Genomic DNA, 230686 nt, shown 5'->3' with positions numbered 1-230686 from the left:
AGTCGTATCTAGCGCCATTGCCAACCGATGAAGGCAAGGCGACCGCCGCCGTTCCCGCCAACCAATATCACGGAGACAAGGCGACTTCGATCTGGCTGCCAAGCAAGCAAGTCGCCGCTGATTGGCTGCAGTACATGACCGACACCAAGGTAGCCGACAACACGCCGCCGCCGACGCCGACCAATGTGAAACTCAACGGCGACCGGCTAACCTGGGACGCAATGGCCGACCTGGAAAGCGGCGTCGCCTACTTTGTGATTGAGCGCGATGGCGAAGAAGTCGCTCAGGTCCCTGAGAAGCCGACCAACCGCTTTGGTCGCCCGCTTTACCAAGGCCTGCAATACAGCGACACGCCGCAGGTTCCGCTTGCCAAGATGCAAGCCACCGTCAAGCCGGTCGCCGGGGACGCCAACCCTTACCAAGTCCGCACGGTCAACACCGCCGGATTGAAATCGGAGTAGGGCGTCAATTTGAAGCTGGCTGCCTTCTACTTCGGTCGACTGAGCGCCGACATTGCCTCAATCGCGAAACTAGTTGCGACCAGCGGGTCGTCTTCTCGCATCCAGGGAAGTGGATTTCGCCAGCAGCCATCAACCTGTTGTGACCGCCGCAGCGAATGCCAAACGGTGAGACGCGCGTGCCCTGTCGTCGTCAATGAAGGCAACCGCGACAGGGCCGCGGCGGCGTAGAAAAACAAGCCTCCCTGGACGCGGTCGATCTGCCCCACATCGACCGGCGCTCGGGAAAGCCGCGGCAACGGCATTGCGGCTAACGCCGACGTCGCCAAGCGAAACGAGTTGTCTTGTCGGTGCGGGTCGCAGGCCGCCAGCGCGAGCAGCCCGTCGCAAGTCGCCGAATGATAAGGCAGCGCATGTCGTTTCCCATTCGTTGCGACATCGAAGCCTGCCTTGTTCAAGGGCGAGTCGAACGCCGCGGTATACGTAAATCCTCCCACCAGCTTCGACTGCGGATCGTTGTACTGCAGCCGCCGAAGATAAGTCTCGGCGGAGGTTCTCATTTCGGGCGTGATCGCATCGGCGGCGCGTAGCGCCTGCAAGACATGAGAAGTGATCGAAATATTTGCGGCCGCCGCGGATGGATCGGCCTTGACCTCCAAACCAGGCGCCCATCCGCCAAAATCGGCGTCGCCAGGCAGATAGCCATGACGACCAATTCGCTGTCGGTCGATTAGTTGCGTAACTAGACGTTCACGAAGTTCCCGCTCACTGGTAGATTCCAATTCGATCAGCACCATGATCAGCATCGCGGCGACGTACGTCGGATAGTCGGCTCCAACTCCCAACGAATCATCTCGCGAGAATTGGTCTTTGAGAAATTGCACTCCCTTGCCAAGTGCTGAGACCACTTTCGGCTCGGTCGCTTTCCATGATCGAACTAACGCAAGGGCGGCCAGAGCTGTCGTGCCGATACCTGATCGCAACTCCGAATAGGTGCGCGATCGCCAAGCGCCATCGGCCGACTGGTGTGCGATCAGCCAGTCGATCGCCTGGTCGACCGTCGCTTCTCCCATGCCTCGGGACTTTTCGCTTTCGACGGACCAAGCGACTGTTGGCAACGTGGCGCCGGCCGCCGCTATCGACAAGAATCGACGGCGGTTCATAAATCGCTGACCGAGAGATGGTAGTTGGTCGACAACAGGGTCATCAGCGCCGCCGCAGTGCAGAACGTCCGGTCCCTAATGCAATGATGTCCCGTCCAGCTTCCGTCGCCGTTTTGCAGTCGGATCAGCGCCTTCCGAACATGGGGATGCCACTGGGCCCACTCAGCGTTGTCGGGCTCCTTCAGCATGCACTGCGTCACCAGGTAATACGACAGGAACTCTTCGCCCCCAGCCAATTCAAACGTCGGCGAACGCTCCTTCGTCAGCGCCAGCAAGTCCTCGACGCTCTGCGCAAACAGCGGATCGTCCCGATAGTCCATCGAGTACAAGACGCGTAGCGACGAAGCGTTTTTGTAGAAGGTGTGCATCCAACCCCCTTTGTCTTTCGACTTGTCGCGGAGACGTTTGATCAGGGCCTCAGCGACCAAACGGGAGGACGCGTTGATTTTGAAACCGGCCGAATGGGCCGAGCGCAGACTTTCCCAACCGAGGACGGTTCCCAGGATCGGCGCCCAACTTTCGTCTCCCCACATGCCGTCGGCGCGTTGGCTTTGACAAATGTGCCGAATCAAACGGTTCAGCGCTTCTTCGATATCCTTTTCGTATCCCGGCGCCTCATAATAGACCTCGCTCAAATAGAGCGTCGCCAGAAACACATCGGCGTTCGCTCCGATCTTGTGCTGCACAAGCGTCTCGGCCTTCGACTCGCCCCCGTCCAACTTGCGACGTTCCACCAGATCAAGTACGCCACCCAAGACGCGGCGACTTTCTTTCGAATACCGTCCCCCGTAAGCCGTGCTTCCTTCGGTCATCAAGGCCAAACCAACCATCGCTGTACAAGCCAAGTTTGACTCGTGGTAAACGTCAGGCCCCACCGTTCCATCTTTGTGAATGGTCGATACCAGCCACGTCAGACCACGATCAATCGTCTTTTTCGTTTCGATATCGGTACGAGCCGGGTTCTCCGCCGGCGGTTGGTCCGCCCAAACTTCACTTTCAAGAGAGACCGCTGAGATTCCGGTCCCATAAAACAAACAAACGAACAAGACGACGTACGGCGAAGTTTTTCCAGTCATGCGATCTCCGGCCCATCCATGGCGCGTAGTTGTGAGGAACTCGCCTCCGCAGATTCGCGGCGTACAAGGCGAGTCTCTACCAACTTGCAAACGTCATACCATCGTTGATTCCCGGCAAGATCGGCCTAACAGTCCGTTGATTTTCTCGACGGACTGCGTGATCGCACGGATGCGATCCCAAAATAGCGACGTAAGTCGTTATTTTGCGAGCCGCGAAGAGCTACGCTCTGAGCCTGGCGAGGTTGGAAAATGCCACGATGGCATTTTTCAACAGGCAGCTAAGAAACGCGAATCGCGTGATAGCGTGTCGAGAAAGTCGCCACCCTAGGCGGCCATTTCGACATAACCGGCGCCCGTAAGACGAACGTCCACTGGGTGAAAATTCAGGAATTCCGCCACTCGAGCGGGTTTAAGCGGCGGAAACGTGATGCGCCCTTACGCCGATTCGCGCACAATCAACTACGGCTCCACCCGCACTTGGCGCTGCTCGGGCGAAAGCTCCGCGCCGCTGATCATCTGTTCGAGCAACGAAACCATCGCCTGCGCCGCTTTTTGGTGCGCCAGGTCGATGGCCGTCAGCGCCAGTCCTATCCGTTGGCGTCCGGACTCCAGCAAGTAATGAGTCGCTTGCCGGGCAGCGCTCACCCGATCGGTCGCTACAAACGCGGCGCCGTCGATCCCTGGATCTTCGTAGAAGATGGTGCAGGGGTGTTGCTTCAGCAGCGCCTCTCGATCGCCAGGCAACCACTTATGAACGGCGCACAGCACGCCGTCGACGCCGCTATTGGTAAACAGCTGGACCGTCTTCTCAAAGCGGTCAGGCGCCACAACCGTGTTGCCGATCAAGGTGCGATTGCCATGGGCGACCGCTTCTTCGTCCAGATGCTGAATCAAAAACGAGCGGAGCGGATCTCCCGCCGACGCGACCAGCAAACCGTATGTATGCGATCGCTTGCCGACCAATTGCCGCGCCGCCAGCTTGGGTTGATAACCCATCGCCTCGGCGACGCTGCGAATCTCGCTCGCCTTCTGATCGCCGACGCCGACCCGACCTCCGCCGGTACCCAGCAAGACGGCCGATACGGCGCGGCGCGAGACGCCGACTCGCTCGGCGATATCGCTTAAACGGACCCGCTTTGGACGACTAAAATCAACAGACATCTTTTCCTAACAGCAGCGTAGCGAAGGGGTAAACCAAGAAACGAGCGATGCGGCCGTTTCCCCTATTGAACCGGTCCGCCGATCAGGTTTCAACCAACGAACTTTCGGAAAGCTCCGTTTCCGACAAATCCTCTTGCGGCGGTTCCGGACTCGACTCGCCGGCTGATGGCAGCAGCTTGCTGAACCCAACGTAAAAAACGGCCCCCGCGAGTACCATCGTCACCACCGCAATCGTCGCTTCACTCCATCGCCCGAGATAGAGCAGCGATAGGGCCAGAATCCCCGCCGAGGCCATCACCGTACCAAACGGTGCAACGACAAAGCCAACGGCGATCCGTCCCTTGGGCGGTCGCGGCTCTCCCGCCGCCTCGGCGACCGGCCCCCAAAAGCCGTACGGGCGAGCGCGACGGTAGAAGTCGATCAGCTGCGGCATCGGCTCCGGCTTGGTCAACAGCGCAACCGTCACCCAGGCGATCAGCGTCATCCCCATCGAGACGAAAATCAACAGGTAGTCGTTGTGCGGGCCAAAGTCGAACAGGTACGGAAACGAAAACCAAGGGTTAGGGAACAGAAACAGCTTGTTGACCACAAAAATCAACGGGCCTCCCAGCGAAGCTGTCAGCCGCGCCCAACCGTTAAATCGCCACCACCACCATTGCGCCCAGTTGGCGGTCAACTCGGCGGAAGATAGACCCAGCATGAAGATCGAGTCTGAATCACATTGGTCGCCGCGACCGCGACCACCACACCCAAGATCAAAATCCCGGCCGAAAAGATCCGCCCCATCAGCAGGTAGTGTTTCGTCGACGCCTGTTTGACCAACGAGCGCTGATAAACGTCATTGACCAACACCTGGGCGCCAAAGTTCATGTTGGAGCTGACCGTACTCATAATCGACGCCAACACAGCGCTTAGCGCCAACCCCAACAAGCCTGGCGGCAAATACTTGGCCAACAGCATTCCGTAGGCTAGTTCCTTTTGCGCTTCGGTTCCCACCTCGGGCCAGTGAACCATCGCGGCCAAGCCGGGCAAGGTCAACGTCGCCAGCAGCAGAAACAGCACCACCATCGTCGAGACGTACATCTTGGCCGACTCTCGTTCGTTTTTATACGATAATATCCGCTGTCCTTCCATCGCCCCGGCCATCGGAGCCGCGTCGCCGCCATAGCCAATCGCGGTTCCCATCGTCCAGGCGGCGATCGCCACAAAGCCAAGCACCTCGTGCCCCATCGGCGGAAAGACGCTGGCCGCCTCGGGTCCGGCCGATTGCTCCAGCGCCGCAAACAACTGCGTCGGTCCGCCAAAATCGACCAACACGATGGCCATCAACAAGATCGAACTGCCGATGATGATCAACGTTTGAAAGAAGTCGGAGGCGACGACGCGGCTCCGATGGCGGCGGCTTAGTTCGCTCCCGCGGGCGTCGTCGCCGTGGCTGGCGTTGCTGCGGCCGCTTCTTTCGGAGCATTCTCAACCGGGCAACGAACTTTGATCGGCTGCTTCACCCCTTGCGCCGACTTGGCGAAGCTGAGCAGCCGCTCGCGAATCGACGGCGAAACCTGCTGACCGCTGGCGACCAGAACTTGCCCGGACGTCGTTTCGACCGCCTCTTCGAACACCATCGAATCGTTCAGGTCGATCAGCTTCACCAGGCGGGTGACGTAGCATGCGTCAACCGCTTTCATCAACAGCGGTAATAGCGACGTATCGTAAGCGCCGGCCCGCGCCGTAAGCTGCGAGATCGCATCAGGGGCGCCGATCCCTTGCGCGGTCAGCGCATCAAAGTCGGTCACCAACTTCAAGATCCGGGCGCCGGTCGGAATGTCATCGCCGACAGCGCCGCCGGACTTCGGCGCGTCCTTACCGTCATACCGCAATCGCTGAGCGCCGATGATCTCGGCAACTCCCTTTAGCCGCGGAATCTTGGCGATTAGCGTTTTGCCGACGCGCGGGTGATCTTCAATCGACGCGGTCTCTTCCGGCGTCAGTGAAGATCCGTTGTAGTAGCGCTGCAAAACCGCCTCCGGAATCGTCACAAAGCCGACTTGCGACAGCATCGCGGCGACGTCGATTTCCCATGCGTTTTGCAGCTTCAGTTGCCCGCAGATGCCGCTGACAGTCCGGCGGATGTGACTGGTGCGACCGAACGCGACCGGATTGACCATCGACAACACTTCGGTCAACAAGCTGACGCTGCCGGCCAACGTTTTCGTCAGCAACGCTTGTTCCGCTTTGATCAATTCGTAGTGCCGCAGGCCGACGTTGATCGCCGCGGCCAGCGCATCGGGCTGGCATGGCTTGTTCAGGAAGCGAAAGATCCGGCCTTGGTTAACCGCGGTCACCGCCGTTTCCTGGTCGGCGTTGCCGGTCAGCATGATTCGCGTGGTGTCGGGGTATTTGTCGGCGGCGTGCGTCAACACGGTCAAGCCGGAAACGTCCGGCATTTGCATGTCGGAAACGACCACCGCAAACGGACCTTCGGCGTCCAGAATCTCCAAGGCACGTTTGCCCCCTTCGGCAACTTCGACCTCAAAATTCTTCCGCAAATGGCGGCGGTAGCCGCTTAAAATATTCGGTTCGTCATCGACCAAGAGAATGCGATTCGTCATCTTTGCTTACCTCTCGTTACATCGCCTGCGTGGCGGCGTGCCAGTGAGCCATTTGCGTCAGAAACTGGGGATCGAGAATCGTTTCGGAGGCGTAAAACACCTGATCATCCAGTCTTCGCCAGCGATCCTCGGTGCGGGTCAACAGGTTGGCCGCCAGCACGGCGGTAATTGGCCGGAAGTCCTCCAAAATCCGCTCGGTCCGTCCCGGCGTGCGGTATAGGTAGACCGCTTCGCAAATCGGTCGCGGCGCGCCCCACAAGCTCAACAAGTAACTGCCAACTTCGGCGTGACTGGCGCCAAAGGTTTCCATTTCGGCCTGCCACAGCGTGATGCCCCGGTCTTTGGTCATCTGCACCGCGTGCCGATATTGGGCGGGCAGACAATGGGCCAGCATCAACTTGCCGATCAAGTGCAGCTTGCCGGCGAACCACGAATCGCACGCCACCTGGCGCGGTTGTCCTTCGATCTCGGCGATGTGCTTGGCGAATTCGGCGACCCGATTGGAGTGCTCGGTCACGCTCTGGACCGAAAAGCCGTCGATGTCGCCAAAGTCGCTCGCTTCGAAGATGCCGACGCTCAACACCAGTTCCCGCAGCAGTTCGACGCCCAGCAGCGACACGGCCTGCTCGGGCGAGGCGACCCGCTTCGGTTGTCCAAAAAAGGAAGAGCTAACCAACTGCAAAATCTTGGCGGTCATCCCAATGTCGGACGCGATGATCTCTCCCACCCGATCAATCGAGGGGGCTTCGTCGCGAAGTTCCTTCTCCAGCGCCGCCAGCGCACTCACCTGGCAGGGGGCGCGATCCAATTGCGAGATCAACTGCTTGATGGTCGAGTTGGGTAGACGTTCGCGCAAGTCGCACGACTGCGAAACGACGTCGGTGATCCGCTCGGCGTCGCAAGGTTTCGACAGGTAGACGTGGGTCGGACCGACCGCGCGATAAATCCGCTCCAGCTCGGACTGCCCCGATAGCACGATCCGCACGATCGCCGGCCAGCGCTGGCGAACGCGGCGCAGCAGTTCGGCGCCATCGATCGATGGCATCCGCATGTCGGTCACGACCACGTCAAACGTAAACTCCTCCAGCAGCTCGATCGCCTCTTGTCCACCCTGGGCGAACTGCATGTCCCATTCCTTGCGGAATCCATGCAGCATTCGTCGCAGCGCTGAAAGGACGTTGCCTTGGTCATCCACAAATAAGATCTTCGTCATGCGACTCTCCTTGCGCGTTGGAGAACGCTGCGACGTTCTGGGCGCTTTGCGAATTGAGGTGGGGGAAGGAAGGGAACCCGATATCGGGCGGGGCGTCGCGGCTGGCCGGCGTATCCGCAAGTTCCGCTTCGAGCGTCAGGATCTCGTCCAGCGAGCAGATAAACGCCTCGTAGACGTCGGGGTCAAAGTGCGTGCCGGCGCCCTGTTTCAAAATCTCCAGCGACTGCACGATGTCGTACGCCGGCTTGTAGGGGCGCGTGTTGCGCAGCGCGTCGAACACATCCGCGATCGCGGTGATGCGCGCCGACAGCGGGATCGCGGCGCCCGCCAATCCGCATGGATAGCCGCCGCCATCCCACCGTTCGTGATGGTAGTGCGCGATGTCGGCCGCCATCTCCAGCAGCGGATCATCGCGAAAGCCGATCAACTCGGACGTCGGATGGTACGAAAAACGGCGGGCGAACGTGAGGAACTTCGACGCGTCATTCAAGATCGCCACCCCAAGCTCGCAGTGGCGTTTCATCATCTCCCATTCCTCTTTGTTCAACTTGCCCGGCTTCAGCAAGATATAGTCGGGAACTCCAATCTTGCCGACGTCATGCAGCGGAGCGGCTAGAAACAGGTCGTCGACAAACTTTTGATCCAGTCCCATGGTCGCCGCGATCGTACGAGCGTAGGCGCCGACGCGGATCACGTGCCGGCCCATTTCCTCATCGCGCATTTCGGCCGCTTTGCCCAGCCGCCAAATGACGTCCAATCGCGACGCGGCCAGTTCGGCCGATTGGTCCAGCACCATTTGCTCCAGCTTTTGAATCCGCCGCGTGCTGAGCAGGTTCTCCCGTTTTTGCCGCAGCACATTGCGAATCCGGGCGCGGAGGTGATGAAAGTCGATCGGCTTGTTGATCAAGTCGGCCGCTTCTTGATCGAGCGCACGCTGCGTGAACTCGTTTTCCAGCGAACCGGTGACGAAAATCACCGCGACTTCCCGCGTCTGATCGCACTCTTTGATCCGGCCCAGCAGATCAAAGCCGGTCATCTGCGGCATGCAGACGTCGGACACGATCGCGTCAAACGGTTCGCGTTGAAGCGCGCTCCACGCCTCGACTGGACAGCTATAGTAGTGGGCGTCCCATTCATCTTCGTACCGGCGCAGCCAACGACGATAAGCGTTCAGGACGTTGACCTCATCATCGACGAATAAAATTCGATTCTTCATAGAGTCGCTCCACAGGGTTCGCTAACTGGCAAGCGGATAAAAAATGTGGTTCCTTCCCCCTCTTTCGATTTGAAGTCGAGCACGCCCCCATGCTTGTCGACGATGGCCGAATAGGTGATCGCCAGGCCTTGTCCGGTCCCTTTGCCGACCGGTTTGGTCGTAAAGAACGGATCAAAGATCTTAGCCCGACACGACTCCGGAATGCCGGCGCCGGTATCCTGCACGAAGATCTCCGCCCAACCGTCCAGCAGCCGCGTCCCCACGGTGATTGTCCCCTGCTGCTCGGCCGAGTCGCCGATCTTGTCGCCGATCGCATGCGTCGAGTTGACGATCAGGTTCAGCAGCGCTTGATTCAGTTCGCCGGGAAAACAGGAGACCTCCTGCAGGTTCTCGTCAAACTGGGTGACGATATCGGCGACGTACTTCCATTCATTCCGGGCGACGGCGATCGTCGTTTCGATGGCTTCTTGCAGGTTGACCATCGTCTTGGCGCCGCCGCCCGGATGCGAGAAGTCCTTCATCGCCCGGACAATCTTGCTGACTTGCTCCACCCCTTTTAAGGTTTGTTCGATCGCTTCCGGAATCTCGTCGCGAAGATAAGGGATGTCGGCGTTGTTCCAGGCTTGCTCGACGTTTTCCATCAGCGCTGGGGTCAAGCTGCCGCTGCGAGCCGCCTTCAGCAGTTCGTCGCATTGGGTGAGCGTATCGTTGAGGTCTTTGAACGCATCTTTCAAAAAGATGGTGTTGTCGCCGACGTATTGGGTCGGCGTGTTGATCTCGTGCGCGATGCCCGCCGCCAGTTGGCCGACCGACTCCAGGCGTTGCGCTTGGGCCAGCTCGGTTTGCAGCTTGATCATCCGGGCGCCAACCGCAATGCGGGCTAGCAGCTCCGCTTCTCGAAACGGTTTGCTCACGTAGTCGCTGGCGCCCGCTTCAAAAGCCCGCAGGATATCATCGGGATGATCTTTGGCGGTCAACAGGATCGCATAGACCCACTGCGACGCCCGGTTGTCGCGCAGCTGCTGACAGATTTCGAGCCCGCTGTAGCCCGGCATCATCCAATCGAGGATCGCTAACCGCGATTCGCCGTTGGAGATCGCCTCGAGGGCGTCCGAACCATTGTCGTACGCGATCACTTCATAGCCCGCTTTGTCCAGCGTTTCCTGAAGCATCGTGCGCACTAGCGTGCTGTCATCAGCGACGATTACCCGCATTAGTTAGTTCCGTTAGTGAAGAGAACAGGTAGAGTTAGGGAGACGCAACGTAAAGGATGCGCCAGCTCCTACTTTGGAGTCGCATTCGATCTCGCCTCGATGTTTGCCGACCACGATCGACCGGACGATCGCCAGGCCTTGCCCGGTCCCTTCGCCGATCTCCTTGGTCGTAAAAAACGGATCGAAGATCTTTTCCCGGATTTCTTCTGGGATCCCGACGCCGTCGTCGCAAATGTGAATCTCGACCCAATCGTTGGTGTATCGCGTGCGAATCGAAATCGTCCCTTTCCGATCATCTCGGGGGTCAGCCGCTTTGCGGATCGCATAGACGGCATTCATGATGATGTTGAGGAACGCTTGGTTCAGGTCGCACGGAAAACAGTTAACCAGCGGCAACGAATCGTCAAATTCAGTGATCACCTCGGCGACGTCGTCCCATTGATTGCGCGAGATCGTTAACGTACTCTGCAGCGCGTGGTTCAGATCGACGGCGGCCTGTTCTTCCAAGCCGGGATGCGAAAACTCTTTCATCGCCCGCACGATCTTGGCGACCGACTCGGCGCCTTCCAGCACCTGCTTGACCGCCAGGGGCGCCTCGGCGATGAAGAATTCCCAGTCCCCGTCAAGCGCCTCACGGCGAAATTGGTCCATCAATTCGGCCGTGGGCGGGTTGGCGGGCGTGGTCTCAGCCAGGGCCGCGACCTGCTCAAAAAAGTTGGTCAGTTCGACGATCGATCGATCCAGATACTGCGCGTTGTCGCACACGTATTGAATCGGCGTGTTGATTTCATGCGCGATGCCGGCCGCCAGTTCGCCGGCCGACTCCATTCGCTGCGCGTGAGTGATTTGCATCTCCAGCCGCTTCCGCTGGGTCAGGTCGCGGAACAGCCCGGTGTAAATCCGGCGTCCTCCCAGAGTCAATTCGCCAAACGTCGCTTCCACCGGCGTTTGAGTTCCATCTTTCCGCAGGGCGATCGTTTCGCGACTTTGGCCGACCAAGGCGAGAAACGAGCGACTCTCAGCCGCTTCCCCAAGCGGATCGCCGGCAAATTCCGGCAGCAACGCTCCGATCCGCGTGGGGCTGGCTGAGTTGACCGAAAACGAGAAGAGTTCTTGGGCAGCGAGATTCATCGTTTCGAGCACTCCGTTGCGATTCAGGGTGATGATCCCTTGCGCAACGCTATCGAGAATCGCCGTCGTCGCGACGTTCCGCTCTTCGAGCTGGAAAGCGAACGCTTCGGTCCTGGCCTGAGCAAGCCGAAGCTCTCGACTCGCTTTCTCGAACAGACGTTCCGCTTCCTGGCGCGCACGACGCTCACGCTCGGCTTGACGCTTTAGTGCGTCAAGGCTGGATGCGTGAGAATTGGGTCGCGGGTCGTTAGTCGAAAGCATACGGCGGGTTCGTGTTCTATCTCGAGTTCTTCTCGTTCCAGTTCGATCTGATCGCGGAATCGCTCTACGCTGGCGGTGAGCATTCCCTCCACCAGGTCGGCGCAGGCGAGCGAAGATCGATAGGCGAAGCTCCACTGCTGGGAAGCTTCATGACCCCATTCGAACTTCAGCACATCCGCATCCGGATAGAGCGTGCGGATCTCTACTCGAATCCGTTCGTCGACGTTCGACAGCACGTCAAACGCGGAATGATCGCTGCCGAAGTAGCGCGGAAAAAACTCAAAAGAACGAGCGAACAACCGCGCTCCCAAACAGTGCAGCAACTCAGACTCGGTCGTCTGCGTGGCGGAGCTAAGCTGAGCGACCAGTTGACGTAGTTCGTCGTGATCGTAGTCGCCGATCGACGTATAGGCGCCTCCGGTGGCAAGCTCGGATCGCAGAATGATCCGATCGACCATGGTCAGACCGTAGCGGTCTTCGACCCAATCCAGAAATTCGCAAAACACGATGCCGCGCACAGTTGCCCCTCAAACTCGATAAGCGTTTGTCGACAGGACTACAACCTCCAGCCGACGAAGAAAGGCGATCGAAAGGCCATTGTCGCGGCTCAAAGAGTCCGCACCTGACATTGGCCATCGATCGCTCTGAGGGAAGTATGCCCGATCAATGTTTTTCCGGCCTTTTTTTCTTGAGTTTCGCAGGGGCATCTGCGGAAAGCCGAGCGCCGGCAGCATTGTTTCGCAGCAAGGATAACGACTGTGACGGTTGCGCCGAGCATCTCCACGACTGGAGGAAGGTTCCACACTTCGAGATGGTTCGCTACGAAGATGCCGGCCGACATCCCAACTCTTTCAGAGCGGCGACGTATTCCGCGACGTCGGCGTATCGATCGGAATGGAGGATCGCCTGAGCGCCAATAAATGTCAGCGATCCCTCGATATCCGGCAACAGGGCCGAGACGTAGTTATCCTCGGGTTCCTCTTGGTAGTAGGCGGCCGGCAACGCATTCACAAAGTCGCGGGCGGTCGCGAAATCGAGTTGGTCAGCCAAGAATTCGCGGCTCAACCGATCGACCCACGACTCAAACCAGAAGAACTGGATGTCTGTATAAATCTGGCCGCTAGAGCAGATATACCGAATCGCGTCGACCAGATCATCGCCAATCCGCACCGCAACATCGCGATGACGTGGCAACAGATAAAGCCCATCCGGCAACTGAATCACTTCGTCGCCATCCAGCGAATCGGCGATGATGATGGCGTCCGCCTCAAAGCCTGGCTCGACCGCCGAGCCCACGCCACCCCAGAGGAAATACTCTTTCCAACGCCGCCGAAACTCCTCCAATTCTCCTTCGATTCGTTCTGGCGAATAGACTCGCATTGCAACGGAAAGCGTGCCAACCCCAAGTCGTTTCCAATACTGCCGAAGTTGCGGAAGATCGGCGTGAAACAACGACTCTACGCGTTCGATCACCTTTGGATTAGGGATGTCCAGTTTCTTGGTAATCGCAAAAATCTGATCGATCATCGTGTCTCTCTCACGATTCAGTCTATGTGGGAAGCGTAGATTTTAGAGCTTAGGCATCTCCCCCACACCGCTGGGAAAAGGTGATAAAAAAACGGTGTCAGGACTCTTTTTTCCTCCACCAGCACATGATACCCTGCTGTCATGGGTAGACCAAAGCGAGCCGACGAAGCGGGCGGCATTTATCATGCCTTGAATCGAGGCAACTCTCGGGCGGCGATCTTCGATAAGCCGGACGATTTCGACGCGTTCGAGCGCATTTTGGCCGAGGGGCTGTCGCGGTACCCGTGTCAAATTTTAGCCTACCAACTGATGCCCAACCATTGGCATTTGGTCGTCCGCCCCACGGCTGACGGCGGCATGAGCGATTTTCTGCGGTGGGTCACCCTGACGCACACGATGCGCCGACACGCGCACTGCCATACTTCCGGCAAAGGGCACATCTATCAAGGGCGGTTCAAGAGTTTTCCGGTGCAAGACGACGGGCACTTTCTGGTCGTATGTCGTTATGTCGAACGCAATGCCCGGCAGGCTGGCCTGGTAACTTTGGCCGAAGACTGGAAATGGGGATCGCTCGCCCGTTGGTTGGCCAAGCCGCGGCGAAAGCCCGATCTCCTGACGCCGTGGCCGATCGCCCGACCTGGTCATTGGAAAGACCGAGTCAATCAGGCGATGTCCAAGAAAGAAGTCGACGCCGTCCGCCACGCGATCCGCCGAGGCTCCCCCTTCGGCGATCCCGATTGGACCCAGTCCATTGCCCGCCGCCTGAACCTAGATTCCACCCTCCGCCCCCGCGGCAGGCCGAAGAAGGTAGCGCCTGGTTGACACAAAGAGTCCTGACACCTTTTCTGTTCCGGGGACACCTCCCATAGGCGGCTAAATGGCGATTTATAATGGATCAGCTGATAAAGACAAAAGAGAACTATAAGAATCGAAGCCCATTTTGGGCGGCAGAAGCGATCGTAGTCCTTGAGGAGATCGCTCCGTCGTTGGGGCTTTCGTGGGCGATCGCCTCTGTTGAGGCAATGCTTGAAGTTATTGAATCTAATCGAGACAAGTATTGTCGAGAGCTTATAGACGACCTGAAAAAGCCCACTGTAGATACGAAGGACACTCTCAATGCCAAGATTGAGCAGATTTGGCACCAGGGCGGCGACTTAGAGAAAGCAATCACACACATATTAGCAGCCAAATGGGAACAAAAAAATAGCGACGACGATCGTTTCTACCGACTAAACCTTGTAAGGGCAATGACACTACTTGGTGATGTTCCTGAATGCCGTGCGATATCCGCTGGACCAATATTTGAACTTTTTAAAGAGTATCGAGGAGAATATGGCGACGGGTGACACTGCTTGGTGTTCTCAATATTGGGTGGCACTGTCGTCTGCGACAGTGTCTGCTAAAGCAAGAGACAAGCCAGCGGTGTCGCCCCACGCCATGGCCACGGTCTCTCGCTTTCTGCCCCACTTCGTCATTCGCTCCTTCGACATTCGTCATTCCAACCACCCCCTCTTTTTGCTTGCCTAATTGCCTCGACTTTTGGTATAAATATGTCCAGGCATGCCGTCGGCTTACGGTACCGTCCGTCAAGTTGCGCACATTTGATTTTCAGCCTGGCTCTGGAAAATTGTTTTTGCCGCGCGCGGCAAAAACAATTTTTTAAACTTTGCCGTCTTCCCTCTTCTCCAGTTCGTGCAGGCGGTCCATGTCGAGGTAGCGCCTTGTGCCCCAGTGCGTGCCGGCGATGTGGCGTAGTGAAGAAAAGGTGTCAGGACTCTTTTTTCCTCCGCCAGCACATGATACCCTGCTGTCATGGGTAGACCAAAGCGAGCAGACGAAGCCGGCGGCATTTATCATGCCTTGAATCGAGGCAACTCTCGGGCGGCGATCTTCGATACGCCGGACGATTTCGAAGCGTTCCAGCGCATCTTGGCCGAGGGGCTGTCGCGGTACCCGTGTCGAATTTTACCCTACCAACTGATGCCCAACCATTGGCATTTGGTCGTCCGCCCCACGGCTGACGGCGGCATGAGCGACTTGCTGCGGTGGGTTACCCTGACGCACACGATGCGCCGACACGCGCACCGCCACACTTCCGGCAAAGGGCACATCTATCAAGGGCGGTTCAAGAGTTTTCCGGTGCAAGACGACGGGCACTTTCTGGTCGTATGTCGTTATGTCGAACGCAATGCCCGGCAGGCGGGCCTGGTGAACTCGGCCGAAGATTGGAAATGGGGATCGCTCGCCCGTTGGTTGGCCAAGCCGCGGCGAAAGCCCGATCTCCTGACGCCGTGGCCGATCGCCCGACCTGGTCATTGGAAAGACCGAGTCAATCAGGCGATGTCCAAGAAAGAAGTCGACGCCGTCCGCCACGCGATCCGCCGAGGCTCCCCCTTCGGCGATCCCGATTGGCCCCAGTCCATTGCCCGCCGCCTGAACCTAGAAACCACCCTCCGCCCCCGCGGCAGGCCGAAGAAGGTAGCGCCTGGTCGAAAAAAAGAGTCCTGACACCTTTTCTGCTCCAAAAGCGTTACAAGATGGCGGCGACGGCGTTCAATCTGGGCCGGATCTTGCGCAAGCTAATCGGCGCCGGCAAACCAAGGCACTGGGCGGAGCTGTGCGGCCTTGTTTTTCTTGCGTATTTTATCATGACGATTGCTAGAAAGGGGCGAATGGCGATCCAAGACTTTTTTGAAGCACGAAAAGAGAAAAATCCCAACCCGCCGATAGCCTTCGCCTGAACAGACTGGCGATGGGGTAATCTTGGAAAATCAACGGGCTGCTATGGAGCGCACGGCGATTGCGCCATGATGGGTAATCTGCGACAATCCGGCAAGTACTTCTTGGCGTTTTTGCGATGTCCGTTTCGCCGCCAGGCGTTCGCTTTGCAGGGAGGTCTTCCGCATGTCTTCTTCGGCCGCTTCGATTCAACAGCACTTTACCGACCTGACCGATCCGCGCACGCGGAAGGTGACTTATCCGCTGGTCAACATCGTCACGATGTCGCTCTGCGCCGTGCTCGGCGGGGCGGATGATTTTGTCGCCATCGCCGATTGGGCGGAGGATAAGAAGGAGTGGCTTTCGAGGTTTCTCGACATGAGCAGCGGCGTCCCTTCGCACGATCGATTCAACGCGATTCTCGGCGCGCTGAAGCCGGCCGAATTCGAGAAGTGTTTGCTGAGTTGGATCACGGCGCTGCAGGACATTACCGACGGACAAATCATCGCGATCGACGGCAAGACGTTGCGGCGCGGTTTCGACGCCGCCAGCAGCAAGGCGGCCATTCACATGGTCAGCGCCTGGGCGACCGCTAATCATGTGAGCCTCGGTCAGGTAGCGACCGACGCGAAGAGTAATGAGATCACGGCGATTCCGAAATTGCTCGAAATCATCGAGGTTTCCGGCTGCTTGGTGACAATCGACGCGATGGGTTGTCAGAAAGAGATCGCCGCCAAGATCGTCGACGCAGGCGGCGATTATTGCTTGGCGATCAAAGGAAATCAGCGATACCTGCACCAGGCGATTCGCGATCACTTCGTCGCCGCGATGGAAGTCGACTTCAAGAAGCTGAAAGTTCATCGTCACGAAACGCACGAGAAAGGGCATGGCCGCGAAGAGTCGCGTTACTATTATCTCTGCCCGATCGATGCGGAGGACTTTCCGTACGCCAGCAAGTGGAAGAAGTTGAAAGCGATCGGCATGACGATCAACATCGTGAAACAAAACGGGAAAGAGACGAGCGACGTGCGTTACTATATCGTCAGCAAATATCTCACGGGCAAACGCTTCGCCGAAGCGGTCCGCGGTCACTGGAGCATCGAGAATTCGCTCCACTGGCAACTCGACGTAACGTTCGGCGAGGACCAAAGCCGCATCCGAAACGGGCACGCCGATGTTAACTTCAGCCTGCTAAGAAGAACGAGCCTGAGCCTCTTGAAGAACAACAAAACGGCCAAGGTGGGCGTGAAGAACAAGCGGCTAAAAGCGGGGCGGAACGACGCCTATCTGCTGGAAGTGTTGCTGGGGACGTGATTTATGGTGCGATCGCCGTGGGCCTAACGCCTGAACAGGCCGTATTCGAGACCTTTACCGGCAAGATGGCGCATCGTAATGGCTTTGCCAGGGCTCTGGATATTAGTGTCGATCGACACGGCATCGTAACTGTTCTTTTTGGAGAATGACATTGAATCCGGTGAAAGCAAATGAATTGCTTAATTTTGGATTGAAATTGGGAGTACCCAAGGAATTAACGCTACAACTTCGTTTGGCATTCGAGGAGAACCGGTGCTTGGCGACGACCGTGAGGCAATTTCAGTTGGATGGAATGGATAATCACCATGCAAGAATCCTTCTGGTCGCTGCGTTTGATCTATCGATTGGTGATATTCAGATTTTGCACCTTTGGTGGGAAGGTTTTCTGATGGACGAAGATCTTGATCTTGATCTTCGGGAGAAAATTGCGAAGGCAAATAGCGCCACCTAGTTCTACAGCAGTGGTTTTTGCTGTTCGCGCACCGGGCGGAATTGCGTTAGGTTGGCGGAGCACATGGAATTGTTCGTAAGAACTGGCCGGTTCATGGTTTGGCAAGCGACGTCAGGAGGACGCTTCGATGACGATGGACAGGCTACGCGCCAAGGCGGCCGACAGATTGGACGAAACGCATCACCGTTTTGAGATTTGCTTCGGCCGTCCCGAAGTGCGGGCTCACTCGCTCGTTTATCTTCGCGGCTTGATGCTGGCCGACGTTAAGAAGAACGCCGAGGCGATCGCCTTGCGGTTTGCGGCGAAGAAAAGGTGTCAGGACTCTTTTTTCCTCCGCCAGCACATGATACCCTGCTGTCATGGGTAGGCCAAAGCGAGCAGACGAAGCCGGCGGCATTTATCATGCCTTGAATCGAGGCAACTCTCGGGCGGCGATCTTCGATAAGCCGGACGATTTCGACGCGTTCCAGCGCATCTTGGCCGAGGGGCTGTCGCGGTACCCGTGTCAAATTTTAGCCTACCAACTGATGCCCAACCATTGGCATTTGGTCGTCCGCCCCACGGCTGACGGCGGCATGAGCGACTTGCTGCGGTGGGTCACCCTGACGCACACGATGCGCCGACACGCGCACCGCCACACCTCCGGCGAAGGGCACATCTATCAAGGGCGGTTCAAGAGTTTTCCGGTGCAAGACGACGGGCACTTTCTGGTCGTATGTCGTTATGTCGAACGCAATGCCCGGCAGGCGGGCCTGGTGAACTCGGCCGAAGATTGGAAATGGGGATCGCTCGCCCGTTGGTTGGCCAAGCCGCGGCGAAAGCCCGATCTCCTGACGCCGTGGCCGATCGCCCGACCTGGTCGTTGGAAAGACCGAGTCAATCAGGCGATGTCCAAGAAAGAAGTCGACGCCGTCCGCCACGCGATCCGCCGAGGCTCCCCCTTCGGCGATCCCGATTGGCCCCAGTCCATTGCCCGCCGCCTGAACCTAGATTCCACCCTCCGCCCCCGCGGCAGGCCGAAGAAGGTAGCGCCTGGTTGACACAAAGAGTCCTGACACCTTTTCTCCCCCTGGAAGTGTTGCTGGGGACGTGATTTATGGTGCGATCGCCGTGCGACTGCCCCGCAACGCTATTGCAAGGCTAATCGTTGAAAATTCAACATCCCTACAAGAAGAATTATCGTCAAGTAAATCAACGCATCGGCAATCGCATACCGAATTCGAAATACGGATGCAAAGCAAGCTATGGAATAGGCGATTAGAATTGGCGGAAGCGACTCTGAAAAAACAATAGCCTGGGATGGGTGTGAGGTACATGGGGGAATAATCGACGCGACCGCGATCGCTGCAAATAGATAATGAACTCCGTTCCAGAATAAATGCCAGGCAATGACCCCCACGGAGTTCCAGAAATACCGTGAATCTTCAACTTCATGAGTTTCGATATCTGTTCCCATTTTTAGTTCCAACCTCCCTACTGAGAATTCAGTCAAACAGCCACCCCCAATCGCCGGGATGAACTGGCGTAATGGGATGAACTTCAATCGGGTGTGGCGATTGAGGCCGCCTTTTGGAGAAGAAAAGGTGTCAGGACTCTTTTTTCCTCCGCCAGCACATGATACCCTGCTGTCATGGGTAGGCCAAAGCGAGCAGACGAAGCCGGCGGCATCTATCATGCCTTGAATCGAGGCAACTCTCGGGCGGCGATCTTCGATACGCCGGACGATTTCGAAGCGTTTGAACGCATCTTGGCCGAGGGGCTGTCGCGGTACCCGTGTCAAATTTTAGCCTACCAACTGATGCCCAACCATTGGCATTTGGTCGTCCGCCCCACGGCTGACGGCGGCATGAGCGACTTGGCGCCGTGGGCGTCATGCAGTTTGCCGGCGGACGGGTGGCACTGCCCGACGTTCTTAATCTTGGGTGCCACTGTCGTCCGCGACAGTGTTCTTCATATTTCTCCAGAAACGTCACCTCAAGTTCGGCGTCTGCACACCTCCGCCATCAAGAAACTCGGCTGGCAATCGGCTTAGTGTCGGCAAGTGGGGCTCGATCTCTCCACGCAAATGGAACCGCACGCTGGACCACTTCCAATCGACCGCCCGGCGGCAAAGTCCTCGCCGGACCGGGTTCTCATGGATATAGTTGATCGCCGCCTCGACGGCTGCTCGCTCGTATAGATTCAGATCGTAGCCAGAGCCTTCCTGCCAGAAGCGGAAGCAATGAACGCCTGGCCGCGTTCGAACCGTCAGTTCGTCCAACAGTGGCGAGCGGGCCTCTACCAGCATCGCTTTGACGCCTGCCGACGTCGGTCGTTTGATTCGCTGTAGCAACCGACTGATATTTGTATCGTGATGGGTCGGCCAGACTAAGAGATGGACATGTTCTGGCATGAAGACCATGGCGACCAGTTGGCATCGTTCGGTTTGACAAGCCTTGCCGATCGAACGAGCAAATAGGTCTCGCCATGCGTCGTTGGTGAGCAGCGGCCGACGTCGATAGCAGCAGAATGTTAGTTCGTGGAAATGACCAGGCACATGAAAGTGCTTCACCCGTTTTCGATGTGGTGGTTCTCCATTCATGTTTGGCAAGCTATTGGATGCGTGTCTGGAAGTCAAAGAAGAATCTGCTTCGGGCTCTGTCGAAGAGATTGAACTCGATCGTGGTTCTTGGAAGAACACTGTCGCAGACGACAGTGGCACCCGAACTTCGGCGGTCACAAAAATGATTGACAAAGCGCACGGAAACATGGTCGATTTCGTGCTTGGAACGATTACCGGCGTTCCATGGAATGCGACCGAGGTCCGTCGCCGGCAGAAAAAATGGCGCGGTCGAGTCCACTTTCCGTTCGGGTGCGAATGAAACAGGGAGATTTGATGGGCGAAAAAAATCGGGCGCGGTCCAATCCGGTCGATTCCGATCGTAGCCCGAGTGCGCAAGGCCCCGGGAATGCGTCTGCCAATCACCAACGGCGCGAAGAAAAAAACGCAACGGTCCAGTCCGGCGTCAGCGAAGAACGTGATGTGATGAACCCAGGGCTGCGTCGCTTGGGGCGACTTCGCCCTGGGCTAGGTTGGCGGCGTCCCTCTGGGACTGATGAAAAAACGTTTTGGTCCAGTCCAGTCGTGGCATTGGTTGGTGGGGCGGCGCGAATGGTGAGGCATCTTGTCGCTTCGCGACCCGCCCGAGGCAGTGTCCCACAAGAAAAAGTGCGCGGCCGAGTCCAGTCGCATCGCCAAGGCCCCCAGCCCCCCCAAACTACCGTATGGCGAGAAAAAAAGGCGCGAGTCGAGTCCACTATCCCTGCGCGGAGCCAAAAAACGAAAACAGTCCGGTCCAGTCGCCCCCGATCGTAGCCCGAGTGCGCAAGGCCCCGGGAATGCGTCTGCCAATCACCAACGGTGCGAAGAAAAAAACGCAACGGTCCAGTCCGGCGTCAGCGAAGAACGTGATGTGATGAACCCAGGGCTGCGTCGCTTGGGGCGACTTTGCCCTGGGCTAGGTTGGCGGCGTCCCTCTGGGACTGATGAAAAAACGTTTTGGTCCAGTCCAGTCGTGGCGTTGGTTGGTGGGGCGGCGCGAATGGTGAGGCATCTTGTCGCTTCGCGACCCGCCCGAGGTTGGAAAAAAACGAAACGGGCGGTCCAGTTCCGTCTGAACTCTTCCTCTGTTCCGTGTTCATCCGTGATCCCATCCGCGGCTTCCGTGTTCTATTTCCCCCAACTTCCGGCTTTCCCAAATTCGCGCGTAACATCGGCCGCGGTTCCTCGCTGAGCCTAGTAACCAGGCACGATCGCCTGACGGACGCTTTTTAACTCTCGCGGAAATGGTGAAAACGATGCAAACGATGACGAAAACTTGGTTTACGGCCGCTGTGGCTCTGACTTGCCTGGCCAATGTGGCCGCCGTAAGCCGTGCTGACAGCTCGATTTACGAAAAAACTCTGAAGTCGACCGCCTGGGTGCTGGCCAAGACTGGCGGCGAAACCTCGAGCGGCACCGGCGTGTTGGTCGACGCCGAAAAGAAGCTGCTGGTGACCAACTTTCACGTCGTCGGCGATGCTCGGGCGGCGGTGGTCTTCTTCGCCGATCTGACCGACGGCAAGCCGAAAGTCGAACGCTCGCACTACCTTACGAACGTCAAAAAGCTTGGCATTCGCGGCCGGGTGATCGCGGTTGACCGAAAACGGGACCTGGCCCTGATCGAGCTCGATAAGATCCCGACCGGCGCGACGGCGATTGGGCTGTCAGCCGACGGCATCGGCCCAGGCGAAGACGTTCAGTCGATTGGCAACCCGGGTTCGACCGACGCCTTGTGGGTCTACACCTCGGGCACGGTTCGCTCGGTCTACCAAAAGCAGTTCCGCACCGGCGCCGGCGAACATGACTTCAAAGTGGTCGAAACCCAGTCGCCGATCAACTCGGGCGACAGCGGCGGTCCGGTCGTCAACAACGAAGGGGAATTGGTCGCGATTTCGCAGGCGATTGCCCCGAAAGCGCGGCTGGTGAGCTATAGCGTCGACGTCTCGGAAGTGAAGGATTTCCTGGGGGGTTCGTGGAAACTGGCGCCGATTCCGGCCGAAAAGCTGCTGGAAGAGGCCGAATTGACGTTTACCACGCATGAGAGCGGTCACTACGAAGTGAAGTTCGATGAAAAGGGTTACGGCGACACCTCGGTCTTTTTGACCAAGGAAACCGAGTACTACGAGCGGGCCGATATTCGCAAGGTTTGGTCGCTGGCCGCCAAGCTGGACAAGGCGCCGAGCGTCGAAACGACCATGAAGCTGCTGGCCCAGAACGGTCAGACCAAGATCGGCGCCTGGTCGATCGAACGGACCCCGAATGGCGAATACCTGGTGATTTACACGGTGAAAATCGACGCGACGGCTGCTCCGGACGCCGTGAAGAGCACGATGCAGTATGTCGCCAAGCTGACCAACGTCTCGAAAAAGGAGCTCCAGCCGCAGGAATCGGTGCAGAACGCCTCGCAGACGCTCGATTCGTGGCTCAACTAGCAGAACGCGGCGTCGCGACGTCCGCGCGACGAACCATTTCCGCGCAGCGGCTGCGTTTTCCTCGGAGGAAAACGTAGCCGCTTTTTCGGGTTCGAAGCCAGAATTTATCTGCCGTGTGCCACTGCTGGCTCGTCCAGCAGCGCTACCAACAATAGCCATAAGGCGTTGTACAGAAACAAGATACGATCGATCATCAGGGCATCGAAATCACTGCTGGGCAAGCCAGCGGTGGCACACAACGAGCTCTTCCAAGTTTTCTGAGATTGGTCTGTAACAAACGGGTCAGGTTCTCGCTCAGCCTAGGTAGAGAGGCAGTCAACGCTTCCCACCAACACAAAACACAACCTACCCTCACGGAGCTGAATCATGACCACGACCACCAAAAACATCCTGACCCTGATCGCTGTCGCCACCATCGTCGTCGCCTTCTCGACGCAAACCGAAGCCGGCGGCTGCCACAGCAAAGGGGGCGGATACGGCTTCAAGTCGAACTACACCCCGAGCCACTTCAACCACTATCAAAAGAAGAACTACTCGAGCTATCGTCAGCCGATCTACCACCACCAACCCCGCTTTGTGAGCACCCCGCCGAACCCGGCCCCGCAGCCGTTTCCGCAACAGCAACAACCGGCCCAGCAGCCGCAAGTTCAGCAGCAAGCTCCGGCCGCCCAGCCGCAGCAGCAGGCTCCCGTGAATGCCGAAACTTCGGCCCTGGAAGCCTTGGGCGGATTCGCTCCGCCGGCCGCCCAACCGGAAGCTTCTCAGCCGGTAGTGACCACGCCGGTCGCCACCAATGACCTGCCGGAACACGTCGGTCGCTGGTCGGCCAACCTGGCCAACGGCGCCAAGATTCAGCTCGACCTGAACGCCAACGGCAGCTTCAGCTGGTCGGCGATCAACAAGAGCGGTTCGACGAGCAGCTTCCAAGGGACTTACGAAATCAACAGCGGCTCGCTGACCCTGATCCGCTCGACCGACAACCAGAAGCTGGCCGGTTCGCTGCAAACCAGCGGCGCCAACGCCTTCAGCTTCCAACTGGCCGACAACAACGCCGCCAAACTGCAGTTCGTCCGAGCCTAATGCGAACGGAAGACTTCGCCACTCCCCAAACAGCAACGCACCTTGCCCACCGCGGCAAGGTGCGTTCGCTTGCGCGCTCTAGCCATGCTCGCCCCGCCAGGCGGTCGGCGTGGCGGCATGCTGTTTTTGAAACGCCGTCGAGAAGTGGGCGCTCGAAGCGAAGCCGCACTGCCGGGCGACCTCGGCGATCGACAGCGAAGACTCCAATAACAGCGTCTTGGCCCGCTCGAGCCGGACGCGGCGGATCTCTTCGGCGGGCGAACGGCCGAGTTGCTCGCGAAAGCGTTGTTCCAGCGAACGCCGCGAGACCGGGAACTCGCGAACCAATCGTTTCACCTGCAGGCCTTGATCGGCATGTTCGCGGATGTACCGCAAGATCGCCAGCAGTTCGGCGTCGGCGATCGCCAGCATGTCGGTCGAGTGGCGTTGGCGAACTTGAATGGGTGCGATCAACTTTGGCTTGGCGGGAATGGCGCCTCCATTGATCAGTTTCTTCAGCAGCTTCGCTCCTTCGGTACCAAGGGCATGGCATCCAAGTTGAATCGCCGACAGCCGCGGCCAGGCCAGGTTGCAAAGCAGGTCGTCATCGTCGCCGGCCAGGATCGCGACTTCGTCCGGCACGCGAATGCCGCCGAGATCGCAGATCTCGGCCAGTTGCCGCGCCGGGTAAGGATCGGCGGCGAAGACCCCCAGCGGCCTTGGCAACTTGCTCAGCCACTGCATCACATGCTGATGATCGACCGCCCAACCTTGGCGAACTTCCTTCGAATCGAAGATCGAACAGGCGTAGCCAGCCTCTTTCAACTGCCGTGCAAAGATCTCGAACCGCTGGTCGTTGTAGCGTCCCAGCGGCGGCGCATAACAGGCGAAGTGCTTCAGCCCCAGCTGGCGAAGATGCGCGATCGCCAGCTGAGCTCGCCGTTCGTCATCAGTCGCCACGCGGCCGCACCACGCTTCGCCTGGCAGCATCTGGGAGACGTCGACCGTCGGCAGCCCGAACCGCTTCAGGTGGGTCGCCAAGGCCCGGGTGCGCAGGTGGACGATCACGCCGTCGCCTTCCCACTTCCGCGGTAGCCGCAGCCGGTTTTGCGAATCGCGGGGAGCGATCAACAGTCGCCAATGCTCTTGCCGGGCAAATTGGCCGATCGCCTCGACGACGCTTCGGCCCCAACTGTCGTCCGTCTCGATCAAAACCGCCACGCGGCGATAGTTTTCCTGCACCACAACTCACCCTAACAAGCCAAGCGCCAACGGCCGATTCTGACGGCCTGCGCAATTTTGATATGTTTGTGCGCGACTGCGCATTTTAATTGGAAGCAGCTCGAGATACGATCATTTATCGACACTTCATCATCAACACCTTGGTCTTTGAGCGCTGGATATGAATACCGCCGCAATTACTGAAGCTGCCGGCGAATCGGCCGTGCACCGTCTGCAAGATCACCATCGGATCGTGCTGCTGACCGATGGCTTCTCGTCCCCCTTCCTGGCCAAGACCGCGATCAGCATGTTGCGTTACCGCACCAGCGATATCGCCGCGGTGCTGGAAACGAGCGCCACGACCAAAACCGCCCAAGAGACCTTCAAGACCGGCGGCGACGTGCCACTGGTCGCCGACCTGACGCAGGCGCCCGACGCAGACGCCGTCTACATCGGCATTGCTCCTCCAGGGGGAAATCTGCCGCCCAGCTGGCGGCCGATTTTGCTCGAAGCGATTCGCCGCAATCTGGACATCGTCTCGGGTCTGCACGACTTCTTGATCGACGATCCCGAGTTGGCTCAAGCGGCCGAAGAAAGCGGGTCTCGTTTAATCGACGTGCGCCGTAATCGCTATCGACAGATCTCTACCGGACAACCGTTCCGCCAAGGTTGCGTTCGCATTCATGCGGTCGGCCAAGACTGCAGCTTGGGGAAGATGGTCGCGTCGCTCGAAGTCGACGCTGGTCTGCGCAGCCGCGGACAGAACACCGCCTTCATCGCGACCGGGCAAACCGGCATCATGATCTCCGGCATCGGCGTGCCGATCGACTGCGTTGTCGCCGACTTTGTGAACGGCACGATCGAACGCTTCGTCCGTCAGCACGAAGAGAACGACTTCCTGCTGATCGAAGGGCAGGGGAGCATCTCGCATCCCGCTTACTCGGCGGTGACGGCTGGGTTGTTGCATGGCGCGGCGCCTGACGGGTTGATCTACTGCTACGAAGCGGGTCGCGAGCAGGTCAAAGGGCTGAACAACATCCCGCTTCGCCCGCATCAGGAACTGCTCAACGCTTACCAGGTGATGGCCAACCTGCGTCATCCGTGCAAGTTCATTGGCGTGGCGGTCAATACCCGCTCGCTGAGCGAAGAGGAAGCGATGGCCGAACTGGCCCGAGCTCGGGAAGAATTCCAACTGCCGGTCTGCGACGTCTATCGCACCGGCGCTGACGAACTGGTTGATGCGGCGATCCAGCTGCAAGAAGAGATGCTGGCCCAATGAAGATGACCCTTCACCGCTTGCAGTTGCCGCTGCAGCACGAATTCACGATTGCCCGCGGCTCGATTCGTTTCCAGAACAGCCTGGTAGTTGAGCTGGAAGATGACGGCATTTCCGGCTTCGGCGAGGTGACCGAGAACAGCTTCTACGGTCATACGATCGAGTCGATGACCGCGGCGCTGCTTGGCGCCGACGACTTGCTGGACGTGTATGCCGCCAACTCGCCGGAAGAGGCCTGGCCGCTCGCCAAGAGCCGCCTGCAAAACATGTTCGCGCTCAGCGCGATCGACATGGCCGCGCATGATTTGGCGGCCCGCAAAGCGAATCTGCCCCTATACAAGAATTGGGGGTTGGAGTGGAAGGACACTCCCGACTCCAGCTACACGATAGGCATCGACACGATCGAAACCATGGTCGCCAAGCTGAACGAACGCCCCGGCTGGAGCGTCTACAAGATCAAGCTGGGCGCCAAGGATGACATGGCGATCGTCCGCGCTCTGCGCGAGCAAACCAACGCGACTTTTCGCGTCGACGCCAACTGCGGCTGGAGCGTCAAGCAAACGATCGCCTACTCGCACGAACTGGCCGAGCTGGGGGTGGAGTTCATCGAACAGCCGCTCCCCAACGCCGCCTCGGCCGAAGATCGCCGCGACGTGTTCCAGCATTCGGCCCTGCCGCTGGTGGCCGACGAAAACTGCCAGGTCGAAGAAGACGTCGCCCAGTGCGAAGGCTTCTTCCATGGCGTCAACGTCAAGCTTTGCAAGTGCGGCGGCCTGACGCCGGGATTGCGAATGCTGCGATTGGCGCGGCGTTTGGAAATGCGCACGATGGTCGGCTGCATGATCGAAAGCTCGATCGGCATCAGCGCCGCGGCCCACCTGGCGCCGCTGTTGGACTACGCCGACCTGGATGGCGCCGTGCTGCTGAAAGAAGATCCGGCCGAAGGTGTCGTCGTCGACCAAGGCAAGATCACCCTGGCCGACGACTTCGGCGGTGGGGCGTCGCTCAAAGCGACCGCCACCCCGCCCTGACGCGGACAATCACTTGACGCCATGCTCAAGCAGCTTGGTGTCATGCTCTTATCGCGTCTTCGCCAGAAGAGCATGTCTTCAATGCGTTTTGCCAGGACAAAGACATGCTCTTCCGTCGCAGACGCCGTAAGGACTGACTTAAACCGCCAGCGCCTCGTCTTCTTCCTTCTTCGGCGGCCACAGCTCAAACAGTGCGCTCAAGAGGACCGGCACCAGGATCATCGTGAAGATGGTCGAGACGACCAGACCGCCGACCACCACGGCGCCGAGGCCGCGATACAGCTCGCTGCCGGAACCAGGCATCAGCACCAGCGGCAGCATGCCGCCGACCGAGGTGAGCGTGCTCATCAAGATCGGACGGACGCGGCTTTCGACGCTCTTCGAGATCGCTTCCCGCGGCGTGTAGTGCGACGTGTCTTCCCCTTCTTCCGAACGGCCTTTCAAGATGTTAATCGTCTGGTAAACGATCAGGATCGCGTTGTTCACCACGACGCCCGCCAAGATGACGAAGCCGAGGATCGTCAGCACGTCCATGTTCTGGATCGGCATGTAGCGATCCATCACGCTCCACTGGTGCACTAGCGCCAGGCCGGCAAAGCCGCCCAACAGCGCCAGCGGCACGCTGACCATGATCACGATCGGGTAGGCCCAACTTTGGAACAACACGCACATCAGCAGGTAGACGATCAACAGCGCCAGGAAGAGCGAGCTGCTGATCGTGCCCAGCAGCGTGCCGTCACCCATCAGGGCGGTCCGAATCTGCGCCAGCTGGCCGGCCGAGCCTGCCATGTTGACGGCGACGCTTTGCGGGATTGCGCCCGAATCGCGCATCTCGGCGACGGTGGCGTCGACTTGCTCGATCGCGTTTTGCAGCGGCACGCCGGTGGGCGGCGTGAACTGCAGCGTGACCGCCCGCTGACGGTCGGAGTGCTTGATCTGGTCCGCCGCTTCGACGCGCTCGACATGCGCCAAACTTTGCATGTCGACGACGCGTCCCTCCGGCGTGGCGATCGGCGAGTTGTGCATTGCGTAGATCGGATCGCCGAGCAGGGCGTCTTGCGTCACCACTTTGATGTCCTTCAATTCGCCTCCAACGTCAAACGCGCGGGGGATCATGATGCCGTCGCCATTGGCGGCGACCGCCAGGCCCAGATCGCTCTGTTCCATGCCGACATCCTGCAGGCGTTCGTTGTTCGGCGTCACCCGCAGCTCAGGCGTCGGCAGCGAAAAGTTGGCCGGTTCCGGCGTCACCGACATCGGCCCGTATTGCTGCGCCAAGGCGCCAAACAAGGCGCCGGCCGAAGCCGAAACCTTATCCAAGTCGTCGCCGACCAAGTCGATCTTGATCGCTGAACCAGTCGTACCACCCACGCGAAAGAGCGGCATTTGGAAGGCGAAGTTGATCACGTCAGGCGCGTTCGCTCCCGCGGCGGCCGCGTTCATCAACGGCAACGCGTCGACGACGCGTTTCTTATCTTGCGAGATGCCGGCCTGAAAGACGCGGCCATCCCACGCCACCAGGAAGTAATGATCCAGCGGCGGCGGAGTCACCGTTTCGTCCGAGCCGTAAACCGGATAAGGGACGCGGTTATCTTGGCCATCCCATTCGCCGCCGCGCGCGACCGCCTCGGCGCCAAACTTGTCGCCGGCCGCTTCCCAAGCGGGCTGAATCACTTCCTCCATTCGCTCGCCCAGCTCCGAAAGCTGATCGACGTTGTAACCGGGCGGAGGAATCAACAGGCCGAAGACAATGTTGCGATTCCCCAGCGGCAGATAGTCGAGCGGCGGAATCAACAGCCAGGTGCCGACCAGCGTCACCGACGCGAATACGCCAATCACCGCCAATCGCGAGAACCAGTTGCCCGTCAAACTGTAGACGATGCCGCCGACGATCGCCGGCAGGTTGGTCGCCGCCTGCAACATCGACTTCATGCGTCCGCCGGCCGCCTTCTTCGAGGTGTCGGAACGCTCCTGAATCGCCGGCTCGGCCGTCTCCTTCTTCGGTTTACTCTTTAGCCACTTACCAGCCGCCGCGGGAATGACCGTGATCGAGACGATATAGCTGACGCCGACCGCCGCCATAATCGCGACCGCAATATCGCGGAAGAGCTGCCCCGCTTGCTCTTGAATCAACAGGATCGGAAAGAAGACGACGATCGTCGTCAGCGTCGACGCCAACACGGCCAACGCCACTTCTTGCGTCCCTTCGATTGCCGCCTGACGCGGCGGTTTTCCCATTTCCAGGTGGCGGAAGATGTTTTCAATCACCACGATCGCGTTGTCGACCACCATGCCGACGGCGAACGCCATGCCGGCCAGCGAGATGATGTTCATCGTGCGGCCTAGCATCACCATTACCACGAACGCCACGACGGTCGAGATTGGAATCGCAATCGCGATCACGCCAATCGTCCGCAGCGAGCGTAGGAACAACAACAGCGTAAAGACCGCCAGCAAACCGCCGACCAGAACGTTGCTTTGCACCAGGTCGATCGCGTCAACCACGTAGGTCGACGCGTCGTAGGTCGGCACGAGTTCAAACGTACCGTTGACGCCAAGTTCTTTCGCTTCCTGCTCCAGCACCCCGCCGGGCGCATTCAGCCGCGCCACTTCGTCATTGATGGCGCCCATCGTTTCGAGCAGGTTGCCGCCGCTCTCGAGCATGAAGTTAAAGAACGGCATCCGCTGACCGCGGGCTCGCACCCACTCGGTCATCTCCTTATGCGTTTCGACCACTTCGGCGACGTCGCGCAGATAGATCGGGCCGCTCGCTTCGCGCCGCAGCACGAGGCTCTCGACCCAATCGGGATCGCGAAATCGCCCAACCATGCGAACGCGAATGTCGCTCTTTCCGTCGGGCAGTTTGCCGCCGGAGAAATTGCCGTTGTTCGACTGCAGGGCGTTTACCAGTTCGCTGTAGGTAATGCCGCGTTGGGCGAGGGCGGTCGGATTGACCCGCACCTGGACTTCCATCTCGCGAGCGCCGCGAATGCCGACTTGCGAGACCCCTTTGATCCGCTCGAACCGTGGACGGAGTCGACGTTCCATAAAGTCGTACAGCGTTGTGGCGTCGAAGTTGGGATCGGTCGACGCCAGCCCAATCCACGAAATGTAGTCAACCGACTCGGGGTCAAAATCTTCGATCTGCGGCTGATCGACGCCGACCGGATAGCCGGGCACTTCCGACAGCTTCTGATCGACTTCCGACATCGCTTCGTCGATGTTGGCGCCGGTCTGAAACTCCAAGCGAATCTGACCGCTGCCAGGCTGGCTGGTGCTGGTCATCGAAACGAGCCCCGCCAGATCGCCGAGCCGCTTTTCCTGCTCTTCGATGACGTCGCTTTCGATCTCCTGCGCCGAGGCGTTTTCCCAAAAGGTGCTGACCGAAATGACGACCGACTGGACTTCCGGCGTCATCTGAATCGGCACGCGGGAGAAAGCGATCATGCCTGCCATGACCGACAGGATGACGCCTACCGCCACGGTGATCGGCTGTTTCACCGACATCTGGATGAGGTTCATCAGGTTTCGCCTAAGAGAGTGTGATGGAAGTTGGGCGCGAAAGGGGCGTCGTTAGCGCGGACGACGCCCGGCGTTCATGTCGGCTTGCAGAGACGGCGGTTTGACTTCGGTCACCGCGATCGGCGTGTTGGGAAGCAAACGTTCGTTCCCTTCCACGATCACCTTGTCGCCGGGCGTCAGCCCAACCGCCGAGACGACGACCCAATCGCCCGTTTCAAACTTGACCTGGATCGGTTGACGGACGGCGGTGGTTCCTTGCTCTCCAGCGACCGCTTTACAAACGTAGACGGCGCCGCCAGCGCGAACGACCGCGTCCTTCGGAACCGTCAGGTCCTCTTGCGACGGACCAATCGGCAGCCAGGCGTCGACTGACATGCCGGGAGAAAGTTCTCCCTCTTCGTCATCGAGCATCACGACGAACTGAAACGTGCGCGTGCGGGGATGGACTTCGTTGACCCGCTTGGACGATTTGGCGACATAATGTTTGTCGCTGCCGACGATTTTTACCGCCGGCGTTTGGGCGTATTGGCTGAGGACGCCGGCGTAGCGTTCCGGTATCTCGAGCCAGGCCTCGATCTCGCCGGTCGAGACGAGCGTCACGAACGGTTCGCCCGCTTTGATCCATTCGCCTGGTTGAGCCAGACGATCAATCACCTGGGCGTCGTACGGAGCGCGAACGGTGGTGTCGTCGAGCCGAACCTGCATCAATTCGATCTGGCGTTCAATCTCAGAGATGCGGCGCTGATCGGTCGCCAGGCGCGCTTCGGCGACGGCGACTTCCGTTTCGTTGTGTTCATGTTGCTGCTGCGAGATCGCGTTGCGGCCGACCAGGCTGTGCGAACGCTCTAGGTCGAGTTTGGTTTGCCGCAGTTCCGCTTGTCGCTGCGAAACAAGCGCCTGGGCCGTTTGCAACATCGCCTGCAATTCGCCTTGCTGGGCTTCGAGCCGCCGCGAGTCGACCCGCGCGATGACGTCTCCATTTTTGACGGCGGCGCCTTCGCGAACCGTCACTTCCAGCACGCGGCCATCTTCTAGCGCCGCGACGCTACCCCGGGCGACCGCTCGCAAGCTGCCAGTAAAGCGATGATGGGGTTGTACTTGTCGCAGCTCGACCGAAACGGCGTGAACCGCCACCGGCGGCATTTGCGCCCAGGCCGAGTTGGCGAGCAGAATCGCCGCCAGGGCCAATAGGGGGAACGTGGATCGTTTCATACGGTTATCTCCAGAGAGTCCAGTAGACCAGTCGTCTCCGCTTCGATGCAGAGCGAGAGGCTTGGTATCAGGTTCGCTTGGCAATTAACAATTCGAACACAAAATGTAGGAATTCGTCAATCGGCTTCACGTCGTTGTTGACCTGGGCGCGGATCAAAACGCCCTCGAAAGCCGAAATCATGAAGTCGGACAGCTTCTCGGCGTCCTGGTTCGGATCGATTTCGCCCGCCTCTTGCCCTTCGCGGACGCACTGGGCAATGATCGACCGCCATTGATCCCAGCCGCAGCGGACCGCCGCTTGCATTGGTGGACTGAGGGCGCCAACTTCCAAGGCCAGTTTCGGAATCAAGCATTCGCGACGAAATCCGGCCGCTTTGAGATGTTCGCGGGCCCATTCAAAATAGGCGCGCAACCTCGCCACCGGCGTCATCGAACGATCAGACAACCGCTCGCGAAGCATCTGTACGGCGTTATCCGACGAGCATTCGACCACCGCGATCCCAAGCTCTTCTTTCGACTTAAAAAAGTGATAGAAGGAGCCCTTGGGCACGCCCGCCTCTTTCAGGATCTCATTCAGGCCGCAGCCGTTGTAGCTTTTGGCGACCATCGCCGCACTGGCGGCCTTGATGATTTTTTGTTTGGTTTCTGAAGACATAGGCGTCTCCCTTGGTCCCGGCATGATGGTGAGTGAATAGTAGACCAGTCGTCTCGGATGGACAATACGTAAAACCCGCAAGGTCCAGAGGCTGAAATCGAAGCGGGTCAGGCCGGGTACCACCGTTACCTGGGCGGGCAGTCGCCAGCAGCACCCGCCGAGGCACACCCCCACCTCGGGGCATAAAATGCTTGACAAAGCGCACGGAAAAAGGGTCGATTATGGAGTGATGACGATCCTCAGATGCCTCCGCGGAGAGTACCAGCCGGTCTTCCGCGCGAAAAAAAGAGAATCAGCGGTCCATTGGCGCGTGGCCCGTCGAATAGTCGGTAGGGTGCGTCTGGACGCACCACGAACCTGCCATGGCGGCGGTTTCGCGACCCGCGTGGCAACGCAAACTCTTGGCGTCATTGCGTTTCCACGCGATGCCAGCGCGTGACGTAGAGCAGGTTCTCGGTGCGTCCAGACGCACCCTACGGAGAAAAAAAATGCGCTGGTCCAGTCCACTATCTCGCATCGCGAAAAGACGAAACGGTCCGGTCCAGTCCGACACGAAAGTTGCCCAGACTGCCAGAAAGCGAGGAGAGCAAAAAAAACGCGCGCAGGCGGTCCAGTTTGTTCGCCGGTAGCCTTACTTCTTCGGCAGCGGCGATTTCAGGAACTCGAGCAGATTCGCCATGTCGGTGACGTTAATCTCCTTTTCCAGCCCCTCAGGCATCAGCGACTTTTCGCTGGTTTGGAAGAGATCGATTTCGCTGCGGGGCGTTTCCTGCAATTTACCGTCGGCCAGTTGCAGCACGATCGATTCGCCCGATTGGCTGGCCACGATGCCGATGTACGATTGGCCGCCGAGGGTCAGGATCTGACTGGCGGCGTATTTCGGTTCAACTTTGCCGCTGGGATTCAAAATGTCGTACAGGATCGCTTCCCGCGGGCGGTTGAGCGAATCGGCCAGGTCGGGACCGACGCTGCGGCCTGCCTCTTCGGTGGCGACGTGGCACTTGGCGCAGTTTTTCAGGAAGACCTCGCGGCCAGCCACGGCGCCGCCGATCGTGCGAGGCGCTTCTTCGTAGGCGGCCAGCACCGCGTCGCGATCGGTCGAGGCCGCTTTGCCAAAGACCTCGGCCGCGGCGGTGCGAATCGCCGGAATACGATGCTCGTGCAGGGCCCGCTGTTGATCGAGACTGACGGCTGACGCCAAGACTTCGCCTGACTTGATGGCGGCGAAGAGGCTGTCGACGCCAAGTTGGCTCTTCAGCAAGTGAGTTAGAACCGCTTGGTGCGACTGCGGCTCCATTTCGGGCCACGCGGTCAGCAGCACTTGGGCTCGCTTTTCATTGAGCCCGCCGCCAAGCGCATCGATCGCCGCTAATTGAACGGCAGGAGGTAACCGCGGATGAAGCAGATCAGCGAAGAAATCGTCACCCACCGACGAAAACCGGGCCAACAGCAAGATCGCCTCGCGCCGATCGGCCAGCGGCTGCGCTTCATTCAGGGCGACCTCTTCCAGCCGCTCGGTCAACGCTTCGGCGTTGGGCCTCGCCTGCTTCAGGAGCGCCTCGAACTTGGGATTGCTGTTGAAACCTTCCGCCAGACCAGCCAGCAAGATCAACTTCCGATGGGGCGCCGGGCTTTGCAGCGCCAATTGCACCAGGGCCGCCGTTTCGGCTTCATCTTTGCGAGCGCCGACCACCTTGGCCAGACGCCTGTTAATTGCGTCAGCCGCCGCCGTATCGGCGAGCTTCGCGAGGACCGCGCCGCTGCAGGTCTCCGTCGCCGTCATAATCGCATCCGCAAAGTTGACGTCATCACCATCGCTGGCGACCAGCTTGGCCAAGACGTCGACTCGCCGCGGATCGGCGGTCGTACCCATCGCCAGCGCCAGCCGATAACGGACAAACGGATCGCTGTCGTCAGCCAACGCCATGGTCGCGGTAAGCAATTCCGGCTTGTCGCTAAAGACTTGGCTCGCCAGTTCAATGGCTACGGCGCGAACATGCGGGTTCTTATCGCCCAGCGCCGCCGCGATCGTCCCCTCCTCCAATTGACCAATTCCGGCCAACGTCCAAATCGCATGCAACCGAGCCAACGGAGATTCGCTTTGCTCGAACAGCTTTTTGATCGCCGGAGCGGCCGAGGTCACTTGCCCTTCGACCAGCGTCTGCTGCGCCAGACGGCGTCGCCAACCGTTGAAGTCGGCCAGCATCGCGACCCACTGGTCGGTCGTGGTCGGCATTGTGTATTTGGGGAGCGGCGTGTTGTTATCGGCAGTGATTCGCCAGATGCGACCGCGATCTTCGCCGGCCCGCCAATCAAGCTGCGCGGCGATTTCGGGCGGCAGGAACTTCGGATGTTCGACCCACAAGCGATACATGTCCGCCAAGTAGAGGGCGCCGTCAGGACCGTTCGCCAGACTGGCCGGGCGGAACCAGGTATCGGTCGACGCCAGAAAATCGGCCTCTTCTCGGGCCCGCACCGAAGTGAGTCGGGCGCCATCGCGGGTGACGATTGCCCGGGTAACCAAGTGACCGATCGGCTCGCAGGTGAAGACGCTGTTCTCCATCGCTTTGCCGAGCGCTCCGCCGACATAGGCGGTCGTGCCGCAAGCCGACGTATGCGTACCCGCGTGCGAGAGCCAATTGCTTTTCATCGCGACCAGCGGATACACCTTCGAGGCGCCGCCGGAAGGGGCGACGTCGTACTGGGCGGTGTAGATCGGCGCGAAGCGATTGCGGCGCAGCTCCCCCATCGTCATTGGCGCGGCGAGAATCGGATTGCGGTTGGTGACGAACAGGCGATCGCCCCATTGGGTGATCGTGTTGCCGAACTGCCCAGTGCCGGCCGCTGGGCCGAACTCGCGGGTGATCGGATCGAACCAGAATTCGGTTCGCGGCATGTCAAACGGCTCGGCGTCGCTCTCTCCCTTGGTGATCTTGCCGACGCCGTAGTTCAGATAGATCTTGTTATCGAGTCCCCAGCGAGGATTGCCGACCTGCATCTGAGCATGCGCCGGCACGAAGCCGTCGAACACGACCTCGCGCGAGTCGGCGACGCCATCGTCATTGGCGTCTTTGAGCAGCAAGACTTGCGTTTGGGCGCAGGCCAACACGCCGCCGGCATACGGCATCAGGCTATGGCAAAAGGTAAGCTTGTCGGCGAAGACCGAACGTTTGTCGAATTGCCCGTCGCCATCGGTATCTTCCAACAACACAATCCGCGACAGCGGGTCATCGCTTTCGTTCGGCGGACCGATCGGGTAGTCGCTATATTCCGCGACGAACATTCGTCCGCGGGCGTCAAACGCGATGGCGACCGGATCCATCACCAGGGGTTCGGCGGCGACCAATTCGATCTTGTAGCCTGGCTCGATCTGCAGGCAAGCCAACTCTTCGGCAGGCGACTTGGGCGCCGGCGTCTTTTCGTCGACCCAATGGCGGCCTCCCTTGGTCTTGTCCTCTTCGCTCAGCTGCGGCGTCTGAGCGACGCTGCCGCCTTCGCCAGTTCCTTCGGCCGCAAGCGTTGCAACCTCGGCGTCGGTAAGGGCTCGATCGTAGACCGAGACTTCATCCAAACGGCCTTCCCAGTTCGATTGATTGTCGCTGCGGCCGCCGAAGAACGTGTGATCGAACGAGCCGACCGATTTGGCGTCGGCGGCCAGCTCCAAGGCGCCGTCGACATAGACTTTCGCCTGGTCGCCCGTTTTGACGAGCGTCACGTTGTGCCAGATCCAACGCTCCAGCGGCGTCTTGCCGAAGACCTGCGACTCGGGCTTGTCTCCCAGTTGCAACACGACGCGGCCGGCGTTGTCTCCCTTGCCTGCCAGCCCCAACTGGATCCCTTCCGGCGTGACGCTATCGACATAGTCGCGCGAGAACATCCAACCGGCGATGGGGCGAGCGTCGAGATCGAGCCCGTTCCAGCACCAAAGGCTGACGGTGTAGTCGCCTTTCAGTTCTGGAGTCCGCGTCACGATCCGCCCGCCGGCAAAGTGAGCGGCCCGATTGATCGTGTCGGCGGTCGAGAAGGCTGGGGCGTCGGCGCCGGCCAGATAGAAGACGACGCCATCTTCGTACGTCGCATCGCGATAGCTGGAGGAAGCGTCGGTGACCGTGGGGCCTTCCATTTCGTCCAGCCGATAGTAGCGAACCGGGTTCAGCTTGGCGATTGCGTCGGCCATCGCACAGGCAGGCGCGGTCGCTTCACGGCGCGGCTTGCCGGTCACTTTTTCGAGCAGATTCAAGTCGGCTGCGACGATCTTCGGCTCGGCCGTCACTTCCAGACCGGCCGAACGCGCGGCCCAGGTGTTGTAGCCACCCAGCACATGTTGCTCCGGCGGGGGAATATACCCGTCGCCGCCGTTGGCAAGTTCGATGACGAACGTTTTCTCGAGCGGACTGCGGGCTTTCAGCTTCAAGCCGGTCAGGGCATACGTTTCGTTGGGGGTCGTGGTGATGGCGATGTCGCCAATGCGAAGGGCCTGCAACACGATTTCAGTCGATTGCCGCTCGTGCAGAATCGGCTGTTCGCAGGCATAGACTTCGGCCGGGGTCTTCGGCAGCTTGCGGTCCCCCATCTCGGCGATGACGTTCTTCGCCCACGTGAGACGTTCGTTGGTCGGTACGCGATACTTCAGCTCCATCCGCATTTCGGCCATGTCGATTGTCGCGTCACTCTCGTATTGAATTGCGTCGAGCGCCTGCTCGGTACGGTCGACCATCCCTTCGACAAAGCCGTCATACGTTTGATTGGCGCCGGCGCGATAGTCGACCCGCCAGATGTCGCCGCTGCAGCCGTGGGACATGACCGCAACGAACGGCGGTTTGTCTTCGCTCTTCTGGTCGTACTTCGCCTCCAGAGCGCGGCAATAGTCGCCAAAATAGTCGGCCGCTCCACCGCCGCCAAAGTAATGCATCGAGAAATTCGCCAACATCGCGATCGGGCGTCCGTCGAGCGATTGGAACGAGATAAGGGCCAGCTCCGGATCTTCGGGCCCCGACTCGCCGGTGACGTTCTTGATGTTGTTTTTGGCGGCGTGCATTTGGGCCCGCATCGACTTGTTGCCAAACGGATCGGTCCCTATGTGATCTGGGCCGAAAATCCACCGCCGCAGCGCGGTGAACTCGTTGGCGTCAGCCGTGCCGTAGCCGACCTTCGCAGGCGCCAGGTTCTGCTGCGCGGCCAGCACCGCTTCGGCCAGTTTGATTCGCAGGTACGGGGTATAAGACTCATCGGCCGGAGTTCCCAGGGCGCCCATCGACGAGGGCGCGCTGTGCGTGTGCGTAGCCGACATCAGAATATGATCGGTCGGGATCTTGGTCTGCTCTGCGGCAAGCTGCTTGGCGCTGTCGATCAAGTCTTTCGGCAACATGCAGCTGTCGGTCACCACAATCGCGAGTTGCGACTTGCCGTCGCTGACCACGATTGCGCGGGCGAAGATGTTTTTCGGTTCGCCGGTGCGGCTGTAGAAGCTGCCGTTGATCAGCACCGGAAACTGCTGCGGCGTGACGTCGATCGCCGCGGCGCCGACTTGCAATTGGGCCAGCGCGGTGGATCCGCAGCAAAGAGAAACAGCGACGGTGATCGCCAACGTAAGACTACGAAGCGGCTGCATCAGGTCGTCTCCAGATGGATGTGCCTCAGGCGGGGGCGAGCGAGGCGTCGTTGTCAGGTGGGAAATGTCGCCGGAGAGATTTTATAAAGTCTCCGATTGGCTGCCATGATATCTCGTTGAATCGAAAATTGCCAATAGTTCTTTTGTCGGCTCCGTTTTTTCCTGAAATCGGTCGCGGACTACGCCAAAAAACTGGGGCGTTGCGCAAGACAGGCCGCCGCTGGATCCGCCCTAGCGACGAATTAATCGACCATCATGTCCGAAAACCGCGAGACGCCATTTCGCCCCCTCTCTATATTAAACGTATGGAACTAAACGCCGAAGCTTGTTACCGCGCTGTGCTGGCCCGCGACGAACGTCACGACGGCCGCTTCTTCACCTGTGTGAGGACGACGCAGATCTATTGTCGACCGGTTTGCCCAGCCGTGCCGCCAAAGCGGGAGAACTGTTGGTTCGCCAGTTTAGCGGCCGCAGCGCAAGAAGCGGGCTACCGTCCCTGTCTCCGCTGTCGACCGGAAAAGGCACCCCAGTTTTGGAACGAGGGCGCCACGCAGGTCGTCGCCCAAGGACTGCGGTGGATCGAGGAAGGGGCGCTCGACGTTGAAAACGTCGCCGCACTGGCCGAGCGACTCGGCATCGGTGAGCGTCAGCTGCGGCGCCTGTTTCAACAAGAGTTGGGCGCCTCGCCAATCGCCGTCGCCCAAACGCGGCGGGTCTTGCTCGCCCTCCAGTTGCTTCAGCAGACCAATCTGTCGATGATCGACGTCGCCCTGGCGGCCGGATTTCAAAGCTTACGCCGCTTCAACGAAGCGTTCCAGAAACTATACGATCGACCGCCGGCGAAATTGCGGCGCCAACATCGCCAGGCAGCGGGCCCCGGTTCGCAGCTGTCGTTGTCGCTTCCGTATCGCCCGCCCTACGACTGGCCAAGCATCCTGCGATTTCTGGAGCAACGCGCCATCACAGGCGTCGAGCAAGTCGAGGGCGCCAGCTACGCGCGCGCGATTGAGCTCGACGGGGCTGTCGGAACGCTCCACGTCGCCGACGCGCCGGATGAAGCGGCGCTACAGGTGACGATCCGCTTTCCCCAGCTGAAGAGTCTGCCGCAGATCATTGCCCGGATACGTCGCATGTTTGATCTGAACGCCGACATTGGCGCGATCGGCGGCGTGTTGTCGCAGGATCCGCGGCTTGCCCCGCTGATCGAGGCTCGTCCGGGCCTACGTATTCCCGGCGCGTGGGACGGCTTTGAGATTGCCGTGCGGGCGATCCTGGGTCAACAGATCACCGTCCAGGCCGCCCGCTCGCTGGCTAGTCGACTTGTCTCGAAACTGGGCGTGCCGCTGGAGGGGGAAGGTCCGGCCGGTCTGACGCATCGCTTTCCGCCGCCTGAACGTTTTGACCAACAAACGATCGAGTCGCTCGGAATGCCGCGGGCCAGAGCGGCCGCCATCGTTGATCTCGCCACGCGTTTGTCGGCCGAACCGCAGCTGTTAGAAACGATCGGGCAGCGAGCGAACGCAATCGAAGCATTGTGCGAGCTACGCGGCATCGGCCCCTGGACGGCCCACTATATCGCAATGCGGGTGCTGCGTGACAGCGACGCGTTTCTCGCCGCCGACGTCGGTTTGCAACGGGTGATGGCGGTCGACGGCGTTCGCCCTACCGCCAAACGACTGCTGGCATGGGCCGAGAACTGGCGACCGTGGCGAGCCTACGCCGTCATGCACCTGTGGACCAGCGAATCGTCATCTTTGGAATCGAGTCACCCACAGGAGGTCCCCAATGCAACTGCAACTTAGCCGACAAACGTCTCCTCTGGGTGAGATGTTCATCGTCACCGACGCCGACAGGACGCTGCGATCGCTCGACTTTCACGATTACGAGCCGCGCATGCGAAGACTCCTCTCACGGCATTACGGAACCTACGAGTTGACCGCGGGAGAAACGCCGCACCTGATTTCCGAGGCGCTGCACGCCTATTTTGCTGGCGATCTGTCGGCCGTCGAAAAGCTTCCAACGCGGACCGGCGGCACCGAGTTTCAACGCCTGATTTGGAAAGCGCTGCGCGGGATCGCTCCTGGCGAGACCTGCAGCTATGGCGAGCTGGCTCGGCGGATCGGCAAGCCCAGCGCTTCGCGGGCGGTCGGTTTGGCCAATGGCGCCAATCCGATTGCGATCGTCGTGCCATGCCACCGGGTCATCGGCTCGGGCGGATCCTTGACTGGCTACGGCGGCGGTCTCCCGCGCAAACGGTGGCTGCTAGACCATGAGAAGAGGCACGCCGCGACTTGTGCGGCGAAAATCAGGCCATCAGATAGCGGAGCGCCTCATCCGCCTGATTCCGCTTGCCTTCATCCTCAATCCAACGACGGAGCGTGCCATAGCCATACAACGTCTTCACGCGATGGGTCAGGCGGGCTTGATCACGTTTGAGCATCCCGTTCCAGTAGGCGGGCTGGCGTGGGTCTTCCGGCGACTTTTCCACGTTCCCCAGTTCGTCCGAAACGTCGGGCAGCGACCGCCACAATTCAACATGAAAGTGGTGCGCCGGCAAGGCGTTCTGGGCGAGTTGCCGATAGCCGAACCGATTGATTTCGGTGATCGCGGCCGCATGATTGACCAGATGCCAAAGCCCGCCGAAGCCCTGTTTGCGAACAGCGGCGGTCGCAATCAGCTCATCGATCGAGACGTTGACCATGTCTTGAATCGAGTTGTAAGGAGCGAACCTGGCGTCGTCGGTCAGTTTGACTTGATGCCCCAGCAGCCAACCTTTTTCCTTTCCATAGTAGCCGCGTCCCGGATGCGCCTTTTGAAAGCCGGCGGTCAGTTTCCGAATGCCGGCGATGGTTTGCGGCGTCGCAAAATCAGGATGATCCTGTAGCGCTCGCAACGCGAGCGCTGCGAAGATGATGTTGTGTCCCGACTGGCGAAGCTGGCCGACGTTTTCGGCCAACGCGTCAGCAATCGAATCAATACCGTCAGGCGTCGCCGCTTGTTGATCGAGCGGCTGAAACAGGTCCTCCGGCTTGATGCCGGCTTGCTCAACGTTCCACCAGATTCCCTCTTCGCCGGCGATGACCCGCTCCAGCTCTCCTTCGATTCCCTGGCAAACTTCCTCGGGCAATTCGGCGTGGTCTTCGCCATAGAAATAGCCGGCGACCACGGCAGCGCCCAAATGCCCCGCCATGGTTCCCGCTCTATGTGCCCGGGCTAGTGCGGTAATGCCGGTTTGCAGATAGCGAAATTCAATCATTGGAAGTCTCCCGTCACGCGCGGCGTACTACTACTATTTTTACCGCAGACAGGGCGAATTTAAACAGTCGATTGTGAGCGAAATTCTTTGGGCGTCATGCCGAGATGTTGACGAAAAACGCGACAGAGTTGCTGCGAGGTTTCAAAGCCAGTTTGCCGGGCGACATTGACGATTTTCTCGCTGGTTTGCTGGAGCATCTTTTGCGCACGCAACAGTCGAATGCGGCGCAGCTCCTCCATCGGAGCCCGCACAAAATGCTCACGAAACGCCTTCTCCAAGCCGCTCCGACTCATCGCGACTTCACGCACGACGTCGACCATGCTGATCGGCAGATGGGCGTTGGCCTGCATGTAGCGCAATGCGGCGGCGACTTGGGGGTGCGGAACCGCCATACTGTCGGTGCTATGCCGTTCGACGACGCGGGTCGGCGAAATGTAGATCGTTTCAGTCGGCGGCGCCTGGCCCTCGATCAAGCGGGCCAACAAGGCGGCGCCTTCGTAGCCGACCTGCTCCAGGTTGTTGTCGATACTCGAGAGCGGCGTTTGCAGACAGTCGCAGATCGTCTCGTTGTTGTCGACTCCGAGAATCGAGACTTCATCGGGGATCGACGCGCCGATCGCCATCGCCGCCTCGATCATCTCGATCGCTTCGACATCGCGGGCTACAAACACCGCGAGGGGACGGGGCAACTCGGCCAACCGCTTCGCGATCCATCGATGTCGCTCTTGTCGCGTATCGACGGCGTCTCCTTGTTCCTTTTGCCATGAGAGAATCTGGCAGCCGAGATCAAATTTCGCGAGCTCTGCGGCGAACGCGTCACCACGGCGCTGGCTAACCCCTAGTTCCCATCGATGAACGTACGCGAAATGTCGGAATCCGCGATCAAGAAAATGCTGAGCCGCCATCGCGCCGATCTTCGCATTATCCATCGTCACGCGGGGCAGACGTATGTCGGGGCGACTCTCGGCGAGATCGACCGTCGGCACCTCCAGCTCTTGCAACGACCGCCAAAGCTGCTGACGCGCCCCCAGCAGCGTGATGACGCCGTCTCCATCCCAATGACGCGGAACCGGATCATCGAAGTCGAAGGTCACATGCCACTGATGATCGCGCGCAAACCGCGCCACACCCCGGTGAATTTCGGAGTAGTACCAGCCAAGTGCGAGCAGCACGTGAGATCCGCTGCCGGGGAGGCGCTGTCGCTGAGTCGTGGTGTTCCTATTCATGAGCGCCTTGGCAAGATGGCAGGTGATATCAATTCCTCTATCTTAATCGATTAAGTAGTGAAATCGACAAAACTTTTCGGCAACATGCGCATGTTAAGCAATTCTTGCTACAGTATCATGAGAATGGCGATCTTCGTCGCTGATTTTTGATCGCCCCGCTTCTCAGCCAGCGCTCCCGCCATTTTGCCTTCCCCGTATCCCTTTCCGCTTCCGCACGAGGCCCCCCATGAAACGCTTATTCGTCGCCGCTTTGTTCGCCCTTTCGGCAATGGTCACAGTCGGCGTCGCCCAAGCTGGCGAGCTGCAGGAAACGGTTGTCTACCAATCGGGCCAAAATGGCTATGACACCTATCGCATTCCCTCCATCATCACGGCGCAGGACGGAACGCTGCTGGCGTTTAACGAAGCGCGGAAACACAGCATGCATGACACCGGCGACATCGACCTGGTGCTCCGCCGCTCGCACGACAATGGCGCTACCTGGAGCGATATCGAGGTTATCTGGGACGACAAAGAGAACGTCTGCGGCAATCCTTGCCCAGTGGTCGATCAATCGACCGGCAAGATCTGGCTGTTGTTGACCTGGAACTCCGGCAAGACGCCGGAAGGGAAAATTCAGGCCGGCTTTGGGAAAGACTCCCGTCGCGTCTTCGTCGCTTCGTCTGACGACCATGGTAAGACCTGGACTAAGCCGACCGAGATCACCACCGACGTCAAAGACAAAGAATGGACCTGGTACGCTACCGGCCCCGGCAGCGGCATCCAAATCGAACATGGCCCACACGCCGGCCGCCTGGTGATTCCGTGCGATCACAAATGGCTGACCGGCGGTAAGCTGAAATTCGGTTCGCACGTCATTATCTCCGACGATCATGGTCAAACGTGGAAATTGGGCGGATCCGCGCCCAACTACAAGGTCAACGAATGCGAAGTGGTCGAACTAACCGGCGGCAAGCTGCTGCTGAACATGCGAAATTACGATCGCAAGCAGACGGCCCGCCAGGTGTGCGTCAGTGAAGATGGCGGCCAGACTTGGACCGATCAGAAGTTTGACCCGGCGCTGATTGAACCGATTTGCCAGGCAAGCGTCCATCGCTATCGCTGGCCTGTCGGCGATCAGCCGGGCGTCGTCCTGTTCTCCAATCCGGCCAACCCCAAGGGACGATCGGCGATGACGGTCCGCGCCAGTTTTGACGACTGCAAAACTTGGCCAGTTGCCCGTCGCCTGTTTGACGGCAGCAGCGCCTACTCGTCGCTGACGGTTCTGCCCAACGGCGAAATTGGTTGCCTCTACGAGCGGAATGGTTACAAAGAAGTGGTCTTCGCGCGCTTCGATCTCGATTGGCTCACTGCACAAGCGGACGGTCCTAAGTAGCTCGCCGCCGCTTCCCTTCCTTTTGTCTCGAATATGAAACGGGGTTCGAGCACGTGATTCAACCGAACTACGGTCGATTAACTGGTCTCGTCGCGGCGACGTTTACTCCATTTCAGCACGATGGCGCCATCAATATCGCGCGCATCCCGCCGATGGTCGACTATCTGATCGAACAGCAGATTCGCGGGCTGTACGTCTTGGGGAGTACGGGAGAAGGCGTTTCGCTGACCACAGACCAGCGGAAGCAGGTCGCCGCAGCATTCGTCGCCGCCACGCAGGGACGAATCCCCGTGATCGTCCAAGTGGGCTGCGAGAGTTTGGCCGCCGCCGCCGATCTAGCGGCCCACGCCCAACAGATTGGCGCCGACGCGGTCTCGGCCGTCAGTCCCGTCTATTTCAAACCAGACACGGTCGAGTCGCTGGTCGACTCGATGGCGCAAATCGCCAGCGCCGCGCCGAACTTGCCGTTCTACTACTATCACATTCCTGGGGCGACCGGATTGGCACATTCGCCGCTCGCGTTTCTCGAAGCGGCCAAGCAACGAATCGCCACGCTCCGCGGCATCAAGTTCACCTCCCCGGCAGTGCAAGACTACCAGGCCTGCATCGAATCGGCGGGAGATGAGTACGAGGTGCTGTGGGGCCTGGATGAGATGCTACTCTCCGGCCTAACCGCCGGTGGAACCTCCGCGGTCGGCAGCACCTACAACTTTGCACCGGCCGTCTATCACCATTTGATGCAAGCCTTCGAGCAAGACCAGACGGACGAAGCCCGACTGTGGCAATCGCGCTCGCAGCAATTGGTGCGAGCGTTCGTGCCGTTTGGTCCGCGGGCCGCCCAAAAGGCGATCATGGCGATGATCGGGCAAGACTGTGGCCCAAGCCGGCTGCCGATTCGTTCGTTAATGCCGGAAGCCATTGAGCAGTTGCGTTCGCATCTCGAGGAAATCGGCTTCTTCCAATGGTCGCACCTGGCGCCCATTTCGACATCGTCATAGAGCAATCGACTTTAGTTGCCTGTTGAAAAATGCCATCGTGGCATTTTTCAACCTCGCCAGGCTCAGAGCATAGCTCTTCGCGGCTCGCAAAATAACGACTTACGTCGTTATTTTGGGATCGCATCCGTGCGATCCAGCAGCCCGTTGAGAAAATCAACGGCCTGTTAGACGAATAGCTCGGTCACCGCTTTTCCTTTGCCATCCTGCGTCACATAGAAGGGGCGTTCTTCGATCGTGAATCCGGTACGCGGGCTGATCCCCATCGCGGCCATGATCGTGGCGTGCATGTCCATTACGCTGACCGGATTCTTGGTCGCGATCAGCGGACGTTCATCCGCCGTTTCGCCATAGACGAAACCTTTCTTCACGCCCCCGCCGAACATCGCCACGCTGGTGCCGCCGGTGAAGTGGCGATGCAGCCCGTAGTGCTTCGATTCGGTTACTTTGTCGACCTTGAAGGTCGCCTGATCGTTGGCAATAGAACCCGGCTTTCCTTCGACGATCGCGTCGCGGCTGAATTCGGACGCGACGATCACCAGCGTGCGATCGAGCAATCCTCGCTCTTCCAGATCGAGCACCAATTGGGCGATTGGCCGATCGATCTCCGTATGCATGCGGGCAACGGTATCGTGACCATTGGCGTGGGTGTCCCAATGCAGAAACGGAACGTACTCCGTCGTTACTTCGACAAACCGGGCGCCCGCTTCAACCAAGCGCCGCGCCAGCAAACAGCCGCGGCCAAAGCGGCTGGTATCGTACTTGGCGTACGATTCTTTCGGTTCGAGCGACAAGTCAAACGCGCTGCGATCTTTCGAGCTAAGCAAGCGATAGGCGTTGTCGAGCGATCGCAACATCGACTCTTGTTGGTAGTCGCTCATGTAGTCGCGCTGCGGAGTTTGATCGACCAACTTGCGGAACAGCTTATTGCGATCAGCGAAACGATTGGCGTTCATCCCTTTGGGCGGACGAACCGCAGCGGCGGCTTCCTCGGGGAAGGGCAAGTTCATTGGACCGAACTCACTGCCGAAGAACCCGGCGGTCGTAAACGCCTTCAGCTCTTCCTTTTCTCCCACGCCTTCCAGCCGCTGACCGATGTTGACGAAGGGGGGCATCACCGGGTTATTCGGTCCCAACACTTTCGCCATCCAGGCGCCAATATGCGGACAGGCGACCGTTTGCGGCGGAACGTAACCGGTGTGCCAATGATATTGATGCCGCGAGTGCAAGATGCTGCCCAGGTCGGGCTGTACCGCCGAGCGGATCAGCGTTCCGCGGTCCATCACTTGGGCGATATTCTCAAGTCCGGCACAAATCTGCAGACCATCGACGCTGGTGTCGATCGCCGGGAATGTGCTGAGCATGCTGTCGACCGACATCCCCGTTTCGTACGGCGTATACCGTTTGGGGTCGAACGTCTCCGGCGCCGCCATGCCTCCGGCCAACCATAGCAAGATGCAGGCGTCCGCTTTCGCCGGCGGTTGCTCGACCGCATGCTCCTCCGACGCCGAAACCATCTGCGGTGCGCCCGTCATCCAGGCGGCGGCGCTAGCGGCCGCCAGCTTCTTCAAAAAGTCGCGGCGAATGGCCCGGCGATCCTGTCCCATCGTTTCGTCTCGTTTCTCAGCCATGGTTCTCGCTCGCCAGTTAACGAATGATCATAAATTCGGGAAGCATCAACACCGTCCAAAGCATGTCCTGTACGCTCTGCGGGTCAGGTTGCTCGCCGATCGCCTCGGCCAAAATCGTTTGCTCCTGCTGCGACGCGTGTCGAGACAGAAGCGACATGTAGACATGATCGACCAGCTCGGCCGAGTTCGCCCAGTCGCGTTTCAAGAGTTGCTGCGCTGCCTGCGCGAGCGCGTTGTCCAGCTCGGGCCCATTGGCCAGACTGATCGCCTCGAGCGTGGTCAGCTCGTTGGGCCGGGTCGAAACGACCTGATCGCGATTCGGTCTGCCAAGCGATCGCATCAGGAAGTCCCCCTTCACCAGCGCGGCCCGCACCATAGGGGTTTCGCCCGCGAGCGCCGCCATGGCGCCATTCTCAACGCCGCTCGTCCACGCGTCGAGCGCCGGCGCCACAACAACCGGCTGGGCCGCTTCGGCCCATTCGGCGAGCGGCTGCTTCTTGAGAACGTTCGACTTGGGCGCCGCGGTCCAAGTCCATGTCGCGTCCGAGGCGATTGTCGTCGATTTCTCACCGGGAAGATCGATCTTGGCCTGGAAGTAGAGTCCCGCCGGGTTGGGTCCGCTGCCGGCATTCTTGCCGATCACCACCAGCTCATTCGCCCCTTTTCTCAGATAGGGATTCAGCTCAACCGACTGCACCTCGGTCCAATCGCCGCTCGACGCCACTTCCTGGCGATTGATCCAGAGCTGGAACTCGTTATCGCAGGTGATCGCCGCGATCGCCGATGTTGGCTGGTCGTCAAGCTCGATCGTTTTGACCAAAGCGATGGTCTCGCCGGCTGGCGGCGACTTGCCGCCGGCGGCAGAACTGCTCCATATCCAGTTCGCAATCAGCTTCACTTCGGTCGCCTTGCCGGCGTCGCCCTTAACTCGATCCACCTTCGCGTCGGCGATGCGAGGCGCAGCGCCGGAAAGTCGCCAGACCGAGTCGACAAATTGCTCCGCCGTCAGCCGTTTGGCCTGCGGACCGCGATAGACGTATTCTCCATCGCTGGAGCCATCCGCCAGCACTTCGGTCTGCGATTGATACGCTCGGCTGGTGGCGATCAGACGCATCAGTTGCTTTAAGTCATAGCCTTCATCGGTCAGCGAAACCGCCAGCTGGTCGAGCAAGTCTTCGTTCCAAGGCCGCGACTGCATCGAGTCGAGCGGATGGACCACGCCGCGGCCCATCAGTCGTTGCCAGAGTCGATTGGCGATCGTGCGGGAGAATCGCCCATTTTCTGGCGCCGTCATCAGCGCCGCCAATTGCTTCAAGCGTTCGGGCTGAGCCGCTTCGGGATCAATGGTCCCCAGTTCGGGAAACAACCAGGCCGCTTTGGCGATCTCGCCAGTCGGCTTGTCGCAGCGGTGCAGTTCGATCGGTTTGTCGGCGTAGACGGCCGCCAACCCATACGCGTCGGCAAGCTTCCAGTTGTCGACAAAACTGTTGTGGCACGAGGCGCACTTCATGTTGATGCCCAACAGCGACTGCGAAACGTTTTGCGAAAACTGAATCGCGGTCGTTTGCCCGGCGCTAACTTCGCCCCGCCATTTGATGCCATCGATAAATCCGCGACTGGCCGACGTCGGCGGAGCGATCAGCTCGCGGGTCAGCTGATCGTACGGTTTGTTCTGCCGCAGGGCGTCGTACAACCAAGTGGTGATCTGCGAACGGCCGCCGGTGATAAAGCCGGTACCGTCGTAGTCATTCCGCAGCAGATCATTCCAAAAACTGAGCCAATGATCAGCGTAGTCGATGTCGCGAGCCAACAGCGCGTCGATCACGTCCTCTCGCTTTTGCGGCGAGTCGTCGGCCAGGAAGGCCTGCAGCTGGTCAACGGTCGGAGGCAAGCCGACCAGGTCGAGCGTGACGCGCCGCAGAAACTGCTCGTCTGTGATCGGGCCTGGACGGGCGATTTGCTGATCGGCGAGATAAGCGTCGATGATCCGATCGATCGGATTCTCACGACCGTCAACAACCGGAGGAAGTTCGGGACGACGCGGCAATAGCGGCGGCTCGTAGAACTTATCCCCAAAGGTAAACCCCGGTTCCCAAGGCATGTCCGACGTTACCCAGCGCTGGAGCAGGGCGACTTCGTCTGGGGAAAGACGCGGGCGATCCTTGGGCGGCATTTGCATGTCGGGATCGTCCGACTGGATCAGATCGAGGAAATAAGAGCCTTCGACATCGCCAGGGATCGCCATGGCGTTATCGAGAAACGCCTTGCGATCGTTGATCGAAAAACCTCCCTCGGCCTTGGCGCCAGAGTGGCACGCGGTGCAATGCTTGCGCAAAATCGGCACGATCTGATGAGCAAAATCGATCTTCGCCGCAGGTTCGGCAGCTTCGATACTCGCCTCGCTGATCGCCTGTGCGCCGCAGATGGAGAGCGCGCAACACAAGACCTTCAACGCCAAATTGAGATTCATGAGGTGGGCTTTTTCTAGGTGGGAACGGCATCCGTACGTTCAATCTAGCATAGCCACACATCGTGCACAAACGACAGTGAACTTCTTTGCGCCTATCGAGCCAGTTCGACCGTTTCAGCCACCTTGCTTGCAAAGGAGTTCAATGCGTCAGTCGATTCTTGTCGGGTAAATTGAAATTGGTCCTGTTTTAGCGACAAAATTATCTGCTCGGCGGTGGTCGTAACGCTGAAGGCGGCGGCCGTGCGGGGTCGAACCGGCGGCATGCCAATCAACGAATCGTACACCAGATTGCCCGCGACCAGACCGCCGTTGGCCACTGGTAGCTTGGTGGCGAATCGCCGCCATGAATTGCCCAAGTTGGTCAGCACCGCCGTCGCGAAACAGAAACGACCATTGACGATCCACGGATGAGCGCCGACCGCCTGGATACCGGCTAGCCCGCCAATGAAATACCGCGACAAGCGATCACCGCGAATGGCGTTCGTCTCCCAAGCCAGCGACTTCAGCAACTCGTCTGGTTTCTGACAGAAGTCGCCGCGCCGCGTCAAAAACGCGAAACCAATGTCGTTGGTCGTCGGCATCGCCTTGTCGCCGCGACCACGTAGGTTTTGCGGCATGAGTACCCGCAATTGACGACGTTTGATCGGAAATCCTTGCGTTTCGATCTGCTCATTGAGCGCTAAGAACAAGTCGCGCAGGAGCAAGTCGTTGAGCGTCACCTTCGTTTCGGTCGAAAATCGTCGTAGCGCCACGGTCGTTTCGTTGGAGAGCGCAACCGAAACCGGACCGCGTTGCTTGCGCTCGGCGCCTGGCTCCGCTAGCGGCAGACCGCTGGTGAGCGGCAACGGCCGATCGGCGAAGAAGCGAAACGCCGAAGCGATGCCGCTGCCGACGTCGCAAAGTCCCTTCCAGACGCTCGGATTCTCCAGCGCCGAGTTGCAGCGATCCAGCAGACGCTCGGGCTCCAACTTGCGCGGCGTCGCCGGCTTGGCTCCGGGAGTCGCGTTGTTGTACCCCGTCAAGAAGTCTTCAATGAAAGCAAAGCTTCCCACACCATCGGCACAGGCATGATGAAAGTGAAACATCACCGTCGATCGGTCACTGCCGCTACGGACAAAAACGCGCAGGCCGACATCTTTGGTCAGATCGATCACCTGATCGTAACCGTCGATGTACGGCTCGCCATATTCGCCCCAATCGACTTCGGGCCGACGATCGCACAGTTGCCAAACTAGGCCCCGCTTCTTGTCGTTCTCGATGACGCTGCGAAACATCGGCGCTCGCTCTAGCGCAAAGTTCAGCCCTTCCTCAAACGGGCCACGTTCTACCGTGCCTTGAAAGCGGGCCTCGGCGTCGCAAATCATCGGATACTGCGGACGCGTATCGGCGAACATGAACTTCTCTACCGGCGACAGCGGCAGAGGAAAGACCTTGCTTATCGCGGCGGCGTAGTCCGATTTGGGAACGTCTGCGACTTGCGACATCGGCGATCTCCCTACAGCAGGGCGGAAGGACTAAGGAAGTTGATCGCGAACGATCTTGCCGGCCGGCGAACGAGGCAACGCGTCGACCAGGGCGATCGCCTGCGGACGCTTGTAGTAGACCAGATGCTCTTCGCAGTAAGCCCGAATCGACAGTTCATCAACTCCGGGGTCGACGGCGATCGCCGCTTTGACGATCTCGGCCTGCGACGCCAGGCGACTTCCGTATACTTTTACCTCACGAACGCCCGGCATTGCGGCGATCGTTTCTTCAACCTCGCACGGCACGACCTTCAACCCCAGGACATTGATCATCTCGCCGGTTCGACCGCGCAGATGAATCACGCCGTCCGATGCGATTTTGCCCAGGTCGCCGGTTTCGAACCATCCGTCGGCATCCCACGGATGCAATATGGCGCCTTGGTCATCCAGGTAGCCGGCCATCATCGAGCTGTTTTGGATGTGGACTTTGCCGACGCCCGATTCCAGACCTTGCGCTTCGGCATCTGCCGGAGGTCGCACGCAGACCTTCACTCCGTTCATCGGCGGACCGACGCGGCCATCGACATCTTCGCCATCGGCGGTCGTGGCGACGGAAATGCCGCCAGTTTCGGTTGTGCCGTAGAGAGGACAAACGGTGACGCCCGTCTTCTTGCGGAACTGCACCGCCGAACGACGCGGCATCATCGAGCCCGCCGTCAATAGCCAACGGAGCCGACCAAAGTCGATCGCACCGCCAAACAGAAGCATGTCGATATGCGCCGGTACCATCGGCAAGACCGTCACCGGATAGTCGCGCAAGACTTCTCCCAACTTCTTGATGCTGAAGTTGGCGGTCGTCACGACGCTGGCGCCCGAGAGAAGCGGCGTCATCACCGTCAGGCCATAGCCGTAAGCGTGGCTCATCGGCGGAATGGCGAACAGACAGTCGTCTTCGCAAATCGCCATCGTCTCTGCGTAGTGCCGCGCTTCTTCCATCGCCGCAAAGCCAGGCCGTAGCGCGATCTTCGGCAAACCGGTCGAACCGGAAGTCGGATGAAGCGGCACGCCTTTCAGTTCGGGGCCGGGGACGACGCTTGGCTCGGGAAAGGCGCCCCACAGCAAATTCCAACCGGCGAGCGGCTCGAGCTGCGCCGCCGACTTCAAGACCGACGCGACTTGCGTATCGCCGCCAAAACCAACCAGCCATTTCACGCCAAACCGCTTTGAGTAGCGGGCCAGTTCGGCTGACGGCGTCATGACATGCACTAGCAGCGGCGAGGCTTCGCACGTGAGCAGCGCCGCCAGCACCGCCGGAAACAGCGGGCCATTTCCGATCGTTACCAAAACGCGATCGCCAGCAGCTAAGCCCTGCTGGCGAAACGTGCGCATGATCGCTTCTCGAGCGCGGGCGAACTCCTCCGCCGAAATGACGCGCCCCGCATCCAGGTCAACGATGCTGCCGCGATAGTTCTCGACAGCATCCAGGATGGGCGAGGCGCTCCAAATCGAATCGGAAATTACCGGACCAGACACTGGCGGGCTCCATCTTCCCATTTTTCCAGCACTTCGTCGATGTCGGCCGACGTGTGCGCGGTGGACAGGAACATCGGTTCAAATTCATTCGGATGAAAGTAAACGCCGGCACGCTGCATGTGGTGCTGGAACTGAATGTAACGCTCGAAGTCGCAGTGACGGCGAACGTCGCGATAGTTGTACAGCCCTTCGACCTCTTCCTTCGTAATCAGACCGGCCAGCAACGGGCCAAGGTGATTGACGTGGGCCGGAATGTTGAGCCGCGTGTAGATCTCTCTGATGCCGCCGGCCAATTGATCGGCAACGGCGTGCAGGTGAGCGTAGATGTTCTCTTTGTCGGCCAGGACCGTATCGAGAACCGCTTCCGCCGCCGACATCACGATCGCATTGCCCGAGAACACGCCGCCGTGGAACAGCGGGCCATCGGTGATGCAGCTCATGATTTCGGCCGAGGCGCCGAACGAACCAACCGGGTAACCGCCACCCATCGCCTTCGAGACGACCGAGATGTCGGGCGAGACCATGTAGTGCTCTTGGGCGCCGCCCGGCGAAACTCGCATACCGGTGATCACTTCGTCAAAAATCAACAAACCGCCGCGGTCATGGATCATCTCGCGAACCGACTGCAAGTAGCCTTCACGGGGCATGATCAAACCGGCGTTACCCGAGATCGGCTCCATGATGACCGCCGCGGCGTCGGCGCCATGCTCTCCCAAGCAACGTTCCAGGGCGTCGAGATCGTTCCACTGAACCGTGATCACGTCGTCCAGGGCGTCGGTCATGCCGCTGGTGCCCGGGATGGCCGGGCCGTACCCACATTCCGGCAGCATGTCGAGCGGAGCGTGGTACTTGGTGAAGACCGCTTCGCTCCAGCCGTGGTAGTGACCTTCAAACATGATCAGCTTGCGGCGACCGGTGTAGGTGCGAGCCAGGCGAATCGCCGAGGCGCACGCTTCGGTGCCCGAGTTGGCGAATCGGAGAAGTTCAATGCTGGGGAACAGCATCTTCAGCTTCTCGGCGACGCGAATCGTCACTTCGGTCGGAAAGCCAAGCTGGCTCCCTTGTTCCGAGATCTGACGATACACCGCTTCGATGACTTGCTTGGGACGATGGCCCAACAGCAGCGGCCCGTACGCCATGTTCAAGTCGATGTATTCGTTGCCGTCGACGTCCCAAAGGCGGCAGCCTTCGCCGCGGTCGGCGACCAGCGGAATGTGATACGGCAGAACCCGCATCGTGCTGCTATCGCCGCCGGCGATGCTTTTTCGGCCGCGTTCCAGCGTTTTCGCACTTATCGCCGCTCCGCTCGAATCCGTTTTGGAAATCATTCCCGTCATGGCGTTACCCCCGTTCATTGCTGTGTGTCTTTCAGTTGGCGCAGTTGTTAGTGGTGTCGGAGCAGGTCAAAGAGGCAAGATCGTGAAAACAACGAGCGAGCTGATCGGAACTTGCCGCATTTCCTGTCGTCACGAGACGACCTGACTGCAAAGCCGATTCCCAGGAGAGTTCTCCACGCGTCAGTCGCGTAAAAGTATCGCTGTTCAAATAGCAGGTCGGGCTGTCGCCGTCTTGCAGACCGGCCCCAACGCCAACCACGCGACCATGATCAACGATCATGTGCCACTGGCCGCCGCCGCTGCCGCAGATCTGCAGACTAACGTACCGTCGATCCGCGGAGTCGCCTTCTAGCCGCTTGGCGCTGTCGAGCCAAGGTTCCAAATCTTGGGCGACCGGATATTTAATTTTTGCCGAAGCCTCGCGGGGCCAGCCGAAGTTCTTCTCTAAGGCGAACGCGACCAGGCGATCCATCATCGCGTCGTCGACCGGAGGGCAGGGCAGGTAAGGAAGCGCCTGCTCGGTATGGGTCGAATCGAACGACGGGTCATCGCTCCAATACGACTGGTAGACCCACATCTGTTCGCGAAAATTCGCGGCGACGTCGTCGATCGAAATGTTCTTCGCCGCTTCGGACGCCTCTTTACCCGGCTTGGCCAAAGCCATCACCATCGAAGCGAGCGACCCCAGCATATCGGCCACCGTCGCCGGATTCGGGTTGGTAAAGTGGTAGGTTTGACCGTGCAATTCCGGTTTCCGAATGACTTCGGTCATTGCCGCCGAAACCCAATCGACCGGAACCAGGTTCTTCCGTTCCGAGCCATCCAGTTTAAGCGCGCCCAGCAGGTCGCACTGCACGAACAGGTCCCACGGCAGCGAGGTCACCAAGGCGTGAACCAGTCGCAGCGGCGTATAGAACCCGTGGTACGAGACGGTGAATCCGGTTTCGGCGTCGCCGACGATGATCGAAGGACGATGCATCGTGAGCACGTCGAGGAAATCAGCGGCGCGAACTTCTTTCTCGGCCGTCAACTTGCTCGATTCGTAGTCGTTGCTCGGCTCTTGACCGACGTCGACTTCTTCTTCACGAATCACATCGCGGCGACGGCCGCAGACGTAGGCGGTCGAAACGTGATGCAGTTGGCGAATCCCGGCATCGCGGCACAGTCCCAGGACGTTGCGCGTCCCCTGGATGTTGCTCCGCCACGGTTCGCCATCTTCTTCGTCGGCGTAAAAGGTAAGCGACGCCGCCGAGTGCACGACCGCTTCGCAGTTTTGCGCCACCCAGGCCTGATCAGCTTGCGACATGCCTAGGCCGGGTTTGGCAATGTCGCCTTCCAGGACGACGGGGCGGACGAGTGCGCGTCCCAGTTCCGTCTCCCAATAGGCCATGGCCGTTTCAATTCGCTGGGCGGCCGACTCAAAGCGCGAGCCGCGCACTACGACCGCCAGCGGAATATCCGCCAGGGTCAAATCGCGAATCAAATAGCGGCCGAGCAAGCCCGTGGCGCCAGTTAACAGGTGATACTTCATGTTAAGAAAACTAGCCCTAAGTCTCCAAGCAATCGACTAAACGTGAACCGCGGCGCCGCCATCGACGACCAGCGTTTCGCCTTGCACGAGATCCGACAGCGGCGAGGCCAAAAACAGGACCGCATCCGCGATGTCTTCGACCGACAGCATCCGATCGCCCATCATCGTCTTGTCTTTGCGATGATCGAACATCTCGCCGGCGCCCGGCAGTCGCTTGGTCGAGTCAGTTTCGACAAGGCCCGACTTGACGACGTTGACGTTAACGCCCTTGTCGCCGACTTCCAGCGTCAGGTGACGAGCCAGGCTTTCCAGGGCCGCCTTCGAGCTACCGATCAAACCATACCACGGCAAAGCCATGTCCGAGCCATGGCTGCTGATGCCGATCACCTTGGCGCGGCCTTGGCTCTTGACCAGCAGGGGCAAAGCAGCTTGCACCAGGTAGAGCAACGCCAACACGTTGGTGTGGTAGGTGTTTTCAAAGTGCTTTTCGTTAGCGGCCATCAACGGACGAAAGCCGCCGGTCGCCGCGTTGCTGACGATGATGTCAAGCTGCTGGATGTGTTCGCTGATATATTCCATCATCGATTCGACGTCGTCTTTTTGGCTGACGTCGGCTTTGACGACGAAGGAGCGGCGCCCCATCGCCCGAATCTCTTTGGCCGTTTCCATCGCGGCGGTGCGCGACGTGACGTAGTTCACGATCACGTCGGAGCCTGCTTCGGCCAGTCGCAATGCGCAAGCTCGCCCCATGCCGCGCGAACTTCCGGTAACCAAAGCGATACGTCCGGAGAGGTTAATCATGTTGCGTTTCCTGAAAATCGAATTGGAAGTACATCGCTTTCGTCGCAAAAGCCAGCCAATCCGCTCGCTTTCTCGACGTATTTCTGAAAATGGAAAATGCGTTCTTCACGCGTCGAGATCAATCCGCCCATCGGTTCATCAGGAGCGGCAATCCCTTTCTGAATCTGCACCAACACCCGGGCATCTTCCGAGCCGACCTTGGTCAAAAAGTCTCGCGCCCATTTGGTCACGAAAAACCGGTTCCATAACCGTCGCAGTTGCCCCTTCTGGCCGATATGGCACATCAGGCGAACCACCGACAATGATCGACCGGGCGAAACCGGGATTACGCACTCGACCCATCGATAGAGCGACAGTCGCGCCATCATCACGTTGGGGTAGTGCAGGATATGTTCGTACGATCCGTCCCGCGGACGGCCAACCGCGAGGTGACCAATCATGTCGAGCGTCGCCCGCACCGATCGTTCTTCACTGTAATCAACGAACATCGACGTCCAATGTTCTTGCATCGTGTGCTGGATATCTTTTTCATCCGGAAACTGGCCGAACGTCTGCGGATGCACCGTCGTGGTGTGGTAGCTCTCTAGCGCGTTCTCGACCAGGCACTTCCAGTTGGCGTCGATTGTGCGGGTCATGACGATCGCCGTATGCATCTCCGGCGTAAACCAACTCTCGTACATCTCGAACTTATCGCCCAGAAACTCTCGCAGGCTCGGGCCTTCGTCGGTCAGATTCAAAAAGACCAACTCCCCGCAGCGCTCCACGCGGAATTTTTTAAGGCCAAGCATCCCTTTTTGCAGGGGCTTGAATGTCTTCGCATCTGGAATCTTGCGGACATTGCCGGTTTCATCAAACTCCCAGCCGTGATACTGGCAGTGCAATCGCTCAGCGACCCCGCACCCCTTGCAGGTCAGCTTGGCGTAGCGGTGCGAACAGACGTTCAAAAAGCCGCAAACCTCATCTCCCTTCCGCCACAAGATGATTGGGCGATCGAAGATGTCCATCGTCAGGAACGAACCGTCTTTCGGCAGTTCGTGCATCAGGGCGACGGCATGCCACGCGGGCATCATGATGGTTTCCATCTCATTGTCGAAGATGGTTTGATCGAAATAGGCCTGCCGCGGCAGAACCTGCGGATGATGTTCCTTGCTCACAAACATGATGAAAGCTCCTGCTGGGGATAGGCGGGAGTGTCACCAGCGGCGGATTGCCAGACGGCGGTGGCGGCGCCTCGGTGCGAATGGCGCGCCCACACCGCGAGTGGAGCGAGCTGGCGGCCGAACAGCGTGCAGCGGACTTGATGGTCGCAATACGATTCGATTTCAACGCCACGGGGGTTCCAGGCCTGACCGCTTCCCTGCGACTTGAAAATCGCCTCTTTCAGTCCCCACAACAGCGACGCCGACTCGGGGCGTTCGGCAAGCCAGGCTTGTTCCCGCTCGGTAAACCAAGCGGCCGAGAACTGCCTATCTTGCGGAACGTCCCAAGCCAAATCGACGCCAATCGACGTCGCATCGGTCGTCATCCCGACCAGTACCGCGCCGCCGGCATGCGACAGCGAGATGCGGATCGAGGCCATTTGTCCATCCACCAAGACCTTTGGCGATTTGCCAAGGCCATCCGCCGAACGCGACAAGATCTCGACGCGTCTCAGCTGGCCAGCATCGCTCGAACGGGTGACCAATCGCTTGGCGATCCACCGACCGCTCAACCACTGGCGACGGCGGTCCGCATGCGTGAAGAAATCAAGTTCAGCGCGTTCCGCCTCGCTCAACCACGCGGCGGAATAGGAAATGGGGAGTTGGCCCGCATCGGCGACATAGCGCACCAGCCGCGCAAGGGCATTCATCATGCAACGCCTCCCCGGCCGAGAATGACCTTCTGATAGCCGTAGGCCTTCAGGATCACTTCGCCGTTTTCGCCCACCAACGTCAAGTCGTACAGCGCCGATTTCTCGGCGACTTCGCGACAAACGAAGTGAACGTAGCAGTTTTCTCCGTCGCTGGGCATCCGTCCCAACTCCAGACGTTCGATCTTCCGCGGCAGGGATACCGCGCCTTCGCTGTGCATGTACAACTGGCAACCGCAGGCGTACAACGCCGAATCGAGGATGCAGGAGGGGACCCGCCACCCTTCGACCCGTTCCGGCTTCGTCAAATCGGCCAGGGGCTCGGCAACAATGTGCCCCCACCCCCCATCGGCATCGCAGCTGAGCGCTTTGAGGCAACGGAACGGAGTACCGTGATAAATCGCCGCGTCTTCCGGATAGGTGACGGCGCTCCAATCGCTGGGGAACGCCGGCAGTTCGGCGGTTAGCGCCGCAGGCTCATCGGCCACTTCGATCTTCGCCTGCAGGTAGAGGCGATCTTTTTGAATCAAACCACCGCTGCGGTTACGGAAGTCGCAAGTCCAGCGGCATTCGGCCAACGTATCGCCAACCATTTTGGCTCGCGCCTGGGCGGTTGTGGCGTTGTCGGTGTGGAACGCCAATCCGTCCATCATGTCGACATCGCAGAAGGCGACCGTTTTTTTACCAGAGGCCAACTCGGCCGCTTCTCGCAGCGCTTCCAAGGTGACGACAACCGGCATCAGCGGTTTGCCTCGCAAGCGGTGGAGCGCCAGGAACGGGTCGTTGACTGGATCGAGCGGCACGTCGCCCACCAGCTCTCCCTCTTCGGTACGCGAAGCGGTAACCAGCGGAAACGAACCATCAACCGCTTCGCCGCTCCGCGGTTGGAACTCGCCGAGCGGGAACTGTTCGTTCGGGTAGAACATCGGATAGAAGTCGCCAAAGGTGTAAAGCGTTTCCGCTTTGTAGCCACCGCCGGCCAACTCTTCTTCCAACCGGCGAACGCCTTCTTCCGGCAGCATGTACTTCATCTTCATGACCGAACGCGGGCCCCACGCAAAACGCGAAAGGGTGGCGATGCCTGCGCCTTCCCACGACTCCCAGTGAATGCACAGCGTGGTGCAGTCGGGTCGAGCCGCGCGGAACCAGTCGAGCGCTTTCGACATCGAGTCGTTGCCGGCCGCGTAGTCGCTTAGCCCGTTACCGCCAAAGCGGCCGCTGATCGAACCAAAGCCAATGCAGTGGGTCAGCGGGTCGTGCTTGGTCAACGCGAACAGATGCATCAGGCCATCAAACTTGGCCCGAATCAGCTTTTCGACAAACGGACGACGCTTGTGATCGAAGCGCCCCGGTTCGATCAAGCCGGCGCCATGCATCAGCCCGGTGATCGGACCGTCGGTTTTGCGAATCTCTTGCAGCACGGCGTCGACCGCATCGCGGTCTGTGACGTCGCACTGGTGGTAGGTCGCCTGAACGCCGGCGTCGGCGAACTTCTGCAGGTTGCTGAAGATCTCGCAGTCTTTCAGGACGCGGTCCCAGGCCTGACCGGGCGAACCGCCGGCAGCGACCGCTTGGCGGGTGATCTGCGTCTTGTAGGTCTTCAGTTGGTCTTCGTCGAAGTTGCGCCATACGGCGTCAGCTAGCGGCGCCGGGCTCTTCCCGAGCAAATGTAGCTTCCAGCCATATTTCGCCGCTAGTTCGCGAGCCGCGATCGCGGTGATGCCGCGAGCGCCGCCGGTAACCGCCCAAACCCCGCCACGCGGAATGTTGGCGTCGGGTCCCATTTCCATCGTCGTGCCGATCGGGCGTACCACTCGACGCACGCCTTCGTTCCAGCTGACTTCGACTTCCGGCCCATCCCCGGCCAGCTCACGCATCATCGCGTCAAACAGTGCGGCCGGCGATTGCGATGCCGGAGTATCGATGACCTTGCAACGAGCTCCACGGGTTTCGAGCCGCGAGTCCTCGATGTGCAGCGACTTAACGAAGCCGGCGACGCCGCCTCCGTCTGGCATCTGCACAGTCGACTCAAAGCCGAAGTCGCCGCCAAGCGAAACCGCCGCGACCAAGTCGCCGGTACCCGCTTCTGGGAACTTCAGGTTTCGCTTGTACCAATTTTGCGCGATGAAGTAGGGGAAGATGATCCCTTCGTGACGACGACGATCGATTTCGGCCGCCGACAGCGGATCGCTACCAGCAGCGTCACGCCCCGTCATCAGGAAGAGTCGCTGCGCCGGCTTTTCGGGATGTAGCGAATCGAGCCAGGCCAACGTCTCGTCCAAATCGGCGCGAGCGCTAAAGCGATAAACTTCGACGCCGGCTTGGGTCAGCCGTTGTTCCAATTCAACCGCATCGGCGTTTTCGCCTAAGATCCAGGTCGGACCGGCAAAGGTCGGCGACGCCGGAGTTGCGGCGCCCAGCGGAGCGTCGATCAGTTTCAGTTCGCAACGTTCGGTACGGAGTTCAACCGAGGCGTCGGCCGGCGCGAGCGGTTCGCTCGAAGCGGTTTCCGCCGGCTTCTCGGGCGCGGCGGTCGGCGCTTCGGCGCGACTCTCGGCCAAAATGCCCAACCCGTCGGCGAAGCGTTGCCAGTGACGACGTTCGGTGATCAGGATCTCGTGACGCGGCACATCGGCTTCGATTTCGCGAATCAGATGGCCGATCCCTTCCGCCAACGGCATCAACTTCAGGGCGCTCTTGTCGTTGAGCACGCTCTTCGTTTCGGGGCGAGCGGCCATGCCGACTTCGTCCCAACCATGCCAATGGAAGCCGACGCTGCGAACCCACGGTCGTTGACGACGATAGGCGCCCATCAGCTTGCAGAGGAGATCGCTCGCCATGCAATAGTCGGCCTGGCCAAAACTGCCCAGACGACCGGCGATCGAACCGAAACCGATGAAGTGGCGAATCGGATCGCTTTGCGTGAGCGAAGCGAGATGCACAATACCGCCATCCTTGATGCCGAGCGTCGCCTGCACCACGTCGCGGCGTTTCTTTTCCATGCGGCACGACTTGTCGATACCGGCGCCATGCAGGATGCCGGAGATCGGACCATCGACGCGGCGAATTTCGTCCAGCACTTGGGCGACCGCGTCGCGGCTCGAAACGTCGCAAGCGTGATAGGTGGCCGAGACGCCGTTGTCGACGAACGCATGCAGCGACTTGTCGATCTCTAGACTCTTCTGAACGCGCTGCCAAGCCTGCGGAGCCTGTTGCCCCGCTTGGCGTGCCGCGATCATCGTGTCGGCCTTCAGCTTGTTGAGGCCCGCCTCGTCGAGCTCTCGCCAAGCGGGATCAATCGCCGGCAGTTCGCTGGAGCCAATCAGGTGCAGCTTCAAGCCATACCGTTTGCCAAGTTCCAAAGCACAGGCCGCCGTGATGCCGCGAGCGCCGCCGGTAACGACCCACACGCCTTGCGGCAGTTCCGCCGACGGGCAGTCTTCGCCCGGTCGATCCATCGCGAAAGGAACGCGACGCACGCCGCCGGAGTAGGAGACCTCGTAATCTTGGTTGCCCGAAGCCAGTTCGGTCATGATGTCGCTGGCGATTTGACGTGGGGCGTCTTGCAGGCAGGTATCGAACGCCTTGGCGCGGGGACCTTTTCCGCCCCGCATGACGGTGTATTCGATAAACACCGCCTTCATCAGACCAGTCAAGGCGCCACCTTCGACAGCCGTCGCGCCGCGACCAAAGCCGAAGTCGCCTCCCAGAGCGGTTACCGCCACGACGGTCGTTTTCTCCAGCCAGCCCGCCTTGTCGGCGATCGACAGCCATTTTTGGGCGACGAACAGGGGCGTTTCCATTGCAGTCGTCTGGACCGCTTCCCAGGTCGCCGGGGCGCCCAGTTGCAGATGCTTCCGCTCATCGCGAGCAGTCGTCATGAACAAGTGAGGCGCGGGGCCAGCCGCACAGATCGCTTCGACCTGCGCGACGGCGTTCTCTAGATCAGCGGCGTCGGCGATTTGATACGCCGTGACGCCTTGCTGTTGCAACTGTTCAATCAAAGCGGCGGCAGTCTCGCCGCTTCCGAGAACAATTGCCGCTCCTTCAAAGACCGGCTGATTGGGCGCGGTCGACGGAAGGGGCGATTCGCACATTTCCAGTTCAAAGCGAGCCGTCACGTTCGCCGGAGCGAGGGGAGTCGCTTCGCCGCAAGTCGGCGTCGCCGGCGACGAAACCTCGCTGCCGTCGAACAGACCGCCCAACGAGTAACTGTCGATGGCCCGCGAAAGGGGCGCGCTCTTCAGCGATAGCTGTCCGCCGCCAAAGTCGAACAGGAACGCCAACAAGTCTCCTTCAGCCGATAGCAGCAGGTTGGTCACGTCGCTGGCGGAAAACTCGCCTTGATCCGCGGACGCGCCACCGGCCAACGCCAGCTGACGATTGCCGCAGTGCACCGACGCTTGATCGCTAATGATTTGTCGGTCGTCGCCGCCAGCCTGAATGCTGGAGAGTCGACCGGTAGATAGTTCGCCCAAGACCACGCTGCCCTGTTCGCTGAGCGACAGATCGATCGCCGCTTCCAGGCTTGCGCTCTTTTGCACCACGGCTGCCGAAGCGTTTTCACCACCAAAGGTGACGCCGGCCGCATTGACGCCCCCCAAAATCAACGCCGTGCCGATCGGCGCCACAACGACGCACGAGAGGCCGGAAGTCGGCTTGCGGAGGAAAGCGGTTAGGCGAATCGTCTCCCGCATCGGATTGATCGCTGGCGAGTCAATCTGCGCGGCATGGACCAGCGAGCCGTTATTGGCGGCCGCTTGCTCCATCGCCGACAGCGTTTCGGCCACGGCGAAGTGATGGGCCAACACATTGCTCAGGGGAGCTTCAATCGCGTCGGCAATCCCCGCCAATTCGTCCCATTGATCGGGCGAAAGCGTTTGGAGCGCGTCGGTCGATTGGGCCGAGCCGGGAAGCTCGTCAATCGACTCGCCGACGTACTCCGCATAGGTGCGGAGTACGCGACGAATCTCGTCCCGATATTGGCTACCATGACGCCGCCCCATCTCGTACGGCGTACCGTCGAGCACGAGCGGCGCCGCGGCGCCAGAGTCCAAAGTCTTACCAGAGAGTTCCGCAGGAGCGCTAGTCGCAACGCTCACCGCGGCCGGCGCATCTTCTTTAGTTTCCAGAGCCGGCGCCGGAGCGGCCAGGGAAAAAGATGCTGGTTCCTCGGTGGTCGCCGAAGCGTTGCCCGAGAGGAAGTTCAAAACGTGACGCAGAGTCGGGAAGTCGTCCAACGACAGGTCGGTCGCCGACGTGCTGATCTCGAAGTACTCCTGCAGTTCGCCGAACAGCTGCGCCTTCTTGATGCTATCGATGCCCAAGTCAGCTTCCATGTCGGCGTCCAGATCGACCACTTCCGGCGGATAACCGGTTTGCTCGACCACGAAGTTGATCAGGAACTTTTCGAGTTCCTCGGTGCTGGCGCCGCCAGTCGCGGGCGCTTCTGTCACCGGAGCTGGCATCACCGGAGCTGGCGGAGTCACCGGAGCCGGAACAGCGGCGACCGGTTGGCTTTCGCTAGCCTGGCCATTGGCCGAGAGGAAGTTCAGGACGTGACGCAAGGTCGGGAAGTCGTCCAGCGACAGGTCGGTCGCCGACGTGCTGATCTCGAAGTACTCCTGCAGTTCGCCGAACAATTGCGCCTTCTTGATGCTGTCGATGCCCAAGTCGGCTTCCATGTCGGCGTCCAGATCGACCACTTCCGGCGGATAACCGGTTTGCTCAACCACGAAGTTGACCAGGAACTTCTCGAGTTCGGCCGTGCTGGCGCTACTGGAAGCGGCGGCGGCAGGCTGCGCGGGAGCAGCCGGTTGCGGCGCAGCGACCGGAGCCGGCGGAGCAACCGCGGCCGGCGCGGGAGCGACCGGAGCAGCAGCCGGCGTCGGTGCGGCGGCCGGAGCCGACGAGGCGCCTTGTCCGCTGGCGTTCAGGAAGTTCATGACGTGACGCAGGGTCGGGAAGTCGTCCAGCGACAAGTCGGTCGCCGACGTGCTGATCTCGAAGTACTCCTGCAGTTCGCCGAACAATTGCGCCTTCTTGATGCTATCGATGCCCAAGTCGGCTTCCATGTCGGCGTCCAGATCGACCACTTCCGGCGGATAGCCGGTCTGTTCGACCACGAAGTTGACCAGGAATTTCTCCAGGTCGACCCCGTCGCTTTTGTTGACCGCCGCCACAGGCGCAGGGGGAGCAGGTTGCGGCGCCGGCGCCACCGGAGGCGCGGGAGCAACCGCGGGCGCCGCCGCAAACGTCGGTCTCGGAACAGTTGGCGCTGCGACCGGGGCGGGCGCGGGAGACGCGGCGGCCGGCGGAGCCGGAGCCGGCGGCGCTGCTGCAGGCGCGGGAGCCTGGGCAGAACCTCGCATCTTCGCGCGTCGACGCTCGGTAGCGTCAAAGTGCGGAATATCGTCCATCAGGTTCTTCTCGTTGGTGCTAATCGGACTACGGGACGAAGCGACAGGCTGCGGCTTAGCGGGCGCGCGGTCGGTCGAAGAAGACATCGTACGGGAGACGGCGGCGATAGCGATAGCGGCCGGCTGCGGCACGCTTGCGACTTCGGCGCCAACTCCCAGGCATTCCAGCAACGCTTCGACGTTCAAGATCGGCTCAATACCGCCGCGCTTGGGGTTGTCGGAAGCGATCACTGTCGCATCGCCAGAGAGGATCCGGCGATTTAGCTTGGTAAGCGTTTGCTGCGGCCCGACCTCGACGAAAATCGTCGGCGTTTCGAGCGCAAGTTGTTCGATCAGCGGCGCGTATTTGACCGGCGTGGTCAGCTGCACTCCCAGATTGCGACGGATCCGCGCCGGATCGTCGATCAAGCTGTTGTCGACGGTACTGATGAACGGCGTTTGCGGCGCCTTCAGTTCGGCCGTTTCGAGCGCCTGCTGCAACATCCGGCTCGAACCAGCCATCAGCGGCGTGTGGAACGCCGCCGGAACCGCCAAGATGCGGGCCGGGTACGACTTGGCCGAGAGTTCCTTCGCCAGTTGCTCCAGCGCCGTCAACTTGGCGCCGATGACCGTTTGGTCGGGCGCGTTGTAGTTGGCCAGGTAGGCCTGAACGCCACTGGCGGTAATGATCGACTTGATTTCTTCCGGCGGGGCGGTGGTCGCCAACAGACCAGCGTTGTTCAGTGAGGTGGCGTTCACGCCATCGCAACGAGCGCGGGTCATGCGAATCACGGCGTCCAGATTCCAAACGCCGGCGGCATATAGCGCCGGGAACTCGCCATAGCTGTGACCAAGTACCACGTCCGGCTTCAGTCCGCGATCGCTAAGCGCCGCCAGGCAGATCAGATCGGCCAGCAACATGGCGATCTGCGTCTTCCAGACGTCGGCGCCCAGTTGCGTCGGCCTGTTCCAGGCCAGTTCGGCAAAGGTCGGATAGCCCAGGCGTCGCATCGCGGCGTCGGCGTCGGCCATCATCTTGGCGGCGGCCGACGACTGAGCGACCAGATCGCGCAACATTCCCTCGTATTGCGAACCTTGTCCAGGGAACAGGAACGCGATGCGCGGCTTGGTCGCGAGCGGTTCGCGGCAGAAGATCCCCTGTTGTTCCAAGACTTGACGCGACGCGGAATTGCCCAGCTGCGGCGACGCCATCGCCAGCTTTTTGGCCAGCGCTTCGGCGCTGTCAGCCACAATCGCCAGGCGAATTTTATCGGTCGGCGAAAACTTGATTGATTCCGCCGCTTGATACAGTTGGACCGGCTCGGCGGCGGCGACTTGCGTCTGCAGCTCCGCTAGCGAAGCGGCGCCAAAGCGAACGATCTTCGCGGCCGGAGTCGGTTTGGCGACGGCCGGCGCCTGCTTCTTCGGCTTCGGCGGAGCGGGAACGCCATCGTCCAGAATCAGGAAGAAGGCTTGTCCCTTCGACCAGTTGGCGACGCCACCCAGTCCGCGACCGGTCAACTTGACGTTCAGCGAGGCGGTTTGCACGCTCGACGACGAACCGTTGAACGCGGCGGTCGGTTGGTGCAGTTGTCGCGCGGCGGCGACTTCATGATTTTGGGCTTCGAGCGCCGCCTTCAGCACAGCGATCAACGAGCTGCCGCCTCCCATGCTGCCAAACTGCGCGGTGGCCGAGCTCAACTGGAGCGGCTCTTCCCGTTCTGGCGAGGCGTGTTCGTGCGCGAGGGTCGCTAGGGCCTGTGTGACGCTCGCATGGTTCTCATCCGTTTCGACGTCAACAAATTGAATTTCACTCGGTGCGATGCTGGCCATTTCGGCGGCACGCTGAACCGCCAATCGCATCGCTTCGGCTGGCGAATCATGCGTGGCGGCGCCTAGACCGCGAATCACAGCGCGAACGCGATCACCATCGCGGCGGGCATCGGCCAGACGCTTCAGCACGACCACCGCGGCGCCTTCGCTCGGCACGATGCCGTTATAGCCAGCGTCGAGGACGTTCTTCGGCGCCCCTTCGCGATGCAGGTGGCCTGACTCGGCCAGACCTTGATACATCGTCTGCCCCATCCGGCGTTGACCGGCGACGCAGATCATCATGTCGTTGTCGCCCGAGAGCAGCGAATCGATGCAGAGCGCGATACCCGACATGCCGGAGGTCGTCCCGCTGTCGATCGCGACGGCGCCGCCGTTCAGATCAAGCGTCTTGCTGATTCGCGAGGCGAGCGTGCTGCTGGTAAAGCTTCCGGTTTCGTCGACCAGGGCCGGCCATTTCTTCAGCAGCACGTCCGCGAAGTTCTTGTTGATCGCTTCGATCTTCTCGGCCGACAGACCTCGCTTGGTGAGCATCCCAGTCAGCTTGTGCTGCATTTCGGGGAGACGAAGGCCCATTTCCAACTGGTCGCCAAAGTCGCCGCCGAATTCGGTGCCGATCACAACGCCGCAAAGCTCACGTTCGATCGAGGTGCGATCGTAGCCGGCGTCGGCCAAAGCTTGTTCGCTGGCGTCGAGGAACATGAACTGCAGCGGATCGGCTTCATTGACCTGCTTGGGCGGCACCTTGTGCTTCCGCCAGTCATAGGCGTAGTCGTTGATGAAACCGCCCAGGACCTTGATGCCTTTGGCTTCCGCTTTCTGGCGGGCCAAACTCGACCAGCGTTCTTCCGACGGTTCGCCCTTCGGGTCGGTCCCTTTCTGCAGCACGTCCCAGAACTGATTGATTTCGCTGGCGCCAGGCGCGATGCAGCCCATGCCGATAATCGCTACGGCGCGATCGTCGGCCGATTCGGCCACCGGGCGCGGTCCGCCGGTGATCTGTTCGGCGGTTTGACCGACGTACTCGTCGATCACCACGTGCATGTTCAAGCCGCCGATGCCAAACGCATTGACCGCCGCGGTGCGCGGACCGCCATCGGTCTGGGCCGGCCAGGCCGCCGGTTGCATCGGCACGAAGAACGGAGACTCATCCCACGGCACCTTCGTATTCAACTGCTTAATGTTGATCGCCCGAGGGAACTGCTGATGCTGCATGCAGAGAATCGTCTTGATCATCCCCGCGATGCCGGCCGCTTCTAGCGCATGGCCGATGTTGGCCTTGGCGCTGGTGATCGGAATCTTCTTCCCAACGGGGAACTTCGGCTCTAAGACCTCGCGGAGCGTTTCCATTTCAGTCGCGTCGCCCAGTTGGGTCGCGGTCGCATGGCATTCAAGATATTGCAGTCGCGAGACGTCGACGCCGCTGCGATAGGCGCGGCGCATCGCCCGCATTTGTCCTTCTTTACGGGGCGCCCACAGGCTCTTCCCTTTGCCGTCGGTCGCTACCCCCATACCGCGGACGACCGCTTGAATGTTATCTCCATCGGCGATCGCGCGATCCAGCGTCTTCATCACCAGCGCGACGTAACCTTCCGACATGATCAGACCGTCCGCATTCGCATCGAACGGGCAGCTGTCATTCTTGGTCAAGGTTTGCGCGGCGGAGAACAGGACCAGTGAGTCCGACTTGCAGTCCGAAGCGCCGCCGACCACCACCATGTCGGCCCGACCACGCTGCAGCGCTCGGGCGCCCATCAACATCGCGTGTAGCGACGAAGCGCAAGCCGAGTTAAGCGCCAACCACGAGCCGGTCAGTCCGAACGCTCGTGCGACCGTTCCGGAAACCATGTTGCAATTGAGATTGCGGATGCTTTGGCCGCCGTCCGGTATCGACGCGGTCAACTCTTGCAGCAACTGCTGCTCGACTTCTTGCCGCTGCGCCGGGGGCAAGTCCTGGAACTCGGGCGTCGCTTCCAGCAGGGCGACCGCTTCGTCGAGATAGGCCTGAAACGTCAGTTCGCCTAGTCGCGAACTTCCCTGAGCGTGACCAATGAAGACCGAACAATTTCGATCCTTCAAGTTGAACGGATCGTAGCCCGCGTGACGAAACGCTTCGGCGGCGGTTTCGGTCATCAACAAGTGAGTGTTGTCGACCGAATCAATCAGGTCTTGCGGCAGGGGACAACGTTCACGATTGAACGTGCGATCAGCCAGCGTCGCCGCCTTGGTGGAGTACGTCTTGCCTCGAACGCCTTTTTCAGGATTGTAGTAGATCTCACGATTCAGGCGATCCGCGGGGACTTCGCCGACGGCGGACCGACCTTCCGAGATCAGTTGCCAATATTCATTCAAATTGGCGGCGCCAGGCAGACGGCACGCCATGCCGACAATCGCTACCGGGATATCGGTTCGATCAGTCGAAATCGTCATGTTTTCTAATCCTGATTCGTTCAATCGCCAGCCGCAGCTTCACATTGGGACCGCTGGCAGACTTTGGCAATTCACGTTGACTTGCGCACCCGTCGTGGTCGCGAAGTGTTGGGCGAATATCGAAGTTGAGAGTTCGATTGGGAGGGGGTTTGTGTAGTGGCTTTCCCAGGTGTTTACCGCAATGAACTACCCATGATTACACAAGATGGGGTAAATGCAACATTCTGATAGAATACGGCGGCCCATTTTTCGCTACCTATGGGCTATTCGACCGCATCCCCCCTGGGCAACACAGTCACTACAATCGCGAAGGGCAATCTGCACCACCTAATCGAACCCAAGGCGGTATTTTAAATCTCTCTCAGAAACGCTGCTTGAGCGGCGATCACTTCGCTAGCAATCGAGAGATTCTCAAAAACTTTCGAGATTCTACTGAAGTTCTACCGCCGCAAATTCGCGTCTGGGATGTCGCTCGATCCGACTGATCGGGTTGTAACAATCATGATTCCAGACAACCCAATATCCGCGGTCAGCCGCATGGCCAAACAGTTCCAACTTCACCCGCCGAGACTGGGGAAGGTCGAGATCATACGAAGTGCACCACATCCGGCGAATGTGCGCAACCGTCGGAGCAACATCCCCCAAAAAGACTAGCCCTTGTCCATTGGACGTAATCTCAACCGCCTGGTGACCGAGCGTATGTCCGCCGGTTAGAATCGTCCGCACTCCAGGGATGATCTCATGCGAGCCGTCGACTAGCATCAATCGGCCTTCGCTGGCCAAGGGCAAATAGTCGTCATCTTGGTAGCCGCCAGAGACCTCGAGCGCCCCCGACGTCGCATCGGTCCATTCCTGCCGCTGCACGTAATAGGTCGCCTTTGGGAAGGTCGACTTCATCTGACCATCGATCCGCGACGTCGCTCCCCCCGCGTGATCCCAGTGCAAATGGCTCAGAATGACGACGTCGACATCCTCCGGCGCAATTCCGAGCCGGGCCAGGTCGGTCAGCAGCGGCCATCCCGGTTCCAGGCTATACGATTTGCGGTCGAGCGGCGAAAGCTTGTCGCCATGCCCAGCGTCGATCAACACGGTATGCGTTTGATTTCGCGCCACGACGCAGTGCATCCCAAGCGGGACTCTGTTTTGCGGATCGGCAGGCGTCATCTTTTCCCAGATCGCTTTTGGCACGACGCCATACAAGATTCCGCCGTCATGCAGAAACCTGCCGCCAGAGACCAAATCAACTCGCCAATCGCCAATCTGCATGAGTAGGGGCCGCCAGTGGAGTGAAGGAAGTTCTTGATTACGATAGTTTTATCCTATTTGCCGCCCGGCCGATCTGTTACGCTCATTCGACAAATTGTGCATTACTCTCTCTGATTCGTCGCTGAAGACCAATTTCGCAAACAGACATGTCGTCCTCCTCTCCACGCGCCTGGCAAGATCGCTACGGCTGGCTGATCCTCGCTCTCTGTCTTCTGGCGACCCCCGTTTTGACTTACGGCGCCAAGGGAGCGTTCGACAGCATCAAGAATCGCGTCGAGGATTGGCTGCCCGAAACGTTTGAAGAGACCCAGCGGCTGAAGTGGTTCAACGAGCAGTTCGGTACCGACGAGCTGTTGATGATCAGTTGGGACGGCTGCACGCTGGATGATCCTCGGCTTGAACAGTACAAAGCGGAGCTGGCGAAACCGGGCTCAGCGGACGATGCCAAAGCGCCTTGGTTTGGCGACATCGTCACCGGCAAAGACGCGCTGCAGTCGCTGACCGCCGATCCACTCGAACTCGCAAGCGATGAAGCCTTGGCCCGCATGCAAGGCTGGTTGATCGGACCGGACAACTCGCAAACCTGCCTGGTGGCGATCGTGTCGAAAAAGGGAGAAGGGGATCGCGCTGGGGCGATTGACTACGCCTATCGCTGCGCCGATCAGGTCGAAGGCCTGGAGTCTGAGAACATGATCATCGCAGGACCGACCAGCGACGGAGTCGCCGTCGACGCCGCCAGTAAGGACTCGCTTGATCTGATCAATGCCGGCTCGTTTCTCGTCTGCATCGTAATCATGTACATCGGCTTTCGCAGCATGCGGGCGACGATGATCGTCTTCCTGATCGCGATCTTCTGCGAACAGCTCAGCATGTCGATCATGTACTTCAGCGGCCAGGCGATCGACTCGGTTTTGACGTTGGTTGCGAACCTGACGTACGTGCTCAGCATTTCGTCCGGCGTCCACCTGGTGAACTACTATCGCGAGTCGCTCGCTGATCGTTCGCCAAGAGAATCGGTCGCTTGGGCGCTGCGCGCGGCCCTGGTCCCTTGCTTGCTATCAGCCTGCACGACCTCGATCGGCATGCTGTCGTTGATGGTCAGTCAGATTCGGCCGGTCACCAACTTCGGGATGTACGCGGCGGCTTCGATCGCTGCGGGAGCGGTTGTGTTGTTACTGCTGGCCCCGGCGGCGCTTTACAAGTTTCCGGTCGATCCCAAGAGCTGGCGCGATCCGAACCATGGGCCACGCTGGCTGCATCTGTTTTGGGAAAGGTTATCGATCGGCGTCGATAAGGCTCGCTGGGCAATTTTTCTCGGCTCCTTGGTGATAATTGGGTTTTGCTTGATGGGCGTCGCTCGCATCGAAACTTCGGCGCAGATGCATGATCTCTTTTGGCCCGAAGCCCGGATCATCCGCGACTATGATTGGCTCGAAAACAAAGTCGGTCCGCTCGTGCCGGTCGAGGTCGTCCTGCGCATGCCGACCAAGATCGATGACGAAGAGAACGGGCTGAAGCTGGACGAAGAGTTCTACATTCTGGACAAGGCGCAAAAAGCGATCGCCGAGGTCGAGGGGATCGGCGCGTCAATGTCGGCCGCAACGTTCGCCCCCGAGTTTCCTGATCCAAAGCAACGCGGCTTTATTGCCGCCGCCCGCCGCGCTTCGTTCCGCAAAGTCCTGGAAGGGCGACTCGATGAATACGTTGAGATGCACTATCTGAGCATGGCGGAGCAGGGGGATCATCTGTGGCGAATCAGCGCTCGCGTCTCCGCGGCCGATCGCCTGGACTATGGCGACCTAATGGCTCGCGTGAAACAGAGCGTCGACGCGACCCTTGCCGAACATCCCGAAATCGAACCAATCTACTCCGGCTCGGTCCCGTTGGTCTTCAAGGCGCAGACCGAGATGCTCAATGACTTGATCAAGAGCTTCGGCCTGGCCTTCGTCATGATTGCCCTGATCATGATCATCCTGCTTCGCAACGTCCTGACTGGTTTTTTCAGCATGGCGCCGAACGTCTTGCCGACTCTGATCGCCTTCGGCACGATGGGTTGGCTGGGGCTATCGGTCGAGGTTGGATCGCTACTGACCGCCAGCGCCGCGCTCGGCATCGCCGTGGACGATTCGCTGCACTTTATCAGTTGGTTCAATCGCGGAATCGCCGCCGGGTCAACTCGCCGCGAAGCGACTCGCTTGGCCTACGAACATTGCGGCGCTGCGATGACGCAGACGTCGCTGATCTGCTCGTTCGGCCTGCTTGTCTTTGGCCTCAGTTCCTTCGCGCCGATCTCGCGATTCGCCTGGATGATGTTCTCGCTGCTACTGATCGCGCTGCTGTGCGACCTATTTGTGCTACCGGCGATCTTGCTCTGTTTTTCGCGAGAAAAGAAGACGAACGAAAACGCAGCGGGTGTAGCGCCGGCGTCTCCCTCCGAATCGTAAGCGCGGCAATTAGAGCGTTTTTCTGATAGCTGTAGCGTTTCTGGCGTTGGTGAGGCAAGCTGGTCAAGGCGACCGAAGCAGGCGAATCCTCAAGATTCGTCGATGCAGGTCAACGCCGACCAGCGCGGCCGCAACCAGCCAGAACGCTAACTGCCTGTTGAAAAATGCCCTCGTGGCATTTTTCAACCTCGCCAGGCTCAGAGCATAGCTCTTCGCGGCTCGCAAAATGACGACTTACGTCGTTATTTTGGGATCGCATCCGTGCGATCACGCAGTCCGTCGAGAAAATCAACGGACTGCTAAAGATTGAAGAAAACCGCTCTAGGTCGTCGCGTACAAATGGGGAAAGCTGCAATCCGAGGTTTGTTGAAGATAGCGAATCGATTGTCGCATCGCCCCGATCACGTCTCCGCGCAAGTGCGACGCCCAGCGCGGCCGCGACTCGCCACGCGACAGAGCATAGATCGCCAGCGCGTAACCATACGCATTCAGGCTGAGCGTTGATTCGCGACTCATGCGCCACCACGAAGCGTGTCCCGTTCGCTCGACTCCCTCTTTGAGAGACTCGTTCGCCGTAAAGATTCCCAGTCCCAAATAGACGGTCAACAATTCGGCGATCACGACGATGGTTCCTTGCTCCTCCCGCAGCTGAAAGTCGTCGGTCAGCACGACGAACGCGATCTCCATCGCCAGAGATGCGACCAGCAGCAAGGGATCGTCGAGGACCGACTTTTCGATCCAAACTTCAATTCGGCGATCGAGCGGACGGTTCTCGTCCAACGTCGCCTGCCAATTGTCCACCGAACGGATCGCGTCGTCCCTGCAGTAGAAATGAATGACCACGCGGTCAGGCTCCACTTCCATATATCGCGCAACGCGACACTTCAGGTCCTCCACCTCTGCGGTCGTCCTGTCGTAAGTTGCCGGAAAAAACTCTGTCGTCGGCAGAATTGTCGTGGTCGTTCGCAAGCGTTCGATTCCCTGAACGCCCGCCAGATAAGAAAACCCCTCTTCAATCGTCCGCCGCTGCTCTGGGGTGACAGGACAACTGACCGGAGCGAACAACCAACCGAACATACGCCAGCTTCCTGCTGAAAGCGAAATAAAAAGAGGGACGAAAGCGTCTCAAGCATATCGCCCCTCGGTCGGCTGTCAATATTTCCAGACGCAAAGAACCGCCGGCGGAAAGCGTTCTGTCTAGGGACGCTCTCCAGCGGCCAATTTCTCGTCGATCTTGGTCAGCACGTCCGGAAGGTCGGCCACGCTGCGGATGAAGAAGTGCGGCTTAACCTGCTGAAAGCGGCCTTCGATCGCCGTGCGACGCTCCTTCTTTTCGGCGTCCGAGAGCGATTCGTACTCTACCAGCGTCAGGCCCATTTCATTGCCGGAGTCGGTCACCGCCACGGTCCACGCCCCGGCGGCGTGACCGGCCGCGATGCCAACCGGCGTATCGTCCACTTTCGCCACGCACGCCATAGGATAGACATCGGTCCGCTGCGCGAGTTCAAAAATCATCCACGGGGCGGGGCGGCCTTCGCGAACCTCGTCCGAACAGATCGCGGCGTCGGGCGAATAGCCTTGCCGGGCAGCCGCCGGCGTGACGACGCTCATCAGTTCGCGGGTATAACCGGTCGTGCCGCCGATGGCGATCTCGCGGCGACGCAACGTCTCGACCAATTCGACGACGCCGGGAATCAGATCGCAGTGATCGGACAAGACCTCCTTTTGCAGCGGCAGGAACTCGCTGTATAGCGCATCGACGTCGGCGTCGGTTGGCACTTCCCCGAACCGATCGATCCAAGCCTGATTCACCTCTGGCATCGCGATCACCGCGGCGATGTGCGCCCGCTTCGCCAGGCCCATCGGCTCGCGGGCTTGCCGCGCCGTGATCTCCAATCCCTTCTGCTGAAACACGCGGCGAAATACGCTCGCCGGCGCACAGCAACCAAAGTCGATAACCGTACCGGCCCAATCGAAAACCACCGCTCGAATTCCTAGCTCGTTACCCGACACTGGCCATCTCTCCTAGCTTGGCGCCAAGCGTTTTGTCGCCCAGCAATCGATTGATCACTTCCTCGCCGACTCCCATCGACAACGTCATGCCCGCTCCGCCAACGCCGTTGACGATCGTCACGCCTGGCTGCGGCTGTTCCATAACAATCGGCTTTTTGTCGCTCTTCGCATAGTACCCATGCCACCGCTGCTGGATCGTCCAATCGGGCAGCCGGATGATCTTGTGCAGTTCGCGTAACATTAGCGATTCGACTTCGGCCAGATCAAATGGCTCAATCTCGTCGCCATAGTGATGCGAGTCTCCGAGCACGACTTCGCCTTCGTCCGTTTGCGAAGCCATCACATGAATGCCGTATTGGTCCAGTTCCGGCGTTTCTTTCGCGACCCGATCGCACAGGGCCGGCAAAGCTTCGCAACTACGGAACGCTTCGTAGTGCCGTAGCGTTAGGCCGCCCGCCAAATGGGGACCGATTTGAAACTTGGTTTGCTGGGCCGTTCGCAACATCTGCAACTTGCAGTTGTAGAGCCCCGCCTGTCGATGCGTTTGCGGAAAGAGATTGGCGAAGTCGGCGCCGCTGCAAACAATCGTGTGCTTGGCCCGCCAGCGACGACCGTCGGCCGCTTCCAACTGGCCATCGCCGACGCGAATTACGGTCGTCGAAAATTCGAACTTCACATCGAAACCGTCAATCAGAAAACTGGGGACCGCCGCGACGGCAACGCGTGGATTGACGCGCACTTCCGAACCGCTCCACAGTGCGCCAATCAAGCCATCGTCGTTGGCGGCTGGCGTTTTTTTATGGACCTGACCGGGCGAGATCAAGGCGGTTCCAAAGGCTTCTCCCTGCTTCGCTTGAAACTCCTCCAGCACGGCCCATTCGTCATCGCGAAACGCCAGGTGCAACGAGCCGCATTCATGGATCGGAATGCCGGCCTTCTGCGCCAGTTCGAGCCACAAGCCGCGACTTTGCATCGCGGTCGACCAGAGCCCCGCTTGCGTCTGACCAACCGGCCAAATCATTCCAAAATTACGGATTGACGCCCCGCTGCCAAACGAACGACGTTCGAGCACCAGCACCCTCAGTCCTCGCTCGGCTGCGCGCCAGGCATGCGCCAGCCCGAGGATGCCCGCCCCCACAATCGCCAAGTCGTATTGCTCGCCGCCTCCGTTCTGTCTTGAGAGTTCTGCGTTCACTGTCCTTCTTTCGATCGTTGGAAATGATTAAACGACTTGCGTCGCCTGCGCGTCGTCGACCGCCGACGTCTCGTCTGGCCCAGAGTCAACGACTGCGCTGCTCCCCGCGGAGGAGGGCAAGCGCAAAAAGAAATAGCCGCTGGTAACAAGCGAGACGACGCCAACCGCCGCCAACACCCAAGAAAAATTGACGAAGAAATCGATCTGCGTCGTCTTGGGCGCCAGCACGTCTTTGTAGAGCAGCACCAAGATCGAGCCGACGTAGCCGAACGAATCGGCGATGTAGATGCCGAAGACCGCGGTGCCGACCGATCGCGTGCAGGCCAGCAGACGCTCGAACAACACGGCGTTGTAAGGGACATAGGCCAGGTAACCTCCCAACCCAATCATGATCATCCAGCTGAGTCCATCCAGCTGACCGAACAGATACCCGACCGTCGTCAGTCCAACCACCAGGGCGCCGGCGATCATCGTCCCAAAAATCGCCCACAGGCTAGTCCGATGGTTCTTGATCAAGATCAACGCCGCCAATAACCCAGTCACAATGAACGCGGTCGGCGCTTCGACGGCCGTAAAGATCCCCGGGACCTCGCTATAGCCAAGTTCGTCTAACAGCTCTTTGCTGAAGTTGTCGCGAAAGTCGCGAAACGCGGCGAGCACCGCGTAGAAGACGAAGAGCGGGACCAGGCCGATCCAGAAGTTCCGCAAGAAGAGCGTCCGTTCATCACGCCGCATCGACTTCCGCTCGGTCCGTTGCTCGCGATCTCCCAAACTCGGTTCCGGCAGGCGTTCTAGCAGCCAGACCGCGAACAGGAACGGGATGAAGAACGAAGCTCCCGTGATGGCCGGCATCCAGAACGGATCGACGCCAACGCGGAGCCACGCTTTGCCAGCATCCTTGACAATGCCGGTGGAAATAATAAACGAGCAACAGAGCGCCGCCAATAAAAAGTCAGACGACTTGCGCCCTTCCAGATAGCGGACGACGAGCCCCCAGATCATTCCGAGGGGAAGGCCGTTGAAGAAAATCGCCGCCACCTTCCAGTCGCCCGGCACGGCCCCAAACGCCACCAGCGCCAACTCGGCCCAGAGGATCAACCCAACCAACCAAAAGGCCCGGCGCTCGCGCGTCACCTCCGAGCAAAACTTCACGCCGACAAACTTCGACAACGCGTAGCCCAATACCTGGCTGATCACCAGCGCCGACTTCAGCTTGAGTGCGCCCCCCAAAAAGAAGATGCCTTCGTAGTCGTTCGCCGTAAGAGGTTTGCGAAACGCGTACATGCAGAAATAGGCGGCAAACGCGATCGCGGCCGCCGCCAAACTGCCGCGCCAATGCAGGGCGCTCGAATTTTCGGCGGTATCGGTTGAATTCATAGCCGCTAACGACATCCCTCCAAACAGGCGGTTTCGATCTCCGCCAATCGCGACGGCATGCGGGCTGAGGTCGCATTTCCCTGCACGATCTTCCGCACCATCGTAGCGAACCACGCCGCCGAGCCCCATGACAATATGCGCATTTTCATTGACAATATGCACACAGCGTTTACGCTCTCGTAACAAGCGCGGCTCCACGTTGGAGATGGCGCTACCGATCCGATAGGGAAGCTACCGCGAAATCAGAGATGTCAGACTCATTGTTGGGCGTACCAGCCCGTCGCTCGATCGCTTTGTTGGTGCAAACGGCGACCTCTTGGAGTCGCGACGTGTTGCGGGGCGTCGCCGACTATGCGCGGCAGCAAGGCGGCTGGGACTGCTTTATCGAACCGCACGGCTTTTGGGACGAATTGCAGCTGCCGCCCAATTGGCGAGGGCATGGAGTGATCGGTCGGATTACTCATCCAGGCATGGTTCGCGCGCTCGCCCGACGCAGGCTTCCTTGCGTGAACGTCTCGTGGTCGCGACAACATTCGACTCGTTTCCCCAACGTCGTCTCCGACTGGCGGGCCTGCGGCCAGATGGCGGTCCGTCACTTCCTGGACCGTGGGTTTCGCACCATCGCCTATGTCGGCGCCGCTCCCCACATGGGTTACGGACCGCAACTCGAGGAAGCGATTCGGACGACGGCGAAGGAGGGGGGCGCGGAGATTTACAGCTTTCAGCACAGTCCCAAGCAATCGATGATCCGGGAACATGGCATCCGCGCCGATATCGTGGACCTACAACGATGGCTGCTGGAACTGCCGAAACCGGTCGGCGTCATTATTTGGAGCGCCATGATCGGGCGGAGCGTGATGACCATCTGCGCCAATGCGGCGATCGAAGTCCCCGACGATGTCGCCATCCTCTGCGTCGAGCATGACGATCTGATGTCCGCCCTGGCGCCGGTCGAGCTGTCGAGCCTTGACCAGGCCGGCCACACCGTCGGTTTCAAAGCGGCGGAACTGCTCGACCGTTTGATCCAAGGAGAACCGGCCCCAAAAAAGCCGATCGAAATTCCGCCACGCGGCGTCGTCGCGCGACGATCGTCCGATGCGACCGGCTTTGAAGACGAGGTCGTTACCGAGGCGATCCGCTATCTCCGCGATCACGCCAACCAGCCGATTCAGATCCACGATGTCGAAAAAACGCTTCAGGTTTCTCGTCGCGTGCTGGAGAATCGCTTTGAAAAATTCGTCGGGCGATCTCCCGCAGACGTACTTCGCCGCATCCGCGTCGAGCGCGCCGCCGTCCTCTTGCGCGACACGGAGTTGTCGATTCCCGATATCGCCCGGAATTGCGGCTTCAATCATCCCGAGTCGTTCATCCGCTGTTTCAAGCGGATGATGGGGGACGTGCCAAGTCATTATCGCCGCGTCAATCGCGCCGGCGGCGCAAGCGGCTAAGCTCTTACGAACCCTTCCTTGACCCAGAAGGTGCGCTCCGCCATCTGCTCGACCAAGTCGGGCGAATGACTAACGAGCAAGATCGGCATGGCGAACTGTTCGGCGACTCGCTTCACGTAGTCGGCAATCCGCTCTTGCAGCGCAGGCTCGACGGAGGTGAGCGGCTCATCCAACAGCAGCAGTTGCGGCGAACTAACGAGCGCCCGGGCGAGCGCCACGCGTTGCTTTTGACCGCCGCTGAGACTCTCCACGGATCGATTCAGCAGCTCGCCGATTTCGAGGGTCTCGATCGCTTTCGTCCTTTGCGCCGCATCGCCGCTGCGGCGGCGGAAACCATAGTCGAGGTTCTGCTGGACGTTGTAGTGCGGAAAGAGCCGCGGCTCTTGAAACATCACGCCAACCCGTCGCTCATGCGCCGGTACGAATTTTCGCTTGGCGGTTGCCGCCCACATCTGGTCGCCAAATTGAATGCCGCCGGTCCGCGGACGCAATAGCCCTGCGATCAGCATCAACACTGTCGTCTTGCCGCTTCCCGACGCGCCGCAGAGCGCCGTTACGTGCGCATCGGTTGCGAACTCGGCCTCCAGCGAGAAACCTGGCGGATAGCGAAAACTGCAACTTAGCGAGAGGGACATACGATGCTCAACGGGCGGCGGGCTCGACGCGGCGCTCCAGGTATTCGCTGACCAACAGCGCGGCGGCCGAAATCAATATCGAGGCGAGGATCAGCAGCGTGATCTGCCCCTCGCCACCCGGCGTTTCCAGTTCGCTGTAGATCATCAGCGGGATCGTTCGCGTTTCGCCGGCGATATTGCCCGCGATCATGATCGTCGCGCCGAATTCACCGAGCGCTCTGGCGAACGCCAACACAGCGCCAGCGATGACGCCGCGTCGCGCCAGCGGCAAGGTAACGCTAAAGAACAGGTCCCATGGTCCAGCGCCCAGCGTTCGCGCCGCATCTTCTAAACGTACGTCCACGCCGGCGATCGCGGAACGAATGGAACGGACCAGTAGCGGAAACGAAACGACGGCCGCCGCCAAAGCCGCTCCTTTCCAGTCGAACACCAATTGCACGCCGAACCAACGCTCGAGCCAACCGCCCAACGGGCCCTGCCGCCCAAAAGCGATCAACAGCAAATAGCCAGTCACCACCGGCGGCATTACTAACGGCAAGTTGACGCAGGTCTCCACCAACAGCTTGCCCGGAAATCGCTTTCGCGCCAGCAGCCAACCAGCCGCGATACCCAGCGGCAAACTGCAAAATACGGCGGCCAGCGCTACCTGCAGGCTGACGGCGATCGCGCTAAACTCAGCGGGCGTCATCAATCTCTCCGACTTGAGCTGTCAGCACAACGAAATGGTGACGCTGGAAGATTTCGCTTGCCGTCGGCGATTGCAGGAAGTCGAAGAACGCTTCGGCGCCCTCGTCAGCCCCTTTCAGCACCATCGCCGGATAGCGAATCGCATCGTAGCTTTCCGGATCGAGCTCCGCCAACGTAACGACTTGGTCCGTCGCCGCCGCGTCGGTCGCGTAGACGATCCCCGCGTCGACTTCTCCTCGCGCGACGTAGGCCAATGTCGTACGGACGTCATTGCCGCGGACGATGCGTCCCTCGAACTGATCGAGTAGGCCCGCGGTTCGCAGCGCCTGATCGGCGTAGATCCCGGCCGGCACGTTTTCGCCTGCCAGCGCGACGCGAGTCGCCTTGGTCGTTATCTCATCGGGACTGGCGATGCCTGCGTGATTTTCATGCGGGATAATCCAGACTAATCGATTGGAAAGAAGCGGAACCTGTTTTTCCACACGTCCTTGCTCGACTAACACGTCGGCCCACCTCTCGTTAGCCGAGAGATAGACGTCAGCCGGCGCTCCCGCCAAGATTTGTTGAGAGAGGGCGTTGGAGGGACCGACGCTAATCCGAGCGACGTTGCCTGACTGCCGCGACCAGGCATCGGCTACTTGTTCGATCGCGTCGGTCAAACTGGCGGCCGCCAAGACGGTGATCCTCCGCGGCTGACGGGCCGAGTCGATGACTGGCCCGCAACTGCAGAGCAAGCCCATAATCAGGCACGACGCGCCGCCCATCGCCCAACGACCGACTCCGCTCATAGGATAAACCGGCTCAGGTCTTCGTCCTGCGAAACCTTGGTCAACCGCTCACGAACGTAATCGGCGTCGATCGTCACCTTTTTCTCTTTGCGATCCGACGCGTCGAAGCTGAGTTCTTCAAGCAAACGTTCCATAATCGTATAGAGCCGGCGAGCGCCGATGTTTTGCGTCGTTTGATTGACGTGAAAGGCGAACGACGCCAATTCCTCGAGCGCGTCGTCGGTGAAGGTGATCTTCAGGCCTTCCGTTTCCAGCAGCGACTGGTACTGCATCGTCAGCGAGGCGTTCGGCTCGGTCAAAATTCGGACGAAGTCTTCCTTCGTCAAATCGTTCAGTTCGACGCGAATCGGAAACCGCCCTTGCAGTTCCGGCATTAATTCGCTCGGGCTGGTCTTATGAAATGCGCCGGCGGCGATAAACAGCACGTGATCGGTTGAGACGTAACCATGCTTGGTTTGTACCGTCGTCCCTTCGACAATCGGCAGCAAGTCGCGCTGCACGCCTTGCCGCGAAACATCGGCGCCTTTGCCGTCGGTGGCGATAATCTTGTCGATCTCGTCCAGGAAGATGATGCCCAGATTTTCGGCCAGTTCGATCGCCGCCTGACTGATCGCCTCTTTGTCGAGCAGGCTTTCGCTTTCCTGCTCCAGCAAAACCTTGCGGGCCTCGGTGATCGTCATCTCGCGACGGGTCGAATTCTTGGGCAGGATCTTTTCGAACATCCCCTGCAGGTCGACGTCCATTTGCTCGAGCCCCATCCCGCCGATCATCATCGGCCCCGACTTTTGCTCGATCGTCAACTCAACCTTCCGCTGCTCCAGTTCACCGCCACGCAGCATGCCGCGGAACCGTTCGCGCGTTCGCTCGTAGTGATCGGTCGCGTCTTCTTCTTCGCTCGCCATCTCGTACGAAACAGGGCGGGGGACCAGCAAATCGAGCAAGCGTTCTTCGACGCGAGCGGTTGCGTCCTTCTCGACGTTCTTGCGTTCTCGTTCACGAACCATCGCGATCGAGGTTTCGACTAGTTCGCGGACCATGCTCTCGACGTCGCGGCCGTAATAGCCGACTTCGGTGTACTTAGTCGCTTCCAGCTTCAAAAACGGCGCTCCGGTCAGCTTCGCCAGACGCCGGGCGATCTCGGTCTTGCCGACGCCGGTTGGTCCCATCATCAAGATGTTCTTGGGCGCGATCTCGTTCTGCAGTTCCTCTGGCAGTTGCTTGCGGCGCCAGCGATTGCGAACGGCTACGGCCACCGCCCGTTTCGCGTCGGCCTGACCGACGATGTTCTGATCAAGCGCCGCTACGATTTCGCGTGGGGTCATCTCTTTGGACGCGGTACTCACGATGGGCACTCCATGGTTTCGACGAGGATATTGTCGTTGGTGTAGATGTCGATTCCCGCGGCGATCTCCAGCGACGACTGGACAATTTCATCTGCCGAGAGTGAGCTGTGCCGCACCAAGGCCCGCGCCGCGGCGACCGCATAGTCGCCGCCAGAACCAATCCCCAGCACGCCATCGGTCGGCGCGATCACGTCGCCGGTCCCGCTGACCAACAAGGTATGTTCTTTGCTGATCACGGTCATCAACGCCTCGAGCCGTCGCATCGCCCGGTCGGTTCGCCATTCCTTGGCCAGTTCGGTCGCCGCCTTGGGGACGTTGTTGGGGTAATCTTTCAGCTTCCCTTCAAAACGTTCAAGCAGAGAAAACGCATCTGCGGTCGAGCCGGCGAATCCGCAGATTACCTTCCCGCCCAGCAGGGGACGAATCTTGTGCGCGTCGGATTTCATGACCGACGAATTCATGGTAACTTGACCATCGCCGCCGATCGCCACGCGGCCGTTGTGCCGCACGGTCAAGATCGTGGTAGAACGTATTTTCATCGCAAAGAATTCCTGGGTTTCGATCCGTTGCTATTGTGACGGATCAACCTTCGCGCGGCTAGGACCGCCCCTTTCTCTATGAACGCGTCGACCGACTCTTCCGGCTACTTCCGCAGCCCGCTGCTGATGTCGCAAAGCGACACCGCTCTACTGATGATTGATTTGCAGCAACGTCTGGTTCCGGTGATCGAAGATTCCGAAACAATCGTCGAGAACGTCGAACGACTTTTCCTGACGGCGCAGATGTTCGACATGCCGATTCTGGGAACCGAACAGTACCCGAAGGGACTTGGCCCCACGGTCGAGCCCCTCAAGTCGATGCTGCCGCCGCTGCCCGAGAAGCTAACCTTTAGCGCCTGCGGCGTCGAGGGATTGCTGAAGGAGTTGCCGAAGCGGGCCATCCATAAGCTTTTGCTGGTCGGCGTCGAGACGCACGTCTGCGTTCAGCAAACGGCGCTCGATCTGATTGCCGCCGGCTTTGACGTCTATATCGCCGTCGACGCCGTCGGGTCCCGATTTGCGCTGGAAAAAGAAGTCGCCCTACGGCGGATGGAAAATGCTGGCGCCGTGCTGACGACGACCGAAGCGGCGATGTTCGAATGGTGCCAGGCCGCCGGCGGAGAGCATTTCAAGGAATTGACCCGACTGGTGCGAAAGAAGCACGCGGATTAGCCGGCCGAATTTGCCGTTATTTACGCGGCCAATTTCTCAAACTGGGCCAGGATCTCGCGATCGTCCTCCCACATCTGCCGACAGCCGTCCGGCTGTTCCAGCCAAATGCTCTGCGATTCGTCGCGGCCAACGACCCGCCACGTCTCTCCCCCTCGATGGACCCGGATGATCTTGCCGGAGGCGTCCAAAATGGGAAGCGAGTTTCGGAGGCGAATCCGGTCGCCAGGCTCCAGCGGATGGCCATCCGACGTCAGCCCGGCTGATTGCACGATCAGCGTGTGGAGCGTCTCGTACTGCAACGCACATTGCCAAACCGCGCGGCGAACGGCCGGCGAGGTTAACGGCCGCAACCCTCGGGTTCGACCGTCAAAGAGGGCCCGATTCAATCCATCGCGAGCCGGAGTTCCCCGCGTTTCAAACCACCACTGAATCAGATTTCGCGAAGCGCACTCGGCGACATAGGCCTGAAGCGTTTTTAGCTGCGAATCGACCACCAGCGACCTTTCCGTAAGTCCAACGCACCCTTATCTCTTTTCTCTTACATCGGCCACTTGGAGAGCTTGGCTGAAAGATCCGAGATCGCAGCCGGATAGGCAAGCCAGGCAAAACAGGAAGACTTTACTAAAAATCCGACGTCGATTCGCGTCTGCGACTACTCCTTAGGCAGTCCGTTGATTTTCTCGACGGACTGCGTGATCGCACGGATGCGATCCCAAAATAGCGACGTAAGTCGTTAGTTTGCGAGCCGCGAAGAGCTACGCTCTGAGCCTGGCGAGGTTGGAAAATGCCACGATGGCATTTTTCAAAAGGCAGATAGAGGTCGGCAATCACATCTCCATCAGAAACATGTCCCAGGTCTTCTAAGACCGCTTGCGAGATATTGATGCCAATACTGTGAACCGATCCGTCAGCAAAAAGTAAGAGCGTCACGCCCGGATGCCAACCGCCATGTCCGGTTAGCCCCGCTTGGTTCGGATCCGATTCCGACGACGGTTGCTTGGGATCTGTGGCAAGGGGTCGCTCCTCAGCGTCCATACAAGTCGGGCATGTACCATCCGTTCAACTGGCGCGGTTGGCAAGACTACGGAACGGGTCAGTTGGGTGACTTTGGCTGCCATATCCTGGACCCCGTCTTCAAAGCGTTGGAGTTAACGTCGCCGCTGGAACTGACCGCCGAGGCGCCGGCAATGAAGCCGGAAACCTGGACCGACAAAGCGACAGTCAAATATCTATTTCCCGGTACAAGCCGAACCGCGGGCGAGACGATGAAGGTCACGTGGTACGATGCCGCCGGCGTCCGTCCGCCGGCCGACGCGCTTACCTCGCTGCCGAGATCGGCAACGCTGCCCGGGGCCGGCTCGGTTCTGATTGGCGAAAAAGGGACGCTGATCATTCCGCACGTCGCGATGCCGGTTCTTTATCTCGAAGGAGAAGAAACCGCAGCCCAATACGATGTCGTCGATGGCGTCGATCACTACGTGCAGTGGGCCGACGCCTGCCGCGGCGAAGACAAGACAACCTCCAACTTCGACTACGCCGGACCGCTCACCGAAACGGTGCTGTTGGGGACCGTCTGGATTCGCTTCCCGGGTCAGACGCTGAAATGGGATGCCAACAAGCTGGCGATTCCCGGCTTCAGCCAGGCCGAGCGTTTCCTGACGAAAGAATACGCGAAGGGTTGGATGTAACTTCCGCTTCGCGCAACGCGAACGAGATCAAACCCCCAAAAAAAGACCGCACCAAATAATGCGGTCTCTTTTCGTTTGCTACGGCTGTGACGTTTCGCCTAACGGCCGCCACGCCCACCGCCGGGTCCCCCTCCACCACCTCCGCCGCGACCACCTCCGCCGGGACCGCCTCCGCCGGGACCGCCTCCGCCGGGACCGCCACGACCGCCGCCGCGCTGTTGCTCCATGGCGCCGCGGATCCGATTGAACATCTCCATCCGGCGACGCATCGCATCAGCGTCGGCCTGGCTGGGCTGTTGCGACGAACTGTTCGAGCTCGTCGAACTGCTGCTGTCGCTGGACGAGGAGTTCGAGATAACGTTGGCGCCGAGAATCGACTTCAAGGCGTTTTGGACCGTCGCCGGATTCGACTTTCGAATATTGACCACCTGCATCGTCTCTTGTGATTCGGTGGTCGCCTGATCGAGCTGTTCGACCAACAGGCTCACTTCTTCAAACAACGGATCGGGCGCCGAAACGATCAGCGAGTTGCTGCGAGCATCGACCCCGATAGTCATTTTGGCCGGCTCGCTTTGCGCGCCACCGCCTGGGCCGCCTGGGCCGCCTCCGCGGCCTCCACGACCGGCGAGTGCACGCATGAAATCTTCCGGACTCGGACCGCGCTGTTGGCCGCCACCGCCGGAATCGGCAATCCGATCGGCGTAAACCTGCTTCACGACGGTCAACACGTCATTGGCCGGTTGATACAGAACCGGGATCATCCGCGGCTTCGCCTTGGTTTGGACATCTTCTGGGCTATGGGGCTGGTCGATTATCTTGAGCAATTGTTCGATCACCTGCACGTCGGTCGGCGTCCCTTTGACGACCAGCGCGTTGAGACGTCCATCGGCGACGACCGAGAAGCTTCCCGACGCGGTATAGCTCATCCCGCCACCCGAGCCGCCGAGTCCCAGCAGTGATCCCATCAAACCGCCACCGCCGCCAAGCATGCTCGAGGCCATGTCTCCGAGCAGCCCGCCGCCGCTATCGCCGCCCGAGGCGGCTTGACCGGTTAAGATGCGCGACAGCAAATCAGCCGCCACATCGGCCGGGGCATGCTTCAAGTAGAAGACGGTATAGTCGGCGCCGCTGGTGGCGATGCGATCGCCGAGCATCTGAATCAACTCTTCCAACTGATCGAGCGCCTCGGTGTCGTCCGACGCGATCACAATCCCGCCGGGGCCGGGCATGATAATAATCTCGGCCGGCTTCTTCGGCGCACTGGTCGCTTCTTGATCATCAGCCGCGGTTGGCGACGTTTCCGCATCCTCTTCGGTCGCAGCCGTCGTTTCGCTCACGAAACGAAAGGGCGTATTCTGGAAACGAGCCGACTCGTCCTCGCGGGGCGTCGTCGTTGAGTTGGAAGGGGGGAAGAGGAGTCGCAAGTTATCGCGAAACTCCGCGTCCTCTGGCGATTCTTCGGTCGGACCAACGGCGCGAATCGGCGGGGCCGAGGGGCGAACGACTCGAATCCGCGCGCTGCTGACCGTCGGCCAGATCATCTCCAGTTCGTCCAGAATTTGCGTCGTCGTTGCGCCCGATAGCGACAACGTCCGGACGCGACCACGATCGAGCGCTGACGCCAGGGCAGATTCGGGATCTTCGCCCATCTGCTTCAGCAGTTCGTTAATCTGATCGAGCTGATCTTGCGTACCGCGAACCAGCAACATGCCGTTGATCGGATCGGCGTCGACGACCGGAGCGCTCGGATTCGGCGTTTCGCCCGTGCTGCCGAACAACTTGGCGATCGACAGGACGGCCAGTTGCGGATCGACCGTTTGCAGTTGAATGACCGAGATCTTCTTCGAGTCGCGCTGCATCTGGTCAAGCGTCGCCCGAATCGTCGCATGTTGCGACGGCTTGGCCAGCGCCACCAGGTTGCCGGTGTTCTCATCAATCGCCAGACGCACTTCCGGCAAACCGGCCAGCAGAGTTTGCATGACCTGGAGCACCGTTTGCGGCTGCGAAGCGCCGACGGCGTAAACTTCCAATTGGGGCTGTTCGCTGATCTCGGTCGCGCCACCGGGCTGATCAACCATCTTCAAGATTTCTTGCACCCGCGCGGTGAGTTCGGGCTCGCCGCTGACGAACAATCGGCCACCGAGCGCGTCGACCGCGATCCGCAGCGTACCGTCGTCGGTGCCGTTCGCCTCTTCGGGCAAGTCCAGCAGTTGGCGAACGACCGTCAACGCTTCTTCCGGACCGACGTGCTTCAGCGCGACGATGTGCACCTGTTCGCTCACGGGACGCTCGACGGCGTTGATCACGTTACGAATCGTCCGCAAACGTCCCGCCGTTTCGGTGACGTAAATCTGTTTCGATTTTGGCAGCACGACGACCTGTCCCTGCGGACCGATCAGCTTCGAGATTTCGGCTTCCGCTTCTTCGGCCGTCATCCGGCTTAGCGTGAAGAGGGTGCTGACCAGTTCGTACTCGCCCCGGTCATCCAGCTTCTCGGCCGGAACGTTGGTGACCAAATTCGGCGGGATGCCATCTTCCAGGTTGATCACCAGCAACATTTTCTCGCGACGGACCAGCGTATAGCCTTTGGTCAGCAAGACGCTATTGAGCAAATCGATCGCTTCGGCCGGCGTGTAAGCGCGGCCGTCGGTGTAGTTGAAGGTGCCCGACGGGGGAGCGTCCATCACCATCGACAGGTCGGCCTGTTCGGCAAACCAGTCGAGCACATCGCGCCACGGGGCGTAACGGAAGCTGAAACGGAGCAGCGGTTCGCCGTTGGCGCCAACCTCTTGTTGCGGTTTTTCGGCCGGCTTGTCGCTGGGGGAAGCCTTTGCCTCGGGGGCGGCGACCATTTTCGGCGCCGCGGCGTTTTCGTCCGGAATCGCCGTCACCTCGGGTTTCGCTTCACCGCCGGGCGGAGTCACTTCCGGCAACGGGTCGCCGGGTGCGCCGACCAAACCGGCCAAGTGATCCCAGCCTGCTTGCTGCGAAGGACTGAGAACCTTGCGAGCGTCGCGTTCAAATTCTCGCTGAGCCGCTTCCACCGCCGGAGCGCCCGCCGCTTGAGCGGCGTCAATCTTGCTGGCCAGCCGAGCAACTTCCGCTTTCTGGTCGTCGGTCAGTTTGAGGGCGTCCGCAATCTCGGGCGTCTCAAGCGACTTCAGGCCAGATGCTTTGACGGCAAACTGTTTCAGACCGGCTTGTTGCTCCGGCGTAAGCAGGGCGAAGCCGATTTTTTCGGACTCGGCGACAAACGGCGCCAGCTTGGCGGCTTGCTCTTCCTTTGGCAGGTCACGAATCGAGAGGGCCAATTCCAAGGCCTTGTCCTCGCGATCCGCGATCAGCGTTTTCAGCTTGTCGTGGGTTTCGGCGTCAATTTTCAGCTTTTCCGCCGTATCCTTGTCTAGCGCATAGGCCAACACCCCAACAAAATCAGGGTCAGCCGCCGACAAAGACGTTAGAAAGAGGGAAAAGGAGACGAGCGTCGCCAGCAGCAGCCCGCCGAATCGAAAGGGGAAGTTCCAGACCATCGTGGTTTGCATCGGACCCGAAAAGGTGAATTTTTCGCAAAAAAACGCCGTAAGCTCTTCTAAAACAATAGTTTAGAGATCAACGCTTGGCGAGATTCCGTCTGGTAAGTTCTGCGGAACAGACAACTGTCCCGTTTGTTTAACCCGGAAAGCCGGCGTTTGTGTCCGCAAAGTGACCGTTTTTCTCAGAAATCAGCTACGGGAAATTCCTTGCCAGAAAGGAGTTTCGCCGCAAAATGGTAGCAACCCCACCAATGCCTCGTCTCCGCAGCCCCACTCGCAGCCCAAGACCTGTCATGAGAAATCTTGCGATCTACTTCGCCGCTTGGACGCTCCCCCTGCTGTTGGGGTACGAGACTCTCTCAGCCCAAGGGTTGAAGGTGCCCAATCCGCGCGCGTTCGGTCTCGATCTTCCGCCCGGACTCGTTTCCCACGATCTGACCGGCAGCGTTGAGGTCCGCGACGAACAAGGAGAGCCGGCGATCGGGCGAATCCACGTCGTGATCGGCAGCAACATGGTGGTCGAGTTGCCCGATGGGACGTTAGTTACCCGCGGCGTGACCGAGGCTCGCCGCAGCGACGTTCCCTTCCGAGGGATCGACAAGAAGACGCTCGCCAAGCGAATGGAAGCCAAGTTCCCTGGCTTTCGCACCCGCACCAGTCGCCATTACGTGTTCGTCTACAACACCAGCGATGAATTCGCCGAAGCGACGATGCGAATCTTGGAATCGATGATTCCGGGCATGCTCAAACATGCCAAAGCGCAGCGAATTGACGTGCATGAGCCCGATGTCCCGCTGGTCGCGATCATGTTTGCGACCGAGTCGGAATACAAGCAATTTGCCGAGCTGCCCGACGGCGTCGTCGCTTTTTACGACACGCTGGCCAACCATGTCGTCATGTACGAACGCCCGTCCGATCCGCCGCTGAAACAAGACCTCTATTACAAACAGGCGATCTCCACGATCGCCCATGAAGGCGCCCACCAGATCTTGCACAACATCGGCGTCCAACAGCGTCTGTCGCGGTGGCCGATGTGGATCTCGGAAGGAATCGCCGAATACTACGCTCCCACCGAGTTTGGAACCCGCATGAAGTGGAAAGGCGCCGGCGACATCAACGACATGCGGATGTTCGAGCTGGAGTCGTACATTAAGGGAAAAGATGCCGAGCAGGCCGACGGCGAGATGGTTGAGCAAACGGTCAAGGCAGCGCGGCTGACGTCAACCGGCTACGCTTCGGCGTGGGGGTTGACCCACTATCTGGCCTCGCAGCGAAGGTCTGACTTCAACGAGCTGATGCGGCAGCTGAGCGCGATTCGGCCGCTGGAAGGCTCGGTCAATGTCACAACCGGAGGGGTAATTCTTTCGAACAAGGAAGATTTCTCGAAGCATTTCGGCGACGATTTAAGCGAAGTCGAAAAGGGAATGATCGCGCATCTCAAGTCACAACAATACAACCACCCATTTGCCGAGTTTGCCCATTTTGCCGCGACTGTGCGTATCGTTTCGGGGGGCAAGGCCTATGGTACCGCCAATGTTTTTCATGCCCAAGACCTTGCCTCGCAGTGGCAAACGCAACAATTGAGAAAGCTGACCCCCGAGCAGCGGGCAGGCGCTCAAATGGAGATTCGTCTCTTCCCCAACCGCGGCGCGGCCGAGCGATTTGCTTCGCAATGGCTGCGAACCGTGCAATAGCTCTCTCTTCCCCGATTTCCATTTCGCGGCCGATCTTCAATAATAGTTACTTGTTCAGGCGCGTCCGCGAGCGTCTACCCACCTACTTGCCGCCAGCAGCGGCCTCTCCTGGAAAGGATCACTTATGAAACGCGTCCTATGTTTGACGCTGGCGCTAGTCTCGTTTATTCCGGCCGTACTGCGGGCTCAAGAGCCGGCCGCGCCGCAAGGAGAACTCAAAACTGTGATGGAAAAAGCTTCATACGTTATCGGCCGTAAGTTTGGCACCGATATCAAAACCGGTCTGCCGAATGTCGACGCCAAAGCGCTGCTGAAGGGCGTCACCGATGCGCTGGAAGGCAAAGAGTCGGAACTGACCGACGAGCAAATCCAAGCGACCATGGCCGAATTCCAAAAGGTCATGGTGGCCGAACAACAGAAGATGGCCAACGCCGACAAGAAGAAGGGCGCCGACTTCCTGGCCGAAAACGCCAAGAAGCCGAACGTGAAGACCACCAAGTCGGGTCTGCAGTACATCGTCGAAAAGGAAGGTACCGGCGCTTCCCCGAAACCGACCGACGACGTCGTTTGCCATTACAAAGGCGAACTGATCGACGGAACCGTCTTCGACAGCTCGTACGATCGCGGCGAACCGGCTCGCTTCCCCGTCAACCGCGTTATCCCGGGTTGGACCGAAGCGCTGCAGTTGATGAAGGCTGGCGGCAAATGGAAGCTGTTCATTCCGTCTGACCTGGCCTACGGCGAAAACGGCAGCCCAGGCGCGATTCCGCCGAACTCGGTTCTGGTGTTCGACATCGAACTGCTGGAAGTTCTGCCGGCCGCCGCTGATAAGTAATCGGCAAAGCCCAGGAGCAAGATGATAAGCGGACACCGCCTGCGGCGTCCGCTTTTTTATGCGCGCTGCTTGCCGCGCCAGAGCCGGGCAACCTGACTGGTCCAGCGATCGGTCCAGTGGATCAAGCGGTCATGATCCAGAATCAGGGCGGCGAACAGCGCCCCGACCGCCCAGCCCCAGACGACGTCGCTCGGAAAATGCGCACCAACCAGCACGCGCTGGCAGCCCGCCAAGATCGTCAACGCGACGAAAAACCAACGACCATGCGGGTAGAGTCGCGTCATTGCGATCGCCAGAGCGGCCGCAGTCGCCGAGTGAGCCGAGGGCCAACTTTGATAGTTGTGCTGGCCTAAATGGTCCCATGCCGCCGAATTGAACAGGGGAAACGCCGCGTAGAACGTCTCCCATATGGACTGAGAAAAGTCGAACGAATGGGGTCGAATCCGCGCTACCACCGAAACCTTCAGCAGATTGGCGGCCATTCCTCCCCCCAACGCCGTCAGCAGCGGCACGTAGAAGAGCCGTCGATTCTGGCGATCGAGCACCGCCACAGCGATCACGATCACCACCACGCCGGTTCCATGGGCGAAAGTTTCGCTCAACAGCAGCAGCGTTCGTAGGTCGCCTTCGATCTTCCAGGCGAACTCGCCGGGGTCAGCGAAATTGGCGCCAACCGAGTGGTCGATCGGCAAGGCCAGGAAGCCACCCAAGAACAATAGGGCCGACAAGATGTAGACCCGCCGCATCGAAATCGCATCCGACGCGGGCGTCTCGCAATAGCCCGCCAGTTGCGGCGCGTCGGTTGCGGTTGCCTGCGATCGGGATTCGCCGCCCATGAATTCTCGTCAAACCAAATCAAGGTGAATTTCGTATCTTACCAAGTCGCCCAGTTTAGCGAGCAGGGGGCCGCCATCGAACAGCAAATTCCAGCGATCGAATTGGCGTTGCTCTCTGCTGGCGCCTTCAGGTAAGCTGCGACACCCTATTTTCACACGATAGCAAAGGATTGCTTATGATGGGGGGACGATTGGCCCCTTGGCTGTTGGCGAGCGTCGCGGCGATTGCGTTTTTTACCAATCTCGGCGGGGCCCGACTATGGGATCGCGACGAACCGCGGAATGCGGGCTGCGCGGTCGAAATGTTGGAAGCCAACGACTGGGTCACGCCGCGGTTCAATGCCGAAGTTCGTTCTCATAAGCCGGTCCTGCTCTACTGGTTGATGATGAGCAGCTACGCCGTGCTGGGCGTCAGCGAGTTCTCGGCCCGCTTCTTCTCGGCCGCACTAAGCGTCGTCGGCGTGTTGCTGACTTACGACATGGGGCGTCGCCTCTTCAATTCACAAGCCGCCTTCTGGGGTGCGTTGGCATTGGCGACATCGCTGATGTTTGCAATGGCCGCCCGAATCGCAACGCCCGATGCGCTGTTGATCTTCACCGTCACGCTTACGATGTGGGTTTACGTGTGGGGCGTTGGCGACTGGTCCGATCCCGAATCAAAATTCTACCCAGAGCCATGGTGGAAGCTTGCGTTCCTGTACGGCGCGATGGGCTTGGCGATGCTGGCCAAAGGGCCGATCGGCCTGGTATTGCCGACCGCCATCATCGGCATGTTTTTGCTGATTCAACGGTTGCCCGAGAATACGGCGACCGGTTGGCGACGTTGGCTGACGCCGTTACGTCCATTTGCCCCGCTGCATTTCCTCAAGACCGTCTGGTTCATGCAGCCGTTGTTGGCATTGGCGGCGGCGCTGGCGGTTGCGCTCCCATGGTATTTGTGGGTGGCGGTGCGTGAGTTCGAGTGGATCCGCGGCTTCTTTTGGGAACATAACGTCGGTCGTGCGACCGCCGCGATGGAAGGGCATCAAGGCCCCGTCATCTTCTATGTCGTCGCGATTTGTATCGGCTTCTTTCCGTGGTCGATTTTTTTCATGGAGACGATCCTGGACGCCGCCGGGCAGATTCGCCGCCGTGCGCAAGAGACGCCCGGCTTGATCTTCCTCGCTTGCTGGTGCGGCGTTTGGATTACGTTGTTCACGATCGCTAAGACGAAGTTGCCCAGCTATGTGACTCCCTGCTATCCGGCGCTGGCGCTGCTGGTCGGCGCGACCCTTTCGCGGTTCGTCTCCGGCGAAACCCAAGTCAGCCGCAATTGGAACCTGGCCGGCTTTGCGATTTCGATCGTGGTGGGTCTCGCCTTTTTGATTGGGGCGCCGCTTGCGCTCGGTCAGGTCATCCCCGGCGAAGCGATCTTGGCCGTCGTCGGCATCGCGCCGCTGGTGGGCGGAGTCGCGGCGATCTACTTCTCGCGTCGCAATCAGCCAGGCGTTGGGCTGGGGGTCTACGGCGGGGCGAGCCTCGCCTTCGTCCTGCTGATCTTCGCATTCGCCGCTCAGCGAGTCGATCAACATCAGCGAAACGAGGCGATCATTGCGATCCTGCGCGACAGCGGCGACGACGAGCTATTCGCCTACAACGCGCTGGAACCAAGTTGGATCTTTTATGGCGGTCGCCCGATTCAGAAAATCAACGGCGACGAACAGCTGCTGAAGGAGTCGATCGCCGGCGGCGCGCCGCTAATCGTCACTACCCGCGTTCAGTACGATCAGCTATCGACCGAGACCCGTGAGCGGCTGCCGGTGGTGGAGTCGGTCCCTTACTTCCTCCGCAAGCAGGAGCTAGTCGTCGCGGCCCCGCGCGAATCTCCCTTGGCGAGAATGGCGGCGCTGCGCAACTCTGAATCTCGATAGAGGTTACGTCCGCCAGGGAAGTGCCTCGATTTTATAAAATAGCCGACAACTTCTCTGATTTTCGCGCAGAAAAGATTGACGCCCCTCAGCGGGATCGATAGCTTGAGGGAACGAAGCCTCCTTCTGGTCGCATCCTTCCTTCCCAGCGCGGCGACATGTTTCAACTTACTTCTCGCGCCAAGACGTTCACTTGCGACGGTATGATCCGTCGCGATTTCTTGCAAGTCGGCGCCCTGGGTGCGTGAGCGCTACGGGATGAATCGCTTCGGGCAAAGCTGTTTGCTCGCGCGGCGATTGATCGAAGCGGGCGTCCGCTTCGTCACGGTTAACACCTTCCTGACCGTCTTCAACGAGATCACCTGGGACATCCATGGCTCGAAGCCGTTCACCTCGATCGAGGGCAAGAAAGAGATCGTCGCGCCGATGTACGATCAGGCCTATGCGGCGCTGCTGACCGATCTGATCGATCGCGGCTTGCTCGAGAATACGCTGGTTTGCAATCTGGCCGAGTTCGGTCGCACGCCGCGCGTCAATCCGGCCGGCGGTCGCGATCACTGGCCGCAGTGCTTTACCGTCTATTTTGCCGGAGGCGGCGTTCAGGGAGGTCGCCGCGGCGCCAAAACGCAACTTCATCGACGATTTGATCCTGGCGAAACTGGAAAGCCTCAACCTTCCTCCGTCGCCGCCGGTCGACGACGCGATGTTCCTGCGCCGTGCGTATCTGGACGCCATCGGCACATTGCCGACCGTGGCCGAAACCAGAGCGTTTCTCGCCGACGAAGATCCCGACAAACGAAACAAGTTGATCAACGCACTGCTAGATCATGCAGTCGACCATATCTTCCTGCGGCGTTTCTCCGCTGCGAGAGACTCGCTCCATCTGCAAGATGCGCAGAATGCTCTGCAGAGTCAGCAACAGGTCGGTCGTGGTCACGATACCGACGACGCAGTCCTCTTCCACAACCGGCAAGCAGGAGATGTTGTTTTCGATCATATGCGACACGGTCGGCAGCAACATCGACTGCGGCGAGATCGCCATCACCGGACTGTGCATGACATCCGCCGCGATTCCATCCTTGACCGCCAGCAGATCACGATCGCTGATGACGCCGACCGCGCGTTCGGTTTCGTCAACGACAATCAGGTGGCGCATATGCTGCGTGCTCATCAAACGCCGCATTTCGGCCACGCTGCGGCCCGGCTGCACTCGCACGACCAGCGTCGACATCAAATTGCAAACCTCGACCTGGTTTTCCAGCAATAAATCGAGATCGTCTTGCAACCGCCGCAAGATTTTTTGCCGTTTTTCGTACAGAGAAGAGCGGCGGGCCTCCTGCGCATTGGGCGCCGGACGCACCAGCGCAAGTCTGCCTCGCCATGGCCCCGAGATCAGGTATCCCACCAACACGCCGACGGCGAGCGACAACATCGCCACAGCGATTATCGGCGAAACTCCTTGATCGAAATTCGCCATCGATCCTAACAACAAGTTGACGCCGCTCTGCATCACTCCGTCCTCATTCCGGGGAAAGAATTCTCAGAGAAAGCCTAGGGCGAAAACGGAGTCCGCCACGCGAGTTGTACGCAGGAATGACTATTCCTTGCGGAGTACCGCAGCCCTACACTCGGCGAAACCGGAGCAATCGTCACTCTTCGTCCCAAGGGCTCTCCGGGGCTACCGGCATTTGCGGTTCTAGCAGGCGGTCCTCTTCCGCGACGCGGCGGGGGGCCGCCTGGGCGCTGGGCACAATGTCGGGCGCCGAGATCACCACTTGCAGAACGAACATCATCGCAGCCCCACCGACCAACAGCACGACGGCGATTCCCAACTCAGAATTGAAGATCGCATAGGAGTCATCCATGATCATCGTCAAGGTCCAGAACGGATTGCTGATCTGCACCAAACTATAGTCGTCGCTGGGCAGCCAATAGCTAGAAAGCTGGATAATGATTGGAAAAAACACGCCAAACAATAGCAGCAGCAAATGGATGATGGCCGACAAGAAAATGTCGCCCGATCCAAGTCGTCGGACGCCCATCATCAACAAACGCCCTATTCCGAGGTAGAGGACCACGTAGGCCGCCGCGACCGCAGAGTACACGGCGACCGTGCGGTAGTCGACAAAAGTGGCCGTCCCGAATTCTGAGGAAAGCCAACCGAGGGCAATCGCCGATACCGCGCCGCTGAGCATCCCGCTGACGGCGAACAAGTAGCCGCGAGCCGGCCCTGGAAGAAACCAGTTGGAATAGAGCCGCGAAACGACCGTCTTGGGAATCGACCGTCGCACCCGCGGCGACAGAGCTGGACTTTCGCCCACCATGAGCGTGCCGTGCACGCCCCAATGAATCGCCATGATCGTCACCATCATGCTGAGCAAGGCGTTCTCATAGTCTGATTCGAGGTAAGCCCAGCAAAACCAGATGAAGAAGAGAAAATGCTGCACCAGCATCACGACGCGCAACTTCGTCGAACGGTTTTCGCTGGCAAACGAGATTGCCGTAGCGGCGGCGAAGTAGAGCAGCGCCAGGTAGCTGAAATAGAAGGTCATGCCGCAGACCGTCGCAACCCAAAAATTGGGATCGTCGTACTGCCGCCACGACGTTTCCTCGACAATTGCCCCCACCGACAGTCCGATCGCCGAGAAAAACGCGATCAAAAACAACACGATCACTGCGACCGATAACACCGACTGCCAAGACTTGGAATTGGTGACCGTCGCCAACAGCAGCCCGGCCATCGAAAGCATCACCGATGCGAACGTCGCAGCGACCATCACCACGCAGATGGTGATGATGTCGATCCCGCGCAGCAGATAGGTAAACGCTACGCACGGCGCGAGGGCGGACAGATAGACGATCATCTGCAAGACGGCGCTGCCCAACTTGCCGCTGATGATCTGGGTCGGCGGCAATGTCGAAATCGAGAGCAGTTCGTACGTTCCGTCTTCGCGCTCGCCGGCAAGCGAACGAAACGCGGTGAACGGGATAATGACGATCAGCGGAAAGAGCAAAATGTCGACGTAGCCGACCAGCATGATCGGTCCATTGGCCGAATAGTAGATCGCCGGCGAGTTCAGCGCCACTCCCAACAGCGACCAGGCCCAACCGCACGCCAAGACAAGCGTAAAGGTCACCGCAAACTGCCGACTCTTGAGCGCTTGGCGAGTCTCCTTGACCAAAATTGGATTGATCAACTCGCTGCCGTACTCAACCCACGCGTCCAAACGGCGCCAGCGACTATCGCTCGCTCCCCCTGATGATTGCTCGTCGAGACTCGCCGCCGAATCCACCGTCGTCATTGCACTCTTCCTTGGGTGACCGTCAAGAAGACGTCTTCCAGCGACGTATGCTTGGCGCCAAATTCGGCGATCACGTAGTTCGCTTCAATCATTTGCTTCAGCAGCGCCGCTTCGGACGCCCGGTCGCCGGTATGTGAGAACATCACCAGTTCGCCATCGACAATCACGTTCGAGATGTCGTCGCGCCCCGACAACCAGTTCGCCAACTCGCCCACATTTTCTAAGCAGCGGACGCGAACCGTCGAATGGGCGACGCGGCCGCGTTGAATCTCGGCGACGCTGCCGGTCGCCAGCAACTGGCCTTGCTCGATGATGCCGACGATGTCGCACATTTCGGCGAGTTCGGTCAGGATGTGTGAACTGACCAGGATCGATTTTCCGTCACTCGCCAGACGGGTGATCATCTCGCGCAGTTCAATCCGAGCTCGCGGGTCAAGGCCGGCCGCCGGCTCGTCCAAAATCAGCACGGCCGGATCGTGGATCATCGCCCGGCCGAGACAAAGCCGCTGTTTCATCCCTTTTGAGAGCCCGTTGATCGGCTTTTTCGCTAACACTTCGAGCCCCGTAAAGTCCATCGTGTAGTGGAGCGCCTTACGGCGATCATTTCCTCGCAGGCCGTACGCCCGGGCGAAGAAATCGAGGTACTCCCAGCAGTTGACGTTGGAGTAAGTGCCGAAATAGTCGGGCATAAAGCCAAGCCGGCGCCGTACCCGGTCAGGATCGTTGATCACTGAAAACCCGTCGATCAACGCGTCGCCGGCGGTCGGCAGGTCGAGCGTCGCCAAGATCCGCATGCTGGTCGTCTTGCCGGCGCCATTGGGTCCGATGTAACCGAACACCTGGCCCGCGGCAACCTCAAACGAGATGTCGCTGACCGCTTTTGTAGCGCCGAAAAAGCGATGCAGTCGCCGCAATTCGATCATCGGTTTTGTGGTCGCGATCATGGGCCTACCAATTTCCTCGAATGACTTCGACGCTCTTCTCAGAATTGAATCGCGTCACGCCGACCGGCGTCAGCGGCGATCTTTCGACCAAAGCTTCGTACGTGTAAGGAGAGTTCGGAAAGCTGGAGCGAACCGATTCATTCATCTCTCGTTCGAGCCGACTGGCGCCATGCGCTACGCCGATCGAGTCTTCCGGCAGTTGTTGGTAGTAGTAGAGATTGCTGCGATTTCGGCTGGCGTTGAACGCATACTGATCAAAACCGATTGGCAACTCCAGGTCATACTCCGACAACAAATTTCGCAGCTTCGCCCCATCGTTGGGAGTCGCCGGGTGGAGCGTTCGCTTTTCCCCCGCCTTCAAATCGCTGGCGATAAACAGCTTACTTGGGTCCTTGCCGCCGATCACCACCTCTTTGACGTCGACCTCCAGCAAGTTTTCGACCTCCAGCGTCTCGCCTTTTTCGGTGATCGCCAGTTTCAATTCGGTCTTGCTCGGGCGGACGACCAGCATCTGATGCGTTACCCGCGAGCGGAAGTATCCGCGTTTGAAGTGTTGCGATTCATCGCTTAGCACCAGACGTTGATCTTGCCCACGATCTTCTGGCGTCTGGTTGATCGGCAGGACGGCCGTATCCCGCGGAAAGGTAAAACCAGACGAAGGCGCCAGGCCGGCGTAATAGGCTTGCCGCGACCAGGCGACCGCTTCACCGCTGCGCTGATCGAGTAGCGTCACTCCCCGCGTTCGCAGCTTCACGCCGAAACCGTCTGAGAAGAGAGCGAAACCGATCAGCGTCAACGTCACAATCGCCGCGCCGGCAGGGACGGTAACGATGATCCAGTTCAATCGTCCGGCACTGCGCAGGAGGAAATAGTTGACCGGGCCGATGATGATCACAAACAGGGAGATTAAGACCTGAAACGAGGTGACCGGAGCCTGCCCGACGCCGGGGATCATGAATCGCCAGTAATGTTCGTTGTACCGCAGTTGCGACAGCCCATACCGCTGGAACCACATCCAGCGATCGCTCCCCATGCGATCAAGCAGGTCGTTCCATTGCCGCTTATCGCCGGGGAACGGATCTCCTTCGGCCGTGACGACCAGGCCAAACTGCCAGGTCCGCATTTTGAAGTCGGGGATGGGGACCGAGCCACGAGGGTCATAGCCGGTTCGAAACGAACCATCCTCCGCCACAAACGACTCGATGTAGTTGTTGCCGTAATATCCGCGGGTTCGTAGCTGTTCGATTCCTGATCGCCGGGCATAAGGAATCCGATCGCGCCAGACGTCGCCACGATCGGTCGGCGGCATCCCCAACAGTTTCGCGAGCGCCGCCTGATCTTCGGCGTACGACTTCGCGCCGACGCCTAACTCGGTCACCACGAGATTGCCGCCGCTGCGAACCCACTGCGTCAGCGCCTCAAACTGCGGCGTCTGATTTATTCTCATCCCCTGCAGATCGGCCAGCGTGACGAAAACGATATCGACCGCGGTCAGGTTCAGCCATTGGGTCGGCGCCTCGCTGGGATTTAAGATTTCAATTCGTCCTAGCGACCAGAGCGTGTTGAGCACGACCAGACCTGATTGGCCGCCGCCGACCAGCGTGTTGATCGACCCGCGAGCCGATAGACCGGTTTCGTTCAGCAGGACGCGCAGATCAGGAATCGGCGAAGTCCCCTCCTTGTCAAGGATCAACTTGATTTGCTCGTTGTACCACGAGGTGCGCTGATTGCGGTTCGGGGCGTCAGCATCGATCAACAAGATGGCGGGGAACGCTTCGCTAACGTCGTTCTGTCCGTCAGAAATCATCGCCCCGCCGTCATTGGTCGACAGCTCTTTCAGCTCGCTCCCGTCTTCGTAGGTCGTTACCTGCAACTGGTACCAGAGCGCCGAACCCGGGACGGCAATTTCAGTCGTCGCCGACGTCGCTCCCTGCGGAAGTTCGACAACGGCGCTGATCGCCTGGCGATTGCGCCAATACCATTGGTCCGAGCCGCTTAGCTCGAGGGTCAGCACGCGATCGGCCTTGGCCGGCAAACCATTGGCGGTGTTGACCGTCACCCAGATCGGCCGGTAACCGCTGTTTTGCACCCAGTCGGTCGCCATCGTCATGGTCAGCCCGTGCTTGGCCCCTTTGCCCTGCGAAGGAAAGGAGATAACGCCCCGATTTTGCCCCCAGGCCGTTAGCGTGAATGCGAAAACGAGGGCGACTCCTCCCAGCGCACGCCATGTCGGCTTGAAGCGATGCATCAGCGGTTATTTCCTGAGAAGAGGGGGCGGCGGTCAATCGGCGACATGGTGGTCGGTCGGCAAGATCTGCGGAGCGGGGGTCTCATTGGCGAAAGGAGAAGTCAGCTTCTTCCGCTGCGTCACGTTAAAGATCGTCGAGGCCAGTGCGGCGACCGCAAACAACATGATCTGTCCCAGAACCCAGATCGTCGCCGCCACAAGCGACAACAGCACGGCGACCGCCCAGGTATGTCCCCACACGGCGCAGGCCAGCGTCCAGCAGATGACCGCCAGTAGGGCGGTCACAATCAGCATTCCGCGAATCGTGAATTGAAGTCCTAACATGCCGCTTATTGTCTTCGACTCGGCGAGGTTTTCAAGAATATTGTCTGGCTCAGACGCCATTCCCTTCTTCGCCGGACAGGGCGTAATCTTGGCTTCCCCCTTTTTTTTGCCTATGGTTGTCGATAGGACGCTGGGCCCGCCGAGAGAATCGCCATCGATGAAACCAGAACAACGACAACGCTTTGATACCGAATTGGAAGCCGTTTTGGCGCAATTTCCTGATGCGGTGCACGAGATTCTCAAGGAAGTACCGCTGTACGTCGAAGATTTCCCCTCGCTTGGCTTGATGAAGCAACTGCAGATCGAACGCCGTGACGAGTTGTGCGGGCTCTACACCGGAGTGGCCCTGACCGAGCGAACCGGGGAAGACAGCGGCCGACTAGCCGACGCGGTTCAGATCTTTCGTGAAGGAGTCATCGCCAAGACGATCGACGTCGCCGGCAAATTCGACCTCGAAGAGTTGCGCAACCAAATCCGGATCACCATCCTGCACGAACTGGGACATCACCACGGACTGGACGAAGATGATCTGCACGAGCTGGGATATGGTTAATTGCGGGCCGATTTCGCCTGATTAACCGTTAAATCCGGAAAACTGGCAAAGTCCCCTCGCCTGGGCGCCGACAAAGAAAGTGGATCTATCCATTTTCCGCAAAAGCGCCTGGAGCCATGCACATTCAACCGCTACTACTCTCGTCGATCAACTCAGTTGGTCCGGCGCTGCGCAGTGGCGGAACTTCGGCCCCGTCCAAGCCGGCGCCCACCAGCAAGCCGTCGCAGCCAGAAGACGAGCTGACTCTCTCTCCCGAGGCGGAGGCCGCCGCTGCCGAAGAGACTTCGGGCAGTTCAGGCCTGACCGAGCTTTCGCCAGAAGAGACCCAGCAGGTCCAAGAGCTGAAATCACGCGATCGGGAGGTTCGCCAGCACGAACAAGCGCACTTGGCCGCTGCCGGCGGATTCGCCCTGGGCGGCCCCACCTACACCTATCAAAACGGCCCTGACGGCCAGCAATACGCGATTGGGGGCGAGGTTCAGATCGACACCTCCCCGATCGAAGGGGATCCCGAAGCGACGATCGCCAAGGCCCGTATCATCCGGGCCGCCGCGTTGGCGCCGGCCGAACCTTCGTCCCAAGACAAAGCGGTCGCCGCCGCCGCAACGCAGCTGATGCAATCGGCCCAGCAGGAGCTGCGAGAGCGGGAAACCAACAGCGACGAGACCGAGGAGCTGGATGGCGAGAAACTCCTCTCCAGCGTCGATGTCAATGCTGATCCGCCGTCCAGCGAAGGGTCGGCTCTATCGAGTCCCAGCCAACCCGAAGCCGCCGCCAAGTCGGCCGTCATCAATTATTTTCTGAAAGAAGCCGAGCAGGCGTATTCTCAGTCCTCCCCCCAGTCAGCCGGCAGCCTGTTTCTGCTAGCGTAGAATTGAGAGACCGCGGCGAACCTCTTTTCAGCCGGCGGCATCTAGGTATGCTATAGATAGTGTTATTTCGACACCTTAGAGGGTTCGTCAGGTGAAACTGGTTAAGGTCGCCGCGGCGGTCGTCAATCAAACGCCGCTCGATTGGCAAGGAAATCGGGACCGCATTCTCGGCGCGATCGAAGAGGCGAACCTAAGCGAGGCGTCGATCCTATGTCTGCCCGAGCTTTGCATTACCGGGTACGGCTGCGAAGACGCGTTTCTCTCGGCCGACGTTCAGCGGACCGCCTTGATGGTATTGCAAGAGATCGCCCCGCAGACGCGCGATATGTTCGTGACGCTGGGACTGCCGATGACCTATCGCGGCGTCCTTTTCAACGTCGTGGCGATCCTGTCTGACGGCGAGATCGTCGGTTTCGTGCCCAAACAAAACTTGGCCGGCGACGGCATCCATTACGAGCCCCGGTGGTTCAAGCCTTGGCCGGTCGGCTTGCGGGCCTCGGTCGAGATCGATGGTCGAGAGTATCCGTTTGGGGATCTCGTCTTTCGCATTGACGACGCGCTAATTGGCTTGGAAATCTGTGAGGATGCCTGGGTCGCCGATCGGCCCGGCAGTCGGCAAGCCCGGATTGGCGTCGACATCATCTTGAACCCGAGCGCCAGTCACTTCGCTTTCGGCAAACATGAAATCCGTCAGCGATTTGTGCTAGAGGGTTCGCGGGCCTTTCACGCCAGTTACGTCTACGCCAACCTGCTGGGCAACGAAGCGGGCCGAGCGATCTACGACGGCGATGCGATGATCGCCACCGGCGGACGCATGCTGGCGGTCGGACCGCGGCTGTCGTTTCACTCGTACCTGGTGACGACCGCGGTAATCGATCTCGATCTAACGCGAATGTATCGCGCTCGCAGTGACGCGTATCGTCCCGATTACCAAGGTTCGCAGCAACCGCTCGTTCAGGTTCCGTTCGTCCTGCCTGATATCGAACCATCGCCGGCAAGGTATGAACGAGCCCCGTGGGAAACGAGCCGTGATTTAAAGCAGGAAGAGTTTACCCGGGCCGTCTCGCTCGCGCTGTACGACTATCTGCGGAAGAGTCACTCGGGCGGGTTCGTCGTGTCGCTTAGCGGCGGCGCCGACTCGGCCGCGACGGCGCTGCTTTGCAGCTTGGCGATGCGGATGGCGGCCGAAGAACTAGGCTTTGGCGCCTTGAAGGACTCGCTCAGCCATATTTCGGCAGTCAAGAACTCGAGCACCGTCGAACAATTGATCGCTGCGATCCTCGACTGCGTCTACCAGGCGACTCGCAACAGCGGCGAAACGACGCTGAGCGCGGCTCGCCAGGTGGCCGAGGCGATCCACGCTAAGTTTCACCATTTCCATGTCGACAAGATCGTCGAGCTGTACACCGAGCTTGGCGCCAAAGCCCTGGGACGTCCGTTGACCTGGGAACAAGACGATATCGCGCTGCAAAACATCCAAGCCCGAACCAGAGCCCCCAGCGTTTGGCTGCTGGCCAATTTGCGGGGCTCGCTGCTGTTGTCGACTAGCAATCGCTCGGAAGCGGCGGTCGGTTACGCCACCATGGACGGCGATACCAGCGGCGGCCTTTGCCCGATCGCCGGCATCGACAAGGCGTTTCTCCGCCAGTGGCTTAGCTGGATGGAGACGACCGGTCCCAGCGGCTTCGGCCCCACGCCGGCGCTGAACGCGATCAACGTACAGGCGCCGACAGCCGAGCTGCGTCCGCAAGAGTCGGGCCAAACCGACGAAGCTGACTTGATGCCGTACGATCTGCTCGACGCGATCGAGCGAGCTGCGATTCGCGATAAGCGATCGCCATTGGAATCGTATCGCCAAATGCTGGCCCTATTCCCGCAATACGACGACCAGCAACTGGCCGCGTGGATCGAACGGTTCTTCAAGCTCTGGTCGCGGAATCAATGGAAGCGAGAACGATACGCCCCTAGCTTTCATCTCGATGACGAGAATCTCGACCCGAAGACCTGGTGCCGTTTCCCGATCCTCTCTGGCGGGTTCCGACGCGAGTTGGCCGAGATGTGGGAAGCGGTGAGGCAGGATGGGGAAGGGAAGGGTTAGCGGTCGCGTAGTGCGAGCAAGTAGGGTGAGTGAAGCAAGCGCACAAGAGCTGTTTCGCTCGCCTCCCATCGCTTGCGTAACCCACCTTCTAGAGCGTTTTTCTGATAGCTGTAGCGTTTCTGGCGTTAGTGAGGCAGGCTGGTCAAGGCGACCGAAGCAGGCGAATCCTCAAGATTCGTCGATGCAGGTCGACGCCGACCAGCGCGGCCGCAACCAGCCAGAACGCTACAGATGGAGGAAAACCGCTCTAGCAGTCCGTTGATTTTCTCGACGGACTGCGTGATCGCACGGATGCGATCCCAAAATAACGACGTTAGTCGTTATTTTGGGAGCCGCGAAGAGCTATGCTCTGAGCTTGGCGATGTTGGAAAATGCCACGATGGCATTTTTCAACAGGCAGCTAGTACCGACCGCATTGTTGGGTTGCGTTTCGCTGCACCCAACCGCTTGACGTTCAAGACAGTCGCTACAGGCTTGCTAAAACTCTTGCCCCTGAGTGACCGGCGGTGGGATCTCTTCCGCTTTTTCCTTGGTCGGCTTCTTCTCGGCCTTTGGTTTGGCGGCGCCGCCGCCGAAGAAATTGAAGGTCGGAAGTTTCAAGGTCGGCTCCGGCTTCTCTCGCCACATGTCGATTTCGGCGTTCAGGACGACTTGGCCTTCTCCCATGCTGACGCGGGCGTTTAATCCGCGGAACCACTTCAAGAAGTTCGCCTCGAACTCCAGCTTCTTGTTACCCCACGCGGTCGAAATCCAACGCTCGCCGGCGCCTTCTCCCACCGTTTCGTACTTTCCATCCAGCGGGCAGACGAACTCCACCGCCAGCAGGTTCTCGGCGAAGTCCTTCGACTTGTCGACCGGTACGCCAAGCTGCGCCGAAATCTCCTCGAAGAACCGCACGTTGCTGAGCGATCCGCGTTTGGCCCATGACTGCGCCATCGCATTGGCGAGCGGCGTGACGTTGGCGTCCGAAATGTCGCCGATGTGAATGCGAGCCTGGGCTGAATGCTCATCCTCGCCCAGCGCCAATTGAGGCGTGACGTACTGCAAGATTTCTCGATGAAACGAAAGCGTGGAGAAGCCGTTGTACTCGCGGCGCCACAAGCCGAACGGAAACTGCGAATAGCCATATTGATCGGGCGTCGCCAACCGGCCCAACACCGGAATACGATCAATCAGGCCCGGTTTGGGCCATGCCGTCAAATAACCAGGCGTCGATTGCATCATCCGTAACGTGTTCAACAAGCCGCCGCTGGCGTAGCTGTCGACCGGAAAGGGAACGTCCTGTAGGCCCACGGCGTAATGATACAGTTGATTGTCAAAATCTCCTTTGAGCACAAACTGCATCATCGCAACGTCGCCCGGCGCCGGCACGATTTGACGTTTGACCGGCGGACCAAGTCGATCGGTCAGCATTCCATATTTCTCTTCGACGAACGGCGTCATCCGAGCGTCGATCGTCAATCGTTCGGTTCCCTTGTCATCGAGCTTGAAGCGATAGATACCCGCCATCAGCGGATCCATCTGGCTCCAGTGCGAAACGTGGAACTCCCGCACCCGTTCAAAATCGCGGGCCTCCTCCAAGTTGACGCTAGTCACCGCCACGTCGGCGATCGGCAAAAAATTGCCCGGGGCGCCGCGGAGCGAGTCTTGCAGCTTTCCGTCAATTTCGACGACGTGACTGCCATCAGGCCGGCGACCGTATGAGGTCGGCAGAAAGCCGTGCGCAATCAGCGTTTCATCCTTCAAATCGGGCAGCCCTTCGTTCATCGCCGCCGCTCGCGCCAGCTTCAGCAGTTCGATCTCAGTCGTCGCCCGCAAACGACGTCGCAGCTCAACGCGATACTGCGGGCTGTAGAGCCCTTGGAAGAATTGCGAAGACATGTAGCAGAAAATCGTGTCTTCGCGGCTGAGCGGCAAACGCATGCGGGCTTGCAGGAACTCGGCCGTCGCCCCCAAGCTGTCGGTGTCGGCATTGAGGGTGATGAACTGCTCGGCGATCGTTCGCGATGTGGTTACCAGGTGAAAGTCGCCGCGCCGCGCGTAGAACGAACGAATTGTGTTGTCAGGCGTCGTCAAAGCCGAGATCTCTTGACCGGCGACCTTGATCGTCTCAAGCTTGGCGCCAAGCTTCTTGTTTAAGCGAAGCGAATCTTTGCGATTCTTGTTGATGTCGTTGGCCAGCAGATCGTTTTGCTTCGCCTGGAAAATCATCCCAATCGCGGCCCCTTCGCGGGTATAGGCGTCACGACCGATCAACGCCACATCGGCGACAACCGCATCGCCAAACAATTCGGACAGCTCCGATTGCTTGAGCGCCAACTGCTTTTGGACGACTTCGTTCAGTCCCAGCTTCACTCCGCGGGCCGCGATCATCATGCCGAGATCCCCGCCGTTTTCTTCCAGCAATTTGTTGAGCCAGAGATAGTTGCTCAACTTGCCGAATCGCACATAGAAACAGTCGGGCGGAACCGCCTTGGCCAGCGGTTCAATGGGGACTTCACTCGCAGGCCGCGGCGCGATGATGTCGGTCCAGTTGATCGGCCGCGGCGTCGGCAGGTCTGCCGGCGAAGTGATCGACTGATCCATCATCACCGAACGCATTTCAGCGGCGCGGACCTTATCGGAATTCATCAATACGAAGACCGATTGATCAGGACTAAAGGCGTCTTGATCCTCCATCTCGCTTTTGGATAGCGGCGGCATTGGCAGCCCCAGCCGCCGCGACAACATCGCGGTCAGATAGGTCTCCATCACCATCGGATAGTTGGCCCACTCTTTCTGCTCACGAAACGCCTCGTGATACTTGCGCCACCACAGCAGTTCCATCGCGGTCAGCATCGATTCATGCGGCGGCGGAGTCGGCGTGATGCGAAAGGTCTGCGGCGTCGGCGTCGAAACCGTAATGTTGAGCGGCTCGTTACCAGTGAACAAGAAGTAGACGGTCAGGCGCTGCGGCGGCGTGACGCCGTCGATTCCGGCCAACCGCTGCAGAAAGCCAAGGACTCGCTGCTTTTCGAACGCAGGATAGAAAATGCGATTGTCGGTCTCATGGATCGCAAAGCTGTTACTGTCAACCGGATCGCCAAAGTCCGCTTTTTGAAAGGAGACGGTGATTTGGCCAACGCCAAACGGCTGGCCCGAAATTGCGACCGCTTCGGCGGCATGGGCGGAGGCGCTGGCCAGCATCATCGCAACCATTCCGAGCAGAGCTAACCAAATTCGCATCGAGCTTTCCTTGTAGGTGGAACGTTTCGCCGGTCGCGGCCGGCTAGCTCAGGACAAAGGACGCAGTCCTCGCTCCTTCCGCTGCTCATTTAGACGTTGAAACGCGGCCGGCTCGTCCTTGAGAAACCGGACCAATTGCGTCGTACTGCAGGATAACGACTGAGCCGCCAATTTGGCATCCCAGTCGGCCGCCGCCAAGTAATCGAGTCCCTCGGCCAAGAGCGACGGAAAATCGCGATGCGAAGGATTTACGGCAATTTTTCCGCCGCGAACCCGCGATTTCCAGAGCGAACTGGGAGAATCTTCGAGCGAAACGGCGGTCCGCAACTGTACAGCTAGGCGCAATCTTAGTCGAAACAGGGCGATTTGGCGATTCTCGGCCTGACTTCGGCGTTCATTCGCCTCGGCACTGACCCCACTCGCTGGATGGGTCAATACGACGGCGGTCTCCACTTTGTTCCGGTGCTGTCCCCCAGGACCGCTGCGCCGCTCACGCCGCATTTCGCACACGGCCAGCAAGCGTTCTTCGCTCAAGTCAGCTGGATGATCTCGCATATCCGGGGACCCTATACCGAACAGGTGAGCGACTGGCCATTGTCGCTGGGACCAAGCTGCAGCAGGAAGGGCGCCGCCTTGGCGGCCCAGTCAGCGGGCGAAGGACATCCATCGGCTCGATCGCCGATGCACTGCTTTTGCATGTCGGTGTTCACCACGCCGGGGCTTAGCGGGACCGCCGCCATGTCTGGCGGCAACTCTTTCGCCATCGCCAGCGTCATCCCTTCCACGCCATATTTGCTGCAGCAGTAAGGGGCGACCTCCGCCGAGACCATGCGTCCCCAGCCTGAGCTGAAGTTGACGATCACACCTTGCTGACGTTCAACCATCGCCGGCACGAATGAGCGAATAACATAGAACAATCCCTTCAGATTGACGTCGATCAGCGCGTCAAACTCGGCTGGCTCGATTTTCCAAAGCACGTTCCAATCATTCAGCAGGGCGGCGTTGTTCACCAACAGATCGGGAGGGCCATACTCAGCGACCACTTCAGCTCCCCATGCTGCGACCTTATCGTAGTTGGTGATATCGATCGCGTCGAAACGATGCCGACCGGTGAATTGCTCGCTCAGCTCGCTAATATGGTTAGCGTTGCGACCGCAACCGATTACGGTATGCCCCGCTTCCACAAACTTGGTGACCAGCGCCCGGCCAAGCCCGCGCGTCGCTCCCGTGACCACAATGACTTTTGCCTCGCTCACGCCAATTTCCTTAGAATCGTCGACAGATATCTGTCGTTCAGCATACGCCCAGACCCTGCCGCCGGAAACCAGAGTCGCCGATGCCTCGCTATGCTCCCCAGTTCTCGCTTCCTCCCTACGCGTACGTTCCGGGGATGCATGCGCACCCGATTTCGCATCCCGCCGGGCATAGTTTTCAGAGCGAAACGCCGCCGATCGACTGCCCGATCGACCTGCGGCGGTGCGAATCCTTCTTACGCGGAATCGATCTCTTTAACGCTGGCTACTATTGGGAAGCGCACGAGGCCTGGGAGGCGATCTGGCACGCCCAGAAAAGAGCAGGGGAGTCCGCCGCCCAGATCCAAGGGCTGATCAAGTTGGCCGCCGCCGGCGTGAAAGCGCGCGAAGGCTCGGCGGTCGGCGTCGCCCGGCATGCGGCGCGAGCGATCGAACTTCTCGACGATAGCGAAGGCCGACCATTGCCGATCCAACTCGCAGAGCTCCGCAGGTTGGCTCAAGATGCGGCGGCCCAGCCAGACGCTTACCTCGATACGCTGCCTGCGCCAGTCCGCGTCGTTTTCGCAACGCCCATTCGGCTGCTTGGCTGATCTACAAAACTATGTTGACACGCATGGCAAACTGCCGGCGGCGAGTCGCAACTATGGCGGCTGCCTGGGCACGCCGGTTGATGGCGAAATCAAAAACGCCCATGGCCTCGTTTCGCTGCTTCCTTTCCTCGAAATGAACAACCTGTAAGATCAGTTCGATCACACCGAAGCTTGTTCGGTCAGCGCAAGCAGCAGCTATCAACGGGCGACCGGCACGATCGTCGGTGACCCGCTCACCAACGGCAACGCCGTCCGCGGTCGACTGGCCGGGGCCGCCTACGGACCGAGCGGTTCGTACTCGGGCGCTGCGACCAATTACGAGTTCATCGTCAATTGCAGTCAAGAGTATGCGAGCTGCAACGCTTACGCCACGTCATCGAGCAATACCAAGCGGATGTTTGGCGCTGATGTGAACACCAGCTTCGCGAACGTGCTGTATGGTCTCTCCAACACCTTCATGATGGGCGAAACGACCAAATACCACGTTAATGGCGGCGCATTCGCCTGGTCGTATCGCAACTGGGTGATGACCGGAATCGACACGTATTACAGCAACGGCTCGCTGGGTGGGATCAACGTCTTGCATCAGCCGCAAGTGAACAACGCCGCTTGGCAGAGCCCGCCGTTTGTGCCGATTCGGGGGCGCGTTCAAACTTCGCGAAAGCCGGGGCGTGGCTGAAGACGTTTCCTTCGGCCTGGTCGTTTTTCTGGGCGCGGCCATTGGCCATCACCACGATCATCGGCGTCGACGTACCGTCGGCGATCAGATTGTCATGCAAGGCTTGCGGTTGGGCGAACCGTTTCCACTCGGTCTCGTCGCCGCCGATCCCATGCAACAGATAGAGGACCGGGTATTTCTTTTCGGCTGAGTAGCCTAGCGGCGTATAGCAGTCCGTTGATTTTCTCGACGGACTGCGTGATCGCATGGATGCGATCCCAAAATAGCGACGGAAGTCGTTATTTTGCGAGCCGCGAAGAGCTATGCTCTGAGCCTGGCGAGGTTGAAAAATGCCACGATGGCATTTTTCAACAGGCAGATAGACCAGCATCTTCCGCGTCGTGCCGATGGAAAACCGCCGCCGGAATCGCTTCCCGCAGCGGTTTTGAATTTTCACTTCGCCGTCAGGCCAATTAGCCCTGCAGCAGCTTTCGCAGCACGGTCTGCAGGATGCCGCCGTTGCGGTAATATTCCATTTCGACCGGGGTGTCGATGCGGCACTTGGCGGTAAACTCCAACGTGCTGCCGTCGGGGCGAGTCGCCTTCACGGGGACTTCTCCGCCTGGCTTCAGGTCGTCGGCCACGACGATGTCGAACGTTTCTTCCCCGGTCAGGCCCAAGGTTTCCCACGACTTACCGGTGGGGAACTCAAGCGGCAAGACGCCCATGCCAACCAGGTTGCTGCGGTGGATCCGCTCGAAGCTGGAGGTGATCACTGCGGTGACGCCCAGCAGGAAGGTTCCCTTAGCGGCCCAGTCGCGGCTGCTGCCGGTACCATATTCTTTGCCGGCCAAGACGACCAGCGGCGTGCCGTCCGCTTTGTACTTCTCCGCCGCGTCGTAGATCGACATCACTTCGCCGGTCGGCAGGTAACGAGTCCAACCACCTTCGGTCCCCGGCGCCAGACGATTGCGGATGCGAATGTTGGCGAAGGTGCCCCGGTGCATCACGCGGTCGTTACCGCGACGCGAACCATAGCTGTTAAAGTCGATCGGCTCGACGCCGTTTTCGATCAGGTAGCGGCCAGCCGGGCTATCTTTGGCGATCGCACCTGCCGGCGAGATATGGTCGGTCGTAACCGAGTCGCCGAGCAGCGCCAACACGCGGGCGCCGGTGATCGGCTTCAGCACTTCCGGCTCGATCCCCATGTCGACCATGAACGGCGGCTCTTGGATATACGTGCTGCTTTCGTCCCAGTCGTACAGTTCTCCCTCAACGACCGCGATCTTGTTCCAGGTCGGGTTCGACTCAAAGGCGGAGTTGTACTGCGATTGAAACATCTCCGGCGTCAGCGCGGTGTCGATGGTCGCCAGCACTTCTTCCGAAGTGGGCCAGATGTCTATCAGGAAGACGTCGTTTCCTTCGCCATCCTTACCGATCGGCTCGGTGACCAGGTCGATGTCGGTGCTGCCGGCGATGGCGTACGCCACAACCAGCGGCGGGCTGGCCAGGTAATTGGCTTTCACCAGCGGATTGACGCGACCTTCAAAGTTGCGGTTACCGCTCAGCACCGCCGAAGCGACCAAATTGCCGCTGGTCACCGCCGCGGCGACCGGATCGGGCAGCGGACCGCTGTTGCCGATGCAGGTGGTGCAGCCATAGCCAACCAGGCTGAAACCGAGGGCTTCCAGATCATCCATCAGGCCGGCCTTGTTCAGGTAGTCGGTCACGACGCGCGAGCCCGGCGCCAGGCTCGTCTTGACGTACGACGGAACGCGAAGTCCCTTGGCGACCGCATTGCGAGCCAACAGACCGGCCGACAACATCACCGACGGGTTGCTGGTGTTGGTGCAGCTGGTGATCGCCGCGATCACGACGGCGCCATGGCCGATCGTGGCGGACGAACCATTGTTTTCGACCGTGCCGGTACGGGCCAGTTCGTCTTCGCCCAAGGCGAATCCGCGCTGTTCGATCGGCGCCGTCAGCGTGCGCTGGAATTCCGACTTCATGTTGGCGAGCGCAACACGATCTTGCGGACGCTTCGGACCGGCCATCGACGGCTCGACCGTGCTGACGTCCAGTTTGACCAGCGTGGTGAACTTCGGCATCGGGGCGTCGTCAGTGCGGAAGATGCCCAGCTCTTTGGCGTAGGTTTCGACCAGGGCGACTTCTTCTTCGGTGCGGCCGGTGCGGCGGAGATAGTTGAGCGTTTCGTCGTCGACCGGGAAGAAGCCCATCGTGGCGCCATATTCGGGCGCCATGTTGGCAATCGTGGCTCGGTCGGGCAGGCTCATCTTGCTAACGCCGTCACCAAAGAACTCGACGAACTTGCCAACGACACCTTCCTTGCGGAGGATCTGGGTCACGGTCAGCACCAGGTCGGTGGCGGTGACGCCCGGCGGCAGTTCGCCGGTGATTTCAAAACCGACCACTTCCGGGGTCAGCATGTAGATCGGCTGCCCCAGCATGACCGCTTCGGCCTCGATACCGCCGACGCCCCAACCGACGACCCCCAGGCCGTTGATCATGGTGGTGTGGCTATCGGTACCGACCAGCGAGTCCGGAATGGCGACCGGGCCCTTTGCGTCTTCACGCACGAAGACCCCCTTGGCCAGGAACTCGAGATTCACCTGGTGGACAATGCCGACGTTCGGCGGCACCGCGCGGAAATTGTCGAGCGCCTTTTGGCCCCAGCGAAGGAACTCGTAACGTTCGCGGTTGCGCTGGAACTCAAGCTCGACGTTCTTTTCGAGCGAGTCGGAGTGGCCGAAGGCGTCAACCTGCACCGAGTGGTCGATCACCAGGTCAACCGGAATGAGTGGGTTAATTTTGTTGGGGTCGCCGCCGAGACGCTTCATCGCGCTGCGCATCGCGGCCAGGTCGACCACCGCCGGCACGCCGGTGAAGTCTTGCAGCACGACGCGGGACGGCATGAAGGGAACTTCGCTCGGATCAGGGTTGCTGGGCTTCCAGGCCGCCAACCGGCGAACGTCATCTTCCGACACGACGAAGCCGTCGCACGAACGGAGAACCGCTTCCAACAGGATACGGATCGAATAGGGGAGGGAGTCTACATCGCAGAGTCCCTGATCCTGAAGCCGGCGAATTCGGTAGATTCCCAATTCCCCCTGAGGAGTCGAAAACGTATCGCGAGCGCCAAACGGATCAAAAACCGTACCCATGCGTCAATCTCTTTCCACAAAGTTGCACAAAATGAAAACGAACGGGCCGCCTTCACCCAGGGGTTGAGTTTACCGCAATTTTTGTCCGCTGTCTGCTAGGAATAGCCGTCCCCGGCGGTTGTAACTACCGCCACCAGCCGGACATAATCGGACACCAGATTTCTCACCTAACACCGCCCATCGGGGCGAAAGCGCGGAATAATCGATGAATTCGGAACAGGCGACCCTCCCCAAGCTGAACGAAGAGCGCTCGAACCTGCAAACCGGGGCCCTGTTGATCCTGGCGGCGGTCGCGGTCTCGTTTGCCGTCGCTTATGCCCGCAGCATTTTGATTCCCTTTACGCTGGCGGTCTTCCTCAATTACCTGGTGGCGCCGATCGTCGATTTTTCGATGGTTCGGCTTCGATTTTCCAAGTTTATGGCGGTGACCGTCGCGCTGCTGATCGTTGGCCTGGCCTTGGTCGTCATGAGTTTCCTGGTGCTGCTGGTAATCCAGAGCATTTCGGACCCGCAAATGCTGCGGCAGCTCGAATTTGACCTCCAGCGAAAGCTCGACGCGATCGTCATCCAGGGGTACGCGATGGCGGATAGCTGGTTAGGGGTAGAATTTGACCGCCCTGACTCGGAATTGATCATCTCGGCGATCAAAAACAACCTGATTTCTCAGATGCCGGCGTACGCCCAGATGTTGGGGGCCCTGCTGATGAGCCTGGTCTCGAGCACCGCGCTGACGACGATTTTCGTCGGGTTCATGCTGGCCGGCCGCGATCCGTACAAAGTCTCCAAAGGGATGTACGCCGAGATCGACCAGAAAATCCGCCGCTACATCACCACCAAGTTCATGATCTCGGCAGTGACCGGCCTGTTGGTGTGGGCGACGCTGGCGATGATGGGGATGCGGCTGGCGTCGCTGTTTGGCCTGATGGCGTTCATGCTCAACTTCATCCCGTCGGTCGGTTCGATTATCGCCACGCTGCTGCCGATCCCGCTGGCGATCGTCGACTTTGACAGCGTCGTGATGATCGTCCTGGTGATCGCCATCCCCGGCGCCATCCAGATGACGCTCGGCAACGTGATCGAACCGATGATCATGGGGGAAGGCCTGCAGCTGCACCCGGTGACGATTCTGTTAAGTCTGACCTTCTGGGGCATGCTCTGGGGACCAGCCGGCATGGTGCTGGCCGTGCCGATCACCGCCACGATGCGAATCGTGCTGCTGCGGTTCGAAACGACGCGGGCAATCGGCAATCTGATGGCGGGGATATTTCCGGAGCATATGTAACAGCGTCTGGGCGCCGTTTCGAAAAAAAAGGTCCCGGCGTCAAACCCCGGGACCTTTTTTGGACATCTCGTAGGCTTAGCAGTCCGTTGATTTTCTCGACGGACTGCGTGATCGCATGGATGCGATCCCAAAATAGCGACGGAAGTCGTTAGTTTGCGAGCCGCGAAGAGCTACGCTCTGAGCCTGGCGAGGTTGGAAAATGCCACGATGGCATTTTCCAACAGGCAGTTAGTTGCCGAACACGCCGACCCAGTAGGTCGAACCGTTCCGGGCAACCGCGTAGCCGTAACCAACTTCACGGGCGCCGCTCAAGAGAATCGCGCGGTGACCGGGGCTGTTGAGCCAGCCTTGGAAGCAGGAAGGAATCGATTTGGCGTTCCACAGGATGATTTCGCCCGACGGGCTGCCGGCATAGTTGTGGCGTCGCGTGCGAGCGACGAAACCGCCATTGACCGAGTGGCTGAACTGGCCGGTCTTGGCCATGTACCAGGCATGATCCTGGGCCGCCTTGGTCAGTTCCGGGTTCATCTTTTGCGCCGGCAATCCATACTGGGCGCGAACTTGATTCGAGTGGTTCCACATCTTCACCAGGCTAGGGTGATTGTGGAGAAATTCGACTTTGACCTCGACGTCCGCCTTTTCGGCTTCGGCTTCCGGTTTGACGCTGGCGTCTTCCGCACTGAGCGTCGCAGCGAGGGTCAACAGCAGGGCTAGGGAGAGAGCTTTCTTCGGTTCCGTCATTGGGTTTCCGGGGGGAAGGGGTGGTAGGACTCCGTTTCGAAGAACGAGCATTTTTACGGCCTGGGTAAGATGGTTCAACTATCCCTTTGGGCCGTGATCGCCAAAAACCGAGGTTGCGGCCAACTTGGATGGGTTGCTATAAACCGCTTTCAGTAAAGAACTTGAGCCCCTAAAGCCACTGCCGTGACCGCAATTGACCGCGGAAGTCCGCCCTCTTTTTTTTCGGCCAAAATGCTCTGCATTTCGGTCGCAGGAGCTCTTGCGCTGCTCTTTTCTGGCTGTTCTTCGCTGACGCCCAACAACGGTCGCAACTGGGCGCCCGACCAAACGCGGTTGCCGACGTACGAAAATGTGGCGGGCGAAATCACCATCCACAACGTCCGCAATTGCCGCTACACGTCGTCCGACGACTACGTGGTGCAGTATTACGACAAGCAGTTCAATCTGAGCGACGTTGAGTCGGTCGACTTCTTGGTCGCCCCGTTTAACGACACGCCTTCGGTCGCCCACACGATGCTCAGCTTTGGTTTTGCCGACGGCGACCAGATTGTCTCGTCGGTTGAAATTCGCAAAGAAGCGGACGAAGAGTACTCGGCCTGGAAGGGCTTCTTCAACCAGTACGAACTGATGTACGTGATCGGCGACGAACGCGACGTCATCAATCTCAGCTCCAACCAATACAAGAGCGACGTCTATCTCTATCGCACGATGGCGACGCCGGAGCAGTCGCAAGAACTGCTGCTTGATGTCCTGCAAAGAGCGAACAAATTGGCGGTAAAACCCGAGTTTTACAACACCATCACCAACAACTGCACCACCAACATCGTGCAGCATGTGAACGACCTGGCGCCCGAGCGCGTCCGCTACAATTACAAGGTTCTGTTCACCGGCTATAGTGACGAGTACGCTTACGAACTCGGCTTGTTGGACCAAACCGTTCCGTTTGAAGAGTTGAAACGGCGCTCGCGAATCAACGAACTGGCCGAAAAATACGAATACGATCCCGACTTCTCCGCCAAGATCCGACGGCGATAATACTAACGCTATGACGCCAGCCGATATCCAAGCCGACCGCCCGAACCAAAGCTTGAAGATCAAGTGGTCGGATGGTCTGGATAGCCTGGCGCACTTCTGGGATCTCCGCTGCAGTTGCCGTTGTGCGCGCTGCATTAGCGAACATACCGGCGAGCAGATCTTGAACCCCGACGACGTTCCCCGCGACGTCAGCATCGACTCGATGGAATTGGTCGGCGGCTACGCGCTGCGAATCCGCTGGACCGACGGCCACGATACCGGGCTGTTTACCTGGGAACATCTCCGCGAAGCGTCGCAAGCGAGCTAGCAATGCCGCCGCCACTGTCTACTTTTTTGATGCGGAATTGCGCCAAACTTTACAATTCTTGATAGTTCGGCGTTGCTGCATGACGAAAAACGGATTAGATACGGGCAACTGTGGTTTTGCTGCCAGTTCAATCGCTTCCGGCAAGGAGGTCGGCAATGAATGGCGTTGCATTCGCTTTCGCGGCCATGATGGCCGCCGTATCGGCACAGCCGAGAGACCCTGCAGTGACGGATCGAGTCGACTTGGTCGAGATCAATCACTACTACGACGCTCAGGGAAGGCTCGTGTTCGATCAGGTGATTTTCTACGAATGGTCGTCGAAGAACGCTCGCTTCGACGTCGTCGCCTGGCGTCTACTCAAGACGCCTGCCCAGGTTCCGACACGCGATTGGAAACGGGGCGGATACGTCACCAGTTGGCGCGACGGCGAGGTACTTCGCGAGGTCCGCTCGATCCAGCGTCGCGAGACCTGGACCCAGCACGACCCGGAACTAATCGAGCGCGATTACTTACCCCGTGAGTTAAGACGCGGGCTTAGCAGGCAATTGGCCGAACGGTGAACTTGGCTGGTACCATATTTCCATTACCTGGCGCCATGCTCTTACGGCGAAGACGCCGTAAGAGCATGGCGCCAAGCACACAGAACGTTCACTAGTTCGCGATCAGCGCCGCGTCGTCTCCGACGACAAAGACCTGAATCATCAACAGCGCCATCGACTGCCCGTTGAGCAGGAAATGGACGACAACGCACGGAGTCAGTCTCCGCGTACGTTGATAGAGATACCCTAGTCCCAGGGCGAGAAAGAAAAGCGGGATCGGCGCCAGGCCTTGTCCCAGGTGCATTAGGGCGAACAGCGCCGCGCTGATTAAAATCGGACCATACAACTGGGCCGGCGATCGCTCGATCGGCAGCGCTTCGTCGCTGACCGCGGAGGCGACGATTACTTCCGACTGCGGCGAGTCGAATGGATTGTCGCTCGAATCGGCGAAACTCGACGCCACCTCCGCACTTTCCGCCGAGGTCGCTGTGGCCGCGACCAATTCTGGCAGCGGCTCCGCTTGCCAATAGCGGCGGATCCGTCCGACGAAAACACTGGCGGTGCTCAAGCGACCATCCCACATATCCTGCAGCCAGCCTTGCAGCAATCCGCGAAATGCAAACTCCTCGAACAAAGGAGCCGCAAAGACGGCCGCGGCGACCGAAGCGAACGCCATCGGCACGCTGCGGTCCTTAATCAGCATGTTGATCAGTTCATGCTCGTACGGCTGCAGCAGCGCCAAGATCGTCTGCAAGATCAAGGTCGGCACGACCAGCATGCCAAACGCCATGCACCCAAGCAACAAGTCACTCGAGAACTGCTCGCCCCGCTTTCCAAACAACTGCAAGCCGAAGCCGCGGAGCGAAATGAGCTTGGCGATCGCCAACACGGTCAACAGTTCGGCCGCGGCGAAAGCCATGATCATGGACGCGCGCTGGTTGGTGGTCAGCGTATCGGGATTGATCGGAAACTTCGCCCCGGTGGCGATCAAGCCGCCGACCTGAAACATGCCGATCAAGACGGCGACCGTGACGATCAGCGCCACGATATCGATTAAGCCCCAACTGATCGTCTCGCCTGACTCTTGCTGCAGAATTGCCTCGCCGCGCGAAACGCGAAAATAGACCCAGGTCCACCCGGTCAGGCAAACCACCAGCAGCACCAGCATCAGGCCGAGCGCACCTAAACCAAAAACTATCTGTGCCATGAAGCGATCACGTGCTAGTTGCCAGATTTGCGAATCATTTCCGCCGCCGCGAAGATGTAGATGACGCCGGAATGGACCGTCGACGCCACCGCCAACCAGGCCGAAATGAGCGCCGTCCACTGCAGAGTCGCCGTCAGTGGGCCATCGGTGGTACTTTGAACATACGCCAAGACTGCCATCGAGGCGACGGCCGCGATGCATTGCAGCACCATCTTAATCTTGCCCGGCATATTGGCCGAGAAATCTCCGCCATGCTGTTCGATGAAACTGCGGATCACCGTAACCAGCATCTCGCGTCCGACCACCACCACCGCCATCCACGCGGCGACCTGCGAGCCCGGCAAAGCGGCCAGATAGATAAACGTGCCGCAGATGATGATCTTGTCGACAAACGGGTCAAAGACGCGGCCGACCTGGGTCACCTGGTTGTATTTGCGGGCCCAGTAGCCATCCATCCAGTCGGTCGAAGCGGCCACGATAAAGACGACGTTCGCCGCGACAAATTGCTCCAACGATAACAGCACGAAGACGGCGATCGACAAGATGAACCGGATCAGCGTGATCACGTTCGGCACGTTGACGATTTTCGTCGAGGCCGTCGGTTTGGCGTCTGCAGTGGTCATGTCGCTTTCGTCAGGGTGGAGAGTTCATCGGCGAGAAGCGTCGCAATCGGCGTTTAACTAGCGAGGCGTATCGACCGCCACGCCAATCAGGTCGTAGTCGTGGGTCGCGACGATCTCAGTCGCCACCATCTGACCTGCCGCCAGACCTTCGCCCGAGACGAAGACGACGCAGTCGACATCCGGCGCGTCATGCTTGGTTCGCCCGATCCACGCGGTCGCTTGTCCCGGAACCTGCTGATCGAGGATCACGTCCATCTTGGTTCCGACCAGCGCGTCGTTCCGCGCGAAGACGACCTCTTGCTGGACTTCCATCAAACGATCGCGACGCTGGGCGGCGACTTCTTCCGGCACCGCGTCCGGCAGTTTGACCGCCGGGGTATCTTCTTCCCGCGAGTAGGTGAAGACGCCGACCCGCTCAAACTTCTGCTCGGCGACGAATTCAGCCAACTCATCAAATTGTTCGTCGGTTTCGCCAGGGAATCCAGTGATAAAGGTGGTGCGAATCGCCAGATCGGGCACCATAAGGCGCATCATCGCGATCGACTCTTCGGTCGATTTGCGGGTCACGCGGCGGGCCATCCGGCGGAGCATGTTGTCATTGATATGCTGCAGCGGCATGTCGACGTACGGCACGATTTTGTCGGCGTCGGCGATCGTCTGCATCAGGTGCTCGTCGATGTACATCGGATAGAAGTACATCAAGCGGATCCAATCGAAGCCTTTCACGTCGTTCAGTTGCTTCAGCAGCTGCGCCAGACGGGGTTCGCCATACAGGTCCATGCCGTAATAGGTCGTGTCCTGGGCGACGACGATCAGTTCGCGGACGCCGTCACTGGCCAGCTCTTCCGCTTCGCGAATCACTTCTTCGATCGGCTTGGTGGCATGCTTACCGCGCATCTTCGGAATCGCGCAGAAGGTGCAGAGCCGATCGCAACCTTCCGAAATCTTCAGATAGCCAAAATGCTTCGGCGTGATTCGCAACCGATGACGATCTTCCAACGCCCGAACTGGGGCAGGGCGGAAGACCTCGCGCTGCTCATCCAAATTCCCGACCAATCGATCGGCCACCTTGGTGATCTCGTCCCGGCCGAAAACCCCGACCACCTGGTCGATCTCGGGGCAGTCGATCAGCAGTTGTTCTTTTTGACGCTCGGCCAAGCAGCCCGAGACGATGACGCCGCGGATCTTGCCCTGACGCTTCAGCTCGAGCATTTCGTGAATCGCGGCGAACGATTCGTTGCGGGCCGCTTCGATAAAGCCGCACGTGTTGACCACGACAAAGTCGGCGCCAACCGGCTCCGGCACCAGCGAGTAACCGTCAATCTGCAACAACCCCAACATCCGCTCGCTGTCGACCGTATTCTTGGGACAGCCGAGACTGATGAAGGAGTAGGAGCCCTTTGCCTCGCCGGACGATTGGCAGGTGGTAGCAGGCGAAGCTTGATTAAGAATCGGAAGTTGCGTCATCGGTTACTTTGGGTTGTCTTTTCGATGCGGCGTCTTGGCGGGCGCCACTGCTGGCTGGTCCAGCAGTGGATAGCGGGTACACGGTTCGCATTGCTGGGCAAGCCAGCCGTGGCATACATGCACCAATCCACTTTGACAGCTTCTCTACGGAGACGAAACGGGCGCGCGGAAAACCTTTATCCTACTCTTCCCGGGGGAAAACGGCGAGAGGCGAAAACCGCTAAGATGCGGTATTCCCCGCCGCGGCGGGCGCCGAAATCGCCAACTGCAGGTCACGTAGTCCGAAAGGACGCCCCAGAATCGCCGTAAAACCGATTTCGTCGGCCAATCGCTGGTCTTCCAGCCGCGGCAGACCGATGCCCAAGATCCGGCTCTCGGCCGGATGGTCGGCCAAAAACGTCGCGGCATCAGCCGCCTGCGATCGGTTCCAGTTGACCGGCAGATAGATTACCGCCGCGATTTGTGCCGCCCGGACCCGCGACTGGGGCGTTCGCCAAACGGCCGACATCCCGAAACTTCGCACCGCATCGGCCCAGTATTGAAAATCGCTTTGCCGATCGGCCCCGATCACGACTAGGCCCGACAAAGCCTCTAGCTCCTCCAGATCCCACGCAATCGCCTCTTCGGCGGATGCGGTCGGCGGGGGAAGTTCGCGTAGCGAGGCCAGCAGGGCCGCAAGTCTTCTTCCCGCGACCGACCAAGGAATCGTCGTCACCCCGGGCAGCGGTTTGCCGGTTCGCAACTGGCCGGCGGTCCAAAATCCGGTGATGGCCAACACCGTGGCCAGCGGATAACGGCGACGAAGCGTCGCCAATTGCGGAGCGGTGAATTGGCCAATGCGGCTCTGCAACAAGACGATCCACTGGGGCGGACCGCCAGCGATGACGTCCGCGATATCCGAGGAGCTGGAAAACGTGCACTCGCATTGCTGCCGCAGTATGGCAACGGCGTCGGCAAACTCCGCCTGCTGCGCGTCGCCGACGACCAACACCGTGCGCTGCATGAAATTCGCCTTACAGATCTTCTTCAAATTCCTGGATCATCTCGATCGTGGTGATCGGATCGGCGGCGTCACGCAGTTTTGTGTAGAACGCGGAGTCGCCGATGATGCGGCTCAGCCGGGCCAGGGTTCGCAGATGAGTACGATCGTCGACCGAAGCGATCAAAAAGAAAACGTCGGTCAAAATTCCGCGGCTACCGCCAAACGGAACTCCTTGATACGTTCGCCCCAAGCAAAGAAAACCTTCCGAAATAATATCGGGCAAGGGGCGACGCGGGTGCAGCAGCGCGACGCCATTATCAAGCGCCGTCGTGTGCATATTTTCGCGGGCCAGGACCGCTTCCGACATTTTTTCTGGATCCCACAGCAGTCCAGCTTCGGTCGCCAGGTCGCACAACTCGACGATAATCTTGCGGGGCGACTTGCCAGAGAGCGGCGTCTTGATCGTCTCGGGCCGCAACATTCCGGCGATCGAAACGACCTCTTCCTCTTCGCCAACCGACTGGCGATCGAGTACGCTTTCGACCTGCACTAGCTCGGCTTCGTCGGAAAGTCCGATCTTATCTTCAAGCCAATGGTGGATATCCGCCTGACTAAACCGCCAGGCGCCACCCACTTTGCGGCCAGGCACATTGCCGCGGTTGGCGAGTTTTTCTACCTGCGGCGGCGTCAAATGAAGATACGCGGCAAGTTGATCGATGTCGAAATCTTGACTGGCCATCTAGCGGAACCCGGAAGAGAGGTTGGGGGGCGTCTCTCCAATTTATGCGACGGCGCCGGTTCCTCCAAGGCGAGTCCGCTAGCAAACTGACCTTTGCGGCAAAGCCGGGTTGACTCTTGAGCCGTTTTGGGAAACATTCTTGGGAAATCGAAACGGCCGCAACGCTCGCTGGCGAAAAGATTCGCAACGAGAGAACATCTCGGCCGCGGCGACGTAGTTTCTGTTGGAACGGATTCCGATAGCACGTCCCACTTCGATCAAAGTCGCAGCAGGCAAGGAGGCCGAATATGACTTTGTCCACGCAGCCAACGTCCGCGGTATCGCTTCGCCGGTTATTGCCGGAAGCCAAAATCATGGGCGCCGAGGACATCGTCGTCCGCTCTTGTGCGGCGAATTCCAAGTTTTGTCTGCCTGACGAACTCTTTGTCGCGATGGTCGGCCCCCACCAGGACGGGCACGATTTCGTCGAAGAAGCGACCGCCAACGGCGCCTCGGCGATTCTGGCCGAGCGAGCCTTGCCGACCAGCGTGCCGGTCTGCATCGTTGAAAACAGCCAATCGGCCTACGCCCAGATCTGCCAGGCCTTGGCCGGCGATCCCTCGAAACGGATGCGGGTCATCGGCGTCACCGGCACCAACGGCAAAACGACCGTCTGCCGCTTGATTCAATCAATCATGGAAACCGCCGGCGCCACCGTCGGCATGTCTTCTTCCCTGGGTTACGACAACGGCTATGACCGTCAGCCGTGGGATTGCGACACGCCGAGCGCCGCGATCCTGGCCGACTTGCTGTCTCGCATGGAATACAACGGCTGCACGCACGCCGTGGTCGAAGCTTCCAGCGAAGCGCTATCGCGCGATCGGCTTGACGGTATTGAACTGGACGCGGTCGCGATCACCAACCTGCGTAACGATCACCTCGACGTGCATGGCTCGGTCACCAACTATCATCGCGCCAAAAAGAAGATTCTCGGCCGCTTGCGAGAAACCGGTTTCGCGGTCGTCAACGCCGACGACGCCGCTTGCGAGAAACTGCTTTCGCAAATCGAAACGCCGGCTCTGTCGGTCGCGCTGCATGGCGCCGGAGAAATCACCGCCAGCATCGTCGAGCGGCACAAAAGCGAACAAACCTTCCTGCTGTCGGCCGGCGACGAAACGGTGCCGGTCTGCACCCGGATGATCGGCGATCATCACGTCTACAACTGCCTGGTCGCCGCGGCGGTCGGGCTGGTTTACGGCGTTGATCTAAAGACGGTCGTCCGCGGCTTGGAACGAGTCGAATCCATCCCCGGCCGGATGCAGCGGATCGAATGTGGTCAGCCGTTCGGCGTCTTCGTCGATCAGGCCGATACGCCGGACGCCTTGGCGATGGCGCTCAAATCGCTTCGCCGCGTCACGCATGGCCGCTTGATTTGCGTCTTCGGCAGCGATGGGCACGACGATCCTGGCAAACGCCCGCTGTTGGGACGCGTCGCCGAGCGTGGCGCCGATCTGTCGCTGATCACCAGTTCGTCGATCAGCGGCCGCGGTTCGCTGGAAGACGTCCATGACGTCCTCGACGGTTACGAACGGCCGGCTCGCGCTCACGTGATGCCCGATCGCACCGCCGCCATCCAATGGGCGCTGGGCGAAGCTCAAACCGGCGACACCGTCCTGATCGCCGGTCGTGGCGCACCGAATCTACAAACGTTGCGAGAAGAAGAGCTGCCGCTGGACGATGTCGAAATTGCCCAGGCCTGGCTCTACCAAGAGATGAACGAAGAAGAGCCGATCGACGAAGGTCCGGTCCTGCTGAAGTTCCCTCGCGGATGATCGACGGGGTAGGGCAGGCCGTGCCTGCCGGTGGCGACCACTCGCATTCGGCCGCCACGGCCTGCCCTGCAAGTGGGCGTCATCGCTTCCAGAAAAACAGCCCAACCGCCAGCAGAAAAATCGCCCATTCCGACACCGCCAGGTTGTAGGTCATCGGCGAGAACCCGCTGTAGGTAAAAAAACCGATCGAGCGGAAAAGCACCAGCGCGCCATGCACGATCACGCAGGCCGTCAGCGGAAACTCAACGTCTCCGTTGCGATAGAGCGGCCACAGGAAGAGCAGCCCCAACCCCACCTCCAGACCGCCATAGACGGTCAAAAATTCGGACTGTCCTGCGCCTGGCTGCAGGCCAAAGCCGACCATCTTGGAAGTTTTTTCCGGCGCGACCGCGCACCAGATGCCGAGCCCCACATACAGGCTCCCAACGAGCGCCAAAAAGGCGCGCGCGATCCACGTTGCGATCATCGATTCCCTCGTCTACTCGCTCATCCCCAAAACGGACGCCAAACGATTCGGCGTTACTCGTTTCTTGATGCCGGATTCTGGCTTTATAGATGGCGATAGGTAAACGACAAGCCGCCTTCTCTGCCCGATCTTTGCCAGATAGAAACCGGCGGAAGCCGATGGCAATCGGAAAAGAAACTCCAGCCTACTTGGTCAGATCCAAGTCGACGACATTATTGCCCGCGACCACTTCCGCCTTGAGATCGGTCGTCTGGGGTCGGGCGTACTTCTCGGGCAACAGACGTTTGGCCGCCTGCGACGACTGCTGTTGGTTCGGCCGATAGTTGGGGTCATCCTCCGTCAACGAGACTCCGGTCGTCGCGGCTCGCTTGTCGACGGTGATCGTGTAACTGCCGACCTTGGCGCCGCCTGGGATCTGGGTGGAACTGAGCTTGTAGAGACCTTCGGCGTTCGTTTTACCAACGGCGGAAAAGCCATCCTCGGATCGGAAGATGACGATGGCGCCATCTACCTTTTGACCTTCGTAGGTCACGGTTCCTTCGACCGCGCCGGCGTCGGCAGGCAGATCACTGCCGCTACATCCGGTCAAAGCGACAAGGCAAACAAGAAGACCGCTCACAGCGAGCGAGCGGAAGGCAGGAGGGAAGTTCGACATGGTGCGGGCCTGGCAAGAGAGATCGAGAAAGGAAAAGTCCAGCCGTCGCCCTTCTGGCGACGACTGGGCTGGAGGGTTCAATCGGCAAACTGAGGAAGCGCCGCTTAGCAGTCCGTTGATTTTCTCAACGGGCTGCTGGATCGCAGGGATGCGATCCCAAAATAGCGACGGAAGTCGTTATATTGCGAGCCGCGAAGAGCTATGCTCTGAGCCTGGCGAGGTTGGAAAATGCCACGAGGGCATATTTTTCAACAGGCAGTTTAGTTGTCGCTTAGCACTTCGCCGCCTGCCTTGCTGCCCAGCGCGCCCCAGACGCCGTAGTTGCTAGGGCCGCCGGTCACTTCCGGCTGGCTCAGGTCGCCGGTGTCGATGGTCTCGGCGACAAAGTGGCTCGAACCATCCGCACGCAGCGTCAGCACGCCGCCGGGATGATTGCTGGTCGGCGAAATCGCGATTGTCGTACTGTCGCCGCTGCCGTTGGTTCCCTCGACGCAAGCGGGCGAATTCGGCGGCAAGACGGTCGTAAAACCGGCCCGTTCGGCCTGACCATCGGCCAGCCACCAGCCGCCGCGTCCCTTCACATCGGCCGCCGACAGATAGTAGCGCCCATCCGATTCGCCCAGGCAGTTGATCGGGCTCGTGCTCAGGCTGCTGACGCCGGTAACCACCCCTTCGGTAACCAAAATCTGTCCCGTTCGTTCGCCGAGATTGTATTGGTTGACCTTTCGTTCGCTCATGGCGATCGTGTTGCTGCTGCCGTCGACGATATCCCGGAACGACGTTCCATCACGCTTGGCGAACATCCCGCGAACCTTGGTCGCATCCCGCACGCTCAACATCGAATCGCCCAAGCTGAATCGGTAGTTGAAGTGGTTGGTCAACGTTCCGCTGAAGTTGTCCGACGGGCAGTGAAACATCTGCGGAGCAACGTCCCAAGGTCCCCACGATTCCCACGTATAGCCGCCATACGGCGGCTTCGTGCCATCGCCCGCGGCGATCTGGTTGAACATCGCCGTCTGCTCAAGAAACGGAAGCAACGGAATCAAGCCGTTCAAACGGCCATAGTTATGCGTCGATCCGCTGGTCGTCCCTGTTGCCCGCGGCACGAAGTCGCCATAGGTGTCGTGGTAATTGTGCAGCGCCAAACCCAACTGCTTGAAGTTGTTCGAGCATTGCATGCGACGTGCCGCCTCGCGGGCTTGCTGTACAGCCGGCAAGAGTAGCGCGATCAAAACGCCGATGATCGCGATGACCACCAACAATTCGACCAGGGTAAAGGCAGAGCGAGATCGACGCATGAGGAGGCCTCTTGTTAGCAAAAAGGAAGAAGAGAGATGGCAAATTATTTATTTTCAGGAGTCCTTAGATCCTTATCGAACGAAACCATCTTACCAGACATAGGGCATATCTCAAACAGAATTTAGGCATTAAGGGTGCTCAACGTCCGACTACGGCCTCCATCCCTTCTCCTTGGCGCACCAAGGAACTATATTCCCCCCGCAATTCCCAATTCTTCTCCCTTTACGCCAACGATCCTCCCCGTGCTGGACCGGCGTTTAGAACTACGCTGAAATCCGTAGTGGCGTCGCCCAAATTAGAAAAGCGGTCGCTCAGGTCGACAGCGTAAACCGCTGCGCCAACGAATCGCCGATCCGGGGGGGGGCGCGATAGGCCAGAAATGCTTGACAAAGCGCACGGAATTTTGGTCGATTGCGGTCCGATCGTCGGTCTACCGAGACGCGCCGTGAAAGCCGGTGGCGATCGCGGAATGCGCCGAGCTTCACCATTGGACGACCGACCCCAAAAATCGATCGAGCGGTCCAGTCCACCTTCAATTTGGACGCTAACCAAGCGGCGAGCGATGGATAGATCCACCGGAGAAAAAAACGATCGAGTCGAGTCCACTTCACCGCGCAAAAAAAACGAAACGGTCCAGTCCAGTTCGATTTCATCGTAGCCCGAGTGCGCAAGCCGAGGGAATGTGGCCGCCATTCATCAGCGGCTCGAAGAAAAAACGCAACGGTCCAGTCCACCTTCAATTTGGACGCTAACCAAGCGGCGAGCTATGGATAGATCCACCGGAGAAAAAAACGATCGCGTCGAGTCCACTTCACCACGCAAAAAAACGAAACGGTCCGGTCCAGTCACGCGAAAACGTCGTAACCCGCGCGCCAGATTCCATTTAGATCGCCCCCTTGGGGCTTGGCAATTCGTGGTTGACCGTTACCCAGGGCTGCGTCGCCTGATGGCGACTACGCCCCTGGGCTACTTTAGCGCCGCCCCTTCAGGGCTGAAGAAAAAAATGAATCGGTCCAGTCCAGTGTCCGATTCCATCGTAGCCCGAGTGCGCAAGCCGAGGGAATGTGGCCGCCATGCGCCACCGCCCCGAAGAAAAAACGAAACGCCCCAGTCCAGCCCACGTTCCGCTGCGAAAAACTTGAAGCGTCCGGTCCGGTCCTCACTCCCGCCAAGGGGGTCAGGTCGGATTGGCGGGGCGCCGCTACTTCCCCTCGGCGCCACACATATTCAAACCAACCACGCCGCAGATGATCAGCAGGATGCTGGCCAACTTGAACGGCGAGAAGGTTTCGCGGAAGAAGCATATGCCGATCACCGCGATCAGGGCGGTGCCGACGCCTGACCAGATGGCGTAGGCGTGGCTGACGTCGATCTTGTTCAGCGCGAAAGTGAGCGACGTGAACGAACCGGCGTAGAAGAAAAACAGCAGCAGCGACGGCAAGGGACGCGTGAACCCTTCTGATAGTTTCATCGACGTCGTGCCGGCGACTTCCAGCAGGATGGCGCCAGCCAAAAAGACCCAAGGTTGCATCATGTCATGTCCCCGGGCGAAATTCCTAGCGAACGCGGTAGTTGGCGACCGCGATGTTGCCGTAGAAGGTTTCGTTATCCCGCAGGATATAGAACTTGATCGGCTGCTTCTGGGCGATCACGTCGCTCTTCAGGATGTACTCCAGGTTGTCGACCGAGATCGTTTCCCACTCGTGCATGCCGACCAACACGTCGCCGACGCGAATCTGCTGGCGAGCGGCCGGGCTGTAAGCCTTGACCGCGGTGATGCGAAGGCCGCCGCGATAGCGCGAGTTGTGCGAGCGGAACTCGTCGGTCGGCACCATTTGCACGCGAATGCCGAGCAGCTCCCACGCGGCGTCGACATAGTTGCCGCCGGCGCCATGTCCTTGCATAACCAGCGACATCGACTTCTCGTCTCCTTCGCCGCGCGACACCTTGAAGGCGACTTCTTCGCCCGTTTCGCGATCGAGCAAGGCTCGCTCAATGTCGAGCATGCGGCAGACCTGCACGTCGCCGATCTGGGTGACCACGTCGCCGGCTTGCACGCCGGAGAGGGAAGCAGGGCTGTTCGGCTCGACCGACTTCACATGGAAGCTGGCGACGCCGTCGACGTACTTGGTTTCGCCCACGATGCCGTGCCAGTGAGCGTCAAGCCGCTGAATCGACATCAGCTGCGACGCGACGTCCATCACGGTATCGGCCGGGATCGCAAAACCGATCCCCTGGGCGCCGACGCGGACGGCGACATTGATGCCGATCATCTCGCCGTCGATATTCAGCAGCGGACCGCCGCTGTTGCCCGGGTTGATGCTGGCGTCGGTTTGAATCAGATCGTAGTACTTTTGCGTGTCGCTGACCTGCACGGTGCGGTGCAAGGCGCTGATGATGCCGCGGGTGACCGAATTCTCATAGCCATAGGCGTTGCCGACCGCGATGACCGTTTCGCCGGGCATCAGGTCGCTGGAAGTGCCGGTGGTGACGACCGGCAGCGGCTTTTCGGCGTCGATCTTGATCAGGGCCAGGTCGGTCTTTTCGTCAAAGGCGATCAGCTGAGCGATGTAGGTGGTCCCTTCGTGCAGGGTCACCTGAATTCGGCGAACCCCTTCGACCACATGCTGATTGGTAATGATATAGCCACGCTCGTCGACGATGACGCCGGTTCCCATGCCGTTCACCTGGCGGGGAGCGTCGCCAATCGCGCTGGCGGTCGAGATCGTCTTATGACCGTGAATGTTCACGATCGACTCTTTCACCCCTTGAACCGCTTTGACGATCGGCGTCATGCGGAGTTCCGTTCCGCTCGCCTGGCCAGCAGCCATACTGGACGCGACGCAGATCAGAACGAACAAGGTCAAGAGATGACGCGAGGCAGGGTGACGCATAAGGGTCTCGTCGTTCCGTGAGTCGAGTCGAAGTCGGCTGGAAAGTGCCCGGCCTGCGCAAAGGTGCAGGCAATTAGGCGTGAAACTTTCATCGGATTAGCGACGTAAGACGCTTGATCGATCGACCTCTAGCCCGCAGACTCAACCTAACTTGACAACGCATTCGCTAGCATCGCGCGCAATTACTGCGCGGCGGCGCAAAACTTGATGAATAGCTAGAGCTTACGACGACGGTTTGGTACGCCATACGCCACGAATCGGCTGGATCATTTCGGGCTGATCGAGCGCACCATCGAAACGAAGCGGTCGCGGAAGAGGGGCGATGATCGGCTTGGCCGGAACGCTTGGTTGCGGCAGCGGCTGCGGCGGCTGCTTCGAGATGGGCTCGGCCGGCGGCGCCATTTGGATCGGCGGGCAGGTCTCGAGCGGGACCGATCCTTCCGGAATCGGCATCAGAGCCGGCGTCGGCTCAAGCGGAATCGGCGACGCTTCGTTCGGCACTTTAACGAGCGCCGGCGTCTGGATGAGTTGCGGCGGAGAGTATTGCACACGAGGCGCGAATGCGGGCCGGGTTGGCACCGGATGGAATTTCGGTCGTGGCGGGATCATCGGTTGGTCGTAGCCAATCAGTTGATGATCTGGCTGGTGACCAACGGCCCCAGCCGAAGCAGTCGTCTCGGTTTGGCAGGTCGGATCGCAAGTCGGCAGTCCAATCGTATCACGATATCGCACGCCGAAACAACCAACGGCTTGCGTTGCGATAAAGACGAATCCAAGATGGCGCCAGCTTGCTTTCATTGATCCCATCCACGAGGCGCAATGTACCCTGGCGTTATTCATCGACCCGCTGGCAGCGTCAACTTCGCCGAAATCGGCAAAGTCGGCCCATTTTTCCAGCTTCCTGGTAGAGGCCTGCCGGACGAGAAACCTGCTATCGCCGACAGCAACGCATTCACGCGAGTCGTTCGAGCGATGACCGCCAACTCTCGGAAATTGGGCCCCATTGGCGGTAGTTTGACGGTTAATCGCGGCAGAATTGATTGCTTCGCCCGGCGGCGGCCCGGAAATGGGCAATATTAGCAACTACAATAGTACGGAGCATTTTCCTGAGTCTTCACCCCTGATCTAGCTATGCTACGTTCCGTTTTGACGGTCATCCTTGTCGCCGGCCTGGGTCTGTGCGGCTACTTAACCTATGCCAGCCTAACCGCTTCGCCGGTCGCCGGCTGCGGGTTTAACTCTTCGTGCCATGACGTTTTGAATAGCGAATGGTCGAAGTGGTTCACGCTGCCGGTTAGCGTCGTCGGGTTTGCGATCTATGCGTCGGCTTTGGGCATCTTGGCGTTCACCTTCGCGCCGATTCCGGAAGAGAGCCGGCGGCAGGGGGAACAGTGGGTGTTGGCGCTGATGACGTTGGCGGCGGTTTCGGCCATCTGGTTTATTGGCGTTCAAGCCGGCATGCTGGGGAAGTACTGCCCGTTCTGCATGGCCGCGCACGCTTGTTCGCTGGTGGGTGCGGTGTTGGCGTGGGTAGCCTTTCCGCCGGCCATTCGCCAGGCGACGCAGGCCGGGGTCGTTAGCTTTTTGGGATTGGTGCTCTTGATCTTCGGTCAGGTCGCCATGCCCGAGCCGGCCGGTCCCCGCAATGCGACGGTCGAGCAACAGCACGTCGCCGAAGTCGAGCTGCGGCTGAAGTCGCCCGACCAAGACGAGATCGAAAAGTCGCGGCCGGTCTTGTTCGCCGGCGGCGCAGTCGAGCTGGATACCCACGCCTGGCCGATCATCGGCGATCCGGACGCGGAGTTCGTCGTCATCGATGTGATGGACTATACGTGTGAGTATTGTCGCGATGCGAGCCGCTTCCTGGATCAGGCCCGCGAGAAGTACGACGGCAAGCTGGCGGTGATCGTGATGCCGCTCCCTTTGTCGCACAACTGCAACGCCTACGTGCCGGAAACGCTGCCGGAACATGAAAGCGCCTGCCAGTTGGCGTACTTGGCAATTAACCTGTGGCGCACCAAGCCCGAGGACTTCGCCGAGTTCCACCACTGGTGCTTCGAAGGCGACGACTTCAAGAATCAGGAAGAAGCGCTCGCCTACCTTGATCAGAAGTATGGCAAAGAGTTTGTCGACGAGCTGATCAACGACGACGCCCCGGCCGGCTATATCAACGAAGCGCTCCGCCTGGCCGATCCGACTCGCGACAATCAACTATTCGGCCTGATGCCGGCAATCATCGGCAAGACGCAGATCTCGGAAGGGGCGTTCTCGCGTCTGCAAGAGATCATGGGCCCGTTTGCAATCGACTTCGGCCCGCCGCCGAAGAAGTGACGGCGCCGAAATCCTGCGAGTAAAATCGTCACCGATGTCGTACACTGGTAACACAACAGCCGTACGTCAAGACGCATCGGGGGCGCACTATGGCCAGACGCATACTTTCCGTCATCGCGCTGATTATGGGAACGATCGGCGCGATCGCTTGCATCGTGGCGATCATCGGCGTTTGGAGCGCCAGTTCTCGCTTGTTCGACGCCACGTTGGCGGTCTTCGGCGTTGGCGACAACTTACTAAAAGGCGCCCGAGAGCAGGTCGTCAAGCTTGACCAGCGAGTTCAATCGCTGAAGATCACGAACGACGAAGTGGAAGAGACCGTCAAAGACTGGGCCGCGGAAAAGGCGACCGAGCAAGCCGCGTCCATACTTCACCTGCAGGAGAAGGCCCAGACGCTGCTGGTCGAACTCGACAAAGCCGAGCAGTTCCTGGCGCTGCCGGAGCAATCAGCCCAGACAATGCAGCAGGGGCTACAGGTTGGTCGTTCCCTGGGTCTGAACGTCGATGTCGAACATGCCGAGCAAATGCTGAGCGAAGCGGAGGAGATCAAAACGCGATTGAGCGAAGGCCTGGAAGTGGCCCGCACACTTAGCGAGCGCGTCGCCGAGATTGGCGATGAAAACATGGAGCAGGACGCCCAGCAGCAAATCGCCAAGCTGGCGCTACGCGTGACGGCGACGCTGAGCCTGATCGACGGGCGAATCGAACAGATTAAGAATGCGCTGCACGAGATAGAAGCGGCGCTCGATTACTACGAAAAAGAGGCGCTAATTTGGATCAACCTGGCGGCCCTTGGGTTGACGCTGTTGTTTGTTTGGCTCGGAGCAGGGCAGGGGGCGTTGTGTTATCTGGGCTGGCGGGGGCTGCGGCGGAGAGAGAGTTAGCAAGAAACAAAACAGGGCGAGAACCAAACGATTCTCGCCCTGCGATATATCCAGCCCCTGGAGCTTGTGGGAAGCAAGATCCAGGGGCCTAAGAAGGCTCGCCGTGAAGCCAATGTCGGCGCGGCCGACCCAGTTAGCCGCGGTCTCCGACATCAAAGCAGCTTCGACCCAGGAGGGGGGCTCTCGCTCGTTCCCGCAAACTTGCGAGGTACGACGAGCCTTTCCAAAATTCGAGCTAAGTTGCTCGCCGCAAACCTCGTCAGCGATCGAGCGGGGCAATAAATAGCGAATCGCCAATCGCGTGTCTGCGCCACTTTTTTCAGTTCTTCGCAGGCGGCGGTCGGGTACTACGTTGCGGCGAAGCGTCTATAATGGGCGACTTTCCCCGCGTAAAGACTCTCATCCTGCCTAGAAAGGACGACACGATGTCGCTCGGCTTTGCCATCGTCGGTTGTGGAATGATCGCCGATTTCCACGCTCGCGCTATTGCGGATCTGCGTGGCGCCAAACTGGTCGCCTGCTTCTCGCGCAATGAAGAACGGGCCTCCGAATTCGGCGCCAATCATGGTTGCACCGCCTACACCGATCTGGACGAAATGCTGGCCGACCCGGCCGTCGACGTCGTTTCGGTCTGCACGCCCAGCGGCGCCCATATGGAGCCCGGCGTCGCCGCGGCCCGCGCCGGCAAACACGTAATCATCGAGAAGCCGCTCGAAATCACCTTGAAGCGGTGCGACAAGCTGATCGGCGAGTGCGAAAAGGCCGGCGTCAAGCTCTCGACGATCTTTCCGTCTCGCTTCCACGGCCCGTCGGTCGAACTGAAAAAGGCGATTACGGCCGGGCGTTTCGGCACGTTGACGATGGGAGACGCCTACGTCAAATGGTTCCGCACCCAAGAGTATTACGACAGCGGCGCGTGGCGCGGTACGTGGGCTTTGGATGGCGGCGGCGCCTTGATGAACCAAGCGATTCATAGCGTCGACTTGCTCTGCTGGTTGATGGGAGACGTCGAAGAGATCTCGGCCTACACGTCGCTGCTGGCTCACGAGCGGATCGAAGTCGAAGACGTCGCCGTCGCTTCGCTGAAGTTCAATAGCGGCGCCCTGGGCGTGATCCAAGCGTCGACCGCCTCGTATCCCGGCTTCCTCAAGCGGATCGAAATCAGCGGCTCGGCCGGATCGGCGATCATGGAAGAGGAAGACCTGAAGAAGTGGGAATTTGCCAAGATGACCAAGAAGGATCAGGCGATCCAAGAACGTCTGGCGGGCAAAACCAACACCGGCGGCGGGGCGGCTGATCCGAAGGCGATCGGCCACCATGGGCACACGGCTCAGTTCAAGGATTTTGTCGACGCGATCAAGAAAGACCGCGAGCCGCTGATCAACGGCCCCGAAGGCCGCCGGGCGGTTGAGGTAATCCTGGCGATCTACAAAGCGGCCGAAACCGGAAAATCGGTCCCCTTGCCGCTGAAATCGGACCCGGTTTTGAAGGCTCGGAAGAAATAGCCCCGGCGAAGCGCAACTCCTTTCAGAAAGGGCAGTTTTACCGCCGATGGTAAAACTGCCCTTTTCCTTTTACGCGTTTCTCGGCACAATACCGCCGGATTGATAGCACCAAGCAGGGAAGCGACGGTGAGTCTAAAGCTCGTAATCGATTATCTGGTTTACGTCGCGGTTCGTTTGACGATTTGCGTCGTCCAAGCGATTCCGCTCGATCGCTGCGCGGCTGCGGCTCAGTTTCTGGCCTGGCTGATCAGCGACGTGCTAGAGGTTCGCGGCAAACTACTCGACTCGAACCTGCAGCATGCATTCCCCGAGATGACGCCGGCCGAGCGGAAAAAGCTGGCCCGCAGAACCTGGCGGCACCTGCTGCTGATGGTGTGCGAAATCGCCCACGCTCCGCGCAAGATCCACGACACCAACTGGCGGCACTACGTTGATCTGAAAAACGCCGACGATCAGATTCGCCACTTGCTGTCGGATCGCCCGGTCGTCATCTTGCTCGGCCACTTCGGCAACTTCGAGATGATGGGCTATTGCGCCGGCATCCTCGGCTTTCCGACCTACACGGTCGCCCGACCACTCGACAACAAATTCCTACACGATTTCGTGCAGCGCTTTCGCGGCGCCACTGGGCAGTTCATCTTGCCGAAGCAAGGGAGCGCTCCCTTCATCGAACACGTTTTGCAGTCAGGCGGCACGCTCGGTTTGCTCTGTGATCAAAACGCGGGGCCGAAGGGTTGCTGGGTGGAGTTCATGGGTCGCCCCGCTTCGTGCCACAAAGCGATCTCGTTGTTCTCGATGGGCAGCGGGGCGCCGCTAGTGCTCAGCTACTTCCGCCGCACTGGCAAACCGATGCAGTTCGAAATGGGGATCGAAGCGATCTACGACCCCGCCACCGCCGATCCCCAACTGGGGGTGAAGGAGTTGGCGATGTGGTACAATCAGCAGCTCGAAGCGATGATCCGCCGCCATCCCGAACAATACTGGTGGATCCACAATCGCTGGCGCGACGATCGCCCCGCGAAGCGGAAGAAAAAGCCGGTCGCGGCCCCGGTCGCCGAGACCGCCGATGTTCGCCGCGCCGCTTAGTTTTCTCACACCTTTCGCTGCTGACGTATCTGTATGCCTAACTGGGTTCGCGCCGCACACGTTGATGATGTTCCCGCCGATTGCGGCCTGGAACTGGTAATCGCCCAACGCATCATCGGCCTCTACCGCGTCGAAGATCAGTTCTTCGCGATGGATGGCATCTGCGCGCATCAGGGGGGCCCGGTCGCCAAAGGAGCAACTTGCGGCAAGGTCGTTACGTGCCCCTGGCACGGCTGGCAGTACGACGTCACCACCGGCAAACACGAGCTGAGCGAAATCCGCCAGCAAACTTTTCCGATCGAGCGTCGTGGCGACGAGCTTTTCATCGATATGGAAGTCCCTGGCACATAACGCAGCTTCTTGGTGCGACATCTGTTGCGCAGGTCCGCGATCGGGTAGCCTGAGTGCATACCCCAACCACATTCCTTTACTGCCGCGCCCCCTTGATCGAAGTCCGCCGCTTTCTCAACTCCGATCCGCCGAAACTGGCGGAAATCTGGAACAGCCAACCACTGGGCGCTCACCTCGCGCAACCCATGACGGTCGGCTCGCTAGAAACGTACGTCTTCGCCAAGCCTTACTTCCGTCCCGAAACGCTGCTGATCGCGGTCGACCAAGATCAAGTCGCCGGGATGGCGCATGTCGCACTGGGGCGCGATTTCTCGCCGGACGCCGCCGTCGCCGATGACGCGGTCCTCTCAATGATGATCGTCGCCGGTCACGCCAACTACGAGATCGTCAGCGCCGCGCTGCTCGATCAGGCCGAAGCGGTCGCGCGCGAGTCGGGCGCCGCGCAGCTGGTCGCCGGCGGCGCTCCGCCGCTGGGCCCGTTCTACTTTGGCTTGGCTGGCGGATCGCACAATCTGGGCGTGCCGTCAACGTTTGAAATCCTCCGCACATTGCTTGAGGGACGCGGTTATCAGTCGGTCGGCGAGTACTGGGCGATGCGGGCCAACATTCGCGGCTTCCGGCCTTCGGTCAGTCGCGAGATGATGCAGATCCGCCGCGCTTATTCGGTCGAAGCGAACTTCAGCCCACCGCCGCTCGATTGGCTGCATTCGTGCATCTACATGCATTTTGAACGCTCGCAGTTCGAGCTAATCCCGAAACAAAAACCAGACGCCGCCGCCATCGCCACCTTCATCGACTTGCCTCATTACAGTCAACTGTGGGGCGTTCACGCCGCCGCGCTCGTCTCGGTCGAAACCCGCGAGAACGGCGATCAAGCGAAGTCAGGCTACTTGCTGGGCGAAGGGCTGCGGCAGTTGGCCGAGACCGGCGTCGCCCGCATCGAAACCCAGGTCGACAAGCAAGATCTCGGCGCCTACGCGACGCTGCGAACGCTTGGCTTTGACGAAGTCTATCAATCGATTCGGATGGCCAAGACGCTCTAGCGCTGCGAGATCGTAGTCAGGTACTGCGTCGCGGCCAGCTCGACGTTCGGATTGCCATGCCGGATCTGCAGCGAAATCGGATCGACCAACTCTTGACGGCTCTCGGCGGCCAGTCGCGCGGTGACCAAACCGCGATGCGGGCCCGACATCAAGTAGTGCGTCCAAAGCCAGGCTTCGGCATAGTCGAGCTGCGTCATCGTCTCGGGCCGATCAAGCGTCGCCAGGCGATCGAGATTCGGCCGCCAACCGCCGCTTTGCAGCGCCGCGGTCAACGTCGGCAAATGCTCGGGATTTATCCGCCCGGGTTGCGGCGGCGTCTCAAAGTATTCGGCCAACCCTTCGTCCAGCCACAGCGGCAACGTCCCGACGTTCTCGTACAGGTACGCGTGCGTCAACTCATGCCGCAGGTCGGTCACCACTTGGTCCGACCAGTGGGCGTAAATGTGCGTGCCGCTGGCGTCATGGATGAACGCGGCCCGGCGCCCAGTCAGCTGCGGAAACCGCTGCGCCATCACCGCTCGGTAGTCGTCCACGTTGCGGTACAAGTGAACCTGAATCGGCACGTCTTCCATGGGCACTTGCAGCGTCTGCGCCAAATCGCCGCGAAGCGACTCCACTTGCTTTCGCGCCGCTTCATCGGAAGGTAGCGGGAAGTCGGCGATGATCACCAGGTTGCCGTCCGAGATCGTCGGCATCACCAGCGAACTTTGCGTCGGCGTTCGACTCCAGAGGGCGCAGCCAGGCAATCCGCCCAAAGCGGTCAGCAGCATCAGCCGTAGAATCCAACCGCTCGTCACCTCTGGCTTCCCTTCCCAGTCGTGCGAATCGAGGGTGCGTTAGTTCGCCCCGACTCGCGTCGCGATCAACGCGTCCAGTTCGTGTTTCAGCTTGCCCAGGATCTCGTCGTACGGAAACGCGCCCAGCTCTTCGCCGCCGCGCTTCAAGTTGACGAAGTTCGGCCCGCACCAAAGTCCCAGGTCGGCGTCGTCGGTTTCGCCCGGTCCGTTAACGCGGCACCCCATCACGGCGATCGTGACGTCATGCTCTTTGGCGTACTGCGTCATGTCGCGAACCTGCTCGGCCAGCTCGACGAACGCTTCGTTCTCGACCCGCGAGCAGCTGGGGCAGCTAATGATGTTGAGCGTGTTCAGGCCGAAGTCGACGACGCTCCGCACTCGCCCGGCGGCGATGTCTTCCAGGATGCCGCGTCCCGCGGCGATCTCTTCTGGCTTGCGCGGGTTGGGGACGGTAAGCGAAACGCGAATCGTATCGCCGATGCCGCGGCTGATCAGTTGTTCAAAGGCGATCCGCGTTTTGATGATCCCATCCGGCGGCATGCCGGCTTCGGTCACGCCAAGGTGCAGCGGCACATCGGGCCGACGCTCGGCAAACCGTTTGTTGACCTCAATCACCTTTTGCGGGTCCGAGTCTTTCAGCGATACGCAGAAGCGATGGAAGTCGAGCGAATCAAGATGATCGCAATGCTCCAAGGCGCTTTCCAGCATCGGCGTGATCGAATCTTCGGGGTCGTACATCGCCAGCTTGTCGGGATCGACGCTACCGCAGTTCACTCCGATCCGCATCGCACAGTCGCTCTCTTTGGCGACGCCGACCAGGTACTCGACCTTTTCCTTCCACGGCTTGGTCCGCTCGTGGTGGTAGAGGTGCCCTGGGTTGTAGCGAACTTTGTCGACATGCGGGGCGACCAGCTCGGCCAGGCGATAGTTTTCCTGCAGGTCGACCGACAGGTTGGCCGACGTCTGCTTGCGAATCTCGGCCAGCGCCTCGGCGTCTTTCTTACTGTCGACCGCAATCCGCACCACATCGGCGCCCGCCGCTTCAAGCGCCCGAACCTGTCCGACGGTGGCGTCGACATCCTGCGTCTTGGTGGCGGTCATGCTTTGCACGGCAATCGGATTGCCATCGCCGATGGCGATCGAACCAATCGCGACCCGGCGAGTCGGATTTCGCTGAATTTGCACCGAAAAAGTCTCCTGCGACGAAGTCTAAACTGCTCGTATTCTCTTGTACCGCAACAGTTTTGGCAACATCACCATTTTTCGGCCCGATCTACCAGAGGCAAGCCGAAACGGGAGCATCTTCAGGGCAAATCGCCCGCAACTAAAACGTGAACAGCATCTGAACGGCGCCAACAGCAGCGTTTCGACGAGCATGGGGTATTGCTTCAACATGGTCGGGACTCCGGCGAAGAGCAAAAAAATCGAAGTGTCGGTCGATCTTGACTCATGCCAGGAACTAGCAATTGCCGTGCCTAGCAGTCCGTTGATTTTCTCGACGGACTGTTAGGCGGACCAGGAAAACGAAGGCCCACCATCTATCGTGACGAGCCGCCTAGCGAAGTTGTCTTTAGCGCGACAAAATAACAAAGACGTTCCCCCCACTACCTGGAAACCTCCAAAGTTCGCCGAAAAACGTAATCCGTTGAAATACTCGCCGCTGCTCCATATCGTGCTCCACAATCCCGAAATCCCCCCCAACACCGGCAACATCGGCCGCACTTGTGTGGCGATCGGGGCCAAGTTGTGGTTGGTCAAACCGCTCGGGTTTCTCGTCAACGATCGCGAGCTGAAGCGGGCCGGGATGGACTATTGGCAGCACCTGGAGTGGGAAGTGGTCGACGATTGGAATCACCTCCGCCAGCGCCTGCCGGATACGCGTTTCTACTACCTCACCAAAACCGCCAAACGTTCTTACACCACGGTCGACTTCCAGTTGGCAGATGCGATCGTCCTGGGCGCCGAGTCGAAAGGCCTACCGCCAGAGTTGCTGGCCGAAACGCCCGACAACAATATCTCGGTCCCGATGCGTACCGAAGTCCGCAGTCTGAACCTGTCGGCCACCGCCGCAACGGTCGCCTACGAAGCGGTCCGCCAACTGACCCTGGCCGGCCAGGCAACGTTGCCAATCGGTGAATCGCCAGTTGGCTAAGGGTGTGCCCCTTCCGGGCGAAAACTGGACCACAGGTTTCGTTTTTTTCGCCACCTCCGCGTTGCCATAGGTCTGGTAATTTGGGCAATCCACTCTTGGGCCCGTCCCCGCCATCGACTTCGGCAACGCAAACTGGACTGAGGCTGTTCGTTTTTTTTGTGCGAACCGCTGGGTGATGGCGGCCGCTTTCCCTCGGCTGGCGCACTCGAGTTCGTTTGCCGAACTGGACTGGACCGTGTTGTTTTTTCTTCAGTCCCAAGGGGGCGATCTAAAGTAGCCCTGGGTGGAGTCGCCCCCTGGCGACGCAGCCCTGGGTTCACCGTCACCACCGAGTGGAAAGCCCCACAGGGGCGATCTAAACCGAACATGGCTCACGCTTTCTGTCGACGCAGGACAGACTGGACTGGACTGTTTATTTTTTTGCGGACCGCTGGGTGATGGTCACCACATTCCCTCGGCTCGCGCCTCGAGTTCGTTTGCCGAACTGGACTGGACCGCAACGTTTTTTTCCGCCGCTGCCGTGACTCCGTTAGCGCGCCCCTTCAGGGCTTTCGCGATTGGCTGGCCGTTACCCCGGGGCTACGTCGCCAGGGCGACTCCACCCCGGGCTGCTTTAGTTCGCCCCCTTGGGGCTGTCGACCGGACTGGCCTGTTTGTTTTTTTCCGATGTGAAGACCGCTGGCTGATGGCGGCCGCTTTCCCTTGGCTGGCGCACTCGGGCTAACATGGAACTGGACCGGACCGTGACGTTTTTTCTTCGGTGGGGTGCGTCAAGACGCACCACGAACCTGCCCCATCGGCCGTTTCCCAAACTCGCGTGGCAACGCAATCACCCGCTCCATTGCGTTAGCACGCGAAGGTATCGCAAGACGCAACGGCAGGCTCTCGGTGCATCCCGACGCACCGTACCCCGGATTTCTCTTCACAACGACCGGACCGGACCGTTGCGTTTTTTTCCAACGTAGTGGACTGGATCGCACACTTTTTTTTGCTCCCCAGCTCGCCGCTCACCAGAAATCGACGCAAAGTCTTCCCACTACAGCACTTTCATTTCGCCCGGCGATCTCTGCCAGAAACGCTTCCCAGTCTCGCCTGACTCACACCGCGCGTACGCCAAAACAAACAACGTCCCCAATGGCGACGCGTAAAGCAGACAGGCAACGAAGACCCAGCCAGTTAACGCCCGGCGAAATCGCAGGTGACTGGTCGCTTCGTTAGGCTTACGTTTGCTCCCCTCCCAATCTCAGGCTCAAAAGCCCAGGAGCAAAGTCACCCGACGGCAAGATCACTCCCCGTCTCCACGGGGTCGGTGAAAGGCAAACAAGTGCAAATCACGCGCAGGTGTCAACCTACGGCATGCCTGAACATATTTATACCAGAAATCGGACCAATCTGGCAAGCAAAAAGAGGGGGTATAGGGAATGACGAATGTCGAAGGAGCGAATGACGAAACAGAGCGGGAAGCATAGGACCACGGCGATTCTTTTGACTTCCTGAGGGCGATTCAATATGGTCTTGAATCCAGGCTCTGCCGTGGGAGAAAAGGTGTCAGGACTCTTTATTCCTCCCCTTCGGCGACTCCGACTGGCCCCAATCAACCGCCCGCCGCCTGAACCTAGAAACCACCCTCCGCCCCCGCGGCAGGCCGAAGAAGGTGGCGCCTGCTGAAAACAAAGAGTCCTGACACCTTTTTTATCCCAACACATCAACAGCCACCCCGGTTTGCTTGACCACGCCGTTTGCAACCGCCGTGATCGTCCCATGCGATCATTCTATCGAATGGCGGGGAAATGGTTGAGAGCAACTGACCGATCACAAAAACCGTTTTTTTCTGCCATTCTTCCTGCGAGCGAACGAGCAAAGGGTGTCGGTAGGCTTTGCTCGTTTGCACGCTTTGCTCGCAGCGTTGGACTGATGATGGTGCCGGGACTTTGTTCGTTTGCTCGCAGGGGTTTGGGAGAGCAAAGTGGTGCTGATGGCTGATGATCTTTTTGTTGATGCTGACCGCTGGCGTCAGAGCAGTTGCCGTTACAAAAGTTGGAATCGAACAATTCCAGAAGAAAAATCTGACAGCCAAGGTGGTCGCCCCGGCCCTCATGTTTCCTTCACCGGTTGTTTTTTCTTTATGCTCAAGCAGACCGCTCACGCACGCACGGGAAAGCCGTCAGCCATCGCCATAGATACTGGCATGAAGACGTTTCACGAATGGCTGAGAGAACGGCAGAAGCAGTGCGAAGGGCTGTTGCTGGGTAGCGATGGCAGACTCAAGGGGATGTCACCAGCGAACCCGTTGCCGAAGGATTCAGCGTTCAACAAGAGCTTGAAGCAGAAGCCAAAGCCGCCGCCGTCAGGCGTGCCGGTGTTCAAGCCGTGGAAGCCTGCTGAACCGGCACGCTTTCAGCCATTCAAACCGGCTCAGCCTGCGAAGATCGTGATGCAGAAGCCATGATCGACTAACACTATTTGCTCGGTGGTACTTCTGGGCGTTTAGGGATGACGTTTGGTGGAAGCGTCTCGAATTCCTTACCACACTTCTTGCAGCGAAAGCGGGGAATGTTACCCAACTCCTCTACTAAACCAACGAAGTCAAACTCACCAGTAAAGCGATCTTCATCGCAATTCGGACAATAAACAAGATCGGTTTCAAACGGTTGTAAGTCTGTCATCGGATTCCACCTCCGAGATTCGGATTCCAGTTTGACGGCGGAGAAGGAACATAGGGGTAGTTCGTGTTTATGTGATTCCAAATCTCATTCTGCCCCATCCAGCCCATACCTCTGTCTGTTTGGATTTGCCACATATACGCTTCAAACTCAAGTCCCCGATGATACGGGTTCAGTGTCGTCCCGGCCTTCTGCAAAAAATGCTTGGACTCATGGACAACGATACCGGCTGCTCGCTCCGCTGAGCCGATGCCACCTCTATAAAGCCGAATGCGGTTTGTGCCGGGAATGTACTCGCCACCCACACGGAACCTCCCACCACCCGGTAGTTGAATGAACTTTTCATTGCTTGAGATACTGATTCTGATCTTGCCTCGTTTAATCAACGCCGCAGTGGCCCGTGACTCTACTGTGTCGGCGGCACGCAAAGAGTGGAGAAGTTGTGCCTTGGCACGTTCGGCATTTAGCGACAATGGTTTTGCCGTGCCTGATCTTGCAGCTGCGGCAAGTGGATTACTTGTTGGGGCAATTCTTGAACTAGCCCTCGCTGCCGCAATCCCTCCGGCAATTCCGGTAGTAATCTCAACCGTCGCCACTGAAATGTCAGCCGAAAGGACAATGTCTTGCGCAAGCTCATCGCCTGTCCCCTGGGCAATCACGTAGGTGATTGGAGTCAATGTATCATTGTCAAAATGGCCCGTCCAGCGTCCGGCATCTTTGACCCCTTCATCGACAGCTCGGACGACCGTGTAGCCTGCACCAACCACGACGGCTGCTTGTGCAGCACCTGTTATCGAAAAGGTAGCCGCAGTGCTTATAGCAATTGGCCCTGATAGTGGTAGCGTCGCTACGGCCACCACAACAATAACGACCCCTCCAGCGATCTGAGCCCCTGGGTGGTCGGCAAAGGCGTCCCAGGCAGCTGCCATGACGGATGAGTTTCCTTCGTCGAAGCCGGTGTTGTACTGCGTGATTTCCTGATGGTCGACAAGCTCCGCTAGTTGATCGGCTTTTTCTTCCAAGCTGAGCTCGTACCGCTTCATGATCGAGGCACTGTTGGACTTTCCACGCGTCAGCTTATTCGCTGTCGCGAAGGGAACGCGGATTTGGCGTTTTGTCGTGTCGATGAAATCGCCTGATTTTCCGCCTGTAGTTCCACTGACGTCGACCTGCCAGCCCCAGCTTCCCGCTTGGGCTAGTTTTTCCAGGGCCCGGGTACCATGGCGTGTCCCAAATTCCTTGGCAAGCTTTTCGCCCAGCATTGCGAGTTTACTTTTTGCACAGGACGGGGTTCGGCGGACGGTTACAATTGGTTCTACCGCCGTACAAAGAAAATACGGGAAACGGAGCTAAAGAGCCTCAACGCCTCCGTTTTCATCCACTCGAATCTTGGGTTGGTAACCATAAGAACTGACTAAGCGATCTAATAATGCACGACGGTCCGGTTTCTCAACAACTCCAAAGAAGAAGTCCCGCTGTTGTTCCATTGACCAACTGTTCATTTCATCCGCCAAAGCCTTCTCGATGGTATCCTTGCCGGCATCGATCAGAACCGTCGCTGCGGGCAGACCGAGTGGTGGCCCTTGACGGGTAACAAAGATAATCTCTTTGCCGATACAACTCCAAGCCGGGGCCAGTAAAGAAGTATCGTCCAACGCCCTTAACGCCAGTTCGTAAATGGCATGGGCTTTGTCAAGATGCCATTGTGGATGCGATGCGTTCTCGATCACTTTCTCAATATCGGTTCCCTGGTACATCCGATCTTCTAGTCGCATTACTCTAACGTCCTAAGTGAGGCATGAAAATATTTCGCCATTCTTTGGAGAGATAAAAGGTGTCAGGACTCTTTATTCCTCCCGGTCGGCGACTCCGACTGGACCAATCAACCGCTCGCCGCGTGAACCTAGATTCCACCCTCCGCCCCCACGGCAGGCCGAAGAAAGCGAAGGACTCTCAAAACAAAGAGTCCTGATACCTTTTTTCTCGTCGAAGGTCACCTGCACGCGTTTGGCCCCGCAAATCAAATTCGGATTGGTACTGCCACCCTGCTTGCACAGGATGATCGCATTGGAGCGGAGGTGATCCGAGGCGTTGTCGTCGCCAGAGAAGTGGCACATGACCATCCAAGTCTCCCCATTTAGCGTCCATTGTCCCGCCATCGTCAGGCTACCCACTCCATCACAAACGGCCAGGGCAGGGCAAAGGAAGAAAGCGGCCAACATCAACGGAACGAGCGTCAACTTAAAAACCGGTTTCGACATCGCATCTCCCTAGCTGCCTGTTGAAAAATGCCCTCGTGGCAATACCGTTCGGCACGCCATTTGCGCATTCAAATTAATTCCATTTCGCCGTGCCACATTGGCAGGGCGAAGCTTGGTTTCAACCTTGGATGCAGTGACATTTTATCGTGCGGAAGCCTTCAAAAAAACGGAAATCGGCGACCCCGCCTGCTAGCGCCGACGACCAGCAACCGATCCGTGTGCAAGGCCTAAAGTACTTCGCCAAGCTGCGGCCGCTAATGGCCCAACTTCATGACGAGGGGACAGCTCGCGATGCCGCTGGCAATCGCACGCTGCACTTCGATCAGTATTGTCTACTGGTGCTGCTTTACGTTTTGAACCCCGGCATTTCTAGTCTGCGAGCGCTTTCGCAGGCAAGCGAACTGACCAAGGTTCAGGCGAAGCTTGGCAACGAGAAAGCGTCGCTTGGCTCGCTTTCCGAAAGTGCTCGGCTGTTCGATCCGGAACGATTGAAAGCCATTATCGGACTGCTGACCGAGCAGGTTCAAGCCGGAAAACTCGACGCCAAAGCGGCGAAGTTCGCCCAGGGGCTCATCGCCGTTGACGGTAGCGTGGTGAACGCGTTGCCGTCGATCATGGCCGCGACGCTGCTGAAGCAGACGACCGGTTCGGCCGTTGTGCGTTGGCGACTGCACACGCACTTCGAGGTCGCCAGCTTCACGCCGCAATCGATCACCGTGACGCCTAACGGCGGCGGCGAAAACGACGAGCGGGCGGTGCTGGCGCGTTCGCTGGAGGCGGACAAGATTTATGCGATGGATCGTGGTTACGCCAAGTTCAAACTGCTCAACGCGATCGATCAGCGCGGCAGCAGCTATCTCTGTCGCCTGCGCGACAACTCGAAGTACGACGTGCTCGAAGAACATCCGCTGACCGATGGCGATCGAGCCGCAGGCGTGCTGAGCGATCAGACCGTTCTGCTTGGCAAGACGAGCAAGAAGGAAGATCGCCCCGATCATCTGGTTCGACTTGTCTGCGTGAAGTGCACGCCGCACAAAAATCGAACTGGCGGCAAGGTGAAAGGTTCGAAGGCGCCCAGCAGCGACGGCGTGCTGCGAATCGCGACGAACATGCCGTTCGCCCCNGCCGAAATNATNNCGATNNTNTANTCNTANCGCTGGACGGTCGAAATCTTCTTCCGCTTCTACAAGCAACTGATGGGTGGCGCGCANCTGATNAGTCACAGCAAAAANGGNATCGAGATTCAGGTTTACTGCGCGATGATCGCCTGCCTGTTGATCCACCTGTGGATCGGCGGCAAGCCNAGCAAACGGACGTTCGAGATGATCGGCTACTACTTCACCGGCCTGGCCAACGAAGCGGAGATGCTGGCCCACATCGCCAAGATCCGAAAGCAAGCCGCCGCGACAGCGAAGAAAAAATCGTAGCAGGCAGTAAGGAGTCCGCCGTCGAAGCGGTCTCTCGGTTGATGCTGCGCAGGTGGAAAATGGAACGGCAGCTTGCACGGTCCAGCAGCGGGGCGAAAATGCGTGAAGAGATCGAAGCGGGATCAAATCTGTTTATGCCGACTGGGCGTGCCGAACAGTATTGCCCTCGTGGCATTTTCCAACCTCGCCAGGCTCAGAGCATAGCTCTTCGCGGCTCGCTGGCGGTGGGGCAAACGTTTCAGAACCGAGCGATCCAACCGACAGTCTTGCACGAAAACAGGAGCCTCTGATTCGCTACCGCGCCCCGTGCAGAAAAAAACGAAGTTTTTTACTTGCCTTCAGAGCAACCCCAAATAGCTATACAGCCACCGCCCCCAAGGCCCCCTGCATGACGTTGCATGGCCTATTTCCCCTGGTTTGGTCGGGGAACCTGCCATTCAGCCCGCAAAAGCTCGATACCCCGCTGAGTCTGGTAATCGATCCCCCCTCGGCGCCCGGGTGCAAAAACCTCCGTCGACTGAATATATTCTGCTCTCATCTCCCCTCTCAGGTGGAATGTGCTCATTTTTTTCTTTTCACCCCTATTCTTTTTCTGGATATCAGCATGCGAGACAACATCGCTCGGAGACCAGGTTTTACCTTGGTCGAACTGCTCGTCGTGATCGCCATTATCGGCGTCTTGATCGCCCTGTTATTGCCGGCCGTGCAGCAGGCCCGCGAGGCGGCTCGGCGGATGCAGTGCAACAACAACCTGAAGCAGCTTGGTCTGGCCTTCCACAACTATCATGACACCTACGGCAACCTGCCGCCGATGTACATTCAGATCACGCCCAGCGTCGACAACATCGGGCACTGGTCGTGGTCGGCCTTCATCTTGCCATTCATGGAACAGGGGAACACCTACGACGCCCTCTCGCCCAACACGCAAAACCCGTCGGACGTGATCGTCGCCAATCAGCAGGTATTTCAGAACGTCAACCAGCCTTTCCGCTGCCCGTCGGCCCCAGGTCCTGACTTTCATGATCCCGGCGTCGACCCTGGCTACGCGATCTCCAACAGCAGCGGCAGCGGCAACTACGGCTTGGGGCTGACCAACTACGTCGTCTCGGTCAACATCGCCAACGTGCGGCAAAAGAAGGCGACCAATCTGACCCAGGGAACAACCGGCAACATCGGCCCGTTCTACCGCGACAGCAACACCGGCTTCCGCGACTTTACCGATGGTTTGAGCAACACCTTCTTGGTGGGCGAACGTTCGTGGATCAGCGGCGGCGTTCGGATGTCGGCCGGAACGCTCTACGCGGTTCGCGACAAAGACGCGCTCGGTCCTTCGGCACAAGACTCAGGCAACGTTTACTGGAACCAAGGGGTGATGACGATCGCCGGTTCGGTGCGCTATCCGATGAACGTGGCCCTAACCGGCGCCAACGGCGAGCGGAGCATGGCCTTCAGCAGCCAACACCCGGGCGGTTGCCAGTTCCTGTTTGGCGACGGTTCGTGCCATTTCATCTCGGACACGATCGATCTGAGCAACGATGGCGCTTGGACGACCAACAGCACGCTGGAGCGATTGGTTGGTATGGCGGATGGCGACGTGGTTGGGGAGTTCTAATGATGCGAGCGATGACAACTTTGATTTTGACGGCGTCGGTAGCCGTTTGCTTCGTCGGCTGCAGCGGCAATGGCAATACGCCGCCGCTGGGTGAGGTGTCTGGCCACGTCACGCTAAACGGCGCGCCCCTCGATGGCGCGACGGTAGAGTTCGACCCAGAAAATGGTCGACCATCGATCGGCGTAACCGACGCTGACGGCAACTATACGCTGCAGTTCCGGGCCGGCGCCTCCGGCGCTCTCGTCGGCAAACATTCGGTCCGCATCCGGTCGCAGCGCAGCGCCAGCGGCGGCGAAGGATCGGAAGCGGCGGTCGCTGCCCGTAGTGAGACAGTGCCGTCAGAGTACAACGACGATACGAACCTTTCGGCCGAAGTGAAGTCGGGCAGCAACACGTTTGACTTCAACCTGGAAGGGAAGCGGAGCAAGCGAGCCGCGGCTGGGGCGTAAGCAAGCCCGGCGCAATAAGTCGAAACGAACCGATCGCGTGGTGACGCTGATGCGTCGCCACGCGTTTTTTTTATTGGCGGACGCTTTCCCTCGCTTGTTCTGGCGCAGGCTCTTGCGGCGTCTTCGCCGGATGAGCATGTCCCTGGCCTGTTCTATGCGTATCGAAGCCATGCTTATCCCGCGTGCGACGCGGCAAAAGCATGGCGCCAATTCGTCGAGAACCACGACGCGAATAAGCGGGGCGCGAGCGTCTACTTGTTTTCAATGCGGTAAAGGGCCTGTTCGGTTCGCAGTAGAATTGCATCGCCGTCGATGCCGTAGCTCGATAGGGCCCGCTCTTTCAAGTCGTTCTTGGCGACTTCTTCGTATTCTGCTCCTGCCTTGGCGACGGTCGTCATTCCCTTTTCGTCGAGCATGTAGATCAGCTCGCCGGCGGCTACCAGCGACGACGAGAAATTACCGCCGATTCGTTCTTTCCAGCGGACGTCGCCGGTCGCTCCGTCTAGGCAAGACAAGATGCCGTTGTCGGAGATCATGTAGATTGCATCGCCGATCGCGACCGGCGAAGGGTTGTATGGCACATTGCGGTCGACGATGAACTCGACATGCGTGTCGGTGACGTCTCCCTGACCAGTCGGGCGAATCGCGACCAGGCTCGAACGATCGTAGCCGGTGCAAACGTAAAGCAGCCCGTTGGCGAAAATCGGCCGCGGGACGATCGAGTAACCTTCTTCGTAAGAGACTCGCCAGATCTCTTTGCCGCTGTTCGGATCAAGCGCCATCACGGCGCCGCTGCCTTGCGAGATCAACTGCGGCTGGCCGTCGACTTCGATCAAGAGCGGCGTGCTGAAAGTAAAGTACTTGGGCAGGTCGGGCACATTGCGAGGCGTTTGCCACGCGACCTGGCCCGTTTTCTTATCAAGCGCGATTACCTCTTGCTTGTCCTGTCCATCGATCCCAAAGATCAACTTGTCGCCGAACAAGATCGGCGAGCCGCCGTTGCCATGGATCGGGCGATAGCGATGATCTTGCGTCTGCCAGACGATTTTGCCATCGCGCTTTTGCAGACAGGCGGTCCCCATGTGGCCAAAGTGAACGTAGACGAAATCGCCTTCGAGGATTGGCGTGGCGCTGGCGTGGCTGTTTTTGGAATGAATCTTCGGTGCGGTCGCGCCTTCCTGCTGGAAGATCTCGACGTCCCACACGATCTCGCCAGAGGCGGCGTCCAGGCACAAAGCCCGCAGCGACTGATCCGCCTTCCTCTCTTCCGACTGCGGCACGGCGGTCGTCAGGTAGATCTGCCCGGCCGAGACGACCGGCGACGACCAACCGACGCCTGGCAACTCTTTCCGCCAGGTGATGTTGGTCTCGGCGTTCCACTCGGTCGGCAACTTCGCGTCGGCGACGATGCCTTGCGCGGTCGGTCCGCGGAACTGCGTCCACTGGGCCGGCGACTGGGCGACGACATGGCTGCCAACGAAACCCAGGAGAACCAACGCGGCGAACAGGCGAGAGAGATTCATGGCAGTTTGTGCGCGAAAGGAGGGAAGGGAGGTGGAGGGGAGCGCTTAAATGTAGTTTCGCGTCGAGAGGGAAGCAAGCGAAACGAACATGGACAGACTAATGGGTGCCGTTGCCACGTCTGCGTGGCAATGAATGTGGCCGGATAATTTGTTTACCGCCGCTAGACCTGCAGCTTCCTATTCCGAACCGTCTCTGAGGTCTTGCCGAGACGGGATAGCAAACGCAATCATTGCCACGCAGACGTGGCAACGGCACCCCTTGCGCGTTACGCGTTCCAACTGGCGGCAAGGTTCGTCAGCCACTCGGCCGGGGCTTTTCCTTGGGCGACGATCACGACGCGGCGGTCGGTTTCGCCGGTGACGAAGATTTCGATCTCGACGTAACTGCGCGGCATGCAGCCGACGACGCGGTCGGCCCATTCGACGAAGGTGATCCCGTCGGAGTTGAAGTATTCTTCGGGACCGAGCTCCAGGAACTCGTCGTCATCTTTGATTCGGTAGGCGTCCATGTGATAGAGCTGCCGCTTGGCGTCGTACTCTTGCACCAACACAAACGTCGGGCTGATCACCGTTTGCGGGTCGATGTCGCAGGCGGCGGCGATCGCTTTGACCAACCGCGTCTTGCCGGCGCCGAGCGTCCCCAGCAGCGCCACGGTCGTGCCGTCCGGCAGCAGTTGGGCCAGCAGTCGACCGAGCCGATCGGTGTCGGCCTCGGAGGAGAGCGTCAGTTCCTGTTGTCGCGTGCCGACGTCGTTCATGCGTGCAAAAATCCTTGCGGCTGTAATCGCCGTCCACCCACATGATCGGCCCAAATCCCTTCGCCGGCAACAAGGGTTCCGATCGCCGTGACCGCGGTTCCAGCGATTCCCTCGGCGACCAGCCGGGCCGCGGTCTCCGGCGAGGCGGTAAACAGCAGTTCAAAGTCTTCGCCATCGGCCAGCGCGTGCTCAAGCGGCGTCTTGCCGGTCGTATCGGCCAACTGCGCCGCGGCGGCCGATGTCGGAATCGCCGGCAAGTCGAGGATCGCCGCGAGATCACTTTCTTTGAGCAGCCGAGACAGGTCAAGCAGCAGCCCGTCGCTGATATCCATCGCGGCGGTCGCCAGGCGGTCGAGGGACAACTTGCGGCCTTCGTGAACGCGCGGCGTGAAATCGAAATGACTACCGAGGATACTGCCGCCCAACTGGCCAGTCACCAGCAGCAGATCGCCCGGCTTGGCGCCGCTACGCACCAACGGCGGCGCTTCTCCACAAGCGCCAAACGCAGTGACGCTGATCGCCAGTGGTCCGTTCCAGCTGTTGGTGTCGCCGCCGGCGATGATGCAGTCGAACTGCTCGGCAAGCGGGATCATCCCTTCGTAGAGCTGCGTCGCCAGCTGTAGAGTTGTGCCGTGAGGCGGATTGCGGGGCAATAGCAGCGACACGACCACGGCGATCGACTCGGCGCCCATCGCAGCCAGATCGCTGAGATTGATCGCCAGGCTCTTGCGGCCAATGCGGCGAGGATCGACTTCGACCAGGAGAAAGTCGACCTGGTCCGAGATCAGATCGGTCGTCACGACCAGGTCATCCCGATCGCGCCAATCGAGCAAGGCCGCGTCGTCCCCCAGGCCGATTCGCAAGCGAGGATTGCCGACCAGCGTGCTGCGCAGATGTTGAATCAGTTCCGGTTCCATGCGTCGTATTATCGCGATTCGCGGCAAACAGCGTTAGTCGTCAGAAACGCGGAGATAGCGGTCGAACCGCTGCTTTAGGTTCGAGATCAGGTCGGTCGTCCACCAATCGTGAAACCCGCCTGACTCTTCGCGGTACGCTTCGTCCTCTTGGGCGATCGCCGCTTGCAGAAACAGGGCGACGTCCGGATCGGTCGTCTGCTTCGCCCAGGCGCCGATCTTGGCGGCGGCGGTGGCGTGATCGTTGATCTCACCGAGCCGATCCTGCACTTTCTCGAAGTAAGGATAGAGCTCTTCGCGAAAGCCGGACTCAAACGCGGCCGCCATCAGTTCCATCGCATACCGCAGCCGTTTCGCTTCGATCCGCAGCTGATGCAGCGTATCGGGCGCGGCGAGCGTTTGCTCGGCCTGGTAAAAGAACTGCAGCACGATCGGATCGAGGAAGAGCGGCCCGATCTTTTCAAGCGTCTCTTCAGCGCCAGTATCTCGCCACCGCATCCGCGGCACGAACCCCTCGAACTTTTGCGGCAGTCGTTTGCGGCTGGCCCACTCGGCGGTCTCGACCAGGGGCGCTTGCGCCTCTTTGCGCAGCGACTGCAGATACTTGAGCGTCCGCTGGGTCGACGCTTTTTGTCCCTTGTTCTTTTGCGCGGCGATCCGCTCGATCAACACGTCGAGGTCCCGGGCGTCACCGGCGGCGCGGCGAATCTTCTTGAGTCGCTTCCGCAGCTTCTCGCTCCGCCGCATCGGGGCGAGCGGCTGAAACAGCTCAAGCGCCGCTTGCGAACGGCGAACCGAGACCCGCAGTTGATGCACGTACTCGATGTTCTCGTCGGACCGCTTCGCCGCCAGCGGCAGATAATAGGCGACCAAGCCCAGACGCTCGCCGAGCGCAGTCTGGGCAACTTCGGAGATCAACGCGTTTGGTTTCACCCCGTCCAGCCATTTCGCTTTTTTGATCGTCAACGTGCCGACGCCCCCGCACTTGCATTGGCCGAAGCTGGTTTTCCTACGCAAACGACGACTTCCAAGTCGAAGACCTTTTCAAAGAACTCGGCCCGGCTCCGCGCGGCCCAAACGTCAACCTCGGCGTCTCCTTGGGCGGTCAGGCTTAGCTTGACCTGCGACGAGGCGACTTCCGCGCTGACCGCTTTGACGTGCTGACTGTGACTGCGATCGAGCGCGCCGGCCAACCGCAAGATCGAAGCGAGCGCCCGGACGCGATCCTGATCTTCGGGCGCCAGCCGGGTAAAGTTGCGATGCCTTCGCTTGGGGTTCGAGCCGCGATGATAGCGGGCCACATTGGCGACCAGCTCTAGCTCGTGCCGCGACAGCCCCGGCAGTTGACTGTTGAGAATCAGGTTGTAACTGTGCTTGTGATGCTTTTCGTAGTTGATCAGGTACCCAACGTCTTGCAGCACCGCCGAGGCGTAGATCAACCGTACGTCGGCCGGCGACAGCTTCAGCGGCTCGGCCAGTTGCTGGTACAACTCGACCGCCAGGTTAGCCACATGCAACGTGTGGGGCATGTCGACGCCGCAGCTCTTGGCGAAAAACTCCATCGCCTCTTTCGCCTGCTCGTCCGACACCCGCGAATCGTCGGTGGCGTCGATCATCGAAATGATCAACCCGTCGCGGATGCCGCGGTCGTGCACATGCAGCACGTTGACTTCCAGGCGAGCCATCATCCGCTCGATCACGATCAAGCCGGCGACGATGATGTCGGCCCGATCAGCGCTGAGCCCCGCCACGCTGCGGCGCTGCTTCATGTTCTTTTTCTTCAGGTCGTCCAGCAGGTGACTGACGTCGGCGTGCGTGATGCGATAACCCCATTCGGGCTGACCGACTTCTCCCTTTTGCGCCATCATCATGGCGGCCAGCGTCGTGAAGGTGCCGCCGGTGCCGTACATCGCGTGTGGGGTGAACGGCTTCTTCTTGACCGTCTTTTTCAGCTCTTTGTCGATCTCCTCGGTCATCCGCATGTAGTCTTCGGGCTGCTCGACCAGCGCCATGGGGGGCGCGTAAAGTTCGGTCATGCGGACCGCGCCTAAATTCGTGGCGAAGATCTGATCGACGTGCCCGGCCGAAGCCAGGATGATCTCGGTGCTGCCGCCGCCAATGTCGGCGATCGCGATGTTGCGGTCGGTGATGTCAAACGCCCGGGCGACGCTCAAGAAGGCGAGTTGCCCTTCCTGCTCGGCTGAAATGACGTCGATTTCGAGCCCCACGTCTTCGCGGGCGCGCTCGCAGAACTCGGCGCCATTTTTCGCTTCCCGCACGGCGCAGGTGGCGATCGTCTTGATCACGCTGACGTCAAAGCCAGCGGCGATCTTCTTGAAGCGGCGCAGCGCGTCGAGCGACTCCTGAATCGACTCTTCGTCCAGCCGCCCGGTCGAACTGACGCTGCGGGCCAAGCGGGTCGACTGACGCTCTTCGTCCAAGACGCGATAGTCGGGGCCAGGGGTCACCTGGGCGACGACCAGTCGCAAGCTGTTCGAGCCAATGTCGATGGCGGCTAGTTTGTTGCCTGGGGAGAGTCGCAGATCGGAAGGCGTGTCAACGATTTTCTTCATGCGGCGGCGCTTTATCCTTTCGCGGCGTCAGCGATCGGCGATAATTCGAGAAAAGCAAACAAGTTCCTTCGCTTAAGATAACAAATTCGGGAAACATTCTCGATGACTAAAATTGCGCGCGTCGGCTATCTGAGCAAGCCGAATCGCGGTGCTGGGAACAATGCTCCTCATATTGCCCCCACATTGGATGAAAGTCGCCCATGCTTCCGCGAAGATTGATCGTCATGCGTCACGCCAAAAGCGCTTGGCCCCAAGGTCTTGACGATCGCAGCCGCCCACTGAATGGTCGCGGAAGAGCCGCCGCGCCGCGAGTGGCGGCCGAACTGAACAGTCGCGGCTGGACGCCAGAGATCGTCGTTTCGAGCGACGCCCAACGAACCATGGAAACCTGGGAGTTAATGAAGGACCACTTCTCGCCAACGCCCCAGGTGGTATTCGATCCCAGTCTCTACCTCAGCGGCTACACCGAGGTGGTCAGCCTGGCGATTCAGATGCCCGACACATGCCAGTCGGCCCTCTTTTTGGGACACAACCCAGGCTGGGAATTGCTGGCCAGTCAGTTGGCCGGCGACTCCCTCGAAATGGCTACCGGCGTAGCGGTGCTGTTTCAGACCGAGTCCGACAGCTGGAAATCGGCGTTCGCGGCCAAAGAGTGGGAGCTAGTGTCGGCGGTTCGCCCCCGCGAACTCGAATAGGGGAATCTATTCGGGCGCAAACAACTGATTTCCGAGGGGGTTTCACCCATATTTCAATTGCAGTTTTTCCCAAAAAGGAGTAAAATCGGCTCTCACCTTCCTCAATACCGCCGTGAACTTTTACGGTAGGTCCAGCCCGCCCCTAATAAGCGAAGCTATGAGCCGATCCCAGCTTTTCGTGGCGTTTTCCTGCTCCCTGGCCCTGATCGCGGCGCCCAGCTTGGGCCATGCCGAAGAGGCGGTTGACGCCCCGCAGATCAGTAAAGAGCAGGCCGCCTTCTTCGAAAACGACATCCGCCCGCTTCTGGTCCGCCGCTGCTTTGAGTGCCACAGCGAAGAGGCGGAGAAGGGGGGACTGCGTCTCGACTCTCGCGGCGCGATGCTGTCGGGCGGCGAAAGCGGCGCGGCGATTGAGCCTCACCAGCCCGAAACCAGCTTGCTGATCGAAGCGATTAATTACGAAAGCTACGAGATGCCGCCGGCCGGCAAGCTGCCTGAGCAAGAGATCGCCCTGCTTGCCAAGTGGGTGAAGATGGGCGCCCCGTGGCCCGGCGGCAATGACGCGCAAGTCCGGACCGCCGCCAAAGACAAAATCACCGAAGAAGATCGCCACTACTGGGCGTTTCAACCGCTGGCCGACGTCGATCCGCCGCAAGTTGACGAAGCCCGCTGGAACCGCAACCCGATCGATCGCTTCATCCGCCAGCAGCAAATCGCCAATGGCGTCACCCCCAATCAGAAGGCGGGCAAACGGACGCTGTTGCGCCGCGTCTGTTTTGACCTGACTGGTTTGCCGCCGACGCCGGAGCAGGCCGAAGCGTTCCTGGCCGACGACTCGCCCGACGCGTACGAAAAGCTGGTCGATTCGCTGCTCGATAGCGTTCATTTTGGCGAGCGGATGGCGACCCATTGGCTCGATCTGGTTCGCTACGCCGAATCGGACGGATACCGCCAAGACGCCTATCGTCCCCATGCCTGGCGGTATCGCGACTACGTCATCAACAGCTTTAACCAAGACAAGCCGTACGACCAATTCGTCCTAGAGCAGTTGGCCGGCGATGAAGTCGCCCCTGACAATCCCGATGCGATTGTGGCGACCGGGTTTCTACGGCACTGGATTTACGAGTACAACCAGCGCGACGTTCGCACCCAGTGGCAAATCATTCTGAACGACATCACCGATACCACCAGCGACGTTTTCCTGGGGGTCGGGATGGGCTGCGCCAAGTGCCACGATCATAAGTTTGATCCGCTGCTGCAGCGCGACTATTTCCAATTGCAGGCCTTCTTCACGCCGATCTTGCCGCGTGACGACGTGCCGGCCGCGTCGCCGGAAGAGTTGGCCAAGTACAACGCCGCCCTCGCCAAGTGGGAAGAAGAAACCCGCGAGCTTCGGGCGAAGATCGACGAGATGGAAAAGAAGCCGATCGCCGGCGCCATCAAAAAGCAAACCGAGATGTTCCCCGACGACATCCAGGTCATGATGAACAAGCCGGAAGCCGAGCGGACGCCGTTTGAGCAGCAGCTGGTCGACATGGCCTACAACCAGGTCGAACGCGAGATCCGCAGCCGTCGCGGCAACGTTGGCGACGACAAACGAAAAGAAGAGTACAAGAAGCTGAAAGAAGAGCTGGCGAAGTTCAAAAAGCCGGCTGATTTTCCGAGGGTCTATTCGGTCAGCGACGTCGGTCCGCAAGCCCCGCCGACCTACATCACCGGTAAGGAACGTCTGGGCGAAATCGCGCCCGACTTCCTGACGGTGCTCGACGCTTCGCCCGTCTCGATCGAGTCGAAGCCGCAGTCGACCGGCCGCCGGTCGGAACTGGCCCGCTGGATCAACAGCAAGGACAACGCCCTGGCCAGCCGCGTGATCGCCAATCGCCTCTGGCAATGGTGCTTCAGCCGCGGACTGGTCGAAACGCCCAACGACTTCGGTAACCTCGGCACGCCGCCGTCCCATCCCGATCTGCTCGATTGGATGTCGCAAGAGTTCATCGATCAGCATCGCAGTATGAAGTCGATGATTCGCCTGTTGGTGACCAGCGAGACCTACCAGTTGGCCTCGACCCGTAACCCGGAGTCGGACAAGCTCGACCTCGATAACAATACCTACTGGCGCAGCCAGGTCCGTCGTTTGTCGGCCGAACAGGTCCGCGACGCCATGTTGGCCGCTTCGGGCAAGCTAAGCTCAAGCACCGGCGGGGCCAGCGTCAGCGGCGGCACGCCTCGCCGCAGCGTCTACATGAAGGTGGTTCGCAACAACCGCGACTCGCTGATGGACGCGTTTGACTTCCCCGAACGGTTCACCAGCTCGGCGACTCGCAATACCACCACCACGCCCACCCAATCGTTGCTGCTGATCAATGGCGGCTTTCCGCTGCAACAGGCCAGCGGCATGGCCTCCGCCATTCGCAAAGAGGGGAAGACGAGCGAAGACCGCATCCGCGCCGCCTACATGCGGGCCTTCAGTCGTGAGCCTTCGCCGGCCGAATTGGAAGCGGCCCAGGAGTTCATCGCCCAGCAACTGCGGATCGCCCAAGAGAGCAGCGCCAAAGAAAGACCACTGGCGATCGCTCCGCTGCAAGGAACCGACCGCAACGGGGTTCGCCTGAACCCGTCAGCCGAAATCTCGCAGTTGTCGGCGAACCTGCCCGACTTGACCGGCGCGTCGTTCTCAGTCGAAACGATTGTTCAACTTGACTCGCTCTATGACGACGCGTCGGTTCGCACGATCGCGTCGCAATGGACCGGCGCCAACAGCCAACCTGGCTGGAACTTCGGCGTGACCAGCAAGAAGTCGGCCTACACGCCGCGGAACCTGATTATGCAGCTGGTCGGCGCCAACTCGCTGGACCAAACCGTTTACGAAGTGGTCCCCTCCGGGATTCGCTTTGAGCTGGGTCGTCCCTACTATGCCTGCGTGCAGTATGTGCTGGACGACACCGGCGCCGCCGAAGTCTGGTTCTTTGTACAGGACCTTTCGACCGAAAACGCCCCGCTGAAAACGGCGGTGGTCAAGACCGAGATCATCGCCGGCATCCGCAACGAGTATCCGCTGGTGATCGGCGGACGAACCGGAACCAAGAGCAGCGCCTTTGACGGGCTCGTCGCCGAGGTTCGCGTCGCCCCCGCCGCTTTGAGCGAACAGCAACTGCTGATTCAACCGATTGACGACGTCGACGAGGTGCTCGGCCACTGGAAGCTCAATCGGCCGACCGGTTCGCTCCGTTCGCTCGAAGGGGGAGTCGATCTCACCTCCGGCGATGCGGCGATCAACTCCGACAACGCCGCCTGGGTCGACTTCTGTCATATCCTGCTTAATTCCAACGAATTCCTTTACGTGCCATAAGCCCATGCCATCGACCGTTTGCCAACAACATGGCGTCCCGCATCACGAGCAAGTCATTGATCGTCGTCAAGCGCTGCTGCGCACCGGCGCTGGGTTCGGTTCGCTCGCCCTCTCGTGGATGATGGCGCAGGAAAGCCGCGCCGCCCACGGCGGTTTGGACGAGAGCAACCAGATGGCGCATGTCGCGCCGCGGGCCAAGAACGTCATCTTCCTCTTCATGGAAGGGGGCCCCAGCCACATCGACTTGTTCGATCCGAAGCCAACATTGAACAAGCTGCATGGGCAGCAATTGCCTAGCTCGTTTAAGAAGGTGATCCTGGCGATGGGGGAAGGGAAAGCGCCCCTCTACGGCTCGCCCCGCAAGTGGAAACAGCATGGCGAGAGCGGCCTCTGGATTTCGGAATGGTTGCCCCACATCGCCGAGCATGCCGACGACCTGGCCGTGATTCGCTCGTGCCATAGCGACGGCATCAACCATGCCGGCGGAGTCTGCCAGATGAACACCGGCGCCATCATCGGCGGCCGGCCTTCGCTCGGCAGCTGGGTCAGCTATGGTCTGGGAACCGAAAACGAAAACCTGCCCGCCTTCGTGGTGCTGCAAGACAACAATGGCACGCCGGTTAACGGCCCGCGCAACTGGGGCACCGCCTTCATGCCGGCCGTCTACCAAGGGACGCGGTTCCATCCTGGCGAAACGCCGATTCGCAATCTCGAGAATCCCAAAGGGATCACCGACCCGCGGCAACAGTCGAAGCTCGCCTACCTGAACCAGATGAACCAAGGCTTCGCCCACGAGCATCCGGGTCAAAGCGAACTGGACGCCCGAATCAAGAGCTACGAACTCGCCTTCCGCATGCAGGTGCACGCTCCCGAAGCGATCGACCTGACGCAAGAGACCGAAGAGACCAAACAGCTGTACGGCATGGATGACAAAGCGACCGAAACGTTCGGCCGCAACTGTCTCTTGGCCCGCCGGCTGGTCGAACGAGGCGTTCGCTTCGTCCAGCTGTATCATGGCACCGGCAGCAAGTGGGACGCTCACAACAACATTGAAAAAAACCACTCCACCAACTGCCGCTCGTCCGACAAACCGGTCGCCGGCCTGTTGGCCGACCTGAAGCGTCGCGGGCTACTCGACGACACCCTGGTCGTTTGGGGCGGTGAGTTTGGCCGCACCCCGATGAGCGAACAGGGGAACGGTCGCGACCATAACCCGTCCGGCTTCACCATGTGGTTCGCCGGCGGCGGCGTTCGCGGCGGTCAGACGATCGGCTCGACCGACGAAATCGGCCTGCACGCCGTCGAAGACCGGATGCACGTCCACTCGCTGCACGCATCGATCCTCTACCTGATGGGTCTGGACAACATGAAGCTGACCTACTTCCACAAAGGCCGCCCCGAACGCCCGACGGTGAACGAAGGGGAAATGAACATGAAGTTGGTCACGGGGTAGTCCCGCGCTAGAAGCAACCAACTTGGCGCCATGCTCTTGCGGCGTCTTCGCCGGATTAGCATGGCTTGGCCTCTCTGTTGATACGGAAAACATGCTCATTTCGCGAAGACGCGAAAAGAGCATGGATCGATACATCTCCCCCAGGCAAAGAAACGCCTCAAAAAAACTTCCCTACAAGCGGCGTCTATCGGCCCGTCCACGAGACATAGCGGACGCCATCTTCACCCTAGCCCCATCTTGTCCCTCTCTAGGCGCCAGTTGGCGATTTCACTCCTCGACGATTACCCACGCCAGCGCAAATAATCGGGAAGCGGCCGGGCGGAAATCGCTCCCCTGAGGCCGTGATCTGACCATCTTGTGAGCGATACCAAGACGATATCCGAGGGGCGCAGCATGGCGCACAACGTTTGTTTGATTGAAGGGGACGGCATCGGTCCCGAAATTACCGCCGCCGTGAAACGCATCATCGAAGCCGCCGGCGTGTCGATCGATTGGCGCCCGGTTCTGGCCGGCGTATCGGCGGTCGAAAAGGCGGGCACACCGCTGCCGCCGGAGACGATTCTCGCCATCAAAGAGACCAAGGTCGCCCTCAAAGGTCCGCTCGCCACGGCGATTGGCAAAGGCTTTCGCAGCGTGAACGTTGGCCTGCGGCAAGAGCTGCAGTTGTACGCCAACTTCCGCCCGGCCCGCACCATCCCCGGCGTGAAGACCCGTTTTGAAGAAGTCGATCTGATCGTTATTCGCGAAAACACCGAAGGCCTCTATAGCGGCCTGGAACATACGGTCGTGCCCGGCGTCGTCGAAAGCCTCCGCGTGATCAGCGAAAAGGCGTCCCGCCGCATTGCGATCTTCGCCTTCGAGACCGCCCGCAAGTACAACCGCAAGACGGTGACCTGCGTCCACAAGGCGAACATCCTGAAGCTAAGCGACGGGCTGTTCCTGGACACCGTCAACGAGGTCGCAAAAGACTATCCCGACATCGAGCTGAACGACTGCATCATCGACGCCGCCGCCATGAAGTTGGTGATGGACCCGACGCAGTTTGAAGTGCTGGTGATGGAAAACCTGTTCGGCGACATCGTCTCGGACCTGGCCAGCGGTCTGGTCGGCGGCCTGGGGGTCACCCCCAGCGGCAACTACGGCGCCGACGTGGCCATCTTCGAAGCGGTCCACGGCACCGCGCCTGACATCGCCGGCAAAGACCTGGCCAACCCGACCGCGTTGCTGCTAAGCGCCACCATGATGCTGAAGCACCTGGGCGAAATGGACGCGGCTGATCGGATGGAAGGCGCGTTATTGTCGGTACTGCAAAACCCCGAAACGCGGACCGGCGACCTGGGCGGAAAGCTGTCGACTTCGCAGTTTGCCGATACGGTGGCCGAAGCCTGTGCGGTGGGAAGCTCGGGCTAAGCTTCGCTTCACGCGAGATACACAAAGGGCGTCCTGTTGGGACGCCCTTTTTTGTTTCGAACACCGCTCTACTGGCGCCGTTGCCACGCAGACGTGGCAACGGCGCCCACGATCGCGAATCGCGAATCGCAACGATTCCAACTTTTCCGACTGGTCACCCCTTCTCCCGCGTCTACAACGCCACCAGAAGTCAACGACGCGTCATGACAAACCCGTTTGCTGAAAATCGCTCGCGTTCCTATTCAGGTGCGGGCCCTCAACCCCTTTCCAGGAGCTTAACTCATGCGTGCTTTCCAATGGATTCTCGCTTCCACGATGCTGCTCGCCGTCGCTACTTTCGTGCAGCCGGTCAATGCGGCCGACAAAGCGGACAAGGATATCGTCGACACCGCGGTCGCCGCAGGTCAGTTTGAGACCCTCGTAACGGCAGTCAAAGCAGCTGGTTTGGTCGACGCGCTGAAGAGCGACGGGCCGTTTACCGTTTTCGCTCCGACCGACGAAGCGTTTGCGAAGCTACCGAAAGGTACTGTCGAGAGCCTGCTGAAAGATAAAGAGAAGCTGGCCACAATCTTGAAGTACCATGTCGTCGCCGGCAAGGTGATGGCGGCCGACGCGGCCAAGCTCGACTCGGCCGATACGCTGGCCGACAAGTCGCTGAAGATCAAAGCCAAAGATGGCGCCGTGATGATCAACAACGCCAAGGTGGTGAAGGCCGACATCGTCACCTCCAACGGCGTGATCCATGTGATCGACACCGTGCTGATTCCGGAATAGTTCTTTGTGGAGAGTTTGCCCCGATCGACTCGCAGCTGGAACCGTTCTGGAGGGGACGCGAAAGTAGCGACGATGGGGGCGAACTTTTTTTATGCGGTACAATAGAGGGCGACTGGTTCGCCCTCTTTTTTTATAACTGCCATGTCACATCAGGTCTTTCAAGAGCGTAGCGAAATCCCGACGCCAGTCGAAGTCGCCTTCGCTTGGCATTGCCGCGAAGGAGCGCTGACGCGATTGACCCCTCCTTGGGAAGCGGTCACCGTCGAGAAGTACGAGTCCGGCCTGGCGCCCGGCTCGCAGGCTGTGCTGAAAACCAAGCTCGGCCCGATCCCGCTCACCTGGCTGGCCGAGCATCGCGAGTTTGTTGAGAACGAACTCTTCAGCGATGTACAGCTGTCTGGCCCTTTCGCGCATTGGGAACATGAGCATCGCTTCGGCCAGATCGACGCCGATCACTGCTATCTGGAAGACCACGTTGAGTATTCGGTACCCGGCGGCGCCATCGGAAAAATGTTGGGCGGATCGTTTGTCGCAGAAAAGTTGGAGCGAATGTTTCGCTACCGGCACGCGACGCTGCTGGCCGATCTGGCCGCACACCAGCCCTATTTGCAACAGGACGCCATGAAGATCGCAATCACCGGGGCCTCGGGCATGGTCGGCAAACAACTGTCGGCCTTTCTTTCTACCGGCGGTCACGAAGTTATCCCCGTCACGCGCAGTCCAAACAAAGAGGGCGTCTACTGGAACTACAAGCAAGGAGAGATCGACGCCGCCTCGCTGACCGGCGTTGATGCGGTCGTGCATTTGGCTGGCGAAAGCATCGCAGACGGCCGCTGGACCGAAGAGAAGAAAGCGCAGATCCGCGACTCCCGGGTCGACGGCGCCACCTTTCTCGCCAGCGAACTCGCCAAGCTGCCAACGCCGCCGCAGACGTTCGTCTGCGCATCGGCGATCGGTTACTACGGCGACTCCGGCGATGAAATCGTCGATGAGCAAAGTATCGCTGGCGAAGGCTTTCTGCCCGATGTGTGTCGCGCGTGGGAATTGGCGTGTGAGCCAGCGGCTTTGGCTGGTATTCGCGTCGTCAACACGCGACTTGGCTTGGTTCTCAGCCCGCAGGGCGGGGCGCTCGCGAAGATGTTGACGCCGTTCAAGCTAGGCGTTGGCGGCGTGATTGGCAGCGGAAAGCAGTACTGGAGCTGGATCACGATTGACGACGTGATCGGCGGAATCCACCACTGCTTAATGAACGAGTCGCTCTCTGGTCCGGTCAACCTGACGGCGCCCGATCCGGCCACCAATCGCGAGTTCACCAAGACGCTCGGCCGCGTGCTGCATCGCCCGACCGTTCTGCCGGTGCCCGAGTTCGCCGCGAAAATGGCGATGGGCGAAATGGCGAACGATTTGCTGTTGGCCAGCAGCCGCGTGATGCCAACGCGGCTGCGCGAAACCGGTTACCAGTTTCGCGATCCTGAGCTAGAGCCGGCGCTGCGCCGCCTGCTTGGCATGTAACGCCCACTCTGTATTGCCATCAAGAGACGCATCAACGTGGAAGTTTTTCCGAAGCTACGCCTGACTAACTGCAACGACGCTCCCATCAATGACAATGGGGATTTCGTTCTCTATTGGATGATCGCCAATCGGCGAACGCGCTTCAATTTCAGTCTGCAGCGGGCGGTCGACTGGGCGGCGGACTTGAGGAAGCCGCTGGTGATTTTGGAGGCGCTGCGGATCGACTATCCGTGGGCCAGCCGCCGGTTGCACAGATTTGCGCTGCAGGGGATGGGAGACAATGCCGAGGCGATTAAGCCCACGCCGGCCCTCTATTATCCGTACGTTGAGCCCAACAAAGACGCCGATCACGGGCTGCTCGCCGCCCTGGCCAAACAATCGTGCGTGATTGTGACTGACGACTTTCCCTGTTTCTTCCTAGCGCGGATGGTGCGGGCCGTGTCGCGGATGGTCGACGTCAAGCTAGAGTCAATTGACTCGAACGGCCTGTTGCCGATGCGGGCCGGCGACAAGACGTTCACCGTCGCTCACAGCTTCCGCCGCTTTCTGCACCACAATCTGCGCGACTACCTGCCGGAGTTTCCCGACGAAGATCCGCTCGCCGCCGCCAAGATCCCTAAGGCCCAGGCGAATCTGATAGCCGAAATTCAGAAGAAATACCCGCCGGCGTCCAAAGAGTTGCTGTCCGCCAACTCCAGTGCGCTCGATGACCTGCCGATCGACCAATCGGTGCGTGATTCGGTTCTTGTAGGCGGAGCGGCCGCCGCCGAGCGTACGCTCGCGACGTTTCTTGAGAGCAAGCTTGCCCGCTACGGCGACAAGCGGAACTCCCCCGAGGCCGACGTCGCCAGCGGACTGTCCCCTTATCTCCATTTCGGCCATATCTCGACCCATGACATTTTCTCGCGGCTGACCGCGCAAGAGAATTGGGACGTCTCAAAGCTGAGCGGCAAGGCGACCGGCTCGCGGGAAGGGTGGTGGAACATGTCGCCGAGCGCCGAGAGCTTCCTGGACGAACTGATCACTTGGCGCGAGATCGGCTACAACATGTGCTCGCGCGAGTCGAACTATGACCGCTACGAATCGCTGCCCGACTGGGCCCAAAAAACGCTGGCCGATCACGCGAACGACAAACGCCCTCACCTCTACAACCTCGAGCAACTGGCGAAGGGGAAAACCTACGACGAGCTTTGGAACGCCGCCCAAACGCAATTGGTCGTCGAAGGGCGGATGCACAACTATCTGCGGATGCTGTGGGCCAAGAAAATCTTGGAGTGGTCGCCGACGCCGCGCGAAGCGCTCGACGTGCTGATCAAGCTCAACAACAAGTACACGGTCGACGGGCGGAACCCAAATTCTTACAGCGGAATTTTTTGGTGCCTGGGGCGGTACGATCGGGCGTGGGGTCCCGAGCGGAAGATCTTTGGCAAAATTCGTTACATGAGCAGCGAAAATACGGCAAAGAAGATCCCGGTTCGGCGGTATATCGAAAACTACGCGCCTAATCGACTTTTCCGCTAACAGTCCGTTGATTTTCTCGACGGACTGCGTGATCGCATGGATGCGATCCCAAAATAGCGACGTAAGTCGTTATTTTGCGAGCCGCGAAGAGCTACGCTCTGAGCCTGGCGAGGCTGGAAAATGCCACGAGGGCATTTATGGGATGGCGACCGCAGATTTTCGGATGAACCTCCGCTCGGTCACGCTGACTAAGGTAAGATAGAAAGGCCCCGCCCGACATCATCGCTACAATCCTACCTCTCCAACCGATCGATCACCATGCTTCTGCGCTCTCTCCTTCCGGTCATCCTCGGCTCGGTTCTCACGGTCGCCGCCTACGGCGAAGACGCGACCTTCCCCGACTACGGCCTGTTGCCGAAGTCGGAAATCGGCGCCATCCGCTTCTTGAAAGACCATGCCGAAGCGGACGGCCGCGGCGTGACGGTCGCCGTCTTTGATACCGGCGTCGACCCTGGCGCCGTCGGTTTGCAAGAGACCCCCGACGGCCGGCCCAAGATTGTCGACATGGTCGACGCCTCGGGCAGCGGCGACGTCGATACCTCGACCGTTCGCGAAGCGAACGAGGGCGTGCTGGAAGGTCTGACCGGCCGCGAGCTGACGATCCCCAAGAAGTGGAAGAACCCCAGCGGCAAATTTCACCTGGGCATGAAGCGGGGCTACGATCTATTCCCTGGCGCCCTCGTCCGCCGTTTGAAGACCGAACGCAAGAAAGAGTGGGACGAAGCGTTCCGCGCCCAACAAGCCAAACTGAGCGACGAAATCGTCGCGTTCGAGTCGGCCCATCCCAAGCCCAGCGACGAACAACAAGAAGAACTCGACGAGCTGAAGACGCGGCAGAAGGAACTGGCCAAAGCGCATGGCGCCTGGGATGATCCCGGCCCGATCTACGACTGCGTCGTCTTTAACGACGGCAAAGCGTGGCGGGCGGTCCTCGACACCGACGAAGATGGCGACCTGGCCGACGAGAAGTTGATGACCAACTACCGGGCCAAACGGCAATACGCCACCTTCGACGACGAGGGGCTGCTCAACTACGCTCTGAACATCTACGACAAAGGGAACCTGCTCTCGGTCGTGACTGACTGCGGCACGCATGGCACCCACGTGGCCGGCATCATCGCCGCCTACCATCCTGATCACCCCGAGCAAAACGGCATCGCCCCGGGCGCCCAGATTGTGGCGGTCAAGATTGGCGATACGCGGGTGGGTTCCAACTCGCTGGGGACCGGCAAAACCCGCGGCATGCTGGCCGCGATCGAAAACAAGGTCGACCTGATCAACATGAGCTACGGCGGAGCGGCGCCGATTCCCAACCATGGCCCGCTGACCGACCTGCAGAACGAGATCGTTTACAAACATGGCATCATTTGGGTCGCCAGCGCCGGCAATGACGGCCCGGCGCTCACCACGGTCACCGCTCCCGGCGGAACGACCACGTCGATCATCGGCGTCGGCGCCTATGTTTCGCCCGAGCTGGCCGAGGTCAGCTATTCGCTCCGCGACAAGCTGGAGGAATTACCCTACACGTGGAGTTCCCGCGGGCCAACTTCCGATGGTGACCTGGGGGTCGACATTTGTGCTCCCGGCGGCGCGATCGCTCCGGTGTCGCAATGGGCGCTGACTCCCAAGCAATTGATGAACGGCACGTCGATGTCGTCTCCCAACGTTTGCGGCGGCCTGGCGATGCTCGTCTCAGCGCTGAAGCAGGACGAGATCCCGTATTCCCCCACCTTGGTGAAGCGAGCGATCCAGAACAGCGCCCGCGCGCTGCAAGATGGTAGCCCGTTTGCGATGGGGCAGGGTCTGTTGCAAGTTGACGCCGCCTACGATTGGTTGGCCGAACATGCCGAGCAGATCGACGCCCGTCTGCACTACGACGTGAAAGTGACGTCACGCAACAATGATCGCGGCATCTACTTGCGTGAGGCGGATGACCTGGCGACCACCCTGCAGGCGAAAATCGAGGTCGAGCCGCTCTTTCCGGAGGATGTCGCCAGCGCCGACAAGTCGTCGTTCGACATGAAGGTTCGCCTAGAGTGCGACGCCGACTGGGTCAAAACGCCCGAGGTCTTCTTCCTGGCGTATGGCGGCCGCGACTTTGAAATTGAAGTCGATCCGACGGTGCTGCCGCCGGGCGCCCACTTCACCGAGATCCGCGGTTACGATGCCGACAATCAGGCCGCCGGCGCCCTCTTTCGTCTGCCGATCACGGTGACGCAAACGGTCAAACTGAAGTCGAAAAACAGCTGGCAAGAGAAGCTGAAATCGACCGCCGGCCAAGTCGAGCGCCATTTTATTCAGGTTCCGGTCGGCGCCACTTGGGCCGATCTGAAAATCACCGCCGGCCAGTTCGACGGATCGCGGCTGATGATCGCCCATACCAAGCAGTTGCTGCCGCAAGAGGATAGCCGCAACGTCGAAGAGCGGTCTTACATGCGATTCGTCGAAGGGGAAGTCAAAAACGTCAGCTTCCCGGTCGCCGAAGGGCGCACGCTGGAAGTCTGCCTGGCCCACTGCTGGAACAGCCTGGGGGATGCCGACTTCGACTGCCAACTAACGTTCCATTCGCTCGATCCGATCAATCAGACGCTTGTCTTTGACGGGGTCGACTACGCCAAGCGAGTCGAAGTGATCGGGGCGTTCGGCCTAGAGCATCTAGGGCCGAAAGCGGAGCTATCGACCTGGCGCCGGGTGATCGAAGCGAAGAGGTCGGAGATTACGCCACTGTCGGCCGAACGCGATCTGCTGCCGAAAGAGCGACGCAACTACGCGTTGACGCTGACGTACGAATTTTCAATGCCGGAAGCGGGCAAAGTGAAGCCGCGGCCGTCGGTGATGTCGGACGACTCCGCCTTCGAGATCTGGTCAGGCCGACTCTGGATGATTTACGACAAGAACAAGCGGCAGATGGGGGTTGGCGTCTCGGGACGTTCGGCCAAGCTGCCGAAAGGGGACTACACGCTGCGGCTCTTCATGCGGCATTTCGATCGTGAGTCGCTCGAAAAGCTGGAAGGGATGCCGATCTTCCTCGATCAAGATCTGAAGTCGAAAGCGGCGCTGCCGGTGCGGCGAAGCTTTGATCAAGTGATGAGCGGATCAGGCCGACTGACCAGCCAGCGAATCGCCGACGGCGAACTGGAAGCGTTTTACCTGGGCCGTCCTTCCGAAAGTGCCTTGCCCAAGACGATCGGCCCGCGTGATCGCCTGTTGGGCAAGATCTACTTTGGCGCCGAGCAGAAGGATGTGGCGGGCGCAGGCCGTCGCCCCGGCGGGTTCGACCTGATCTATCTTCCCCCTCCGCCGGCGCCCAAAGAATCTACCTCTTCTAGCGACAAGCCGAAGGAGAAGACGCTCGAAGAAAAGCTGTTTGATCTGCAGGTGGCCGAGCTGGGCGTCTTGGCGAAAATGAAAGACAAAGAGCCGTTCCACCAACTGGCCGAAAAATTGTTGGAAGAAAGTCCCAACAATTTGGAAGTGTTGACGGCGCGTCTCCACATGCTCGATAGCGATGACCGCAAGCAGCATCTACCGCAAATCGTGAAGGCGGCCGACAAGGTGATCGCGCAGATTTCGCAGAACAAACTGGCTCGCTACTTCGGTCGCAAACATGACCCCAAGACCGACGAAGAAAAAGAGCGCAGCCGCGAGATGAACGAGCAGCGCGACATTCTGACCGACGCGCTGTATCGCAAGTGTCGCGCGATCGCCTACATGGACTTGCCCGACGAAACTGATCCCAATATCAAAAAGAGCCCCGCTGATCCCGAGAAACGGGAGGAGCTGTTCGAAAAGACCTATCAGCAGCTCGCCAGTTGGGTCGATACGACCGAAGAGAAATACGCCTTGGTGCATGATCGCCGCTTGCGACGCATGGACCGTCAGGGGGAAGCGCTGGAGCTGCTCAACAAGCTGATCAAGCGAGAGCCGACCAAGTTGATCCTCTACAAGAAGCGGTCTGACATTTACGGCGAACTGGGTTGGGACTTTCTGCAGAAGTATGAAAACCAATGGCGGCTGTTGCGCCGGAACGGCGACTACGCGCCGTTCTAATCCACCGCCGCGATCGTCAACGCCCCTTCCCGAAATCACGTTGCTGGTTAGCATGGAGTCAACGTTTTGATTTCCAAATGCACAGCAACAGGACGAAGTTCTTGGACAATCTGTTTCAGGTAGGCGACACTCCCTATGGAAAGGGTTTGTTTGCGGCTCGCGCTTTTCGTAAGCGAACGCTCCTCGCGATGGTCACCGGCGAGGTGATCGACGACGAGCATTACTCCAGCAGCTACTGCATCGATCTGGGCGGAACGTTCTCGCTGGAACCGGGCGAACCATTCCGCTATCTGAACCACAGCTGCGAACCGAACTGCTGCCTGGTCTATCACGAAGAGGACGAGCAGCCGGCCGAGATCTGGGTCGAAACGATCCGCCCAATCGCCATGGGGGATCAACTGACGATCGACTACGCCTGGCCGGCCAATGCGGCGATCCCGTGCGGGTGCGGCGCGAGCCAATGTCGGGGGTGGATTGTCGACCCAGAAGAGCTGAACCTGCTAAATCCGCCGCAAAATCCTACACCTAAAGGACTTACGGACAACGGCGACGCTTCGGCGATGCCAGCCTAACAGTCCGGTTGATTTTCTCGACGGACTGCGTGATCGCACAGATGCGATCCCAAAATAACGACGTAAGTCGTTATTTTGCGAGCCGCGAAGAGCTATGCTCTGAGCCTGGCGAGGTTGGAAAATGTCACGAGGCATTTTTCAACAGGCAGCTAAAGGCCTCAGGAATCGGCGTAAGCTTTTCGTAAAGCGTTCAATATTCTTGAGATAGGTCTAGGCGGAGTGGCCTATAATCGGCTATATTGGTCGTTTCGCTATTGCTTACTGACGAGACTAGAAGGGTTTCTGGCCTCTTTTGCGTCGCCCACAGCGGCCCCAATTCGTTCACGCTACGTTATTCAGGAAAGACATGGTCAAAGTTCTGGTTCGCGAGAAGGAGTCGATTCAAGAAGCTGTTCGTCGCTTCGGTAAACTTGTCATGCGCAGCGGTCTGAAGAAAGAAATGCGCCGTCGCAAGTTCTACGAAAAGCCGAGCGATTTGAAGCGTCGTGCTCGTCTTCGCGCTGAACGTCGTTCTGCCAAAGAACGCTCGCTCTACCTCGACTAGTTTTCACGCAGCAGCTGCTGCGTTCGAGAACGGTCAGGATTGCAGAAACGTACAAAGAAAAAGCCCGCGTGAGACTCACGCGGGCTTTTTCTCGTGCGTTGTAATCGGGTAGGCGCCGTAAGAGCATGCCACCAGGTTTCTTCTTACTTCCCAATCGCCGGCTGCACCGCTTTGGTCCAGATCTTGTATCCGGCGTCGGTCATATGCAGGCCATCGTTTTTGAACAGTTCCGGCCGCGGCTTGCCATCTTCGCCTAGCATTGGGGCGTCGATGTCGACGAAGGTCAGCAGATCGCTCTTTTCGCACTCAGCGGCGATCAGGCGATTGGTCGCCCGCACGTCGTCGATCATCTTCCAGCGAGACAGGCTCGGCTTGACCGCGATGTAGGCGATCTTCGTTTCCGGCAAGTCCTTGTGGACCTTGTCGACGAACTTCAGAAAGTCGTCCCGGATTCGCTCGGGCGAGTACTTGTGGGCGATGTCGTTGTCGCCGGCGTAGACGACGACCGCTTTCGGCGCCAGCGGCGTCACCAAGCGATCGACGTAGTACGTCGAGTCTTCCATGTGCGAACCGCCAAAGCCGTGATTCACCACCGGCTGGTTCGGGAACCACTTCGGTAGATCCCACATCCGGATGCTGGAACTGCCGATAAAGACGACGCCTCCTTTGGCGGGCGACTCTTTTGCGTCGCGGGCCTCGATCTTGGCGATGTCCTTCTCCCAGCGAGCTGGGTCATACTCTTTGGCCAGCGCGGGTGACGCCAAGGCGGCTAGCGCCACCAGGATCAGGCTAATACGCCTCATTAGGTCAACTCCCACGGTTGGCGATAGGGACGGGACAGCATCGACGCCGCTTCGTCGTCGCCCGAGATCGTTTCGGTCTTGGCGTCCCACGCGAACTTGCGGCCCAGACGGCACGAAATGTTGCCCAGGTGGCAAGCGGTCGCGGTCCGGTGACCAATTTCCGCATCGCAGATCGGCAGTTCGCGACTCTTGATGCAGTCGAGGAAGTTGCCATGGTGGTTCGAGCTGTTGTAGAGGCGAACGTCGCTATCGGTCAGCTTGATTTCGCCAATTTCGTCCGGGGTCGCTTCAAACTTGCCGCGATTGACGAAGATTTTTCCTTTTTCGCCGATGAAGGTCGTGCCGAGCCGGACGTCCTTCTGCCTTTGGCCCAGGATCATCGTCACGTCGTTCGGATAGACGTAGGTGATGCGGCAGGTTTCGGTGACGTCGTGCCAGTTCTGCGGATGGAACGTCGCCTTGCCGTCGACCGAGATCGGGCCGCTGTCGTCCACTCCCATCCCCCAGTGGGCGATGTCGATATGGTGAGCGCCCCAGTTGGTCATCTGACCGCCCGAGTAATCCCAGAAGAAGCGGAAGTTGTAATGAACGTGGTTCTTGTTGTACGGACGCTGCGGCGCCGGGCCGAGCCAGAAGTCGTAATCGAGTTCCGACGGCGGATCGGAGTCAGCGACCGGTTTGCCCGGATGGTTGGGGCCAGGGATGCCAACCAAGACTTGCTGCAGTTTGCCGAGATAGCCAGAGCGAACTAGTTCGCACGCCTTGCGGAAGTTGCTGGACGAGCGCTGCTGCGAACCGGTTTGCACGATCCGTTTGTTGGCCCGGGCGGCGTCGACGATCTTGCGACCTTCGACCACGGTCAGCGTCAGCGGCTTTTCGCAGTAGACGTCTTTGCCCGCTTCACAGGCATGGATGGTCGGCAGGGCGTGCCAATGGTCGGGGGTCGAGATCACGACCGCGTCGATATCTTTGCGATCGAGCACCTTGCGGTAGTCGCCGTAGATTTCGCACTTCGTACCGGCCTTGTCATTGACCGTCTTAGCGGCCTGCTCGGCATGCTTGCTGTCGACGTCGCAGATGGCGACGGCGTTCTTGATGAACTTGCCGAGGTTACCGCGACCTTGGCCGCCCAAACCGATGTGACCGGTAATGATTCGCTCGTTGGCGCCAAACGCCGTCGAGGGAACAAACGCGGGGGCGACAGCCAGACCGGCCGCCGCAACCGCCGACGTCTTCAGAAACTGACGACGACTCGCGACAGAATGCGTCATAAATGAACTCACTTACGCAGGTAGGAGTGTGTTAGCGGGAAACCTTCAGAATAACCCAAATGGCGCAAGTCGCAAAGTGTCGCGATCTGCTTGCAACCCTTTACATAGCCAGAAATCACAACATTAAGCGAAACTAAGGGCGGCTTCCCGTACCGATAGCCTATTCCATTTCCTCCCAGACAGAGTGGTAGGCATCGATTGCTTCGACATATTCGAGCAGTCGGCCGTAGAACTCGTTCCCCCCGATTGTCGAGCTGTCGCCGATCACGATCAGCTTCCGTTTAGCCCGGGTCATGGCGACGTTCATCCGACGGACGTCAGCCAGAAAGCCGATCTCGCCATTTTCGTTCGACCGCACCAGCGAGCAGATCACCACTTCCTGCTCGCGCCCCTGGAACCCGTCGACCGAATCGCACTCGACCCCCGCCGGCAGGCTCTCGCGTAACAGGCGAACCTGGGCCGCATAAGGAGTCACCACCGCGATCTGCTCCGGCCGCAGATCGAGGGCGAGCAGCTGGTTCACTTTGCGAACCGCCAACTCCGCTTCGCGCGGATTGGTGCGGCTGGAGCTGTCGTCCTTCGCCTCGTGATAGTCGGCGCCGGCCGTGTCGATAAACTGCACCGGTTTGGCCCAGATCTCGTCGGCCGTGATCAGATCAGACAGCGTGTGGCCAGCGACCGTCGCGTCCGCTTCGAGGGCGCCATCGTAAAACTCGAGCGAACTGAACTCCATGATGTGGTTATGCATCCGGTATTGTCGCTCCAGCCGCAGCGCCGCTTTCGGATAGCGAGCGATCAGCCGCTCTAGCAAACTCACCCCAAAGCCGGTCGCTTCCGCCTTTTGCGAAACGACTGTCGGCGGCAACTGGCAATGGTCGCCGGCGATCACCAGCCGTTGGCTCCGCGAAACGGGGATCCAACAGGCGGGCTCGGTCGTCTGGCAGGCTTCGTCAATCACCGTCAAATCAAACTGCCGGGCGCCCAGCAGATCGTCATCGACGCCGGTCAGCGTGCAGCAAACGACTGGGGCGTCATCGAGCAACCGTTCGAGCGTTTGCTGTTGAATGCGGGCCGCGTCTTCGAGCAAAGCCCGGGCTTCCTCCCGCAGCGATTTCTTTTCGCCAGGCGCCGGTTTGGCGCGGGTGAATCGATCGGCTTTGCGAAACAACGTCTTCGCTTCGCTAACCAGTTTGTCGGCGAGCTTCGCGTCGGGATGTTCACGGACAAGAGATTCGAGCAGAGCATCATGCAGCGACTCGCTTACGCGAGCGGGGTGACCAAGCCGGACCGCTTTCACACCGCAGGCCCAAAACCGCTCGACCAGGTTATCCACCGCCAGGTTACTGGGGGCGCAGGCCAACACCTTTTCGCCCCGGGCGACGGCGGCCTGGACGATCTCGGCCAACGTGATAGTTTTTCCGGTACCGGGCGGTCCATGAATGATCGCAAAGTCGCGGGCGGAAAGGGCCAATTGCACGGCCGCTTGTTGTGAGTCATTCAGTCGGGCCGATTTCAGACTTGGGTCGGGCGGGTCGAACGCCGGTGCTTGCTGTTCCAATAGCACGTCCCGCAACTCGGCCGTTCGATTGCCGCTGGCCGACGCCGCCTTCAGCAGCGCCCGCTCTTGCCGACCGCGGGCGACGTCATCGGTCGAGATCGCGACCGCCAGCTTGTCTTCTTCTCCTTCCCAGACGTCGCCGATCGCAACTTCAATGGAAGCGGAAGTAAGCCGCGTCACCACGCCGCGGGCCCGATCTTCGCCGCCGCTAGAAAGCAGCACGATCGGCGTGCCGACCCGCAGTCCATGCATCGGGAGCGACGCTTGCGGGTTCTTGCCGGTCAGCTTACACACGACGCGTCCGCCAAGCGCCGACCATTGATCCTGAAGACGTAGGCCCTTCAGTCGCAGCGCGGAAGGATCATTGGCGATCCGCTCTTGTTGTTCTTGCGCTTCCCAATGTAGGCATTGCTCGAACTGGCGAAATATCGCCGGCGTCTCGATCTCGTCGGGCTCGACCCACGCGACCAACTCGGGCGTCGTTTCGGCCAGTTTTCGCTGAGCCCGCCCGCAGATGTCGCCAGGCAGTTCGACCGCCACGGTCCGGCGCTGCAATTGGATGCGGCCAATATCACGATTGGCGACGCCCGCCTCTTCGATCAACAGTTTGAAGACGCCGCCGCTGGTCGTGCCGTGAGGAAGCGATTCGAGATGGAGCTTGGCCATGGTGGGAGCAAAGAAAGGAGGTGGCGGAGACGTTGTCTTACACTAGCCCGCAGCGCCAGCGAGGGACTGGGGCCTGCGGCAAATGACTAATGTCGAATTCGTAATGTCTAATGAAGAAGATATCTTCCGGTATTAGACATTAGGAATTAGGCCTTAGACATTTTGCCCCCATTCCCTCGCTGGCACTGCGGGCTAGCGTCTGGTCTTACGAGACTTGTTGCAGGAAGTCGACAATGTAGTTGCCAAGTTGCGGCTTCAAGAGCAGCGTGAAATGGTCGGCATTGGGGACGATGATGCGGGTCGCGTGGGGCGAGTCTTCGCAGAGACGATCGGCGTCGTGCTTGGCGGCGGCATCTTCTTCGCCAATCACCACCTGCAGCGGCGTCTGGATGCTGGCGACCTCTTCCGACGTGACGCCCAGCTCACGATAGCCCCGCGCGACCGCGGCCAAGGCAAGCGGGTCGTTCCCTTCCATCAGGTTGGCGTTCATCGCCGCCAATTGACGATCGCTGGGCGGATTGCGACTCGACCACAGCACCTTCATCAGCGGATGCAACTGGCCATGCTGGGCGAGCGACTCCTGCAATTCGTCCCACAGCTCGATGGCGTCGCCGGGGCGACCGGCGCCGGCCGCCAACAGCAGCGTTGACCGGACCCGCTCTGGATAATGAATGGTCGCGTTCAGCGCCATCCGGCCTCCCATCGAGTAGCCGACCAGATTGGCCGACTCGATCTTCAGATGGTCGAGCAATCGCGCAACGTCGGCGTACATCTGCCGACCGTAGACATCTTCGTGCGGCTTATCGCTCTTGCCATGTCCCCGAGCGTCCATCGCGATGACGCGATACAGCTCGCTCAGATGATCGAGAAGCTTGTAGTTTACCCAGCCATGCTCGATGTTGCGGGTAAAGCCATGCATCAGCACGACCGGCTCGCCGTAACCTTGCTCGACATAGCGAATCTTTACGCCGTCGCTATCGAAGTACTCATCCACGGCAGTCATCAAGCGTCATTCCTGAAATCGGCGGCGAAAAATAGAACACGGAGAGCACGGTTAGATCACGGGCGGAGCGAGAGCGATCTCTATTTTCCTGCCGTGATGGATCCATGACTTCCGCGTTCTATTTCGGTTTAGAACTCGGGGCCGGGATACTTCACGTGCGGCGGCGTGCAGAACAGGCACGCGACCGCCAGCGACGCAAAGATCGCCGTGAACAGCCACAACACCGGCTCGTAGCCGCCCAGATTGGCGGCCCCCAGATTTAACAAATAGGGGCCCGCGGCGCTGCCGGCGACGATCCACGTCATCGAGCTCCCCTTAATCTTACCGAGATGGGCTCGTCCGAAATACCGGGCCCACGCGCTGCTGGCCCCCGAGACGGCGACTCCCTGCGCGGCCCCAAAGACCAGGCCAAACAGCGCACAGCCGTAAGCCGAGTTGATATTGGCGTAGCAAATCACGCTGAGCGCCAGCCCCACGCCGCCAGCAGCCATCAACCAGTGCAGCTTGATATGGTCGGCGAGCCAACCGCCGATAAACTGGCAGATCGCCATCGTCAAAGCGGTGCAGAGGAAAATGATCGGCGCCTCGTCTTCGCTCAGGCCGCGGCTTTCCAAAAAACGCACCATCACAAAGGTCAAGGCCGTCGCGATCATCGCCCAGCACGACATCAGCGCCACGAGAATCCAATACGACCGGGTCAACAACGCCTCGCCCAGGGTGAATTGCGGAAGTTGCAGGTCAACCGGCAGCGGCTTGTCGCTCGGCTCGCGCGACTCATCCTCCACGCTGCTTGCGCCATCGGGCAGCTGTCCGATATCTTCGGGACGATTGCGGAAGAAGATCGCCAACAGCGGCAGCATCAGGCCGCCCACGCCCAGGCCGAGCACCACGTAGGTCATCCGCCAGCCGACGTTTTCGATCAGCAGTTCGGTGATCAGCGGGAAGAGCGCCAGCGAAATCGGCATCGAGAGGTTACGGATGCCGACCGCGAACCCCAAACGCTGGCGGAACCACATATCGACCGACGTGGTCGCCAGCAGCGTCAGCGAACCTTGCCCAAACATCCGAATCAGCAGGAAGCCGAGAAACAACGTCCAGACGCCGCTCACCTGCGACATAAACAAACAGGCGGCGGCAAAGATAACCACCACCACGGCCATCGATCGCCGCAGGCCAAACCGGTCGGCGAGCCCGCCGATCAACGACATCGGCAGCGAGGCGATGATCGTCCCCAGCATGTAGGCGAACGAAACGTCGAGCGCGCTCAGCTGCAGATCGCGGGAGAAATGCGTGTTGAACAGGGAGACGCCGTAGGTCTGCCCCGGGCTGGTCGCAAACTGGGCGACCATCGAGATCGGCAGCATCAACCAGCCGTAGAAGAACGGCACGGCGCGCACCACCCAATCCGGTCGCGGCTTTGGCGTCGATTCCGGCTTCGCTTCGGAGGGCGGGGTGCGCTCTTCCTGGTGCGGCGGTCTCGGCTCCAATTTGGCGACGGTCGACATGCGGTTCTCGGGATTTAATGGATACCTGGAAAGTTCATATACTAACGGTCATGGCGACCGCTCGATATGCCAATTTGCCTGCGGGTTGGCGCGCTCTAATCGGTTATGGAGTCGGTTTCCCTAACGGCAGCTTTAGGTCGCCGCGATTGCCCTTCGCTGGTCGGTAATTGCGGTGGAAGGCGACTCCCGATAGGTTGGACACTCTGCTGTCGCCGTTTTTTCCCGCATTGGAGGACATACGAATTTCCATGGGCCGATTGGGTACTGCCATCAGTTTGTTCTTTAAGGTCCTGTTCAACTCCGAAACGGCGGAAAAAGCGCAGACCGTGCTCCTTCCTTCGCCCAGCGGCCAGGCCGCCAAGCTCGAAGAGAAGCCGGCGACCCCGCCGAAACCGGAAGTCCATCCCGGCGTCGATGCGCTCGTGTTGCTCGCCGCGCTGCAGCGAGAGGCCCGCTTCCTCGACTTGTTTCAGGAAGACCTAAGCAGTTTTGCAGACGCACAAATCGGGGCCGCGGTTCGCGACGTTCATCGAGATACCAAAGCGACGCTCGACCGGATCTTCGGCATTACGCGGCTGCGGAGCGAAGAAGAAGGGACCACGATCGAGGTTCCAGCCGACTCCAATCGGCTCGAATTACGGCTGGTCGGATCGGTCGGCGCAACGCCGCCGTCGAGCGCCCGCCTGGTGCATGCGGGCTGGAAGGCGACTCGCTGCGAATTGCCCAAATGGAATGGAGAGCCGGAAGCGGCCAAGATTCTTGCCCCGGCGGAAGCTGAAGTTTAGGCTCCCCTTCGGCGGACTCTCACTGCAAATAGGAATGGAATGATGCCTGCCAACTTCGTCGTTGGAATTGACCTGGGGACGACCAACAGCGTCGTCGCGTACGCTCCGCTCGAGAGCGAGCAGGCCGAGGTCGAGTTGCTGGAACTGCCGCAACTGATCGCCGCCAACACCGTCGACAACCGCCACTCGCTGCCGTCGTTTTGCTATCTCGGCGGCGATGCCGAGAAATCACAGCAATCGCTCGATCTGCCCTGGGCCGCAGATCGCGACTTCGCCGTCGGCGAAATCGCCCGGCGCCAATCGGCCGATGCCCCCGATCGGACCGTAGGCGGCGCCAAGAGCTGGCTGTCGCACCACAAGGTCGATCGCCAGGCGCCGATCTTGCCCTGGAACGCGCCGGAAGGTATGCCGAAAATCTCGCCGGTCGAAGCGACCCGCCGTTACCTGGAACATCTGGTCGCCGCCTGGAACGCCAAGTTCCCCGAATCGCCGCTAGCCGAACAAACGGTCGTGCTGACCGTGCCGGCGTCGTTTGACGCCAGCGCTCGGGAACTGACGCGCGAAGCGGCCACCGGCGCCGGATTGCCCGACACGCTGGTCCTGCTCGAGGAACCGCAGGCCGCCGTCTATGCCTGGCTGAACCACTGGGACGACAAGTGGCGGAAGCAACTGAAGGTGAACGATCGCCTGTTGATCTGCGACGTCGGCGGCGGTACGACCGACTTGACGCTGGTCGAAGTCGACGAAGAAGGTGGCGAGCTGTCGCTCCGCCGCGTCGCGGTCGGCAATCACTTGCTGGTCGGCGGCGACAACATGGACTTGGCGCTGGCGTTTGACGTCTCGACGCTGTTCGCCGACAAGGGCGTCAACCTCGACCCGTGGCAATCGGTATCGCTCTGGCACTCGTGCCGCGCCGCCAAAGAATCGCTGCTGCAAGACGAAGGCGCCGAAGCGCACCCGGTCTCGGTCTTGGGACGCGGCAGCAAGTTGATCGGCGGAACCGTGACCGTCGACGTCCCGCGCGATCGCGCTATGCAGCTGTTGCTGGACGGCTTTTTTCCGAAGTGCGGCGCCGACGCCCATCCCGAACGCGGGCACGCTTCCGGCTTCCAGGAACTGGGACTGCCGTACGAGTCGGACCCGGCTATCACGCGTCACCTGGCGACGTTCTTGCAAGCCCATCGCGACGACGAGAACAAGCCGGTCACGCACGTGTTGTTCAACGGCGGCGTGTTCAAAAGCGACGCCTTCCAAGATCGCCTGATGGAAGTGTTGGCCGATTGGTCGAGCGAAGCGCCGCAGCGTTTAGCCGGGCCGCATGACCTGGACTACGCCGTCGCCCGCGGCGCCACATACTATGGCTGGGCGAAAAAGCATGGCGGCATTCGGATCCGCGGCGGCACTGCCCGGGCCTATTACATCGGGGTCGAGCGAGCCGGCCTGGCGATTCCCGGGGCGCCCCGTCCGCTGAACCTGGTCAACGTCGTGCCGATCGGCATGGAAGAGGGAACGTCGATTCACGTTCCGTCGCAAGAGGTTGGCCTGGTCGTGGGCGAGACCGCCAAGTTCCGCTTCTTCTCGTCGCCGATCCGCAAAGACGATCAGCCTGGGCTGGCGCTGCAGCGGTGGGAAGAAGAGGAGATCTCGGAAACCGATCCGCTCGAGACGCTGCTCACCAAGGACGAGGCGATTCAAGAATCGTACGTGCCGGTCAACTTCGAATCGAAGATTACCGAACTGGGGCAGTTGGAGCTGTGGTGCGTAAGCCCGCGAACCGGCGGACGCTGGAAACTGGAGTTCAACGTACGCGAAGACGACTAGGCGGATAGAGTGGCGAAACATCAGGAAGAGCCGGCGCTGCTCGATGAAGAAGCGCCGAGTCGTTACGTCGTGGGGATCGATCTGGGCACCACCAACTCGGCGGTCGCCTTTGTCGACACCGAGGCTGCGCCCGGTCAACTGCAATCGTTCTCGATCCCGCAGATCGTCGCTTCCCAACAGGTCGAAGCCCGCTCGACACTCCCCTCGTTTCACTACGAAGCGGCCAAGAGCGAGTTTACGACTGACGCGTTGAAGCTTCCCTGGAGCAAGCGAGACGAGACCTACTGCGTCGGCATGTTTGCCCGCGATCATGGCGTGACCGTGCCATCGCGGGTAATTAACTCGGCCAAAAGCTGGCTCTCTCACACCGGCGTCGATCGCACCGCCGCGCTGTTGCCGTGGCATGGCGCCTCGGATCTGGAAAAGCTGTCGCCGCTGACCGTCAGCGCTCGCCTATTGGCTCACGTGCGAGCAGCCTGGAACGCCGCGCACCCAGATTATCCGCTGGAGCGGCAAGACATTGTGCTGACGCTGCCGGCTTCGTTTGACGAAATCGCGCGAGAGTTGACCGTCGCCGCCGCGGCGGAAGCGGGGCTGAAGCGGGTCGTGTTGATCGAAGAGCCGCAGGCCGCGTTCTATGCCTGGCTCGACAAGCACAAAGAGAACTGGGAATCGCTCGTTTCGCCGGGGCAGACCATCTTGGTCTGCGACATCGGCGGCGGCACCTCCGACTTCACGCTGATCCGCGTTCGTCAGGGAGAAGATGGCAAGGTTCAATTTCACCGCGTGGCGGTGGGCGAGCATCTGATCCTCGGCGGCGATAACCTCGACTTGACGCTCGCAACCTACCTGGAACAAAAACTTACCGGCGGCGGCAAGCTGTCGCCGGCCGAGTGGTCGACGCTGGTTCGTCGTTCACGAGTCGCCAAAGAAGAGATGCTGGGCGACAACGCGCCGGCCGAGATGACGATCAACCTGCCGGCCAGCGGATCGAAGCTGATCGGCGGCGGTCGTCAAGTGACGATCACCAAAGAAGAGGTCGAACAGGTCCTGGTCGACGGCTTTTTGCCAGGCGGCGCCATCGAGACGCCGCTGGAGAAGCGAAGCTCCGGCTTTCAAGAGTTCGGCCTGCCGTTCGCCAACGATCCAGCGATCACCCGGCATTTGTCGGCGTTTCTTCGCAGTCATCGGCATGTGCTGGACGAGGAAGACGCGACGGCGGTCCGCCCCGACGTGGTGCTGTTTAACGGCGGGTTCTTTGAGTCGACCCGGTTGCGGGGCAAATTGATCGAGGAGATCAACGCCTGGTTCCGCCCGGCCGATCCCCAGTACGACCTGCAGATTCTCGACAACGATCAGCTGGACCTGGCCGTTGCCCGGGGCGCCGCCTACTACGGCTTGGTCCGCCGCGGCGAGGGCGTCCGAATCGCCGCGAACCTGGCCCGCACGTATTACATTGGCGTCGGCCAAGATGATCAGGGACGCCCCCAGGCGCTCTGCATCTTGCCGGCGACCACCCAACCGGGCGAAGAGATCGACCTGCAAGAGCGGACCTTCCGGCTGCGGATTTCGGAACCAGTCGAGTTCCCACTGTTCGTCTCCAGCATTCGCCTGATCGACAAAGCGGGCGAAATCGTCACGGTCGACCAAGAGCAAATCCGCTCGCTGCCGCCGATCCGTACCGTTTTGCGGGCCAAGCGCCGAAGCGAAGCGACCGAAGTCGCCGTCAAACTGCATGCCCGGCTGACCGAGATCGGCACGATCGAGCTGTGGTGCGACGAACAAGAGAGCGACCGCAAGTGGCGCCTGCAGTTTGATGTCCGTAGCGCCACGCAAACCGACGTCGCAGCGCATGTCTCGAATCGGGAAGCGGAAGGGGTGCTCGACGAAGAGATCTGGTCGGCGCTGCAATCTAACCTAACCGCGACCTTCGGCGACGCGCCGACGCACAAACCACAGAAACTGCTCTACACGCTCGAAGCGACCAGCGAGATGCCGCGCGATCAGTGGCCCGCCAGCTTGCTCCGCCGCATCTGGGGCGAACTGCTTGACCTAGAGCCTGGCCGTCGCCGGAGCAGCAGTCATGAGATCCGCTGGCTCAACCTCGCCGGCTTCGCGCTGCGGCCCGGGTATGGTTTGGCGCTCGATGACTGGCGGGTTTCAGAAACCTGGAAGGCGCTGCAAGGCAAGGTCGCCCACAACGACGCCAATTGCCGCACCCAGTCATGGATCTTGTGGCGGCGGATCGCCGGCGGACTAAGCCGAGGGCAGCAACAAGCGGTCGCGCAGCCGTTGATCTTGGCGCTGAAGGCCCTGCATCGCCGCATCATGACCGGGCAGGGGACCGCGACGTTTACGCCGTCAGAGTCGCTCGAAGCATGGCGTTTGCTGGGGAGTCTGGAACTGCTGGATGTCCCTACGAAGATCGAGATCGGCGGGTGGATCGTCGACCTGCTCGGCAAGCCGAAAATGGCTTCGGCCCGTTCGGCGATGGCCTGGGCTTTGGGCCGTTTGGGAAGCCGTACGCCGGTCTATGGTCCACTGAACCTGGTCGTCTCGGCCGATAGGGCCGCTGATTGGCTAAGCGCCCTCTACCGGGACGCCCAGCGTGACCCGATGGACCTGCTGGCGGTGATGCAAATCGCCCGCCGGACCGACGATCGGTATCGGGATCTTTCGGAGGGAGAACGAGGCGAAGCGGCACGTTGGTTGGAGGGGGAAAACGCCCCCGTTCACTTCGCCCGGATCGTACGCGAAGGAGGGGCCCTCGATACGGAAGAACGGGACCAGGTGTTTGGCGAAGCGCTGCCGATCGGCCTGACCTTATAACGGGTGCGAATTGCCGCGAATAAGGGAGCGCAAATTGGTTGTTTTCTCGCCGCTGGCAGTAGGTCGATACCGCTTACGGACCGAGATATTCCCACACCGCTACGATCGGCTAGAATTGGGGGCAACAGACGGGGCGCTTCGGTGGCGACGGCGCCCAGTCGAATTCGTGCGAGCCCAGTGGACGTGATGATGCCGGAGATGGACGGCTTTGAGCTGGCCGAACTGATGCGCGGCTCGGAACGAACTGAACTGGCGCCGATCATCTTTCTGAACGCAGCCACGGAAGCGCAACAACGTCACTTCCGCGGTTACGAAGCGGGGGCCGTCGACTTTCTGCGTAAGCCGATCGAGACCGACATCCTCAAGAGCAAGGCGGAGGTTTTCTTTCAGCTGTTTCGCCAGCGGCAGGAAGTGGCCCGGCATCGTGACGAGATAAAGGCGCCGCAAGAACGAATTCCTGGCGACGCTCGCCCACGAACTGCGGAATCCGCTGGCGGCGATCATGATCGCCGTCGAGGTGGTCCGCAATGGCCACCTGTCGAAAGAGGAGGAGGTCGAAGTCTACGACACCGTCCAGCGTCAAGTGCAGCACATGGTTCGCCTGATCGACGAAGCCGAGCATCAGCTGACCGTCAACCTTCCTGACGAGCCGTTTGAGATCGACGGCGACGCCGTGCGTCTCTCGCAAATTGTCGCCAACCTGCTGAACAACGCCGCCAAGTACACGCCCGACGGCGGACGTATCGATCTGACCGTTTCTGCACTGGACGACCAAGTGGAGATCCGCGTCAAGGACAACGGAATCGGCATTCCGCCCGAGTTGATTCCCGACGTCTTCGGCATGTTTCAACAGATCGACCAACATCTCGATCTGTCGAAAGGGGGTTTGGGCATCGGCCTGACGCTGGTGAAACGGCTGGTCGAGATGCACCAGGGTCAGATCGAAGTTGAGAGCGCCGGAGAAGGGAAGGGGCGCGAGTTTATCGTTCGGCTCCCGTTGGCCGGCAAACGCAAGCCGCCGATCGAGACGACGACTTCGCCGTAAGCTCGTTCGCGTCTACGTCGATGACAACAGCGGAAAGAACTGCCCTTCCATTTTTTCTCCCTTCGCAACCGGGGGAACGCCGGCGAGCAGCACGTCGTCGCTATCGCTGCAAACGCCGTCGCGGAAGACGTTGATCACGGCGGCGCGGCGGGGACGGTCGGTCCGATTGGCGAACGAACCATGCACCATCAGCGGATGGTGGAAGGTCGCTTCCCCTTTCTTCAGTTCGGCCGCGACCGGCTGCTGGAATTGCTCCCATTGCTCCGGCGTCAGCACTTCCTGAATCGCATCCATATTGCCTGCCAAACCCGTGATCGGCAGCAGGTCCCACTTGTGACTGCCAGGCACGTACTGCACGCAACCGTTGTCGCGATCGGCGTCGTCCAAGCCGATCCAACAGGTCAGATGGGCCATTGGCTTGGTGCGAGTCCAATACGAGTAGTCCTGATGCCACGCGACGACCCCGCCATGATTGGCCGGCTTGCAGAAGAGTTGGTCGTGCCAGAAGCGGACCTTGCCGTTGATCAATTGCTCGGCCGCTTGCACAAACGGCGGCGCCCACAAAATATCATGGAACCCGGCGCCAACCCGCCAAGCGCCCAAGGCATGAAACAACACCGTGTCCGGCGTGGCCGATTCGTTGGTGTGATACTCGTACCACAAATCGCGGCGGTCGTGGTTGGCGTCGAAAAACGTCTCCAGTTCTTCGCGGAGCATTTCGACTTGTTCGTCTTCCAAAATCTTCACGCCGGCCAGGTAACCATTTTCATGGAAAAACGCGACCTGCTCCTCGGTAAGGCAAAAGTCGCCGGTCGGAAACTTGCGGAAGAACGTCGAGGAAACCGGAGCATGCTGAAGCGACAGATCGGCGGCCATGGCGATATCCAGGGAGGGGAGAAGGGTAGGTGAGACGCCTGTTTTACTGCGATATGACAGCAAGAATCAAGTCGGCAGGCCCCCCAGATTGATTCCGTCGCCCAGGCGGTTACGCTAGAAGCTTAGCCTCGCTGCGCCAAGCTTCCGTCAACGCGCAATTCGCCCACCCTTCAAGCCGAGTTCTTTGCATGTCTAAAATCTTCACATCGTTGACCCTCCTCCTTCTCTTGCCCCTTGCCGCCATGGCCGCTGAACCGAAACGTGAACTGTTGTGGCCCGCCGGCGCTCCCGGCGCCAAAGGAGAAGCCGAAAACGACAAACCGGTCGTCACGATCTACCTGGCCGACGGCGCAAACAAGACCGATTGCGGCGTCGTCGTGCTGCCAGGCGGCGGTTACGGTCACTTGGCGCTGGGTCATGAAGGGGTCGACATCGCCAAGTGGTACAACTCGTTCGGAGTCTCAGCGTTCGTCGTCGAATATCGTCATAGCGGCAAAGGCTACGCCCACCCGGCGCCGATGCAAGACGCGCAGCGAGCGATTCGCATGGTCCGCGCGGGCGCCAAAGAATTTGGCGTTTCGCCCGACAAAATTGGCGTGATGGGTTTCTCGGCTGGTGGTCACCTGGCCTCGACGGTGGCGACTCACTTTGATGGCGGCGACGCTCAGTCGGCCGATCCGATCGCCCGCGTCTCGAGCCGCCCTGACTTTGCGATTCTGTGTTACCCGGTGATCGCTTTCGACCAGCCGTTCACCCACCGCGGATCGCAACGGAATTTGATTGGGCAGAACCCAGATCCGGAGCTAGTGAAGAGCCTCTCCAACGAACTGCAGGTCACCTCCGATACGCCGCCGACCTTCCTGTTTCATACCAGCGAAGATACCGGCGTGCCGCCGCAAAACAGCATCGTCTTTTACGAAGCGCTGCAGAAGGCGAAGGTGCCGGCCGAAATGCACATCTTCGCCAAGGGACGTCACGGCGTCGGCCTGGCCGCCAACATCCCCGGCACCAACGCTTGGCCGAAGCTGTGCGAAGCCTGGATGGAAGGCCTGGGCGTACTGTCGACCAAGCCGGCCGCCGCAAAGTAAACCAGGACGAGCCGCAATTCCGTCCGATCAGGGGGCGATCGCGCGTACGATCGCCCCCTTTTTTGGTTCTTGCCAACCAAACGATTAGGCAGCCAACGCGGCGTCTACGACCGGTACGATCGTTCCATTCGCGCCAATGCCGCTAGCCAACCGGCAAATCGCCGCTTTCCTCGATTCGGTTGCGGCTTGCGCCTGCGGCGCAACCTAAAGTTGATTGCAATCTGTTGTACTCGTCGCTTTGCCAAGCCGCAGGAATCATGGCTACCGCCAAGCCCATACTCGATCAATCGCTAAGCACCATCGTGACTTACAATCCGATGAGCGCTTCGCTCGAAACGACCATTGAAGAGCTGCTAGAGCAGGTCTACATGGTCGGATTCCATCATTGGCCGGTGATTGACGAAAGCCGGCATGTGGTCGGGATTATTTCGGATGAAGACGTCGTGCGGACCGCGGCCGCTCATGAGGCGGCCAACCTCTCCAATCGCTTTCGCAAAGCAGGGGGCCCGGTCTGCGTCTCCGAGTTCATGTCGCGGCGAGTCTACACGATCTCGTTCGACACCGACGTTTCGGTTGCCTTGCAGCTGATGCTCGACAAAGAGATCAACTCGCTGCCGGTCACCGAGGACGAATGTTTGTCGGCGATGGTCACCTCGACCGACTTCCTCCGCGAGTTCTCCTACAGCGATCACGAGGCGAGTCGCGCCCCGGTCAAACCGCACGTCGATACGACGCCGGTGCAAGTGCCGTTCGACGCGAGCATCGAACATGTGAAGTTCGCCTGCGAAGTGGAAGGAGCGATGTACGCGGTGGTGATGAACGGCGATTTTCCCTTGGGAGTCGTCTCGCGCCGCGATATCCGCCGCGCCAAGAGCCGCGACCTGGCCCGCGTGATGTATCTGAACGAGGATCCCAAAACGATCCGCGCCAGCGACATCATTCGCGAATCGCATTTCATTTTGCAGACCGACTCGCTTCGTAGCGCCGCAAGCACCATGCACGAAATGCAGCTGCAAGCGCTGGTAGTCGCCAATCGTCAAAACGACCTGGTCGGCATTTTGACGCAAGAGAGCATCTTGGCGGCGATGCTGTAAGATCGGCTGCGTGGCGTTACTCGGCAGTCAGCAGCTTGTGACGCTCTAGCTCGAGCGGAAAGTCGGCGTAGGTTCGCAAACTCGTCGCCTTGGCGCCCATCACCCGCACCTGCGGCGTGTTGCCTTTCGCTGGGCGGTTAATCCGCTTTTCATCCAGTTCGGTTCGCTTTTCTCGCCGCGCCAGATTCGCTTTCCAGTCTTGCGTTTCCTTGATGTCGGTCTCGTAACGACGCGACGTTTCGGCGCGGCTGGCCCGCAGCGCATCGCGGCGCTGCGTCAGTCGATTACCTTCCGCCAGAATGACCTGGTTGTCGCGTTGATACTGCCCAAGCAAGATTTCGGCTCGCGCCATGTCGCGGCGGATCCGGTCTTTGCGGCGAGGATCTTTCGTTTCGTCATATTCCGCCTGCAGGCGATTCAGATCGTCGGTCACATTGAGAATCTCGCGCCGCACGACCGACAGCTGAACCTCCAGTCGGCTGATCGCGTCGCTCAGGGGCGCCTCCATCTGATTGAAGGCGACCATCTCTTTCTCCAACTCGCTGCGCAAGGCATCAAGCCGTTGCTGCGCTTCCGCCTGGTCGATCTCGAGACGTTCGCGCAGGTTGGCCAGATTCTGCTTTTCCTGCTCTTTGGCCATCTCTTGATCTTCCACCGCCTGGTCGCGGGCCTCGTCTCCGGCCGTCGTCAGGTTCTTAAACTCCTGCATCACTTCGTCGTAGTTGGTTTTGAACTCGCCCGCCCTGGCGCCGACCATCCGTTTGTCGATCTTGCCCCGAACTAGTCGGTTTACGCCTTTGGAAACGTCACCCGCGGTCGGCCCGTCGAGATAGGCGAAGATCCGCCCCAGAAATCGCGCCGTGGCTCGCGTCTCTTCTTCGATGGCGTCATCCGCTTCCGAGGGTCGAATCGTATCGGACATCGAATCAATCTTCAGCAGCGCCGACTCCGACTTCTTCTGCAGCACATAGAGCCAGATCAACGCCCGCCACGCGACTTGGTTATCGGGATGGCTGGTCGTGATGCTTTCGAACAGCGTCGTCGCCTCTTCGTACTTGTGCTGTTTGATCAGCACCAGCCCAAACGCCGTATCAAGCGATTCGCGGTCATCGACCGAACCGATGAAAGACGCCCGAGCCTTGCGGGCCTTTTCCAGCGAGTCCGGCCCAATCGCCCAGCCACCCTCCAGAATGTCGGTAACGCCAGACGAAGCGGCTCCCCAAGCTGGCGCGGCGAGCGCCGACAGCAGCAGTCCAAGACCGCAGACAATTGCAGGGGAACGGAACGTGGGAGCGAGCATGCGCACGCCTCGATACGAAGAGCAGGTGGCGAAAGAGTCTCTTGTCATGTTAGGGACAACTGCCGAATCAGGCAACAAATCGAGCGAAATGCGAGAAGGTCGGGGGTTTGGGCGCAAAAAAAAGGCCGCAGTCGGAGACCGCGGCCTTGGGCTCGTGCGTCATTGGTATCCGCAGCGAAATCGCCCTTACTCGATCGGCAGAGCAAAGTCGCCCGCCATGTCGCGGAAAATGCAGTGGACATGATTGGCGATGTTGCCGGCGACGTCCGGCTGCGTGTTGACCAGTTCGATCACAAAGGTCGGGCCTTGGACGCGATAGTAATGACCGACGCCTGGCTTGGTGGCTCCCGCCCAGGCGAAGTGGACCTTGTCGAAGCCCGCATCCTCGATCTGCTTTCGGCGGGCGGCCGCCACGTCGGCCGGCATCGCAGCGCAGTAGACGTCGATCAGGCTCCGCAGCGACTGCTGCTGCGATCCGCTCAGATCCTTCGCCGCGATTCCAACCGGAGCGTCGTTCGGCGCGTGCGTCTTGCCGGGATTGCGAATCTCGGCCGGCGCCTTCGCCGCGATCAGGGCCACCTTGGCCTGCTCGGGCGAGAGGTTGTTGACCAACTCAAATCCGACGGTCTCTTCCTGCTTCAGGATGCGGTACCCTCTGGGAAACTTCTCTGAGTAGGTCTCTTTCAGCTCAGCCGGGTTGGTGCAAAGCGCCTGCGGCGTCGATGAGATAACCGCGTTTCCTTCGACGACGAAGTTGAGCGACAAGTGGTGACCTTCAAAGCTGAAACCCCAGCGCGCGTCCGCTTTCGGCTGGCCGAAGATCGTCACGTAGTAGCGATAGGGATCGCGAATCGGTCCATTCTTCTGCAACTGCTTCAACAGGTTCTCCAGATCCATGATCTTGGTGGTCTTGTCGTAGCCGACGTCGCTCAGCGCCGACTTCAGCAATCCATACGCCAACTTGCGTTGGTCGACGTTCATGTCGCCAATCTTCAAACCTTTGCGGGCGTCTTTGGGAATGAAGTGCCAGTCAACGCGGTGCGGCGCATCGTAGTCTTGCAGAGCGACCGCCTTCTCTTCGTCGCTAAGAGACGCCAGAAACGCGTTGGCGGCGGCCGTCATCGCCGTTCCGGTCGTCGCCGGCTTGAACAGCGCAACGCTGACGGCGGAGGTCGACAGAACAAGAATCAGAGTTAAAGCGCGGTAGGCGGATTGTCGCATGGTGGGCTCGTTCTGGAAGGATGCAGTGGAGGGCGGATACATGGGCGGGAATATATGCATCATAACCTGCATCGGCCCGTAATTCTACGCGTACAAGCGAGGTCTCTCCCTTTTTACGAGGTGACGAAAACAAGCAAGTTTTCGCCGAACAGGCCTACTGGCCGAGACGTAACGTATCCCAATCCTCAACCCTCGCCCAGGCGATCCAGCCGCCAGCACCTACCCCCAACCCTATTGCGGCCCCAAAGAGCGGATCGACCAACGCCGACACATATATACACATATACCGTTTTTATAATTATTGAAAAACTCCACGTGGGTACTTGTAACCCTCGTGCCCGACTGATTAACCTAACCGTCGTCGCAAATCGTCGTTACTGAAAACGACAGGGCAAGCGACGATTTCATTGCCAGCGCCAGCTTTTAGGAACCAAAGCGCAGCAGATCGCAAAGGATGCTATCACCACCCCGCTGCCGCTTTTTACCGCCGCGCCGAACTGACTAGCGAAGTAGGAGACTCCCTTAATTTTCAGTTCACAGCGCACTCTCGCGAATGACTGCAACGCGTGCGTTTCTCTACCGTCCGCTGAGTCGATTCTTGCGTGGAAGATCCCGCTGAATTGACCTGATTCTTCGCCCATCCGCCTCTTTTCCCTAGCCTTGCTGCGCGCGGTGCGCTGCCGGTTGTTGGAAGAAGGTCTGGGCGGAGGGCAAATCTACTCACCAATCGATACTGCCATATCTACTTGAAGGATTCGATATGACGATGAATAAGAAACATACGCGCACGCTCCGATCTCCCTTTTCGATGGGCTCGGAACGCCTGGAAGAGCGACGCGTGATGGACGCTTCGGCGCCCAACTTTGATCTCTCCGGCGTCGAGGCCGAAACCGCCTATGTCGGCGATCAGTACTCCTTGGACCTGATGTCGGCCGGCGGATCGCTGACCGAGGGCGATTTCACCTTCACGCTTGATCCCGACCCGGATCAAACTCCGGCCGGCGCCACTATGTCGCCCGACGGAGTGCTGAACTGGACCCCCTCGCTGGATCAGGTCGGTTCGCACACGCTACGGGTGGTCGCGATGAACTCCGAATCGCCGATGAAAGGGGACTTTGAGTCGATCACCATCGAGGTCCAAGTCGGCTCGCCGGTCGTTGATCTAAACGGTGAAGATGCCGACGGAGGCGACTTTCAAACGACCTTTCAGTTTGGCCAAGGCCCCGTCGCCGTCGCCGACAGCGATATGGTCGTCGCCGATCCGAACGACGAAACGCTGATGTCGGCCACCGTTACCATCACCAACCTGGCCGACGGCGAGGCCGAACTGTTGACGGTCGATACGGAAGGGACCGAGATCACGGCTGAGTACGCCGGCGGCGTGTTGCAACTGAGCGGCGAAGCATCGGTCGAGCAATACCAGCAGGTCCTCCGCTCGGTCCGCTACAGCAACAGCGATCCGGCGGTCGACGTCACCCCGCGGGTGATTGAGTTTACCGTCAGCGATGGCGTCACCAACAGCGAAGTGGCGACCAGCACGATCAACATCAATCTGCCGCCTGACCTGGCGCCGATCGCCGATCAAGAGCTGGACGCCGGCGCCGAGCTGATGTTGGAAATCTCGGCCACCGATCCGAACGAAGCCGATCAGTTGTCGTTCATGATCGATCCTGAGTCCCCCAATTTCGTGTCGCTGATCCAGGAAGTGGGCGCCCGGACGGCGCAGCTGATGCTGACGCCGGGGATTGACGTCACGCCGGGGATTTTCTCGGTTTCGATTCTGGTCTTCGACAATGCCGGATTGGCCGACGTCGAATCGTTCTTTGTCGAAGTCGCCGCGAACGAAGCGCCGGTTTCGCTCGATGACGCCTACCAGACCAACGAAGACGCAGCGTTCAGCGTTTCGGCGCCCGGCGTGCTCGAAAACGATACCGACGCCGATGGCGACGCGATCGCGGTGACCGGGGTCAATGGCGACCCGGCCAACGTGGGCGAGCAGATCACGCTCGATTCGGGAGCGCTACTGACGCTCAACGCCAATGGCAGCTTTGACTACGACCCGAACGGGATGTTCGCAGCGCTGCTCGACGGCGAAACGGCCGAAGATACCTTCAGCTACACAATCGCCGACAGCACCGGCCAAGAGAGCGCCGCCAACGTGGTCATGACGATCGCCGGCGTGAACACCGTGCCGGTTAGCGTCGACGACGCCTTTGAAACGACCGAAGACGTCGCCCTGTCGATCTCGGCGCCGGGCGTGCTCGAGAATGACGCCGACTCGGACGGAGACGTCTTAACGGTGTCGGAAGTCAACGGTGAGGCGGCCAACGTTGGCGCCGCGATCACGCTTGACTCGGGCGCCCTGTTGACGCTCAACGCCGACGGCAGCTTTGACTACGATCCGAACGGCGCCTTCGCCGCGCTCGCCGAGGGGGAAACCGCCGAGGATAGCTTTGCCTACACGGCGACCGACGACAGCGGCTTCACCAGCACGTCGAACGTCGTCATTACCATCAATGGCGTCGATCACGCCCCCGAAAGCGTTAATGACGCTTACGAAACCTCGGAGGATACGGCGCTGAATATCTCCGCGTCCGGCGTGCTCGAAAATGACGCCGATGCCGACGGCGATAGCCTGACGGTGCTGGAAGTGAACGGCGAACCGGCCGACGTCGGGGCGGCGATCACGCTTGAGTCTAGCGCCCTGCTGACGCTCAACGCCGACGGCAGCTTCGATTACGATCCCAATGGGGCCTTCGCGTCGCTGGCAGAGGGTGAATCGGCGGAAGAGTCGTTTGCCTACACAGCGACCGACAGCACTGGGCTGACCAGCACGGCGACCGTCTTTATCACCGTCAATGGCGTCGACCACGCTCCCGAAGCGGCGGAAGACGCGTATGAAACGGCGGAAAACGTGACGCTGAGCGTCGCAGCGCCCGGCGTGCTGGCCAATGACGTTGACCTCGACGGCGATACGCTCTTGGTCACCGAAGTCGACGGCGACGCGTTGAACGTCGGCATGCCGATTACGCTCGACTCGGGCGCCCTGTTGACGCTCAACGCCGATGGTAGTTTTGACTACGATCCCAACGGCGTCTATGCGTCGCTGGCCGCGGGCGAAACCGCCGAAGATCAGGTCGCTTACACGGTCGCCGACAGCACCGGTTTGACCAGTTCTTCGCTGCTTCGCTTCACGATCACCGGCGTCGATAACGAACCGGTAGCCGCAGGCGACAGCTACGAGACGGCGGAAGACGTGACGCTGAACATCCCGGCCCCAGGCGTGCTGGCGAATGATGCGGATGCGGATGGCGACGCGTTGTCGGTCAGCGAGATGAACGGCGAACCGGCCGATGTTGGAATGCCGATCACGCTCGACTCGGGCGCTCTGCTGACGCTCAACGCCGACGGCAGCTTCGACTACGATCCCAATGGCGCGTTCAATGATCTCTCCGCAGGGGAGACGGCGGAAGATAGTTTCTCGTACACCGCGGCCGATGGCAGTGGTTTGACGAGTGCGGCGACCGTCGCGATCACCATCAACGGCGTGACCAACCTGATTGTGGAAGGGGACGAGTACGTCACCGACGAGGATAGTCCGCTATCGATGGCGGCGCCTGGCGTCTTGGCCAACGATACCGGCGCCGCGACGGTGGTGATGGTCAATGGCGAGGAGGCCAATGTCGGTGAGCAGATCACGCTCGACTCGGGCGCCTTGCTGACGGTCAACGCCGACGGCAGCTTCGACTACGACCCGAATGGTTCGTTTGAGACGCTGCGGGCCGGCGAATCGACGCTCGATACGTTCAGCTACGTCGCCGATGACGGCAGCGGAACAACCGACGCCGGCACGGTTTCGATCGTGATCAACGGCCTGAACGACGCTCCGATCGCCGAGGACGACGCGTTCTCGACCGATGAAGCGACCGCCTTGTCGATCGTGCCGGCCGGGGTGCTGCTCAATGACTCCGACACGGAAGGAACGACGCTGGCCATCGTGGCCGTCAACGGCAATCCGGCCGACGTCGGTACGCCGATCGGGCTCGACTCGGGCGCCCTGCTGACGCTCAACGCCGACGGCAGCTTCGACTACGATCCGAACGGCGTGTTTGACGACATGGCGACCGGCGATACGGCAGCTGACAGCTTCTCCTACACCGTCAGTGACGGCGATGGTGGAGAGGATACGGCGACGGTGATGCTAACCATCAACGGATTGGATACCGACAACGGGACCAATCGGCCCCCTTTGAACCAGGTCCCGGGCACCCAGACGATTGCCGCGGGACTCTCCTTGGAATTTGGCTCGGCCAATAGCAACGCTATTTCGGTCAGCGATCCTGACGCCGATGGCGCCTTCGTGCAAGTGACGATCTCGGTCCAACATGGCATCCTGCAGTTGGCTTCGCTCAACGCCCAGCGAATCATGTTGGTCGGCTCGTTCGAGCAGATTTCGTCGATGATGGAAGGCCTGGTCTACACGCCAGAAGACGGCTTCACCGGCACCGATACGTTCACGATCAACTCCAATGATCGCGGAGCGACCGGCACCGGCAACCCGCGAGCCGATATCGACACGTTCGACATCGTCGTAACCCCGTCGGAAGCGATCGAAGAAGTCTTCGCCGACTCCGAAATGGTCATTGATCTGTTCTTCAGTTAATCCTTGGGGTTCCAACGGAGAAGCAGAGCAGGGGAGCAAGTCGCAAGGCTTGCTTCCTTTTTTTTCATTCGTTCGTCGCAAGACTCGCCCCATAGTAGCCCGCAGCGCAAGCGAGGAAATTGCGGTCGCAAGCATGCGACGAAGTTGAAAATCGCCGATGCGTTCGTCTTACCTACGCTACTTATCTATTCATTGACGCCAAGCGTTTCACTGGGTCCATCCGCATTTCCCTCGCTGGCGCTTCGGGCTACTAGGACGACTGATTCAAGCGAATACGCACCAATAGATCATTCAGTGCATCCTTCGCCGTCGCCTGTTCCGGCAGCTGACTTCGCTCCCGCGCTTCTTCCAGCTCCCAGGTCAGCCGCTCGTACTCCTGCTGATGCAGCGCCAAGTCGGTCGCCGACAACGTACCTTTTTCGGGGCCTTCCTGTTTCTGGGCGATCAGATCAGGCAGATACGGCAAGCGGGCCTCCTCATTCAAACGAACCAGGTTCGCTTCGATCTCGCCGGTCCGCATCAAGTGAATCCCCGTTAGCAGCACGCGATAGACGTAGAGCAGCGGCTTCACCCGCGGCGGGTCTTCTTTTTGGAACAGCTTCCACTGCGTCGCCGCGAAGCCGAGGTAGTGGTGCGCATGATGGCGTGTGATGCAAGCTGGCGCCAGCGACTTCACCTCTTCATGCTCAGGCGTCGTTTGTACGACGAGCGGAGAGAGAAGTTGCTCCAGCACATAACCGTTCTTCTTTAGCATCAGCAGAAAGAATTTTTTCACGTCATGCGTCACCAGATCGATCTCGAGCCCGTCATGGATGCCCGACTTTTCGACTGTCTCCTCCGCTTCGCGCAGACCGACGACGTCGGCCAGCGGCAAGAGGTGAATCCCCCGCAAGTCGAAGTCGGAGTCAGGCGAGGGAAATCCGTACAAATGCGCGCCGCTGATCGTCGCGAAGAGCAGGGGATATGGATGCCCGTCGACTTGTTTGTACAGTCTCGGTTCGATGGTCATGGCAATTCATCGGCGAGCGCGGCTTGCCGCGCTTCGACCAAAAAGGCGTTCGCTTGTTCGTAGTTGGGACGCTCCGGCAGCGTCGTCGCTTGCAGCGCGGCGTCGAACTCGGCATGCAGCTCTCGCCGCCACGCCTCGGTCTCTGCCCACGGCATTTCGCGCCGCTTGATCGCCAGCAATCGCTCGCGGTGCGGACCGACGTCGACCGGCACTTCCCCTTCCTGCAGCACCCGAATCCCGCTGATCAACAGCCGAATCAGGTGCATCACATGCTTCCATTTCACCTGGCCTTGGCTGCGGATGTCGCTTTGCATCTTCTTGAACTGCGACATCGCGTAACCGTTGTAGGTTTGGTAAACGAGTCGCGACAGGAAGATCGATCGCATGTCGAGCAACCGCTGCGCTAGCGGCGTCGCTTTCTCGACCAGGGGAGAATAGAGACACTCCAGCACGTTGGGGTTCGCTTTCAGCGCCAGCACAATGAACTTCTGCAGTTCCCAATACGCTTCCTGCGACTGGTCCAGCTCCAGTTGCTCCGGCACGCCATACAGTGACCAATGCAAGTGCGCCGGCGGCAGATAGAAACCGCGGCGGTCAATGTCCGATTCGTCATCCGCCAACCCGAAAGCCTGCGAACCAACAATGCACCGAAACAGCACGCGATCGAGCAAATCTTTGTCGGCGCCGGCGTCGCGCGCCCCGATCTCGCCTTCTTTATGCTTCGCCAGCAGCGCCAGATCGCTCGGCGGCAGCGATTCCTCGACCCCGTCGGGAAAGCGGATCCGATAGCTATGCTGCAAATCGACCGGCGACTTCACCACCACGCCAACCGCGCCGCGGGGATGCAGCGTTCGCCCGTTAGGCCCCACAATATCGCGCAGCACGACCACTTGCGTGCCAGGCGAGAAGATCAGATTGGGATGGTAATGAACGGGCTCGGACAATTTCGACTCCAGGCGCCAAGCGCGGCAATTCGCGGTCGCGGACATTCAACAGTCCCTAGACGCCAACCGGCGAGAGAATGTTCGCCCGCTATTGTAGACCATCCGCCGCGTTTCGCCGCTCTCGGCAGACGCAGAAGCGAAGAACCTACAATTCGTCAGGCGAAACGTAGCCGTCGCCATTCTGATCCAAGCGGCGAAACTGCGCCTCATCCGCGAGAAACTCGCCGCTCGACACTAGGCCGTCCCCGTTGCGATCCATCGCCTGAAACCAAGCTGGGGCCTCGACAGGAGCGTGATCGAGCAGCGACTGTGGCAGACCATTGGCGACAATAATACGATACTGTCGCGGGAGCCGATCCCAGGCGATCTCGCCATCGACAATCAGCTTCGCCTGCTCCAGGACTTCGGGGCCTTGGCGCAATTCGGCGTTCGATAGCGAGCCGTCGTGATTCTGGTCAAGCAGCGGAAAGAGACTCGAACCGAGATCAAGGATGGCGATCACCGGCTGGAGCACGGCCAGACGCTTATAGACGTTCGACCACTGTTTGCCTTCCTCCACCGTCGCTCGACCATCATGATTGGCGTCGATCAAACGCAAAAAGCTCCGCAGTTCCGATTCGTTGGGAACGCCTTCGAGTTGATCGATCGGAACGCCGCCGGCGAATCGGGCCGACTGCAACTGCCCGAGCTGCGTCAACAACTGCTCTAGCTTCGCCAGCGATCCGGCGTGTTTGCCGGCGGCCAAATGAATCCGAACCGAGCTTCGCCGCGACTCGAGCCAAGCGCTCGAGGAATCTCCTAGCGTCGGATTTCCATCAACAAAACGGATCTTCCAGCGCCGCGCGGAGTCGGTGGAGCTTTCGCCTGTTTGATCTTGCGGCAACAGCAACCGAGCCGCGTTGGTCCCGGGATAGCGAGCGCTACTGAGCAATTCCCCAGGACTGATCAACTCGTCGTTGTTGGCATCCAGTTTGTGCAGCGCGAGAAACCGGTCGGCAAGCGTCGGCGAGCCGCGCAGCCCTTCCTGCCGCAAGGCAAGTCGCTCGCGGATCGCGGCGTTCAAGGACTTGGCGCCGGGGTCGGCGCCATACGTGACGACGCATCCGCCACAATCGGCTTGCTCGTAGTAGGCGATCAATTCGTCGGGGTTAAGCTGGCCGTCCTGGTCTTGATTCATCGAAGCGGGCGGAGCCCCGACGGCCGTCATCAGACGTCCAGCCGATACTTGCCGCAGCCCGAACGGCGTCGGTAGCGAATGAGCCTCCGCTCCTTCGAGCACGCCGTTGCCATCGACGTCCAAAAAGTCGAACAACCAACGGTACGCTTCCCGGCGTGCGACGACGGCCGACTCCCCCTCGACCGAGACAAACAGCTCGATCGCCTCGTCCGGCAGAGCAGGGTCGAGCCAGAGACGAACGCCGCGTTCTCCTGCCAATCGTTCTACAGCCGGTTGGGCGCTCAACACCCCACAGCAAGCGACTATCAGCGCGATTGCAACGCCCCCGACTAGTTTAGACGCTCGCATGATTAAACTAACCCCGGGATCGGCTTGGCGTCGGGATCGGCGATCCGAATTGGCCGATTCACATTCGAGGCGTTCTGTTTGCGATAGTCGGTTCCCAGCCAGGTGCAGACCGATGCGATCAGGTCAGGCACAACGTAACCATCTCCATCCACCGCCATGCCGTCGGCGGTGGTCGCACCGATCACCTGACCGCGGCCAACGCCGCCTCCGGCCAGCGCGACCGACCAACCGCGCGGCCAGTGATCTCGCCCCGCGTTGACGTTGATTTTGGGGGTTCGGCCAAACTCACCCTGGCAAATGACGAGCGTCGATTCGAGCAAACCTCGCTCGCGCAAATCGACGACCAGCGAGGCCATCGCGGCGTCAAGCTGCGTCGAAAGGGCTTGCAAGCGATTGAAGTTGTCGTTGTGCGTGTCCCAGCCGTCCAGCGTCACCTCGACAAATGACGTTCCCCGTTCCACCAACCTCCGCGCCAGCAAGCATCCCTGGCCAAACAGGTTGCGACCATACCGATCCCGCAGAGCCTCGCCTTCCCGCTCCAGATCGAAGGCGGCGACCGCCTCGGGCTTCATCAGGCGGATCGCCCGCTCTTGCGCCGCCTGATAACCTTGGGCGACCGGGCCGGCATGAGTTTGGACAAAGTCGCGATCCATTTCTCCCAACACCATCTTGGTCCGTTTGCGACGCTCAAGATCGATTAAAGGGGAGTGCAGGTTTCGCACCTGCAGATCGGCCGGCGAATTGCCGAATTCCGCAATATTCATCGGGGCGAAGCGGGGTCCCAAAAAGCCGCTGCCGGCGAAATTGCCGCGCTGCGGCGGGGCGATACTGACGAAGCTCGGCAGCAACCCCTCATCCCGACCGACCTCGGCGGCGACCAGCGCGCCTAGATCGGGAAAGTCGATTCCGGCCTGCGGCACATAACCGGTGCGTCCCAGGTGGACGGCGCGATCATGATCCCCTTCTTTGGACGTCATGCTGCGGACGATCGCCATTTGGTCGGCACACTTGGCCAATTGCGGCAGATGTTCGCTGAAGCGGATTTCGGGAGAACGCGTTGCGCACGTCTGGAAGGGCCCCCCATTTTCATGTCCGGGCTTCAAGTCCCAAAGATCAATCGTCGCCGGGCCGCCGTTAAGCCACAACAAGATGATATTCTTCTGCGTGATTGGCGACTCGGACTGTCCAGCCGCCAACTGCCGCAACCAACCGCTTGGTGCGCCCCCCGAGGCGCCGAGGGCTGAGATCGACATCGAGGCGGCAAGCGACCGCAACCACCTTCTTCGATTTAAGCTGTTCGACATCTTTGTTCTTTCCCATATCCCAGCGTCGTTAGGCGCCCAGCGCTAGTGATTGGTGCTGAATTCAACCGTGTTGATCAAAATCCAATACAAATCGGCATTCCTGGCGGAACGGGTCGCCGCATCATCGCCCCCCATTCCCGCTTCCTGCAATCGTCGCCGCTCTTGATCGGTCGGGCCACGTCCCAAGGTCGCCCAAAAGAGCGCGTCGGTGCGCTCGCGCGCTGATAAAAAGGGGACGGTATTCATCGCCTGTAGCGTTGGGTTTTCGTCAGGATCGATCAGTTGGCGCGCGAAAACGCCATTCATCATCGCCAACGATTGGGTCATCGAACGCTCTGGAGCGGCGCTGTTGATCCGGAACTGCTCGCAGAAATCGCGACGACGACGCAAAGCGACGGTCGAATCTAGATCCTCGCGTACCGGAGGGCGACCGGCGGAGACGCAGAGGCTGTCGTACAATTGCTCGCCGGTCATCCCGCGCACCTTCGCCGCGGCGAACAGATTGGCGCCCGATTCATAGGTCGAGTCGGTCGCCGTTCCCAACTGATAGGCCTGGGTCAGGACCAGCCCTTCCGACAACGCACGAATATCGAATCTGGCTTGCACCAATTGCCCCGCCAACTCGTCTAGCAATTGAGCCAGCCGAGGATCATCCGGCTCTTCATCGTACTCCTGCACCAGCGGAGCGCCAAAATATTCGGCCCACAGCCGATTGACGACATGTCGTGCGAAAAACGGGTTCTCATTGCCGGCGACCCACACGGCGAACGCATCTCGACCGCTCTGAAACGGGGCTTCGTCGCCAGCGGCGATCGTCTCTCCGGTGAACAACTGCGCCGAAACGTGGCGATCGGTCTCCGGCACGTCGATCTTCAGCATCGCTAACGAAAACGGCGTCGCCGCATCGGTGGTCGTGCGGGTGAAAAAGGCCGCGGTTTGCCAGAACTGATCCTGCGTCCAACTGCCAAAGGGATGATCGTGGCACTGCGCACAACTGATGTCGATTCCCAGGAACGATCCGGTCGCGTTGGCCGCCATCCGCTCGGCCCTGTGGTCGTTCGCCTCGATTAAGGTGCGCGGAATCGCCGCGGCGCCCACGTGCGTTTCGTTCGGCACGTACGAGACGGCGATCATCCGCTGCGCGATCTGATTGAGCGGCGTCCGCTGCTGCAACTGCCGCGTCAGCCACCGCTCGGTGTCGACCGTCAAGTATTGGTACGGTGAGACGTCGGTTTGCGGAAACCAACTGCGCCGCAAGATTTGGGCCAGCCGTTCCGAGCTGGCGGAGTTTTCGACCATCCGGCCGATCGTCGCCTTACGTAATTTAGGCGAATCTTCCCGAACAAACGATCGCGCTTCGGCCGCCGTCGGAATGCGACCCAGCAGATCAAGGCTTGCTCGGCGCAGGAATGTCGCGCTGTCGGCGGGAGCCGCCGGCGCGACTCCTCGCTCGCTCCACAGCTCTTGCAGACGCGCATCGATCAGCTGGGCGATCGCTTCCGCATCGCCCCCTTGCGCAGCTGCCGCCGGAATCGCCCCGGTCGCGAGTAGCGCCAGCAAGCCCGCCATCTGAATCGCACGAAACATACCGACCTGACCGAATAGTGGCGAAGAAACTAGGGAGATTCGGCAACCGCAAAGTCGTCCGCAGTGATCAATTCGCCATCGGCGATACTGACCAGTGCGACCATGACCTCTTGCGAAAGGCCAGCTCTTACCGGCACAACGCTGCCATCGGCCAGGGCTACATTTGCCAATCCAGGATGGAAGCCGTAGATCGAACCGCTGTTGGAGCAGTTCACGCCGCACTCGCCGAACTGATTCAGCCCGGTGGCGTCGTACGACCGCAGATGATTCCAGTTGGGCGCCACCCACTGGCCAAAGCTATATCCTTCGACCAACGGTTTGCCTTCATACTGCGAATTCTCTTCACCAAACATCTTTCCGGCCCGCCAAGTGTTCGGCTTGTCCGCCATTTCGACGATCAAAGCCGAGTTGGAGAGGCCGTCCGTAATTTCGGTGAGCTTGACCGCATGGCCGGCCCGCACATTTGACGCCCCATAAAACCGTCCCGGCGACGCCAAGGCGCCCCGGTACAGCTTGTCCGGCTTGTTCGTATGCAGGTAAGCGCCGGCCGAGGCGACGTAGTCGGTGCCGGCCGCTTTGAACTTCCCACCATCGGGATCCAGCAGTGGTATCATCCGCTCGGGATGCGGACCCGCGGGACAGGTCAGCTCCGCCAAGTGCGTGGCCCCAAGTTCGCGATTCGCCCCTTCCCACCACTCGGCGCTCAGGTCGTACTTGTCGTACAAATCCTGCCGCTCCAATTGCGGCAGGATCAGCGCGTTCCAGCTGACATGCGGCTGGCGACGATTGCTGGGAAGGCTTTGCGCGTGCAAATCGGCGAAGGTAATACAGCCCTTGCCAAGCTTCGCCAATCGCGATTTACAATCGGCCTGCCGAGCCTCCTCGCGAGCCATCGCCGCCAAGGGAAAACAGATCCCACTGACGGCGATTGCACCTACGAAACAAGCGGCCATTTCCCGTAGCGACCACCGTTTTGAACCTTGCATTACATTCCTCGTTCCAAGTCTCAGTTTTTCGGACGGGACGGCTTAGCTGCCTGTTGAGAAAATCAACGGACTGTTAGTATTCGCCCAACACCTGACCGTCGCGTCGATCGCACAAATTCAGGAAAGTCTGCGTTTCGATCGTTTCCGGGATCGATCGCGTCGAGCCGTCCGCCAACATGACATTGACGATTCCTGGATGAAAACTGTAGGGGCTCGCCTCGTTGTCGACGTTGATATAGCGATAACTGTCATCCTGCCCCTTGGCCGTGCCATCGGCATTCCAGTTATAAATCATCACCGCATTGTTACCAGACCATGGCCCATAGCCGTAGAATTGGGCGTTGGTCACCTCGATCGTCTTACCAAGCCGCCACTGCTCGGGTTTCCCCGCCATTTCGAAGAACATGATCGTATTGCTGGTGCCGTCCGTGATATCGGCGAAACGCGTCGACTTCGTTTCGGTAAGGATGCCCACCTCGCGGATGTCGGTTTTCGTTCCGGTAGCCGGATCACAATAGTGCAAGGCGCGAATACCCTGATAATCAGTTGCGTACCCGGTTTGCGCCGAATCGAGCATCGTCACGTCGGTCGTCCAGCCTTGATTCCAGCCGGCATAGAGCGGCATCAGGCGATCGCCGGGCGCCGAGGGGCAAAGGAGTATCTCGACGCCGGTTTGGGCAGCTGGTCGATTGACGATGTCATCGAACCCATACCGAGAATCATACAGGTTCCCCAAGTTTCCTTGCTCGATAAACGGCAGCAGCATACCCACAAAACCGGTAACGATTTTGGTGGACGAACCGGACGAGTTCATTCCGTCATAGGCAAGTCGGCCCGGCGGAAATTTCTTATGCGTGTCGTGATAATTATGACACGCCAGTCCAAGCTGACGCAAATTATTGGAGCACTGCATCCGCCTCGCCGCTTCGCGCGCTTGCTGTACCGCCGGCAACAAGAGAGCGATCAAGACGCCGATAATGGCGATCACGACCAGCAATTCAACAAGCGTAAAGCCGTTTCGACCACGCTTCCAAGAGATAGAACTAACCAATGACTTTTCTCCGCACATCAAATCTAGGGGAACGATACTCCGGAGCTTTCGGGCTGGCGATGCGTTTCCACCTTGGCGAACGTCAGGCCGCTTGAAAATCTCGAAGCGACGACGGCGGTGAAAAATGGCGATCGCTGGCAAGCTGTTGTCGAGGTAGAACCAACTCGGTATTCCTCATCCCAGACGAGATGAAACCGTTGGCGATGGCGCCGTAACGCGAATCACGCGAAACGGTCCAAGGCTTGGCGAACGCTTCCTAAGTCCAGAACGTTCGCCAGGTCCCCGAATACCACATCCAGAGTCGACCTGTTCACTCAGGTACGATGCCCAGCCATGTACAAATCCTGTGCCATTGCGATCAAATGGCGCGCTTTCGCGATAACGCGGGCAAAAGTCGCGCCTTTGCGCGAAAATGGTATCGCAACGAAGTCGCGAACCAACGTTGATGTCGCAGGAAACGACAAGCATGTCTGTACAACAAGCACGGCGGTTGCGTTTTTCGGAGCGCAAGAGCGCAGCGCTAACGTCCCGCTTAGAGCCGCGGATCGACCGGTTCGCTCTCTAGCGCCAAGACGCCAAACACGCACTGATGCACTTGGCGGAGCGGTTCGCGGCGTACGAACCGTTCCAGCGCCTCGATGCCCAGGGCGAACTCACGGAGCGCCAACGAGCGTTTTCGGCCGAGACTACGGCTACGTAGACGCGGTAGGTTTTCGGCGCTGTCGTAGTCAGCGCCATAAATAATCCGCAGGTACTCTTTGCCCCGGCATTTGACGGCCGGCTGGATCAGCCCTCGCTTCCCGCGCACAATCCAATCGGTCGGTTTTACGACCATTCCTTCGCCGCCGCTGGCGGTCAGCTGGGTCCACCAATCGATGCCGGCCGCCATGCTATCGACATCGGTCAGATCGACGACGCGGTAGTTGGTCGCCAGCAAGACGCTGTCGTCGCGCTGACAGATTCTCTCCAGCGTCTGCATGTGCCAGCGGTGGCTCTCGTTCGTGTGAACCTTCCCTTCGGTCGCCAGCAGATGGAAAGGCGCCAACTTCAAGTCGTCGATCGACTGCACGTTCCAGCAGTATTGCCGATAAGCGGTCACGAAGCGCTCGACGCTTTGCCGCCGTTTTTGGAACCGCCCCAAGGTCGCATCCAGGCGGGGATCGGGCTCTAACAATCGACCGGAGGCTTGCTGCAAGGCGGTGATCGCTTCCGGCAGCGCAGCGCTTCCCGCCGCCCCAACTGCGGCATATTGCGAGCGGAGCAATTCTTGCGCTTTCGCCGACCAGGGCATCAATTCGCAGTCCAAGCAGGCCCAGTCGGTTTGAAAGTCGTCCCAAAAGCCAGCATCGTCGAGCGCACCGCGCAGCCGAGCGAGCAACTGGTGCTGCTGATCCTCATCCGGAAAGAACCGCCGCCCCGTGCGGGTATAAACGACGCCTGCTTGATCCCCGGTTACGCCAAATCGCCGTTGCGCAGCTTCGACGTCCCGGGCAATCACAACCACTGCCCGCGATCCCATGTGCTTTTCTTGGCAAACGACTTGCGGAACGCCTTGGTTGCGGAAATAGGCGAACGCCTCGGCGGGATGCTCCAGCAATCCTGGTTCGTTCGACGTTTCGCTGGGAGACATCGTCGGCGGCAAGTAAACGAGCCATTTCGGATCGACGGCAAAGCGACTCATCACCTCGAGCGCTGCAACGGCGTTTTCTTCTCGAATCGTCACGTTGCCTTGATGCCGGGTCGCCACAATCCGCTTGCCGAGCACATCTTCGGCGTCCAGCAGATCGTCCTGCAACTGTTGCGTCGATCGGGTCGCAGGGTGATCATCGGGCAGAAACGGACGCGCCGACTCGCAATAGGTTTGCCGTGCAGGCACAGAGACGATTTCTCGCTCTGGATAGCGCAGCGCCGTCAGCTTACCACCGAAAACGCAACCCGTGTCGACGTTGACCGTGCCATTAAGCCAATCAGGCTCGGGCACCGGCGTATGCCCGTAGACGACCATGGCCGATCCCCGATATTCGGCCGCCCAATTGTGCCGCACCGGCAGGCCAAACTGATCGGTCTCGCCGGTTGTCTCGCCATACAACGCAAACTCGCGAACTCTTCCAGAACCGCGTCCTTGATAGTCCTCTTTCATACCGGCATGCGCCACGACCAACTTGCCGTCATCCAGCACATAATGACTGACCAGACTATCGAGAAACTTCGCCAACTCTTGGCAAAACGGTTTGCGGACCTCGGCGGTTAGCGCATCGATCTCCGCGACCGTTTCCGCCAGGCCATGTTTGATTTGGACCTGTTTCCCTTGTAGTTTGCGCAGCAGCTTGACGTCGTGGTTGCCGGGCACGCATAACGCGCTGCCATAGGCGACCATCCCTGCGACCAAGCGTAACACGTCCAACACGCGAGGACCGCGATCGACCAGGTCGCCGACGAACACCGCCTGGCGTCCTGCGGGATGAACGTAGACCGGGCTGGCGACTAGCGGTGAGCGATTCGCAGGCTCCCCGGTCGGTTGGTAGCCGAGCTTGCCGAGAAGCGTCTCCAGTTCGTCGCAGCAACCATGCACGTCGCCGATCATATCGAACGGGCCGTGCAGCTCGCGTTTGTCGTTCCACAGCGGTACCCGCTCGACCGTCGCCGAGTCGATCTCCTCGACGCGATTCATGGCGAAGATGTGACGAAACCCTTCGCGCTTTAGCGCCTTCAGCGAACGCCGCAGCTGCGACCGTTGTTGACGAATCACGTGCGGTCCGAACTGCCGATCGCTCCGCTGGCGGTTACGATCCTGACAAACGTCTTCCGGCGGATTGAGCACGATCGCAACCGGCAGGCAATGATGCCGCCGGGCAAGTTCCACCAGCGGCTTGCGCGCCTCGGGCTGGACGTTGGTTGCGTCGATGACCGTCAGATGTCCGCGCTTGAGTCGTTTGGCCGCAATGTAATGCAGCAAGTCAAACGCGTCTTTGGAAGCCGCCTGATTATTCTCGTCATCGCTGACCCGGCCGCGACAGTAGTCGGACGATACGACCTCGGTCGGCAAAAAGTGCATTCGGGCGAACGTGCTTTTGCCGGAACCGCTGGGTCCGACAAGTACGACGAGCGATAGTTGGGGAATCTTGATGTTCATCGAGTCATGCGCTCCTTGCGCTACACTGGCGGATAATCGGAATGCGGAAGAGCAGGGCGTTTCGCCGCTAGTCGCGCTGAAAAACGCCCATCTGCGTCGGCGCGCCCACCGCGTCGTCGACTGGCCCAACGCCCAAGAAAACAACGGTGTAGCCAAATCGCCGACTGACCTGATCGGCCCAGTCCTGAAACTCTTCGCGGGTCCATTCGAATCGATGGTCGGCGTGCCGGAACTGACCGGCCGGCAGCGTCTCCCACATCACGTTGTATTCTCGGTTGGGCGTCGTCAGCACCACGGTCTCGGGCCGAGCGAATTCAAACAGCACGCGCTCTAGCGCCGACAAGCGGAAAGGCTCCAAGTGCTCGATCACCTCAATCACGGCCGCCGCGTCAAAGCCGGAGAAACGGGCGTCGCGGTAGAGCAACGATCCATGCAGCAGCTTGATTCGCTCCGTCTGTTTTTCTGGTCGGCGATCGAGCTTGAGTCGCCGCTCAGCGATCTCCAGACTGCGACTCGACACGTCGACCCCCACAATGCGCTCGAACTGCCGGTCCTCCAACAGTTCGCGCAGCATCCGACCTTCACCACAGCCCATATCAATCACCGACTTGGCGTCGCTTGCCCGCAGCGCGGCAAGCGCCGCCCCCAAGCGTTGCTCGTTCAGGCTGATACCCTTTTCCAGCTTCTCTTCGTGGCGATCGCCGGACGCCGTCCCCTCGCTTGCGGCAACCGGCTCTTCCTCGACCAAACGGGCCAGCGCCTGACGATAAAGGCCTGGTCGATTGATCAGGTAGCGACGAGTGATTTGCTCTTTCTCAGGATGGGCCGCGAGCCAACCGCCTCCCTTGGCCAACAGCTTCTCCAGCTCGTCTTCACCGACGAAGTAATGTTTGGCGTTGTCGAAAACCGGCATCAGGACGTACAGATGAGTCAGCAACTGTGAGAGAGTCGTCGTCCCACGAATCGTCGCCGAATAGTACGAACTCTCGCCCCACTGCGGGAACCGATCATCCAGCGGATGCCGCGTCGCTTCGACCTCGTAGCCAAGCGGCTCAAACAGGCGATGCAGCAATTGCTCGCCTCCGCGGACCGGCAGCACATCCAACCGGGCCGTCAACGGAATCGGCTGGCTAACCAACTCTGGGCGTTCGTTACATCTCCCCCCCAGCGCCGTCCCCAAAACTTGCGCAATGGCGACGCTCAACAGCGATGACGCGCAGAAGGCCCGATCGTTGACATATTGCCCGATCCCAAAGTTGCTGTCGCGCCCTTTACCTCGGACCATGTCGACCGAGTTGATGTCGAGCAGCAAACAAGCAGTGCACGAATCGTCGGTCGCTTCCGAATAGAAGACGTGCGCTTGGCCGAAGCTAAGGTCAAAGCTTTGAAATCGCCCCGGACGTTTGTGCAGCAAGTAACCGAGATCGACGGCTGGCTGGTGCGTCGTTGTGATTGATAGCAACATGTTAGTAATGCGCCCTCCAGCGCCGTTTTTCTAATCTTCGCACGTCGCTGACATCAGCCAACGTCTCCAGATAGGCGGATAATCGCGGCAATGCGTCGTCTGCGGGATCGCCCCGAAACTCCGGCACGTAGATTGCATTGCCGTAGTTGCGTTCGCACTTCTTCGGCGTATCGTCCACGATCAATGTGCGGGCCAGATCGTAGCCGCGCCGCTTCACCTTGCGAAGATCTTTCACGTCGTACGTCTCTCTCCACTCCGGATCGTAGCGCCGCACACAGCGCTGGCCGCTCCAAATAAACTCCAGCTCGATCCCAGCAGGAAATCCATGTGCCCGAACGATCGCCAGATAGTCGGCGCCGGCAGAGGACCAAACGGCAAGCCGATATCGACGAGCGCAAGCTTGTAAGAATTCGTGCAAACCGGGCCGCAAATAGACGTAATATTCGCCAGCCCGAAAGTGAGCCGGATGCGCAAGTCGCTTTTCCGACGCAAACAGCAACGTCTCGTCAACGTCCAAGATCAGCAGACTGGGCGCCTGACAATTTTCGTCGTTCACTGGCGGACCTCCGCCTCTTTCTTCCATCGGTGATATCCAATTGCGACGAAGACACGCCGCGGGGCTAGTGGGTTCAGCATGATTGGGCCGCTCGGGGACCGGCGAATCGCACGATCATCGCCCCAGCCCAACGATCCCGCTAGCATCTCCGCCCGCTTACCAAACGCGTCCCCTTCCGGGCTGAAATCTCTTCGCGTACAAACCAACCGAATGCGGCAGCTCGTAAGGCGGCCTCGCATCAAACCCGATTTCTCGACTGCGGCAATCCCGCTAAGTGCAGCCGGAAGCTAATCTTTAGTCCCCAAACTGGTCGATCGGCGACCAAGTTTACCCGAAAAAACAGCCTCTTCGACCGCATTCTCGCCTTCGCCGATCGCAACAATCGGCACAGCCTCTCATGTCCCAAAAAATCGCGGATTCGACTACGAACGCCAAAGTCGGCGGTCGATCAAACAGCAACCGGGATCCGTCGCGCACCAGTTCATGCGAGCTATGCTTCGTTGAAGTCAACGCGGCTGGCTGCCATTTGGATGGGGCAAATGAACTTGAATCAATCGCTGCAAATTCTGTTGATCGACGACAGCGTCGGAGATGCGATTCTGCTGAAATCGCTCCTCTCTAAGGTGCTTCACCAGCCGCCGTCGATCGTTCACTGCACGACCGCCGAAGCCGGGCTAGAGCATCTTAAGTCGAAGCGAATCGATTGCCTGTTTCTCGACTACATGCTCGACACCGAGACCGGCCTGGACGTCCTCAAGACGATCCGCGACGCGGAAAACGACGTACCGGTCATCATCGTCACCGGGCGCGGGTGCGAGGAAGTAGCGGTCGATGCGCTCTCGCTAGGCGCCCAGGACTATCTGGTCAAAGGAGCGCTCTCTCCCCACTCGGTCGAACGCGCCCTGAACAACGCCCTGCAGCGAGTTCAAATGGCCCGACTGGTTGCCGAACAACAACGCGAAATCCGCAACTTCGCCTGCGTCGCCGCGCATGACCTGCGATCGCCGGCCGGCCGAGTCGCCAACTACGCCGAGCTGCTGCTGACCGACGACGACCTGACCGACGAAGAGCGAACCGACTTCCTGGAAACGATGAAGTCAAGCAGTCTGCGGATGTGCGATCTGATCGACCGTCTGCTCGACTACGCCCGATACGGACGCACCGACAACGAGTTCGGCAACGTGCAACTGGACGACGTCTGGCATCACGTGCAGGAAAACCTAGCGTTTGAAATGGAAAGGGCCGGCGCACGAGTCGAAGTCGACTCGTTGCCGCAAGTCTTCGGCGAACATACCAACCTGGTGCAGTTGCTGCAAAACCTGGTCGGCAACGCCATCAAGTACCGCGGCGATCGGCCCCCGGTCGTACGTTTGCAAGCGACCGAAGGGGACCACTTCTGGACGATCTCGGTGGCCGACAACGGCGTCGGCATTCCGGCCGAGGATGTCGAAGAGGTCTTCGCTCCCTTTCGCCGCTCCGAGGCTCATACTTCGTTTGAAGGTTCCGGCATCGGCCTAGCGACCTGCCGGAAGATCGTCGAACTGCACGGCGGAAAAATCTGGGCCGAGTCCGAGCCGGGCGTCGGCACCACCCTGCGATTCACGCTTCCCGCATCTTCCGAGTATGGCCAGACGACGCAGCCGGATGCTGCTCCGGCCAGCGTCACCCTGACCTAACTCGCGAAACGACTCGCCACTCGTACAAAGGATTTTCGAGATGGATCGGCATTCCTCCTTGTGGGCGAGCATTCGCTGCGTATCGCCGCTGGCGATCTTGCTCGCACTTTCTAGCGTCGCAATCGTTCGCGCCGAGCAGCCGACCGCCGCCGGCAAGACGGTCGTCGACGTGATGACGCTCGCCAATCAACTCACCTCCGATATCGACACGCTCCGCTTTCATATGGGAAAGCCGCGTAATACGGCCCCGCCGGTCGACGTCGCCAACGTCCAACCGCGCGAAGTCTACGTCCAAGCGCTGGCGCTGCGGCGTAATACGAATCGATTGCGTTTCGAGTTTGCCCGCGACCGTTCGACCGTCGCAACCAAACCCAACGAGCCGATGAACTACGACGCCACGTGTCGCCTGATCGTCGCGGCGCACAGCGACATCCAGCATGTCATGGACGCGTTTGAAATCCCCCATTCGCCGCCGCTAGAGCCCGCACATGCGGTCGACGCCAACGAAGCGCTTCGCACGATCGTGCAGGCCAATCGTCAACTCAATCTGCTGCTTAAACAGCGGGTACCGCCGGCTGACGTCTTCGAGCGGGTCACCGTCGGCGTCGGTTATGCCGCCGAACTGCTGAAAAACGTCTCCGATCCCGAGCCGATCCCCGTCACTCCCCAGTTCGTCGCGGGCAAGAAGCCGGCAGACGTTTACCGCCGCTTGCTTCATTGCTTTGCTCACGTCAAAGCGATCGCCGAGGCGAACGGCGTCGCCGTGATGGACTTCTACGTGCAAGAATCCGATCTCGCGAGTGTTGAGCCCAGCGACGTTTCTCACCTGGCGTCGCTGCTCGTTTCGGAATTGGCCTATCTGCATTCCCTAAGCCCGCAGCCGCGGCAGCCTCACCCGGTCTACTCGGCCGGCGACAAGTTTCCGGCTCACGTTTTCCAGCGGGGCGGCATTCTTGAGATCCAATTGCAGCGGCTCCACGAAGCGACGAAATCCGGCAAAGTCTTGGTCGCCCGGCAGGAGGCGGCCCCGTGAGCGAAACCTCTTCCGCGTCGCCCCCAGAACCAATGGCCAAGCGTCCCCCGCAAACCAAGCTGGCGACGCGGATTCTCCGCTCGCACTTGTCGGTCGCCGGCATCGGATTGCTCGCCTTGGCGATCATGCTATTCGTTTCCATCTGGACGTCTCTCTCCCTAAGTCACCTGATCGAAGTTCAGGCCCCCATCGCTCAGCAATCGATGGCCTTGTCGCTCGGCGTACAAAAGTCATTGGCCTCGCTGCGGGGCTGGGTGCTGACGAAGGATCCCAACTTCCTCGAACAACGGCAGTTGGCCTGGCGCGACGAAATCGAGCCGGCGCTGCAAAGCCTCGAGTCGCGTCTCGCTGATCTTCCCCACGATCACGAGCTTGCCGCCTGCCTGCGCCGCGACCGAGAAATTCTTAATCAACTCCGTGAGAGCCAATGGTGGATTGAGGAACTGGCCCATCAGCCCGGCAACCAGCCTGCGGTTGATTTGTTGCTCCGTGAAATCGAACCAAGCTCCGAAGCGATCTTCCTGGCGATCTCCAACTGCATCCGTTCGGAAGCGTCCGAACCTACCGACGATCGCCGCCAGGCTTTGGCCGCGATGGCCGACGTTCGCGGCTATTTCTCGTTTGGACATTCGGTCCTCGTCTCGTCGATTTACCGCCCCGGCGGCGACGAAGCGGCGACCATTCAGCCCTACCTGACGGTCGTCGAAGATCGCCTGGCCAAGCTCGACCAGCGCCGCCAAGAACTAAGTCCTCAGGAACAAGAGCTGATCGACTTTCTCCGCCACGAGTTTCCCGCCTACAAGTCGCTGGCCATCGAAGCCCTTGAGCTTTCGCAGGGGGAAAGTCGCAACCGGGCACTCACGCTGCTGCAGTCCGACACGCTGCCGCTGGCACAGGAAGCGATTGAGCTGAACGAACGCTTGGTCGAACTCAACCAACGAGACATCACCGCCGACGCCAAATGGACGACCGCACTGAGCCGCGTCTCGATCGTCATTGCGCTGCTCTTGATGCTGGTCATGTCTCTGTTGGCGATTTCGATCTCCGTCTCCCATTCGCAAGACCTGGCTGGCCCGATTGCCACCTTGTCGTCGGTTGCCCGGCAAATCGCCGCCGGTCAGCCCGGCGTTGACTTGCTCGTCCCGCCACACAACGACGAGTTGAGCGAACTGTTCGCCTCGTTCAACTCGATGCGCCGCAATTTGCTCAGTCGCACCAACGAACTGGCTTATTCGGTCAAACAACTCCACGACGAGGAAGAACGCCTCCGTTCGATCGTCCAATCGGCGCCTTATGCGATCATCATCTCTGACAAGCGCGGCCGCATCTGCGACGCCAATCATCATGCGGCTGACTTGTTCGGTTATACGATGGAGCGATTCCTGAAATTGACGATCGAACAACTGATGCCCGAACGGTTTCGCCTCAAACATGTTGGCATGCGGGTCGGCTACTTTGACTCTCCCAACTCGCGGATGATGGGGGGCATGACCTCGCTGTTCGCTCTGCGCGCCGATGGCGCCGAGTTTCCGGTCGAGGTCGGTATCAGTCCCTTTGTCGGCATTCAGGAATACCAGGCCGTGCTGGCGATCGCCGACATCACCGAACGCAAGCAGGTCGAAGCCGAGTTGATGAAGTCCCGAGAGCTGGCCCTCGCCGCCTCGAAAGCGAAGAGCGAGTTTCTGGCCAACATGAGCCACGAAATCCGCACTCCCATGAACGCGATCATCGGTCTGACCGAATTGCTCCTCTCCAGCAACCTCGACGATACGCAGCGAGACTACCTTTGCACGGTGGCCGACTCGGCCGACAACCTGCTGGAAGTCATCAACGACGTTCTCGACTTTTCCAAGATCGAAGCGGGGCATTTGGTCTTGGAAGCGACCGACTTCCAGCCTCGCGATATTCTCTGCGACACCCTCAAGTCGCTGGCCGTCAAAGCCCACGTCCGTGGCCTGGAACTCAGCTATCGCATCGCCGCCGACGTTCCCGACGTGGTCGTGGGCGACCCGCATCGTTTGCGGCAGGTCATCACCAACCTGGTCGGCAACGCAATCAAGTTTACCGAAAAAGGGCACGTGTTGGTCGACGTCAGCCGCATCCAGGATCTCGACGCGAGCGACGCGCCGGTCACCCTGCAGTTCATGATCGAAGACACCGGAGTTGGTATTCCAAACGACAAGCTCGAGTCCATCTTTGGCGCCTTTGAACAAGCCGACACCTCGACGACCCGCGAGTTTGGCGGCACCGGGCTCGGCCTGACGATCTGCACAAAGTTGGTCGAAAAAATGAACGGCAGCCTCTGGGTCGATAGCGAAATCGGTCGCGGCAGCCGGTTCCACTTCGTCGCTCGCTTCCGCCGCAGCGAAAAGCAAGTTCGTCAACCATGGCGTGACGCGCTGCGCAAGTTGCCGGGCCTGCGGGCCCTGGTCGTCGATGACCATGAGATCAATCGCACCATCTTCGCCGAGGTGCTTAACGCGCAAAAAATGCACGTCGACCTGGCCAACGACGCCGCCGAGGCCGAGCTTATGTTGGCCGAGGCGGAAGAGCAGGGATCGCCGTATCAAATCATTCTTTCCGATCTCAATATGCCGGGATCCGATGGCCTCGACTTCGCCGCAAACATTCGCGCCAAACCTGGTCTCCGCGACACGCCGTTTCTGTTGTTGACCTCTTCGGTCGACGCCAAGGACATGGACCGCATCAAAGCGTTGTCGATCTCGGCCCGCTTGATGAAACCAATTAAACAGTCGGAATTGTTCGAAGCGATCGGCCGGGCAATTGGCGCCTCCCCCGATCTCCAAGATGCGGACGTCAACCTAACGCCGGCCGTGGTCGCCGCGCCCGCGCGCGAGTTCGCCCATTTGCGAATTCTGATCGCCGAGGATAGCGCCGCCAATCGCAAGTTGATGCGGGGCATGCTGCGGTCGTTTTCCGATCAACTTGTCTTTGTCGAAAACGGCCAGCAAGCGCTCGACGCCGTCCAATCGCAAACGTTCGATCTCGCCCTGATGGACATCCAAATGCCGGTCATGGACGGGCTGGCCGCCACCGCCGCGATTCGCGATCTGCACCAGTCGCGCGGCGAACCTCACCTGCCGATCATCGCCCTGACCGCTCATGCGATGACCGGCGATCGCCAGCGCTGTCTCGACGGCGGCATGGATGGATACGTCTCGAAACCGGTTCGGCCCGACGCGCTGCGGATCGAAATGCGCAAAGTCGCCCCTGCGGCGCCACCCAGCGCGTTCCACCAGCTCGCCCCCGAGATCAGCCCGCCGCCTACCGCCGCTTCGCAACCCGCCACACCGCCAATCGACGATAACGGTATGCCCGCCGGCCTGTGGGACGACTTGCTCGACTCGGTCGGCGGCGATCCCGACTATCTGCAGCAAGTCGTCGACGCGTACCTGGGCGAGATGGAAGAAGCCCTGACGCGGCTCGCCCAAGCGGTCAACCAGGCCGACGCCCCGCAGGTCCGCAAAGCGGCCCACAAGCTGAACAGCTCGCTCGGCTTCTTCCAGCAAAAAGAGGCCCATGCCATCTCCGAACAACTGGAAAAACAAGGGAAACTCGGCGATCTAACATCGATCGAAACCAAATTCGCGGAACTCGAAAAAATGACGCGCGACTTTCTCCAAAAATCAGCCCAATCCCGCCAAAACGCCCAGTAACCATAGAATGGTGGCCCCATGCTCTTATCGCGTCTCCCGCGAGAAGAGCATGTCTTCGCTACCGCCCCGCCAAGACGGCCGACTGGACCACCAGTCACCATTTTTTGCCACCCCCAAACAGGTCAGCCCAAACTCACCCCACCCCACCTAACCTCCAAACTATGTGGACCATCATCCACGGTGGACCATCATCCACGGTGGACCATCATCCACGTTTTTTTCGGGCAACGAGAACTGGACCGCCACCGGCTTTTTTTGCTCCCGCGCCTAAGTCCCGCCTGACCATAACGTTGCGGCGACATCAACCGACTGGACCGGACGATTCATTTTTTTCGCTGGGCCGAAGTGGACTGGACCGCACGTTTTTTTTGTTCGGTAGTGGACTCGCCCGCGTCGTTTTTCTTGCCGCTCAGAGCAGAACGCTTTGGTTTGCGCGTGAACGGAAAGTGGACTGGACCGCCGCAAATTTTTTCTCCCCGCGAGTGGACTCGAATCCCGTCAATTTTTCTCCCCGCCGGGCGAACTGCTTGCTAAAGCGCCGTTGCCGACAAAGTTGTCAGCACCCCGCAATCGACCAAAATTCCGTGTGCTTTGTCAAGCTGCAATAGTGGAATCGTTGGATCCAACAGGCTACAATCTCACCGCCGGGGGGCGCCCTTTCTGAAAAGAGAGAGCGAAGCAACTAAGCCCCCGGCACTTTTCGTTTCTTGGCGGGGTGATTGTCGACCGTCTTTTTCTGCAAGCGGCCATTGCACCGAAGTGGTACGCCAGTAGTCATCTTGATTCCGCAAATTCCAAAGTCGGTGAATTTTGTATTTCGCGAGCCGTAGTGGTTAGAATTGAAACGTCTTACGACAGAAGCACGTCCGCGCGAGGAGCGATCGATGCGGCAGCTAGAGTTGAATCTTGCGGAAGTTAACTGGTGGGCCCCAGACAAGCTGCGCGAGACATTGGAAAAGGCCGCCTGCGTACAAATAACGCTCGAAATTAGTGACCTTTATGAGAGCGACTCAAAGCATCAGCTTGCTCGGGTTACGAGCTAGTGTCATCCGCCGGTGACGCTGGACCCCGCTGCTTCGCCCCCTTCGAGCTTTTTCACAATCGAGATTCTCAATTCCTCGGATGGACCGAGTTCCAGCGCTTTTTGAAAGCTCAATCTTGCTTGCAGCTTGTGGTCGGGAATGTCGTACCGCAGATTCCAGTTTCGCCCCAGTTCGAAATAAGTTTGTGCGTCATTCGGGGCAATTTCTAGCAGGCCCAGGAGCGTCTCATGGGCGGCTGAAAAATCGAGAGTTTCGCGGAGACAAACCGCCAGCGATCGACGGGCGACGATGGATTCTCCGTCCTGGTCGCACACTTGCCGAAAATAGGGAATTGCCAGCCGATAAAACTCATTCGCCTTAAGCGCCAAGCCGATGGCGGCGTTTGCGTTGACGTCGCTAGGGATATGATTCAAGGAGGCAAGGGCCCACCATAGCGATTCCTTGGTTTCCCCAGCTTCCAGGCAGATCAACGTTATCATTGCTTTCGCGCGACACATCAATTTCTTATTTCGCGATTCGCTGGCCACTGCATAGAAGTCGATCAAGGCCTCCTTCGTTTTACCAATCTGCTGATAAGCGTTCGCCCGCTCAAACAGGAGGCGAAACTCACTTTCAGATCCCTGCTCGGCTTCCAGCTGTGAAGACAATTTAGTGATCGTGTTTTCATCGATTGTCATTGTTCACACCAACACGTTTTTTGGCCGAGAGAATTGAGCCGAAGGTCTTTCTCGCTTCCAGCCTCCTGACAAATTGCTCTGTTTTCTTTCATCTAGTCTACCCAGTGGCATCCGCAAGATGCAGAAGAATCGTCCATAGAGACGGGTGCACTTGTCTCGTTCGGAAACGCGGCGATGCGCGTTAGGCGGTCTTTCTTAAAACGAACGACGGCGCATTTCTCCGCACACTTGGATAAAGCCTAGAGCGATATCTGGCCGAGCCGCAACCATTCAAACTCGCCCGGCCTGCGAAGATGATGCTGCAGAAGCCGCCACAATCAGTCGCAGCCGTCGAGCTTCGCTAAGTCAACTACGAGCTCATAACGGAGATCGTCATAGGCGGGATGTGGTTCAAGTATCCCGTACTGAGCCTTCAACGCCTTTTCCAGCCGTATTGGAGCTACTGTCTTGCGAAAACTCAGTTGATCCGCTTCTTTGGGAGTTGCGCTGCGTGACCAACTGCCGTCATGGCTCTCGATATGCATCTCGCCAGAGATTCTCACCTTCGATAGCGGGAGCTTGATGTTGACAAGATTTTCGGTGACATTCCCAATGATCGCCCAATCACCGTGATACAGTTTGGCGTCCAGAGTTAGCGATGCAAACAGCACAACTTGACCAACGACGTCCCCCGGAGAAGGCGGGGAGCTTACATTCCATGCGTTTGCATAAATGACCACGTAGAGTTCTGATGGCAGCACATCAACGATCTGCCCCAGCCCCACCCGTGTGATGTCGATCGGCACCAGAAATACATCCCCCTTATTCCACGATTCCGCCACGAATGGTCTCCTAGTAGTCTCTTGGTTCAGAGAAGGAACGCGATTTTTTTCCCATTTCAATCCCCAGCTTCCACCTCCGTCCCCCCATCACCCCACAGACACAAAAAAAGCGTCCTGCGAGACTTCGCAAGACGCTTTCTTTTCGAGTGGGCGATATTGGACTCGAACCAACGACCTCCGCCGTGTGAAGACGGCGCTCTAACCAGCTGAGCTAATCGCCCTTGGGGTGCTGGGTCTTGACCCAGCCTACCGGATGACCATGCGTGGCTCCCGGCTTGCTCGTCGCTAAAAGGGACGAACCTGAGAAGGTCGAGGTTCGCTTTGGTTCGCGAATTCGACCTCGTCAGGTTCGTCAGTTTATCGGTTTTCCCCGGCGCCGACTAGCGGATATCTGGGGAGGGGAGGACAAAAAGGGCCTGCGCCAGGCGATTAGCCGTTTTCGACCTTTTGCGGTTCGGCCGGGGGCGGCTCGAACTTGGGGGCGGTCGCCTCGGCGTAGTCGTCATAGTCATCGTAGCTGGAGGAACTCGACGAGCTGGACGAGTATCCCCGGTCGTTGACCGTATCTTCGACTTCCTTGGTGGCGCTGTGGAACTCGGACTGGATGTCGCTAAGTCCCTTTTTGAAATCGGCGTAGCTGCGTCCCAGCGACCGGGCGACCGACGGCAGATTTTTGCCGAACAGCAGCACCGCGATCACGGCGACGATCATCATCTCTTGCATTCCCAGACCGCCCAGAAATCCGAACAGGACGGGCATGGAAACGACAGGTAGAGTCAGCATAGGACAATCCCTTCGTTGGTAACGCGAATCGAGAAAAAGAGGCAGTCTAGGTGGCTAGGCCTTTTTTGCTTCTTCTTCTTCGTCCGTGTCTTCAACGGGCTTATCTTTCATTCCCGTTTTAAACTCGCTAATGCCTTGTCCCATGCTACGCATTAGCTGCGGGATCTTGGTAGAGCCGAACAGCAAGATAACGATGCCCAACACGATCAACAGTTCGTTAACGCCTAAACCCATGTTCTTACCTCGTGGTCAAACGAAGACGGAGATAGAACACGCAACCAAGTAGGCGAAAGCGGGCAGGCGCCTCAGGTGGGCCCTGCCAGAACCAATACTCGTGCGGTCCTTTGCGCAAACCAAATGCGCGAAGGGTGTGGCCACCTGCCACATCCAACGATCAATTTTACTCGTCCCCCGCCGACTGTAAAGGGAACAATTACGAGCCCAACGGTGCGGGCAACCTCCTGTGGGCGGGTAACCTACCGTGGCGCCAGATTTTCCGGTTTTGACGAGATCCGCACGCCACCAGCTGGAATCTGTAGCGGGGCCTGGGCGACCGGGGCAGGGCGGTTCTGCAGGTCATAGTAGATCGGAAGATAGCGAAAATAGACTTCCAGCGACAATGTGGCCATGGCGGTGGTGTAAACCCGCCCCCCGTAGCAGCCCCAAACGGTGTCAGGGCTCCAGCTACCGGCGTTCATCCCGCCATTCTCTTGGCTGGTCAGCAGTTGCCGCTGCAACGAGGCGCTCCATGATCGCCAGCGATCCCCCTGCAGTTGGTGCAGGCCAATCGTGCCGTAGTACCAGAAGTAGAGGTTCGGCTTGCCGGGCGCCGGCTCGAAACGGGAAACATAGTTGGCGGCCTCGTCAACCGTCTGCTGGCCATTTTCGGCGTCCAAGAAGACGCGGCAGACCAGGGCCTCGGCGGTCATGACCGAACTGGTCCGTTCGCCGGGTCGGTAGCTGGCCAGCCCGTTGTGATCGCCCGACGAGACGCTCCGCAAAAAGCGGGTCATCAGTTCGCGGGTCCGCTCGGGCGTTTCGATGCCGGCCAATTGCGCACTGTGCAGCGCCAACACCTGCCAACCAAACTGGCTGGTGTCGCCCAGGTCGCCGGGTTGATACCGCCAACCGCCGGAGGTTTGATGCTGCGACTGGAACGAGTAGTTCAGGGCCGCTTCCAAGGCGGGGCGAATGCGATCATCGCGGGTCATCGCGTACGCTTCGCTGAGCGCGAGCATCGCAATCCCGTGGCAGTACATCTGGGCGAACAGCCGCGATTCGCCAGCCAGCGAGCCGGTCTCATGCTGCTGCGAGATGAGGAACTCCAGCCCATGTTGGACATTTGTGCGATGTTTGCCTTCCAGGTGTGTATGACCACGCGCCATGAAGGCGAGCACCGCCAGGCCGGTCACGCCGGTATCGGCATCAGCGCCGGCGCCGTAACGATCATGACCAAGCACTTGCTGCTCGCTGCCGGAAGAGTGGCGGCCGGCGTCCCAACGACCGTCATCTTCCTGATTGGCGGCCATCCAAACGAGCGCGGCGTCGACCGAAGCTTCGATTCGCGGGTCGCCCCCTTGGGCCTGAATGATGTCGGCCTGGTTGTCAGCGACGCGGGCCTGCATCGCCAAGGGAAGAGGAGACGCGGCAAGCGTGCGGCGATTGGTGGCCGGGGCCGGTACGCCGAGCGTATCGAGCTGGGCGAGCTTCTTCTGATCGCCGGCGGCGCGCGCCGAGGCGAGCTGCGCCGGCGTTCCGTTGGCGCTCTCAGGCGAAGTCGTGGTCGGTCCGTCGATGCGGTTATCGGCCGCCCGAAGCTGATCGATTTCGCTCTGAATCGCATCGGCCGGCGCGGCGGTGGCCGCCATCTCGGCCAATTGATGGATCTGATCGTTCATGTGCCGATCGTCCTGGCTCGGCTCAATCTGTGGCTCGGTCGCTTCGGGAACGGGCGGGCCGGTCGAATCGCGGCGAGCCAACGTGGGCGCCATGGGGGTGTTGCCAAGCGCGTCGGCAACTTCGGCGGCGGCCTCGGCGGCAACCGGCGCGGCCGCGACTGCCGCGATCTCGGCGGCGGCGATCATCGATCCGCGCGGCGCGATCGACGGTTCGACCGGGGCGGTGTGATTTTCGACCAGTTCGGTCGCCTCGGCCATTTCGACCGGCGGGGCGATCGCTTCGCTTAGCGGCGCGTCTTCGAGCGGCCACTCTGGCGGAGCATCGGCGGCGATCGGCCACTGATCTTCGGGCCGGGCGAGCGGCGCCGCCTTTGGCGACGGCAACTGGGCGACGTTGGTGACGTCCCACGGCTTGGCTTGTCGCTTTTGTTGCGTCTGGCGGTCGGACTGTTCTTCAAACGCGACGTTAGCGAGCTTGAAGCTGATCGGCGCCGGCGTGCGGGCTGGTCCCGGAGCAAACAACTGCGTCATGTGTGCGTAGGCGATCAGCAGCACGTGGGCGAAGATCGAGAGGACGACGCACTTCGACAGCGGTTTGGCCTGCCCCCAGCGGGTTTGCATCAGGACGAGCAGCGAGATCGTCAACACGGCAAGCCCGACCCACATGATGTTCCAAATCACGTGGGAAGAGAGCCAGGTCGAGTTTGCGTCGGCCAGCAAGGCGCCCATTGGTTATCTCGTATTCGTTTCTCGTTGGGCCAAACGAACGGAGATGCCCATCTCGTTGATGCCGGCGCTGCGGCAGGCGTTCAAGACCGAGGCGACGTTCTGGAACGGAATCTCGGCGTCGCCGCGCACCAGCACGCCTAGATCCTCGTATTCGCCGCGCGCGGCCGCGAGGGTCGCTTGCAGCTGTTCCATATCCAGTTCCTGCCGATCGAGCATGATTCGCCCGTCGCGATAAATGTTGACCACCTTCCGCTCTGGCGCGGCGGTCAGCGCGCCGACGTCGTTGACGGCGGGGACCTCGAGGCCGATCTTCCGTTCAAGCTCGGTAAATTTGGTACCGACCATGAAGAAGATGATCAACAAGAAGACGATGTCGATCATCGGCGTCAAGTTGAGCGTCGGCGTCTCGTCGATATGCGTTTTGAGAGGCACCTTCCTGGCTCCTTAAGTTGAGCGAATCCGTTCGCCCTGGCGGTTACGCGGCGCGGCGCGACGACTTCTTGGCGCCGCCGCGGCGTTCTTTCCAACCGTCCGACGCAATCGCGTTGACGACGTCCTGACCCAGCGAGTCGATCTCCATCACCAGCCGATCAACCCGACCGACGAAGAAGAGATACGCAATCAGGGCCGGCAGCGCCACCGTCAAACCGGCTGCGGTCGTCAGCAGCGCCTGGCTAATGCCGGCGGCCAATAGTTCGGGACGGCCCATCGCGTCGGAGGTGGCGATCGCGTTGAACGCCTTGATCATGCCGAGCACCGTACCAAGCAACCCCAACAGTGGGCTGATCGTCGAGATGCCGTTAAACAGCCGCAGGTAACGACGCAGGCCGTTGGTGACGCGTTCGCCGCTGTCGATGATCGCCTGTTCGACTTCGACCGTAGAGCGGCCCCATTTTTTGACCGCAGCCGAGAATACTTCGGCGACCGGGCTTTTGTTTTCTTCGCACAGGGCGAGCGCTTCGTCCTGGTCGATCTGCCCTTCGCGCAGTTGTTCGAGGAACCGCTTTACGAACGGACGAGGAATGACTCGGCCGGCACGCAGGCTGATCGCTCGTTCAAAGACGAAGACCAGTAGCAGAAACGAGCACAACACGATCGGATACATCAGCAAGCCGCCGCCTTGAATGGCCTGCAGCATGTTTTTGGTCGGAATCGGCGATTCGGTCGCCGAAGCGAGCGCGTCGGCGCCTTCCTGCGCCAGCGCTGGCGCCGCGATCATCATGCCCCCAAACGCCGCGATCATCGCCCAGCGGCGAAGGTTTGCTCCGGCGGTTCGTAGCTGACTGACTTCCATTTCAGTAAACTCCCGATCTTCCTAAGCCGGCATGGGGCGACGCCGGCGGTAACTCGTATTTAGTAGTTGATGCACTAGCATCGGTTAACGTCGCTCTGTCGTCTTCACGCCGGCGGTCTCACGTCGCTGCTTGATGACGCTGAGTCGCTGCTGAGCTTCGCCGGCAAAAAACGTTTCGGGATAACCGGCCGCTACTTCGTCGTAATATTTCTGCGCCTTCTCCCATTGGCGGGAAATCTCGTAGCATTTACCGATCTGCAATAGCGAGCCTGCCTTCCAGCGAGGGAAGTTGTACAGGGCCGCCACGCGTGAGTAGGCCTGAATCGCGGCCTGATAGTTCTTCTGGTGGAAGTAGGTCTCGCCAATCATCCACTGCGCCATCGCCGCGGTTTCGGTCGCTCCGCCAACGCGAGAGTCGATCACCAACTGATAGGCGTCGCGGGCTTCACCGAACCGGGCCTGACGAGCCAGGCAGCGGCCGCGGAGATAGTCGAGTTCAAAGCGTTGTTGAAAATCGGGGAAGCTGACGCTCGCCAGTTCGGCCAATCGCAGCGACTCGTCCCATTGGCCCAAGTGGGCGGCCAATTGAGCGCGACGCAGGGCGATCGTGCTGTTCCAGGGAAGCTCCCGACCGCGTGAGAGGGTCTCAACGCTGTCGAACAACTTCGCCGCCTCGCCGAACTTTTGCTGATGAAACAGGGCCTCGGCATGCCAGAAGCCAGCCATCATCTGCAACTGTTCGCCATACTCGGGCGATTGCAATTTGGCCATGTGCTGGGCGACCGCTTCCCAATCGGCTTGGCCGGCGGCGATTTGACCCAGCAGGTAAGTGGCGTGCGGCGCGACTTGCGAGTCTCCCTTCGCGACGATCTGCGTCAGCAAATCGGTCGCGGCGTGGGGATCGCCGGCCGTCAGCAGGCTCTCGGCGCGACGATAGGCCGCGTCGCTCCATAGTTGGCTGTCAGGATAGTTTTCGCAAATCATTCGCCACTGATCGGCGGCCGCTTCCAGCCGACCCTGATCGACCAAAGCCCAGCCGAGACGGTAATGGAGGTCGTCCAACTGCATCTCTTCGCTGGGCGCCTGAATCAGCGTGCGATAGAGTTCGGCGGAGCGGCCAAACTCTTGACGATCGTTCAAGATCTGGGCGGCGGTCAACATCGCGCCTGGCGCCAAATCCGATTCGGGATAGTCGCGATAGATCTGTTGATAGATGGTAAGCGCCTCGGCCGCTTGATTCCGCTCGAGCAGCACCTTGGCGCGACCGGTCAACACCGACGGAATCAACGCGCTGGTCGGATCTTTTTCGATTAGCTGCTGAATGGCGGCGATCGACGTCGCGTCGTCGGCGGCGTCAAGCTGAACCCAGCTGAGTCCGGCGACGCCTGCTTTGACGAATTCTTCGGGATTGGCTTCATCGGCCAACAGCCCAAATAGCTGGCCGGCCCATTGCTTGTCGCCTGCTTTCAGGGCGGCTTCGGCCAGACGGCGGGTCGTCAGCAAAAAGAGTCGCGGTTCGCACTGGGCCCGCTCGACCAATGCGTACGTCGCTTGGGCGTCGTCGAACTGACCATTGCGAGCCAAAGCGGCCGACAACAGCAAGCGAGACGCGGAAGCTTCGTCGCCGTGGGGCGCGATTTCCAAGTACTTCGCAAAGTTTTGCGCCGCTTCGGCGTCCTGACCCGTTCGATCCGCGGCCAACCCCAACGCGTAATACGCGGGCGCTTGTTTCTCGACATCTTTGGTCGCGTCAATGGCGGCGGTCAACAGCTCGGCGGCTCGGGCCGTGTTGCCGGCGCCCAGATGGGCGATCCCGCGCAAGTAAGGCAAATCAAATTGCCAGGCGGCGGCCGTCTTGTTCATTTCGGGAGCTACGTCGCCGCTGCCAATCGCTTCGAGCAACTGCAGCGCCGCGACGTATTCTTCTTTTTCGAGCCGTTTGCCCGCGACCAGACGAACCGCTTTGGGGGTCGCTTCGCGCGTCGGATACTCCAGGATCAACCTCTCGGCCGCGGCCGACGCCTTGTCGATGTCGCCGGTCACGATCGCCGCTTCGGTCAGGTAGAAGAGCGATTCGTCACACCAGGCGGACGCCGGATAGTTGGCCAGCAATTGCTCTAACAAAGCCAGGCCTTCGCTCGTTCCCCCTTGTTCCAGGCGGATCCGGGCCGTCAGGTAGTCGATCTCATCGCGATACGCTTGCAGCGACTCATCCTGCGACAGCTCTTGCAGGCGCTGTTCGGCTTGCGGCCAATCGCGGACTTCGTAGTACGCTTTGGCGATCCAGAGTTTGGCGACCGCGATGTTGGGACCGGCGGCATTGGCGACTTCGCTGAGCAGGTCGACCGCCACGCGGTGATTGCCCAGGCGATATTCCACCACGCCAAGCTCAAACTGGGCGTCGCCAGTTTCGATTGCCTCTTGTTTCAGGACATTTCGATACGCTTTGCGAGCTGCGGTCAGTTGGCCACTTTCACGCAGGGCGCGAGCCAGGCCAAGTTCGGCTTCTGCCGCCATCAATGGCGAAGGAGCGGTCTCCAGGGCGGCGTGAAAACGGGTTTCGGCTTCGTCGTATTTCTTATTTGTCAGCGCGATCTCGCCCAGATAGGGGAGGGCGTGGGAATACAGATGATGATCCTGCCGGGCGGCGACGAAGGTCTCGAAGTCGGATTTCGCCAGCTTCAGGTCGCCGGTCAGGTAGTAGCATTCGGCGATGCGGAACTCGGCCTGCGGTCGGCTGGCGTGGGTTTGCACCTGCTGCAGGAATTGTTCGTACGATTCGCGTGCGCTGGCGAAGTCTTCGAGCTGGACGAGCGCTTCACCGCGATAGAAGTAGATGGGCCCGGTCAGCGAATGATTGGGATAGTCGTCGATGAAGCGATCGAAGGCGATGATCGCCGCTTCCCAATCTTTGCGGGCATATTGGCTCGCCGCGACGGCGTACAAGTCGGTAGGGCCGTCGGCGCAAACCGGCCGAGTCATGACGAACGAAGTCGCCATAAGAGCCAGCGCCAGTAGTAACCGTGTGTTTCGCATCATTCCGTTGTGCGTACAGTCTCAGTCCTTGAGCAGCGGCGGCCCGTGTTCCAAGAAGCCGTCAGATCATACTGATCGCAGCAGAGCGTTGACAGGGCGATTTGCTATCATTTTCTCGGCGTCAGAATCGCCGCCAAGAAAAGGAAAAAGCCGCTACGGTCGACTGCGATATCTAAGCAATCGACCGAGCGGCCTGGATGGATTCACCGGAATTACCGTGCGACACGCAAAATGCGCATAACCCCAGAATTAACAGAAAAACTGCTAGCGGCTACTTATCGAGCGCCTTGATCCGGATGTTGCGGAATTCGACCTTGGTACCGTGCCCCAAGAAGCCGATGTGCCCCTTCTCATTAAGCAGGCCGGGATGCTCGTTGCCGTCAACCGTGCCATCCTTCGAGGCTTCCTTAATATCGGCGTCGACGATCGTCTCGCCATTGAGGATCACTTTAATGTGATGACCGTCGGCGATCACTTCCTGCTTGTTCCACTCGCCGGTCGGTTTCAGGAAACCGCGCTTGGCCGGAACGACGCCATAGACCGAACCGTGAGCTTGATACGGCTTGATGTTGTTGTAGTGCTCGTGCTCGGTGTCGAGGATCTGCAGTTCCATCCCGTTGTAGGCCGGGTTCCCTTCGACCGGCGAACGAATCGCCAGGCCGTTGTTGGCGCCCGGCTCGAGCTTGAACTCGAACTTCAGATCAAAGTTGTCGAACTCTTTGCCGTAATACAGATTGCCACCCTTCTTGGGATCGCAAACGATCGCGCCGTCTTCCACGAAGTAGCCGTTGACCGCGCCAATCCAGCCTTCCAGATCTTTGCCGTTGAACAGCGAGGTGAAGCCTTCTTCTTCGGCATGCAGCGTCGCAACGTTGGCGACGGCGCCGAGCAGGGTAAGAACGAGCAGCGGCAAGATACGTTTCATTAGGCGGGTCCTTGACGGGAGAGTCTGATTTGCGAGGGAAAGCGTGCGTGCTTTGCCCCTCTGAAAATAGCCCCCCAGCGACCGGCTGACCATACGCAAAGTTGTTTTTTCAGCGCCAAGTGCCAACGGGCAGCAATTTGGCGCGAACAGACGCGCAAAAGCACGAAAAATCAAGCGAGATACGTCCCAATCGCAGCCCGATCCGCGAGCCGAGGGAAAGCGGCAGGGATCGATGTCGAAACCAGCATGACGATCGACCGAACCCGTGGCCCTCGCCAATCTGTCGCTGACCAAATTCCTACCGCCTTCCGCTTTTCGCTTTTCTTCTTAGTCCCCGCCGCAGCCACCACCGCAGCCGCCTCCGCAACTGCTCCCACAGCCAGAGCTGCTGCAGCCACTGTCGCTGCTACATCCGCTGTCGCTACTGCAGCCGCCGCCTCCCCCGAAGAACCAACCTCCGCCGCATCCCGAACTGGACGAGCAGCCGCTCCCGCCGTTTCGCCCCTTTTTAGAGCCAAACAACTTGACCAGCAAGACAAAGACGAAGATCAGCACCAGGATCACCGCGCCGCCGCGGATGAATAGCATTAAGTCGCTTTCCCCTAGCAGCCCCGTGTACCACGTCGCGCCCAGCAAGACCGGCACGCATCCGCCGACCAAAGTGGGAAAGCGCGAAGTGAACTTCGGGATCACCCAGTTCGCGCTGACGTCGACCATCTGCATCCGGGTCGCCGGATCAAACCGAATCGCCGACGGCGGCCAGATATCCTCCGGCGGCGCTTCGCCAAACAGTTCGGCATAGCTCTGCTTGGTTCGCTCGTACCAATCTTCAAACTTCTCCGCTTCGGCTGCGCCGCCTTTGGTCGGTCCGTGATGCAGCGGGCACTGCAAAACCTCAGCGCACAGTCGCTCCCAATACGACCGCGTGTAAACCAGGTGCAAGTGCCACGCCTGGTCGACTTCTTCCGACGGCGTCACCGGATGCCCGGCCGCTTTAGCGAGAAACAGAAAGCGTTTGTACTCGTCGATCACGCGCTGTGCGAATGCGTGCGACCAACCATTCTCGCGGGCCAGTCGCCGCGCGAACGTCAGTTGTTCGTGTCCTTCGTCAATCGAAAACGTCTCGATCCTGCGCCATAGCTCACGTTGGCTTTCGTTCATGAGGCCTCTTTCGTAAGGGAAGCGTCGAGAAATCGCCCATGCTCTAGATAATTGCAAATATCGTGTGCGACATCTTGCCGCAAGAGCAGGGCGGTATGCATCGTGGGATAGATCCGATAGTCGGAGCATCCTTCCAGGCGGGCCGATTGCTCCGGCACCAAATGATCGTAGGTCGCGGCGATCGCCGCAAATTCAAAATCGGGCGCCGCTAACTGGTTCACATAGCTGCCGGGCACGTCCGACATTTGCGCGACCGCGCGGCAACGGAACAGATTCAACAGTCCGCCCCAAAATCTTCCGGCGTACAAACCGCGATGGGGACTAGCGAGAAACACAACCCGCCCAAGATGTTCGGGGCGATAAATCTGCAGCGCCCGTCGCGCTACCAATCCGCCCAGGCTATGGGCGACGATGTGCAACCGCTCGACGTTCGCTTCGTGATCGATTTTTTCCAGCGTCTTTGCAAATCGCTGCGCAAACGCTTCGATGTCGCCGATCAGGCTGAAATATCCATATCGCTGCGTGCCGAAACCGGCGGCGGCAATTTGACGCTCTAGCCGTTTCAGCAATAACGGAGTCGACGCAAATCCGTGGATCAGCGCCACTTTTTCGTTTCGCGTCGGCGTCGCCGAGTCGATCATCTTCGTTCCTCCGGTCGCCAGAAATCAGGCTCACCAGATTATGGCCGATTTGCACGGCTGTTATAATCCGTATTTCCCCACTCATGGCGATCGCGACCAGGCTGACGTCGCGATGGTGATTCGACGGCGCCGCCATAATATTGTCGCTCTCGCCCCTGAAAAATACGCCCATGTCTACAGAACGCCTCGAAATTTCTTGCCCAGACTGCCACTGGCATCGCGTCTGCAACCATCTGGCGATGGTTCAGCTGCTGATGAAACTTGGCATGTTTCGTCGCGAAGAAGAGCCCGACCCCGGCTTGGTGGTCGAACTTTTCCGTCGTAGCGCCGTAAAGATGTCGTGCGGCGATTGCAGCCGGGTTGGTTTGAAGGTCGACGTCCCGCGCGAAGACGAAGAAGAATGGGACCAGCGCCGCGTCTGCAAGATGTGTCGCCAGCCCATTCCGCTGGAGCGACTGGAGGTCTTTCCCGATACCGACACTTGCGTCCGCTGTCGCGAAAAGCTCGAAAGCCCCGAAGACCACGCGACGCCTGACTTTTGCCCCAAGTGCGGCGAGATCATGTCGCTGTCGACCGGGCGGGGAGGCGGCATGACGCGTTATCGAATGCGGTGTCCCCGATGCGGATAGGTTCATTGCCAATGCGTTACGTTTGTTGGTTCGTTGCGGTTCTCTCGATCGCAGGCTGCGCGTCATCGCCCGCGTCATTGAAGGAAGCGGCGGAACCGTCGTTTCGCGAACAACTGAAGGCGGTTCTTGCCGGCGACGACGATACGATCGAAGTGACGGAAGTCGTCGTCTCGCCCGCCGAACTGGAGTTGCTCTCGCGGGCCGACAACTTGACGAAGCTGCGGCTTGACCAGACGCCGGTCGACGACCACATGGCGGAGATTCTCGCTACGCTGCCGCAGTTGCAGTTCGTCAACTTGCCCAAGTCGGAAATCACCGACGCTGGTCTGGCCGAGTTGGCGAAGCTGCGCCATCTGATCCAATTGCGAATCGGCAGCCCTTACTTAACGGACGCGGGATTTGAGTCGCTGACAGGTAATGAATCGCTCCGATTTTTGCACGTGCTTCGAACCCCGCTGACCAACGCAGCGCTAAAGCACATCGCAGAAATCCATTCCTTAGAGTCCTTTTACGCCGACCAAACGCGCTTCACCGAGCCAGGACTCGCCCGGTTAATCGAGCGCCGTCCACGATTGCACGTCCATTTCGACGACGCGCATCTGCCGGGGCAAGAGCATTAAACCCTATTCTTGGTGACATGCTCTTGCCGCCGGAAGAACATGCCGCCAACGGTTACCTGATCGATCAGTTTCTGCAATCGCGCACCAACCACCGCACCGACAAGTACGGCGGCTCGGTCGAAAACCGCTATCGCTTCCTCGGAGAAGTGGTCGCGGCGGTGACCGAGGTGTGGCGACCGTCGCAGGTCGGCGTCCGTTTGTCTCCCAACGGCGTCTTCAACGACATGGGTTCGCCCGACTATCGCGAGCAATTCTCCTACGCGATCAAGCAGTTGGCTCCGATCGGTCTGGCCTATCTGCATGTGCTCGATGGCGTCGGGTTTGGTTTCCACGATTTGGGCGAACCGATGACGCTGGCCGAAATTCGCGGAATCTTCTCCGGCGTCCTGATCGGCAACTCGGGCTACGACCAGGCGTCGGCCGAAACCGCGATCAGCCGAGGGGATGCCGACCTGATTGCTTTTGGCCGTTCTTGCCTCAGTAATCCAGACTTGGTGGAGCGTTTTACGCACCAGTGGCCGCTCGCTCCGGTACCCGATCCCAATCTGTGGTACGCGGCAGGTCCCGACCCCCATGGCTACGTCGACTTCCCGACGTACCAAGAGGCGACGGCGGCCCGTTAAGTTTGGATTTGGAAATCGCAAAATCGCTGTCACCGCTAGCAAATCGCATCCTTGAACTTACGACGATCTCGCGTGACGCTAACTGCTGGCGCGTCTAGTGTTAGGAAAAGGTGAAGAGATTGTGGTTGACGCAAAGTGCTACCACAGTATATTGGGCCTCCGGCTGAGAAAATGATGTTGTCAGAGCACTAGATCTGGCGATATTCAATTTTGTCAGCCACAGGATCTTGTGCTTCGGTGAAAGCCCTGGCACAATATGCTGTGGGCAAAGATTGCTGCCCTCGCATTCAAGCTGCCAGCGTCGCTAGCAGCTTGAACCGCAAAACTCCACTCGCGTGGGGGGAAGCGGATCAGGAGTCTGGCGGTCCTCATCTACGAGGACCTACGCGTCAAGGAAGACGGTGCGTTGATACGCGCGCTTCTATTTTGTTCGCGGAGCAAGACCCTGCTGCCGCCCTCATCGGACGAACTTTGATGTTCGGCCGGGAGATCCCAACCATTCGCATTGGAAGCAACAACCATGGAATCTCAATCTAGCGCCTTATCCGGCCGCAAGCCGGTTCAGGAAGAACCCCTCGAAGGAGCAGATGTCATGACGACTGTCACCTCCGGCGTCACCACCACCCTGGAAGTTCGTAAACGGGACGGCCGCATCATTTCGTTCGACGCTGTTCGCGTGCACTACGCGATCGGCAAGGCCTTCCGAGCCGAAATCGGCCTGCCGGAAGACCAGGAGCTCGAGAACTCGCTCGAAGCCCAAGTCAAAAGCATCTCGGAAGCGGTCATCGATCAGATCGAAAGCCGCCCGTTCAGCCGTGACGGGGTCGACGTCGAAACGATTCAGGACGCGGTCGAAATCCAATTGATGCGGCACGGCCACTTCTCGGTCGCTCGCCGTTACATCCTGTATCGTGAAGAGCATGCCAAGCTGCGTGCCCTTCGCGCCGCCGACAGCGACGGCAACCTGATCGCCCCGCGGATCAACATCAAGCAGGAAGACGGCACGAAAGAGCCGTTCGACTCGACCCGTTTGCGTCGTCGCATCTACTCGGCGGTTCGCGGCCTGGAGCAAAACTGCTCGGCCGAAGAGCTGGTCGAAGAGACCTACCGCTCGCTCTACGACGGCATCACGCCGCAAGAGATCTACCGGGCGATGATCCTCGCTTCGCGTTCGCGCATCGAACGGGACCCCGACTACGACAAGGTCGCCGCCCGCTTGATGCTGATGGTGATCTACAACGAGGCCCTCGGTCGCCTCCACCCCAAAGAAGACATCGCCGACGTCACCCGTCGTGAGTTCTCCAACTACATCGAGACCGGCATCGCCGCCGATCGCCTGGCGCCGCGACTGCGCGAGTACGATCTAGAGCGAATCTCGGCCGCGCTGCGTCCAGAACGTGACGCCGCCTTCCCGTACCTCGGTCTGCAGACGATCTACGATCGTTACCTGCTGCACATCGAAGGTCGCCGCATCGAAACGCCCCAGTACTTCTGGATGCGGGTTGCGATGGGTCTGGCCTGGAACGAAGAGAACAAAGAAGAGCGGGCGATCGAGTTCTACAACATTCTCTCGACCTTCCGCTTCACCTCGGCCACGCCGACGTTGTTCAACTCCGGCACGCTCCACCCGCAGCTCAGCTCGTGCTACCTAAGCACGGTCGACGACGACCTGGAACACATCTTCAAGGTCGTGTCGGACAACGCGATGCTGTCCAAGTGGGCCGGCGGTCTGGGCAACGACTGGACCAACATTCGCGCCACCAACTCCCACATCAAGGGAACCAACGGCCAAAGCCAGGGCGTGATTCCGTTCCTGAAGGTGGTCAACGACACCGCGATCGCCGTCAATCAAGGCGGCAAGCGAAAGGGCGCCGTCTGCTCGTACCTCGAATCGTGGCACTTGGACGTCGAAGAGTTCCTCGATCTTCGCAAGAACACGGGCGACGATCGCCGCCGTACGCATGACATGCACACGGCCAACTGGATCCCCGACCTGTTCATGAAGCGGGTTCGCGACGGGGGCGACTGGACGCTGTTCAGCCCGGACGAAACGTCCGACCTGCACGACCTGTGCGGTTCCGCCTTCCAGGCTCGCTACGAAGAGTACGAACGCCTAGCCGACGAAGGCAAGATGCGTCTGTTCCGTCGTCTGCCGGCCAACGAACTGTGGCGGAAGATGCTGACCCGTTTGTTCGAGACCGGACACCCGTGGATCACCTGGAAAGATCCGTCGAACGTCCGTTCGCCGCAGGATCACGTCGGCGTCGTCCACAGCAGCAACCTCTGCACCGAGATTCTGCTCAACACGTCGAAGGACGAAATCGCGGTCTGCAACCTGGGCAGCATCAACATGGTCGCCCACGTCAAGAATGGCGAGCTCGACCTGGACAAGCTGCGTGAGACGGTCACCACCGCCTCCCGCATGCTCGACAACGTGATCGACATCAACTACTACCCGACGCCGGAAGCGAAGAACTCGAACCAGCGTCATCGCCCGGTCGGCATGGGCCTGATGGGCTTCCAAGACGCGCTTTCCGCGATCGGCGTCAGCTACGCCAGCCAGGAAGCGGTCGAATTCGCCGATCGCAGCATGGAAGCGATCTCCTACTTCGCGATCCTCGCTTCGTCGCAACTGGCGGCCGAACGCGGCTCGTACCCGACCTACGAAGGGTCGAAGTGGGATCGCGGCATCCTGCCGATCGACTCGCTCGAACTGCTAGAGCAAGAACGCGGCTTGCCGATCGAAGTCGATCGCAGCACGACCTTGGATTGGCAAGTCGTTCGCGACTCGATCCGCGAGCATGGCATGCGTAACAGCAACGTCATGGCGATCGCCCCGACGGCGACGATCTCGACCATTGTCGGCGTCTCGCAGTCGATCGAACCGACCTACAAGAACCTGTTCGTGAAGAGCAACCTGTCGGGCGAGTTCCCGCAACTCAACCTTCGCATGGTCCAAGACCTGAAGGCGGAAGGCTTGTGGGACAGCGACATGGTCGAAGCGATCAAGTACTACGACGGCGAACTGACCGAAATCGATCGCGTGCCGGAAGAGCTGAGGCTCCGCTACCTGACCGCGTTCGAGGTCGAGCCGAAGTGGCTGATCGAGTGTGCGGCCCGTCGCCAGAAGTGGATCGACATGGGTCAGTCGCTCAACCTGTACATGGCTCAGCCGAGCGGCCGCAAGCTGCACGACATGTACATGTTGGCCTGGACCACCGGCCTGAAGACGACCTACTACCTCCGCACGCTCAGTGCGACGCAGGTCGAAAAGTCGACGATCGACGTCAACCGCTTTGGCATTCAGCCCCGCTGGATGAAGAACTCCAGTGCGTCGTCCGACATCCGCGTTGATCGCGGCGAAGCGGCCGTCGAACCGGGCGCCGATCCGAACGCGATCCTCGATCAGCTGCCGCCCGAGCAGCCGAAGACCTGCAACCTGGACGGCGACTGCGAGTCGTGCCAGTAAGGGGAGTCGTCCTCTTTCGTTGATATCCAGCAGCCGGCCACAGAACGTGCCCGGCTGCAGCAAACGACACTAACCCGAGGCGCAAGCCGAGGGAATGTGGTTGCCAGCAGATGACCGATTTCGATTGCCCCAACAGGACGGGCGATCGTCATTTGAGATCTCAAAACGCTTTCCCTCGGCTCGCGCCTCGGGTTAGTTTGCGACGCAACCCAACCATTCGC

Annotated in this window: 177 protein-coding genes, 1 tRNA gene and 6 pseudogenes (1 of these 184 running past the window's edge); 76 read left to right on the top strand and 108 right to left on the bottom strand. The window is 59.7% G+C overall.

Annotated features, from left to right (window positions below; translation table 11 throughout):
* Positions 1-461: the 3' end of a hypothetical protein gene (locus Enr8_RS08565; protein WP_146430480.1), read on the top strand. It extends 886 nt beyond the left edge of the window; 461 of the gene's 1347 nt are visible here — the last part of the coding sequence; the start codon falls outside the window, past its left edge; the stop codon is at positions 459-461.
* 26 nt (positions 462-487) lie between these two features.
* Here the strand turns inward: Enr8_RS08565 and Enr8_RS08560 are convergent, their stop codons facing one another.
* The 10 genes and pseudogenes from Enr8_RS08560 to Enr8_RS08515 all read right to left on the bottom strand — a co-directional run bounded on the left by Enr8_RS08560 (position 488) and on the right by Enr8_RS08515 (position 11253).
* Entirely contained in the window at positions 488-1621 is a 1134-nt protein-coding gene (locus Enr8_RS08560; protein ID WP_146430478.1) for a prenyltransferase/squalene oxidase repeat-containing protein, read from the bottom strand.
* Positions 1618-2697, bottom strand: a complete 1080-nt coding sequence (locus Enr8_RS08555; RefSeq protein WP_146430475.1) for a prenyltransferase/squalene oxidase repeat-containing protein — start codon at positions 2695-2697, stop codon at positions 1618-1620. Before Enr8_RS08555 ends, Enr8_RS08560 begins: the two co-directional genes overlap by 4 nt.
* A 459-nt stretch (positions 2698-3156) precedes the next feature.
* Entirely contained in the window at positions 3157-3858 is a 702-nt protein-coding gene (locus Enr8_RS08550; protein WP_146430473.1) for a LacI family DNA-binding transcriptional regulator, read from the bottom strand.
* Between the two features lie 82 nt (positions 3859-3940).
* The gene (locus tag Enr8_RS08545) at positions 3941-4558 is read right to left on the bottom strand and encodes a hypothetical protein (RefSeq protein ID WP_146430470.1); all 618 of its coding nucleotides are present in this window, start codon (positions 4556-4558) and stop codon (positions 3941-3943) included.
* Positions 4531-5226: pseudogene (locus Enr8_RS08540) on the bottom strand (sodium:solute symporter family transporter); the annotation flags it as partial. The gene Enr8_RS08545 and the pseudogene Enr8_RS08540, both read right to left, overlap by 28 nt.
* Before the next feature lie 35 nt (positions 5227-5261).
* Positions 5262-6467: an HD domain-containing phosphohydrolase gene (locus Enr8_RS08535; RefSeq protein ID WP_146430465.1), complete on the bottom strand. Its 1206-nt coding sequence runs from the start codon at positions 6465-6467 to the stop codon at positions 5262-5264.
* 16 nt (positions 6468-6483) lie between these two features.
* Positions 6484-7680 (bottom strand): HDOD domain-containing protein, encoded by a 1197-nt coding sequence (locus tag Enr8_RS08530; protein ID WP_146430463.1) that lies wholly within the window; start codon positions 7678-7680, stop codon positions 6484-6486.
* Positions 7655-8896: an HD domain-containing phosphohydrolase gene (locus Enr8_RS08525; RefSeq protein ID WP_146430460.1), complete on the bottom strand. Its 1242-nt coding sequence runs from the start codon at positions 8894-8896 to the stop codon at positions 7655-7657. Before Enr8_RS08525 ends, Enr8_RS08530 begins: the two co-directional genes overlap by 26 nt.
* Complete coding sequence (locus tag Enr8_RS08520; RefSeq protein WP_146430458.1) at positions 8893-10110, bottom strand: hybrid sensor histidine kinase/response regulator; 1218 nt, start codon at positions 10108-10110, stop codon at positions 8893-8895. Before Enr8_RS08520 ends, Enr8_RS08525 begins: the two co-directional genes overlap by 4 nt.
* 12 nt (positions 10111-10122) lie before the next feature.
* On the bottom strand, positions 10123-11253 hold the full coding sequence (locus Enr8_RS08515; protein ID WP_246120052.1) for a sensor histidine kinase: 1131 nt from the start codon (positions 11251-11253) through the stop codon (positions 10123-10125).
* Positions 11254-11280: 27 nt separating this feature from the next.
* Between Enr8_RS08515 and Enr8_RS26095 the strand changes: the two genes are divergently transcribed.
* Positions 11281-11448, top strand: coding sequence for a hypothetical protein (locus tag Enr8_RS26095; RefSeq protein WP_246120062.1), 168 nt, complete (start codon positions 11281-11283; stop codon positions 11446-11448).
* Here Enr8_RS26095 and Enr8_RS08510 read toward each other — a convergent pair.
* Complete coding sequence (locus Enr8_RS08510; RefSeq protein WP_186767523.1) at positions 11445-12008, bottom strand: heme NO-binding domain-containing protein; 564 nt, start codon at positions 12006-12008, stop codon at positions 11445-11447. The genes Enr8_RS26095 and Enr8_RS08510 overlap by 4 nt on opposite strands.
* A gap of 313 nt (positions 12009-12321) precedes the next feature.
* Positions 12322-13029: a hypothetical protein gene (locus tag Enr8_RS08505; RefSeq protein ID WP_146430450.1), complete on the bottom strand. Its 708-nt coding sequence runs from the start codon at positions 13027-13029 to the stop codon at positions 12322-12324.
* Positions 13030-13170: 141 nt separating this feature from the next.
* Here Enr8_RS08505 and Enr8_RS08500 point away from each other — a divergent pair, with 141 nt between their 5' ends.
* From Enr8_RS08500 to Enr8_RS08460, 8 genes are all read left to right on the top strand, one after another.
* Positions 13171-13851, top strand: a complete 681-nt coding sequence (locus Enr8_RS08500) for a transposase (RefSeq protein ID WP_146430448.1) — start codon at positions 13171-13173, stop codon at positions 13849-13851.
* Positions 13852-13919: 68 nt separating this feature from the next.
* Positions 13920-14375 carry a hypothetical protein gene (locus Enr8_RS08495; RefSeq protein ID WP_146430445.1) on the top strand — a complete coding sequence of 152 codons (456 nt, stop codon included), beginning with the start codon at positions 13920-13922 and terminating at the stop codon, positions 14373-14375.
* A gap of 466 nt (positions 14376-14841) precedes the next feature.
* Entirely contained in the window at positions 14842-15537 is a 696-nt protein-coding gene (locus Enr8_RS08485; protein WP_146430440.1) for a transposase, read from the top strand.
* Between the two features lie 29 nt (positions 15538-15566).
* Positions 15567-15770, top strand: coding sequence for a hypothetical protein (locus Enr8_RS25305; protein WP_186767602.1), 204 nt, complete (start codon positions 15567-15569; stop codon positions 15768-15770).
* A gap of 163 nt (positions 15771-15933) precedes the next feature.
* Entirely contained in the window at positions 15934-17061 is a 1128-nt protein-coding gene (locus Enr8_RS08475) for an ISAs1 family transposase (RefSeq protein WP_146430434.1), read from the top strand.
* 151 nt (positions 17062-17212) lie between these two features.
* Positions 17213-17512 (top strand): hypothetical protein, encoded by a 300-nt coding sequence (locus Enr8_RS08470; protein WP_146430432.1) that lies wholly within the window; start codon positions 17213-17215, stop codon positions 17510-17512.
* Positions 17513-17639: 127 nt separating this feature from the next.
* Positions 17640-17879, top strand: coding sequence for a transposase (locus Enr8_RS08465; RefSeq protein WP_146430429.1), 240 nt, complete (start codon positions 17640-17642; stop codon positions 17877-17879).
* The gene (locus Enr8_RS08460) at positions 17872-18552 is read left to right on the top strand and encodes a transposase (RefSeq protein ID WP_146430427.1); all 681 of its coding nucleotides are present in this window, start codon (positions 17872-17874) and stop codon (positions 18550-18552) included. Before Enr8_RS08465 ends, Enr8_RS08460 begins: the two co-directional genes overlap by 8 nt.
* 89 nt (positions 18553-18641) lie before the next feature.
* Here Enr8_RS08460 and Enr8_RS25300 read toward each other — a convergent pair whose 3' ends face one another.
* Complete coding sequence (locus Enr8_RS25300) at positions 18642-19187, bottom strand: hypothetical protein (RefSeq protein ID WP_186767601.1); 546 nt, start codon at positions 19185-19187, stop codon at positions 18642-18644.
* Here Enr8_RS25300 and Enr8_RS26485 point away from each other — a divergent pair.
* The gene (locus tag Enr8_RS26485; RefSeq protein ID WP_146430424.1) at positions 19143-19544 is read left to right on the top strand and encodes a transposase; all 402 of its coding nucleotides are present in this window, start codon (positions 19143-19145) and stop codon (positions 19542-19544) included. The genes Enr8_RS25300 and Enr8_RS26485 overlap by 45 nt on opposite strands.
* On the opposite strand, the gene Enr8_RS08450 is transcribed toward Enr8_RS26485, so the two are convergent.
* Positions 19482-20093: an REP-associated tyrosine transposase gene (locus tag Enr8_RS08450; protein ID WP_146430422.1), complete on the bottom strand. Its 612-nt coding sequence runs from the start codon at positions 20091-20093 to the stop codon at positions 19482-19484. The genes Enr8_RS26485 and Enr8_RS08450 overlap by 63 nt on opposite strands.
* Here Enr8_RS08450 and Enr8_RS08445 point away from each other — a divergent pair.
* The 3 genes from Enr8_RS08445 to Enr8_RS08435 all read left to right on the top strand — a co-directional run bounded on the left by Enr8_RS08445 (position 20092) and on the right by Enr8_RS08435 (position 23605).
* Positions 20092-20373, top strand: a complete 282-nt coding sequence (locus tag Enr8_RS08445) for a hypothetical protein (RefSeq protein ID WP_146430419.1) — start codon at positions 20092-20094, stop codon at positions 20371-20373. The two genes, Enr8_RS08450 and Enr8_RS08445, sit on opposite strands and share 2 nt — an antisense overlap.
* 985 nt (positions 20374-21358) lie before the next feature.
* Positions 21359-22525 carry a S1 family peptidase gene (locus Enr8_RS08440; protein WP_246120005.1) on the top strand — a complete coding sequence of 389 codons (1167 nt, stop codon included), beginning with the start codon at positions 21359-21361 and terminating at the stop codon, positions 22523-22525.
* Between the two features lie 366 nt (positions 22526-22891).
* Positions 22892-23605 (top strand): hypothetical protein, encoded by a 714-nt coding sequence (locus tag Enr8_RS08435; protein WP_146430413.1) that lies wholly within the window; start codon positions 22892-22894, stop codon positions 23603-23605.
* A 78-nt stretch (positions 23606-23683) separates the two neighbouring features.
* On the opposite strand, the gene Enr8_RS08430 is transcribed toward Enr8_RS08435, so the two are convergent.
* Entirely contained in the window at positions 23684-24805 is a 1122-nt protein-coding gene (locus Enr8_RS08430; protein ID WP_246120004.1) for an AraC family transcriptional regulator, read from the bottom strand.
* 181 nt (positions 24806-24986) lie between these two features.
* Between Enr8_RS08430 and Enr8_RS08425 the strand changes: the two genes are divergently transcribed.
* Together Enr8_RS08425 and Enr8_RS08420 are read left to right on the top strand one after the other, a co-directional pair.
* Positions 24987-26084 carry a DUF1611 domain-containing protein gene (locus Enr8_RS08425; RefSeq protein WP_146430409.1) on the top strand — a complete coding sequence of 366 codons (1098 nt, stop codon included), beginning with the start codon at positions 24987-24989 and terminating at the stop codon, positions 26082-26084.
* Positions 26081-27112, top strand: a complete 1032-nt coding sequence (locus tag Enr8_RS08420; RefSeq protein WP_146430408.1) for a dipeptide epimerase — start codon at positions 26081-26083, stop codon at positions 27110-27112. Before Enr8_RS08425 ends, Enr8_RS08420 begins: the two co-directional genes overlap by 4 nt.
* Before the next feature lie 138 nt (positions 27113-27250).
* On the opposite strand, the gene Enr8_RS08415 is transcribed toward Enr8_RS08420, so the two are convergent.
* The 4 genes from Enr8_RS08415 to Enr8_RS08400 form a co-directional block, all read right to left on the bottom strand.
* A complete protein-coding gene (locus tag Enr8_RS08415; RefSeq protein WP_146430406.1) occupies positions 27251-30634 on the bottom strand; it encodes an efflux RND transporter permease subunit in 3384 nt (1127 codons plus the stop codon).
* Positions 30635-30685: 51 nt separating this feature from the next.
* Entirely contained in the window at positions 30686-31846 is a 1161-nt protein-coding gene (locus tag Enr8_RS08410; RefSeq protein WP_146430404.1) for an efflux RND transporter periplasmic adaptor subunit, read from the bottom strand.
* Between the two features lie 67 nt (positions 31847-31913).
* Positions 31914-32501: a TetR/AcrR family transcriptional regulator gene (locus tag Enr8_RS08405; protein ID WP_186767522.1), complete on the bottom strand. Its 588-nt coding sequence runs from the start codon at positions 32499-32501 to the stop codon at positions 31914-31916.
* Between the two features lie 631 nt (positions 32502-33132).
* Complete coding sequence (locus Enr8_RS08400; protein ID WP_146430400.1) at positions 33133-38112, bottom strand: PVC-type heme-binding CxxCH protein; 4980 nt, start codon at positions 38110-38112, stop codon at positions 33133-33135.
* Between the two features lie 305 nt (positions 38113-38417).
* On the opposite strand from Enr8_RS08400, the gene Enr8_RS08395 reads away from it, so the two are divergent.
* Positions 38418-39914: an AlkA N-terminal domain-containing protein gene (locus tag Enr8_RS08395; RefSeq protein ID WP_146430398.1), complete on the top strand. Its 1497-nt coding sequence runs from the start codon at positions 38418-38420 to the stop codon at positions 39912-39914.
* Positions 39898-40329: pseudogene (locus Enr8_RS26480) on the top strand (methylated-DNA--[protein]-cysteine S-methyltransferase); the annotation flags it as partial. The gene Enr8_RS08395 and the pseudogene Enr8_RS26480, both read left to right, overlap by 17 nt.
* Before the next feature lie 88 nt (positions 40330-40417).
* On the opposite strand, the gene Enr8_RS26075 reads toward Enr8_RS26480, so the two are convergent.
* Positions 40418-41368 (bottom strand): hypothetical protein, encoded by a 951-nt coding sequence (locus Enr8_RS26075; RefSeq protein ID WP_246120003.1) that lies wholly within the window; start codon positions 41366-41368, stop codon positions 40418-40420.
* Positions 41369-41427: 59 nt separating this feature from the next.
* Positions 41428-42594 (bottom strand): XylR family transcriptional regulator, encoded by a 1167-nt coding sequence (locus Enr8_RS08385; RefSeq protein WP_146430395.1) that lies wholly within the window; start codon positions 42592-42594, stop codon positions 41428-41430.
* A gap of 226 nt (positions 42595-42820) precedes the next feature.
* Between Enr8_RS08385 and Enr8_RS08380 the strand changes: the two genes are divergently transcribed.
* Together Enr8_RS08380 and Enr8_RS08375 are read left to right on the top strand one after the other, a co-directional pair.
* Positions 42821-43969 (top strand): sialidase family protein, encoded by a 1149-nt coding sequence (locus Enr8_RS08380; RefSeq protein WP_146430394.1) that lies wholly within the window; start codon positions 42821-42823, stop codon positions 43967-43969.
* Positions 43970-44022: 53 nt separating this feature from the next.
* A complete protein-coding gene (locus tag Enr8_RS08375; RefSeq protein ID WP_146430392.1) occupies positions 44023-44967 on the top strand; it encodes a dihydrodipicolinate synthase family protein in 945 nt (314 codons plus the stop codon).
* Between the two features lie 164 nt (positions 44968-45131).
* Here the strand turns inward: Enr8_RS08375 and Enr8_RS08370 are convergent, their stop codons facing one another.
* The 11 genes from Enr8_RS08370 to Enr8_RS08320 all read right to left on the bottom strand — a co-directional run bounded on the left by Enr8_RS08370 (position 45132) and on the right by Enr8_RS08320 (position 69503).
* Positions 45132-46595 (bottom strand): DUF1501 domain-containing protein, encoded by a 1464-nt coding sequence (locus Enr8_RS08370; protein WP_146430390.1) that lies wholly within the window; start codon positions 46593-46595, stop codon positions 45132-45134.
* Between the two features lie 16 nt (positions 46596-46611).
* Positions 46612-49065, bottom strand: a complete 2454-nt coding sequence (locus Enr8_RS08365; protein ID WP_146430389.1) for a DUF1549 domain-containing protein — start codon at positions 49063-49065, stop codon at positions 46612-46614.
* A gap of 92 nt (positions 49066-49157) precedes the next feature.
* Positions 49158-50549, bottom strand: a complete 1392-nt coding sequence (locus tag Enr8_RS08360; protein WP_146430387.1) for a hypothetical protein — start codon at positions 50547-50549, stop codon at positions 49158-49160.
* Positions 50550-50579: 30 nt separating this feature from the next.
* Entirely contained in the window at positions 50580-52061 is a 1482-nt protein-coding gene (locus tag Enr8_RS08355; protein ID WP_186767521.1) for a class I adenylate-forming enzyme family protein, read from the bottom strand.
* On the bottom strand, positions 52046-53398 hold the full coding sequence (locus Enr8_RS08350) for an aspartate aminotransferase family protein (protein ID WP_186767520.1): 1353 nt from the start codon (positions 53396-53398) through the stop codon (positions 52046-52048). Before Enr8_RS08350 ends, Enr8_RS08355 begins: the two co-directional genes overlap by 16 nt.
* A 31-nt stretch (positions 53399-53429) precedes the next feature.
* Positions 53430-54929 carry an SDR family oxidoreductase gene (locus Enr8_RS08345; protein WP_146430381.1) on the bottom strand — a complete coding sequence of 500 codons (1500 nt, stop codon included), beginning with the start codon at positions 54927-54929 and terminating at the stop codon, positions 53430-53432.
* 36 nt (positions 54930-54965) lie between these two features.
* Complete coding sequence (locus Enr8_RS08340; RefSeq protein WP_146430378.1) at positions 54966-55730, bottom strand: SDR family oxidoreductase; 765 nt, start codon at positions 55728-55730, stop codon at positions 54966-54968.
* Positions 55727-56890, bottom strand: a complete 1164-nt coding sequence (locus Enr8_RS08335; RefSeq protein WP_146430376.1) for an aromatic ring-hydroxylating oxygenase subunit alpha — start codon at positions 56888-56890, stop codon at positions 55727-55729. Before Enr8_RS08335 ends, Enr8_RS08340 begins: the two co-directional genes overlap by 4 nt.
* Entirely contained in the window at positions 56881-57582 is a 702-nt protein-coding gene (locus Enr8_RS08330) for a 4'-phosphopantetheinyl transferase family protein (RefSeq protein ID WP_146430374.1), read from the bottom strand. The genes Enr8_RS08335 and Enr8_RS08330 overlap by 10 nt, the downstream gene beginning before the upstream one ends.
* Positions 57579-68237, bottom strand: coding sequence for a type I polyketide synthase (locus Enr8_RS08325; protein ID WP_146430371.1), 10659 nt, complete (start codon positions 68235-68237; stop codon positions 57579-57581). The genes Enr8_RS08330 and Enr8_RS08325 overlap by 4 nt, the downstream gene beginning before the upstream one ends.
* A gap of 429 nt (positions 68238-68666) precedes the next feature.
* The gene (locus Enr8_RS08320; RefSeq protein WP_146430369.1) at positions 68667-69503 is read right to left on the bottom strand and encodes an MBL fold metallo-hydrolase; all 837 of its coding nucleotides are present in this window, start codon (positions 69501-69503) and stop codon (positions 68667-68669) included.
* Positions 69504-69649: 146 nt separating this feature from the next.
* Between Enr8_RS08320 and Enr8_RS08315 the strand changes: the two genes are divergently transcribed.
* Positions 69650-71947: an efflux RND transporter permease subunit gene (locus Enr8_RS08315; RefSeq protein ID WP_146430367.1), complete on the top strand. Its 2298-nt coding sequence runs from the start codon at positions 69650-69652 to the stop codon at positions 71945-71947.
* A gap of 321 nt (positions 71948-72268) precedes the next feature.
* On the opposite strand, the gene Enr8_RS08310 is transcribed toward Enr8_RS08315, so the two are convergent.
* The 4 genes from Enr8_RS08310 to Enr8_RS08295 all read right to left on the bottom strand — a co-directional run bounded on the left by Enr8_RS08310 (position 72269) and on the right by Enr8_RS08295 (position 76532).
* The gene (locus Enr8_RS08310) at positions 72269-73024 is read right to left on the bottom strand and encodes a hypothetical protein (RefSeq protein ID WP_146430365.1); all 756 of its coding nucleotides are present in this window, start codon (positions 73022-73024) and stop codon (positions 72269-72271) included.
* 120 nt (positions 73025-73144) lie between these two features.
* Complete coding sequence (gene phnX / locus Enr8_RS08305) at positions 73145-73930, bottom strand: phosphonoacetaldehyde hydrolase (RefSeq protein WP_186767519.1); 786 nt, start codon at positions 73928-73930, stop codon at positions 73145-73147.
* Positions 73931-73949: 19 nt separating this feature from the next.
* Positions 73950-75155 carry a TIGR03364 family FAD-dependent oxidoreductase gene (locus tag Enr8_RS08300; RefSeq protein WP_146430361.1) on the bottom strand — a complete coding sequence of 402 codons (1206 nt, stop codon included), beginning with the start codon at positions 75153-75155 and terminating at the stop codon, positions 73950-73952.
* Positions 75156-75182: 27 nt separating this feature from the next.
* Positions 75183-76532, bottom strand: coding sequence for a DUF5690 family protein (locus Enr8_RS08295; protein ID WP_146430359.1), 1350 nt, complete (start codon positions 76530-76532; stop codon positions 75183-75185).
* Between the two features lie 248 nt (positions 76533-76780).
* Between Enr8_RS08295 and Enr8_RS08290 the strand changes: the two genes are divergently transcribed.
* Positions 76781-77980, top strand: a complete 1200-nt coding sequence (locus tag Enr8_RS08290; RefSeq protein ID WP_146430357.1) for a XylR family transcriptional regulator — start codon at positions 76781-76783, stop codon at positions 77978-77980.
* Here the strand turns inward: Enr8_RS08290 and Enr8_RS08285 are convergent.
* The 5 genes from Enr8_RS08285 to hslV are packed head-to-tail and all read right to left on the bottom strand — an operon-like array spanning position 77977 to position 81972.
* Positions 77977-78615 (bottom strand): ATP-binding cassette domain-containing protein, encoded by a 639-nt coding sequence (locus Enr8_RS08285; protein ID WP_146430355.1) that lies wholly within the window; start codon positions 78613-78615, stop codon positions 77977-77979. The two genes, Enr8_RS08290 and Enr8_RS08285, sit on opposite strands and share 4 nt — an antisense overlap.
* Before the next feature lie 7 nt (positions 78616-78622).
* A complete protein-coding gene (modB, locus tag Enr8_RS08280) occupies positions 78623-79303 on the bottom strand; it encodes a molybdate ABC transporter permease subunit (RefSeq protein WP_146430352.1) in 681 nt (226 codons plus the stop codon).
* Positions 79290-80090, bottom strand: coding sequence for a molybdate ABC transporter substrate-binding protein (modA, locus tag Enr8_RS08275; RefSeq protein WP_146430350.1), 801 nt, complete (start codon positions 80088-80090; stop codon positions 79290-79292). The genes modB and modA overlap by 14 nt, the downstream gene beginning before the upstream one ends.
* Positions 80087-81433 carry an ATP-dependent protease ATPase subunit HslU gene (gene hslU / locus Enr8_RS08270; RefSeq protein ID WP_246120002.1) on the bottom strand — a complete coding sequence of 449 codons (1347 nt, stop codon included), beginning with the start codon at positions 81431-81433 and terminating at the stop codon, positions 80087-80089. Before hslU ends, modA begins: the two co-directional genes overlap by 4 nt.
* Positions 81430-81972: an ATP-dependent protease subunit HslV gene (gene hslV, locus Enr8_RS08265; RefSeq protein ID WP_146430348.1), complete on the bottom strand. Its 543-nt coding sequence runs from the start codon at positions 81970-81972 to the stop codon at positions 81430-81432. The genes hslU and hslV overlap by 4 nt, the downstream gene beginning before the upstream one ends.
* A 78-nt stretch (positions 81973-82050) precedes the next feature.
* Here hslV and Enr8_RS08260 point away from each other — a divergent pair, with 78 nt between their 5' ends.
* On the top strand, positions 82051-82644 hold the full coding sequence (locus tag Enr8_RS08260) for a hydrolase (RefSeq protein ID WP_146430346.1): 594 nt from the start codon (positions 82051-82053) through the stop codon (positions 82642-82644).
* Positions 82645-82664: 20 nt separating this feature from the next.
* Here the strand turns inward: Enr8_RS08260 and Enr8_RS08255 are convergent, their stop codons facing one another.
* Both Enr8_RS08255 and Enr8_RS26595 read right to left on the bottom strand, forming a co-directional pair.
* Entirely contained in the window at positions 82665-83138 is a 474-nt protein-coding gene (locus Enr8_RS08255; RefSeq protein ID WP_146430344.1) for a hypothetical protein, read from the bottom strand.
* A gap of 127 nt (positions 83139-83265) precedes the next feature.
* On the bottom strand, positions 83266-83574 hold the full coding sequence (locus Enr8_RS26595) for a hypothetical protein (RefSeq protein WP_390620168.1): 309 nt from the start codon (positions 83572-83574) through the stop codon (positions 83266-83268).
* On the opposite strand from Enr8_RS26595, the gene Enr8_RS08250 reads away from it, so the two are divergent.
* The gene (locus tag Enr8_RS08250) at positions 83547-84332 is read left to right on the top strand and encodes a hypothetical protein (RefSeq protein ID WP_315851756.1); all 786 of its coding nucleotides are present in this window, start codon (positions 83547-83549) and stop codon (positions 84330-84332) included. The two genes, Enr8_RS26595 and Enr8_RS08250, sit on opposite strands and share 28 nt — an antisense overlap.
* Positions 84333-84430: 98 nt before the next feature.
* Here the strand turns inward: Enr8_RS08250 and Enr8_RS08245 are convergent, their stop codons facing one another.
* Positions 84431-87874: a secretin N-terminal domain-containing protein gene (locus tag Enr8_RS08245; RefSeq protein WP_146430342.1), complete on the bottom strand. Its 3444-nt coding sequence runs from the start codon at positions 87872-87874 to the stop codon at positions 84431-84433.
* Positions 87875-88158: 284 nt separating this feature from the next.
* Between Enr8_RS08245 and Enr8_RS08240 the strand changes: the two genes are divergently transcribed.
* On the top strand, positions 88159-89559 hold the full coding sequence (locus tag Enr8_RS08240) for a DUF1570 domain-containing protein (protein WP_186767516.1): 1401 nt from the start codon (positions 88159-88161) through the stop codon (positions 89557-89559).
* 124 nt (positions 89560-89683) lie between these two features.
* Entirely contained in the window at positions 89684-90394 is a 711-nt protein-coding gene (locus Enr8_RS08235; protein WP_146430338.1) for an FKBP-type peptidyl-prolyl cis-trans isomerase, read from the top strand.
* Positions 90395-90450: 56 nt separating this feature from the next.
* Here the strand turns inward: Enr8_RS08235 and Enr8_RS08230 are convergent, their stop codons facing one another.
* Entirely contained in the window at positions 90451-91230 is a 780-nt protein-coding gene (locus Enr8_RS08230) for a phosphatase PAP2 family protein (protein ID WP_146430336.1), read from the bottom strand.
* A gap of 179 nt (positions 91231-91409) precedes the next feature.
* Here Enr8_RS08230 and Enr8_RS08225 point away from each other — a divergent pair, with 179 nt between their 5' ends.
* The 3 genes and pseudogenes from Enr8_RS08225 to Enr8_RS26070 all read left to right on the top strand — a co-directional run.
* Complete coding sequence (locus Enr8_RS08225) at positions 91410-93140, top strand: ArnT family glycosyltransferase (protein ID WP_186767515.1); 1731 nt, start codon at positions 91410-91412, stop codon at positions 93138-93140.
* 237 nt (positions 93141-93377) lie between these two features.
* A pseudogene (locus Enr8_RS08220) lies at positions 93378-93794 on the top strand (DUF1501 domain-containing protein); the annotation flags it as partial.
* Positions 93721-93906 (top strand): annotated as a pseudogene (locus tag Enr8_RS26070) (DUF1549 domain-containing protein); the annotation flags it as partial. The pseudogenes Enr8_RS08220 and Enr8_RS26070, both read left to right, overlap by 74 nt.
* Positions 93907-93957: 51 nt before the next feature.
* Here Enr8_RS26070 and Enr8_RS08210 read toward each other — a convergent pair.
* The 5 genes from Enr8_RS08210 to Enr8_RS08190 all read right to left on the bottom strand — a co-directional run bounded on the left by Enr8_RS08210 (position 93958) and on the right by Enr8_RS08190 (position 99955).
* Positions 93958-94614: a CBS domain-containing protein gene (locus Enr8_RS08210; protein ID WP_186767514.1), complete on the bottom strand. Its 657-nt coding sequence runs from the start codon at positions 94612-94614 to the stop codon at positions 93958-93960.
* 172 nt (positions 94615-94786) lie between these two features.
* Positions 94787-96439, bottom strand: a complete 1653-nt coding sequence (locus tag Enr8_RS08205) for an ABC transporter permease (RefSeq protein WP_146430329.1) — start codon at positions 96437-96439, stop codon at positions 94787-94789.
* Positions 96436-97383: an ABC transporter ATP-binding protein gene (locus Enr8_RS08200; RefSeq protein WP_146430327.1), complete on the bottom strand. Its 948-nt coding sequence runs from the start codon at positions 97381-97383 to the stop codon at positions 96436-96438. Before Enr8_RS08200 ends, Enr8_RS08205 begins: the two co-directional genes overlap by 4 nt.
* A gap of 4 nt (positions 97384-97387) precedes the next feature.
* Complete coding sequence (locus Enr8_RS08195) at positions 97388-99631, bottom strand: hypothetical protein (protein ID WP_146430325.1); 2244 nt, start codon at positions 99629-99631, stop codon at positions 97388-97390.
* A gap of 33 nt (positions 99632-99664) precedes the next feature.
* Positions 99665-99955, bottom strand: a complete 291-nt coding sequence (locus tag Enr8_RS08190) for a hypothetical protein (RefSeq protein ID WP_146430323.1) — start codon at positions 99953-99955, stop codon at positions 99665-99667.
* 157 nt (positions 99956-100112) lie between these two features.
* On the opposite strand from Enr8_RS08190, the gene Enr8_RS08185 reads away from it, so the two are divergent.
* The 3 genes from Enr8_RS08185 (at position 100113) to nadE (ending at position 103478) form a co-directional block, all read left to right on the top strand.
* On the top strand, positions 100113-100508 hold the full coding sequence (locus Enr8_RS08185) for a metallopeptidase family protein (RefSeq protein ID WP_186767513.1): 396 nt from the start codon (positions 100113-100115) through the stop codon (positions 100506-100508).
* 116 nt (positions 100509-100624) lie between these two features.
* Positions 100625-101380 (top strand): putative metalloprotease CJM1_0395 family protein, encoded by a 756-nt coding sequence (locus Enr8_RS08180; RefSeq protein WP_146430319.1) that lies wholly within the window; start codon positions 100625-100627, stop codon positions 101378-101380.
* A 91-nt stretch (positions 101381-101471) separates the two neighbouring features.
* Complete coding sequence (nadE, locus tag Enr8_RS08175; RefSeq protein WP_146430317.1) at positions 101472-103478, top strand: NAD(+) synthase; 2007 nt, start codon at positions 101472-101474, stop codon at positions 103476-103478.
* A gap of 477 nt (positions 103479-103955) precedes the next feature.
* On the opposite strand, the gene Enr8_RS08170 is transcribed toward nadE, so the two are convergent.
* Genes Enr8_RS08170 through Enr8_RS08160 form a run of 3 tightly spaced genes read right to left on the bottom strand, consistent with a single transcriptional unit; the run spans position 103956 to position 107959 of the window.
* The gene (locus Enr8_RS08170; protein WP_146430315.1) at positions 103956-106703 is read right to left on the bottom strand and encodes a hypothetical protein; all 2748 of its coding nucleotides are present in this window, start codon (positions 106701-106703) and stop codon (positions 103956-103958) included.
* Between the two features lie 48 nt (positions 106704-106751).
* Entirely contained in the window at positions 106752-107258 is a 507-nt protein-coding gene (locus Enr8_RS08165; protein WP_222434822.1) for a peptide chain release factor family protein, read from the bottom strand.
* Positions 107259-107269: 11 nt separating this feature from the next.
* Complete coding sequence (locus Enr8_RS08160; protein WP_146430311.1) at positions 107270-107959, bottom strand: SDR family oxidoreductase; 690 nt, start codon at positions 107957-107959, stop codon at positions 107270-107272.
* An 80-nt stretch (positions 107960-108039) separates the two neighbouring features.
* Between Enr8_RS08160 and Enr8_RS08155 the strand changes: the two genes are divergently transcribed.
* The 3 genes from Enr8_RS08155 to Enr8_RS08150 all read left to right on the top strand — a co-directional run bounded on the left by Enr8_RS08155 (position 108040) and on the right by Enr8_RS08150 (position 109225).
* Positions 108040-108546: a DUF309 domain-containing protein gene (locus tag Enr8_RS08155; protein ID WP_146430309.1), complete on the top strand. Its 507-nt coding sequence runs from the start codon at positions 108040-108042 to the stop codon at positions 108544-108546.
* A complete protein-coding gene (locus Enr8_RS25290) occupies positions 108539-108694 on the top strand; it encodes a hypothetical protein (RefSeq protein WP_186767512.1) in 156 nt (51 codons plus the stop codon). The genes Enr8_RS08155 and Enr8_RS25290 overlap by 8 nt, the downstream gene beginning before the upstream one ends.
* A gap of 69 nt (positions 108695-108763) precedes the next feature.
* Positions 108764-109225 (top strand): DUF1559 family PulG-like putative transporter, encoded by a 462-nt coding sequence (locus Enr8_RS08150; protein ID WP_315851755.1) that lies wholly within the window; start codon positions 108764-108766, stop codon positions 109223-109225.
* Here the strand turns inward: Enr8_RS08150 and Enr8_RS08145 are convergent.
* A complete protein-coding gene (locus tag Enr8_RS08145; RefSeq protein ID WP_246120051.1) occupies positions 109119-109472 on the bottom strand; it encodes an alpha/beta hydrolase in 354 nt (117 codons plus the stop codon). The two genes, Enr8_RS08150 and Enr8_RS08145, sit on opposite strands and share 107 nt — an antisense overlap.
* 205 nt (positions 109473-109677) lie before the next feature.
* Positions 109678-112386, bottom strand: a complete 2709-nt coding sequence (gene acnA / locus Enr8_RS08140) for an aconitate hydratase AcnA (protein ID WP_146430303.1) — start codon at positions 112384-112386, stop codon at positions 109678-109680.
* Positions 112387-112591: 205 nt separating this feature from the next.
* On the opposite strand from acnA, the gene Enr8_RS08135 reads away from it, so the two are divergent.
* Positions 112592-113668: an AI-2E family transporter gene (locus Enr8_RS08135; protein ID WP_146430301.1), complete on the top strand. Its 1077-nt coding sequence runs from the start codon at positions 112592-112594 to the stop codon at positions 113666-113668.
* A 228-nt stretch (positions 113669-113896) separates the two neighbouring features.
* Here the strand turns inward: Enr8_RS08135 and Enr8_RS08130 are convergent, their stop codons facing one another.
* Positions 113897-114409, bottom strand: coding sequence for a CAP domain-containing protein (locus Enr8_RS08130; protein WP_186767511.1), 513 nt, complete (start codon positions 114407-114409; stop codon positions 113897-113899).
* A gap of 231 nt (positions 114410-114640) precedes the next feature.
* Between Enr8_RS08130 and Enr8_RS08125 the strand changes: the two genes are divergently transcribed.
* The 3 genes from Enr8_RS08125 (at position 114641) to Enr8_RS08115 (ending at position 116311) form a co-directional block, all read left to right on the top strand.
* Positions 114641-115444 carry an Lnb N-terminal periplasmic domain-containing protein gene (locus Enr8_RS08125; RefSeq protein WP_146431614.1) on the top strand — a complete coding sequence of 268 codons (804 nt, stop codon included), beginning with the start codon at positions 114641-114643 and terminating at the stop codon, positions 115442-115444.
* A gap of 10 nt (positions 115445-115454) precedes the next feature.
* On the top strand, positions 115455-115751 hold the full coding sequence (locus tag Enr8_RS08120; protein ID WP_146430297.1) for a DUF971 domain-containing protein: 297 nt from the start codon (positions 115455-115457) through the stop codon (positions 115749-115751).
* 224 nt (positions 115752-115975) lie between these two features.
* Complete coding sequence (locus Enr8_RS08115; RefSeq protein WP_246120000.1) at positions 115976-116311, top strand: hypothetical protein; 336 nt, start codon at positions 115976-115978, stop codon at positions 116309-116311.
* A 91-nt stretch (positions 116312-116402) separates the two neighbouring features.
* Here the strand turns inward: Enr8_RS08115 and Enr8_RS08110 are convergent, their stop codons facing one another.
* From Enr8_RS08110 to Enr8_RS08090, 5 genes are all read right to left on the bottom strand, one after another.
* A complete protein-coding gene (locus tag Enr8_RS08110) occupies positions 116403-117497 on the bottom strand; it encodes a CPBP family intramembrane glutamic endopeptidase (RefSeq protein WP_146430293.1) in 1095 nt (364 codons plus the stop codon).
* 14 nt (positions 117498-117511) lie between these two features.
* Entirely contained in the window at positions 117512-118120 is a 609-nt protein-coding gene (pgsA, locus tag Enr8_RS08105) for a CDP-diacylglycerol--glycerol-3-phosphate 3-phosphatidyltransferase (protein ID WP_146430291.1), read from the bottom strand.
* Between the two features lie 57 nt (positions 118121-118177).
* Positions 118178-119587 carry a 30S ribosomal protein S12 methylthiotransferase RimO gene (rimO, locus tag Enr8_RS08100; RefSeq protein WP_246119999.1) on the bottom strand — a complete coding sequence of 470 codons (1410 nt, stop codon included), beginning with the start codon at positions 119585-119587 and terminating at the stop codon, positions 118178-118180.
* A 220-nt stretch (positions 119588-119807) separates the two neighbouring features.
* On the bottom strand, positions 119808-120590 hold the full coding sequence (locus Enr8_RS08095; RefSeq protein WP_146430289.1) for a hypothetical protein: 783 nt from the start codon (positions 120588-120590) through the stop codon (positions 119808-119810).
* Positions 120591-120600: 10 nt separating this feature from the next.
* Positions 120601-121308: a PTS sugar transporter subunit IIA gene (locus tag Enr8_RS08090; RefSeq protein ID WP_146430287.1), complete on the bottom strand. Its 708-nt coding sequence runs from the start codon at positions 121306-121308 to the stop codon at positions 120601-120603.
* 287 nt (positions 121309-121595) lie between these two features.
* Between Enr8_RS08090 and Enr8_RS08085 the strand changes: the two genes are divergently transcribed.
* Positions 121596-123119, top strand: coding sequence for a UDP-N-acetylmuramoyl-L-alanyl-D-glutamate--2,6-diaminopimelate ligase (locus tag Enr8_RS08085; RefSeq protein WP_146430285.1), 1524 nt, complete (start codon positions 121596-121598; stop codon positions 123117-123119).
* A gap of 79 nt (positions 123120-123198) precedes the next feature.
* On the opposite strand, the gene Enr8_RS08080 is transcribed toward Enr8_RS08085, so the two are convergent.
* The 6 genes from Enr8_RS08080 to Enr8_RS08055 all read right to left on the bottom strand — a co-directional run bounded on the left by Enr8_RS08080 (position 123199) and on the right by Enr8_RS08055 (position 128982).
* Positions 123199-123585, bottom strand: a complete 387-nt coding sequence (locus Enr8_RS08080) for a hypothetical protein (protein ID WP_146430283.1) — start codon at positions 123583-123585, stop codon at positions 123199-123201.
* Positions 123586-123769: 184 nt separating this feature from the next.
* Positions 123770-124240 (bottom strand): carboxypeptidase-like regulatory domain-containing protein, encoded by a 471-nt coding sequence (locus Enr8_RS08075; RefSeq protein WP_146430281.1) that lies wholly within the window; start codon positions 124238-124240, stop codon positions 123770-123772.
* 260 nt (positions 124241-124500) lie between these two features.
* Positions 124501-125538, bottom strand: coding sequence for a DUF1559 domain-containing protein (locus Enr8_RS08070; RefSeq protein WP_146430279.1), 1038 nt, complete (start codon positions 125536-125538; stop codon positions 124501-124503).
* Positions 125539-126740: 1202 nt separating this feature from the next.
* Positions 126741-127073 carry a DMT family transporter gene (locus Enr8_RS08065; RefSeq protein ID WP_146430277.1) on the bottom strand — a complete coding sequence of 111 codons (333 nt, stop codon included), beginning with the start codon at positions 127071-127073 and terminating at the stop codon, positions 126741-126743.
* A 22-nt stretch (positions 127074-127095) separates the two neighbouring features.
* Positions 127096-128433, bottom strand: a complete 1338-nt coding sequence (locus Enr8_RS08060) for a trypsin-like peptidase domain-containing protein (protein ID WP_246119998.1) — start codon at positions 128431-128433, stop codon at positions 127096-127098.
* A gap of 222 nt (positions 128434-128655) precedes the next feature.
* A complete protein-coding gene (locus Enr8_RS08055; protein ID WP_146430275.1) occupies positions 128656-128982 on the bottom strand; it encodes a hypothetical protein in 327 nt (108 codons plus the stop codon).
* Between the two features lie 582 nt (positions 128983-129564).
* On the opposite strand from Enr8_RS08055, the gene Enr8_RS08050 reads away from it, so the two are divergent.
* From Enr8_RS08050 to Enr8_RS08025, 6 genes are all read left to right on the top strand, one after another.
* Positions 129565-130764, top strand: a complete 1200-nt coding sequence (locus tag Enr8_RS08050; protein WP_146430273.1) for a vitamin K epoxide reductase family protein — start codon at positions 129565-129567, stop codon at positions 130762-130764.
* Between the two features lie 89 nt (positions 130765-130853).
* Positions 130854-131648 carry a hypothetical protein gene (locus Enr8_RS08045; RefSeq protein WP_146430271.1) on the top strand — a complete coding sequence of 265 codons (795 nt, stop codon included), beginning with the start codon at positions 130854-130856 and terminating at the stop codon, positions 131646-131648.
* A 425-nt stretch (positions 131649-132073) separates the two neighbouring features.
* The gene (locus tag Enr8_RS08040; protein ID WP_146430269.1) at positions 132074-133153 is read left to right on the top strand and encodes a Gfo/Idh/MocA family protein; all 1080 of its coding nucleotides are present in this window, start codon (positions 132074-132076) and stop codon (positions 133151-133153) included.
* 126 nt (positions 133154-133279) lie between these two features.
* Complete coding sequence (locus Enr8_RS08035; RefSeq protein ID WP_146430266.1) at positions 133280-134239, top strand: lysophospholipid acyltransferase family protein; 960 nt, start codon at positions 133280-133282, stop codon at positions 134237-134239.
* Between the two features lie 33 nt (positions 134240-134272).
* Positions 134273-134590 (top strand): Rieske (2Fe-2S) protein, encoded by a 318-nt coding sequence (locus Enr8_RS08030; RefSeq protein ID WP_146430264.1) that lies wholly within the window; start codon positions 134273-134275, stop codon positions 134588-134590.
* A 53-nt stretch (positions 134591-134643) separates the two neighbouring features.
* Positions 134644-135633 (top strand): GNAT family N-acetyltransferase, encoded by a 990-nt coding sequence (locus Enr8_RS08025; protein ID WP_146430262.1) that lies wholly within the window; start codon positions 134644-134646, stop codon positions 135631-135633.
* On the opposite strand, the gene Enr8_RS08020 is transcribed toward Enr8_RS08025, so the two are convergent.
* Together Enr8_RS08020 and ispG are read right to left on the bottom strand one after the other, a co-directional pair.
* Positions 135630-136430, bottom strand: a complete 801-nt coding sequence (locus tag Enr8_RS08020) for a hypothetical protein (protein WP_146430260.1) — start codon at positions 136428-136430, stop codon at positions 135630-135632. The genes Enr8_RS08025 and Enr8_RS08020 overlap by 4 nt on opposite strands.
* A gap of 39 nt (positions 136431-136469) precedes the next feature.
* Positions 136470-137615, bottom strand: coding sequence for a (E)-4-hydroxy-3-methylbut-2-enyl-diphosphate synthase (gene ispG / locus Enr8_RS08015; protein WP_146430258.1), 1146 nt, complete (start codon positions 137613-137615; stop codon positions 136470-136472).
* Positions 137616-138075: 460 nt separating this feature from the next.
* On the opposite strand from ispG, the gene Enr8_RS08010 reads away from it, so the two are divergent.
* Together Enr8_RS08010 and Enr8_RS08005 are read left to right on the top strand one after the other, a co-directional pair.
* Entirely contained in the window at positions 138076-138582 is a 507-nt protein-coding gene (locus tag Enr8_RS08010) for a tRNA (cytidine(34)-2'-O)-methyltransferase (RefSeq protein WP_146430256.1), read from the top strand.
* Positions 138583-140551: 1969 nt separating this feature from the next.
* Complete coding sequence (locus Enr8_RS08005) at positions 140552-141031, top strand: hypothetical protein (protein WP_146430255.1); 480 nt, start codon at positions 140552-140554, stop codon at positions 141029-141031.
* Positions 141032-141041: 10 nt separating this feature from the next.
* Here Enr8_RS08005 and Enr8_RS08000 read toward each other — a convergent pair whose 3' ends face one another.
* The 4 genes from Enr8_RS08000 to Enr8_RS07985 form a co-directional block, all read right to left on the bottom strand.
* Entirely contained in the window at positions 141042-141248 is a 207-nt protein-coding gene (locus Enr8_RS08000) for a hypothetical protein (protein ID WP_146430253.1), read from the bottom strand.
* Positions 141245-142507 carry a hypothetical protein gene (locus Enr8_RS07995; protein ID WP_146430251.1) on the bottom strand — a complete coding sequence of 421 codons (1263 nt, stop codon included), beginning with the start codon at positions 142505-142507 and terminating at the stop codon, positions 141245-141247. Before Enr8_RS07995 ends, Enr8_RS08000 begins: the two co-directional genes overlap by 4 nt.
* An 87-nt stretch (positions 142508-142594) precedes the next feature.
* Positions 142595-143020, bottom strand: coding sequence for a hypothetical protein (locus Enr8_RS07990; RefSeq protein WP_146430249.1), 426 nt, complete (start codon positions 143018-143020; stop codon positions 142595-142597).
* 72 nt (positions 143021-143092) lie between these two features.
* Positions 143093-143506: a hypothetical protein gene (locus Enr8_RS07985; protein ID WP_146430247.1), complete on the bottom strand. Its 414-nt coding sequence runs from the start codon at positions 143504-143506 to the stop codon at positions 143093-143095.
* A 212-nt stretch (positions 143507-143718) separates the two neighbouring features.
* Between Enr8_RS07985 and Enr8_RS07980 the strand changes: the two are divergent.
* The 3 genes and pseudogenes from Enr8_RS07980 to Enr8_RS07970 all read left to right on the top strand — a co-directional run.
* Positions 143719-144933: pseudogene (locus Enr8_RS07980) on the top strand (IS4 family transposase); the annotation flags it as partial.
* Positions 144934-145537: 604 nt separating this feature from the next.
* Positions 145538-146545, top strand: a complete 1008-nt coding sequence (locus Enr8_RS07975; RefSeq protein ID WP_146430245.1) for a DUF1559 domain-containing protein — start codon at positions 145538-145540, stop codon at positions 146543-146545.
* Positions 146546-146556: 11 nt separating this feature from the next.
* Positions 146557-146994 carry a peptidase associated/transthyretin-like domain-containing protein gene (locus Enr8_RS07970; protein ID WP_222434821.1) on the top strand — a complete coding sequence of 146 codons (438 nt, stop codon included), beginning with the start codon at positions 146557-146559 and terminating at the stop codon, positions 146992-146994.
* 251 nt (positions 146995-147245) lie between these two features.
* Here the strand turns inward: Enr8_RS07970 and Enr8_RS07965 are convergent, their stop codons facing one another.
* From Enr8_RS07965 to Enr8_RS07945, 5 genes are all read right to left on the bottom strand, one after another.
* On the bottom strand, positions 147246-148517 hold the full coding sequence (locus Enr8_RS07965; RefSeq protein ID WP_146430241.1) for a PQQ-binding-like beta-propeller repeat protein: 1272 nt from the start codon (positions 148515-148517) through the stop codon (positions 147246-147248).
* Between the two features lie 266 nt (positions 148518-148783).
* Positions 148784-149275, bottom strand: coding sequence for a tRNA (adenosine(37)-N6)-threonylcarbamoyltransferase complex ATPase subunit type 1 TsaE (gene tsaE, locus Enr8_RS07960; RefSeq protein ID WP_146430239.1), 492 nt, complete (start codon positions 149273-149275; stop codon positions 148784-148786).
* Entirely contained in the window at positions 149272-150192 is a 921-nt protein-coding gene (locus tag Enr8_RS07955) for a thiamine-phosphate kinase (RefSeq protein WP_146430237.1), read from the bottom strand. The genes tsaE and Enr8_RS07955 overlap by 4 nt, the downstream gene beginning before the upstream one ends.
* Positions 150193-150225: 33 nt before the next feature.
* Positions 150226-151206, bottom strand: a complete 981-nt coding sequence (locus Enr8_RS07950; protein ID WP_146430235.1) for a CHAD domain-containing protein — start codon at positions 151204-151206, stop codon at positions 150226-150228.
* On the bottom strand, positions 151152-152762 hold the full coding sequence (locus tag Enr8_RS07945) for a Ppx/GppA phosphatase family protein (protein ID WP_146430232.1): 1611 nt from the start codon (positions 152760-152762) through the stop codon (positions 151152-151154). The genes Enr8_RS07950 and Enr8_RS07945 overlap by 55 nt, the downstream gene beginning before the upstream one ends.
* A 224-nt stretch (positions 152763-152986) precedes the next feature.
* Here Enr8_RS07945 and Enr8_RS07940 point away from each other — a divergent pair, with 224 nt between their 5' ends.
* The 10 genes from Enr8_RS07940 (at position 152987) to rpsU (ending at position 168642) form a co-directional block, all read left to right on the top strand.
* Positions 152987-153457 (top strand): SixA phosphatase family protein, encoded by a 471-nt coding sequence (locus Enr8_RS07940; protein WP_186767510.1) that lies wholly within the window; start codon positions 152987-152989, stop codon positions 153455-153457.
* 157 nt (positions 153458-153614) lie between these two features.
* Positions 153615-156806: a DUF1549 domain-containing protein gene (locus Enr8_RS07935; RefSeq protein ID WP_146430227.1), complete on the top strand. Its 3192-nt coding sequence runs from the start codon at positions 153615-153617 to the stop codon at positions 156804-156806.
* Between the two features lie 4 nt (positions 156807-156810).
* Positions 156811-158259 carry a DUF1501 domain-containing protein gene (locus tag Enr8_RS07930; RefSeq protein ID WP_146430225.1) on the top strand — a complete coding sequence of 483 codons (1449 nt, stop codon included), beginning with the start codon at positions 156811-156813 and terminating at the stop codon, positions 158257-158259.
* A gap of 393 nt (positions 158260-158652) precedes the next feature.
* On the top strand, positions 158653-159669 hold the full coding sequence (locus tag Enr8_RS07925) for an isocitrate/isopropylmalate dehydrogenase family protein (RefSeq protein WP_146430222.1): 1017 nt from the start codon (positions 158653-158655) through the stop codon (positions 159667-159669).
* 282 nt (positions 159670-159951) lie between these two features.
* Positions 159952-160443, top strand: a complete 492-nt coding sequence (locus Enr8_RS07920) for a fasciclin domain-containing protein (protein WP_146430220.1) — start codon at positions 159952-159954, stop codon at positions 160441-160443.
* Between the two features lie 141 nt (positions 160444-160584).
* Entirely contained in the window at positions 160585-161955 is a 1371-nt protein-coding gene (locus Enr8_RS07915) for a TIGR01777 family oxidoreductase (protein WP_146430218.1), read from the top strand.
* Between the two features lie 36 nt (positions 161956-161991).
* A complete protein-coding gene (locus Enr8_RS07910; RefSeq protein WP_146430216.1) occupies positions 161992-163476 on the top strand; it encodes a deoxyribodipyrimidine photolyase in 1485 nt (494 codons plus the stop codon).
* A gap of 258 nt (positions 163477-163734) precedes the next feature.
* Entirely contained in the window at positions 163735-167526 is a 3792-nt protein-coding gene (locus Enr8_RS07905; RefSeq protein ID WP_146430214.1) for a S8 family serine peptidase, read from the top strand.
* Between the two features lie 101 nt (positions 167527-167627).
* Positions 167628-168098, top strand: a complete 471-nt coding sequence (locus Enr8_RS07900) for an SET domain-containing protein (protein ID WP_222434820.1) — start codon at positions 167628-167630, stop codon at positions 168096-168098.
* A 346-nt stretch (positions 168099-168444) separates the two neighbouring features.
* Positions 168445-168642, top strand: coding sequence for a 30S ribosomal protein S21 (gene rpsU, locus Enr8_RS07895; protein ID WP_002652995.1), 198 nt, complete (start codon positions 168445-168447; stop codon positions 168640-168642).
* Between the two features lie 143 nt (positions 168643-168785).
* Here the strand turns inward: rpsU and Enr8_RS07890 are convergent, their stop codons facing one another.
* The 5 genes from Enr8_RS07890 to Enr8_RS07870 form a co-directional block, all read right to left on the bottom strand.
* A complete protein-coding gene (locus Enr8_RS07890) occupies positions 168786-169445 on the bottom strand; it encodes an SGNH/GDSL hydrolase family protein (RefSeq protein ID WP_146430210.1) in 660 nt (219 codons plus the stop codon).
* Positions 169445-170716: a Gfo/Idh/MocA family protein gene (locus Enr8_RS07885; protein ID WP_146430208.1), complete on the bottom strand. Its 1272-nt coding sequence runs from the start codon at positions 170714-170716 to the stop codon at positions 169445-169447. Before Enr8_RS07885 ends, Enr8_RS07890 begins: the two co-directional genes overlap by 1 nt.
* A gap of 160 nt (positions 170717-170876) precedes the next feature.
* A complete protein-coding gene (locus Enr8_RS07880; protein ID WP_146430206.1) occupies positions 170877-172940 on the bottom strand; it encodes an AAA domain-containing protein in 2064 nt (687 codons plus the stop codon).
* Positions 172941-173145: 205 nt separating this feature from the next.
* Positions 173146-173943 (bottom strand): alpha/beta fold hydrolase, encoded by a 798-nt coding sequence (locus Enr8_RS07875; RefSeq protein WP_146430205.1) that lies wholly within the window; start codon positions 173941-173943, stop codon positions 173146-173148.
* A gap of 128 nt (positions 173944-174071) precedes the next feature.
* Positions 174072-175448 carry an MFS transporter gene (locus tag Enr8_RS07870; protein ID WP_146430203.1) on the bottom strand — a complete coding sequence of 459 codons (1377 nt, stop codon included), beginning with the start codon at positions 175446-175448 and terminating at the stop codon, positions 174072-174074.
* A gap of 257 nt (positions 175449-175705) precedes the next feature.
* Here Enr8_RS07870 and Enr8_RS07865 point away from each other — a divergent pair, with 257 nt between their 5' ends.
* The 5 genes and pseudogenes from Enr8_RS07865 to Enr8_RS25755 all read left to right on the top strand — a co-directional run bounded on the left by Enr8_RS07865 (position 175706) and on the right by Enr8_RS25755 (position 181928).
* Complete coding sequence (locus Enr8_RS07865; protein WP_222434819.1) at positions 175706-176233, top strand: DUF2760 domain-containing protein; 528 nt, start codon at positions 175706-175708, stop codon at positions 176231-176233.
* A gap of 42 nt (positions 176234-176275) precedes the next feature.
* The gene (locus Enr8_RS07860) at positions 176276-178054 is read left to right on the top strand and encodes an Hsp70 family protein (protein WP_146430200.1); all 1779 of its coding nucleotides are present in this window, start codon (positions 176276-176278) and stop codon (positions 178052-178054) included.
* 9 nt (positions 178055-178063) lie between these two features.
* The gene (locus Enr8_RS07855; protein WP_146430196.1) at positions 178064-180883 is read left to right on the top strand and encodes an Hsp70 family protein; all 2820 of its coding nucleotides are present in this window, start codon (positions 178064-178066) and stop codon (positions 180881-180883) included.
* 186 nt (positions 180884-181069) lie between these two features.
* Positions 181070-181195: pseudogene (locus Enr8_RS26590) on the top strand (hybrid sensor histidine kinase/response regulator); the annotation flags it as partial.
* 190 nt (positions 181196-181385) lie between these two features.
* Complete coding sequence (locus tag Enr8_RS25755) at positions 181386-181928, top strand: sensor histidine kinase (RefSeq protein ID WP_246119997.1); 543 nt, start codon at positions 181386-181388, stop codon at positions 181926-181928.
* A 12-nt stretch (positions 181929-181940) separates the two neighbouring features.
* Here the strand turns inward: Enr8_RS25755 and Enr8_RS07845 are convergent, their stop codons facing one another.
* Positions 181941-182804, bottom strand: coding sequence for a phytanoyl-CoA dioxygenase family protein (locus Enr8_RS07845; protein WP_146430195.1), 864 nt, complete (start codon positions 182802-182804; stop codon positions 181941-181943).
* 242 nt (positions 182805-183046) lie between these two features.
* On the opposite strand from Enr8_RS07845, the gene Enr8_RS07840 reads away from it, so the two are divergent.
* On the top strand, positions 183047-183892 hold the full coding sequence (locus tag Enr8_RS07840) for an alpha/beta hydrolase (RefSeq protein WP_246119996.1): 846 nt from the start codon (positions 183047-183049) through the stop codon (positions 183890-183892).
* 257 nt (positions 183893-184149) lie between these two features.
* A complete protein-coding gene (locus Enr8_RS07835) occupies positions 184150-184986 on the top strand; it encodes a CBS domain-containing protein (protein ID WP_146430191.1) in 837 nt (278 codons plus the stop codon).
* A gap of 16 nt (positions 184987-185002) precedes the next feature.
* Here the strand turns inward: Enr8_RS07835 and Enr8_RS07830 are convergent, their stop codons facing one another.
* Both Enr8_RS07830 and Enr8_RS07825 read right to left on the bottom strand, forming a co-directional pair.
* Complete coding sequence (locus Enr8_RS07830; protein ID WP_146430189.1) at positions 185003-186286, bottom strand: hypothetical protein; 1284 nt, start codon at positions 186284-186286, stop codon at positions 185003-185005.
* 186 nt (positions 186287-186472) lie between these two features.
* Entirely contained in the window at positions 186473-187507 is a 1035-nt protein-coding gene (locus Enr8_RS07825) for a DUF3500 domain-containing protein (RefSeq protein ID WP_246119995.1), read from the bottom strand.
* A gap of 766 nt (positions 187508-188273) precedes the next feature.
* Here Enr8_RS07825 and Enr8_RS07820 point away from each other — a divergent pair.
* The gene (locus Enr8_RS07820) at positions 188274-192170 is read left to right on the top strand and encodes an Ig-like domain-containing protein (RefSeq protein ID WP_186767509.1); all 3897 of its coding nucleotides are present in this window, start codon (positions 188274-188276) and stop codon (positions 192168-192170) included.
* 250 nt (positions 192171-192420) lie between these two features.
* On the opposite strand, the gene Enr8_RS07815 is transcribed toward Enr8_RS07820, so the two are convergent.
* From Enr8_RS07815 to Enr8_RS07770, 10 genes are all read right to left on the bottom strand, one after another.
* A complete protein-coding gene (locus tag Enr8_RS07815) occupies positions 192421-193179 on the bottom strand; it encodes a nucleotidyltransferase domain-containing protein (RefSeq protein ID WP_146430185.1) in 759 nt (252 codons plus the stop codon).
* Positions 193176-194123, bottom strand: coding sequence for a nucleotidyltransferase domain-containing protein (locus tag Enr8_RS07810; RefSeq protein ID WP_246119994.1), 948 nt, complete (start codon positions 194121-194123; stop codon positions 193176-193178). Before Enr8_RS07810 ends, Enr8_RS07815 begins: the two co-directional genes overlap by 4 nt.
* A gap of 145 nt (positions 194124-194268) precedes the next feature.
* Positions 194269-195558, bottom strand: coding sequence for an EF-hand domain-containing protein (locus Enr8_RS07805; protein ID WP_186767508.1), 1290 nt, complete (start codon positions 195556-195558; stop codon positions 194269-194271).
* A 92-nt stretch (positions 195559-195650) separates the two neighbouring features.
* Positions 195651-196952, bottom strand: coding sequence for a DUF1501 domain-containing protein (locus tag Enr8_RS07800; protein ID WP_146430178.1), 1302 nt, complete (start codon positions 196950-196952; stop codon positions 195651-195653).
* A 42-nt stretch (positions 196953-196994) separates the two neighbouring features.
* Complete coding sequence (locus Enr8_RS07795) at positions 196995-198539, bottom strand: DUF1549 domain-containing protein (protein WP_146430176.1); 1545 nt, start codon at positions 198537-198539, stop codon at positions 196995-196997.
* 29 nt (positions 198540-198568) lie between these two features.
* Complete coding sequence (locus Enr8_RS07790) at positions 198569-199525, bottom strand: DUF1559 family PulG-like putative transporter (RefSeq protein WP_146430174.1); 957 nt, start codon at positions 199523-199525, stop codon at positions 198569-198571.
* Between the two features lie 73 nt (positions 199526-199598).
* A complete protein-coding gene (locus Enr8_RS07785; RefSeq protein WP_246119993.1) occupies positions 199599-200576 on the bottom strand; it encodes a DUF1559 domain-containing protein in 978 nt (325 codons plus the stop codon).
* A 532-nt stretch (positions 200577-201108) separates the two neighbouring features.
* Complete coding sequence (locus Enr8_RS07780; protein ID WP_146430170.1) at positions 201109-203709, bottom strand: polynucleotide kinase-phosphatase; 2601 nt, start codon at positions 203707-203709, stop codon at positions 201109-201111.
* Positions 203710-203776: 67 nt separating this feature from the next.
* The gene (locus Enr8_RS07775; protein WP_146430168.1) at positions 203777-205174 is read right to left on the bottom strand and encodes a 3' terminal RNA ribose 2'-O-methyltransferase Hen1; all 1398 of its coding nucleotides are present in this window, start codon (positions 205172-205174) and stop codon (positions 203777-203779) included.
* Position 205175: 1 nt separating this feature from the next.
* The gene (locus Enr8_RS07770; RefSeq protein WP_222434816.1) at positions 205176-205730 is read right to left on the bottom strand and encodes an HAD family hydrolase; all 555 of its coding nucleotides are present in this window, start codon (positions 205728-205730) and stop codon (positions 205176-205178) included.
* Positions 205731-206269: 539 nt separating this feature from the next.
* On the opposite strand from Enr8_RS07770, the gene Enr8_RS07765 reads away from it, so the two are divergent.
* From Enr8_RS07765 to Enr8_RS07755, 3 genes are read left to right on the top strand one after another with little or no spacing between them, the layout of a single operon-like run.
* Positions 206270-207406 carry a hybrid sensor histidine kinase/response regulator gene (locus tag Enr8_RS07765; protein WP_186767507.1) on the top strand — a complete coding sequence of 379 codons (1137 nt, stop codon included), beginning with the start codon at positions 206270-206272 and terminating at the stop codon, positions 207404-207406.
* A 40-nt stretch (positions 207407-207446) separates the two neighbouring features.
* Positions 207447-208439, top strand: coding sequence for a hypothetical protein (locus Enr8_RS07760; protein WP_146430161.1), 993 nt, complete (start codon positions 207447-207449; stop codon positions 208437-208439).
* Positions 208436-212116 (top strand): response regulator, encoded by a 3681-nt coding sequence (locus Enr8_RS07755; RefSeq protein WP_146430159.1) that lies wholly within the window; start codon positions 208436-208438, stop codon positions 212114-212116. Before Enr8_RS07760 ends, Enr8_RS07755 begins: the two co-directional genes overlap by 4 nt.
* A 1045-nt stretch (positions 212117-213161) precedes the next feature.
* Here Enr8_RS07755 and Enr8_RS07750 read toward each other — a convergent pair.
* The 12 genes from Enr8_RS07750 to Enr8_RS07690 form a co-directional block, all read right to left on the bottom strand.
* Positions 213162-213836, bottom strand: coding sequence for a hypothetical protein (locus Enr8_RS07750; protein WP_146430157.1), 675 nt, complete (start codon positions 213834-213836; stop codon positions 213162-213164).
* Positions 213837-214153: 317 nt separating this feature from the next.
* On the bottom strand, positions 214154-214657 hold the full coding sequence (locus Enr8_RS07745; RefSeq protein WP_186767506.1) for an Imm26 family immunity protein: 504 nt from the start codon (positions 214655-214657) through the stop codon (positions 214154-214156).
* 147 nt (positions 214658-214804) lie between these two features.
* Positions 214805-214878, bottom strand: a tRNA-Val gene (locus Enr8_RS07740).
* A gap of 208 nt (positions 214879-215086) precedes the next feature.
* Positions 215087-215440: a Sec-independent protein translocase subunit TatA/TatB gene (locus Enr8_RS07735; RefSeq protein ID WP_222434815.1), complete on the bottom strand. Its 354-nt coding sequence runs from the start codon at positions 215438-215440 to the stop codon at positions 215087-215089.
* Between the two features lie 54 nt (positions 215441-215494).
* Positions 215495-215674 carry a twin-arginine translocase TatA/TatE family subunit gene (locus Enr8_RS07730; RefSeq protein ID WP_146430153.1) on the bottom strand — a complete coding sequence of 60 codons (180 nt, stop codon included), beginning with the start codon at positions 215672-215674 and terminating at the stop codon, positions 215495-215497.
* Between the two features lie 242 nt (positions 215675-215916).
* Positions 215917-218067: a prenyltransferase/squalene oxidase repeat-containing protein gene (locus Enr8_RS07725; protein ID WP_146430151.1), complete on the bottom strand. Its 2151-nt coding sequence runs from the start codon at positions 218065-218067 to the stop codon at positions 215917-215919.
* Between the two features lie 3 nt (positions 218068-218070).
* Entirely contained in the window at positions 218071-218499 is a 429-nt protein-coding gene (locus tag Enr8_RS07720; RefSeq protein WP_146430149.1) for an ExbD/TolR family protein, read from the bottom strand.
* Positions 218500-218542: 43 nt separating this feature from the next.
* Positions 218543-219361: a MotA/TolQ/ExbB proton channel family protein gene (locus Enr8_RS07715; protein WP_146430147.1), complete on the bottom strand. Its 819-nt coding sequence runs from the start codon at positions 219359-219361 to the stop codon at positions 218543-218545.
* A gap of 84 nt (positions 219362-219445) precedes the next feature.
* The gene (locus tag Enr8_RS07710; protein WP_146430145.1) at positions 219446-222400 is read right to left on the bottom strand and encodes a tetratricopeptide repeat protein; all 2955 of its coding nucleotides are present in this window, start codon (positions 222398-222400) and stop codon (positions 219446-219448) included.
* A gap of 268 nt (positions 222401-222668) precedes the next feature.
* Entirely contained in the window at positions 222669-223322 is a 654-nt protein-coding gene (locus Enr8_RS07705) for a 3-keto-disaccharide hydrolase (protein WP_146430143.1), read from the bottom strand.
* 327 nt (positions 223323-223649) lie between these two features.
* Positions 223650-224483, bottom strand: coding sequence for a glycine-rich domain-containing protein (locus tag Enr8_RS25285; protein WP_186767504.1), 834 nt, complete (start codon positions 224481-224483; stop codon positions 223650-223652).
* The gene (locus Enr8_RS07690; protein WP_146430137.1) at positions 224480-225124 is read right to left on the bottom strand and encodes an esterase/lipase family protein; all 645 of its coding nucleotides are present in this window, start codon (positions 225122-225124) and stop codon (positions 224480-224482) included. The genes Enr8_RS25285 and Enr8_RS07690 overlap by 4 nt, the downstream gene beginning before the upstream one ends.
* A gap of 170 nt (positions 225125-225294) precedes the next feature.
* Between Enr8_RS07690 and Enr8_RS07685 the strand changes: the two genes are divergently transcribed.
* From Enr8_RS07685 to Enr8_RS07670, 4 genes are all read left to right on the top strand, one after another.
* The gene (locus tag Enr8_RS07685; RefSeq protein WP_146430135.1) at positions 225295-225753 is read left to right on the top strand and encodes a TraR/DksA family transcriptional regulator; all 459 of its coding nucleotides are present in this window, start codon (positions 225295-225297) and stop codon (positions 225751-225753) included.
* An 11-nt stretch (positions 225754-225764) separates the two neighbouring features.
* On the top strand, positions 225765-226373 hold the full coding sequence (locus Enr8_RS07680; RefSeq protein WP_146430133.1) for a leucine-rich repeat domain-containing protein: 609 nt from the start codon (positions 225765-225767) through the stop codon (positions 226371-226373).
* Positions 226374-226390: 17 nt separating this feature from the next.
* Positions 226391-226996 (top strand): oxidoreductase, encoded by a 606-nt coding sequence (locus tag Enr8_RS07675; RefSeq protein WP_146430130.1) that lies wholly within the window; start codon positions 226391-226393, stop codon positions 226994-226996.
* Positions 226997-227588: 592 nt separating this feature from the next.
* Positions 227589-230465, top strand: a complete 2877-nt coding sequence (locus Enr8_RS07670; RefSeq protein WP_146430128.1) for a ribonucleoside-diphosphate reductase subunit alpha — start codon at positions 227589-227591, stop codon at positions 230463-230465.
* The last annotated feature ends 221 nt before the right edge of the window (positions 230466-230686 follow it).

Origin of the sequence: Blastopirellula retiformator, from assembly GCF_007859755.1 — a bacterium.
Taxonomy (GTDB): domain Bacteria; phylum Planctomycetota; class Planctomycetia; order Pirellulales; family Pirellulaceae; genus Blastopirellula; species Blastopirellula retiformator.
Note: the sequence above shows the minus strand (reverse complement) of the source record. Positions and strands in the feature narration are given on the sequence as shown.

Bases quoted from the DNA above. Each gene is read 5' to 3' on its own strand.
- Enr8_RS07840 (WP_246119996.1), top strand. From the start codon at position 183,047: ATGGCCGCTGAACCGAAACGTGAACTGTTGTGGCCCGCCGGCGCTCCC.
- Enr8_RS08545 (WP_146430470.1), bottom strand. From the start codon at position 4,558: ATGCTGGGTCTATCTTCCGCCGAGTTGACCGCCAACTGGGCGCAATGG.
- Enr8_RS08525 (WP_146430460.1), bottom strand. From the start codon at position 8,896: ATGAAGAATCGAATTTTATTCGTCGATGATGAGGTCAACGTCCTGAAC.
- Enr8_RS25305 (WP_186767602.1), top strand. From the start codon at position 15,567: ATGGCGGCGACGGCGTTCAATCTGGGCCGGATCTTGCGCAAGCTAATC.
- Enr8_RS07875 (WP_146430205.1), bottom strand. From the start codon at position 173,943: ATGACTGCCGTGGATGAGTACTTCGATAGCGACGGCGTAAAGATTCGC.
- Enr8_RS07955 (WP_146430237.1), bottom strand. From the start codon at position 150,192: ATGGAACCGGAACTGATTCAACATCTGCGCAGCACGCTGGTCGGCAAT.
- Enr8_RS07830 (WP_146430189.1), bottom strand. From the start codon at position 186,286: ATGCTCGCTCCCACGTTCCGTTCCCCTGCAATTGTCTGCGGTCTTGGA.
- Enr8_RS07995 (WP_146430251.1), bottom strand. From the start codon at position 142,507: ATGCTGGGCGAAAAGCTTGCCAAGGAATTTGGGACACGCCATGGTACC.
- Enr8_RS08295 (WP_146430359.1), bottom strand. From the start codon at position 76,532: ATGAATTCAACCGATACCGCCGAAAATTCGAGCGCCCTGCATTGGCGC.
- Enr8_RS08395 (WP_146430398.1), top strand. From the start codon at position 38,418: ATGGAACTAAACGCCGAAGCTTGTTACCGCGCTGTGCTGGCCCGCGAC.
- Enr8_RS08535 (WP_146430465.1), bottom strand. From the start codon at position 6,467: ATGACGAATCGCATTCTCTTGGTCGATGACGAACCGAATATTTTAAGC.
- Enr8_RS08410 (WP_146430404.1), bottom strand. From the start codon at position 31,846: ATGAAACGATCCACGTTCCCCCTATTGGCCCTGGCGGCGATTCTGCTC.
- Enr8_RS08405 (WP_186767522.1), bottom strand. From the start codon at position 32,501: ATGTCTTCAGAAACCAAACAAAAAATCATCAAGGCCGCCAGTGCGGCG.
- Enr8_RS07990 (WP_146430249.1), bottom strand. From the start codon at position 143,020: ATGCGACTAGAAGATCGGATGTACCAGGGAACCGATATTGAGAAAGTG.
- Enr8_RS08240 (WP_186767516.1), top strand. From the start codon at position 88,159: ATGAGAAATCTTGCGATCTACTTCGCCGCTTGGACGCTCCCCCTGCTG.
- Enr8_RS07820 (WP_186767509.1), top strand. From the start codon at position 188,274: ATGAATAAGAAACATACGCGCACGCTCCGATCTCCCTTTTCGATGGGC.
- Enr8_RS07780 (WP_146430170.1), bottom strand. From the start codon at position 203,709: ATGAACATCAAGATTCCCCAACTATCGCTCGTCGTACTTGTCGGACCC.
- Enr8_RS07675 (WP_146430130.1), top strand. From the start codon at position 226,391: ATGCTCTTGCCGCCGGAAGAACATGCCGCCAACGGTTACCTGATCGAT.
- Enr8_RS08465 (WP_146430429.1), top strand. From the start codon at position 17,640: ATGACGATGGACAGGCTACGCGCCAAGGCGGCCGACAGATTGGACGAA.
- Enr8_RS07690 (WP_146430137.1), bottom strand. From the start codon at position 225,124: ATGATCGACTCGGCGACGCCGACGCGAAACGAAAAAGTGGCGCTGATC.
- Enr8_RS08370 (WP_146430390.1), bottom strand. From the start codon at position 46,595: ATGGCTGAGAAACGAGACGAAACGATGGGACAGGATCGCCGGGCCATT.
- Enr8_RS08130 (WP_186767511.1), bottom strand. From the start codon at position 114,409: ATGACGGAACCGAAGAAAGCTCTCTCCCTAGCCCTGCTGTTGACCCTC.
- Enr8_RS08505 (WP_146430450.1), bottom strand. From the start codon at position 13,029: ATGATCGATCAGATTTTTGCGATTACCAAGAAACTGGACATCCCTAAT.
- Enr8_RS08190 (WP_146430323.1), bottom strand. From the start codon at position 99,955: ATGTTAGGACTTCAATTCACGATTCGCGGAATGCTGATTGTGACCGCC.
- Enr8_RS08095 (WP_146430289.1), bottom strand. From the start codon at position 120,590: ATGCAGCGCACGGTGTTGGTCGTCGGCGACGCGCAGCAGGCGGAGTTT.
- Enr8_RS07730 (WP_146430153.1), bottom strand. From the start codon at position 215,674: ATGGGTTTAGGCGTTAACGAACTGTTGATCGTGTTGGGCATCGTTATC.
- Enr8_RS07710 (WP_146430145.1), bottom strand. From the start codon at position 222,400: ATGATGCGAAACACACGGTTACTACTGGCGCTGGCTCTTATGGCGACT.
- Enr8_RS08285 (WP_146430355.1), bottom strand. From the start codon at position 78,615: ATGTCCCTCTCGCTAAGTTGCAGTTTTCGCTATCCGCCAGGTTTCTCG.
- Enr8_RS08135 (WP_146430301.1), top strand. From the start codon at position 112,592: ATGAATTCGGAACAGGCGACCCTCCCCAAGCTGAACGAAGAGCGCTCG.
- Enr8_RS07905 (WP_146430214.1), top strand. From the start codon at position 163,735: ATGCTTCTGCGCTCTCTCCTTCCGGTCATCCTCGGCTCGGTTCTCACG.
- Enr8_RS08385 (WP_146430395.1), bottom strand. From the start codon at position 42,594: ATGAATAGGAACACCACGACTCAGCGACAGCGCCTCCCCGGCAGCGGA.
- Enr8_RS07880 (WP_146430206.1), bottom strand. From the start codon at position 172,940: ATGGCCAAGCTCCATCTCGAATCGCTTCCTCACGGCACGACCAGCGGC.
- Enr8_RS07760 (WP_146430161.1), top strand. From the start codon at position 207,447: ATGGATCGGCATTCCTCCTTGTGGGCGAGCATTCGCTGCGTATCGCCG.
- Enr8_RS07945 (WP_146430232.1), bottom strand. From the start codon at position 152,762: ATGAAGAAAATCGTTGACACGCCTTCCGATCTGCGACTCTCCCCAGGC.
- Enr8_RS07815 (WP_146430185.1), bottom strand. From the start codon at position 193,179: ATGACCATCGAACCGAGACTGTACAAACAAGTCGACGGGCATCCATAT.
- Enr8_RS08290 (WP_146430357.1), top strand. From the start codon at position 76,781: ATGTCAGACTCATTGTTGGGCGTACCAGCCCGTCGCTCGATCGCTTTG.
- Enr8_RS07800 (WP_146430178.1), bottom strand. From the start codon at position 196,952: ATGTCGAACAGCTTAAATCGAAGAAGGTGGTTGCGGTCGCTTGCCGCC.
- Enr8_RS08460 (WP_146430427.1), top strand. From the start codon at position 17,872: ATGGGTAGGCCAAAGCGAGCAGACGAAGCCGGCGGCATTTATCATGCC.
- Enr8_RS08040 (WP_146430269.1), top strand. From the start codon at position 132,074: ATGTCGCTCGGCTTTGCCATCGTCGGTTGTGGAATGATCGCCGATTTC.
- Enr8_RS08050 (WP_146430273.1), top strand. From the start codon at position 129,565: ATGCTACGTTCCGTTTTGACGGTCATCCTTGTCGCCGGCCTGGGTCTG.
- Enr8_RS25755 (WP_246119997.1), top strand. From the start codon at position 181,386: ATGATCGCCGTCGAGGTGGTCCGCAATGGCCACCTGTCGAAAGAGGAG.
- hslV (WP_146430348.1), bottom strand. From the start codon at position 81,972: ATGAAAATACGTTCTACCACGATCTTGACCGTGCGGCACAACGGCCGC.
- Enr8_RS07790 (WP_146430174.1), bottom strand. From the start codon at position 199,525: ATGCAAGGTTCAAAACGGTGGTCGCTACGGGAAATGGCCGCTTGTTTC.
- Enr8_RS08225 (WP_186767515.1), top strand. From the start codon at position 91,410: ATGGGGGGACGATTGGCCCCTTGGCTGTTGGCGAGCGTCGCGGCGATT.
- Enr8_RS08060 (WP_246119998.1), bottom strand. From the start codon at position 128,433: ATGCGTCACCCTGCCTCGCGTCATCTCTTGACCTTGTTCGTTCTGATC.
- Enr8_RS08330 (WP_146430374.1), bottom strand. From the start codon at position 57,582: ATGATGAATGCCCTTGCGCGGCTGGTGCGCTATGTCGCCGATGCGGGC.
- Enr8_RS08155 (WP_146430309.1), top strand. From the start codon at position 108,040: ATGCCTCGCTATGCTCCCCAGTTCTCGCTTCCTCCCTACGCGTACGTT.
- modB (WP_146430352.1), bottom strand. From the start codon at position 79,303: ATGACGCCCGCTGAGTTTAGCGCGATCGCCGTCAGCCTGCAGGTAGCG.
- Enr8_RS08205 (WP_146430329.1), bottom strand. From the start codon at position 96,439: ATGACGACGGTGGATTCGGCGGCGAGTCTCGACGAGCAATCATCAGGG.
- Enr8_RS08340 (WP_146430378.1), bottom strand. From the start codon at position 55,730: ATGATTAACCTCTCCGGACGTATCGCTTTGGTTACCGGAAGTTCGCGC.
- Enr8_RS08210 (WP_186767514.1), bottom strand. From the start codon at position 94,614: ATGGCGAATTTCGATCAAGGAGTTTCGCCGATAATCGCTGTGGCGATG.
- Enr8_RS07930 (WP_146430225.1), top strand. From the start codon at position 156,811: ATGCCATCGACCGTTTGCCAACAACATGGCGTCCCGCATCACGAGCAA.
- Enr8_RS08120 (WP_146430297.1), top strand. From the start codon at position 115,455: ATGACGCCAGCCGATATCCAAGCCGACCGCCCGAACCAAAGCTTGAAG.
- Enr8_RS07705 (WP_146430143.1), bottom strand. From the start codon at position 223,322: ATGAAACGTATCTTGCCGCTGCTCGTTCTTACCCTGCTCGGCGCCGTC.
- Enr8_RS25285 (WP_186767504.1), bottom strand. From the start codon at position 224,483: ATGAACGAAAGCCAACGTGAGCTATGGCGCAGGATCGAGACGTTTTCG.
- Enr8_RS08450 (WP_146430422.1), bottom strand. From the start codon at position 20,093: ATGAATGGAGAACCACCACATCGAAAACGGGTGAAGCACTTTCATGTG.
- Enr8_RS08475 (WP_146430434.1), top strand. From the start codon at position 15,934: ATGTCTTCTTCGGCCGCTTCGATTCAACAGCACTTTACCGACCTGACC.
- Enr8_RS08030 (WP_146430264.1), top strand. From the start codon at position 134,273: ATGCCTAACTGGGTTCGCGCCGCACACGTTGATGATGTTCCCGCCGAT.
- Enr8_RS07870 (WP_146430203.1), bottom strand. From the start codon at position 175,448: ATGTCGACCGTCGCCAAATTGGAGCCGAGACCGCCGCACCAGGAAGAG.
- Enr8_RS08090 (WP_146430287.1), bottom strand. From the start codon at position 121,308: ATGGCCAGTCAAGATTTCGACATCGATCAACTTGCCGCGTATCTTCAT.
- Enr8_RS07975 (WP_146430245.1), top strand. From the start codon at position 145,538: ATGCGAGACAACATCGCTCGGAGACCAGGTTTTACCTTGGTCGAACTG.
- Enr8_RS08245 (WP_146430342.1), bottom strand. From the start codon at position 87,874: ATGCAAACCACGATGGTCTGGAACTTCCCCTTTCGATTCGGCGGGCTG.
- Enr8_RS07935 (WP_146430227.1), top strand. From the start codon at position 153,615: ATGAGCCGATCCCAGCTTTTCGTGGCGTTTTCCTGCTCCCTGGCCCTG.
- Enr8_RS08200 (WP_146430327.1), bottom strand. From the start codon at position 97,383: ATGATCGCGACCACAAAACCGATGATCGAATTGCGGCGACTGCATCGC.
- Enr8_RS08485 (WP_146430440.1), top strand. From the start codon at position 14,842: ATGGGTAGACCAAAGCGAGCAGACGAAGCCGGCGGCATTTATCATGCC.
- Enr8_RS08145 (WP_246120051.1), bottom strand. From the start codon at position 109,472: ATGCGATCACGCAGTCCGTCGAGAAAATCAACGGACTGCTATACGCCG.
- Enr8_RS07685 (WP_146430135.1), top strand. From the start codon at position 225,295: ATGTCTACAGAACGCCTCGAAATTTCTTGCCCAGACTGCCACTGGCAT.
- Enr8_RS07920 (WP_146430220.1), top strand. From the start codon at position 159,952: ATGCGTGCTTTCCAATGGATTCTCGCTTCCACGATGCTGCTCGCCGTC.
- Enr8_RS08065 (WP_146430277.1), bottom strand. From the start codon at position 127,073: ATGATGCAACCTTGGGTCTTTTTGGCTGGCGCCATCCTGCTGGAAGTC.
- Enr8_RS08550 (WP_146430473.1), bottom strand. From the start codon at position 3,858: ATGTCTGTTGATTTTAGTCGTCCAAAGCGGGTCCGTTTAAGCGATATC.
- Enr8_RS08315 (WP_146430367.1), top strand. From the start codon at position 69,650: ATGTCGTCCTCCTCTCCACGCGCCTGGCAAGATCGCTACGGCTGGCTG.
- Enr8_RS08310 (WP_146430365.1), bottom strand. From the start codon at position 73,024: ATGTTCGGTTGGTTGTTCGCTCCGGTCAGTTGTCCTGTCACCCCAGAG.
- Enr8_RS08440 (WP_246120005.1), top strand. From the start codon at position 21,359: ATGACGAAAACTTGGTTTACGGCCGCTGTGGCTCTGACTTGCCTGGCC.
- Enr8_RS08360 (WP_146430387.1), bottom strand. From the start codon at position 50,549: ATGTCGCAAGTCGCAGACGTTCCCAAATCGGACTACGCCGCCGCGATA.
- Enr8_RS07680 (WP_146430133.1), top strand. From the start codon at position 225,765: ATGCGTTACGTTTGTTGGTTCGTTGCGGTTCTCTCGATCGCAGGCTGC.
- Enr8_RS08185 (WP_186767513.1), top strand. From the start codon at position 100,113: ATGAAACCAGAACAACGACAACGCTTTGATACCGAATTGGAAGCCGTT.
- Enr8_RS08350 (WP_186767520.1), bottom strand. From the start codon at position 53,398: ATGACGGGAATGATTTCCAAAACGGATTCGAGCGGAGCGGCGATAAGT.
- Enr8_RS07775 (WP_146430168.1), bottom strand. From the start codon at position 205,174: ATGTTGCTATCAATCACAACGACGCACCAGCCAGCCGTCGATCTCGGT.
- Enr8_RS08075 (WP_146430281.1), bottom strand. From the start codon at position 124,240: ATGTCGAACTTCCCTCCTGCCTTCCGCTCGCTCGCTGTGAGCGGTCTT.
- Enr8_RS26485 (WP_146430424.1), top strand. From the start codon at position 19,143: ATGGGTAGGCCAAAGCGAGCAGACGAAGCCGGCGGCATCTATCATGCC.
- Enr8_RS07985 (WP_146430247.1), bottom strand. From the start codon at position 143,506: ATGTCGAAACCGGTTTTTAAGTTGACGCTCGTTCCGTTGATGTTGGCC.
- Enr8_RS07845 (WP_146430195.1), bottom strand. From the start codon at position 182,804: ATGGCCGCCGATCTGTCGCTTCAGCATGCTCCGGTTTCCTCGACGTTC.
- Enr8_RS08555 (WP_146430475.1), bottom strand. From the start codon at position 2,697: ATGACTGGAAAAACTTCGCCGTACGTCGTCTTGTTCGTTTGTTTGTTT.
- Enr8_RS07750 (WP_146430157.1), bottom strand. From the start codon at position 213,836: ATGACAATCGATGAAAACACGATCACTAAATTGTCTTCACAGCTGGAA.
- Enr8_RS08500 (WP_146430448.1), top strand. From the start codon at position 13,171: ATGGGTAGACCAAAGCGAGCCGACGAAGCGGGCGGCATTTATCATGCC.
- Enr8_RS07835 (WP_146430191.1), top strand. From the start codon at position 184,150: ATGGCTACCGCCAAGCCCATACTCGATCAATCGCTAAGCACCATCGTG.
- Enr8_RS07825 (WP_246119995.1), bottom strand. From the start codon at position 187,507: ATGCGACAATCCGCCTACCGCGCTTTAACTCTGATTCTTGTTCTGTCG.
- Enr8_RS07795 (WP_146430176.1), bottom strand. From the start codon at position 198,539: ATGTTTCGTGCGATTCAGATGGCGGGCTTGCTGGCGCTACTCGCGACC.
- Enr8_RS08435 (WP_146430413.1), top strand. From the start codon at position 22,892: ATGACCACGACCACCAAAAACATCCTGACCCTGATCGCTGTCGCCACC.
- acnA (WP_146430303.1), bottom strand. From the start codon at position 112,386: ATGGGTACGGTTTTTGATCCGTTTGGCGCTCGCGATACGTTTTCGACT.
- Enr8_RS08070 (WP_146430279.1), bottom strand. From the start codon at position 125,538: ATGCGTCGATCTCGCTCTGCCTTTACCCTGGTCGAATTGTTGGTGGTC.
- tsaE (WP_146430239.1), bottom strand. From the start codon at position 149,275: ATGAACGACGTCGGCACGCGACAACAGGAACTGACGCTCTCCTCCGAG.
- Enr8_RS08345 (WP_146430381.1), bottom strand. From the start codon at position 54,929: ATGAAGTATCACCTGTTAACTGGCGCCACGGGCTTGCTCGGCCGCTAT.
- Enr8_RS07885 (WP_146430208.1), bottom strand. From the start codon at position 170,716: ATGACGCATTCTGTCGCGAGTCGTCGTCAGTTTCTGAAGACGTCGGCG.
- Enr8_RS08560 (WP_146430478.1), bottom strand. From the start codon at position 1,621: ATGAACCGCCGTCGATTCTTGTCGATAGCGGCGGCCGGCGCCACGTTG.
- Enr8_RS08420 (WP_146430408.1), top strand. From the start codon at position 26,081: ATGAAGATGACCCTTCACCGCTTGCAGTTGCCGCTGCAGCACGAATTC.
- Enr8_RS08530 (WP_146430463.1), bottom strand. From the start codon at position 7,680: ATGACGAAGATCTTATTTGTGGATGACCAAGGCAACGTCCTTTCAGCG.
- Enr8_RS07915 (WP_146430218.1), top strand. From the start codon at position 160,585: ATGTCACATCAGGTCTTTCAAGAGCGTAGCGAAATCCCGACGCCAGTC.
- Enr8_RS07735 (WP_222434815.1), bottom strand. From the start codon at position 215,440: ATGCTGACTCTACCTGTCGTTTCCATGCCCGTCCTGTTCGGATTTCTG.
- Enr8_RS08165 (WP_222434822.1), bottom strand. From the start codon at position 107,258: ATGCGAGATCATCCAGCTGACTTGAGCGAAGAACGCTTGCTGGCCGTG.
- Enr8_RS08110 (WP_146430293.1), bottom strand. From the start codon at position 117,497: ATGGCACAGATAGTTTTTGGTTTAGGTGCGCTCGGCCTGATGCTGGTG.
- Enr8_RS07940 (WP_186767510.1), top strand. From the start codon at position 152,987: ATGCGTCACGCCAAAAGCGCTTGGCCCCAAGGTCTTGACGATCGCAGC.
- Enr8_RS08415 (WP_146430406.1), bottom strand. From the start codon at position 30,634: ATGAACCTCATCCAGATGTCGGTGAAACAGCCGATCACCGTGGCGGTA.
- Enr8_RS08170 (WP_146430315.1), bottom strand. From the start codon at position 106,703: ATGCGAATTTGGTTAGCTCTGCTCGGAATGGTTGCGATGATGCTGGCC.
- Enr8_RS07725 (WP_146430151.1), bottom strand. From the start codon at position 218,067: ATGGGCGCCTTGCTGGCCGACGCAAACTCGACCTGGCTCTCTTCCCAC.
- rpsU (WP_002652995.1), top strand. From the start codon at position 168,445: ATGGTCAAAGTTCTGGTTCGCGAGAAGGAGTCGATTCAAGAAGCTGTT.
- Enr8_RS07970 (WP_222434821.1), top strand. From the start codon at position 146,557: ATGACAACTTTGATTTTGACGGCGTCGGTAGCCGTTTGCTTCGTCGGC.
- pgsA (WP_146430291.1), bottom strand. From the start codon at position 118,120: ATGACCACTGCAGACGCCAAACCGACGGCCTCGACGAAAATCGTCAAC.
- Enr8_RS08365 (WP_146430389.1), bottom strand. From the start codon at position 49,065: ATGAATCTCAATTTGGCGTTGAAGGTCTTGTGTTGCGCGCTCTCCATC.
- Enr8_RS07965 (WP_146430241.1), bottom strand. From the start codon at position 148,517: ATGAATCTCTCTCGCCTGTTCGCCGCGTTGGTTCTCCTGGGTTTCGTT.
- Enr8_RS07925 (WP_146430222.1), top strand. From the start codon at position 158,653: ATGGCGCACAACGTTTGTTTGATTGAAGGGGACGGCATCGGTCCCGAA.
- Enr8_RS08000 (WP_146430253.1), bottom strand. From the start codon at position 141,248: ATGACAGACTTACAACCGTTTGAAACCGATCTTGTTTATTGTCCGAAT.
- Enr8_RS08335 (WP_146430376.1), bottom strand. From the start codon at position 56,890: ATGTTTGTGAGCAAGGAACATCATCCGCAGGTTCTGCCGCGGCAGGCC.
- Enr8_RS08080 (WP_146430283.1), bottom strand. From the start codon at position 123,585: ATGATCGCAACGTGGATCGCGCGCGCCTTTTTGGCGCTCGTTGGGAGC.
- Enr8_RS08260 (WP_146430346.1), top strand. From the start codon at position 82,051: ATGAACGCGTCGACCGACTCTTCCGGCTACTTCCGCAGCCCGCTGCTG.
- Enr8_RS08235 (WP_146430338.1), top strand. From the start codon at position 89,684: ATGAAACGCGTCCTATGTTTGACGCTGGCGCTAGTCTCGTTTATTCCG.
- Enr8_RS07765 (WP_186767507.1), top strand. From the start codon at position 206,270: ATGAACTTGAATCAATCGCTGCAAATTCTGTTGATCGACGACAGCGTC.
- Enr8_RS08325 (WP_146430371.1), bottom strand. From the start codon at position 68,237: ATGACGATTTCGACTGATCGAACCGATATCCCGGTAGCGATTGTCGGC.
- Enr8_RS08425 (WP_146430409.1), top strand. From the start codon at position 24,987: ATGAATACCGCCGCAATTACTGAAGCTGCCGGCGAATCGGCCGTGCAC.
- Enr8_RS07715 (WP_146430147.1), bottom strand. From the start codon at position 219,361: ATGGAAGTCAGTCAGCTACGAACCGCCGGAGCAAACCTTCGCCGCTGG.
- Enr8_RS08125 (WP_146431614.1), top strand. From the start codon at position 114,641: ATGCTCTGCATTTCGGTCGCAGGAGCTCTTGCGCTGCTCTTTTCTGGC.
- Enr8_RS08495 (WP_146430445.1), top strand. From the start codon at position 13,920: ATGGATCAGCTGATAAAGACAAAAGAGAACTATAAGAATCGAAGCCCA.
- Enr8_RS08045 (WP_146430271.1), top strand. From the start codon at position 130,854: ATGGCCAGACGCATACTTTCCGTCATCGCGCTGATTATGGGAACGATC.
- modA (WP_146430350.1), bottom strand. From the start codon at position 80,090: ATGAGCGGAGTCGGTCGTTGGGCGATGGGCGGCGCGTCGTGCCTGATT.
- Enr8_RS08380 (WP_146430394.1), top strand. From the start codon at position 42,821: ATGAAACGCTTATTCGTCGCCGCTTTGTTCGCCCTTTCGGCAATGGTC.
- Enr8_RS08445 (WP_146430419.1), top strand. From the start codon at position 20,092: ATGTTTGGCAAGCTATTGGATGCGTGTCTGGAAGTCAAAGAAGAATCT.
- Enr8_RS07890 (WP_146430210.1), bottom strand. From the start codon at position 169,445: ATGAGGCGTATTAGCCTGATCCTGGTGGCGCTAGCCGCCTTGGCGTCA.
- Enr8_RS26075 (WP_246120003.1), bottom strand. From the start codon at position 41,368: ATGATTGAATTTCGCTATCTGCAAACCGGCATTACCGCACTAGCCCGG.
- Enr8_RS07860 (WP_146430200.1), top strand. From the start codon at position 176,276: ATGCCTGCCAACTTCGTCGTTGGAATTGACCTGGGGACGACCAACAGC.
- Enr8_RS08400 (WP_146430400.1), bottom strand. From the start codon at position 38,112: ATGCAGCCGCTTCGTAGTCTTACGTTGGCGATCACCGTCGCTGTTTCT.
- Enr8_RS07670 (WP_146430128.1), top strand. From the start codon at position 227,589: ATGACGACTGTCACCTCCGGCGTCACCACCACCCTGGAAGTTCGTAAA.
- Enr8_RS08195 (WP_146430325.1), bottom strand. From the start codon at position 99,631: ATGCATCGCTTCAAGCCGACATGGCGTGCGCTGGGAGGAGTCGCCCTC.
- Enr8_RS08520 (WP_146430458.1), bottom strand. From the start codon at position 10,110: ATGCGGGTAATCGTCGCTGATGACAGCACGCTAGTGCGCACGATGCTT.
- Enr8_RS08320 (WP_146430369.1), bottom strand. From the start codon at position 69,503: ATGCAGATTGGCGATTGGCGAGTTGATTTGGTCTCTGGCGGCAGGTTT.
- Enr8_RS08230 (WP_146430336.1), bottom strand. From the start codon at position 91,230: ATGGGCGGCGAATCCCGATCGCAGGCAACCGCAACCGACGCGCCGCAA.
- Enr8_RS08180 (WP_146430319.1), top strand. From the start codon at position 100,625: ATGCACATTCAACCGCTACTACTCTCGTCGATCAACTCAGTTGGTCCG.
- Enr8_RS25300 (WP_186767601.1), bottom strand. From the start codon at position 19,187: ATGATAGATGCCGCCGGCTTCGTCTGCTCGCTTTGGCCTACCCATGAC.
- Enr8_RS08085 (WP_146430285.1), top strand. From the start codon at position 121,596: ATGACTTTGTCCACGCAGCCAACGTCCGCGGTATCGCTTCGCCGGTTA.
- rimO (WP_246119999.1), bottom strand. From the start codon at position 119,587: ATGACGCAACTTCCGATTCTTAATCAAGCTTCGCCTGCTACCACCTGC.